Origin of the sequence: Staphylococcus debuckii (genome assembly GCF_003718735.1) — a bacterium.
In the GTDB taxonomy this organism is placed as follows: Bacteria; Bacillota; Bacilli; order Staphylococcales; family Staphylococcaceae; genus Staphylococcus; species Staphylococcus debuckii.
Map to the genome: position 1 here is coordinate 230,686 of NZ_CP033460.1, position 230,686 is coordinate 461,371.

Annotated in this window: 201 protein-coding genes, 4 pseudogenes and 1 riboswitch (2 of these 206 running past the window's edge); of the genes and pseudogenes, 123 read left to right on the top strand and 82 right to left on the bottom strand. The window is 36.9% G+C overall.

Annotation, left to right across the window (positions count from 1 at the left end; translation table 11 throughout):
• The 5 genes from CNQ82_RS01130 to CNQ82_RS01150 all read left to right on the top strand — a co-directional run.
• A protein-coding gene (locus tag CNQ82_RS01130) for a YycH family regulatory protein (RefSeq protein ID WP_123143696.1) crosses the window boundary here: on the top strand, positions 1-652 show its end. Its footprint begins 683 nt before the window's first position; 652 of the gene's 1,335 nt are visible here — the last part of the coding sequence; the start codon falls outside the window, past its left edge; the stop codon is at positions 650-652.
• A complete protein-coding gene (locus CNQ82_RS01135; protein WP_123143697.1) occupies positions 649-1,437 on the top strand; it encodes a two-component system regulatory protein YycI in 789 nt (262 codons plus the stop codon). Before CNQ82_RS01130 ends, CNQ82_RS01135 begins: the two co-directional genes overlap by 4 nt.
• Before the next feature lie 270 nt (positions 1,438-1,707).
• On the top strand, positions 1,708-2,508 hold the full coding sequence (locus tag CNQ82_RS01140) for an MBL fold metallo-hydrolase (RefSeq protein WP_123143698.1): 801 nt from the start codon (positions 1,708-1,710) through the stop codon (positions 2,506-2,508).
• Between the two features lie 432 nt (positions 2,509-2,940).
• On the top strand, positions 2,941-3,420 hold the full coding sequence (rlmH, locus tag CNQ82_RS01145) for a 23S rRNA (pseudouridine(1915)-N(3))-methyltransferase RlmH (protein ID WP_123143699.1): 480 nt from the start codon (positions 2,941-2,943) through the stop codon (positions 3,418-3,420).
• A gap of 133 nt (positions 3,421-3,553) precedes the next feature.
• Complete coding sequence (locus CNQ82_RS01150; RefSeq protein WP_164711918.1) at positions 3,554-5,068, top strand: MFS transporter; 1,515 nt, start codon at positions 3,554-3,556, stop codon at positions 5,066-5,068.
• A 67-nt stretch (positions 5,069-5,135) separates the two neighbouring features.
• On the opposite strand, the gene CNQ82_RS01155 is transcribed toward CNQ82_RS01150, so the two are convergent.
• Entirely contained in the window at positions 5,136-6,554 is a 1,419-nt protein-coding gene (locus CNQ82_RS01155) for a pyridoxal phosphate-dependent decarboxylase family protein (protein ID WP_164711919.1), read from the bottom strand.
• Between the two features lie 47 nt (positions 6,555-6,601).
• Positions 6,602-7,831, bottom strand: coding sequence for a penicillin-binding protein PBP4 (gene pbp4, locus CNQ82_RS01160; RefSeq protein ID WP_123143702.1), 1,230 nt, complete (start codon positions 7,829-7,831; stop codon positions 6,602-6,604).
• 257 nt (positions 7,832-8,088) lie between these two features.
• Between pbp4 and CNQ82_RS01165 the strand changes: the two genes are divergently transcribed.
• From CNQ82_RS01165 to CNQ82_RS01190, 6 genes are all read left to right on the top strand, one after another.
• On the top strand, positions 8,089-9,591 hold the full coding sequence (locus CNQ82_RS01165; protein WP_240624897.1) for a trypsin-like serine peptidase: 1,503 nt from the start codon (positions 8,089-8,091) through the stop codon (positions 9,589-9,591).
• 188 nt (positions 9,592-9,779) lie between these two features.
• Positions 9,780-11,177, top strand: coding sequence for an MDR family MFS transporter (locus CNQ82_RS01170; RefSeq protein ID WP_123143703.1), 1,398 nt, complete (start codon positions 9,780-9,782; stop codon positions 11,175-11,177).
• A gap of 196 nt (positions 11,178-11,373) precedes the next feature.
• Positions 11,374-11,982, top strand: a complete 609-nt coding sequence (locus CNQ82_RS01175) for a hypothetical protein (protein ID WP_123143704.1) — start codon at positions 11,374-11,376, stop codon at positions 11,980-11,982.
• A 20-nt stretch (positions 11,983-12,002) separates the two neighbouring features.
• The gene (locus CNQ82_RS01180; protein ID WP_123143705.1) at positions 12,003-12,434 is read left to right on the top strand and encodes a hypothetical protein; all 432 of its coding nucleotides are present in this window, start codon (positions 12,003-12,005) and stop codon (positions 12,432-12,434) included.
• A gap of 50 nt (positions 12,435-12,484) precedes the next feature.
• A complete protein-coding gene (locus CNQ82_RS01185; RefSeq protein WP_123143706.1) occupies positions 12,485-14,188 on the top strand; it encodes a RodZ family helix-turn-helix domain-containing protein in 1,704 nt (567 codons plus the stop codon).
• A gap of 9 nt (positions 14,189-14,197) precedes the next feature.
• Entirely contained in the window at positions 14,198-14,497 is a 300-nt protein-coding gene (locus tag CNQ82_RS01190) for an Ig-like domain-containing protein (RefSeq protein ID WP_164711921.1), read from the top strand.
• 47 nt (positions 14,498-14,544) lie between these two features.
• On the opposite strand, the gene CNQ82_RS01195 is transcribed toward CNQ82_RS01190, so the two are convergent.
• The gene (locus CNQ82_RS01195) at positions 14,545-15,396 is read right to left on the bottom strand and encodes an NAD-dependent epimerase/dehydratase family protein (RefSeq protein ID WP_123143708.1); all 852 of its coding nucleotides are present in this window, start codon (positions 15,394-15,396) and stop codon (positions 14,545-14,547) included.
• Positions 15,397-15,637: 241 nt separating this feature from the next.
• On the opposite strand from CNQ82_RS01195, the gene CNQ82_RS01200 reads away from it, so the two are divergent.
• From CNQ82_RS01200 to CNQ82_RS01210, 3 genes are all read left to right on the top strand, one after another.
• On the top strand, positions 15,638-15,943 hold the full coding sequence (locus CNQ82_RS01200) for an ArsR/SmtB family transcription factor (RefSeq protein ID WP_123143709.1): 306 nt from the start codon (positions 15,638-15,640) through the stop codon (positions 15,941-15,943).
• A gap of 97 nt (positions 15,944-16,040) precedes the next feature.
• Positions 16,041-16,958 carry an NAD-dependent epimerase/dehydratase family protein gene (locus CNQ82_RS01205; protein ID WP_123143710.1) on the top strand — a complete coding sequence of 306 codons (918 nt, stop codon included), beginning with the start codon at positions 16,041-16,043 and terminating at the stop codon, positions 16,956-16,958.
• A 23-nt stretch (positions 16,959-16,981) separates the two neighbouring features.
• A complete protein-coding gene (locus CNQ82_RS01210) occupies positions 16,982-17,662 on the top strand; it encodes a type 1 glutamine amidotransferase domain-containing protein (RefSeq protein WP_123143711.1) in 681 nt (226 codons plus the stop codon).
• Between the two features lie 123 nt (positions 17,663-17,785).
• On the opposite strand, the gene CNQ82_RS01215 is transcribed toward CNQ82_RS01210, so the two are convergent.
• Positions 17,786-18,520, bottom strand: a complete 735-nt coding sequence (locus CNQ82_RS01215) for an NAD-dependent protein deacylase (RefSeq protein WP_123143712.1) — start codon at positions 18,518-18,520, stop codon at positions 17,786-17,788.
• A 274-nt stretch (positions 18,521-18,794) separates the two neighbouring features.
• Here CNQ82_RS01215 and CNQ82_RS01220 point away from each other — a divergent pair, with 274 nt between their 5' ends.
• Together CNQ82_RS01220 and CNQ82_RS01225 are read left to right on the top strand one after the other, a co-directional pair.
• The gene (locus CNQ82_RS01220) at positions 18,795-19,637 is read left to right on the top strand and encodes a CPBP family intramembrane glutamic endopeptidase (protein WP_123143713.1); all 843 of its coding nucleotides are present in this window, start codon (positions 18,795-18,797) and stop codon (positions 19,635-19,637) included.
• Positions 19,638-19,722: 85 nt separating this feature from the next.
• Entirely contained in the window at positions 19,723-21,600 is a 1,878-nt protein-coding gene (locus CNQ82_RS01225; protein ID WP_123143714.1) for a hypothetical protein, read from the top strand.
• Between the two features lie 67 nt (positions 21,601-21,667).
• On the opposite strand, the gene CNQ82_RS01230 is transcribed toward CNQ82_RS01225, so the two are convergent.
• Complete coding sequence (locus CNQ82_RS01230) at positions 21,668-23,755, bottom strand: amidase domain-containing protein (RefSeq protein ID WP_123143715.1); 2,088 nt, start codon at positions 23,753-23,755, stop codon at positions 21,668-21,670.
• 214 nt (positions 23,756-23,969) lie between these two features.
• Here CNQ82_RS01230 and CNQ82_RS01235 point away from each other — a divergent pair, with 214 nt between their 5' ends.
• Positions 23,970-26,798 (top strand): YhgE/Pip domain-containing protein, encoded by a 2,829-nt coding sequence (locus CNQ82_RS01235; RefSeq protein ID WP_123143716.1) that lies wholly within the window; start codon positions 23,970-23,972, stop codon positions 26,796-26,798.
• A gap of 153 nt (positions 26,799-26,951) precedes the next feature.
• On the opposite strand, the gene CNQ82_RS01240 is transcribed toward CNQ82_RS01235, so the two are convergent.
• The 3 genes and pseudogenes from CNQ82_RS01240 to CNQ82_RS01250 all read right to left on the bottom strand — a co-directional run.
• Entirely contained in the window at positions 26,952-28,673 is a 1,722-nt protein-coding gene (locus CNQ82_RS01240) for an ABC transporter permease/substrate binding protein (protein WP_123143717.1), read from the bottom strand.
• Positions 28,666-29,898 (bottom strand): quaternary amine ABC transporter ATP-binding protein, encoded by a 1,233-nt coding sequence (locus CNQ82_RS01245; RefSeq protein ID WP_123143718.1) that lies wholly within the window; start codon positions 29,896-29,898, stop codon positions 28,666-28,668. The genes CNQ82_RS01240 and CNQ82_RS01245 overlap by 8 nt, the downstream gene beginning before the upstream one ends.
• Before the next feature lie 262 nt (positions 29,899-30,160).
• A pseudogene (locus CNQ82_RS01250) lies at positions 30,161-30,361 on the bottom strand (anion permease); the annotation flags it as partial.
• Between the two features lie 192 nt (positions 30,362-30,553).
• On the opposite strand from CNQ82_RS01250, the gene CNQ82_RS01255 reads away from it, so the two are divergent.
• The gene (locus CNQ82_RS01255; RefSeq protein ID WP_123143719.1) at positions 30,554-31,564 is read left to right on the top strand and encodes a YheC/YheD family protein; all 1,011 of its coding nucleotides are present in this window, start codon (positions 30,554-30,556) and stop codon (positions 31,562-31,564) included.
• Between the two features lie 305 nt (positions 31,565-31,869).
• On the opposite strand, the gene fabG is transcribed toward CNQ82_RS01255, so the two are convergent.
• Positions 31,870-32,625 (bottom strand): 3-oxoacyl-ACP reductase FabG, encoded by a 756-nt coding sequence (gene fabG, locus CNQ82_RS01260; RefSeq protein ID WP_123143720.1) that lies wholly within the window; start codon positions 32,623-32,625, stop codon positions 31,870-31,872.
• Between the two features lie 129 nt (positions 32,626-32,754).
• Here fabG and CNQ82_RS01265 point away from each other — a divergent pair, with 129 nt between their 5' ends.
• On the top strand, positions 32,755-33,093 hold the full coding sequence (locus CNQ82_RS01265; protein WP_123143721.1) for a YciI family protein: 339 nt from the start codon (positions 32,755-32,757) through the stop codon (positions 33,091-33,093).
• Between the two features lie 68 nt (positions 33,094-33,161).
• Here CNQ82_RS01265 and CNQ82_RS13220 read toward each other — a convergent pair whose 3' ends face one another.
• From CNQ82_RS13220 to CNQ82_RS01285, 4 genes are all read right to left on the bottom strand, one after another.
• Positions 33,162-33,743 carry a hypothetical protein gene (locus CNQ82_RS13220; RefSeq protein ID WP_240624898.1) on the bottom strand — a complete coding sequence of 194 codons (582 nt, stop codon included), beginning with the start codon at positions 33,741-33,743 and terminating at the stop codon, positions 33,162-33,164.
• Positions 33,744-33,770: 27 nt separating this feature from the next.
• Entirely contained in the window at positions 33,771-34,307 is a 537-nt protein-coding gene (locus CNQ82_RS01275; protein WP_123143722.1) for a hypothetical protein, read from the bottom strand.
• A 199-nt stretch (positions 34,308-34,506) separates the two neighbouring features.
• Positions 34,507-35,850 (bottom strand): dihydrolipoyl dehydrogenase family protein, encoded by a 1,344-nt coding sequence (locus CNQ82_RS01280; protein WP_123143723.1) that lies wholly within the window; start codon positions 35,848-35,850, stop codon positions 34,507-34,509.
• 5 nt (positions 35,851-35,855) lie between these two features.
• Positions 35,856-36,305, bottom strand: a complete 450-nt coding sequence (locus tag CNQ82_RS01285) for a MarR family winged helix-turn-helix transcriptional regulator (RefSeq protein ID WP_123143724.1) — start codon at positions 36,303-36,305, stop codon at positions 35,856-35,858.
• 110 nt (positions 36,306-36,415) lie between these two features.
• Between CNQ82_RS01285 and CNQ82_RS01290 the strand changes: the two genes are divergently transcribed.
• The 6 genes from CNQ82_RS01290 to CNQ82_RS01315 all read left to right on the top strand — a co-directional run bounded on the left by CNQ82_RS01290 (position 36,416) and on the right by CNQ82_RS01315 (position 43,599).
• Entirely contained in the window at positions 36,416-39,001 is a 2,586-nt protein-coding gene (locus CNQ82_RS01290) for an ABC transporter permease (RefSeq protein ID WP_123143725.1), read from the top strand.
• 225 nt (positions 39,002-39,226) lie between these two features.
• Positions 39,227-39,727 (top strand): immunodominant staphylococcal antigen IsaB family protein, encoded by a 501-nt coding sequence (isaB, locus tag CNQ82_RS01295; RefSeq protein ID WP_123143726.1) that lies wholly within the window; start codon positions 39,227-39,229, stop codon positions 39,725-39,727.
• Between the two features lie 52 nt (positions 39,728-39,779).
• Entirely contained in the window at positions 39,780-40,283 is a 504-nt protein-coding gene (gene isaB, locus CNQ82_RS01300) for an immunodominant staphylococcal antigen IsaB family protein (protein WP_123143727.1), read from the top strand.
• A gap of 56 nt (positions 40,284-40,339) precedes the next feature.
• Positions 40,340-40,876: an immunodominant staphylococcal antigen IsaB family protein gene (gene isaB, locus CNQ82_RS01305; protein ID WP_123143728.1), complete on the top strand. Its 537-nt coding sequence runs from the start codon at positions 40,340-40,342 to the stop codon at positions 40,874-40,876.
• Between the two features lie 390 nt (positions 40,877-41,266).
• Entirely contained in the window at positions 41,267-42,547 is a 1,281-nt protein-coding gene (locus CNQ82_RS01310; RefSeq protein ID WP_123143729.1) for a PrsW family glutamic-type intramembrane protease, read from the top strand.
• Positions 42,544-43,599, top strand: coding sequence for a zinc ribbon domain-containing protein (locus CNQ82_RS01315; RefSeq protein WP_123143730.1), 1,056 nt, complete (start codon positions 42,544-42,546; stop codon positions 43,597-43,599). Before CNQ82_RS01310 ends, CNQ82_RS01315 begins: the two co-directional genes overlap by 4 nt.
• A 38-nt stretch (positions 43,600-43,637) precedes the next feature.
• On the opposite strand, the gene CNQ82_RS01320 is transcribed toward CNQ82_RS01315, so the two are convergent.
• Positions 43,638-44,162 (bottom strand): VOC family protein, encoded by a 525-nt coding sequence (locus CNQ82_RS01320; protein WP_123143731.1) that lies wholly within the window; start codon positions 44,160-44,162, stop codon positions 43,638-43,640.
• A 159-nt stretch (positions 44,163-44,321) separates the two neighbouring features.
• Here CNQ82_RS01320 and rbsR point away from each other — a divergent pair, with 159 nt between their 5' ends.
• The 4 genes from rbsR (at position 44,322) to rbsK (ending at position 47,754) form a co-directional block, all read left to right on the top strand.
• Positions 44,322-45,314 (top strand): ribose utilization transcriptional repressor RbsR, encoded by a 993-nt coding sequence (gene rbsR / locus CNQ82_RS01325; protein WP_123143732.1) that lies wholly within the window; start codon positions 44,322-44,324, stop codon positions 45,312-45,314.
• A gap of 202 nt (positions 45,315-45,516) precedes the next feature.
• Positions 45,517-46,398, top strand: coding sequence for a ribose/proton symporter RbsU (gene rbsU / locus CNQ82_RS01330; protein WP_123143733.1), 882 nt, complete (start codon positions 45,517-45,519; stop codon positions 46,396-46,398).
• Between the two features lie 18 nt (positions 46,399-46,416).
• Positions 46,417-46,821 (top strand): D-ribose pyranase, encoded by a 405-nt coding sequence (gene rbsD / locus CNQ82_RS01335; RefSeq protein ID WP_123143734.1) that lies wholly within the window; start codon positions 46,417-46,419, stop codon positions 46,819-46,821.
• A gap of 18 nt (positions 46,822-46,839) precedes the next feature.
• Entirely contained in the window at positions 46,840-47,754 is a 915-nt protein-coding gene (gene rbsK, locus CNQ82_RS01340; RefSeq protein ID WP_123143735.1) for a ribokinase, read from the top strand.
• A gap of 41 nt (positions 47,755-47,795) precedes the next feature.
• Here rbsK and CNQ82_RS01345 read toward each other — a convergent pair whose 3' ends face one another.
• The 5 genes from CNQ82_RS01345 to fadX form a co-directional block, all read right to left on the bottom strand.
• Entirely contained in the window at positions 47,796-48,980 is a 1,185-nt protein-coding gene (locus CNQ82_RS01345; RefSeq protein ID WP_123143736.1) for a thiolase family protein, read from the bottom strand.
• A 32-nt stretch (positions 48,981-49,012) separates the two neighbouring features.
• Positions 49,013-51,274 carry a 3-hydroxyacyl-CoA dehydrogenase/crotonase FadB gene (gene fadB, locus CNQ82_RS01350; RefSeq protein WP_123143737.1) on the bottom strand — a complete coding sequence of 754 codons (2,262 nt, stop codon included), beginning with the start codon at positions 51,272-51,274 and terminating at the stop codon, positions 49,013-49,015.
• 45 nt (positions 51,275-51,319) lie between these two features.
• Positions 51,320-52,528, bottom strand: a complete 1,209-nt coding sequence (gene fadE, locus CNQ82_RS01355) for an acyl-CoA dehydrogenase FadE (RefSeq protein ID WP_123143738.1) — start codon at positions 52,526-52,528, stop codon at positions 51,320-51,322.
• Between the two features lie 78 nt (positions 52,529-52,606).
• Complete coding sequence (gene fadD / locus CNQ82_RS01360) at positions 52,607-54,124, bottom strand: long-chain-fatty-acid--CoA ligase FadD (protein WP_123143739.1); 1,518 nt, start codon at positions 54,122-54,124, stop codon at positions 52,607-52,609.
• Between the two features lie 29 nt (positions 54,125-54,153).
• Positions 54,154-55,710, bottom strand: coding sequence for a fatty acid degradation protein FadX (gene fadX, locus CNQ82_RS01365; RefSeq protein ID WP_123143740.1), 1,557 nt, complete (start codon positions 55,708-55,710; stop codon positions 54,154-54,156).
• A gap of 368 nt (positions 55,711-56,078) precedes the next feature.
• Here fadX and CNQ82_RS01370 point away from each other — a divergent pair, with 368 nt between their 5' ends.
• The 8 genes and pseudogenes from CNQ82_RS01370 to CNQ82_RS01410 all read left to right on the top strand — a co-directional run bounded on the left by CNQ82_RS01370 (position 56,079) and on the right by CNQ82_RS01410 (position 69,277).
• A complete protein-coding gene (locus tag CNQ82_RS01370; protein ID WP_164711922.1) occupies positions 56,079-56,240 on the top strand; it encodes a hypothetical protein in 162 nt (53 codons plus the stop codon).
• A gap of 19 nt (positions 56,241-56,259) precedes the next feature.
• Positions 56,260-58,812 carry a CDP-glycerol glycerophosphotransferase family protein gene (locus CNQ82_RS01375; protein ID WP_240624899.1) on the top strand — a complete coding sequence of 851 codons (2,553 nt, stop codon included), beginning with the start codon at positions 56,260-56,262 and terminating at the stop codon, positions 58,810-58,812.
• 112 nt (positions 58,813-58,924) lie between these two features.
• Entirely contained in the window at positions 58,925-61,240 is a 2,316-nt protein-coding gene (locus CNQ82_RS01380) for a CDP-glycerol glycerophosphotransferase family protein (protein WP_123143742.1), read from the top strand.
• 127 nt (positions 61,241-61,367) lie between these two features.
• Positions 61,368-63,623, top strand: a complete 2,256-nt coding sequence (locus CNQ82_RS01385; protein WP_164711923.1) for an ATP-binding cassette domain-containing protein — start codon at positions 61,368-61,370, stop codon at positions 63,621-63,623.
• A gap of 366 nt (positions 63,624-63,989) precedes the next feature.
• Positions 63,990-64,814, top strand: a complete 825-nt coding sequence (licT, locus tag CNQ82_RS01390) for a BglG family transcription antiterminator LicT (RefSeq protein WP_123143743.1) — start codon at positions 63,990-63,992, stop codon at positions 64,812-64,814.
• Between the two features lie 196 nt (positions 64,815-65,010).
• A pseudogene (locus tag CNQ82_RS01395) lies at positions 65,011-66,995 on the top strand (beta-glucoside-specific PTS transporter subunit IIABC).
• Between the two features lie 43 nt (positions 66,996-67,038).
• On the top strand, positions 67,039-68,490 hold the full coding sequence (locus CNQ82_RS01405) for a glycoside hydrolase family 1 protein (RefSeq protein WP_123143746.1): 1,452 nt from the start codon (positions 67,039-67,041) through the stop codon (positions 68,488-68,490).
• A 199-nt stretch (positions 68,491-68,689) separates the two neighbouring features.
• Positions 68,690-69,277, top strand: coding sequence for a histidine phosphatase family protein (locus CNQ82_RS01410; RefSeq protein ID WP_123143747.1), 588 nt, complete (start codon positions 68,690-68,692; stop codon positions 69,275-69,277).
• 85 nt (positions 69,278-69,362) lie between these two features.
• Here CNQ82_RS01410 and CNQ82_RS01415 read toward each other — a convergent pair whose 3' ends face one another.
• Together CNQ82_RS01415 and CNQ82_RS01420 are read right to left on the bottom strand one after the other, a co-directional pair.
• A complete protein-coding gene (locus CNQ82_RS01415; RefSeq protein ID WP_015901637.1) occupies positions 69,363-69,602 on the bottom strand; it encodes a DUF896 domain-containing protein in 240 nt (79 codons plus the stop codon).
• The gene (locus tag CNQ82_RS01420) at positions 69,586-70,560 is read right to left on the bottom strand and encodes an LLM class oxidoreductase (RefSeq protein WP_123143748.1); all 975 of its coding nucleotides are present in this window, start codon (positions 70,558-70,560) and stop codon (positions 69,586-69,588) included. The genes CNQ82_RS01415 and CNQ82_RS01420 overlap by 17 nt, the downstream gene beginning before the upstream one ends.
• A 267-nt stretch (positions 70,561-70,827) precedes the next feature.
• On the opposite strand from CNQ82_RS01420, the gene CNQ82_RS01425 reads away from it, so the two are divergent.
• The 8 genes from CNQ82_RS01425 (at position 70,828) to CNQ82_RS13340 (ending at position 78,428) form a co-directional block, all read left to right on the top strand.
• The gene (locus CNQ82_RS01425; RefSeq protein WP_123143749.1) at positions 70,828-71,304 is read left to right on the top strand and encodes a glycosyl-4,4'-diaponeurosporenoate acyltransferase CrtO family protein; all 477 of its coding nucleotides are present in this window, start codon (positions 70,828-70,830) and stop codon (positions 71,302-71,304) included.
• A 4-nt stretch (positions 71,305-71,308) separates the two neighbouring features.
• Positions 71,309-72,796, top strand: coding sequence for a phytoene desaturase family protein (locus CNQ82_RS01430; RefSeq protein ID WP_123143750.1), 1,488 nt, complete (start codon positions 71,309-71,311; stop codon positions 72,794-72,796).
• 7 nt (positions 72,797-72,803) lie between these two features.
• Complete coding sequence (locus tag CNQ82_RS01435) at positions 72,804-73,925, top strand: glycosyltransferase family 2 protein (RefSeq protein WP_240624901.1); 1,122 nt, start codon at positions 72,804-72,806, stop codon at positions 73,923-73,925.
• Between the two features lie 37 nt (positions 73,926-73,962).
• Positions 73,963-75,468, top strand: a complete 1,506-nt coding sequence (locus CNQ82_RS01440; RefSeq protein WP_123143751.1) for a phytoene desaturase family protein — start codon at positions 73,963-73,965, stop codon at positions 75,466-75,468.
• Between the two features lie 77 nt (positions 75,469-75,545).
• The gene (locus CNQ82_RS01445; RefSeq protein ID WP_123143752.1) at positions 75,546-76,229 is read left to right on the top strand and encodes a type 1 glutamine amidotransferase domain-containing protein; all 684 of its coding nucleotides are present in this window, start codon (positions 75,546-75,548) and stop codon (positions 76,227-76,229) included.
• Between the two features lie 163 nt (positions 76,230-76,392).
• Positions 76,393-77,343: a CorA family divalent cation transporter gene (locus CNQ82_RS01450; RefSeq protein ID WP_123143753.1), complete on the top strand. Its 951-nt coding sequence runs from the start codon at positions 76,393-76,395 to the stop codon at positions 77,341-77,343.
• Positions 77,344-77,478: 135 nt separating this feature from the next.
• A complete protein-coding gene (locus CNQ82_RS13335; RefSeq protein WP_276308791.1) occupies positions 77,479-77,994 on the top strand; it encodes a CorA family divalent cation transporter in 516 nt (171 codons plus the stop codon).
• Complete coding sequence (locus CNQ82_RS13340) at positions 77,991-78,428, top strand: CorA family divalent cation transporter (RefSeq protein WP_276308792.1); 438 nt, start codon at positions 77,991-77,993, stop codon at positions 78,426-78,428. The genes CNQ82_RS13335 and CNQ82_RS13340 overlap by 4 nt, the downstream gene beginning before the upstream one ends.
• A gap of 330 nt (positions 78,429-78,758) precedes the next feature.
• Here the strand turns inward: CNQ82_RS13340 and CNQ82_RS01460 are convergent, their stop codons facing one another.
• From CNQ82_RS01460 to CNQ82_RS01470, 3 genes are all read right to left on the bottom strand, one after another.
• Positions 78,759-79,163 (bottom strand): hypothetical protein, encoded by a 405-nt coding sequence (locus tag CNQ82_RS01460; protein ID WP_123143754.1) that lies wholly within the window; start codon positions 79,161-79,163, stop codon positions 78,759-78,761.
• Between the two features lie 126 nt (positions 79,164-79,289).
• Positions 79,290-80,021 (bottom strand): glucosamine-6-phosphate deaminase, encoded by a 732-nt coding sequence (gene nagB, locus CNQ82_RS01465; RefSeq protein WP_123143755.1) that lies wholly within the window; start codon positions 80,019-80,021, stop codon positions 79,290-79,292.
• 28 nt (positions 80,022-80,049) lie between these two features.
• Entirely contained in the window at positions 80,050-80,733 is a 684-nt protein-coding gene (locus CNQ82_RS01470; RefSeq protein WP_276308793.1) for an N-acetylmannosamine-6-phosphate 2-epimerase, read from the bottom strand.
• A 148-nt stretch (positions 80,734-80,881) separates the two neighbouring features.
• Here CNQ82_RS01470 and CNQ82_RS01475 point away from each other — a divergent pair, with 148 nt between their 5' ends.
• Positions 80,882-81,688, top strand: coding sequence for a MurR/RpiR family transcriptional regulator (locus CNQ82_RS01475; RefSeq protein WP_123143757.1), 807 nt, complete (start codon positions 80,882-80,884; stop codon positions 81,686-81,688).
• Positions 81,689-81,790: 102 nt separating this feature from the next.
• On the opposite strand, the gene CNQ82_RS01480 is transcribed toward CNQ82_RS01475, so the two are convergent.
• Complete coding sequence (locus tag CNQ82_RS01480; RefSeq protein ID WP_123143758.1) at positions 81,791-82,657, bottom strand: ROK family protein; 867 nt, start codon at positions 82,655-82,657, stop codon at positions 81,791-81,793.
• Positions 82,658-82,904: 247 nt separating this feature from the next.
• On the opposite strand from CNQ82_RS01480, the gene CNQ82_RS01485 reads away from it, so the two are divergent.
• The 7 genes from CNQ82_RS01485 to CNQ82_RS01515 all read left to right on the top strand — a co-directional run bounded on the left by CNQ82_RS01485 (position 82,905) and on the right by CNQ82_RS01515 (position 90,954).
• The gene (locus CNQ82_RS01485; RefSeq protein WP_123143759.1) at positions 82,905-83,786 is read left to right on the top strand and encodes an N-acetylneuraminate lyase; all 882 of its coding nucleotides are present in this window, start codon (positions 82,905-82,907) and stop codon (positions 83,784-83,786) included.
• A 27-nt stretch (positions 83,787-83,813) separates the two neighbouring features.
• Positions 83,814-85,349, top strand: a complete 1,536-nt coding sequence (locus CNQ82_RS01490) for a sodium:solute symporter family protein (RefSeq protein ID WP_123143760.1) — start codon at positions 83,814-83,816, stop codon at positions 85,347-85,349.
• 150 nt (positions 85,350-85,499) lie between these two features.
• Positions 85,500-86,879, top strand: a complete 1,380-nt coding sequence (locus CNQ82_RS01495; protein ID WP_123143761.1) for an APC family permease — start codon at positions 85,500-85,502, stop codon at positions 86,877-86,879.
• A 117-nt stretch (positions 86,880-86,996) separates the two neighbouring features.
• A complete protein-coding gene (locus tag CNQ82_RS01500) occupies positions 86,997-87,722 on the top strand; it encodes a gamma-glutamyl-gamma-aminobutyrate hydrolase family protein (RefSeq protein WP_123143762.1) in 726 nt (241 codons plus the stop codon).
• A gap of 4 nt (positions 87,723-87,726) precedes the next feature.
• Positions 87,727-89,085 (top strand): APC family permease, encoded by a 1,359-nt coding sequence (locus CNQ82_RS01505; RefSeq protein ID WP_123143763.1) that lies wholly within the window; start codon positions 87,727-87,729, stop codon positions 89,083-89,085.
• A gap of 73 nt (positions 89,086-89,158) precedes the next feature.
• Positions 89,159-89,896: a class I SAM-dependent methyltransferase gene (locus CNQ82_RS01510; RefSeq protein ID WP_123143764.1), complete on the top strand. Its 738-nt coding sequence runs from the start codon at positions 89,159-89,161 to the stop codon at positions 89,894-89,896.
• 197 nt (positions 89,897-90,093) lie between these two features.
• Positions 90,094-90,954, top strand: coding sequence for a WYL domain-containing transcriptional regulator (locus CNQ82_RS01515; RefSeq protein WP_123143765.1), 861 nt, complete (start codon positions 90,094-90,096; stop codon positions 90,952-90,954).
• A gap of 73 nt (positions 90,955-91,027) precedes the next feature.
• Here the strand turns inward: CNQ82_RS01515 and CNQ82_RS01520 are convergent, their stop codons facing one another.
• A complete protein-coding gene (locus tag CNQ82_RS01520) occupies positions 91,028-91,378 on the bottom strand; it encodes a MerR family transcriptional regulator (protein ID WP_276308794.1) in 351 nt (116 codons plus the stop codon).
• A gap of 63 nt (positions 91,379-91,441) precedes the next feature.
• On the opposite strand from CNQ82_RS01520, the gene CNQ82_RS01525 reads away from it, so the two are divergent.
• Complete coding sequence (locus CNQ82_RS01525; RefSeq protein ID WP_123143767.1) at positions 91,442-92,062, top strand: nitroreductase family protein; 621 nt, start codon at positions 91,442-91,444, stop codon at positions 92,060-92,062.
• A gap of 178 nt (positions 92,063-92,240) precedes the next feature.
• Here CNQ82_RS01525 and CNQ82_RS01530 read toward each other — a convergent pair whose 3' ends face one another.
• Positions 92,241-92,519 carry a hypothetical protein gene (locus tag CNQ82_RS01530; RefSeq protein WP_240624903.1) on the bottom strand — a complete coding sequence of 93 codons (279 nt, stop codon included), beginning with the start codon at positions 92,517-92,519 and terminating at the stop codon, positions 92,241-92,243.
• Between the two features lie 226 nt (positions 92,520-92,745).
• Here CNQ82_RS01530 and CNQ82_RS01535 point away from each other — a divergent pair, with 226 nt between their 5' ends.
• Together CNQ82_RS01535 and CNQ82_RS01540 are read left to right on the top strand one after the other, a co-directional pair.
• Positions 92,746-93,552 carry a metallophosphoesterase gene (locus CNQ82_RS01535; protein ID WP_123143769.1) on the top strand — a complete coding sequence of 269 codons (807 nt, stop codon included), beginning with the start codon at positions 92,746-92,748 and terminating at the stop codon, positions 93,550-93,552.
• Positions 93,553-93,790: 238 nt separating this feature from the next.
• Positions 93,791-94,912, top strand: coding sequence for a M23 family metallopeptidase (locus tag CNQ82_RS01540; RefSeq protein ID WP_123143770.1), 1,122 nt, complete (start codon positions 93,791-93,793; stop codon positions 94,910-94,912).
• 62 nt (positions 94,913-94,974) lie between these two features.
• On the opposite strand, the gene CNQ82_RS01545 is transcribed toward CNQ82_RS01540, so the two are convergent.
• The 4 genes from CNQ82_RS01545 to gabT all read right to left on the bottom strand — a co-directional run bounded on the left by CNQ82_RS01545 (position 94,975) and on the right by gabT (position 99,836).
• Positions 94,975-95,589 (bottom strand): class I SAM-dependent methyltransferase, encoded by a 615-nt coding sequence (locus CNQ82_RS01545; protein WP_123143771.1) that lies wholly within the window; start codon positions 95,587-95,589, stop codon positions 94,975-94,977.
• A 152-nt stretch (positions 95,590-95,741) separates the two neighbouring features.
• The gene (locus CNQ82_RS01550; RefSeq protein ID WP_123143772.1) at positions 95,742-97,124 is read right to left on the bottom strand and encodes an NAD-dependent succinate-semialdehyde dehydrogenase; all 1,383 of its coding nucleotides are present in this window, start codon (positions 97,122-97,124) and stop codon (positions 95,742-95,744) included.
• The gene (locus CNQ82_RS01555; RefSeq protein WP_123143773.1) at positions 97,087-98,484 is read right to left on the bottom strand and encodes an APC family permease; all 1,398 of its coding nucleotides are present in this window, start codon (positions 98,482-98,484) and stop codon (positions 97,087-97,089) included. The genes CNQ82_RS01550 and CNQ82_RS01555 overlap by 38 nt, the downstream gene beginning before the upstream one ends.
• A 29-nt stretch (positions 98,485-98,513) precedes the next feature.
• The gene (gene gabT / locus CNQ82_RS01560) at positions 98,514-99,836 is read right to left on the bottom strand and encodes a 4-aminobutyrate--2-oxoglutarate transaminase (RefSeq protein WP_123143774.1); all 1,323 of its coding nucleotides are present in this window, start codon (positions 99,834-99,836) and stop codon (positions 98,514-98,516) included.
• 101 nt (positions 99,837-99,937) lie between these two features.
• Between gabT and gabR the strand changes: the two genes are divergently transcribed.
• The 4 genes from gabR to eutH all read left to right on the top strand — a co-directional run bounded on the left by gabR (position 99,938) and on the right by eutH (position 104,948).
• The gene (gene gabR / locus CNQ82_RS01565; RefSeq protein ID WP_123143775.1) at positions 99,938-101,326 is read left to right on the top strand and encodes a MocR-like transcriptional regulator GabR; all 1,389 of its coding nucleotides are present in this window, start codon (positions 99,938-99,940) and stop codon (positions 101,324-101,326) included.
• A gap of 202 nt (positions 101,327-101,528) precedes the next feature.
• Entirely contained in the window at positions 101,529-102,929 is a 1,401-nt protein-coding gene (locus CNQ82_RS01570) for a sensor histidine kinase (RefSeq protein ID WP_276308812.1), read from the top strand.
• Positions 102,910-103,500: an ANTAR domain-containing response regulator gene (locus tag CNQ82_RS01575; protein WP_123143777.1), complete on the top strand. Its 591-nt coding sequence runs from the start codon at positions 102,910-102,912 to the stop codon at positions 103,498-103,500. The genes CNQ82_RS01570 and CNQ82_RS01575 overlap by 20 nt, the downstream gene beginning before the upstream one ends.
• Positions 103,501-103,664: 164 nt before the next feature.
• On the top strand, positions 103,665-104,948 hold the full coding sequence (eutH, locus tag CNQ82_RS01580; protein WP_123143778.1) for an ethanolamine utilization protein EutH: 1,284 nt from the start codon (positions 103,665-103,667) through the stop codon (positions 104,946-104,948).
• A 196-nt stretch (positions 104,949-105,144) separates the two neighbouring features.
• Here the strand turns inward: eutH and CNQ82_RS01585 are convergent, their stop codons facing one another.
• The 3 genes from CNQ82_RS01585 to CNQ82_RS01595 are packed head-to-tail and all read right to left on the bottom strand — an operon-like array spanning position 105,145 to position 108,835.
• On the bottom strand, positions 105,145-105,912 hold the full coding sequence (locus CNQ82_RS01585) for an SDR family NAD(P)-dependent oxidoreductase (RefSeq protein WP_123143779.1): 768 nt from the start codon (positions 105,910-105,912) through the stop codon (positions 105,145-105,147).
• 41 nt (positions 105,913-105,953) lie between these two features.
• Positions 105,954-107,375 (bottom strand): glutamine synthetase family protein, encoded by a 1,422-nt coding sequence (locus CNQ82_RS01590; protein WP_123143780.1) that lies wholly within the window; start codon positions 107,373-107,375, stop codon positions 105,954-105,956.
• Between the two features lie 20 nt (positions 107,376-107,395).
• Complete coding sequence (locus tag CNQ82_RS01595; protein ID WP_123143781.1) at positions 107,396-108,835, bottom strand: NAD-dependent succinate-semialdehyde dehydrogenase; 1,440 nt, start codon at positions 108,833-108,835, stop codon at positions 107,396-107,398.
• A 204-nt stretch (positions 108,836-109,039) separates the two neighbouring features.
• Here CNQ82_RS01595 and CNQ82_RS01600 point away from each other — a divergent pair, with 204 nt between their 5' ends.
• From CNQ82_RS01600 to CNQ82_RS01625, 6 genes are all read left to right on the top strand, one after another.
• Positions 109,040-110,119 (top strand): M20 family metallopeptidase, encoded by a 1,080-nt coding sequence (locus tag CNQ82_RS01600; RefSeq protein ID WP_123143782.1) that lies wholly within the window; start codon positions 109,040-109,042, stop codon positions 110,117-110,119.
• Between the two features lie 179 nt (positions 110,120-110,298).
• Entirely contained in the window at positions 110,299-111,606 is a 1,308-nt protein-coding gene (locus CNQ82_RS01605; protein ID WP_123143783.1) for a CitMHS family transporter, read from the top strand.
• A gap of 122 nt (positions 111,607-111,728) precedes the next feature.
• A complete protein-coding gene (locus CNQ82_RS01610) occupies positions 111,729-112,643 on the top strand; it encodes a DMT family transporter (protein WP_123143784.1) in 915 nt (304 codons plus the stop codon).
• Between the two features lie 164 nt (positions 112,644-112,807).
• On the top strand, positions 112,808-113,359 hold the full coding sequence (locus CNQ82_RS01615; protein ID WP_123143785.1) for a TetR family transcriptional regulator: 552 nt from the start codon (positions 112,808-112,810) through the stop codon (positions 113,357-113,359).
• Between the two features lie 233 nt (positions 113,360-113,592).
• On the top strand, positions 113,593-114,159 hold the full coding sequence (locus CNQ82_RS01620) for a zinc ribbon domain-containing protein (protein WP_123143786.1): 567 nt from the start codon (positions 113,593-113,595) through the stop codon (positions 114,157-114,159).
• Positions 114,160-114,261: 102 nt separating this feature from the next.
• Entirely contained in the window at positions 114,262-117,384 is a 3,123-nt protein-coding gene (locus tag CNQ82_RS01625; protein WP_123143787.1) for a DEAD/DEAH box helicase, read from the top strand.
• A 50-nt stretch (positions 117,385-117,434) separates the two neighbouring features.
• On the opposite strand, the gene CNQ82_RS01630 is transcribed toward CNQ82_RS01625, so the two are convergent.
• The gene (locus CNQ82_RS01630) at positions 117,435-118,097 is read right to left on the bottom strand and encodes a hypothetical protein (RefSeq protein ID WP_123143788.1); all 663 of its coding nucleotides are present in this window, start codon (positions 118,095-118,097) and stop codon (positions 117,435-117,437) included.
• A 218-nt stretch (positions 118,098-118,315) separates the two neighbouring features.
• Between CNQ82_RS01630 and CNQ82_RS13225 the strand changes: the two genes are divergently transcribed.
• A complete protein-coding gene (locus CNQ82_RS13225) occupies positions 118,316-118,837 on the top strand; it encodes a YqeG family HAD IIIA-type phosphatase (RefSeq protein ID WP_123143789.1) in 522 nt (173 codons plus the stop codon).
• A gap of 5 nt (positions 118,838-118,842) precedes the next feature.
• Positions 118,843-119,670, top strand: a complete 828-nt coding sequence (locus CNQ82_RS13230) for a VanW family protein (protein WP_123143790.1) — start codon at positions 118,843-118,845, stop codon at positions 119,668-119,670.
• A gap of 24 nt (positions 119,671-119,694) precedes the next feature.
• Here the strand turns inward: CNQ82_RS13230 and CNQ82_RS01645 are convergent, their stop codons facing one another.
• Entirely contained in the window at positions 119,695-120,366 is a 672-nt protein-coding gene (locus CNQ82_RS01645; RefSeq protein WP_164711924.1) for a TetR/AcrR family transcriptional regulator, read from the bottom strand.
• A gap of 55 nt (positions 120,367-120,421) precedes the next feature.
• Here CNQ82_RS01645 and CNQ82_RS01650 point away from each other — a divergent pair, with 55 nt between their 5' ends.
• Positions 120,422-122,665, top strand: coding sequence for a beta-glucosidase (locus CNQ82_RS01650; RefSeq protein ID WP_123143792.1), 2,244 nt, complete (start codon positions 120,422-120,424; stop codon positions 122,663-122,665).
• Between the two features lie 398 nt (positions 122,666-123,063).
• On the opposite strand, the gene CNQ82_RS01655 is transcribed toward CNQ82_RS01650, so the two are convergent.
• Together CNQ82_RS01655 and CNQ82_RS01660 are read right to left on the bottom strand one after the other, a co-directional pair.
• Positions 123,064-123,966, bottom strand: coding sequence for a mechanosensitive ion channel family protein (locus CNQ82_RS01655; RefSeq protein ID WP_123143793.1), 903 nt, complete (start codon positions 123,964-123,966; stop codon positions 123,064-123,066).
• 90 nt (positions 123,967-124,056) lie between these two features.
• Positions 124,057-124,815 (bottom strand): sulfite exporter TauE/SafE family protein, encoded by a 759-nt coding sequence (locus CNQ82_RS01660; protein WP_123143794.1) that lies wholly within the window; start codon positions 124,813-124,815, stop codon positions 124,057-124,059.
• A gap of 262 nt (positions 124,816-125,077) precedes the next feature.
• Between CNQ82_RS01660 and CNQ82_RS01665 the strand changes: the two genes are divergently transcribed.
• Positions 125,078-125,998, top strand: coding sequence for a type II CAAX endopeptidase family protein (locus tag CNQ82_RS01665; protein WP_164711925.1), 921 nt, complete (start codon positions 125,078-125,080; stop codon positions 125,996-125,998).
• Between the two features lie 57 nt (positions 125,999-126,055).
• Here CNQ82_RS01665 and CNQ82_RS01670 read toward each other — a convergent pair whose 3' ends face one another.
• The 3 genes from CNQ82_RS01670 to CNQ82_RS01680 form a co-directional block, all read right to left on the bottom strand.
• Complete coding sequence (locus CNQ82_RS01670; protein WP_123143796.1) at positions 126,056-126,376, bottom strand: PH domain-containing protein; 321 nt, start codon at positions 126,374-126,376, stop codon at positions 126,056-126,058.
• 22 nt (positions 126,377-126,398) lie between these two features.
• Entirely contained in the window at positions 126,399-127,895 is a 1,497-nt protein-coding gene (locus CNQ82_RS01675; RefSeq protein WP_123143797.1) for a catalase, read from the bottom strand.
• Between the two features lie 260 nt (positions 127,896-128,155).
• Positions 128,156-129,208, bottom strand: a complete 1,053-nt coding sequence (locus tag CNQ82_RS01680; protein WP_123143798.1) for a 2,3-butanediol dehydrogenase — start codon at positions 129,206-129,208, stop codon at positions 128,156-128,158.
• Positions 129,209-129,912: 704 nt separating this feature from the next.
• Here CNQ82_RS01680 and CNQ82_RS01685 point away from each other — a divergent pair.
• On the top strand, positions 129,913-130,869 hold the full coding sequence (locus CNQ82_RS01685) for a M20 family metallopeptidase (RefSeq protein WP_338062289.1): 957 nt from the start codon (positions 129,913-129,915) through the stop codon (positions 130,867-130,869).
• A gap of 133 nt (positions 130,870-131,002) precedes the next feature.
• On the opposite strand, the gene CNQ82_RS13345 is transcribed toward CNQ82_RS01685, so the two are convergent.
• Positions 131,003-131,359, bottom strand: coding sequence for a hypothetical protein (locus CNQ82_RS13345; protein WP_276308795.1), 357 nt, complete (start codon positions 131,357-131,359; stop codon positions 131,003-131,005).
• A gap of 26 nt (positions 131,360-131,385) precedes the next feature.
• Positions 131,386-132,234 carry an NADH:flavin oxidoreductase/NADH oxidase family protein gene (locus tag CNQ82_RS13350; RefSeq protein WP_276308796.1) on the bottom strand — a complete coding sequence of 283 codons (849 nt, stop codon included), beginning with the start codon at positions 132,232-132,234 and terminating at the stop codon, positions 131,386-131,388.
• Positions 132,235-132,406: 172 nt separating this feature from the next.
• Here CNQ82_RS13350 and CNQ82_RS01695 point away from each other — a divergent pair, with 172 nt between their 5' ends.
• Entirely contained in the window at positions 132,407-132,913 is a 507-nt protein-coding gene (locus tag CNQ82_RS01695; RefSeq protein WP_240624904.1) for a MepB family protein, read from the top strand.
• Between the two features lie 209 nt (positions 132,914-133,122).
• Here CNQ82_RS01695 and CNQ82_RS01700 read toward each other — a convergent pair whose 3' ends face one another.
• Together CNQ82_RS01700 and CNQ82_RS01705 are read right to left on the bottom strand one after the other, a co-directional pair.
• On the bottom strand, positions 133,123-134,430 hold the full coding sequence (locus tag CNQ82_RS01700; RefSeq protein WP_123143800.1) for a TcaA second domain-containing protein: 1,308 nt from the start codon (positions 134,428-134,430) through the stop codon (positions 133,123-133,125).
• Positions 134,430-135,335: a zinc-ribbon domain-containing protein gene (locus CNQ82_RS01705; protein ID WP_123143801.1), complete on the bottom strand. Its 906-nt coding sequence runs from the start codon at positions 135,333-135,335 to the stop codon at positions 134,430-134,432. The genes CNQ82_RS01700 and CNQ82_RS01705 overlap by 1 nt, the downstream gene beginning before the upstream one ends.
• A 295-nt stretch (positions 135,336-135,630) precedes the next feature.
• Between CNQ82_RS01705 and CNQ82_RS01710 the strand changes: the two genes are divergently transcribed.
• From CNQ82_RS01710 to CNQ82_RS01735, 6 genes and pseudogenes are all read left to right on the top strand, one after another.
• The gene (locus tag CNQ82_RS01710) at positions 135,631-136,371 is read left to right on the top strand and encodes a zinc-ribbon domain-containing protein (RefSeq protein ID WP_123143802.1); all 741 of its coding nucleotides are present in this window, start codon (positions 135,631-135,633) and stop codon (positions 136,369-136,371) included.
• A 339-nt stretch (positions 136,372-136,710) separates the two neighbouring features.
• Positions 136,711-139,512 carry a type I restriction endonuclease subunit R gene (locus CNQ82_RS01715; RefSeq protein WP_123143803.1) on the top strand — a complete coding sequence of 934 codons (2,802 nt, stop codon included), beginning with the start codon at positions 136,711-136,713 and terminating at the stop codon, positions 139,510-139,512.
• Positions 139,513-139,603: 91 nt separating this feature from the next.
• Entirely contained in the window at positions 139,604-140,185 is a 582-nt protein-coding gene (locus CNQ82_RS01720; RefSeq protein WP_123143804.1) for a restriction endonuclease subunit S domain-containing protein, read from the top strand.
• A complete protein-coding gene (locus CNQ82_RS01725) occupies positions 140,185-141,741 on the top strand; it encodes a type I restriction-modification system subunit M (protein WP_123143805.1) in 1,557 nt (518 codons plus the stop codon). Before CNQ82_RS01720 ends, CNQ82_RS01725 begins: the two co-directional genes overlap by 1 nt.
• Positions 141,734-142,075 (top strand): hypothetical protein, encoded by a 342-nt coding sequence (locus tag CNQ82_RS01730; RefSeq protein WP_123143806.1) that lies wholly within the window; start codon positions 141,734-141,736, stop codon positions 142,073-142,075. Before CNQ82_RS01725 ends, CNQ82_RS01730 begins: the two co-directional genes overlap by 8 nt.
• A 135-nt stretch (positions 142,076-142,210) precedes the next feature.
• Positions 142,211-142,951: pseudogene (locus CNQ82_RS01735) on the top strand (restriction endonuclease subunit S); the annotation flags it as partial.
• A 193-nt stretch (positions 142,952-143,144) separates the two neighbouring features.
• Here CNQ82_RS01735 and CNQ82_RS01740 read toward each other — a convergent pair.
• Genes CNQ82_RS01740 through CNQ82_RS01765 form a run of 6 tightly spaced genes read right to left on the bottom strand, consistent with a single transcriptional unit; the run spans position 143,145 to position 148,289 of the window.
• Positions 143,145-143,495: a PTS glucitol/sorbitol transporter subunit IIA gene (locus CNQ82_RS01740; protein WP_123143808.1), complete on the bottom strand. Its 351-nt coding sequence runs from the start codon at positions 143,493-143,495 to the stop codon at positions 143,145-143,147.
• Positions 143,496-143,539: 44 nt separating this feature from the next.
• Complete coding sequence (gene srlE, locus CNQ82_RS01745; protein WP_123143809.1) at positions 143,540-144,559, bottom strand: PTS glucitol/sorbitol transporter subunit IIB; 1,020 nt, start codon at positions 144,557-144,559, stop codon at positions 143,540-143,542.
• An 11-nt stretch (positions 144,560-144,570) separates the two neighbouring features.
• Positions 144,571-145,122 carry a PTS glucitol/sorbitol transporter subunit IIC gene (gene srlA, locus CNQ82_RS01750; protein ID WP_123143810.1) on the bottom strand — a complete coding sequence of 184 codons (552 nt, stop codon included), beginning with the start codon at positions 145,120-145,122 and terminating at the stop codon, positions 144,571-144,573.
• On the bottom strand, positions 145,106-145,579 hold the full coding sequence (locus tag CNQ82_RS01755; protein ID WP_123143811.1) for a transcriptional regulator GutM: 474 nt from the start codon (positions 145,577-145,579) through the stop codon (positions 145,106-145,108). Before CNQ82_RS01755 ends, srlA begins: the two co-directional genes overlap by 17 nt.
• Before the next feature lie 2 nt (positions 145,580-145,581).
• The gene (locus CNQ82_RS01760) at positions 145,582-147,468 is read right to left on the bottom strand and encodes a BglG family transcription antiterminator (protein ID WP_123143812.1); all 1,887 of its coding nucleotides are present in this window, start codon (positions 147,466-147,468) and stop codon (positions 145,582-145,584) included.
• A gap of 26 nt (positions 147,469-147,494) precedes the next feature.
• On the bottom strand, positions 147,495-148,289 hold the full coding sequence (locus CNQ82_RS01765) for an SDR family oxidoreductase (RefSeq protein WP_123143813.1): 795 nt from the start codon (positions 148,287-148,289) through the stop codon (positions 147,495-147,497).
• A 355-nt stretch (positions 148,290-148,644) separates the two neighbouring features.
• Here CNQ82_RS01765 and CNQ82_RS01770 point away from each other — a divergent pair, with 355 nt between their 5' ends.
• Positions 148,645-149,184 carry a DUF805 domain-containing protein gene (locus tag CNQ82_RS01770; RefSeq protein ID WP_123143814.1) on the top strand — a complete coding sequence of 180 codons (540 nt, stop codon included), beginning with the start codon at positions 148,645-148,647 and terminating at the stop codon, positions 149,182-149,184.
• Between the two features lie 69 nt (positions 149,185-149,253).
• Here the strand turns inward: CNQ82_RS01770 and CNQ82_RS01775 are convergent, their stop codons facing one another.
• Both CNQ82_RS01775 and CNQ82_RS13095 read right to left on the bottom strand, forming a co-directional pair.
• On the bottom strand, positions 149,254-150,183 hold the full coding sequence (locus CNQ82_RS01775; RefSeq protein WP_123143815.1) for a mechanosensitive ion channel family protein: 930 nt from the start codon (positions 150,181-150,183) through the stop codon (positions 149,254-149,256).
• Between the two features lie 167 nt (positions 150,184-150,350).
• The gene (locus tag CNQ82_RS13095) at positions 150,351-150,509 is read right to left on the bottom strand and encodes a hypothetical protein (RefSeq protein ID WP_157738559.1); all 159 of its coding nucleotides are present in this window, start codon (positions 150,507-150,509) and stop codon (positions 150,351-150,353) included.
• A gap of 303 nt (positions 150,510-150,812) precedes the next feature.
• Here CNQ82_RS13095 and CNQ82_RS01780 point away from each other — a divergent pair, with 303 nt between their 5' ends.
• Entirely contained in the window at positions 150,813-151,760 is a 948-nt protein-coding gene (locus CNQ82_RS01780; protein WP_123143816.1) for a dynamin family protein, read from the top strand.
• Between the two features lie 64 nt (positions 151,761-151,824).
• On the opposite strand, the gene CNQ82_RS01785 is transcribed toward CNQ82_RS01780, so the two are convergent.
• Positions 151,825-152,190 carry a DUF4870 domain-containing protein gene (locus CNQ82_RS01785; RefSeq protein ID WP_123143817.1) on the bottom strand — a complete coding sequence of 122 codons (366 nt, stop codon included), beginning with the start codon at positions 152,188-152,190 and terminating at the stop codon, positions 151,825-151,827.
• Positions 152,191-152,409: 219 nt separating this feature from the next.
• Here CNQ82_RS01785 and CNQ82_RS01790 point away from each other — a divergent pair, with 219 nt between their 5' ends.
• The 6 genes from CNQ82_RS01790 (at position 152,410) to CNQ82_RS01815 (ending at position 159,247) form a co-directional block, all read left to right on the top strand.
• Positions 152,410-153,366 (top strand): helix-turn-helix transcriptional regulator, encoded by a 957-nt coding sequence (locus tag CNQ82_RS01790; protein WP_123143818.1) that lies wholly within the window; start codon positions 152,410-152,412, stop codon positions 153,364-153,366.
• A 66-nt stretch (positions 153,367-153,432) separates the two neighbouring features.
• Positions 153,433-153,588 (top strand): hypothetical protein, encoded by a 156-nt coding sequence (locus tag CNQ82_RS01795; protein ID WP_164711926.1) that lies wholly within the window; start codon positions 153,433-153,435, stop codon positions 153,586-153,588.
• Positions 153,589-153,802: 214 nt separating this feature from the next.
• Positions 153,803-155,245, top strand: coding sequence for a hypothetical protein (locus CNQ82_RS01800; protein ID WP_123143820.1), 1,443 nt, complete (start codon positions 153,803-153,805; stop codon positions 155,243-155,245).
• A gap of 65 nt (positions 155,246-155,310) precedes the next feature.
• Positions 155,311-156,948, top strand: coding sequence for a hypothetical protein (locus CNQ82_RS01805; protein ID WP_123143821.1), 1,638 nt, complete (start codon positions 155,311-155,313; stop codon positions 156,946-156,948).
• A gap of 290 nt (positions 156,949-157,238) precedes the next feature.
• A complete protein-coding gene (locus CNQ82_RS01810; protein WP_123143822.1) occupies positions 157,239-158,825 on the top strand; it encodes a BCCT family transporter in 1,587 nt (528 codons plus the stop codon).
• 284 nt (positions 158,826-159,109) lie between these two features.
• Entirely contained in the window at positions 159,110-159,247 is a 138-nt protein-coding gene (locus CNQ82_RS01815) for a putative holin-like toxin (RefSeq protein WP_123143823.1), read from the top strand.
• 404 nt (positions 159,248-159,651) lie between these two features.
• Here CNQ82_RS01815 and trhO read toward each other — a convergent pair whose 3' ends face one another.
• Both trhO and CNQ82_RS01825 read right to left on the bottom strand, forming a co-directional pair.
• A complete protein-coding gene (gene trhO, locus CNQ82_RS01820; protein WP_123143824.1) occupies positions 159,652-160,605 on the bottom strand; it encodes an oxygen-dependent tRNA uridine(34) hydroxylase TrhO in 954 nt (317 codons plus the stop codon).
• A gap of 402 nt (positions 160,606-161,007) precedes the next feature.
• Complete coding sequence (locus tag CNQ82_RS01825; RefSeq protein ID WP_123143825.1) at positions 161,008-161,550, bottom strand: hypothetical protein; 543 nt, start codon at positions 161,548-161,550, stop codon at positions 161,008-161,010.
• Between the two features lie 264 nt (positions 161,551-161,814).
• On the opposite strand from CNQ82_RS01825, the gene CNQ82_RS01830 reads away from it, so the two are divergent.
• The 5 genes from CNQ82_RS01830 (at position 161,815) to CNQ82_RS01845 (ending at position 163,685) form a co-directional block, all read left to right on the top strand.
• Positions 161,815-162,090, top strand: a complete 276-nt coding sequence (locus CNQ82_RS01830; protein WP_123143826.1) for a GNAT family N-acetyltransferase — start codon at positions 161,815-161,817, stop codon at positions 162,088-162,090.
• Positions 162,091-162,313: 223 nt separating this feature from the next.
• Positions 162,314-162,505: a hypothetical protein gene (locus tag CNQ82_RS01835; RefSeq protein ID WP_123143827.1), complete on the top strand. Its 192-nt coding sequence runs from the start codon at positions 162,314-162,316 to the stop codon at positions 162,503-162,505.
• A gap of 47 nt (positions 162,506-162,552) precedes the next feature.
• On the top strand, positions 162,553-162,729 hold the full coding sequence (locus tag CNQ82_RS13100) for a hypothetical protein (protein WP_164711927.1): 177 nt from the start codon (positions 162,553-162,555) through the stop codon (positions 162,727-162,729).
• Between the two features lie 47 nt (positions 162,730-162,776).
• Positions 162,777-162,965: a hypothetical protein gene (locus CNQ82_RS01840; protein WP_123143828.1), complete on the top strand. Its 189-nt coding sequence runs from the start codon at positions 162,777-162,779 to the stop codon at positions 162,963-162,965.
• 114 nt (positions 162,966-163,079) lie between these two features.
• Positions 163,080-163,685 (top strand): DUF4004 family protein, encoded by a 606-nt coding sequence (locus CNQ82_RS01845; protein ID WP_123143829.1) that lies wholly within the window; start codon positions 163,080-163,082, stop codon positions 163,683-163,685.
• A 45-nt stretch (positions 163,686-163,730) separates the two neighbouring features.
• On the opposite strand, the gene CNQ82_RS01850 is transcribed toward CNQ82_RS01845, so the two are convergent.
• The 3 genes from CNQ82_RS01850 to CNQ82_RS13355 form a co-directional block, all read right to left on the bottom strand.
• Positions 163,731-163,952 (bottom strand): hypothetical protein, encoded by a 222-nt coding sequence (locus CNQ82_RS01850; RefSeq protein WP_123143830.1) that lies wholly within the window; start codon positions 163,950-163,952, stop codon positions 163,731-163,733.
• Positions 163,953-164,006: 54 nt separating this feature from the next.
• Complete coding sequence (locus CNQ82_RS01855) at positions 164,007-165,197, bottom strand: YbfB/YjiJ family MFS transporter (RefSeq protein WP_123143831.1); 1,191 nt, start codon at positions 165,195-165,197, stop codon at positions 164,007-164,009.
• A gap of 184 nt (positions 165,198-165,381) precedes the next feature.
• Entirely contained in the window at positions 165,382-165,516 is a 135-nt protein-coding gene (locus tag CNQ82_RS13355) for a hypothetical protein (protein ID WP_257213610.1), read from the bottom strand.
• A gap of 285 nt (positions 165,517-165,801) precedes the next feature.
• Here CNQ82_RS13355 and CNQ82_RS01860 point away from each other — a divergent pair, with 285 nt between their 5' ends.
• On the top strand, positions 165,802-166,884 hold the full coding sequence (locus tag CNQ82_RS01860; RefSeq protein WP_123143832.1) for an aldo/keto reductase: 1,083 nt from the start codon (positions 165,802-165,804) through the stop codon (positions 166,882-166,884).
• Positions 166,885-167,084: 200 nt separating this feature from the next.
• Positions 167,085-167,558 (top strand): DUF4064 domain-containing protein, encoded by a 474-nt coding sequence (locus CNQ82_RS01865; RefSeq protein ID WP_123143833.1) that lies wholly within the window; start codon positions 167,085-167,087, stop codon positions 167,556-167,558.
• A 162-nt stretch (positions 167,559-167,720) separates the two neighbouring features.
• Here the strand turns inward: CNQ82_RS01865 and CNQ82_RS01870 are convergent, their stop codons facing one another.
• On the bottom strand, positions 167,721-168,464 hold the full coding sequence (locus CNQ82_RS01870; RefSeq protein ID WP_123143834.1) for an SDR family NAD(P)-dependent oxidoreductase: 744 nt from the start codon (positions 168,462-168,464) through the stop codon (positions 167,721-167,723).
• Positions 168,465-168,672: 208 nt separating this feature from the next.
• Between CNQ82_RS01870 and CNQ82_RS01875 the strand changes: the two genes are divergently transcribed.
• Both CNQ82_RS01875 and CNQ82_RS01885 read left to right on the top strand, forming a co-directional pair.
• Positions 168,673-169,749, top strand: coding sequence for a YkvI family membrane protein (locus CNQ82_RS01875; protein WP_123143835.1), 1,077 nt, complete (start codon positions 168,673-168,675; stop codon positions 169,747-169,749).
• Positions 169,750-170,315: 566 nt separating this feature from the next.
• Positions 170,316-170,792, top strand: a complete 477-nt coding sequence (locus CNQ82_RS01885) for a peptide-methionine (S)-S-oxide reductase (RefSeq protein ID WP_123143837.1) — start codon at positions 170,316-170,318, stop codon at positions 170,790-170,792.
• A gap of 48 nt (positions 170,793-170,840) precedes the next feature.
• Here the strand turns inward: CNQ82_RS01885 and CNQ82_RS01890 are convergent, their stop codons facing one another.
• Positions 170,841-171,041 carry a hypothetical protein gene (locus CNQ82_RS01890; protein ID WP_123143838.1) on the bottom strand — a complete coding sequence of 67 codons (201 nt, stop codon included), beginning with the start codon at positions 171,039-171,041 and terminating at the stop codon, positions 170,841-170,843.
• 413 nt (positions 171,042-171,454) lie between these two features.
• Here CNQ82_RS01890 and CNQ82_RS01895 point away from each other — a divergent pair, with 413 nt between their 5' ends.
• The 3 genes from CNQ82_RS01895 (at position 171,455) to CNQ82_RS01905 (ending at position 175,847) form a co-directional block, all read left to right on the top strand.
• On the top strand, positions 171,455-171,868 hold the full coding sequence (locus CNQ82_RS01895; RefSeq protein WP_123143839.1) for a YSIRK-type signal peptide-containing protein: 414 nt from the start codon (positions 171,455-171,457) through the stop codon (positions 171,866-171,868).
• Between the two features lie 120 nt (positions 171,869-171,988).
• Positions 171,989-174,142 (top strand): fibronectin-binding protein FnbA, encoded by a 2,154-nt coding sequence (locus tag CNQ82_RS01900; RefSeq protein ID WP_123143840.1) that lies wholly within the window; start codon positions 171,989-171,991, stop codon positions 174,140-174,142.
• A 73-nt stretch (positions 174,143-174,215) separates the two neighbouring features.
• On the top strand, positions 174,216-175,847 hold the full coding sequence (locus tag CNQ82_RS01905; RefSeq protein WP_123143841.1) for a poly(glycerol-phosphate) alpha-glucosyltransferase: 1,632 nt from the start codon (positions 174,216-174,218) through the stop codon (positions 175,845-175,847).
• On the opposite strand, the gene CNQ82_RS01910 is transcribed toward CNQ82_RS01905, so the two are convergent.
• The 4 genes from CNQ82_RS01910 to CNQ82_RS01925 all read right to left on the bottom strand — a co-directional run bounded on the left by CNQ82_RS01910 (position 175,842) and on the right by CNQ82_RS01925 (position 178,752).
• On the bottom strand, positions 175,842-176,027 hold the full coding sequence (locus CNQ82_RS01910; RefSeq protein ID WP_123143842.1) for a helix-turn-helix transcriptional regulator: 186 nt from the start codon (positions 176,025-176,027) through the stop codon (positions 175,842-175,844). The two genes, CNQ82_RS01905 and CNQ82_RS01910, sit on opposite strands and share 6 nt — an antisense overlap.
• A gap of 5 nt (positions 176,028-176,032) precedes the next feature.
• Entirely contained in the window at positions 176,033-176,371 is a 339-nt protein-coding gene (locus tag CNQ82_RS01915; protein WP_123143843.1) for a hypothetical protein, read from the bottom strand.
• 123 nt (positions 176,372-176,494) lie between these two features.
• Positions 176,495-177,796 carry an LLM class flavin-dependent oxidoreductase gene (locus CNQ82_RS01920; protein ID WP_123143844.1) on the bottom strand — a complete coding sequence of 434 codons (1,302 nt, stop codon included), beginning with the start codon at positions 177,794-177,796 and terminating at the stop codon, positions 176,495-176,497.
• 203 nt (positions 177,797-177,999) lie between these two features.
• Entirely contained in the window at positions 178,000-178,752 is a 753-nt protein-coding gene (locus CNQ82_RS01925) for a 3-oxoacyl-ACP reductase (RefSeq protein ID WP_123143845.1), read from the bottom strand.
• A gap of 107 nt (positions 178,753-178,859) precedes the next feature.
• A riboswitch (TPP riboswitch) is annotated at positions 178,860-178,962 on the bottom strand.
• A gap of 146 nt (positions 178,963-179,108) precedes the next feature.
• Between CNQ82_RS01925 and CNQ82_RS01930 the strand changes: the two genes are divergently transcribed.
• The 4 genes from CNQ82_RS01930 (at position 179,109) to CNQ82_RS01945 (ending at position 182,351) form a co-directional block, all read left to right on the top strand.
• Positions 179,109-179,306, top strand: a complete 198-nt coding sequence (locus tag CNQ82_RS01930; protein ID WP_123143846.1) for a hypothetical protein — start codon at positions 179,109-179,111, stop codon at positions 179,304-179,306.
• Between the two features lie 141 nt (positions 179,307-179,447).
• Positions 179,448-180,872 carry a YfcC family protein gene (locus CNQ82_RS01935; RefSeq protein WP_123143847.1) on the top strand — a complete coding sequence of 475 codons (1,425 nt, stop codon included), beginning with the start codon at positions 179,448-179,450 and terminating at the stop codon, positions 180,870-180,872.
• Between the two features lie 50 nt (positions 180,873-180,922).
• The gene (locus CNQ82_RS01940; RefSeq protein ID WP_123143848.1) at positions 180,923-181,294 is read left to right on the top strand and encodes a YbgA family protein; all 372 of its coding nucleotides are present in this window, start codon (positions 180,923-180,925) and stop codon (positions 181,292-181,294) included.
• A gap of 196 nt (positions 181,295-181,490) precedes the next feature.
• Entirely contained in the window at positions 181,491-182,351 is an 861-nt protein-coding gene (locus CNQ82_RS01945) for a phytoene/squalene synthase family protein (RefSeq protein ID WP_240624905.1), read from the top strand.
• Between the two features lie 89 nt (positions 182,352-182,440).
• Here the strand turns inward: CNQ82_RS01945 and CNQ82_RS01950 are convergent, their stop codons facing one another.
• Positions 182,441-182,866, bottom strand: a complete 426-nt coding sequence (locus CNQ82_RS01950) for a pyridoxamine 5'-phosphate oxidase family protein (RefSeq protein WP_123143849.1) — start codon at positions 182,864-182,866, stop codon at positions 182,441-182,443.
• 135 nt (positions 182,867-183,001) lie between these two features.
• On the opposite strand from CNQ82_RS01950, the gene CNQ82_RS01955 reads away from it, so the two are divergent.
• From CNQ82_RS01955 to CNQ82_RS01970, 4 genes are all read left to right on the top strand, one after another.
• Positions 183,002-184,180, top strand: a complete 1,179-nt coding sequence (locus CNQ82_RS01955) for a glycerate kinase (protein WP_123143850.1) — start codon at positions 183,002-183,004, stop codon at positions 184,178-184,180.
• 369 nt (positions 184,181-184,549) lie between these two features.
• Positions 184,550-185,983 (top strand): YhgE/Pip family protein, encoded by a 1,434-nt coding sequence (locus CNQ82_RS01960; RefSeq protein ID WP_123143851.1) that lies wholly within the window; start codon positions 184,550-184,552, stop codon positions 185,981-185,983.
• A gap of 91 nt (positions 185,984-186,074) precedes the next feature.
• Complete coding sequence (locus CNQ82_RS01965; protein ID WP_123143852.1) at positions 186,075-186,533, top strand: MarR family winged helix-turn-helix transcriptional regulator; 459 nt, start codon at positions 186,075-186,077, stop codon at positions 186,531-186,533.
• A 168-nt stretch (positions 186,534-186,701) separates the two neighbouring features.
• Positions 186,702-187,703 carry an NADP-dependent oxidoreductase gene (locus CNQ82_RS01970; RefSeq protein ID WP_164711984.1) on the top strand — a complete coding sequence of 334 codons (1,002 nt, stop codon included), beginning with the start codon at positions 186,702-186,704 and terminating at the stop codon, positions 187,701-187,703.
• Between the two features lie 104 nt (positions 187,704-187,807).
• Here the strand turns inward: CNQ82_RS01970 and CNQ82_RS01975 are convergent, their stop codons facing one another.
• Positions 187,808-188,617 (bottom strand): CPBP family intramembrane glutamic endopeptidase, encoded by an 810-nt coding sequence (locus CNQ82_RS01975; RefSeq protein WP_123143854.1) that lies wholly within the window; start codon positions 188,615-188,617, stop codon positions 187,808-187,810.
• 298 nt (positions 188,618-188,915) lie between these two features.
• Between CNQ82_RS01975 and mqo the strand changes: the two are divergent.
• From mqo to CNQ82_RS01990, 3 genes and pseudogenes are all read left to right on the top strand, one after another.
• A pseudogene (gene mqo, locus CNQ82_RS01980) lies at positions 188,916-190,403 on the top strand (malate dehydrogenase (quinone)).
• A 215-nt stretch (positions 190,404-190,618) separates the two neighbouring features.
• Positions 190,619-192,139 (top strand): AbgT family transporter, encoded by a 1,521-nt coding sequence (locus CNQ82_RS01985; protein ID WP_123143855.1) that lies wholly within the window; start codon positions 190,619-190,621, stop codon positions 192,137-192,139.
• A gap of 77 nt (positions 192,140-192,216) precedes the next feature.
• Positions 192,217-193,371, top strand: a complete 1,155-nt coding sequence (locus CNQ82_RS01990; RefSeq protein ID WP_123143856.1) for a M20 metallopeptidase family protein — start codon at positions 192,217-192,219, stop codon at positions 193,369-193,371.
• Between the two features lie 462 nt (positions 193,372-193,833).
• Here CNQ82_RS01990 and CNQ82_RS01995 read toward each other — a convergent pair whose 3' ends face one another.
• Together CNQ82_RS01995 and CNQ82_RS02000 are read right to left on the bottom strand one after the other, a co-directional pair.
• Positions 193,834-194,517 (bottom strand): ABC transporter ATP-binding protein, encoded by a 684-nt coding sequence (locus CNQ82_RS01995; protein ID WP_123143857.1) that lies wholly within the window; start codon positions 194,515-194,517, stop codon positions 193,834-193,836.
• Positions 194,518-194,532: 15 nt separating this feature from the next.
• Positions 194,533-195,582, bottom strand: coding sequence for an ABC transporter permease (locus CNQ82_RS02000; RefSeq protein ID WP_123143858.1), 1,050 nt, complete (start codon positions 195,580-195,582; stop codon positions 194,533-194,535).
• A 181-nt stretch (positions 195,583-195,763) separates the two neighbouring features.
• Between CNQ82_RS02000 and CNQ82_RS02005 the strand changes: the two genes are divergently transcribed.
• Together CNQ82_RS02005 and putP are read left to right on the top strand one after the other, a co-directional pair.
• The gene (locus tag CNQ82_RS02005) at positions 195,764-195,955 is read left to right on the top strand and encodes a hypothetical protein (RefSeq protein ID WP_095102928.1); all 192 of its coding nucleotides are present in this window, start codon (positions 195,764-195,766) and stop codon (positions 195,953-195,955) included.
• Positions 195,956-197,011: 1,056 nt separating this feature from the next.
• The gene (putP, locus tag CNQ82_RS02010) at positions 197,012-198,559 is read left to right on the top strand and encodes a sodium/proline symporter PutP (protein ID WP_123143859.1); all 1,548 of its coding nucleotides are present in this window, start codon (positions 197,012-197,014) and stop codon (positions 198,557-198,559) included.
• 165 nt (positions 198,560-198,724) lie between these two features.
• Here putP and mbcS read toward each other — a convergent pair whose 3' ends face one another.
• Together mbcS and nhaC are read right to left on the bottom strand one after the other, a co-directional pair.
• Positions 198,725-200,314, bottom strand: coding sequence for an acyl-CoA synthetase MbcS (mbcS, locus tag CNQ82_RS02015; protein ID WP_123143860.1), 1,590 nt, complete (start codon positions 200,312-200,314; stop codon positions 198,725-198,727).
• A gap of 589 nt (positions 200,315-200,903) precedes the next feature.
• On the bottom strand, positions 200,904-202,397 hold the full coding sequence (gene nhaC / locus CNQ82_RS02025; protein WP_123143862.1) for a Na+/H+ antiporter NhaC: 1,494 nt from the start codon (positions 202,395-202,397) through the stop codon (positions 200,904-200,906).
• A 343-nt stretch (positions 202,398-202,740) separates the two neighbouring features.
• Between nhaC and CNQ82_RS02030 the strand changes: the two genes are divergently transcribed.
• The gene (locus tag CNQ82_RS02030) at positions 202,741-203,679 is read left to right on the top strand and encodes a PPK2 family polyphosphate kinase (protein WP_123143863.1); all 939 of its coding nucleotides are present in this window, start codon (positions 202,741-202,743) and stop codon (positions 203,677-203,679) included.
• Positions 203,680-203,972: 293 nt separating this feature from the next.
• Here the strand turns inward: CNQ82_RS02030 and CNQ82_RS02035 are convergent, their stop codons facing one another.
• The 3 genes from CNQ82_RS02035 to CNQ82_RS02045 all read right to left on the bottom strand — a co-directional run bounded on the left by CNQ82_RS02035 (position 203,973) and on the right by CNQ82_RS02045 (position 206,297).
• The gene (locus tag CNQ82_RS02035; protein WP_123143864.1) at positions 203,973-204,758 is read right to left on the bottom strand and encodes a hypothetical protein; all 786 of its coding nucleotides are present in this window, start codon (positions 204,756-204,758) and stop codon (positions 203,973-203,975) included.
• 84 nt (positions 204,759-204,842) lie between these two features.
• On the bottom strand, positions 204,843-205,865 hold the full coding sequence (locus CNQ82_RS02040; RefSeq protein WP_123143865.1) for an SDR family NAD(P)-dependent oxidoreductase: 1,023 nt from the start codon (positions 205,863-205,865) through the stop codon (positions 204,843-204,845).
• A 174-nt stretch (positions 205,866-206,039) separates the two neighbouring features.
• Positions 206,040-206,297 (bottom strand): hypothetical protein, encoded by a 258-nt coding sequence (locus tag CNQ82_RS02045; RefSeq protein WP_123143866.1) that lies wholly within the window; start codon positions 206,295-206,297, stop codon positions 206,040-206,042.
• 242 nt (positions 206,298-206,539) lie between these two features.
• Between CNQ82_RS02045 and CNQ82_RS02050 the strand changes: the two genes are divergently transcribed.
• The 8 genes from CNQ82_RS02050 (at position 206,540) to CNQ82_RS13370 (ending at position 218,685) form a co-directional block, all read left to right on the top strand.
• Positions 206,540-207,559: an amidohydrolase family protein gene (locus CNQ82_RS02050; protein WP_123143867.1), complete on the top strand. Its 1,020-nt coding sequence runs from the start codon at positions 206,540-206,542 to the stop codon at positions 207,557-207,559.
• A 122-nt stretch (positions 207,560-207,681) separates the two neighbouring features.
• Entirely contained in the window at positions 207,682-208,518 is an 837-nt protein-coding gene (locus tag CNQ82_RS02055) for an alpha/beta fold hydrolase (RefSeq protein ID WP_123143868.1), read from the top strand.
• A gap of 491 nt (positions 208,519-209,009) precedes the next feature.
• Positions 209,010-209,852 carry a YSIRK-targeted surface antigen transcriptional regulator gene (locus CNQ82_RS02060; protein WP_164711928.1) on the top strand — a complete coding sequence of 281 codons (843 nt, stop codon included), beginning with the start codon at positions 209,010-209,012 and terminating at the stop codon, positions 209,850-209,852.
• Between the two features lie 247 nt (positions 209,853-210,099).
• Positions 210,100-212,715, top strand: coding sequence for a pectate lyase-like adhesive domain-containing protein (locus CNQ82_RS13360; protein ID WP_123143870.1), 2,616 nt, complete (start codon positions 210,100-210,102; stop codon positions 212,713-212,715).
• A complete protein-coding gene (locus tag CNQ82_RS02070) occupies positions 212,649-214,661 on the top strand; it encodes an E domain-containing protein (protein WP_123143871.1) in 2,013 nt (670 codons plus the stop codon). Before CNQ82_RS13360 ends, CNQ82_RS02070 begins: the two co-directional genes overlap by 67 nt.
• Before the next feature lie 350 nt (positions 214,662-215,011).
• Positions 215,012-215,755, top strand: coding sequence for a poly-gamma-glutamate hydrolase family protein (locus CNQ82_RS02075; protein ID WP_123143872.1), 744 nt, complete (start codon positions 215,012-215,014; stop codon positions 215,753-215,755).
• A 384-nt stretch (positions 215,756-216,139) separates the two neighbouring features.
• Positions 216,140-217,318: a YfhO family protein gene (locus tag CNQ82_RS13365; RefSeq protein ID WP_276308797.1), complete on the top strand. Its 1,179-nt coding sequence runs from the start codon at positions 216,140-216,142 to the stop codon at positions 217,316-217,318.
• On the top strand, positions 217,240-218,685 hold the full coding sequence (locus CNQ82_RS13370; protein WP_276308798.1) for a YfhO family protein: 1,446 nt from the start codon (positions 217,240-217,242) through the stop codon (positions 218,683-218,685). Before CNQ82_RS13365 ends, CNQ82_RS13370 begins: the two co-directional genes overlap by 79 nt.
• 49 nt (positions 218,686-218,734) lie before the next feature.
• On the opposite strand, the gene CNQ82_RS02085 is transcribed toward CNQ82_RS13370, so the two are convergent.
• The 8 genes from CNQ82_RS02085 to CNQ82_RS02120 all read right to left on the bottom strand — a co-directional run bounded on the left by CNQ82_RS02085 (position 218,735) and on the right by CNQ82_RS02120 (position 227,846).
• Positions 218,735-219,979 (bottom strand): aminoacyltransferase, encoded by a 1,245-nt coding sequence (locus CNQ82_RS02085; protein ID WP_123143873.1) that lies wholly within the window; start codon positions 219,977-219,979, stop codon positions 218,735-218,737.
• 281 nt (positions 219,980-220,260) lie between these two features.
• Positions 220,261-221,859, bottom strand: a complete 1,599-nt coding sequence (locus CNQ82_RS02090; protein ID WP_123143874.1) for a gamma-glutamyltransferase — start codon at positions 221,857-221,859, stop codon at positions 220,261-220,263.
• A 149-nt stretch (positions 221,860-222,008) separates the two neighbouring features.
• Positions 222,009-223,079: a CapA family protein gene (locus tag CNQ82_RS02095; protein ID WP_123143875.1), complete on the bottom strand. Its 1,071-nt coding sequence runs from the start codon at positions 223,077-223,079 to the stop codon at positions 222,009-222,011.
• A gap of 14 nt (positions 223,080-223,093) precedes the next feature.
• Positions 223,094-223,546 (bottom strand): poly-gamma-glutamate biosynthesis protein PgsC, encoded by a 453-nt coding sequence (gene pgsC, locus CNQ82_RS02100; RefSeq protein ID WP_123143876.1) that lies wholly within the window; start codon positions 223,544-223,546, stop codon positions 223,094-223,096.
• A 1-nt stretch (position 223,547) separates the two neighbouring features.
• Positions 223,548-224,666, bottom strand: coding sequence for a poly-gamma-glutamate synthase PgsB (gene pgsB / locus CNQ82_RS02105; RefSeq protein WP_123143877.1), 1,119 nt, complete (start codon positions 224,664-224,666; stop codon positions 223,548-223,550).
• 518 nt (positions 224,667-225,184) lie between these two features.
• Positions 225,185-226,327 (bottom strand): hypothetical protein, encoded by a 1,143-nt coding sequence (locus tag CNQ82_RS02110; protein WP_123143878.1) that lies wholly within the window; start codon positions 226,325-226,327, stop codon positions 225,185-225,187.
• Positions 226,328-226,573: 246 nt separating this feature from the next.
• Complete coding sequence (locus CNQ82_RS02115; protein WP_095102979.1) at positions 226,574-227,038, bottom strand: hypothetical protein; 465 nt, start codon at positions 227,036-227,038, stop codon at positions 226,574-226,576.
• Complete coding sequence (locus CNQ82_RS02120) at positions 227,016-227,846, bottom strand: DUF3100 domain-containing protein (RefSeq protein WP_123143879.1); 831 nt, start codon at positions 227,844-227,846, stop codon at positions 227,016-227,018. Before CNQ82_RS02120 ends, CNQ82_RS02115 begins: the two co-directional genes overlap by 23 nt.
• A gap of 217 nt (positions 227,847-228,063) precedes the next feature.
• Between CNQ82_RS02120 and CNQ82_RS02125 the strand changes: the two genes are divergently transcribed.
• From CNQ82_RS02125 to CNQ82_RS02135, 3 genes are all read left to right on the top strand, one after another.
• Positions 228,064-228,750: an AAA family ATPase gene (locus CNQ82_RS02125; RefSeq protein ID WP_123143880.1), complete on the top strand. Its 687-nt coding sequence runs from the start codon at positions 228,064-228,066 to the stop codon at positions 228,748-228,750.
• A gap of 107 nt (positions 228,751-228,857) precedes the next feature.
• Positions 228,858-230,435: an AAA family ATPase gene (locus CNQ82_RS02130; protein WP_164711929.1), complete on the top strand. Its 1,578-nt coding sequence runs from the start codon at positions 228,858-228,860 to the stop codon at positions 230,433-230,435.
• A gap of 13 nt (positions 230,436-230,448) precedes the next feature.
• Positions 230,449-230,686, top strand: partial view of a type II restriction endonuclease gene (locus tag CNQ82_RS02135; RefSeq protein WP_123143882.1) — the 5' end (the start) only. 668 nt of this gene lie beyond the right edge of the window; the window shows 238 of its 906 coding nt (coding positions 1-238); its start codon is at positions 230,449-230,451; its stop codon lies off the right edge, out of view.

Sequence of the window (230,686 nt, forward strand, 5' to 3'; positions counted from 1 at the left end):
CACGATTTTCAATCATATCAGTGTAGAAACGATGAACTCTATATTATTCAATGACTCGGTAGTAGTGCGCAGTTCTAAGAGCGGCAATACAACCTATAATAATAATACAGGTGTGGCCACTTATAATACGAAACGTGAATTCTATCGTTATACGAACTTATCAGAAGATGAATCGAAATCGAAAGATATGATTAAAACAATACCAAGTACGTTCGACTTTATTAATAGTCATGGTGGCTTTACAGATGATTATCGCTTATTTGAAGCTGATCCGAAATCTGGAGAACTGACTTATCAAATGTTCTTAAACGGTATTCCGGTCTTTAATAAAAATGATTTAAGTACGATTAAGACCTCTTGGGGAGAAAAAGGAATCTTTAGTTATGCGCGCTCATTATTGAAAACGAATATTACGATTGATAGTGGAGAAGATAAGAAAGATTTACCAGGTGCAGAAACTGTGCGTTCTAATTTAGCCAACAACCCTAATCTCGACTTTAAAAAGGTAACGAATATGACTGTTGGCTATAAAATGCAAGAAAAAGATGATAACGATATCGAAGTCCAACGTACAAGCGAATACGTACCAGAATGGTATATTCAATACAATGGTAAATGGTATGTTTACGAGAATGGAGGTCTGCAAGAATGAACTGGAAATATGCTAAGACACTCTTTATTTTCGTATTCCTGATTATTAATATCAGCTTAGCCATTATGTATGTGAATAAAATTAATAAATCTCACATCAATGATGTAGAAAGCACAAATGAAGTAGATTTCAAACAAGAAGAAATAAAAATTCCGAAAGAACTGCCGGATGCGCGTGGTATTAAAGCACAACTTATTACAGGTCGTTCTAAAGATTTCAAAGACTACGCGAAATCCAAGTCTGATGTGAAATCAGAGGATAGCGGTAAAGTAGCTTCCGGCACCATCAGTCCAGCAATTAGTGTTTCTGCAGATCAAGTAACTGCGCTTAAATCTTATATGAAGAATAATGTTTACAAAGGCGAGTATTATCAGCTTTATAATACAGATGATAATGAAGCGGTCTTCGAACAAACTTATCATGGACTGCCTATTATGAATAATGATAAAGCCATGTTGAAGTTCAAGATTAATGATAATGAAGAAGCCAGCAGTTATCATCAAAGGGCTATTGCTGAAATCGGGCCTTCAAAAGGTGAAAATAACCAAGAGAAGCAGGTTGTGAGCGCACGTAAAGCGATTGAAGCTTTATACTACAACCGTTACCTGAAACGCAATGACGCCGTTACAAGCGTACGCTTAGGTTATTATTCAGTGGTTCGAGAAACAAACGTACAAGTTTTCCAAGCTAACTGGGAAATTAAGGTCAACCATTCAGGTAAAAAAGATGATAAAACCTATTATGTAGAAGCGACCTCTAAGAATCCTAAAATTATTGTGCGTTAAAGCTAAATGCTTCATTAAGGGCACCCCTCTTTTATACGGGTGCTCTTTTCTTTTACCTGCAAGGTAGGAAGTGAGGACAAAAAGGTGTATAATTGTAGAGTGAAATTTCGTTTTTAAGTGGTACGGCAGAGTACGGCCACACAAACGGCAATATAACCATTGACATATCCTGTCATTATAAGCCGTATTTTTAACAAAGTGTTTTAAATTTGTGATAATAGTATTAATGAACATACGATAATATAAATTAAGATTTGGAAACTAGAAAGGGTGAATCGCTTGATACGTATGAGCGTACTTGCGAGTGGCAGTACAGGCAATGCCACTTATGTTGAAAGTGATAAAGGCAGCCTGCTTGTTGATGTCGGGTTAACCGGCAAGAAGATGGAAGAATTATTTGGTAAGATTGATAGAAATATTGCGGACTTGAACGGTATATTAGTAACCCATGAACATGTCGACCATATTAAAGGTCTCGGCGTACTTGCGCGTAAATACAAATTACCGATTTATGCGAACGAGAAGACATGGAAAGCCATTGAAAAGAAAGATAGCAAGATTCCAATGGATCAGAAATTTATCTTCAACCCTTATGAAACGCATGAATTAGGCGGCTTTGATATTGAATCATTCAACGTCTCTCATGATGCGATTGATCCGCAATTTTACATCTTCCATAATAACTATAAGAAATTTACGATGATTACAGATACAGGTTACGTTTCAGACCGCATGAAAGGCATGATTCGCGGTAGCGATGCCTTCATGTTCGAAAGCAACCATGACGTAGATATGTTACGCATGTGCCGTTACCCATGGAAGACGAAACAACGTATCTTGAGCGATATGGGCCATGTATCAAACGAAGATGCCGCAATGGCAATGTGTGACGTCATTACAGGTAATACTAAACGTATCTATCTGTCACACTTATCACGCGATAACAATATGAAAGACTTAGCGCGCATGAGCGTAGGACAAGTCTTGAACCAACACGATATCGATACCAATAAAGAAGTGCTGCTCTGCGATACAGATAAAGCAGAACCGACACCGATTTATACCATTTAAATCAAATAGACACATTAAGACGACTCTCGGACAAATTATGACATCCGGGAGTCTTTTTCTATGGAAAAGAACACTTGGAGAGTGCAAACTGTTTAAAATTGCATGGTATAATTTGGGTTGGAGAAACGATGATAATGAGTGACAGTTATATGTAAAGAAAGCATTAACTTGTGAATAACTATGTAAGACTCACCTCAAAGTTATGCACAAGAAGAGGACAAGTTACTCACAACTGTGCACAATCCACAAAGAAATACCCACATTATCAACAGAGTTATCCACATATTAACAAGTTAATCACAGAATTGAGGATAAATTGAGTAAAAAAACACTGAATTTATATACATAAGCAGATTATTAAGACAGAATCGTGTGTATAAGTGAATAACTTGTGGATAACTCGAATAACTTCTAAATATTTGGAGGATTCAAATGAAAATTACAGTATTAGCTGTTGGTAAGTTAAAAGAAAAGTATTGGAAACAAGCGATAGCAGAATACCAAAAGCGTCTAGGTGCTTATACTAAAATTGAAGTCATCGAAGTACCCGATGAAAAAGCACCCGAAAATATGAGCCATAAAGAAGTCGAACAAGTGAAACAAAAAGAAGGACAACGACTCTTAGCAAAAATCAAACCGCAATCCACAGTAATTACATTAGAGATTAAAGGCAACATGTTAACATCAGAAGGATTAGCAAAGAACTTGCAGCAACGTATGGTACAAGGACAAAGTGATTTTACTTTCGTGATCGGCGGCTCAAACGGCTTACACCAAGACGTTTTAGACAGAAGTAACTATGCCCTCTCATTTAGTAAAATGACCTTTCCACATCAAATGATGCGTGTGATATTACTAGAACAAGTATATAGAGCATTTAAGATAATGCGCGGAGAAGCGTATCACAAATGATATGTTTCCCCTCTATACATCTCCCAAAAGAGTAAGAATACAACTTTATTGTTTACCAATGCAAAAAATAGGAGTAGAATAATTAAGTTACACAATTTATTTGAGGATTTTAAATTAGTAGGGAGTAATTATTATGGAGTTTTGGTTAACAAGAAAGGGCCGTGTACTAGAAATCATGGTACTTGCCTTTATTACTGTGTTTGGCATTGGTTCTCAGTATTTTTCAAATTTAGCATATAGCCTCAATCAAGGTATACTTCAAACTTCATTTGGTATCGGCTCTCAACATCTTATTATTCCTTCAGTTATAGGCAATTTTGCATTTGCGCTGGGTGTTCCTCTCGGTCATACACTTACTCATAAATTTGGTTTTAAACGCAATTATTTATTCTTCGTTTTTTTATTTTTAATCGGTTCTATTATAGGTTTGTTTTCTTTCGATTTAGTTATTTTATCCATCGCTAAAGCGATACAAAGTTTTAGTACGGGTGTATTATTCTTTACTTTATTACCTAAACTCTTCGTCAATTTCCCTAGAAGATATCGTAATGTCTTCTTATTTATGGTCATTGTCGGCTTATTTGGTGCTAACGCTTTAGGTGGTTTATCTGGCAGCTTGTCACTCGAACTCGATAAATGGCAATGGGTGTTTATTGTTAATATTATTTCAGCAGTGTTATGTCTCATTATTGGTTATTTTTTATTAACAAAGGAAGAGCATCATGAAACTTCTGACATTCATATTAGTAAACCCCTGATAACGACACTCGTCTTAGGCACCTTAGCATTAGTATTTCCTATGTCGGTCTTAACGCAAAAAGGTTGGAGTTCATTATGGGTGTGGCCTTTATTGCTTTTAGCGTTACTCTTTATTGTCAACTTTGTTATTACTAATAAAGCAGCTGAACATCCCGTAGTGCACTTTAAATCATTATTAACTAAGAAACCTCTTGTCGGGGCAGTAATGGCGATTTCTTCGCATCTCACTTTATTATCTGGAATTGCGGGCATCAACGTTTATATTTTACGTATTTTGAAATTACCTTTTTCAATTTCTTTAAGATTTTATATTTACTTTTTCATTGGAGTACTTATTACAGGACTCTTGAAAATGTTCTTCTATAGCGCAGTGGGTGCTGGATTCTTAGGTGCTCTAGGCTCATCAGCACTGTTATATGTCAGCATTCATTGGATTATTTTAGAGAATACGGTCAATATTCCGCTTCTCTATTTCCAAGGTTTCTTATTAGGTTTCGGCGCAAGTATGACCCTAGTAAGTGGTGCTATGGCAACTTTATTAGATGGTGATTTACTAAAGGCCTCTCAACGCTCACAAACCATGCATACACTGCGTAATTACAGTGCGGCTATGTTAGTACCTATTATTGCTTACATGATGAAAAATAATATCCAGAAAGGAACGCAATCCTTATATGGTGAAAATATTACTAATCCTTTAATCTATATGAAGAAAATGCAAGATGTAGCCATCAACGCTGATCATAAAGTATTTTTCTTAATGATTATTTTTAATGTTATCATGCTCGTTTCTTCTATTATTCAAATGATTTTAGGAAAAGGTAGACGTATCACACCAGCAAAACCTGCTAAAGATGCTAAGTTACACTTAGAAAATCAATCTTCATAAAGAGAAAAAAGAACCCCTAAAAAGTTCAACTTTTTGGGGGTTACTTACTATCAGGAAGTATTTTTATTTAAGCATCTTTCATATCGTAATCACCAATATACTGATCAAGGCGATTTATTGTTTCTCTAATATCATCATGTGTCGTTAATGGGTTCGTTGTACATAAACGAATGACACGTTGGTTATTCAATACTGTGGTATAAGCAATGGCATAACCAGAATCTGCAATTTTTTGCGCAGCCATACTATTGAGTTGATTATTTTGTACTTCAGTTAAATCACTGTTTTCATATCTGAAGTTCACAATGGAAAGATTAGCGTGTGAGATAATACGCCAGTTATCGAGACCTGACACGTATTCTTCTGCGTATTCTGCTAAACCTTCGCCGTATTTAATGCGCTCGATAATTTCATCTTCACCAATGACTTGCAGAGTAATCCATAATTTTAAAGCACGTGCAGGACGTGTAAGTTCGATACCTAACATTTCTGGATCAATCACATCATCATCTGAAGCAATGTCATCCAAGTACTCAGCATCTTCGCCAAAGCTTTGCAGCAGATGATTCTTTTCTTTCACGATTACCATAGCGCAACTATATGTTTGGAACAGTAATTTGTGAGCATCCCAACTGGCACTATCTGAACGTTCAATGCCTTTAAATAAGTGTTGTGCTTTATCGGATAAGATATGTGATAGTCCATAAGCACCGTCTACATGCAGCCATAGATTGTAGTGATCGCAAATATCTCCAAGTGTGGTGAAATCATCGACAGAACCTGTATTAGTCGTGCCTGCAGTCGCAATCACCATAGCAGGCTTGTAACCTTCTTCAATATCTTTATCAATTGCGGCTTTTAAGCTATCTGTATTCATTGTAAAGTCATCGTTGTACTCAATTCTGCGGATATTATTTTTAAGGAAGCCTGCAACATGCAAGGCTTTGCCTACAGAATGGTGCGTTTGAGATGTGAGATAAACAGTGGCTTTTTTAATATCTTCCATTTCTACTTGGGCATCCCTAGCCGCAACGATAGCTGTTAAATTGGCCATTGAACCGCCAGATACAAAGACACCGCCGGCCGGTTTGATCTTATAGCCGATTTTTCCTGCTAAGTAGTTAATTAAATTACGCTCAATATTAATCGGCAGCGTCGCATTGGCAAAATTAGAGGCATGGATATTATTTGCTGTTGTTAAAATGTCTCCAAGCCATGATAGACGTGATGCTGGACCTGGTATAAATGAGAATGAACGCGGATGGTTCGGACGATATAAATAATTCAGCACTTCATTATTTAAATCTTTGAGTACTTCATAGATATCTCGCCCTTTATTCGGCACTTCCATCTTTTCATATTTCTCTCTCAATTCAAGCGGTGCCTGTTGTGTCGCAGGTAAGTCTCCAATATCTCTGGATAAATATTTATTAACTTCATCTCTGATAATCGTCTCTAAGTCGATATTGTTCTCATTGAATTCCATTTCCATACTCTCTCCTTCAATTATATTTTTAATAAAAGACAGACGTATTAATTACGACGTTTTACTACAATATAAATGATAGCAGATATTAATAAAACCACGCTAACCATAACGACGAAACCCAGAAGGTGCCGCCCCCAATGAATAACGTGCTGCGCTTTAACACTCGGTGCATGTGCGCCTTTCAGAAATTGACGAGGGTAATCGACTTGCAGCTTATCATCTGTGATTTTCAATTTGTATTGATGCTTGTCTTTTGGAACGACATCATATAAATCTTGTTTGACTTCATAAGTTTTGCCGTCAATTTCATGTTCACCTTTGCCAATAACTTTACGATATTCATAATGTTTGAAGGCATCTTCAGTTAAAGCATTCGCGATTTTTTGACGCGCATGTTTTGAAACTTCGCTCGGATAAGGTTGTACATTCATAACTGTCGTATCGATACACAAATGGTTGCGCTCGGCTGTAAGTGCTAAATTATAGCCGTTTTCACTTGTGCCAGTTTTCAAACCTTGAACTCCTTTACAAGCATCAACCGAATTTGGTAGTGAAAGATTGGTATTCGTTAAAGTCTTTCCATATTGCGAATTTGTGCGCAATGATGAGTACTGTAGTATTTTAGGATATTTCTTAATAATCGCTCTTGATAGTATCGCCATATCCTTGGCAGTACTTTTTGAAGCGGTTTCGCTTGCATAGCCTTTAGGCGCAAATTGTTGAATTAAACGATTGTTGGCGCCGCTAGGATTGGTGAAATGTGTATGTATCATTCCTAATTCTTTCGCTTTTGCATTCATCTTATCTGTGAAACGTGAAACATCGCCATCTACTTTCTCAGCTAGAACGATAGTTGCTGCGTTGCTTGATTCGAGCATCGCCTGTTTAAGGAGCTGATCTATTGTATAAGTTTGTTTATTTTTTAAAGGAAAAGTAGTGAGATTGGGTAATTGCGCCAGCTGTTCATATCTAGGAGTAATCTTTACGCTGTCCGAGTAATGAATCTTTCCTTGATTGGCAGCCTCTAGAACTAAATAAGCAGTCATGAGTTTAGTGGTAGAAGCGGGATCAATACTTTGGTCTCCTTGATAATTGTAGAGAATCTGACCTTGCTGCGTCACCACATAGGCACCTTTAGGATTATATTGCTTATCTAAAGTTTGGTGATAGTGTTTCGAAATTTCCACTGGCGTTTGTTGTGCGTGAACGTTGGGCGTTATAAGAACTGACCCTAAAAATAAAATCGAAATAATAATACTTAGAATCCTTTTCAAATTAAAAATTCCTTCCTTTATGCAATCATATAATTCAATTTTACGATAACAAAAAAATACATTCAACTTATATTAAAAGTTTTTCAAATCGTTTCTTATTTCGATTTAAAAAAGCTGTTTCCTCCTTCAGAAGTGAATTTTCAAATAAACGAAAATAAATCTATTAGTTTATGCAAAAATGTATTGCTATACATAGTTGTAAAGTATATGATATTTAAGAAGTAATAAAGTGTATAGTTTTACACAATAAGCGGGGGATGATAAAAGTGGCTAAGAAAGCTGGGATGAGAAAGTATATTTATGGCGTCGCATTAGGATTAATGATGATTTGCGTACTCTTGATGTTTCAAGTGAATAAAGTACAAGCTGCAGAGACGACAGGAATCAATAAAGTCGTCAATCATAAAGTAATCAATGGAAAAATGAATCAAACTCAAGGTAATACACAAGCACCGCAAACAGCAACGAAAACTGTAAATACGAAAGTAGTGCCATCTCAGAAGATACCAACTACATCTCAGTCCACAACTACTCCGAAAATGACACAAAATAAACTACCTCAGAAAACGACAGTAGTTCATAATTATAAGAACGTACCTCAATCAGCGAAAGCACCTGCTAAGGTTGCGCCGAAAATGAAACCGCAATTATTAGCAAGCACAGTTAATACGACTAAAGCTAAGCCTAAAGTAGCGGCTCCAGTTAAGAAAGTAGCAGTAGCACCGAAAAAGACAGTGCCTGTGAACACTAAGAAACCTGCAGTGGCAGTAAAAGCTCAGCCTAAAACTGTAAAAACTGCACCGAAAAGCAAGGCGACAACTGCAAAAGCTAAGCCGCAGTTGTTAGCTACAACTACGAAAAGTCAACCGGTCAAAAAGGCACCGGTTAAAGTCGTAAGCAAACCTAAAGCTGTACCGAAACCTGCACCAAAAGTAGCGTCAAAACCGACCGCAAGCAATTACTATAACCAAGCACCCAAACGCTGGCCCGCTAATATGCCTGGTGGCGACAATGTTCGTGATTTTGGACAGACTACGTATGCTTCTGGCATTAATGATGCTTTAAAAATTATGAAAGCATCTGGTAATAAAGGGGTGTCTATTGAGCATACTACACCCCAAGCTGCGAATATCGCTACGGTATATAATTGGAATCCAACAGCTAAAGCTTTAACGTATGGAACTGGAACAGCTATAGGCAAACATACTATTTTGACAGCAAATCATGTAGTGAATGATCAACAAGCACATAAACCGATGACGCCGTCTAAAGTGCAAAATTTACGCATTAATTTAGCGCAACAAGGTTCCAAAGTGATGCGTACACTTACAGTTACAGGTGTTAAAATGATGCAGTATGGCGATGTGGCTTTATTGTATACGAATGAAGATATTTCTAAATATATGAGCGTACGTAAAATTGCGCCAGAAGCTTCGATAACGAATATGAAAGCCAACACACCGATTCACTTATATCATTACGGTTTGCCTGCTGGTCAATTCAAAAATGATCCAATGGGCACGATGTATCATTCAAGAGGTAAATACTCCATGATGGCACGTAACGTCAATCCAATCGGTTACTATCAAATGATGGCTGAGCCAGGCTCATCAGGGGGTGCTATTTTAAATAGTAAAAGTGAAGTCATCGGCGTACATGCTTTCAGAATTGCTTCAGGTGAATATCAAAAGTACAACCTTAATACCATGGCAGAATTAAGAGGCAACCTTCGTAAAGAAGTCTTAAAAAATATAAAATAATACTTTCAATTCATTCATATTGACTACTCATCAAATGACAAAAAACGGGTAAAGTGTTTTGTCTGATAGAGTAGTCTTTTTGTTATTAAAAGGAAAAATATGCAGATAAACAGAGATATTGACAAGCGGATAATAATCCATTTATTATTGGAATGTTCGAATAAATAATGGATGAGAGGGATGTTATTTTGGCACAGTTAGAAAAACGTGATAAGACATTGCTCATTGCTATTTTAATGGTAGGTTCATTTGTGGCGATTTTGAACCAAACATTAATGACAACTGCATTGCCGAGCATCATGAAACAAATGCATTTAACCAGCAGTACAGTGCAATGGCTGACTTCTATATTCATGCTAGTGAACGGAATTATGATTCCGATAACTGCCTACTTAACACAACGTTTTACGACGAGAACGCTTTATTTTTCAGCACTGACGTTCTTCATTATCGGATCGCTCATATGCGTAGCTACTGATCAATTTAATGTGATATTAATTGGACGTGCGGTTCAAGCCATGGGTGCAGGTATTCTGATGCCTCTCATGCAAACAGTATTGTTTTTAGTATATCCAGCTAATAAACGTGGTCAAGCTATGGGAATGTTCGGCTTAGTTGTTGGGTTTGCGCCTGCAATCGGACCGACATTATCAGGTTGGGTAGTCTCTCAATATAGCTGGAAAGTCATTTTCTATATCTTGTTAGTCGTGACGATTATTGATTTATTGTTTGCGTTGAAATACGTGAAGAACGTGACAGATGTGACGAAACCGAAATTGAATATGCTGTCCGTGACATTATCGACATTAGGATTTGCGGCCTTGTTATTCGGGTTTAGTGAAGCAGGCAACTTAGGATGGACACATCCACTCGTCTATTCAATGATTATCGTCGGCATCATCATCTTGACTTTCTTTGTATTAAAACAATTAAGAATGAAGAATCCGTTTCTTAATGTCCGTGTCTTTAGTTATAAGTCCTTTACAATGAATATGATTCTGGTATGTATTGTCTTTATTTCCTTTATTGGCAGTCAAACAGTATTATCCTTCTATATGCAGGATTTACATCATTTTTCACCCTTGAAATCTGGTTTAGCTTTGATGCCAGGAGGAATTATTACAGGTATCTTATCACCGATTACAGGTCGAATCTTCGACAAATATGGTGGTAAATTCTTATCCATTGCAGGCTTGACAATTGTCGTAATAACTTCATTTGCATTCACCCAAGTTGATGCACACACGTCATTTACTTATATCACAATATTCTTTGCGATATCATTAGCTGCAAACGCGATGGTATTCAACCCATTAACCACAGCTGCTCTAAACAACTTGCCACGACCAATGGTGCCACATGGTACTTCCATGAATAATACAATGCGTCAAGTTGGAGCTGCCATGGGATCAGCCATGTTAGTCACTGTGATGAATACAGCAATCTTAAATCCGCATCAATATGGTTTAGATGGCTTAGTTCACGGTGTACGCGTTGCCTACATTGTGATTTGCGTCATTGCAGTTATTGGCTTGATATTAGCGATCTTCAATCCTACTTCTAAAAAAGGATATACAGAAAAATAGAGAAACCGCGAATTCACATAATTGAAATGTGGGTTCGCGGTTTTTTTATGTTCATTAAAGTAGCTTGATACCACCTTATTATAATGATAATTAGTTACACTCGTTATTTTTTGCGTATTACAAAAAATACATCTATGAAAGCGTGGCAAAATAGATTAATATAATAATAAATCAGTTGTAGATATGAGATAAAGCTTTGAAAAAAATATTCATTAGCTTAGGGCTAATTGCACTAGTAGCAGTATTAGGTGTATCAATAGTTTTTGCATATGGAAGTTACAAAGATTTAGAACTCAAAAAAGAAGAAGCGAAGTTAGAGCATAATAAATCTAAACACAAACAAGCAGATAAACAAAATGAAAAAAATAATAATATCGAAACAATAAATAATGAGGAACAAGCACGAATAGAAGATACTACAACCTCACAAGGTGATACATCTAACCAAGTTAAAAATACTACTGAGAATGATTCTGATGATGAAGAAAACCCTGAGTCAGTTTACAGCTTAGAAACTGACTACGATGGCGATGGTGTAATTTCTAGAGAAGAAATGACACCTGAGCAAGAAAGATTATTTAAAGAAGGAAAATTTCAACCTGCAATTCCTCTAAAAGAACAAAGAGAAGCTAATAAAGCATTTCCTGCTGAAAAGATAGAAAATAATAGTGATAATGATGACTCTGTAGATAAAAATTGGGATGAACAAGCTGCATATGAAGCACAAAAAAAGATGTATGAAAAAGCAGCTCGAGGAGAAATACCAGAACCAGGCGCATTCTATAATGAAGACATGAAACAGTAAACTAAAAAGGAGAACAAAGTATGAGAGGCATATTGATTGTTTTTACAACTATTATTACTTTAGGAATTATAGCTTCAGTCGGATTCTTTGGATATAACAAGTATCAAGAAGTTGAATTAGAGAAACACAAATTACAAGTGCAACAAAAGGAACTTAAAGAAAAAGAAAAAAATGATGAACAGGAACAAAGTGTTAATGATAATAGTGGTGAAATAAATTCAGAAGAAACTCAACCTGTTACACAAGTATCACAAAATGATAATTCATCTAATGAAACAAATAAAGGACCAGATTTTGACAGTATGTCACCACAAGAAATTTTTAATTATCATATAAAAGGTATGGACCAAGACAATATTGCAATTGAAAAAGGAAAATTCGACTTACAAAAAGGATCTGAATATACAGATCAATGGAGACAAGAATTAAAATCACAGTACGGTTTTAATTAAATATTTAAAGAGAGTGACAAAATAAATATATTATACGAGGAGATAGATAGATGAAAGAAAACTCTATAAAATACAAATCACTTAAAGCAAGAAGCGGGAGACTAGTAGGTTACACTTTATTTACCACTTTAGCACTCTTTGTGACAGCTAACAAAGAACAGGCAGATGCAGCAGAAGCTAATCAAAATGTACAACAAAATATAAATAAATCATCAATACAAATACAAAATGTAAATAAGTCTCAAGATAATGTTCAAACTAATACTAATGTAAAAACAAACATAAACAATCAGCCTAACGTACAAAATAAGAATAATATTAATGTATCTAACCAAACACAAACTAATAAAGTTGTAGCAAATGTCGAAAAAGCACAATCGACATTACCTAATGTACAACCTAAAACTGCTCCAGTAGTCAATAATACACAAGCAAAACAACCAAATACAAAAGCAGTTACAAGTTCTGTTCAAAATAGTAATAGTTTAACGACTGTTAAGGCCCCTGAAACTAATTTAAAGACTGATAGAAAATCAACTAATGGCAAAGCGACGACTACACAAAATGTTCGTACCACTTATGTTAACTATAATGTGAAAACTGCAGTTCAGCCAGCATATATGAGTTATAGCACAACTAGTTCAAATAATGAACATGAAAAGTTAATGAATGAACAAAAGAAATATAATGATGAAAGATTAAAAAATGTTCAAGGGAATAGTACTTTTAAAAATACACACAATGATTTAAACCATGAGGCAATTTTAGGTATACAAACTGATCGTATCAAATATAAACCTGGTGATACTGTGAAAATATACACAGAATATAATAAGAGCTTTAAAAAGCCGATTTATAGTGATGCTATTTTGTATTCACATAGACGTGGTGGATGGTATTCGGAAGATCCTCCTTATTTTTTTGATAAAACTGCATTAGTAGGCAGAACCACTTCATTTTATAAAAAGCCAAACGGTAATTGGGAGTCTGAAATTAATATTCAATTACCCAAAGATATGGTAGATGACGCTTTTGAGATGACAGTGAGTAGTTGGAATGATATTGAGGGGGACTATACACGCTCATTTGGAGATGTATATAATGATATTGTCATAAAAGTAATTAATAATAGTACAGCTCCAAAAACAGGTGGTTATAAATTAGGCGCATTTGATCAATATTTAGAACCTAAAGAAGACTATGAATCACCTAAAATTATTAAATATATAACAGATAAAAAAATATACAATCCAAATGATACAGTGAAAATGACAATCGAGATGAAAGATAGAAGTGGTATTGCTTATATGCAAGCTCAATTAAAAACAAAAGAGCCAGATATCTATAAAGATGGATCTGGAAAATATATACCAATGAATTTTGCTGATTTTACTAGAAATATCAAACAATTGGATAATGGAAATTGGCAAGGGATTATAGAATTTAAACTGCCTTCTTATATTCAAACAGGTGATATGATTTTAGAAGATTTAACAGCGACAGATGAATTTGGTAACAATAACGAACTGTATTATGATTTTAATAAAACCTTATTTAAAGTTGAAAGAACAGAGAATGTACAACCTTTCACAGTAGAACCTATTGCTGATTTTTCAAAAGAAATAAGAGGTAAAGCAACATCGAATATGACTATTTATGCTTTTGCTAATAATAAGCAAATAGGCAAAGCTACCGTGGTAGATGGAAAATACTTTATGAAAATACCTGCACAAAAAGCAGGAACTTCTGTGTAATTGTACACAGTGAATAAATATAATAATAAAAGTAAAATTGTTACAACGAAAGTGTTAGATAGAACAGCCCCTAAAGTGCCTACGGTGACTAAGATAACTACAAAGACAAAAGTAGTAAGTGGAAAAGGAGAGGCTGGATCTGTAGTATATATCTATAATGGCAAAACTAAAATTGGTCAAGCCACTATTGATACTAAAGGAAATTATAAATTAAATATCAAACTCCAGAAAAAAGGAACTAAATTGACAATCTATGCTTTAGATAAAGCGAAAAACAAAAGTACAGTTACTACAATAAAAGTAGGCTAATAACACAAAGCACCCCAGCTTAAATTGCTGGGGTGCTTTGTCTTCTCTTACTTAATATCTTTCATTCCTTCTCGCCATGAAGAATAAATCAATTTTCCGCCTTGTGCTTTAAATTTTTCATTACTCACACCACGTTCGAATGGTTCGGCGGGTTGAATATTAATTTCTGGAGAGACACCTAACTGGTCGGCATACCAATCAGCCCAAACATCTCCTTTTACAGGGTCGTCGTCTGCCACATTATATGTGCCTGTTTCAAAGTTTAATGCTTGAATCGCTGTTTCTACGGCATCATCGATATGAATAAACGATTGAACGCCGTCTGTCATTTCAACTTTTCCATCTATAAATTGGTTATATATCATACCATCTTTGCCATACCACGTGCCTGGTCCATATAACCAGCCATAACGAAGGATAACATGATTTTTGAGACGTGCGGTTTCTTTTTCTAAGCCTTCCACACCTTCAACAGTGACTTTGCGATCTCCTGTCGCATTGTAGTCTAAGGGTGTTTTCTCAGTTGCTAAACCTTCACCGCCTGCATAAACAAAGGCAATACTTTGAGATTGCATGCTTTCCACACCATGTTTAATTGCCACATCTACTAAATTCTTAGTACCTTCAATTCTGACTTTAGTATTTGCTGCCATATCTGCATTTTTCAAATCCGTAATTTCATTTAAAATAACATCCGGTTTGAAGTCACCAATTGCTGCATCGATGGAGTCGTAGTCGAAGATATCTCCGACATACGGTGTTACGCCTGCATTCTGCAATTTTTCTTTTCCTTTATCGGAAGTAGTAAAGCCAGCGACTTCATAACCTTCTTCTAATAAGCGTTTCGTTAATTTTGTACCGATTAATCCAGTAGCACCTGTCACAAATATTTTTGTCATTCTTATTCACCTTTTTTCTTTAATTTTTGAAAAAGCGTTCGTGTGCTTGTTTGGCCTATTATAGATAATTGATATTCAAACAACAAACTATCCAAATTGAATTAAAAATAACCTCTCAATTTATTTACCACCTTTCAAGCTCATTTACTTGTATAATTTTTTATCCTGTGTAATTATCTAGTGTATTAACGGTACACAATAAAGTGTGAGGCTCAATGAAATCAATAATGGAGTTTGAATTATGGGAGAAGAAACATTAGAAATATTTAAAAGAGGAACGAAAATTTTAAACATTCTTCAAGATGAAAAACGTCAACAAATTCTTATTTTATTATGTAGAGAGAAACAACTGACAGTGAAGGAAATCACTGCAATCTTGCCGATCTCACGTCCTGCTGTTTCTCATCATTTAAAGTTAATGTTGGATGCAGGCCTTTTATCCGTAACACAGACAGGGCTTGAACGCTATTACAGTTCTGATTTAGACGACACCTTAGAATGGTTGAAGGAATTGACAAATTCTCTTGAAGCAAATTTGAAAAAATAAAGAAAAGGTCTTTATTTTTTTAAGCTATAGGTTTATATGTTTAAACCTATGGATAAAGTAATACTATATTCTACAAATAGTTTGGAGTGGCATAATCATGCAAACAGTTTTAGGAAGTAACGGCCAAATTGGTCAAGAAATCGCTAAAGAGCTTTATAAAAATTATACGAAAGACATTCGCTTAGTCAGCAGAAAACCGCACAAAATTCATGATACAGACGAAGTAGTACCTGCCGATTTAATGAAATACGAAGATACTTTGAAAGCCATTGAAGGCAGCGACGTAGTTTACTTTGCTGTAGGTTTGCCTGCCGATTCAGAAATGTGGGAAAAACGCTTTCCAGTTATGATGGGAAATGTCATCAAAGCGTGTGCAGAAACGCACAGTAAACTAGCATTCTTCGACAATACGTATATGTATGAAAAAAATGCGAATGTACAAACAGAAAGCAGTCCTTTTGTTCCAGTGGGACGTAAATCAAAAGCCCGCGCAAAAATGGCTGAAATGTTATTAACAGCTATGAAAGAAGGAAAAATTGAAGCCTTGATTGGCCGTGCTCCAGAATTCTATGGCCCTGATCTGACACAAAGTATCACTAATTCTTTAGTTTTCAATCGTGTGAAAGCAGATAAAAAAGCCATCATTCCAATTAGCGCTTCAGTATTACGTACTTTAATTTGGACACCGGATGCAAGTCGTGCGCTAGCGTTACTAGGTAATACCCCAGACGCTTTCGGACAAACATGGCACTTGCCGACAGATAAAAGCGTGACTTATAAAAAATTAATCGAAATAACTGAAGAAGTAACCGGTAAAAATATTAAATATACCGTTTTACCGATGTGGGCTTTCAAAATAGGCAGTCTTTTCAATAGTCAAGTTAAAGAATTAATGGAATTATTACCAAGATATAAATATAATAATATTTTCAATTCAGATAAATTTAAAAAACGCTTCCCAGAATTTAAAGTAACAACGTACAAAGAAGGCATTCAACAAGTCTTTAAAAAGTAAATTAACAGCAGAGGATGAAGATAATGAAAAAAATCATGATTGTAAATACGAGCAGTGACCATTTCGGCGACAATGACAAACCAACAGGATTATGGCTAGGCGAACTTGTTCATTTCTATGATTATTTTAATAACGATGATTATCAAATTGACCTATTCAACATTGAGGGCGGTAATACACCGATTGATCCAGTCAGTTTGAAACCTTACACTTTGGATAAAGTAACTAAAAAATATTATGAAGATGAAAGCTTTATGAATTTATTGAAAAACTCACCTTCAATCAAAGAAGCACATCCGAGCGAGTACGATGTAATTTATTTTACAGGCGGACACGGCGTCATGTTTGATTTCCCTGAAAATGAAGATATCCAAAAAGCTATCAAAGAAATATACAATCATGGTGGTATCGTTTCTGCAGTCTGCCATGGCTTAGCAGCTTTATTAAATGTTAAAGATGACAATGGCAGATACCTCATAGATAATAAATCAATCACTGGATTCTCCAATACAGAAGAAGTATTAGCGAACCGTAAGAAATTAGTGCCATTTATGTTGGAAACCGAATTGAAAAGAAGAGGCGCAAATTACAGCAAAGCACTCCTGCCATTAAGACCTTATGTTGAAACGGAGGGTCGTTTAGTGACTGGTCAAAATCCAGAGTCACCTAAACAAGTGGCAGAAGCCGTAGCTAAAATTTTATAAAAATGAGAAGGAGCTGGACAGAAAAAATAATTCTGTTCCAGCTCCTTTTGATGCGATGAGGCGGAAAGTGTCGAGGCTGGGACCTCAATAGAAGCCCCGCTCCCCGATTTTTCACCAAATCTATTATTCAATTCTATTCAATGCTTTCACTACTTTGACCATATCCTCATGAATAACTAAATCTGCATCATAATCATAAGGGGTCGAATCTAAATTAATAATCACTAAATTTTTACCTGCAAAGTTGGAAATTAATCCTGCAGCAGGTTGGACTACGAGTGATGACCCTAAGACTACTAAAGTATCCGCTTCTCTTATCTTATTCAACGCATTCATTATCGTACCTTGATCCAGCATTTCGCCATACAGCACGATGTCTGGGCGAAGCGGTCCGCCGCATCTCTCGCATGTACGCAAATCACGCTCAATAACATCACTTTTCGTATATTCTTGCGCACATTCTATACAATAAAAACGATTTAACGTACCATGTAATTCGTCCACTTGCTCACTGCCAGCATCGGCGTGCAACCCATCGATATTTTGAGTAATTACGCCTAACGATTTACCTTCTTTTTCTAAATCTGCAATCCACTCATGTACCGCATTAGGTTTCTTATCTGCAAAAAGTAAATACTCATGACAAAAGTCCATAAATCCTAGAGGGTCATTTTGGAAATACTCCGTACTTAACAAATATTCCGGCGACATACCTTTCTTCGATACTTCATCATACAAACCGCCAACAGAGCGGAAATCAGGAATACCGCTAGCTACTGAAATTCCAGCACCTGTAAAGAAAGTAATCTGATTTGCATCATGAATGATTTCTTTTAATTGTTCAATTTTATTTTCCATGCTTATCACTCCATACCATTAAAGCATAACCTAAAGTCTTTCCTCAGTCTTCATTTAACTTAAGTTTAAGATGTAATCTGCACTTTCGCAAATGGCACCATTGTTTGCAAATTATTCATAATAATTTAATTTTTACACAGAATATTAAATGGAAATCTGCTATGTTTATAGTGAGATAAACTTTTGGAAATTCATCTCTCAAACGTGGTGGCTTATTCTTCTATTTTGTGGCACACTTTCTCAAATATTAGGTGGATAGGGGGCAGGATGAACTATGAAATATTTAATTAACGCACTTAAAATTATTGGAACCATTCTTTTATTATTTTTAGTCGTAGTGCTTGCACAGAACATTGGAATCGTTTGGCATGCATTGCATCTGCATTCTTTTAAATATATTTTGCATGGCATTACTTATTTAGTTGTAGCGCTACTGCTTTTTAAACTCGTTGCTAATAAGGTGTATAAAAGGAATTTAGCTTACTTCAGAATTACGCGCTTTAAATTCATTAAAGTCTGCGTGCTTTTAGGCCTGCTTTTACCTATCGCCGTGACGAGCTTCTATCTTATATTTATTCCTGGCCATTGGGTTGTAACTGATTTGAAAAGTAACCAAGAGTATAGCGCTATGCTGATTGAAATCTTTTTCCTTGGCGGGATTGTCGCACCTATTGTAGAAGAAATGATGTTTAGAGGCTTCTTGCTTAAATATATTGAAAAGAAAACCAATATATATGTTGCGCTAGGTCTGACTTCTGTCTTATTCGGAGCAATTCATTTAGTCAATGGAAAGTTGACAGGAATGAGTTTGATTATGTTATTGGCAGCTGGAACAGCGGTAGGATTGATGTATGGACTTGCTGCTTATAAATTTAATACAGTATGGGCAAGCATTCCGCTTCATATGTTCTGGAATATGAGCGCTGTCATTACAGTGACTGATCACAATATGGAGTACGGTGTATTTCAATATATTATCAAAGCAAATAATACATTCTTAACAGGCGGAACTTACGGAATGGATGCGTCTGGCATCTCAATCATTGGTTATATCACAGTAGCAGTTCTTCTTATTTATTGGAGAAGATTTTATTCGACAGAAAAGCAAAAATTATAAAAGGAAAGCACCATTTTTTTACTAGGAAACAAGTAGCATAACATATATAATAGGGAGTAACTGCTAAGTAGGAAAGGTGAATGGAATGAATAAAGAGAGAAATTACGATTTGAATTATAAAAATAAATTAAGTCGTCGATTCAAAATTTCAAGCGCAGTATTGGTTATAAGTTCAAGCTTAATAGGTTCTAATATAGTGTCGTCTCCTTCAATAGATGCTGAAGAAACTCCAAATTTAAATAAAGAGCAGAATCCAGAACAAACACAGCAGCTTCAAGAATATATTCAAAAAAGTCGAGAGCAGCTCAACCGGATTAAAGGTTTAGAAACAGACCAAAAAGAAAAGTTGAATGAACAAATCGGTAAAGCTCAGAGTTCTAAGGAAATTGATAACTTGTTGAAACAAGCGGAAAATGATAGCTCGATAAGCGAAAAAAGTAATGCAGAAAAAGCAAAACTTAAGGATGAATTAGAACAACAAAAATCTGATCAACTTAAAGCAAAAGAAAACGCTGAAAATCTTTCTGAAAAAAATGAGGCGTTATCAACTCAAACTAATGCTCCAGAAAAGCCTATCAAACCCAATTTAGAAAATGAACAATCGAACCAAGATAACCAAGAAGTAGAGGAATTTGTTAAGAAAATAGAAAATACTTCAAATAAAGTTGACGAGTATCAACGAAAAGAAAAGAAAGCTCCAAAAAATGAAGAGCGTTCAAATACTAAAGTGACAGAACAAGCTGACCAAGCTAAGTCACAAATTAAAGATTTAAAAGATGAAGTAGATAACTTGGCAAAACAGCCCGCAAATGCAAAAGCAAATTCAGATTTAAATCAGTATGTCCAAGAGAAAGAAAAGAACTTAAATCTGTTAGCCTCTAAAGTATCAGAAAGAGAGGCCATCTCAAAAGAGAATAAAGCACGCTTAGAAAATGAAATTGAAAAAAATAAACGTAACATCGAACAAAAAAATGATATGATAGCGAATCGTTTGAAAACAACTTCTGATAAGCAGCAAGCTGTCAAAGATATTATCGGCGATACCTTAAACGATAAAGAAACACAGGGTATTTTAAAACACATTGATACTAAAGGGAAAACAGATCAACAAATCACCAGTCAGGTTGTGGGTGAACTTGATAAACTGTCATCATTTTCAAGTGATGGATTACTAGAATCAATGTTCGCAAAAGCAGATAATCGCAAAGACTTAATTGAAGTATTATTATCGCCTAAATTTGAGGAACAAGAAGCTAGAAACATTGCAGAGCAAATTATGCGCAGTCATCCAGATAATGCACAACTCGTTAAATTGCTGAAGCAACATTACGGTGAAAATATTTCTGGGGACGATATTTTAGAAGATGTGTTAGACCGTGCTGACAATAAACAAAAAGCTATAGAAACGATTCTTGCTTCAAAACTGAATGATAACAAGGCACGAATACTTGCTAATAAGATTGCTGCGAAAGGTAATAGCAAAGCTGAGTTGCTGAAACTTATGAAATCAGATGCAGATACACGTATCGATCAATTGCTGAAATTGGACCATGATGCGGATCAAATGAAATCAAGACTACATAGAATGTTCAATCCGTTAAATAGTAGTCCTGGTTTATTGGCTCAATTAGGCGGTAAACCATTGCATCCAGATTTACTGAATGGTCATTCTAATTTATTTGGTTCTTCAAGTTTGTTAGATAAATTATTAAACGGAAAAAGCTTATTAGATGGTATTCCAGATATACCTAATCCTTCACAAGGACACGCATTATCATTAGGAGATTCATCCGATGACTTTTTAAGTGGCTTATTCGATCATGAAGGCAACTTTGATTTACCTAAAGCCGGAGAAGCTGCCAAGAAAGTTGCGCTTCCATTTGGAGCTTCAATGATTATCGTGGGCGGTGGCATCCTATGGTATGTAACACACCGTAAAAGAAAGCTTAAAAAGCAGATTTAAAATAAAAGCTTCATTCAAGAAACTCAAATTAATTGAGTCATTGAATGAAGCTTTTTTATTTATATTATTATTTACCTTTAATATAGCTTAATTGAGCAGCATCGTCAGCATCAATTGTTCTATAAGAAATGACTCCGGAGCCTTCTACATTAGATTCTGAAACCACTATCGAACCATCGCTGTTAACTTTTTCTACAAAAGCGACATGGCCATAGATAGGGTCGGCATCTTGCTGTCCTGCTTCAAACACGACCGCATTATGTTTTTCTGGTGTGGAAGTAACGGTGTAACCTTTGTTTTCTGCACGATTATTCCAATTACGTGCATCTCCCAAATCGCCACTGATTTGTTTATCGAATTGCGCCATACGATTATAAACATACCAAGTACATTGACCATGAGGATACGGTGAGTCACTCGCTGATTCAGCAAATGGTTTGAAATCTGAAGCATTTTCTTTACCACTTGATTTGTAATCATTTAAATTCGGCATTTGTTTCTTATCAAATTGCGTTAAATCGTAGTGTTTGATAATGCTATTAAGTTTATCAGCATAGCGTGAATCAGTTGCATAAGTTTGTGCAAGATGCGCAGTAGCATCACGATAAGAGGAAGCTTCACTTTTCCACGTAGGACGATAAATATCGGCGTTACCCTCAACTCCATTTTTGATTAAATCCGCATAATCTTCGAGAGATTCTTTTTCACTTGGGTAACTGCGGAAAGGTGCTGAAATTTGGTACATACTGTTTCCGCTATCTTCAAGTGTATTGAAATCCGCAGATTTGCCTTGGTAATTCCCTTTGATTCCGAATAAATTATAATGCGGTGACTGAGCAAGCGCACTATTACCTGAATCAGATTCTAAAATGGCTTGTGCAATCATGACAGAAGCAAATATATCTCTGTTCTGACCGATATCATGTGAATCTTTCGCAATTTTCTTGATGAACTGGCGTGTATCACTATTTTCTACAACAGTAAAATTACTGCTGTCTTCTTGATTGTTGGATAAATCAGGCAAGAATTGGAACATTGCTGCTGATCTAAGGTTAGATTGCTTTACACCATCTTCAAATGATTGTTTCGGTTCGGTCTTGTCTTCAAGTTGTGATTGAGTCGGTAATTGAGGATTAGTGGTTGATGTATCTGAATGAGGGGTGTCTGTGGTTGTGTCTTCTTGTGTGTCATTTGTTTTATGTTGGTCATCGTATTTATCTTTTTGTTTTTTAGCACCCTCGCTATATTCATCCAAAATAGCGTTGATCACAGAATCATCCTGCTCATTTTCTTGTTGTGAGGATTTTTCAGTATTTTGTTCGTTTGATGTATCAGATGGTGATTTCTCGTCAGTTGTTGTGTTATCTTGTTCGGTTTTATCTTGTTGAGACGAAGTATCTTCTTTTTGCTGCTCGTTCTCTTGAGGAACTTGATTATTATCCTCTTTAAGAGACGCGCTCGCTTCATCTAACTTTCTCAAGACTTCATTATCATCTTGCGATAAGTCGCTATTCTCATGAGTGTTTGAGGGTGTATCCTCTGAATCATCTGCTGTATCGGCTGAATTTTCATTTTGAGAAGGCGTAGTTTGTTCTGCACCAGAATCAGTGTTCTTAGAATGATCTAAGTTATTATCCGATTTATCACCGTTATTTTGACTTTGTTCAGGTTGGCTTGACTCTGTATATGATTTATTTGAATTTGAAAATAGTTGATCCCACAAACTTGGCATGCCATTATTCTGTTCTTTAAATGGTGCCGGTTTAAAAAAGTCTAAACTGCTTTTATAGTAATCAGGACGAATAGGGTTGTTTACGCTTTGCTGAGTATTTGATTTTTGTTCATCTGACTCTTCAGCGTCTTCGTTTTTCTTTTTATCTTCAGTATTTTTATGATTTTCCTTTTTGGAAACGGAGGAGGGTTGTTCAGTCTCGTCTTCATCTTTTTTACTAGTATCATCATGCGTCTCATTTGTTTCTTTTGCAGCTTTATCTTCTTTGTCGGAAGGTGGTTGACTTGTATTATTATCTGTAGCATTCGTTTTCGGAGGAGTTGATGATTCTTCTGAAATTTCAGCATTAACATGGTTGAAAGGAAGTGTTGAAATTAATAAAGATGATGAAAAAATACAGACTAATAACTTTTGTTTCCTCATAATAATACCTCTCTTTTATTTAATGTGATTTACTATATACAAAGTACTACTTAACTTGTTAAAATATTGGTAGTTGTTAACACTGTTAACGGGTGTCAACTTTTTAAAACATAACTTAAGCAATGAAGCCATTATATCAATTTATCTGAAATAAACAAATAGTGTTTTGAAATTTATGTGCGAAGATATAGAAAAAAATCTAGAGGTGTATAAAGTGAAAAATGCAATAAGGCTTTTTCTGATGGATTTAAAAAAGATTATTAAAGCACCTGCTGTTTTGGTCATCTTAGGAGGCGTGATGGTACTGCCCTCTTTTTATGCATGGTTTAATTTAGATGCAACTTGGGATCCATATGGAAATACTAAAAATATAAAAATAGCAGTAGTTAACGAAGATAAAGGCGATAAAGTAAGAGGCAAAAAGATAAATGTAGGGGATGAAGTTGCTAAACAATTAAAAAAAGATAACCATTTTGGTTGGGAGTTTGTCAGTCGTAAAAAAGCAGACCATGATTTGAAGATGGGCAAATATTATGCAGCTATGTACATACCAGAAAAATTTACACATCAAATGACTGGAACACTTCGCAAAAATCCTGAACGTGCTGATATAGAGTATAAAGTAAACCAAAAATTAAATGCAATCGCACCTAAAATGACAGATGCTGGAACTAGTGCGATTGTGCAGAAAGCTAATGATAAATTTAATGAAACAGCGACCAAAGCGTTACTTAAGGAAGCTAATCGATTAGGTATTAAACTTGAAAAGGAAATACCTACAATTAATAAAATTCAAAAAGCAGTTTCTACAGCTAATAATTCTGTACCTGAAATTAATAAGTTTGCTGAAAAAATATTATATTTAGATGAGCATCAAGACAAGATAGATAACTATGCAGATAAATTTAGATCGTTGAATCAATACAAGGGCGACGTTTTAAATGGCGTAGATAAATTAAATCAAGTTAATTCAGCTGTGCCTGCATTAAATGAAAAAGCTAAATTAGTATTAGCATTAAATGAATATATGCCAGATATCAAAAAAGCACTGAACGTTGCTTCTAATGATGTGCCGGAAGCATTTCCACGAATTAATAGAGGTGTCGATATTGCTAGTAATGGCGTCGATAAAGGCTTACAAGGTATCAACGACGCACGAGGTTATTTGAGTGCGATTAATCAACGCGTAGATACGTACCAAGGAATTGTGAATGATGCGCAAAATCGTAATCAAGACGTGAATAATCGTTTGCAAAATAACTTACAAACAGCACCTCAAAGTGCTTCGAAAACAAGTGAGAATAATATTAAATTTTCACCAATGAGCACAGATGGTAATTCAAACAAGACTTCTTTTGACAGTGAAGATGTAAATGCAATGGAATCTTCTTTATCTAAGGGATTATTGTCTTTATCACAATATACAGACCAGCAAGCAGAAAGTACGCAAGATAATATAGATTCATTAGAAAATATCGCTTATGGTATCTTGTCTTCTGATAAGCCTGAAGAATTTAAGTCTGTATTGGATAACATGAATTCCAGACTTGAAGCGACGAGCAAATCTAATCAGCAATTTATCGATATATTATCTGAAATTGAAGACAGAGAAGATGTAGATCTTTCAACTGAAATCAATAAATTAGAAGAAGCGAATAATAGTGTGAATAACTTAATCAGAAAACAAAATCTCCTAAGAGATGCGTTAGACCAAGGCAGCTCTGGTAAAGCAGAAGCAGTGGACTTATTGAAAACATTGCCTCAAGTTGACCGTGATTTGAAGGGATTAAGAAATTATATTCGAACAGAAATGAACCAAAGTTTATTGGACGTATCTAATAAAGTGACGTCGGTATTAAATAATGGACAGGCTAAACTTTCAACCGTTCAATCCAAGTTGAATACTATTTCTCAAGTGATTGACGGAGGAGAAGCGATTTTAAAAGACAGTAAGAATAGAATCGAAACGATTCAAAGTGCTTTGCCGCTTATCGAACAGAAATATAAGGATGCCATGGCTGTCGCACAACGTTATTATCCAGAGTTTGAACAAGATGTGAATAAAGCTGCTGCGTTTATCAGAAATGATTTACCTGGCTTAGAACAGCGATTAGCGGATACAACTGCAACAGTAAACGAAAATATTCCAACAGTATTTAATCGCTATGATCAATTAGTAGATCTGTTAGACAAAAATCAGCCAGAGGCAAAACAAAAACTACATGATTTAGCAAAATTGATACGTAATGATTTACCAGGTGTCGAAAAAGATTTGGCAAAAGCGAACAAACTCTTTAAAGAAATAGACGATGACGACGCTGTAGATAAAATGGTTGATTTCCTGAAAAATGATTTGAAAAAGCAAGCAGATGTCGTATCTAATCCAATTAAAATCAACCAAGAAGATGTTTTCCCTGTGAAAGATTATGGTTCTGCAAGTACACCATTCTATACAATATTATCATGTTGGGTCGGCGCTTTATTAATGGTGAGCTTGATGACAACAGATAATAAACATAAAGATTTAGAGCCATATTTAACTAAAAGAGAAGATTATTTAGGTAAAAGTGGTTTATTCTATCTCATAGGTACTGTTCAAGCATTGGTGGTATCCATCGGAGATATTGTAATATTGCATGCACAAGTAGAGAGTGTAGGTTGGTTTATAGGACTGACTGTCTTAACCTCGCTCGTGTTCGTAACGATTGTGTATACTTTAGTTTCATTATTAGGTAACCCAGGAAAAGCGCTTGCTATTATATTATTAGTGCTGCAAATAGCTGGTGGAGGAGGAACATTCCCTATAGAAGTAACACCCGAATTCTTCCAAATTATACACCCATATATACCGTTTTCTTATGCAGTAGATGCGTTGAGAGAAGCGGTTGGTGGAATTGTGCCAGCAATCTTAACGAGAAAAATACTGACACTGATATTATTTGGCGTTATTTTCTTTGTGATTGGTATTATATTTAAACCAATTACAGATCCTATCATGAGAAAAGTTGCAAAAGAAGCTGAGAAAAGTGACGTTATGGAATAAGCTATTGAATCGAATTAGAGTGGTGCCGGGACATGATTTTGTCCTGGCATCATTTTTTCGTTCCAACAACCTTAACAACTTCAGGATATTGTACATAATAAAAAAGACAAGCAGCTCATGAAAGTTGCTTGTCTTTCTTTACTTCAAAATAAACTATTTCTCTTTCCATTTATCGACTTTATCACGGTTATTTTTAATCCAATCGCTGGCAGCCTTTTTAGGCTCTTTTCCTTTTTCAATTTCTAACATGATAGACTCCATATCATCTACGCTCCATTTGAAATTATCTAAAGTTCTATAAGCTTCAGGCATATCTTTCTTTAAACCTTTACGTGCCATAGTATCAATACTTTCAGCTCTGCCCATAGTACCTTTAGGATCTTTTAAATATTTTAAATCGTAACGTTGGAATATCCAGTAAGGATTCCAACCTGTAATAACGATTTCATCTTTATTTTTTACGGCACGTTTAAGTTGAGCGTTCATAGCGCCTGTGGAAGAGATGACTTGGTCCCATCCTTTTAAGTTTGGATAAGCTTTGATAGTTTTATCTGTGGCTTTTACAATTCCAGCACCTGGTTCAATCCCGGTAATTTTCTTTTTGGCTTGGTTATCTAAATCTTCAATAGAGTCAACATCCATATAAGAAGGTACTACAAGACCTAATTTGGCTTTTTTATCAATATGAGGCCCTAAGTTGTCTAAATCATCTTTGAACTCTTTATATTGTGCAGCATGAGTAACTGGAAGCCAAGCACCCGTCATTGCGTCCGCTTCTCCCTTAGCTACCGCTTCCCACGTAACTGGGATATCTAACGATGTCATATTCACTTTGTAACCTTCTTCTTCTAAGACTTGTGCAATTACATTGGTAGACACGACTTGGTCATCAGTTTGTGCATATGCCAAAGTAATTGTTCCCTTATTGGCTTTTTTAGTAGGGGAAAAGAAGATAGAAAATAAAATAACAATTAAAACGATTATCGCGATGATTGCAGTGATTATCCATTTCTTCTTTTTAGGCATGACTGACTTTTTCGGACGATTCATTGCTTGAGTGAAGCGGTCTAAAATAATAGCAAGCACTACAATACCGATACCATAAACAAATCCATTACCGACTTCTGAACGTTGTACTGCTGCTAAAACACCTTGTCCTAAACCAGGCGTTCCAATCATAGAAGCAATTACGACCATTGAAAGTGTCAGCATAATCGTTTGGTTAATCCCTGCAAAAATATTTTCTTTTGCCATAGGTAAATCCAGTTTGAATAATCGTTGCCATGCAGTCGAACCGAAAGAATTGGACGTTTCTACAAGTTCTTTAGAAATAGAACGAATACCTAAGTTGGTCATTCTGACTGTCGGAGGCAAAGCGAAAATAACAGAAGCGAAGACCCCTGGCACCATACCAATTCCGAAGAATGCTACTGCTGGAATTAAATAGACAAAACCAGGCATTGTTTGCATTAAATCCAAAATAGGTTTGACAACTTTTTCTACAGTATCACTTTTAGACATCCATATCCCAAGAGGAACTCCAATAATAATAGCTACTAAACTTGAGATAATTACCAATGTGACGGTGTTCATTAAATCATCCCACATACCTTGGTTGTAAATGAAAAGTAATCCAAGGAGGGTGAATAGTGCGAATCCCCATTTACGCTTAAATACAAAGAAGGCCGCAATCACTAAAAGCGCCATCATCACAAATGGTGGAATCGCAGTGAGAATCATGGTCATAAAATTCATGACAGCTTCACCGGTAATTTGTAAGACTGAGAAGAGGCCGGATAAATGTGTTGTCAGCCAGTCTACAATCTTATCAATCCAATCAGCAAAAGGAAGTTTAGCTGTTTCAAAATTAAACATTTGCATTCACTCCTTCTTCTGTAGATTTGTCATCAGACTTAACAGTAATATTATCCGTACTCATTGCGCCAATAACGCTGCCTCGAACTACCACACCAATAACATGGTCTTCTTCATTTACTACAGCAAGAGGTGCAGGTGAGTTATAAATAAGGTTGAAAATATCACTTACAAACATATCTTTATTAATTTTATACACATTTTCATCTAGTATATCTTTTAAAGTGAGTCCCTTATCTCTAGCCTCTAAGGCCTTTTCTGCAGAGATACTGCCTTTTAATTTACGTTCTCGATCAATAGCAAGCAACATACTGACTTCTTCTTGTCGCATACGTTGTAACGCCACATTTGGACCTTCAGATTCAATGTTAATAGTCAAAGGAGGTTCCATTATATTTTCTGCTGTTAAAACTTTAGAACGATCGACATCTTCGGTAAATTCTTTTACAAAGTTATTAGCAGGATGAGTTAAAATTTCTTCTCCAGTACCAATTTGCATAATCTTTCCATCACGCATCAAAGCAATGCGATCACCGATACGCAAAGCTTCGTTTAAGTCATGCGTAATAAAAATAATAATTTTCTTTACTTTACGTTGTAAGTTTAATAAATCATCTTGCATGTCGCGTCGAATCAATGGATCAAGTGCTGAGAAAGCTTCATCCATTAATAAGATTTCCGAATCATTTGCTAATGCGCGTGCTAGCCCTACACGTTGCTGCATACCGCCTGAAAGTTGATCTGGATATTGATCTTTAAACGAAAGCAGACCTGTATCTTCTAATGCCCTTTCAGCTTGTTGTTTACGTTCTTCTTTATTAACGCCGCGTATTTCTAAACCGTACTCCGCGTTTTCTAAAACTGTTCTTTTAGGAAAAAGACCAAAATTTTGGAACACCATATTTACTTTGGTACGTCTGATTTCCCGCAGTTCACTCTTAGACATCTTTGAAACATCCTCATCATTGATAAAAATACTTCCTGAAGTAGGTTCAATCAAACGATTAATGAGACGTACTAATGTAGATTTCCCGCTACCCGAAAGTCCCATAATTACAAAGATTTCTCCATCTTCAACATCAAAATTTGCATCGTAAACACCTACAGTTGCCCCTGTTTGCTCTAGAATCTCTTGTTTTGACTTGCCCTTTTTAACCATGTCCAGTGCCTTTTGATTATTCTTGCCGAAGACTTTGGTTAAGTTTCTCACCCGAACTTTGCTCAAAATAAACACTCCATTTCAATTTCTATCGCTATAACTGTACTTTAGCAAATTAAATTTAAAAAACAACCTTATTATTAAATAGAAAAAGGCAAATTAAAAACATTCTTTTGAGTTTTTAAAAATTAGAAAGAATTAATATACTAATCTTAGTAAAATGTCTTGTAACGTTCACAAATAATTTTTAAACTTTTAGGGTTGCTAAATTTAGAAGTTTAATAGATATCTATCTAAATTGTGGTTACATCATCCCTAAGAGTTTCATCTAAATAGATCCTAATCCAATCCAAATTATAAAGTAGATAATTCCAAGCGCGAAGTTCATTGTCCACCAGTGTTTTTGAGTGACATACCCCGACGCGTATAGAATAGGAGCGGGTCCGCTGCTGTAATGTGTAGTAGAGGCGAGTAAGTTCCCAAAGAAACCTAACATGAGTGCACTTAATAAAGGCGGTGCTCCTGAAGCTTTATTTCCTTGATTTTTATTTTGTAAAGTATATAAATGTTTAAATGATTGATTGCAATATACAACTTTATATTTGTATACTATTATTAACAAATTGTGAGGAGGAACGTATGAATCAATCGCAAAATCAAGTTGTTAAAAGTTACACATTGATGACAGAGAGATAAGAAATAATAAGTAAGGAGCAATTGTATGGGTACTGTAGGAATGTTAAGAACAAACACTAAACCACAGATTTTAGCAAGAACGGTTGCATATATTTGTATGCATTACGGCATTAAATTTTTTTATTTTAGTCCTTCTGATGTGGATTTAATAAATAAAAAGATTAATGGGCAATTCTTTGAAAAAGGGAAATGGGTTAGAAAAATTGTAGATTATCCAGATGTTGTAGATAATGAACCAATGAAAATGAAAAATAAAAAAATATACAATAATTTAAAAGAGACGTCGATATTTACAACTAATCCTTTAGGCGGAAAAAATAAAGTTTTTAGAATGTTGAAAGAGAGCCAACTATTTGAAGATGTATTAATACCGTATATTTTAGTAAGAAATCCAGATGATGTTTTAAGTTTTTTAAATCGTTATAATAAAATTTTATTGAAACCAGTTTTCAGTAATCAAGGAAGAAATATCATTGTAATTGAGAAGGCGGGAAATTCGTTTAAATTACTAGACGATAGAATCTCTAAGAGTTTAACATATAATGAATTAATAGAACTCTTAAACCAAAAATACATGAATCCTACTTATATTTGCCAACCTTTTATTAATTCTAAAACAATAGAAGGTAGTCCATTTGATATTCGTTTGCATGTAAGAAAAAATTCAGAAGGACGATGGGAAAAGGTGAAAATCTATCCAAGGATTGGAATGGGTAAAAATATAACTTCTAACATAAGCCAAGGCGGAGGTATCTCTCCAATTGTTCCATTTTTACAACATAATTTTGGAAATGAGTGGAAAAAGATTAAGAATAAATTAGAATTATTATGTCGTAGTTTCCCTACTCGATTTGAAAGTTTATATGATTATGACTTAGATGCTTTAGGTATTGATTTTGGCATAGATCAAAAAGGTAATATCGGTTTATTCGAAGTGAACACTTATCCAGGACAACAATTCTTTTATGCAGAAGACGCTGAAGTTAGGGTAGATTACTATAGATATTTATTGAATCAAAAATCAGTGGTGCATTAAAATAATAAAAAAGCTACACCCTTAATGTTAGTGTTTCTAAGCTTTACTTTGGGATGTAGCTTTTTTCGTTTGCGAATAATCATTTTTGTATAAAATTGAGAGGTACTACTATAGGCGGCCTGTAAATAAAAGCCGCTATAAATAAGTTTCTCATAACGTTTATAACCTAAATCAGTAAAATAGCAATATCTATATTTTTAAACGTAATTACATCTTTCTTTTTAAATTTATATGAAATAGTATTTCCGTTAACAGTTTCAATATTTGTTTTGGTAGCATATATAGAGGCATAAGCGCGAAATAATCTAAATAATAGCCCCTGGTTCTTCTGGTAATACTTGTCCACCGTCAATAATCAATGCCTGTCCTGTGATGAATTTAGCTTCTTTAGAGGCGAAGAATGCAACGGCATAGCCGATATCTTCAGGTTCTCCTAATTCATGAGTAGGGATAATTTTTCTTGTACCTTCTAAGTAGTCTTCACCCTGTGCTTTAAGCCCTTCAGTTAACACATTACCAGGCTGCACAGCATTTATAGTAATTCCGTATTTTGCATATTCTAAAGCTGCACTGCGCACAAAACCAAGTTGTCCAGCTTTTGAAGCACCATAGTGAGCCCATCCAGGATAACCTGTGTTTGGTCCTGTAACAGAAGAAGTCACAATTATACGGCCGTATTTTTGTTTTTTCATTATTTTCAAGACAGCTTGTGTAACAAAGAACATGCCTTTTAAGTTGATATTCTGTACAAAATCCCAATCGTCTTCTGATAATTCTTCAATACTGATTTGAGGATAAACACCTGTATTAGATGCTAATATATCAATCTTTCCAAATTGGGTTGCTATTTGGTCTACTGCTTCATCAATCTGTGATTTGTCTGTGATATCTAATTTTACAAAAGTACCATTTAATTCTTTAGCTGTTTTTTCTCCATTTTCTTTATCAATATCTCCAATAACGACCTTTGCCCCTGCTTCTGATAAAGCTTTTGAAATTCCTTTTCCAATACCATTTGCGCCACCAGTTACTAAGGCTACTTGATTTTCTAAATTAAACATAAATATTCACCCCATATTATATCTATTTAGTATTATCTTCCCTTAGTTATATACAAATAACTCGTTTCTATTAAAAGTCATAGTTTATACAAACACATTAGATGGAAAATAATATTAAGAGGTGAATCCATGAAATATTATCTTGTTACTTTTATACACACGGATTTAGAAGGATGGAAAAAATATGTGAATGCACATATACAGTACTTAGAAAAATTAATTTCAGAACAGAAATTAGTGGTTTCTGGACCCTTGCAGGATGCTGAGAAGGGGAAGAAGGAAGCGGTACTCATATTTCACGTTAAAAATAAACAAGAACTCATGACTTTATTAGAAAACGATCCTTATTGGTACGAAGGTTTGGTTGCTGATTACACTATACGTGAATGGAACCCGATGTTTGGTTCTTTACAAAAGCCTAAACATAAATTGTTAGTTAAATTAAGTAAGTTGTTGAATCGAAAGTAGTAATTGTTTTAAAAACTATATTAAATCTAGAAGGAGCATATCCAAAGAAGAATATGCTCTTTTATTTATTAGTTTAGTGTTACTTTTTGTTTATCAATCACTTCATCCATAGTTCCATTGTAAATAGTGACTGTTCCATCTTGATCTACTATGAAAGTATATGCTCCTACGCCAGACTTATTATTAGCCGCGATTTTCCATATACCATCGCCTTGTTCGTTAAAGGTAGGCTGTTGAAATTTAATCAAGGAAGCATCTCCGCCTTCAGTTTGGTTAACCGCTGCAATTACATAATCAAAGACATTATCTCTATTTATTCTAAAATGGGCGAGTTCAGATTTATTTACTGTTCTATGAGTACCGCCAGCACTTACTTCAACAGTTTCACTGCCATCATTTGCTTGTTGTTGAGTGTTATCTTGATTTTCTTCTGTATTGTTTTCAGTTTCAGAGGCTTTTGCAGTAGGTTCAGCTGGATTACTAAAACCGCTGCCCTCATTGTCGTTATCATTAGACTTATCTTTTTGTTGTGCATTTAATTTATCTTTTTCTAATTCTACTTCTTGATATTTGTTATATCCGAAAAATCCGACAGAAGCTAAAATGCCTAAAAGAGCTATAGTAGTTATAATAATTAATAGTTTTTTCATAAATTTATCCTTTTCTATTATCCTTTTTTAACGTGTAGCACCAGGTTCTGCTATTTCTCCGCGTGCTGCTTTCTCATATATTTTCTTTTGTGCTTCATAAGCGGCCTGTTCATCCCAATCTTTATCTACTGCTTGTTCATTATCGTTGCTACTTTCTTCAGATTGTCCATATTCTGCTTTAGTAGGTTGGAACTTGCCCTCTTTAAATAATTTTTCTTGTTCAGGTGTCATTTCATCTTTAGAAATAGCTCCATCGCCATTATAATCATTATCTAAATTAATATTTTCTTCTGTATTCTCTTTAGCTTCTGCAGTGTTATCCACTTGTTGAGGCGCTTCAACTTGTTGTGCGGAAGTATTTTCTATAGGTGCTTGTTCCTCATTCTCTATTTGTTGATATTCATTCTGTTGTTTTTTAGGTTTATCTTTAGATTTTTGGTGCTCCAACTTTGCTTCTTCTTTTTTGAGTTCTAAATCTTTGTAACTTCCGTATGCAAAGACGACTGAAATACCTAACACGGCCATTAATGCCACTATCCCTAAACTTGCTAATATCTTTTTCAAAAAGTTTATTCTCCTATCCATTCTTTTATTCATAATAATATTAAATGAATTATGATAAAACTTCTAGTAGAAAATTAATTAATTGTTGAATTAGGTATATTTACACTTTTCAATCATCCTATGATTAAGAAGAAAAGCTGAGCAGACATAAAAATAGCCGAGAAAAGTATAAAATTAACTTTCCTCGACTCTCATCTCTCTAAAGCATATTCATTTTCAACATATCAATAACACCGCTGGAAGCACCAGGGAAAGCAAAGACGTGTTGGTTTAATTCTTGAGCAGTCATACGGCCGTCTACAATAAATGTCAAGATATTAATGAGATCAGGCGCATCGTCTCCGTAAACAGCAGCCCCCACTAAATGTTTGTCTTGATCTAAAACAATATACATTTCCGCTTCAACTTCATTCTTATACTCAAATACCATTTGTTTGCCAAATGGAATACATTTCACTGTATAAGCATCGTCGTTCTCTGCTTCTTCTACAGAGACACCGATTTGTGACAGTCTAGGTAAAGCATAGACCACTTCTGGAATTGCTGGATAGTGAATAGGTTCTGGATTTACTCCTAATATCTGACTGGCAATATAGTTGGATTCAAATGTTGCAGTCGGTGTCAATTTCGGAATCATTTTATCTACGACATCACCGCTAGCAAAGATATTAGATACATTAGTACGCATATAATCATCTACTTGAATGCCGCGGTCGCTGAATTGGATGCCTGCATTTTCTAAGCCGATATTTTGTACGTTAGGTTTGCGGCCTGTTGCATCCAAGACGTAATCTGTTTCAATAGAGAGACCAGATTCAGTTTCTACAAGATAGCCTTCTTTAGATGGTACAACAGCAGTTGTATTTTCGTTGAAATGGAATTGCACACCTTCATCTTTCAATTTTTCAACTAGTTTCTGTACATGGTTGTGATTAAATCCTTTTAATGCTTCATCCGAATGATGAATAATATCTACTTTCACACCTGATTTAATCATAATAGATGCAAATTCCATGCTGATAATACCAGCGCCAATCATAACCATGCGCTCAGGAAGCTGATCCATTGATAAGAAGTCGCGACTGTCATGAGTGTGTTCTTTTCCATCAATTTCTAGTTGATGGCTGTGTTGGCCAGTACCGATAACAATATTTTCGGCTTCTAATTCTGTGTCATCTACAGTAACAGTGTGTGTATCTTTAATGACACCTTTGCCCATATAAAGGTCAATGCCTTGTTGTTCAATCATTGAAGCAACGAAGTCTGACATAGGATTGATAATTTCTTTTTTATATTTCATCAAATGTTCCCAATTTACTTGTAAATGATCCGCTTCAATAATGCCATTATAGTGACTGGCTTCCTCTAACACTTCATAAGGACCTTCTAATAAAATTTTGGCGTTACAGCCGAAATTGGTGCAAGTACCTGCTACTTTATCTTTTTCAATTATCGCAACGGATTTGCCTGAATTGGCTAAAGCTGCTGCTGCATGCCATGCCGCATGTCCGCTTCCTATAAATACAACATCATAACGTTTCATGAAAATCATCCTTTATTTATATTGATTTGTTTTTCAAGTGCGCTTTCTAGTTGATCCATTATTAACTTGGCTTCCTGATAATCTTCGTATTTCATTTCTTCTGGTACACAATTTGCAAGGGCTTCGTAAACAGACGCTTGATTTCGGATACCTTTATCTGTCAACGTCACAATTAATTGTCTTTTATCCTCTGAAGATTTTTCTCTCTTAATCCATCCAGCTGTTTCTAATCTTTTTAAAAGAGGGGTCAGTGTATTGCTGGAAAGTTTCAACTGTTTTCCGATTTCATGTAGAGTCTGCGGATTTCTTTCCCATAAAGCCAGCAAGACTAAGTACTGTGAATAAGTTAAGCCGAAAGATTTGAGCTGTTGTTCATAGAAACGTGCGAACAACCGGCTCACATTATAAGCTGAAAAACAAAGCTGATTCGCTAACTTCATAGCTTCTTTGTCCATCTATGCACCTCTTTTCATGATTTGAAGTTACTTTTAGTATAATCAATCGTGCGCGATTGTTCATAATGATTTGCTCATCTTTAAAGGATGATAAAGACTATATCAATCATATGAAGCATGTGAAGAAAACCGAATACAGTGTCTATAAAGATGCTGTAGTTTCCAATTCGAAAAAAACAATGCGTTTGAATGAGAAAACATCCAAATTATCTATTTTTAAAGCAGAAGAGGGACGCTTACCGAAGAAATCAAATGAAATTGCATTGAGTTCACAAGACAAAGGCAAATATAAAATTGGTCAATACATCAATTTAGAGAACAGTAAAGGCAAGAAAGAAATTGACGGATTAAAAAATCATAAATACAAAATCGTTGGTTTTGTAACATCTAGTGACTTCATGCAAAAGCGTGATTTAGGCATGACAGATGTCGGTAAAGGTCAAATTGATACCTTTGCTGTCTTAGATAAAAGTGGTTTCAGCGATACTACTCCGAATGTAGCTAAAATTGCTTACGATAATTTGAAAGGTGCCAGCTACTCTGACAAATTTGAAAAGCAACTACAAAAAGATGTAGATCAAAATATTCCTGGATTAACAAAATTAGCCGACAAGCGTCATTCAGAAATTAAAGATGATAAAAAGGCGCAAATTAAAGATGGCCGAGAAAAATTAGAAAAACAAAAATCATCTATTGATAGTAAAGAACAATCTTTAAAACAATCTAAAGCACAATTAGATGGCAACAAAGAGCAATTGAATCAAGCGAAACAGCAAGTTTCCGACGCTAAAAAACAAGTCGATCAATTGCCTGCTGGTGCACAAAAAGATCAAATGTCACAACAACAGCAAGCACAACAAAAACAAGTGGATGAGCAAGAAAAAGAATTTAAGTCTAAACAAGACGAATGGCAAAAAAATTCTAATGACTTAAAAGATGCGAAAGAAAAAATTGCATCAAAAGAAAGTGAACTTAATACACAAGAACAAAAAATCCAATCAATGAGTGATTTAGAATATCAATTACAATCACGCAGCGATTATAACCAAGGTTATAATCAATTTGGGGAATCAGCGAAACGTATCGATGTACTTTCTAACACGTTCCCGCTTATTTTCTTCGCGGTAGCCATCTTAGTAACATTTACGACAATGTCACGTATGGCTGAAGAAAAACGTACAACAATGGGTGTGTTGCGTGCATTAGGTTATACGAAGTTTGATGCAATGAGATTATTCCTAAACTATGGTACAAGTGCAGCATTATTAGGTACAGCACTCGGAAGCTTCTTCGGTACAGGTTTATTACCTAGAAGAATTTATCAAGCTTATGCCGCAAACTTATCTGTACCGCCCATTCAAACACCGCCATCATGGTTATGGATTATAATTAGTTTAATCTTTGCATTGTTATGTACGGTTGTACCAGCAGTATTTATTGCTTGGCAATCACTCAAAGAAAATCCTAAATATTTATTAGTTGCTAAACCACATAAAGCAGGCTCTAAAGTATTATTAGAACGTATTCCATTTATTTGGAATAGATTATCATTTAATTATAAAGTGACAATCAGAAACTTATTCAGATATAAAACGCGTATGTTTATGACTATCTTCGGTATCTTAGGCTGTACGGCTTTATTGATTACAGGTTTTGGTATGAAAGATTCTTTGAATGGTATTATCGATAACCAATATAAGAAAATCATTCATTATGACATTATTGTTGTCTATAACCCGGATGCGAGTCAAAAAGAAAAGAATGATTATGAAAAAGCAGTCAATGATATCAAAGGTGTGAAAAAGAAAGACAATGTCTACTTTGAATCTGTAACTGCAAAACCTAAAGATGTTATCAATAACCAGCAAATTACGATGATGGTTCCAGAACACAAGAATACTTTCAATGACTTTGTGACATTACGCAATACTGATAATGGTCATAAAATGAAGTTGAAAGATGATGGTGTAGCAATTACACAAAAACTTGCGAAATTAGGGCACTACAAAGTGGGAGACCATATGGACATCAGAGACAAAGCAGGACGCAAGCATAAAGTAAGAATTGCTCAAATTACACAAATGTATGGCGGACATAACGTGATTATGGATAGTAATTATTACCAAAAAGCATTCGATAAGAAAGTAAAATACAATGGTAAAATTATTAACCTGAAAGATCGTTCTGACAAAAATATTGATAAGGTCTCTCGTGACTTGAATAGTCAAGATGCTGCGATGACTGCAGTCCAATCGAACCAAGCTAAGACAGCTATCAATACTATCTTAGACGGACTTGATAATATCGTATTTATTATTGTGTTGGCTTCCTCAGCCTTATCATTCGTTGTGTTGTTCACACTGACAAACATCAACGTTTCAGAACGTACTCGCGAATTAGCAACACTACGAGTCCTGGGCTTCTATAAACGCGAAACAGTAATGTATATCTACCGTGAAACGATTATTCTTACAATTATAGGTATACTCGTCGGATTCATTGGTGGCTATTACTTACATCAATTTATCATGAGTACGCTACCACCGAATAATGCGATGGCGGATATGACGCTATACTGGACAAACTTCGCAATATCCACAGGCTTAACGCTATTATTCTCATTCATTGTAATGTTAATTATGGCGCGCAAAATCAGCAAAATAGATATGCTGGGTGCATTGAACTCAGTAGACTAATCTCTTTAACCGGTAGAAGTCCCGAAGCGGATTTCTACCGTTTTTTTCATGAGACGTACAAAAATACACTATTTAAACATACTCAATAGTTATTGAAATTAATCATTTTTATTAATAATTTGTATGGCTAAATTTACTTAATTTTCTGAAATATTATTGTAATGATTGTCATTGTAGTGTAATCTAACACTAAGTAATACAAAAAATAATAGGAGTTGAAAAGCCATGAAAAAAGTAATTGCAGCAACCGGCGTAACTTTGACGTTAGCACTTGGTACAAGTGTCCTTCCAGCAAACAACGAAGCAGGCAATGAAGCACATGCAGCAACACAACCTTATTATAATTACACAGGCTATGCAGCGTATGATTCAAGTTTCTTTGTAGATCCGAATTTTGTGAGAGCGATTAAATATCATAATCTCACATTTAATGGCTATAAGATTCAAGGACAGCATCAAGCGGTGCCGAACTCTACTAAGAATATACAAGTATATGATCAACTAATAGCGATTAATAAAGAAACGAATAACGCTGTTTCTGTTTCAATCCCAATCAATCAAGGTCAGGTCAGCAGACAAGCAATCGAGAATGCATACGGAACAAACTATGAGTTCGTTAGTGAGAAAATGTCAAATGACACAGGTATGATGGTTTATGAATTTGATGGCAGTACAGTGAATATCGAAATCTATCATAATATGGCAGATTCTGCTACGATTACTTAATATTTATAACAAAGTGAGCTAATTTTTAAAGAATAATAGGAGTTGAAGAGCCATGAAAAAAGTAATTGCAGCAACCGGCGTAACCTTGACGTTAGCACTTGGTACAAGTGTCCTTCCAACAAACGCACATGCAGCAACACAACCTTATTATAATTACACTGGCTATACGAGCTATGATTCAAAATTTTTAATTGATCCAGATTTTGTGAATGCGTTGAAATATAACAATGTGACATTCAATGGTTATCAATTTTCTTCGCAAAAAGAATATAACTCAAGCCCAATGAAGGGTGTTAAAGTGTATGATCAAACTATTGGTATTAATCAACAGACTAATAAAGTAGTGCAAATTTCTTTCGCACTTAAACAAGGACAAGTCAGTAAACAAGATGTTATAGATGCGTATGGACCAGATTATATATTTTCAGGTGAAAAAGGTTCTAATGATACAGGCCTTATGGAGTATCAATTAAATGGAAGTACAATCAGCATTGATTTTTATAAAGGCACAGCCACTTCTGGAACGATTGTAGGATGGGAAATGAATAATAAGTAAACCATTAGTATCATATAATAAGATGATTTTTTAATATAAACAGGAGTTGAAAAGCCATGAAAAAAGTAATTGCAGCAACCGGCGTAACCTTAACTTTGGCACTTGGTACGAGCGTCCTTCCAGCAAACAACGATGCAGGCAATGAAGCACATGCAGCAACACAACCTTATTATAATTACACTGGCTATACAGCGTATGATACAAGTTTTGTTCTAGACTCGAATTTTGTGAGAGCTTTACAGCATGGTAACGTTACTTTGAATGGGTATAAGATTCAAGGAGAACATCAAGCAACCAATAATGATAATGATAATAATGAATCTGTAAAGGTTTATGACCAGAAAATGATTATTAATCCTAAAACAAATAGAGCTATTACCGCAGCATTTCCAGCTAAATCAGGACAAATTAGTAAACAAGATGTTATTAATGCATATGGCTCAAATTATAACTTTGTAAAACACTATCCAAATGATCCGGACAACACTGGAATAATGAAGTATGAATTTGATGGCAGCACAGTTAATTTTAACTTTACAAATGGTTATTTAACTAGCGTTGGTATTAATGGCGGTGTGTTAACTTCGCTATAGCATTAAAGATATGAGAACAATATTGTATTCTATTTATAACCAGTCGGTATCACAAATAGAATGAAGCAATATAGAGGAACAAGGAAGGATGGTTTTCCCTTCCTTGTTTTTCTGTTTTCTAATAAAAAAGACAAAATATCCATCTCAATGAGTAGAGTAATATAATCTTGTCAAAATTGACCTGTAGTTCTATTTTTGCTTTTCAATAAAGATATGCACTAACTATAACTTTATCTTCTAAATACCAGAGAAATGTATATGTGATATTGCAATCCTATATATATGGAACAACAATGAAAATTATTTTAAAAATTGTCATAGATTTATTTGGATTCTTTAGGTAATATTAAATTATTGAAATTTGAAATAAATGTGAAAGCAGGAAAGATAATGAAATGTATGAATTGCGGAGAGAGTGTAGATTCGAACGATAAATTTTGTATGAGTTGTGGATCTAATTTAGAAGAACAAAAGGCAAGTGAGTTGGTTATTAAGACATGTCCTTCATGTGGGAATAAGGTTGATTTAGATGATAAGTTCTGCGGGCATTGCGGTTATAATTTCGATCATTCAATGGCTAATGAAAATCAGCACAATTATAATTCGACAACAACTATGCCTGAAGCAAACAGTTTTACGCAAGGAGCTAAAAGCTTATTTGGAAATACGACTAAATCAATCGGTAGATTAGCAGGTAACGAGGAAAGTTTAAACATTAATCTAAAAGATATGTTTTCTGAAGTATTTAAAAAGCATACAAAGGAAGAATCAGATGAAATTTTTATAGCAGGTACAAAGAGTACTACACCTCAGCTTGACGAGATTTCAGAAGAATGGGGTAGACCATGGTTGTTTTCTAGAGTGTTTTTAGCATTTGCTATAACATTCGCAACGTTATGGGTTTTAGTAAATTCCTTTGAAAATACTTTAGCAATACCTGGATTAATCTTTATTGGTGCTTTAATGGTTCCTCTATCCTGTCTTTTCTTTTTCTATGAATCTAATGCATTTAAAAACATTAGTCTATTTGAAGTGATGAAAATGTTTTTTATTGGAGGAGTACTTTCTCTTCTAAGTACTATGTTTTTGTATGGTTTTGTTACCTTTAGTGATGAACATAATGTATATGGAACGCTTACAATCATTGATGCATTTTTAGTAGGATTGGTAGAAGAAACTGGAAAAGCACTTATTATTATTTATTTCATCAATAAAATGAGAACGAATAAAATTTTAAATGGTTTATTGATAGGAGCAGCAATAGGAGCTGGATTTGCAGTATTTGAATCAGCAGGATATATCCTTACGTATTCTTTAAGTAATATTGATAATTTAACGGGCATGGTATTTGCAAGATCTTGGACAGCTATTGGTACACACATTGTTTGGTCTGCCATTATAGGAGCGGCCATTGTTATTGCTAAAGATAATACGAAATTCTCTTTTAATAATATTGGGAATAAAAGTTTTTTATTTTTCTTTTTTGTTTCAGTGTTACTTCATACTATTTGGGATACTGATATCACACTCTTAGGTAGTGGCACTTTAAAATGTATAGTTTTGATTGTGGTTGCTTGGATTTTTATTTTTATCTTAATGAAAGCAGGACTGAATCAAATAGATTTCTTTAGAAATGAAGAAGCATTGATTCAACAAGGTGAGAATGAATGAGATATTGCCCTAATTGTGGAGAAAAATTAGAAAGAGGACAACTCTATTGTAATAATTGCGGAACAAAGCTAAATGAAACGCATCCGCAACATAGCAGAAGAAACAGAAAACAAAATACTGGTAAAGCTTGGATTATTATAACAGTAGTTTTAGTAGCATGCATAGCTGTAGCAATAGCGATTTATTTTTTATTAATGGTTTTAAAAAATCCTTCTGGTTCAGCTAGTGATAATACTAACCACTATAATAGTCATCCGAATAAAGTTAATGTATTATCCACATCATTCAGTGAAAATTTTATGAATCAAGAAAACACGGGAGGATACAAAGGATTCGAATTAGAGATGTCTCCTGAAGAGATAAAACATAAATTTGGTAATGAAGATGGAACAGTTGAATTGGGTATCGGAAAGGTTCACAAATACGGTGATATGGGCGTTTATTATGGTTCTGATAATACAGTTTCTTCAGTATATGTATTGCCTGATAATGTTACTGTTGATGAATTTAAAAAAGTACATGGTGAACCAACTAAACAAACAGAGAATCAGATGATATATGATGATAATCCTGATAATGGATTTACAATTTTTATCAATCATAAGGATGGCAAGATTCAGTCTGTAGAAAACACTTTTCAGATGGATCCTTCAAGTTTAAAGCAGATAAATTCGAGTAGTCATTCCTCTCAAAACTTGAGTGAAGCTTTCTCTCAAGATGTATTGAATTATAGTGATGGGATTAGCAAAATAATGAACACTGCGTTTAGTGCAGAAGATTATACAGATCAACCTGAAAGTTTATCTGAAGCTAGATCTATGACGGCTAGCTGGGATGGTTTATTAAGTGATATTGAAAACCAAGCAGATACTGATGAAGAACAAAGGATTGTAGAACAATTACAAGGATTTAAAAATGAAAGAGATGAAATCCTGGATGATATTGAGCAATTCGTGGATAACCATGATTCTGAAGCTTGGCAGAATGCCCAGAAAAAGAATGTATCTTTAGAAGAGGAATTGAAAGTATTCTTCGATGAATTTCCGAATTAAAACAGGATTGGTGAACGCAAATCACCAATCCTGTTGTTTTACTTTTTCGGAGGTATAAAGACTTCTGCTTCACTACTTTCAGGATAATAATATCCATTCGGCACCGTCTGCAACTCAATCAAACTGCCCCAAGGCGTTTTAACGTAAACTGTCTGATTACCATCTGTATCTTCATATTTAGTATTGAAATGCGGTTCTGAAATCGGTTGGCCGCCCGCTTCAATCACTTGTGCTAAGGCTCTGTCGAAATTATCTACGTAAAAGGAAATGTGGGTAAAGCCGATATCTTGAAGCGTTTCCGCAGAACGTTGCTCTGCATTTGCAAACTCAAACATTTCAATATTCGGACCATGACCGAAGACCATCATGCGCTTTTTAATAATCTTAGCGCCAGATTCCATTCCTAAATAACGTTCTACATTCTCACCGCCGCGAGGTGCTTCCATTTCTGTTTGACTATCATAGGCGATTTTGCCGTCCAAGCCTTTTTTAAAAAAATGAGTTGCGGCTTCGATATCAGGCACAGTCAATCCGATATGGTTAATGCCTCTTGTAATATCCATATATCCTTCACTTCTTTCTTTAAATAGAGGTTATATTAATAATATTAACCATAATAATAGAGTTTTATGCTTCTTTAAAAGTTAAAAGACTTCTACCGCAAAATAATTTGGAGAATGATATGATATGAGTAAGCGATTATTTTACGAGGGGATAGAATAATGAAAAAAGTATCAATTAAAGACGTAGCGCATGAGGCAGGCGTTTCTGTGACTACGGTATCCCATATTTTAAATCATAATGAACAGCGTTTCTCTAAAGAAACGATTACTAAAGTGCTGAATGCTAAAGAAGCGCTCGGCTATTTTCCCAATAAAAATGCTCAGCAATTAAGAGGCAGCAAAATTAAATTGATAGGTGTGCTCCTTCCGAGTTTAACCAATCCATTTTTCTCAACAATTATGCAAAGTATGGCTCAAAATAAACCTGAGGACGTGGATTTATTCTTTTTAACTACCACTGGAAAGGAATTAGAAAGTAACATCAAACAACTGGTGGAGCGAGGGATGGACGGACTCATCATTGGGCGTTTAATTGAACACCCAGAGTCTTTGGATACGTATTTGAAGAAGCGGAGTGTGCCCTATGTGGTGTTGGATCAGAGCGAAGACCACGGATTTACAGATATTATTCGTACGGATGAAGAAGCGGGCGGACAACTGGCAGCAGAGCATCTGATCCAATTAGGACATCATAGTCTTGCAATTGTTGCACCTCATCAGATGATGGCTAATATGAAAGACAGAGTGCAGGGATTTATGACATATTGTCGAGATTATCAGCTTTCTGAACCGCTCTTCATTCAAACTGAATTATCTAAAGCGGGCGGAGCATCTATTGTTCCCGCAATTCTAGAAAGTGGTGCTACAGCAGTCTTTGCTATTAATGACGAGATGGCTATCGGGATGATGCGAGGATTAGCGGATAGAGGATTGTCCGTTCCTGAAGATTTTTCAATAGTAGGATATGATGACATTGATTTTGCACGCTACATGATTCCTTCACTTACGACGGTAGCGCAGCCTATGGAGGACATCGGAGCGCTAGCGCTAACGCTGATTATGAAAAAAATTCAAAACCCTGATTCAAATCCTGAAAAAGTTGAACTGCCCAATAAGCTGGTGATACGAGAAACGACAAGTCAGCTTAATTAAATATGAACAGAAAAAAGACCTTAAAGTTGAGATAACAATTTTTAAGGTCTTTATTTTTTATAATCAGCGCTATTTGAATATGACAAAAAATTTACATTGAGATGAAAGCGTATACAGATTTAACTAAAAGTGCTATTATTTAGTAAAACGTTTTACTAAGTCTGAAATTTACGAAATAAATATAAAAATAGAGGTGTAAATTATGAATATGGTAGCACTATTAATTGGCTTAGGGCCTTTGCTAGGTTGGGGTTTATTTCCAACAATCGCATCGAAATTCGGCGGTAAACCTGTTAACCAAATTATAGGAACCACGGTTGGTACTTTAATTTTTGCAAGTGTCTTTTACGCATTTACGGCTAGAGACTTTCCGACTGGAATGGATTTGTTCTTTGCAATTTTGTCAGGAGCAGGTTGGAGTTTCGGTCAAATCTTAACCTTTAAAGCATTTGAATACATCGGTTCATCACGTGCGATGCCGGTGACAACCGCCTTTCAATTATTAGGGGCATCACTTTGGGGTGTATTCGCGCTTGGCAACTGGCCGGGTGTGACGAATAAAATTATCGGTTTTATTGCGTTAATTGTCATTTTAATCGGTGCACGTATGACTGTCTGGAGTGAGAAATCCGAAGCAACTGACAGCGGCAACTTACGCAAAGCGGTGATTATCTTATTGATTGGTGAAATCGGTTATTGGTTATATTCAGCGGCACCACAAGCGACAGATATCGGCGGTAAAAATGCCTTCTTACCGCAAGCTATCGGTATGTTGCTAGTAGCTGTGATTTATGGTTTGATGAATGTGAAAAAAGATAATCCATTTACCAATAAAATTACTTGGCTGCAAATTATTTCAGGCTTCTTCTTCGCCTTTGCCGCATTGACTTACTTAATTTCTGCACAACCTAATATGAATGGTTTAGCAACAGGCTTTATCCTGTCACAAACTTCTGTTGTATTAGCAACCTTAACAGGTATTTATTTCTTGAACCAACGCAAGACTTCTAAAGAAATGGTCATTACTGTGGTTGGTTTAATCCTTATTCTCGCAGCCGCAACAGTAACAGTCTTTATTAAATAATTAAGGGAGAGAAAGAAAATGAAGAAAACACCTTTACTTAATAGTCAGGTTTCTCAAGCAGTAGCGACAATAGGTCATTTCGATTTATTAACGATTAATGATGCAGGCATGCCGATTCCAAATGATGAACGTCGTATTGATTTGGCAGTAACTAAAGAATTGCCGCGTTTTATTGATGTCCTAGAAACAGTGTTGACTGAAATGGAAATTCAGAAGATATATCTAGCGGAAGAGATTAAAATGTATAATCCAGAACAATTAAAGGCAATTAAAGAATTGATTGATGAGGATGTCGAGATTGAGTTCATTCCACATTCACAAATGAAGGAATATTTAAGACATCCATTAAACAAAGGGAACATACGTACAGGAGAAATCACACCGTTTTCTAATATTATTTTGGAATCTAATGTGACATTTTAACGAGAGGAGAAATTGTTTATGGCAAACAAAGTTGTAATTTTGGGGTCAACAAATGTTGATCAATTCTTAACTGTAGAACGTTATGCGAAACCTGGGGAAACGTTGCATGTGGAAAAAGGACAACAATCATACGGCGGCGGTAAAGGTGCTAATCAAGCAATTGCGACAGCGCGTATGAATGCTGATACAACGTTTATTTCTAAAGTCGGTAAAGATGGTTTGGCAGAATTTATGTTTGCTGATTTTAAAGAAGCGGGCATGAATATTAATTACATTTTAGAATCTGAAACAGAGGATACAGGGCAAGCATTTATTACAGTTGATGCAGAAGGCAGTAATACAATTTATGTATATGGCGGTGCGAATATGGCGATTACGCCTGAAGATGTGGATAAAGCCGCTTCAGAAATTAAACATGCAGATTATATCGTTGCACAATTAGAAGTGCCGGTTCCTGCTATTATCCAAGCCTTTAAAATTGCGAGAGCAGCAGGTGTGACAACGATATTAAATCCTGCGCCGGCTGAAACATTACCAGAAGAATTATTAGGACTGATTGATGTCATTATCCCTAATGAATTTGAAGCTGAAAACTTATCTGGCATCCCAGTGACAGATGAAAAGTCTATGGCACAAAATGCAGACTATTTCTTAGGGTTAGGTATCAAAGTTGTGGTTATTACTTTAGGAGAACAAGGAACATATTATGCCGTAGAAGGCGATTCAGGTCTTGTACAAGCTTATACAGTACAAGCAGTAGATACGACAGCAGCAGGCGATACCTTTATCGGTGCCTTTGTCAGCCGTTTCGATGTGGATACTATGAACTTAGTTGAAACAATTGATTATGCCAATAAAGCAGCTTCGCTTACTGTTCAGAAACCTGGTGCGCAAGCTTCTATACCATTAGCAAATGAAGTAGATGAAATTTAAAAAGCGAACCGCTTAACAGCAGTCCGCTACTTTAACTCTATCTATCTCACATATTCGAATATTCCAGCTGCACCCATACCTGCTCCGATACACATGGACACCATGCCATATTTTGTATCGGGGCGTTTTTTCATTTCTGAGAGTAAGCGTGCAGTTAATATGGCACCGGTTGCGCCTAAAGGGTGACCTAAGGAAATTGCGCCGCCATTCACATTGGTAATATCTGTATTAAGTTTGACTTCTCTAATAGAAGCTACAGTTTGAGAGGCAAAGGCTTCATTTAACTCAATTAAGTCGATATCATCAATGGACAGGTCAGTCAGTGATAACACTTCTGGTATTGCATATGCAGGACCGATACCCATAACTTTAGGATCCACACCGACTGCTTTAAATCCTACAAAGCGTGCAATAGGAGTGACACCTAGCTCCTTGACTTTATCTCCAGACATCAGTACCACAAATCCAGTGCCATCTGAAAGAGGAGCAGAAGTCCCAGCAGTCACTGTGCCGTCTCTCTTAAACACGGTTGGTAAAGTGGCTAAGATTTCTTCACTCGTTTCTGGACGAATGAATTCATCTTGAGAGAAGGTTTCTTGTCCGACTTTCGGCCCTTTCTCAGTATATTCGACAGTATTGACTTCAATTGGGATAATTTCATCTTCGAACTTGCCGTCAGCTTGTGCTTGGGCTGCACGTTGATGACTTTGTACTGCATATTGATCTTGTTCATTACGTGAAACGTTGTATTGGTCGGCTACATTTTCAGCTGTCAGTCCCATAGGGTAAGACACCCCGGCGTCTTCTTCTTGCAATGTAGGGTTATTCGTTGGCTCATTGCCGCCCATGGGTACAGCTCCCATAAATTCAATGCCGCCAGCGACTAAGACATCGCCTTGACCGGCTATAATTTCATTGGCCGCAGTCGCAATAGTTTGTAACCCGGAAGAGCAGTAACGATTAACAGTTTGGCCGGGTACACTATCAGGCAAGCCTGCACGCAAAGCAATCGTACGTGCGGTATTCATACCTTGTAATCCTTCGGGAAAGGCAGTGCCGACAATGACATCTTCAACCATTTCAGGTTTAAAGTTGCCGTCTACACGTTCTAATACACCTTTCAAGACTTTCGCCGCTACATCATCTGGTCTTTCATGGACAAATGCGCCGTTTTTGGCTTTGGCTACTGCTGAACGTCCATAAGCTACAATATATGCTTCTCGCATGCTCATCATCCTCTCTCTTTATCTTTTCGCAATCAGTTGCGTAATGGTTTGCCTGTTTCCAGCATGTGACTAATACGTTCGTAGGTCTTTTTCGTTTTCAGCAACTCTATAAAGTTTTCTTTTTCCAAAGTTTGAATGTAGCGCTGGTTAACGAAAGTATTGCGCGGCAAGTTTCCGCCTGCTAGGACGGTGGCGATACGCAATGCGATGTTGTAATCGTGCTCGCTGATAAAGTGTCCTTTGACTTGTGCGTCTAACTGGCCTTCTGCGTTGGCTCTGAAATCTTCACCGAGTGCAATGTATTGCTGTTTAGGTGTTGGAATGTAGTTGGTATCTGCTTCGAATTGGGCGCGTTTTAGTGCGATTTCGATACGTTTTTCTTTGTTGAAAATAATAGTGTCAGTGTCTCTTAAGTAGCCGTAGCGTTTGGCTTCGTAGGCATTAGTAGAGACTTTCGCAAATCCGATATTCATCAATACTTTAGACATGCTGGCTTGTTTATCGTCTGCTTTATGAGAGGTACGCAAGATGCGATCGGCCATTTCAGCTAAGCCGCCTCCGCTAGGCAGTAATCCTACGCCGGCTTCAACTAATCCGATATAAGTCTCACTCGCAGCCACAACGAATGGAGAGTACAGAACGAGTTCGCAACCTCCGCCGAGCGCACGTCCATGAACTGCAGTCACGACTGGTTTCAAACTGTATTTTAAGCGGTTGAAGCTGTAATGTAATTTCTCGATCGCATGGGCGATAGTTTCATCTACTACATTCTCTTCATAGGCTTTCTTCATTTGATATAAGTTGGCTCCAACACTGAAGTTATTGCCGTCTGCGTAAATGACCATACTGGAGAAATCTTGATTTTCCAGCATATCAATCGCTTCTACTAAATCATCATTGAAATCGTCTGTAATCACATTGTTCTTACTTTGCAATTTCAGTAACAATTGATTGCCGTTTGCGATAGATAATTTAGAATCTCGATTATCCCAGATTTCTTCGTCTACGAAATCAGAAACGGGTGTGACATTTTCAATCGTTTCTCCTTCTTCATAGAAGCTGCCGTTTACTTCATTTAACCAGTCCGGCAAGTCTCCGAGTTCATCTTCCATACGCGCTTTAACACGGTCGAAGCCCATTAAGTCCCATAGTTGGAAAGGCCCGAGTTTCCAGTTGAAGCCCCAGACGATGGCACGGTCGATATCTCTGAAATCATCAGCAGCTTTTGGAATGTTTTTAGCTGAATAATAAAAGTTATTACGCAATGTTTCCCATAAGAATTTGCCAGCTTTATCATCAGTGTTGAAGATAATATCTAAATTATGTTTCAAGTCTTTAGTAAATTCTGCCAGGATCGGTAATTGAGGCGGCTCGACAGGAATATAATCGCCGGTTTCTGGATCATAAACCAGACGTTGTTTCTTCTCTTTATCTTTTTTATAGAAACCTTGTTTTGTCTTGCGACCTAAAGCGCCTGCTTCAAACAGTTGATTCGGCAGTTGCGCATCTTGGAAAAAAGGTGCTTCATCTGGATCTTGCTGCAAACCTCTGATAACCGAAACAGCAATATCTAAACCGACTAAATCTGTCAGTGCATAAGTTCCGGTTTTAGGTCGTCCGATGGCTTTACCTGTCAACGCATCTACTTCCGGAATCGAGAAGCCTTGTTGTTCTGCACGATACATGACATCATTCATAGAATGGGTACCGATGCGATTGGCTACGAAACCAGGAACATCATGTGCAATCACGACACCTTTTCCTAAGATGTTAGTTGCGAAATCGCTGACTTCTTCAACTGCCTCTGGATCTGTTTCTGGGGTAGGTATCACTTCAACTAATTTCATGATGCGCGGCGGGTTGAAGAAATGAAGCCCGAAGAAACGTGCTTTATCTGCTGAATCAAATGACTTTGCGATAGCATTGATAGGAATACCTGAAGTGTTTGTCGCAAAGAGGGCATCTGCTTTCGCATGCTTTGTGACAGCTTGCCACACCTGGTGTTTGATATCTAAGTCTTCTTTCACGGCTTCGATATATAAATCCGCATCATCATTTTCTAAATCCTCATGGAAATTACCATAAGATAGGTTGTCCGCTAAATCTAAATCGAAGAGTAGGGGACGTTTCTTATCTGTAATGATTTCATAAGCTTTTTTCGAAATTTTATTAGGACTGTTTTCATCTATTACGATGTCTAAAAGTTTGACTTTTAAACCTGCATTGACCAACATTGCCGCCAATTGAGCGCCCATTGTACCAGCGCCTAAGACGGTTACTTTTCTGATTGTCATAATCATTCCTCCCGTTGAGTAAGCTATTTATCATTGATTTCAGTATTAAACAAAAGCAGATTCTCCAGTGAGTGCACGACCGATGACGAGGGCGTTGATTTCATGTGTACCTTCATACGTATAGACAGCCTCTGCATCTGAGAAGAAACGTGCAATGTCGTATTCACCTGCTAAGATACCGTTACCTCCTGTGATACCGCGTCCCATCGCAGCCGATTCACGATATCTTAAAGCGTTCATCATTTTCGCTGCAGAAGTTGCGACTTCATCATACTCGCCATGTTCTTGCATACGTGCTAAAGCGGCACAGGTAGACATCGCTTGAGCTAAATTGCCTTGAATCATCGCCAGTTTTTCTTGCACTAACTGGTAGTGGCTGATAGATTTACCGAATTGTTTACGTTGTTTCACATAATCTAAAGTGGCGCGTAAAGTTCCGGCTATGCCTCCTGTAGCCATGTAGGCCACTCCGGCACGTGTAGAGTAGAGGATTTTCGCAATATCTTTAAAGCTGTTGATGTTTTGCAAGCGCTCCTCTTCACTGACTTCTACGTTTTTGAATGTGATAAGTGCATTCGGTACAATGCGTAAGGCGATTTTATCTTGCAACACTTCAATATCAACGCCTTCTTGTTCAGGGCGTATGACAAAGCAATGAGGTTTGCCGGTTTCTTTATTTACCGCAAAGACCGGCATGACATCTGCGACATTAGCGCCGCCGATCCACTTTTTAGAACCATTAATAATCCACTTATCGCCTTTCTTTTCAGCTACCGTTTCAAGCCCGCCTGCGACATCTGAACCATGATCAGGTTCTGTCAATGCGAAACAAGTACGTAACTCATGCGATTGTAATTTCGGGACGTATTTAGCGACTTGTTCTTTACTGCCTCCGAATAAGAAAGCGTTGTGTCCTAAGCCTTGATGCACCCCGAGTAAAGTAATGAGTGAAACATCAAAACGTCCGATAGTATAAGATAAAAAGAATTGAAAGAGCTGGCTCGGTGTCTTGGCACCTTCGCGTCCTTCGAAAAGTAATGGGTTAGTGAAGTACTGCAGCTTGCCCATTTCTTCGAAGAATCCTTCCGGGATGGTCGCATCAGCCCAATGTCGATTAATATCTTTACGGAATTTACTTTCTAACACATCATCTAATTGCTTGAGTACCTTTATTTCTCCCTCTGTTAACCCCTTAGAAATATTCATAATGTCTTCTGGATACAATTCTTTTAACACTTCTTCTTTGTGGCTCATAGTAAAATCCCCCTTATTTTGAAAAGCAGTAAGCATTTATCTATTGGTGTAAACGCTTACATATACTTCTAAAAATTTTTACTGATTCGCTTCTAAATGCTTTTGTGCTTTTTCATTCATGATTTCAGTGATTCTTAATTTATCGGGTTTCTGCGTCGTATTTAAAGGCATAGTTTCTACCGGTTCATACATCTTCGGTACTTTGTAACCTGCTAAATATTCACGCATATGTGCATCGAGTTTCTCTGCGTAATCTGGATCGTCTTCGCGTAAAATAACTGCAGCTCCGATAGATTCTCCAAATTTCGGGTCATTGTAGCCAACTACTACGCAACGGTCGACAAGCGGGTGCTTCGCTAAAGCTGTTTCTACTTCAGAAGGAATAACATTTTCGCCGCCTGTAATAATCATTTCTTTTTTACGGTCAATGATGTAAAGGTCGCCGTCTTCATCCTTCTTCGCTAAATCGCCAGTTAAGAGATAGCCGTCTTGTAAGATTTCAGCTGTTTCGTCGGGTCGATTCCAATAACCTGGTGTGATATTACGCGCTTTAATGGCAAGCTCGCCGATTTCATCTGTACCTAAGTCATTGTGATCCTCATCTAAGATACGGGCATCTACAAACATGACAGCTTTGCCAATACTCATAGGTTTAGCTTGTGCATTATCAGGTGTATTAACCACGACGAGCGGTGCTTCGGTTAAGCCGTAACCATTGATGATATTAATGCCATATTTCTTGAACGCTTCTTGGATACTCGGAAGTGGGTGAGAACCGCCTTGAATGACATATTTGATAGCTTTGAAATCTTCAGGATTGAAGTTGTCTTGGCGAATCGTGCTGTAAAACATCGTAGGAATCATGATGAGGAAATCTGGATGGTATTTGGCAATTAATTGATTCATCGCTTCGCCTTCAAAATAGCGTTGTAAGATTAACGTTGCACCGGCCATCATTGAAGGAAGCACAGTATCGTTAAAGCCAAGTACGTGGAACATCGGAGTTCCGATGATAGTAGTATAGTCTGAGTTGAGTCGATATGTGAGTTGAATGTTAGCGCCATTATTCATAAAGGATTCATAAGAGAACATGACGCCTTTTGGTGTGCCTGTAGTACCGCTTGTATAAATTAATGCAGCAATATCGTCAGGTTCCACAGAGACTGATTGGAACGGACGGTAATGTTTCGGATTCGTCATATCGTTATAGGCTTTCGAATCGATATCCATATGCAACAGTTCTGGATCCACCAGTGTAAGTGAACTTAAATGCTTTTCAGCGTAAAAGAGTAATTTCAATCCAGAATCTTCTACGATGCCAGCAATTTCTTTCGGGTTGAGTCGCCAGTTCATCGGTAAGAAGATAATGCCTGTTTTGAAGGAAGCGGCCATTAAATCAATAACCGCTACATCATTTGGTGCAAAGATACCGACGACGTCACCTCGTTTGATACCTTGGTCTGTAAGATAGTTCGCTAAATTCTCAGCACGGATATTTAAATCTTGGTACGTCCATTCTGTGCCTTTGAACGGGTCAATCACTGCGGGTTTCTGTTCATCAAAATCTGATCTTGTTTTAATCCAATCGAAATTCATAAGTATACCCCCTTATCTATTTACATACTTCAATGAATTGATTGTGCTAATAATCCCCATTGTTCTTGATACATCGTGTGGTCCATCGTTTTCAAATCCTCTGCTATCAAAGGTTTGAAGCCCATTTGATCGAGTACATCTTTTTCTAAATTAAGACCAGGTGCTATTTCTATGATAGTTAAGCCTGCATCTCGTAATTCAAAGACGGCTCGATCAGTTACGATAAAGACTTCTTGATTCAGAGTTTTAGCATAGGAAGCATTAAAATCGATGTTGTTGACTTCCGGTATGAACTTTTGAGTGGTACCTTCTTTAACAACTTCTAACTGACCCTCTTTAATGTTTAGTTGACTTCTAGCAACTAAACTTCCGGAAAAAATAATGCGCTGAACAGATTGGCTGATGTCGATAAATCCTCCGCAACCATTCATCCGATTGCCGAAGTAAGAAACATTTACATTGCCATGCTGGTCAATTTCCGCAAAACTGAGATAGGCGACGGAAATACCGCCATTATAAATGAAATCCCATGTTAGATCATGTCGCATACGAACATCGTAATTAGCATTCATTCCAAAGCGTTTGCCGCTGCCGATAAATCCTCCGAATATACCGATATCTTGCACAGGTTGCACTTGATGCTCGACATTTTCTTCGTGTAATAAATTCGATAATTCATTGTTAATGCCGAATCCAATGCTGATAGTATCTCCTTGATTTAAAAATTGGGCTGCTCTGCGTAAAATAATTTTTCTGGTGTTGAATGGAAGAGGCGCATCTAGACGTTCAGTCGTGCGTTCTTCTCCGGAAAAAATAGGATGATAGTGTGTCTGAATAAGTTGTCTGTGATGTTTGGAATCTCCGGCAACATAAACATAATCAACGAGTGCGCCAGGTATAAAGACATCATCAGGGTTTAAATGTTGTGAATCTATAATGGCTTTAACCTGAACGACAACAGTACCACGGGTGGACTTTGCGTTAAGCGCAATGCTGTAACCTTCACCCAAATGTGCTTCTTGAGTCATATAAATATTGCCTTGTCGGTCTGCATAAGTGCCACGTAATAATGCAACATTGACTGGAGGCAGTTGGTAATGCAAATAATCTTCGCCTTCAATGTCTAAGAAGGAGACAAGCTGCTCAGTCGTCTTGGTATTAGTGCGTCCACCTTTGTAGCGTGGATCAATAGTGGTGTTTAATCCAATCTTAGTAATCACCCCAGGTAAGATTGAATTAGTTTGACGGTAATGTGTAGCGATGACTCCCTGTGGTAAGAAGTAAGCTTCAATCTCATTATTCGTGATAGCTTGAGCTGTTTTAGGTGAGGCTGTCATAATACTCATGATGATACGTGAAAGCATTCCCCGTTCTACGAAATCATCTAATTCCGGCTCCATCCCCATACTGCTGATGTCATTGGCATTGATAAAAGTCAGTCCCTTTGGAGAACTGGTTTCATCATAAGTTTCCAAGACATTACGCAATATTTCAGCTGGTAAGTTTGAGACTGTCAAAGCTGATACAGCAACGACATCCCCATCTTTGATAAGGCGCTTTAAATCTTCCCATTGTATTTCTTTCATAAAAAGACCCCTTTTCTTTTTATTTAAGAACCCCCTTTATCGAGAATGTAAACCCTTACAAAAAATATAACACATGAACAAAAATTGTAAAAATAAAAAGACATTCAATTCAGAAAATTGTTTTAATTCATCTCTGAAACGATTGAAAATACAGGTGATTACGGTGTGCACATTAAAAAATACAATAACATGTTTTCTGTTCGCTACTAATATACAATTTTATTATTTGTATATTAGTAGTGCTAAGATACTATCTTAATGCGTTTTTACTATTTTTATTTTTTACAAACTTTACAGTAAGTTAAAGTATTATTAAATTTTGTAATATACTGTGATATAATTTGGGGAAAATGGGTGAGGTGCTGAACGTGAAAAAGTGGATTAAGGTGCTTTTACCACTGTTCATTATCTATAAAATCAGAGATTATTTTTTAAAATTAGAGCGTCAAAAGTTTGAGGAAATTGATATAGAATCTGATGAAGATAGATATAGTGATGAAGACGAAGAAATAACAGGGCAGAATTTTTAGTTAAAGGGGGTCATCTAAATTGTTGAAAGAATTAAAGTATAAACTCACAAAAAGTTTTGAAGTGCACGATGTTTATATGGGGGGAGAATCAATCATCTTTACATGTCGCTTTGAAAACTTTATTAATTTTAATACTAAAAAATTAGAAATCACGGTAAATAATAAAGCTATTCCATTCGAAGTTACTTCTCAAAAAAATAATGAGATTGTGATTATGTTTAAGACTCAAGAAGTTATTCATAACACAGATGTACGAAATATTACTTTTTCTTTAAATGATAAGCAGTTATGGGTTACAGCTGCGCCTCATCTTAAGCGTATTTATCAAGTGGGTCATCATTTATACCAAATTAGTATTTCGAAGTCGGTTTCCATAAAGCCATACAACACGGGACATATGGTAATGGATGAAGCAATCAATATCTCGCTTGCGCCAGATGACAATGAGACCTTGGCGATTGAAAGTGAGCAACCTATTGAGGGATTATTACTGATTAATCAGACGCGGATGAAAACGTTGGATATTAAAGAAGGCAAAATTAATTACGCTTATATACAAGATAAGATTAAGAAAGAATCCTTTTTAATTTATGCAATTAGGGATACGTACATCTATCCTGTAAATATCAATACACCCGTAAGTGTTTCCTATTATTTCATGAATTATCGATGGTGGGATAACACGGTAAATATTACCCGAGACTATTATAAAGTCGACAGAATCGATGTCAGTCAATTCATTGATGATGATACCATTAATTTAACATTTCAAACTTCAGAGGCATCGGGACAAGATGACTCAATCAGCGTCGGCGTAACAGATTCGGACTATTCTAATGTTATTTTACTGCCGACTTTTACGTCATTGCATAAAGTTTCTGTGAAAATTCCTATTTCGCTCTTACAGACACCTAAACGTAAAAAAATATTTATTCGTATTAAAGATAAAACCTATTTATTGAGAGGAAAAATGAAGAAATTCTCAGGCTACCGTAAGCTGGCTTCTGAAATTTATCAACTGACATTATTTGAGCACTACGGTGTCACAATTGCACATAAGAAACCTAAAATTAAAATGGGTGTAAATGCCGTTGGAGAAAACCAACTTAATATTTATTTCCAACCGCATGAAGTTTATCGCCATTGTGATTATTATTTAACATTTGAAGAAAGAGAATCAAGCCAGCAATATCAAATTCCAATCCAAAAAGGCGAACAGGATATAATGCTTGATTATGCAGCGCTCAATCAATTGCTGACTAAAAAGAAATCCATTATTGATGTATTCGTGACTATATATGATGGTGATCAGTTAGTAAGAAAAGATAAAATTAAATACAAAGAAGGTATTTATAAAAAAGACAGTGTGTATACGTTGAAGAAATATAAACAAGGTAATCAAACTACATTCTTTATGTTGACGTTAACACCGTTTAAAAATATTAAATTTGAAACCTTTGAATTAAGTGATACGCAAATACAAATATTGAACGACAATAATGTTAAAAAGAATAACATTTGGATGATCGGCGAACGTACGGATACTGCTCAAGAAAGCGGCATTCAGTTCTTTGAATGGCTTCAAAACCACGCAGATGCTGAAGTTTATTATGTGATAGATGGAGACTCCGAAGATTATCAAGACATTAAAGATAAGAAAAACATCTTACGCTTTGGTTCGGATGAGCATTTGAAGATTGCAGCCCAAGCGAAAGTGTTAATGAGCACACACGACGTTGAAAATATTATGCCTTATAAAGCAGCACCAGACTTCTGGGGCTATGAAGATACAATTAAAATCTTCTTGCAACATGGTGTGCTAGGTAGAAAAAATGTAGAATATCACAAGAAATATTATGATGATCCGTTCGATTTATTCAATGTTTCTAGTGGCTATGAAAAATACGATATCGTCGTTGATGAGATGGGTTATAAACCGGAGGAAATTGCTGTAACAGGACTCGCACGCTTTGACCGGTTGCCGCTTGAACCTAAAAAGCAACTGAAAAAAGTCTTAATCATGCCGACTTGGCGTGACTGGTTGAACAGTAATGAAGCATTCGAAAAGAGCGAATATTTATCGCGCTATCTCAGCTTGGTCAACAGTGAAAAATTAAAAGCGTTAAGCGAAACATATGATTTAGAAATCAATTTCTATCCGCATTATCGTGCGCAGCAATTCTTCCAAGAGTACTTGGCAGACGCTGAATTATCACATGTGAACTTTATTGAGCTAGGCAAAAAATCTGTACAAGATTTGTTGATTGAACATGATCTGTTGATTACCGACTATAGTACGGTAAGTACCGATTTCAATTATATGAATAAACCAGTTATATTTTACCATTTTGACGTGAATCAATTTTTCCGTAAAGGCATCTTAAGACCGATAGATCAAACGTTTATCGGAGATATCGTCTATTCTGAAAATGAACTGGTTTCCAAAATCTCAGATAAAATTAATAGCCAGAAACCAGCACATTATGATCGCAGTTTGATATTTGATCACATTGATCATCAAAATAGCCAACGTATTTATGATGAAATATGCGCTAAATTAGAAAAAGAATAAATGACTAGAGTTTGTGAACCATGTGGGAGCGAAACGTTGGAATCTGTTATCCAGATTTCTATATCGCTCCCACTTTAAATCTTGAACTAAAGAAAGATGGAGTGAAGTAAGTGTGTTGAAATTAAGTAAGATGAATGTGAACTTCGGTTCAGTTCAAACGAATTTACCTGCTCAAATTCGTTTAGAAATCAGAAATGAGCAGATAATAAATATTGAAGCATCAAAATTAAATAAAGAAGACGTTTATTTAGGAAAAACTAAAGCAGAAGATGGACTAGTTGCTATTATTGAAAATGATGAGTTTCCATACTATGTGCATATTAAGCAACATAAGATTTATTGCACGCCTTATTTGAATGATAAGACGGAGGGGAGTCTAAATATTCAAGTCAAAGTTTATCATAACCGTTTCAAAGTGGAGCCGACACGCTACAGCTATAAAGTGGTAGATACTTACAGCGACGCCATAACCGAGCTCGATGCATCATTATTTAAAAAGGGTCGCAAACCATTTATTGAGGATGAATCCAATCGCATTGGTGATCCGGCGATTTTCGCTAAGTTTAAATATACTGACTACACCACATTTTTAGAATATACCAACTCTAAGAAAGACTTTGCGTTTAAAACGAATGTTTTAGAAGTACTAACACCTTCACAGTTAAACTTTGATTTCAATAGTGCCAATGAATTGGTAGTTGCGAAAGATAAACACCGACAAATTATCAGACTTAATGATTTGAAAAAAATGAAAGATATTAAATTAGATGACTATTTCTTAAATTATACTCAGAAACCTATCTATTTAAAAATGAATGATAAATTCTTTATTATCAGTTATCACAATCAAAAACTCAGTATTAAAACTGATAAAGAAAAAGAATTACTGTGCCAACGCAGTAATATTTCAGTGAAAAGATCAGGACGTTATATTACGATATTTGGAGAAATTATGTATAATGCTCCTGTTCAACCTGATACTTTAATCACAAAATCTGGTCAATTTTTAGCTAAAATAAAATGGATAAATCAAAATCATTTTACTGCTAAAGTTAAAATTAAAAAATTACGTCATTTGAAAGAGATTCATAACACGATTTTTACTGCGCTGAACGGTAAGAGATTTCATCCGTTATATCAAAGTAAAAAAGCTGGCGATAATCGCAAAGTTTTACTTGCTTTCAATACCAGAGGACACGCTATTATTTTACGCCGGAATGCAGCGAATAATTTGAGTTTCGGTAATCTACCTGAATTAAAAATTTATAATCCTTGGCATAAATTTAAAATTAATGCAGCCTACAAGCTAGCGCCGATTTATAAGTTTTTAAACAGAAAATATAATTTGAACGTTTATTTTGAAAAAGAAGCTTCTAAAGCAGTAGAATCCGGCAAATATGTCTTTGAAGCTGCTGCCGGCAATAAAAAATTCAAATCTGATAATGTATTTATTTTAGATAAGTCTTCTCCTCAATATAAAAGTATGAAGAAAAAGTGGGGAGACAAGGTTGTTGAACGTTTCAGTTTCCGAAATTATCTATATGTCTTTGCTGCAGATTATTTTATTTCTAGTGAACTCAGCAATCATGTAATCAATACTAGAATCTTTGATGATAAATTAAATCGTAAAATAAAAGTAACACCGCTATACTTTTTACAACACGGTGTTACTTTCTTGAAACCGCGTGATGATTCTAAAAATGTAGGCTTTCATAAAAGTAATATGACTAACAATATTGCTAAGTCGGTTGTAAGTTCAGATGTAGAAGCCGAAATCTTCCATGACATGGGTTATAACGACTTTGAATTAATGAAAACTGGGATGCCTAAATTTGATGGAGCAAATCTTGAAGAGGGCGCAGATAAAATCACTTACATGCCGACATGGCGTCCTTGGGAAGAAGCGGAAGTTTTCAATGGCCACATAGAAGAGACCACTTATTATCAATCTATTATGGAAGTCATTGAAGCCTTTGAGAAAGCGGGATTGTTAAGTCGTTTGCAAATTGCGGCGCATAATAAATTCTCTCAATATGCTAAGAATCACTTTAATCAATATAATGATATTTTCGTGGAAGATCCTACAGATACCTTGAAAAACTCTGTTATCTATATCACAGATATTTCTTCTATTATCTTTGATGCAATTAATCACGGCGCTTTCCCTATTTTCTATTGGAAAGAATTTGAGGATATTATTGCTAAGCATGGCGGTACAACGCCTGCTAACCGTGAAAATGTTCCGGGAGTCGTAGCAGACGATGAGAATGAATTGATAGAGGCGGTGAAATCAGCTATTAACAATGACTTTAAACTTCCGCCGAAAGTACTGGAAAACTATCGTCGTATCAATGAATTCCATGATAATCAAAACACACAACGTGTGATTAATGAATTAGTTAATGATGGTGTATTACAGAAAAAGTAACAGAATAAACAAATGGTTGGATTGCTTTGATAGGGAAGTGATTCAGCCATTTTTTCTTTTTAAAAATCCATGGGAAAATAGGGAATAGAGTAACTAAAGCTAAACAGTGATTGATGGAGGTAAAGTTATGAACAATATTAATATAAAGGATGCTTCGCAGAATAACCTAAAACATATTGATGTTAATATTCCCAAACATTTAATTACGGTGTTTACAGGTCGTTCTGGTTCAGGGAAATCATCTCTCGTCTTTAACACTATTGCAGCTGAATCCGAAAGGCTGTTGAATGAAAGTTATTCGAGTTATATTCAGTTTCATTTGAATCAACAACCTAAACCGAAAGTGGGAGAGATTAAGAATTTACCAGTTGCGATGACTATTAGTCAAAAACGGTTCAATGGCAATTCACGTTCCACAGTAGGGACTGCCTCTGATATCTATGCTGCCGTCAGATTATTATGGTCCAGAGTAGGAGAACCGTTTGTCGGTTACTCTGATGTATTTTCTTTTAATAGTCCGAATGGCATGTGTGAAACTTGCGAAGGCTTAGGCTACATTGAAGATATTAATTTAGATGAACTGCTGGATTGGGATAAATCGCTTAATGAAGGTGCGATTGACTTTCCTTCGTTCGGTCCTGATAAAGAACGCGGTAAAGCGTATCGAGATAGCGGTTTGTTTGATAATGATAAGAAGTTGAAAGATTATACTAAAGAGGAACTGGATTTATTCTTATATCAAGAACCGATGAAGTTGAAAAATCCTCCGAAAGAGTGGCGTAAATCTGCTAAGTACGTCGGTTTAATTCCAAGATTCAGCAGAATATTCTTAGGAGATAAAGAGTTCAATAAAAAACGTTATGCTAAGCATCTGAAAAATGTTGTGACGAATAAAGTATGTCCAACGTGTCATGGGCAACGCTTAAACCAGAAAGTATTAAGCTGTAAAATTAATGGCAAAAATATTTCTGAATTTACGCAAATGACTATCAAAGAGAATATAGAATTTCTAGATCAATTAGAAAATCCGACAGCGCAATATATTATTGAACCGTTACGTGCACAATTAGAAGCATTGGATTATATCGGACTAAGTTATTTAACGTTGAACCGTGTCACAACAACACTTTCAGGCGGAGAAGCACAACGTCTTAAGTTAATACGCCATTTGAATAGTCCGTTATCAGATTTGGTTTATATTATCGACGAGCCAAGTGTCGGCCTGCATCCGGAAGATATTTCCAAGATTAATGAAATCCTGCAGTCTTTAAAGGATAAAGGAAATACGGTGTTAATTGTAGAACATGATCCGGATGTGGTTAGAGATGGCGATTATATTATTGATATGGGACCAGGTTCAGGTAAGCATGGCGGTGAAATTACTTTCCAAGGGACATATCAAGAATTATTGAAATCTGATACTTCGACAGGGAAAGCCTTACGCCAGCAACATTATTTGAAAAATAAAGTGCGTGAACCGGATGGGTTTTACCATATCGGCCCCGTTACTCAAAATAATTTAAAAGAAGTTTCAGCTTCTATTCCGAAAGAAGTTCTAACCGTGATTACAGGGGTAGCAGGTTCAGGTAAAAGTACCTTAGTCAAAGCAGGGTTTGAAGACGAAGATAATGTCATTATTATGGACCAAAAAGCCATACAAGGTTCGAGTCGTTCAAACTTGCTGACTTATCTTGGTGTTTTTGACAGTGTCAGAAGCTTTTTCAGCAAGCAGACAGGATTAAGCAAGGCGATGTTCAGTTATAATTCGAAAGGTGCTTGCCCGAATTGCGGAGGTAAAGGTTATATTAAAACAGAACTCGCTTTCATGGGAGACTTTTCCCAAACGTGTGAAGTTTGTCATGGTAAACGTTATCGACCTGAAGTGTTAGAGGCGACTGTAGACGGATACTCAATCGCTGATATTTTAGATTTAACAGTCGACGAGGGTCTTGAATTTTTCAATCAGCAAAGTGATGTTAAAGCTAAGTTAGAAGCCTTGAGCAAAACTGGATTGACGTATATGACACTTGGTCAACCGTTGTCTACCTTATCAGGAGGCGAAATGCAGCGGGTGAAATTAGCTCAGCATTTGGATGAGCAAGTGAAAGACAGTGTCTTCATCTTTGACGAGCCTACGACTGGGTTGCATGAAGCGGATATCCCTGTGTTGATGAAGTGTTTCGATGATTTGATTGCTCAGAATAATACTGTGATTTTAATCGAACATAATTTATCGATAATGTGTGAAGCGGATTGGATAGTAGACGTAGGACCAGGTCCAGGTCTTGATGGAGGAAAAGTATTATTTAGCGGTACCCCTAAAGATTTCATTGAACAAGAAGAGACGCTGACTTCCAAACATTTAAAACGTTATATTCAATAATTTATAGACGCTGAGTAGAGGGTATTAATTCTACTCAGCGTTTTTGCGAGGGAGCGGGAGGTGCGAGCCTCGACACTTTCCTTAACTTATCCAATATTAGCTTTTATTCCAATCAACAAAATTGATAGATTTGTATGTATAAACTCTGTAAGTGCTAATTTAAGTACCAATTACATTTTAAAAGGTAGACAAAATGGTGAATAAATATAAAATAGGAACTACTAGATTACTTTTTATAATAAGCTTTAACCATTCATAAACCTTCAATAACCTTGTAATTTTATAAACTATCTAAAAAAGAGATAATCCAAACTTGAAAAACAACAGAATACTTAACTTAAATATGTTAGCAGAGGAATGAAGTGAATGCGCATAGTTAAAATTTTAAATAATAACATCGTATTATCTAAGTCGGAAGGTGAGGAGTGCATAGTAACGGGCAAAGGTATTGCTTTTGGGAAGAAAAATGGACAACTCATTAATGACGAAAATATAGAGAAAATATTTAGGCTATCTAATCAAGAACGCGAACGAATGATAACTTTATTGAACGAGATCAATAAAGATGTTTTAATGCTGACTCAAAAAATTATCGAAGAAGCGAATCGATTATATGATAAACCGCTTGCTGAGTCTATTTATATTGGACTAACTGATCACATTGATTATGCAATTAAGCGCACTAAAGACAATCTCAACATCACTAATCCATTATTATACGAAATTAGATTGCTTTATCCTAGAGAATATAAAGTTGGGATACATGCCTTAGAAATGATTAAAAGTGAGTTTGATGTGCAGCTTCCAAAAGATGAAGCAGGATTTATTGCGATGCATATTATTAATAATTCAATGGATGAAGATATATCTAACGTATACGAAATTACGAAAATATCTAAAGGTATAATCGATATTGTACATTACCACTTTAATATCGATTTTTCTGAGGAGGAATTAAATTATTCTAGATTCCTTACACATCTTAAATTTTTCAGCCAAAGGATATTAAATAAGCAAAGTTTAAATCAAGTTACAGATGAAAGTATGTTAAAAGGATTAGAAGAAAAATTTCCGAAGATTTCTGAATGTATAAATAAAATTAATATCTTTTTACAACACAATTATCAACACAGTATATCAACAGATGAACGCGTGTACTTAATACTACATATTGCGAGAGTTTTAAAATGAAAGCGTTGACATTTGTATAACTACGTTATATAGTTGAGGTAAGTTAAATATATCTGTTGCTTTTGATAGCTGTTTACCAGCTATTTGGGATTGTTACTTTAAGCAGGCAAAACCCAGAGTAATACAAGACGAAACCAGTTAAGGTGGGTCTTTGTGTTATTCTGGGTTTTTTTATTTGAAAATTGAGGTGAGAAGGATGAAGTATGAAAGTTTAGCAGAGGACATAATTGAAAAAGTTGGCGGGGAAGAGAATATTGATACTTTAACCCACTGTATAACAAGGTTGAGATTTGTTTTAAAAGATAAATCTAAAGCTGATACCGAGTATCTTAAAAATCATGAAGAAATAGTTACAGTAGTAGAATCAGGAGGACAATACCAAATTGTAATTGGTAACCATGTTCCAGATGTTTATGATGCTGTCAAAAGTAAACTGAGTTTAGAAGAAAAAAATAATGAAAAAAGAAACGATGCCAATAAAGGTAATTTGTTAAATCGTTTTATTGATTTGATTTCAGGTATCTTCCAACCGCTTTTGGGAGTTTTGGCAGCAGCAGGAATGATTAAAGGTTTTACCATTTTGTTTTTTGCCTTGGGTCTGATAACGCAAGAATCTGGAACTTATCAATTATTATATGCAATTAGTGATGCTTTATTTTATTTTTTCCCGATTTTCATTGGGTTTACTGCAGCTAAAAAATTCGGTTCTAATGAATTTATTGGTATGACAATAGGTGCTATATTAGTTTATCCGACTTTAGTAAATGCTATGAAATTAGGAGCGAAAGGGTCACAAACGCTCTTTGAAGGTACATTATTCCAAGTACAAAGTCATATGGATTTTTTAGGAATTCCAGTCATATCAATGACATATACTTCTAGTGTTATTCCAGTAATTATAGCTGTGTATTTTGGAAGTAAATTAGAAAAATATTTGAAAAAAGTGATGCCTAGTGCCTTAAAAATGTTCTTAGTTCCATTATTTGTATTGTTAATTACAGTTCCGCTTACATTCTTAGTAATTGGACCTATAGCGTCATGGTTGGCAAATTGGATAGGTGTAGGTACTGAATCTTTATATGGATTAAGTCCGATTATAGCAGGATTGTTAGTAGGCGCCTTTTGGCAAGTATTTGTCATTTTCGGTCTACACTGGGGCTTAGTAGCTATCATAATTAATAACCTCGGTACAAGAGGTTTTGATATTGTTACACCTTTAATGGTTTCAGCTACTTTCGCTCAAACAGGTATCGTATTAGGAATATTATTAAAAACTAAAAATAAAAAATTGAAAGCTATTAGTATACCTGCAGTTATATCAGGAATATTTGGTATAACAGAACCGGCTATTTATGGTGTTACATTACCTCGTAAAAAACCATTTATTTATAGTTGTATTATTGCTGGATTAACAGGAGGCCTTGTTGGCTGGGCTGGAACAAAATTGCATTCCATTGGAGGATTAGGCATATTCAGCTATCCGTCATTTATAGGTAAAAATGGAATAGATAGTAGTTTCTGGTGGGTTTTAATCGCTACTGGAATAGCTCTTGCAATAGGAGCCGTTGTAGGTTTCTTAACTCATTCTGATAAAAAAAAGAGACAGAAGACAATGAAAATGCAGATTTAAAAAATAGTGATGATGAAGTAAGTACAGTTTATAAAGAAAATCGTAAAAATGAAGATGAATTTATTGGTTCACCATTAACAGGAAATGTTATCAATTTAGCGCAAGTGAACGATCCTTTATTTTCTTCAAAAGCAATGGGCGAAGGTGTTGGTATAATACCTGAAAATAATACTATAAAAGCGCCTATATCTGGAAAAATAGAAAGCCTGTTTCCGACAGGTCACGCCTTAGGTATCCGTTCAGAAAATGGTACGGAAATCTTAGTGCATATTGGTATTGATACAGTAAAATTGGAAGGCAAAGGGTTTAAAACTCATGTGAACCAAGGAGATTATGTGGAAAAAGGACAATTATTGGTTGAATTTGATAGTGAAATTATTAAGGAAAATGGATTAGATGATGTAGTAATCGTTGTAATTACGAATACAAATGAAGTAGAGCAAGTTGTAGTTGAAAATAAAAACAAAGTTGAAGAGGGAGAAAACATAATATCTATAATTTCAGAAAAGGAAATAGCTGTTCCTAATAACTATGAATTGAAAAAAGTTTAAAGAACAAGACTTTTAATTTTATTAAATAAAGGAGAAGTTATATATGAATATTCAATCAGGATTCAAAGAAGACTTTTTATGGGGCGGTGCAACAGCTGCTAATCAAATTGAAGGTCAATATGATAAAGATGGTAAAGGTCTAACTAGTGCTGATTTTGCTGAATTTATCCCTAAAGAAAAAAGAACAAAAGATAACCATTTAAATATAACAAGCGATCATGTAAAAGAAGTGTTAACAGGTGAACATGAAGGATATTTTCCTAAAAGATTCGGTATAGATTTCTATAACACTTATAAAGATGATATTAAATTATTTGCCGAGATGGGTTTTAAGGCTTTTCGAATGTCTATAAGTTGGGCACGTATTTTTCCAAATGGATATGATAAAGAACCTAATGAAGCAGGATTAAAATTCTATGAAGATGTATTTAAAACACTAAAATCGTATGGGATTGAGCCAGTCGTTACTCTCAGCCATTATGAAACACCATACGGTTTAACTGAAAAATATAACGGATGGATGGACAGAGCAGTTATTAAACATTTTGTGAGATATGCAGAAACTGTATTTACACGTTATAAAAAATATGTGAAATACTGGATAACTTTTAATGAAATCAATATTATTAATATCTCTCCATTTACTGGAGGAGGAGTTCTTACTGATAAATTAGAAAATCCAAAAGCTGCTTCATACCAAGCTTTACATCATCAATTTTTAGCCTCTAGTTTAGCTACAAAAAAATTAAAAGAAATAAATCCTGAGGCTCAAATGGGATGCATGCTTGCTAGAATGAAATATTATCCAAATACTCCGAATCCTGAAGATGTACTTAAGGCTTTACAAGACAATCAGAGAAACTTGATGTACACAGATGTTCATGTTTTTGGAGAATATCCTAATTCTTATAAAAAATTCTTGAGTGACAATAATATCGAACTGGATATTCAAACAGGAGATTTGGAAATACTGAAATCTTATACAGTGGATTATGTTTCTATAAGTTACTATATGTCTATGCTTTCTTCAACTTCTCCTGAAGGAAAAGTAACAGCAGGAAACCTTATGAATAGCTTGAAAAATCCATATTTAGAGGCTTCTGATTGGGGATGGCAAATAGATCCTGTAGGCTTAAGAATTGTTTTGAATGAGTTATGGGATAGATATCATGTACCATTATTTGTTGTAGAAAATGGTCTAGGAGCACATGACAAGCTTGAAAACGGCAAGGTACATGATGATTATCGAGTTGATTATTTGAAGCGCCATATTACGGAAGCGAAAAGAGCTGTTGAAGACGGTGTTGATTTAATGGGATTTTTAGCTTGGGGACCTATTGATTTGATTTCTATGTCTACAAGCGAAATGAGTAAAAGATATGGCTTCATTTATGTTGATCAAGATGATTATGGCAAAGGTTCTAAAAAAAGAATTAAAAAAGATTCATTTGATTGGTATAAACATCTTATTAAAACTAATGGTAAGGAATTGTAGTGACCTTACTTAAATAGCGATAAAACAAGACTGGGGAATGGGACAGAATATAATGTCCCGCTCTCCAGTCTTTTCTAAAACTGACCACTTATTTTATTAGAATATAGGGTAAGATAAAGCGAGACAATATTATTCATTCTTTAGTAAATAGAAATAACAGCTAATAGTGAAAATTTAAGGGAATGAAGGAGTAAACAGCATGACACAAACATTATATTTGATTCGACATGGCCAGACACTTTTTAACCAGAAGAAACAAATACAAGGCGCGTCAGATTCGCCATTAACAGAACTTGGAAAAGAACAGGCAGAAGCAGCGAAACGCTACTTGGACCGGTTGAATTTAAGTAATTATGAATTATTTTCTTCTACACAAGAACGTGCTTCTGATACTTTAGAAATCTTGTTTCCAAATGAACCGTATACCAGATTGAAGGGCATTAAAGAATGGAATTATGGCATGTTTGAAGGAGAATCAGAGTTGCTGAACCCTCCTCGTGAAAAAGGTGTAGCTTTATTTGGGGAGTTTTTTGCGAATTATGGTGGAGAAACAGCGGATGAAGTGCAAGATAGAGCAGTGGCTACGCTTACTGACATCATGGCACAAACTACGAAACAGAATGTGATTACCGTCAGTCATGGTGATGTTTTGCTATTATTTGCACGGAAATGGCTACCGTTAGAAGAAGTTCAAAAAATGCATTTTGGTAATTGCTGTATTTTAAAATTTGAATATGAAGATAATAAATTTAGATTTTTGGAAATCATAAATCCTACTGTAAATTGAGCATAAAACAAGGCTAGGCAACTCCTCAACGGAACTGCCTAGCCTTTTACAATAGGGTTGTGCTATTCATCTATATTTTAATTTATTATTCAGGTTTTAAGTCTAAAGTGCCCATTTCTTCGCGCAAGTTATAAATTTTGTCTGGTGTTACGTCTTCACCAAGTGGATCTACAACTTTCAATGTTGAGAATGTGCTTACAACTTGTCCGCGAATCATTTTAAGGTATTCTTGTCTCAATTCATGTTGTTCTTGTTTTTCTGATGTGCTGAGTACCATTTCTTTTTCTTTATTTGCAAGTTCATTAATTCTATCTAATAATTTCATAATCAGTTTGTTCCTCCTTAGTTATGTTTGGTGGGAAATGTGGAATCACATAATCGCCCAATTCTTTCATTAAATCTTGATACGTTCTTTCATGTGTCAATAAATGCAGCATGATATGATTTGTACCAATACGTTCATAAGATTTTAATACATTAATCAATGTGTTTCGGCCTAATCTGTAGCCGCCTTTAACAGGTTTGATTTTTTCATTCGGATCTTTTGATAAATCAATGACTAGCGGATGCATAAAAGGTTTGAATTCATCGTTGTCGTGCCACTCTTTGAGGAGTGCTTTTTGTTGTTGGAAACCTTGCGGGTAAAACATCCAGCCATCCATATTTTCTTTGATCCAGTTAATATCTTGTTTAGCATATCCTGTCGCAAAGAGCGGGATATGATTATATTTCGGTAATACTTGCAAGCCGGAATCCTCATATAACTCAAAGATAGAGTTAGAGATTTGAGGGGAGTGGTCTTGCCATAGTGCTTTCAGTGAATCAACAGTTTCTCTGAATCTTAAAGATAACGTCTCAGGTTCGATTTTGAACGCTGGAAACTCAAATTGGCGGTCTCCAGTTGCGAGTCCCATTAGTAATCGCTCTCCCGATATCAAGTCAAGAGTCGCAGCTGCTTTAGCAATGTGAATTGGATGACGTAATGTCGCAACAATACTAGATGTTCCGAGAGCAATTTTACTAGTTCGAGCACTGAGGTAAGTTAAAAATACAAACGGATCGTAGTTTGTCGTTACATTACCTAAATGCGGACTATAAAGCGGGTTGTCTCGTACAAATAGGCTCGTAAATCCAAGTTCTTCAGCGTACTGCGCCAATTGAGCTTGCTGTTCAAACGACAATGCGATGTTTTCAGAGTTATCAAAAGGAATCGTTAAACCTAAGGTCAAATGGTCCTTTTGAAAAGTCCGTTTGAAACCATTGTGTTGATTGATTGTTGTCACGTCTATCCCTCCTAACTTGAATGATTAGACAACTTTTTAAACGTCTTAATCAAGTTGTCTACAAGCATTCTACACCGTTTGGTAAACTAACACAAGCCTTGTGCTTACGCGGTTTATAGATTTAGTCAAAAAAGGTCAAAAAACGTTGATTTGACGCGGTTTTAAATAAAAAAATAAATTACGATGATACAATTCTTTCTGCTAGTTTCAGAAAATAAGAGATGGGTAAACAAGATTATATTGAAAATTTAGGATGAGCAAATAAAAATGAAAAAATTATTCTTATGGAATTCACTATTTTGGTTTGTAGTACATATGGTCATTTCTACGCTCGGCACCAGAATTCCTTCAAGTTTCTTTATACGCTACACAAATCTTTTTAAAAGTTGGCCTTTTGAAGAGGAAGGACGCTTTTGGCAGAAATATTTTAAAGTAAAAGTATGGAAACAGCATTTGCCTAATGGGCAAAGTTTTAATCCGGCTGTCAGAAGCCATACTACAGTGGCTAAATCTGCTTCTTATACCGAATTACATCAATTTATTATCGAAACACGCCGCGCAGAATTGATTCATGCACTCTCAATACTGCCAGCGTTTATTTTTTTACCTACTTCTAAACCTATAAAGTACATCAATTTAACTTATGCATTTGCGGCCAATTTACCTTGTTGGATTGCACAGCGCTATAACCGTCCGAATTTAGAACGTTACGCAGAGAAAGTCTTACAAAGAGAAAAAAGGTGATTAAATGGACACACAGAAAGTTGCCATCATTGGAGGCGGTCTCGGAGGCATTTCAGCAGCGATACGTTTAGCGCAAGAAGGCTATCAAGTTGACCTCTATGAACAAAATAAACATATCGGAGGTAAGGTCAATCGCTTAGAAACGCAGGATTTCGGGTTTGATTTAGGGCCTTCTATCTTAACAATGCCCAAAATCTTCAAACGGCTCTTTGAATATAGCCATAAGAAACTAGAAGATTATGTTCAAATCCGCAAGATGAATCTCCAAATCCGTAATTTTTATCCAGATGGAACACAAATTGATTTATATGAGAATCTGCAGGACATGCTCTTGCAAAATCCTGAACTGACACCTCATGATATTGCCCAACTGCAAGATTTCTTTGATTATGCGCAACGCATTCATCATTATGCAGAGATAAGTTATTTCGATAAAGGTATCGATACACTTTCATCGATGATTCGCTATCATGGACCATTTGCTGCGTTGAAGCACTTTGATTACTTTCATACGATGCAAGAAGCGATTGATAAACGTGTAGATAATCCTTATCTGCGTGAGATGTTAGGTTATTTTATTAAATACGTCGGGTCTTCTGCTTATGATGCGCCGGCCGTCTTATCATTATTGCCGCAAATGCAGCATGCAGAAGGGTTATGGTATGTAGACGGCGGTATCCATAAACTGGCACAGGCTTTAGAGCAACTTGCATGCGAAGAAGGTGTTCAACTTCATTTCGAACAAGAAATCACGCGCTTGATTCCTGAGCATAAATATCTTAAATATGCTGAGTTGAAAGACGGCTCGCTTATCCAGGCAGATTATTTCGTTTCTAATATGGAAGTCATTCCGCTCTATCGTCATTTGCTAGATTTCAAAGACAAAGATTTAGATAAGTTGGAACGTAAATTCGAACCTGCCGCATCAGGTTATGTCATGCATCTAGGAGTAGACAAATCGTACCCGGCACTCCGCCATCACAATTTTTTCTTTTCAAAGGATTCAAAGCGTAATTATCATGAAGTATTTCATGAGTATGTGTTGCCGCAAGATCCGACGATTTATGTGGTGAATACCAATAAGACGGATGCTGCACAGGCGCCGGATGGGTATGAGAACATCAAAGTCTTGCCGCATATTCCTTATATTCAGCAACAGCCTTTCTCGGAAGCGGATTATCGCCAATTTCGAGAGACCGTGCTGAATAAATTGGAGCGTATGGGACTGACAGATTTACGTGAGCATATTGTTTATGAGGATATTTGGACGCCGCATGAAATTGAACGTCATTACAAATCTAATAAAGGTGCGATTTACGGTGTGGTTTCCGATAGAAAGAAAAATAAAGGATTCAAATTTCCTAAACATAGTCAGTATTATGACAATTTGTACTTTGTAGGCGGTTCTGTCAATCCGGGACCAGGGATGCCTATGGTGACATTAAGCGGGATGCAAGTTGCGGATTTAATTACTAGCCGAAAGAGAAAGTAGGGGTAATATGAAACATTTACAGCGTTGGTTGAGCGGCTTTACAGTGGCTTCAATCGTGTGCGGCTCCTTGATGTATCGCTATCGAAAGAGAATTACTGCACAAACTGCCAACGCTCATCAAGGTGTCAGTATTATTATTCCCGCGCGTAATGAAGCAAAGAACTTACCGCGTCTGTTAGCGTCTTTGACAGAAGCAGAAAATACAGAAGTAATTGTAATGGATGATGGTTCGACGGACGCTACAAGAGATATTGCGGAAGGTTATGGCGCCAAGGTGTACGCTGTTCTTGATGACGTTGAATGGCAAGGAAAGTCGCATGCTTGTTATGAAGGAAGTTTGAAAGCACAGAAAGCGTTATTCATGTTTGTAGATGCGGATGTGTGGTTTGAAGCGGAAGACAGCTTGAAGCGCATCCTTGCACAATATCAGCAACAAGGGAATCAAGGGTTGCTCTCCATCCAACCTTATCATTACATTGAAGCGCCGTATGAAAATTTCTCGGTTATCTTTAATTTAATGACAGTAATCGGTATGAATGTCTTTTCAGTGACTCGTGAAAAGAATACCCCAGAAAGTGCTTTCGGCCCAGTGTTGCTGACTAATCGAGCAGACTATTTCCGAACTCAAGGGCACCGCAACGCTGCCACACAGATTATCGAAGGCTTTGCTTTAAGTGAAGCTTATCATCAAGCAAACTTGCCTGTGCGGCTATTTGAAGGAGAGGGCACAGTCAATTTCCGCATGTATCCACAAGGAATGCGTAGTTTGATTGCAGGATGGTCCAAACACTTTGCGGTCGGTGCTCAAAATACCCAAAGCAGTGTGATGTTATTGATTATGGCTTGGCTCTTTGGCTCGGCCGCTTCATTAGCTCAAGTTATCGCTGCACTCTCTAAACCGAAAGCTAGGACTCAATCACAAACCTTGCGTGCACTGTCTTTATATACGCTTTATGGTCTGCAATTTTACCGTTTAGGCCGCAGAACAGGTAGCTTTAAGTCCTGGCTCATACTCGCACACCCAATGTGCTTTGCCTTTTTTATCTTTATCTTTTCTAAATCGTGGTTTGACGTCAACATACGCAAATCCGTGCGCTGGAAAGGGCGCAATATTACTATTAAAAAATAGGACAGTCAGCGAACGTCCGAGTTGAAGGTGAATAAATATGAAAATCGCAATTATAGGCGGCGGAATTGCAGGATTAGCTGCAGCTGCCAGATTATCAGCGCAACATCATGAGGTAACCATATATGAAAAGAACAGCCGAGTGGGAGGCCGAATGTCCCGCTTTACTGACCAGGGATTTACATTTGATATGGGCCCTACAATTGTGATGATGCCGGATACGTATTATGATGTCTTTCACTTTGCTGGCAAAAATCTAGACGACTATCTAGAGATGAAACAATTGCCCTATCTATATGATGTCCATTTTGCAGATGATGACAAAATCTCGATTCCGACAGATTTAGTAGAACTACGCAACACCTTGGAAAATATTGAAGAGGGGACTACGCATGGCTTTATGCAATTTCTGACAGATATTTATCAGCGTTATGAAATTGCACGAGAGCACTTTTTAGAACGGGCTTTTAGAAAGCCGACCGACTTCTACAATCCTTATACCCTCTATCAAGGAATGCGTTTGAAAACATTCGGTAATGCGCAGAACCTCATTGATAACTATGTTGAAAATGACAAAATCAGAAAGATGTTAGCCTTTCAAACGTTATATATCGGCATTGATCCTAAGCGTACGCCTTCGCTATATACGCTCATTCCTATGGTAGAAATGATGTTTGGGGTGCATTATATTAAAGGCGGTATGTATGGTTTTGCTGAGGCGTTGAAGCGGTTGAATGAAGAACTCGGCACGCGTATTATGACGGATGCAGAGATAGAAGAAATTGTGATTGATTCGCGCTTCAAGCAAGCAGATGGCGTTAAGGTCGACGGTCAGTATGAACACTTCGATAAAGTACTGTGTACAGCGGATTTCCCTTATGCTGCCCAGCATCTGTTTAAAGATGAAACTCAATTAGTAGCTTATCCGAAAAAGAAAATCGATAAGATGGATTATGCTTGTTCAGCTTTCTTGATGTATATCGGCATTGATGAAGATTTAAGCGAGCAATTGCGCATTCATAATGTCATCTTTGCGGAAGACTTTGAACAGAATATTGATGACATTTTCAGCGGACGTCTGCCGAAAGACCCTTCTATTTATTTACATGCACCCAGTGTGGAAGACCCGGCGCTTGCTCCTGAAGGAAAAACTGGAATTTATGCATTGATGCCAGTTCCTGAATTGAAAGTAGGCCAAGTAGATTGGGAGAATCCAGAAACCATTCAAACCGCGAAACAACACATTTACGCTAAACTAAACAAAGCTGTTGGTACACAAGATATTGAGTCTAAAGTATTAACGGAAACGATTTTTACACCTAAAGATTTTGAAAATGAGTACAATGCGAAATTCGGCGCTGCATTTGGTTTAATGCCGACATTGGCGCAAAGTAATTATTATCGTCCGCATAATGTCAGTCGAGATTATAAAGATTTATATTTTGCAGGGGCAAGCGTGCATCCTGGCGCAGGCGTCCCTATTGTCTTAACGAGTGCTAAAGTGACAGTGGATGAAATGTTGAAAGACATAGAGAATGGCGTGTAATGAGCAGATACTTTCTCTTCGACCTAGGTTTAAGCGTTAAGATAAGGTGTATAAATAACTGGAGAGGTGAATGTTTGATGAAAAAAATATTAGTAGCAGTCACAAATGTATCGAAATATCCAGATTTAGCGCGTCCAACAGGTGCATGGCTCGGAGAAGTCGTTCACTTTGCGGATGAATTCTATAAAGCAGGTTACGAAATAGATTATGTCAGCCCAGAAGGCGGCTTTGTACCTATTGATCCTGCCAGCTTACAAGAAGATTTCATGTCAGATGTAGATTGGAAATATTATACAGATCATAAATTCATGACTCAATTGAATCACTCTTATAAACCTGACGAAGTACATGCTGAAGATTACGAAGTGATTTATTACGCAGGCGGACACGGCGTAATGTGGGACTTTGCACAAGATAAAGGATTAATAGAGCTAGCTGAAAAAATTTACTCAGATAATGGCTACGTGACAGGTGTTTGTCATGGCCCAGCCGGCTTATTGAATATCAAAAATGACGGTCAGAACTTGATTAAAGGTAAAAGAGTAGCCGGTTTCTCTAATAGCGAAGAATCTCAAATGGGTGTTGAAGACAACTTGCCTTATCTTTTAGAAGATGCCTTGAAAGACAAAGGCGGCGAATACGAAAAAGGTGACGATTGGTCATCATTCGTAGTGACAGATGGTCGATTAATTACAGGCCAAAATCCACAATCCGCACAACAAGTTGCATTAGATACGTTGAAAGCATTAGGTCACAAATAATGGATAGAGGAAAGACTAAAGTTCCGGCTTTAGTCTTTTTTGTGCTCTGCGGATTTTCGGTTGAATTTTTTTCTAGTGGTGATTACAGGATGTTCTGAGTTTCGCAACTGAGTTTAGTGGTAAAGACCAACTAAGTTGTATAACGAATAGAGGGGTGAAGCGGATGACGGTTAGGTGTATTTATGAAGGTAAAACGCACCAGCTTCAATCAACTGAACAGATTCACGAAGTACCTAAAGATAGCGAATTTATTTGGTATGACGTGATAGCACCGACGAATGAAGAAAAAGAATTTTTAAAGCAGACCTTTAAATTAAGTACGAAAGAAATTGAATCATCAGTATATACTTTATCTCAACCGGATATTTCACGAAATTCCCATCGAGAAGCACGTCACATTATTGCACATACGTTAGTTGATAAAGATTTTACGGCACGTGCACTGGGGATTACGATTGCAGGTAATACTATTGTCACATTGCATCATTCTGAGTTGGCATCGGTTTCTGACGTCAAACAACAGTTGTTAGATCATCAGCTTAAACCTGATGCTGAATTAGTGACTTTAGCACTTTTAGAAAATATTGTAGATACTTATTTTGTGCATGTTGAAAAAATCGAAGAGCGTGTATTTTCTTTTGAAACATATAACATGGAATCTGCACGAAATAAGAAACTCATGCAGCAAGTTTTCGATATCAGAGCCGAAATTATTAAGTTGAAACGTATCTTATTACCGATGGAACAGTTGGTCGATACGATTAAAGCATTTGGGACATTTGATAAAGATTCACAAAAATCTCAGTTGTTCTATGATATTTATAATCAATTAAGACATGAAACTGAAACTTTAGCCTCGTGCGAAGATTTAACAGATGAGATTAAAGACAATGACCAATCCTATCACACCACACGTATCAGCAAGGTGATGAATGTATTGACGATTATTTCATCTATCTTCTTCCCGCTCTCTTTCTTATGCGGATGGTACGGTATGGGCTTCAAATTTATGCCAGAATACGATTGGAAATACAGCTATCCAGTCTTTATCGTCCTGGCTATTGTCATCACTGTAGCTTTAGTGATGTTATTTAAAAAGAAAAAATGGTTTTAAGATGAAATTGAATAATTTTTGGAATCCTGGAGTAGATGCAGTACTTCAGGACTTTCTTTTGCTTTAGCGCGTTTTCAGTCGCTTCAGCAGTGGTATCTAGTATATAAAAGCGACACTTGAAAAGGCGTGAACATAATGACATTAACTTGCATGTATCAAGACGAAAATCAACAAATTATCACCACCAGCCAATTAGATAAAGTTCCCAAAAATAGTGGCTTTGTGTGGTATGACTGTATCCAACCTACCAAAGAGGAAAAGGAATATCTTCAAAACGACTTGAATTTAGATCAAAATGAAGTGGCTTCTTCAATTTACACGTTAGGCCATCCTGATATTTACCATAATGCTGAAGAAGATATTAAGCACATCGTCGTGCACACATTGGACACGAAAGATTTTTCGGCGCGTCCATTGAATATTACGATTACGGAAAATAGTTTAGTCACGATTCATCAGTCTAAAATAGAGCTTATCGATTATTTACAAGAATCATTAGAAAAAGGCTCAATTAAGCCGGATGCCGAAATGATTACTCTGAAGTTATTGCATAAGATTATCGAATCCTATTTTGCTTATGTAGGAGAAATTGAGGAAGAAGTATTCAATTTGGAATATCAAAATGTAGATTCCGATCGTAATAAAAAATGATGAGGGAAGTTTACGATATTCGAGCTGAAATTATTAAATTGAAACGCATTATCTTACCGATGGAACAGTTAGCAGAAACGATTCAGACATCTAATCATTTCAATGAGAACCAACATAAGAAACGCTTAGTGCATCGCATCTTGAATCAATTGAAGCATCAAACGGCCACTTTGAAGGCCTGTGAAGAACTAACCGACGAAATTAAAGATAATAATGAATCGTATCATTCGAGCCGTATCAATAGTGTGATTAATGTCTTAACTATTCTTTCTTCAATCTTTTTCCCACTCACACTTCTTACAGGATGGTTCGGAATGAACTTCACCAATATGCCGGAGCTTCACTGGAAATACAGCTATTTCGTCTTCATCGGCATTACAGTCGTGTTATCTATTGCGCTGATTGTGTTATTTAAAAAGAAAAGATGGTTTTGAGTTGAAGAATTGAGATCTAGACACTTTGCGGAATTTAGTGTCTAGATTTTTGTGTGTAGAATACTTCATGGTCGGATTTGCGGATATATTGGCCAAGAATGAAGTCAACGTGTCCAATAAACGGATATATTGGCCAAGAATGGAGGCAACGTGTCCAATAAACGGATATATTGGCCAAGAATGGAGGCAACGTGTCCAATAAATGAATATATTGGCCAAGAATGAGAGCAACGTGTCCAATATATCCGCGCATCACTCCCACACGCCCCCTCGCATACTCTAAACACCACCAAATAAAGCGCACTCTCCGAGAGGTGCGCTTTAACAATATTATTGTCCTGAATCAGTCGCTACATTTTCATCACCAGCAGCTTGTCCATCGTATCCTGAATTTACCGCAGTACCGGTCTCATCATTAGTAGCAGGTGCATTTACAGACGTTTCCGCATTTTCTGCACCTTGTGTGTCGTAGTTGCTTGGTGCAGGAGCAACATTCTGCTCATTATAATCTGTGCCATATACAGGTTCCGTAGATACCGTAGCTTCTGTTTCTGTATTTTGCTGCTTATCTTCAGAATCCTTCTTATCTTTTTTCGGCTCTTTCTTAGCATCTTTTTTCTCAGAATGATCTTTATGGGTTTTCTGATTTGAGTCGTCAGTAAAGGCTAAATAACCTGTAAAGCCAATTCCGCAAACTAGGAAAAGAAAAATAAATATACTTAATATCTTTTTCAAATGAACATCCTCCATTATTTATGTATAAGTCAATCTTAATTGATTTCAAGCATATTTACTATAAGGAATTAAATAATTGCCAATAACAATTAACCACACATAAAAAAACTGAGCGCCAGGCTCAGTTTAGTGAAGTGCTTTAAAAATGATATCGTCTACAATAACTTCGACATTTGGATGACGATACAAGATAGAGGCCGGCAACTCCTCAGAAATTTCTCCGGCAGCCAAGCGGCGAATCGCATCGATTTTTTTCTCGCCAAAAGCCAGTAAGATAATACGTTTTGCCCGCATAATTGAAGACAGTCCCATAGAAACTGCTTGTTTCGGCACATCATCGGCATGTTCGAAATGAATGCTGTTCGCATGCAGAGTAGAAGGCGTCAGGTCTACGATGCTCGTGGTACTTTCAAAGGAAGTGCCCGGCTCATTAAAGCCGATGTGGCCATTTTCTCCGATACCTAGAATTTGAATATCCGGGCGCCCCATTTCATGCAGCAACTGCTCATAACGTGCTCCTTCATCAATTGCCTCATCAGACTTCCCATTAGGAATATGAATATTGGATTCCTGCCAACCTTCATACTGATTGAATAAGCGCTCATGCATGTAAGTATAATAACTTTGCGGATGTGTAGCATCTAATCCTACATATTCATCTAGGTTAAATGTACGTACACCACTGACATCCACTTGATTCGCTTTTAATAAATCGGTAAATTGCGGGTAAAGTTCAACCATTGTAGAACCGGTCGCTAATCCTAAAATCGCTTGAGGATTATTTTTAATCGTCTTTAATAACGCAATTGCGGTATACTTACTCGCTGTACTTTTATCTTTCAAGTTATAAATGTTCATTACTTTGACTCTCCCAACTTGCTTATGTCTATTCTTTTGCTGCTTGTACAAAACGTTCGGTAATCTGTTTCGGACGAGTTATCGCGCCGCCTACTACTGTACAATGAATGCCCAGGTTGTTGACAGTTCGATACATTTCCGGGGTAATCACATTGCCCTCCGCAATCACTTTGGCCTCCACCTTTTCCAAGATTTCTTTTAAAAAAGCAAAGTCATTCTCGTACAAGATGTGCCCTTTAGTATAGTGGGTGTAGCCACGAAGTGTCGTTCCAATGTAATCGAAGCCTAGTTGCTCCGCATTGATGGCTTCGTCTACGGTAGAAATGTCCGCCATAATTTCTGTGTGAGGCGAATGTTCGCGAATATAAGCGACTAATTCAGCTAAGGTTTCTTGAGGGCGCTCTTGCTTTGTGGCATCTAGTGCGATGACATCACAACCGCTTGCAATTAATTCATCGACTTCCTTAGACGTAGCTGTGATAAACACCTCAGAACCTTCGTAATCTCGCTTTACAATACCAATGACAGGCAGGGGCACCTCTGCTTTGATCGCTTCAATATCTTCCTTAGTATTGGCGCGAATTCCGACTGCTCCGCCTTCATAAGCTGCGAGGGCTAATTTCGACATAATAAATGATGAATGTAACGGTTCATCAGGTAATGCTTGGCATGAAACAATTAATCCTTGTGGTAACATTCCGACACACTCCATCTCTTTTTGTATTTGTAAATTAAGTAGGCAGTTCCCTTTATCACTTTTATCATAGCACCAAGAAATTTTTAATCAATCGATAATCATAAATTGAAAAAGATTTTCATTTATATTACAGTTAACCTAAGAAGAAGAGGGGGACGAGGCAGTGAAGTTTGAAAATCGCGTTCAGCAAAGCCGTCATTTACTGACGAAAATGGATAAGAAGATTGTAGCGTTTATACAAGAAAATGAATTGGATGATAGTTTCTCAACTATTAATTCGTTGGCACACGCAATCGGCACATCACCAGCCACCATTACACGTTTCAGCAATAAATTAAATTATGCGAACTTCCAAGATATGAAATTCAATCTGCAACATGAGAAGTCTGAAAGAGTAGTGGAAAATGCGCCATTAGTCCAGCAAATCCATCGTTACCATCAAAATATTATTCAACAAACAGGAGAATTTATTTCCGAGGAAAAAATCAAGCGCTTCGCACACTATTTGAAAACCAGTCGCCAAGTCAACTACGCAGGACTAGGTAGTTCAGGATTGACTGCAAGCGAATTTTACTATCGCACCTTACGCATGGGAGTAAAAGGGATGGTTTCAACCGATGCGCATCAAATGAAAATTTCCGCCTCCTTGTTGTCTTCAAAAGATATGTTCGTCGCCATTTCCAATAGCGGAGAAACCACAGAGCTGGCAGACGCTGCGCAGATCGCACATGAACAAGGTGCTTATGTCGTCGTTATCACAAATTACGAAGGCAGTACCATTACTCAACATGCCAATCTCGTCCTCATTACCAGCGACCAATCACGCGTACACGATACACGCTTTATCAACACACAAATCGCGACCACCTTTCTAATGGACATCGTATGTTATCTGCTGCTGAAAGATGATTACATGCATAAACTTTATCAACATACACGCCACACCATTTTGGAAAAGAAAGATTTGTAAAGGGAGTCTCCCGTTTGTCTGCGGTAAGACTGAAGTAAGTATGAAAAAAACGCTCCACATCAATGTTTTGGTTGCACCTTACATAGATGTGGAGCATTTATTTTATCTTTGAGAGACCGCACCGAATAGGGCAGCATGATTCTCAGTTTGAGTTGTTTGCAAACGTGCCACTCCATAATCAGGAGGTAAGAAATCATGTACTTTAGGTTCGATATATTTTAATAAGGCAGCCCCTTGAGCAGAAATACCGCCACCGATTAAAATCAATCCCGGATCATACATAATTTGAATTTGCGCAATGCCCTCTGCAACATGTGTAGACCATTTATTCAAAATATCTTGTGCAAGTGTATCACCAGTCTCTGCTAATTCAAATAAGCGAGGAACATCTGATTCAAACTCAAATTCCCACTTATGCATCAATTCTTTTAAAGCAGCAGTCGAAGCGCGTTTTTCGAAAGTTTTATCATCCTCAGCACGATACAGCAGATAGCCAATTTCATTCGCACGATGACGTTCCCCTGGATACAAACCCAATTTACGATTATAAAATGCACCGCCAATTCCAGTGCCCAAAGTTAAGCAGAAAATATTTTCTTCCTCATAATGATGAAAAGCTAGTTCTCCCAAAAGTGCAGCGTCTACATCGTTATAAATCTTTATCTGGTCAGATAAGTCGCTTAAAGCTTGATAGAAATTAGTACCATCAAAGTTTTGAATAGTAGGGCCGGTATAAACAACCTCTCCTAGCTCTGAATCAATTACTCCGGCACTAGAGATACCGATAAAGGGTGAAGTCAGTGCATATTGTTGAATATAATCGGCAATTAAGCGATGCACTTCCTCCACAATTAGTAATTCCTTATTATCGGGTGTCGGTATCTTCACATATTCTACGAAATCCAACTCATCATTTAAGACGGCAGCTTTGATGTTCGTTCCGCCAATATCTACTGCAATACTATACATGCGACATTCCTCCTATATTTATAATCATTATAGTCGTAAAGATAGGTTTCAGAAAGGCTCAGCTATTTTTTGAAAATAATTTTCATTAAAATCAGACAATTATATTAAAATTTTTCAAATCTTATTGTTCAGCAAAATGATAGCGTTTACAATTAGGTTTGTAAATCAGCAATTCAAGTAGGACCAGTCAAATTTATCAATGAGTAAAGCTTTATATAGAGATTATTTATGTTTGGAGGAAAGCAAAATGGAAGAAAATTTGAAAGGGTTATATGCCGCATTACTCGTACCATTCGACGAAAATGGCCAAGTCAAAGAAGAAGGATTAAAGGCCATTGCCAAGAATGCCATTGAAAACGAAGAATTAGATGGATTATATGTAAATGGAAGTTCAGGAGAGAACTTCTTAATTAATACAGCACAGAAGAAACAAATCTTTAAAATTGCGAAAGAAGCTGTCGGAGACGACGTAAAAATGATTGCGCAAATCGGCGCGCTCGATTTAAACGAGGCAATTGAACTCGGCAAATATGCGACTGAACTTGGCTATGATGCACTTTCAGCAGTCACGCCGTTTTATTATCCGCTCTCTTTTGAAGAAATTAAACAATATTACTTTGATTTGATTGAAGCGACGCAAAACAAGATGATTATTTATTCCATTCCTGATCTGACAGGAGTGAATATCAACGTCGAGCAATTCGGAGAACTCTTTAATCATGAAAAGGTTATTGGGGTGAAATACACAGCGCCTAATTTCTTCTTATTAGAACGTTTACGCAAAGCTTATCCAGATAAACTCATTTTCTCAGGCTTTGATGAAATGTTGATCCAAGCAGTCGCTTCAGGTGTGGATGGTGCCATTGGTTCTACATTTAACGTCAACGGCAAACGTACACGTCAAATCTTCGAATTAGCGCAACAAGGCAAAGTCGACGAAGCTTATCAAGTTCAACATGAAACAAATGATATCATCACTAAAGTTTTAGAATTAGGACTTTATCCGACATTAAAAGAAATCTTGAAATATCGCGGCATCGATAGCGGTTTACCAAAACGCCCATTCGCGCCATTCAACGAAGAGAATAGAGCAGCATTAGATGAATTAGTAAAACAATACAATTTGTAAAATAGAATAGGATTAGGGGTGTTGTTTATGCAACAGGTTGGTTTTGGCGCATGGAACTGGTTTGCCGTTATTTTGTATCTCGTAGTGATGCTGATAGTGGGAGCCTACTTTACCAAACGTGCGAGTCAAAGCACAGATAGTTTCTTTACAGCAAGCGGACGCCTTCCTTCATGGGCAATCGGTTTCTCAATTTATGCTACGACATTGAGCGCAATTACGTTTATGTCTACACCAGAAAAGGCCTTTCTGACAGATTGGTCCTATATTGCCGGTAACATTGCAATTGTCGCAATTATTCCGTTATTAATTGCATTTTACGTACCATTCTTTAAAAAATTAAATGTCACATCAGCCTACGAATACTTAGAAGCACGCTTCGGTCCGAGTGTACGTGTCATCGGTTCATTATTATTCGTGATTTTCCACTTAGGTCGTATCGCCATTGTTATCTATTTACCGACACTAGCAATTACAGCAGTGTCAGACATCAATCCTTATTTAGTAGCGAGTTTAGTACGTATCTTATGTATTCTGTACACGTTCTTAGGCGGATTTGAAGGCGTAGTATGGAGCGACTTTATCCAAGGTGTCATTTTACTAGGTGGGGCATTAATGATAATCATCATTGGTGCCATGGAAATCAAAGGCGGCTTTGGTACTATCGCTCACGATGCCATCGCAAATAAGAAATTGCTCAGCGCAGATAACTGGAAATTAAATTCAGCAGCCGCAGCGTTGCCGATTATTTTCCTGGGAAATATTTTTAACAACTTACATCAATACACAGCCAGTCAAGACGTGGTACAACGTTACCAAGCTTCTGACTCAATTGATGAAACGAAGAAATCACTGTGGATCAACGGTTTGTTAGCTTTAATCTCAGCACCGATTTTCTACGGTATGGGAACAATGATGTATTCATTCTATAAACATTCTGATACATTGCCTGAAGGTTTCAACACATCTTCAGTTGTACCTTACTTTATCTTGACAGAAATGCCTCCATTTGTCGGCGGTTTACTGATTGCAGCCATCTTCGCAGCCGCGCAATCTACCATTTCTTCAAGCTTGAACTCAATTTCAGCATGTATTTCTGAAGACATTAAAGACCGCTTCTTCGGAAAAGGAAAAGACGAGAAGAGTGAAGTACTCTTTGCGAGAATCACGATTGTAGTGGCTGGTTTGCTCAGCTACTGTATCGCAATTTATCTAATTGCAGCAGATTCTAACAACTTGTGGGACTTATTCTTATTAGTAACTGGATTATTCGGTGTACCTTTAGCAGGTATTTTTGCAGTCGGTATCTTCACGAAACGTGCTAATACCTTAGGCGTTATCGTCGGATTACTTGCAGGTGTGGTTATTGCGTACTTGATGAAAGGTGTAGGCGGAGCGAACTCTCCATTCTATGTATCTATCATTTCATTCTTTATCGCCTTCATCTTTGGTTATTTAATCAGTTTATTCGTACCTGCGAAAAATGCTAAAGATATCACAGGACTGACAATTTATGATAAAGATAAACCATCTACTTATGTTTCTAAAGTAGCGACAAGAAAATAATGCATATAACAAGCTCAGAGTTGAGACAAAATTGACTGTCTCAGCCCTGAGCTTTTACATTTATATATCCGCCTTATAATTACAATTTTAGGGTATTAAATACACAATACGATATCTTTTTTGCTGATTTGAGAAGGAGGCGGTGTTAAGGTGAATAAACTAGGATTTTGGTCCATCGTGCTGTTAACTATCAACTTAATAGTAGGTTCCGGCATTTTCTTATCACCTGGAACGGTTGTAGGTATGGCAGGCAAGTATACACCGCTTGTTTATTTAATTGCAGCTTCCTTTGCGGGCGTTCTAGCTATTTCCTTTGCCTCCGCAGCCAAATATGTCAATAAAGGTGGCGCAGCTTATGCTTATTCGACAGCTGCCTTTGGAGAACATATCGGCTTCTATGTCGGTATTGCTCAATTTATTGCAGGCAGTATTGCTTGGGGTGTCATGGCGACTGCAGTAGTGAAGACCATTTTAGTCATTACAGGCGGACCGAGTAATAATGTATTATGGATTACCGTTGGCATTTTAATATTAATGGTAATTATCTTTTGCATTAATATCTTCGGCACCAAATTATTTGAGTTAGTCAATAACCTTTCAACAGCAGGTAAATTAATCTCACTTGGAACAGTGATTATAGCAGGTTTAATTGTCATTATTTCTACTGGTAAATCACATTACTATGAGATAGACCATCTCGTGAATACGTCACATTTAGACAGTTCAGGATTTGTGATGGCTATTATTGCTGCCTTTTATGCTTTTACAGGATTTGAAAATGTAGCAAACGGTTCTCAAGATATGCAATCTCCTGAAAAAAATCTGCCGAAAGCCATTCCAGTGGCTATTCTCATCATCGGAACAGCTTTTATAGGACTCATCACGATTATTATGATGCTTAATCCAGAGGCTTTGCTCAGAACTAAACAAGTGGTTTCACTTGTGGCGATCTTCAAATCACCAATTCTCTACAACATTATTTTATATGGGGCTTTAATTTCAATGTTCGGAATCAATATCGCAACATCATTCTCCATCCCACGTATGTTGGAGTCTGTTGCAGAAAAAGGACAGTTGCCGGCGTGGTTTAAATATCGTAATCAATACGGCTTTCCGCTTCACGCATTTCTAGTCACTGCCTTTGTCGCAGTGTTGCTGCCGATGTCATTCCGCTTCGAAATGGACAGCATCATCGTACTCAGCGCAATTTCGCGATTCGTACAATTCTTAATCGTGCCTGCCGCTTTGATTACATTCTATATGGGCAAAGCGCATGAGGATGTACTCGATTCCGCGAAAAAGAACATCTTTACAGATATGTTCATGCCAAGCATTGCTTTATTCCTAACCGTCTTTATGCTCTTAAGATTTGATTGGAAAAGCGAGTTTTCCGTGAAACATCATGACGTCTTAGTGCCGAATTATTCAGCAATCATTGCCATGGTAATAGGTTATATCATACTGCCGATTATTATATTTTGGATCAATCATCGCAGAGAAGCAAAAAGAAAAGCGGTAGAAGAGTATTAAAAATATAAGGGAGAAAGGAGTTTTTAGATAACAATTTCTGAATATTCTTATAATAACATTGACTTGCCCTCAAATACGCATATAATAAGTTCTATCACAAAGTACAGGAGGGGTATCATGTCAGCAAACATAGGAATTTCAGCAAGTATCTTAACAGATCAAGACGGCATGTTTCCTGGATATAAACGTTGTTATGTAAATCAAGATTATATTGAGGCGGTAGTTAAACAAGGAGGCATTCCTTTCGTCTTACCTATAACGGATGATTCGGATATTATTGAAAAACAAATCGATATGTTAGATGGTTTGATATTGAGTGGAGGCCATGATGTAAGTCCTGCTCTTTATCATGAAGACCCTTTAGAAAAGTTAGGAGAAACTTTAATAGAAAGAGATCAATTTGATTTTCAGTTAATTAAAGCAGCTATAAAGAAAAACATCCCAATCTTAGGAATTTGCAGAGGTGCACAAATTTTAAATGTCTATTTTGGAGGAACTTTGTATCAAGATACTTCTTATAGAGAATTAAATACCATTAGACATTGGCAATCGTACAATCCGACTGAAAAAACACATCAAATTACCATCCAGTCAGATACACGCTTGGAAAAAATTTTTAATGAAACTTCTTTGTATGTTAATTCCTTTCATCATCAACTTATTCATGAATTAGCTTCTAATTTTAAAGTAAATGCTTATACCAATGACCGTTCAATCGAAGGATTTGAGTCAAAAGGTCATCAATATATTGTAGGTATTCAATGGCACCCTGAAATGTTGTGGCGAGAGTCAAGTATGGACGTACTATTCAAAGACTTTATTAATCAAGCTGAAAGTATGTGATGATATGAAAAAATTAGGATTTTGGTCAATCGTTTTATTCGCAATCAACTCAATTATAGGATCAGGAATATTTTTATCTCCAGCAGCCGTTATTAAAATTGCAGGGAAATATACACCTATCGTTTATCTTTTCGCTGCGTTGTTAGCTGCTATTTTAGCCATTACTTTTGCGGCAGCAGCTAAATACGTAACTAAAAGTGGGGCAGCATATGCCTATGCAACTGCGGCTTTTGGTGAGAATATTGGTTTTTATGTAGGGATTACTAGATTTATCGCTGGTAGCATCGCTTGGGGTGTAATGGCAACTGCAGTAGTTAAAACGGTCATAACTATTTTCGGTGGAGACAATACAAGTTTCTGGATGATTACTGTAGGATTAGTTTTATTGATGGTGATATTATTAATTATCAATATGTCCGGCAATAAAATTTTCGAGATTATCAATAATCTGTCTACTATCGGAAAATTACTTGCACTGTTGACTACTATTGTAGCAGGCGTAGTCATTGTAATAATAACTCGGGAGAATCACTTCAATGAAATTAACCATATTGTAGACACTTCAAGTATTAACGGTTCTACTTTGGTAATGGCAGTTATCGCTGCTTTCTATGCCTTTACAGGTTTTGAAAGTGTAGCGAATGCATCAGAAGATATGAAACAACCTGAAAAGAACTTGCCGAAAGCTATTCCTTTAGCTATTTTAGTCATTGGCGTAGTGTACATCGGCATTATTTTAGCAACCATGATGGTTAATCCTGGCGCTTTGATTAAGACGAAAGAAGTCGTATCACTCGTCGCAGTCTTTAACTCACCTATTATTTACAACATTATTTTATATGGCGCGCTGATCTCAATGTTTGGTATCAACGTCGCCGCTTCCTTTGGGACACCAAGAATTCTCGAAGCTATCGCAAATGAAAATCAAGTGCCTCATTGGTTCAAGAAGCGTACGAAACAAGGCTTCCCATTTATTGCCTTTATGACAACCTTCTTAGTGGCGGCAGTCTTACCAATGGCGTTCCAATACGATATGACAAGTATCATTATTTTAAGTTCAATTTCACGTTTTATTCAATTCCTAGTCGTGCCGGTAGGGGTGTTGATGTTCTACTTTGGAAAAGAGCGAGGCTATACCTTAGAAAATGTGCACAAGAACATAGTGACAGATGTAGTATTACCTGCCATTTCATTACTTCTTACAGTACTTTTATTAGTCATGTTTGATTGGAAAGGACAATTCTCTATTAAAACTGATAGCGGTACAATGCTGAACTACTACGCAATAACAGCTATGGTCATCGGGTATGTCATACTTCCCGCAGTCTTATTTTGGGTCAATAAAAAAAGAATAGCAAAATAATGCGTATCATTTGATATAAACAAGCGGAATGGTTTTTCATAAAAGAAAGTCACAATTCAAAAGGAGTTCTATTATGGCAGACCAACGTAATGCGTTTACGCTCAGATTATTAGAAGATGCAAACATTCATCCAGAAATGCGCGTGTTAGATGTAGGATGCGGACCTGGAGAAGTGACAGGACTGCTGGCAGCGCTAGTAGGTGATTCTGGGAGAGTCATCGGTATCGATAACAACACGCAATTACTGAATCTCGCAAAGCAAAATCATAGTGGTGAGAATATTGAATATAGAGAAGCGGATTTGTACAACTTACCAAATGATTTAGGACAATTCGATGCAATAGTAGGGCGCCGCGTCCTCATGTATCTGCCAGATCCCATGCAAGCTTTAGAAAATTTAAAACCGCTGTTGAAACCAGATGGTCTATTTATTTTCCAAGAAAGTGATGCGATTAATGGCGGTACAGGAGAAGATCCGCTACCTCGACACCAGCAAGCCATCCAGTGGGTTTGGCAAACAGTCGAGTTGGAAGGCGGAGACATTCATATCGGTGAGAAATTGTACGATATGTACGTTCAGCTCGGCATTGAAGCGCCGCATATTATGGCAGAAGTCGTGATGCAGACATCGAAAGAGAACGATCTTGCTTGGCTCGTAGAAATGATGTTACCAAGAATGCAGGAACATCAAGTACTGAGCAGAGATTTCTCTATAGATACCTTTAAAAAAGAATTGCAGGCAGAAGCGGAAGGCATAAACACTGCCTTTATCCGAGATACCGCTTTCGGCATTTGGGGAAAGCTTAAATAAAAGAAACACTTTGAGAGTTGAGCGTACTTTCAAAGTGTTTCTTTTAGGAATTAGAAAAAATTTGTTTATTTATATTGCAATATAGGTAATAATTTATAATAATATAGGGGATTATTTGATAATTGCAATAGAAGATTGTATAGCAATCTTTAATTGTCTGCATTTCAATGTATATTGTCTTTTAGGAGTGGGTTAAGATGGATAAGTCAACAAGAGTCCTGAATATCTTCACACGTTTATTGAATGGAGAAACAATCAGAAAGTCAGAGCTCTCTGAGTTTGGGAATGTGAGCACGAAGTCTATTCAAAGAGACGTTAGGATAATCAATGATTTTTTCTATGAAAGTGAGTATTGGAATAACAGAAACACTGAAATTGTTTATAAAAAGAATGGTTATGAACTAATTACACATTTTAATAGTTTAAACAGCTTAGCCTTACTGGGACTGATGATTAAGATTAAAAGTTTAACACCTATCTTGCATGTAGATGTATACAACTTATTTAAAAGAGAAATACAAAATATGCGCATGGAAGATAGAAAGGTTTTAAATGAAATGTTAGATCATTTTAAAAAACGAAATGATATCTTTCCTGGACAAACATTAATGCTGATAGAAAAAGCGATTAGTCAGAAAAACTTAGTTTGGATGAAATTTAACGGCCGTATTATAGAAGTAAAACCTTTATCAACGATGTACATGCACTACGATTATTGGTTTACCTATGAATACGATAAGACGATTTATACTGAACGTGTACGCTTTATTGAAAATTTTAAAGTCTCTGATCATACTTTCGATGAAGTGAAAAGTAAAGAACTCGTGACCGTTGAAATTGATCAAACAAAATGGGATTTATTTCGACAACAATACAGTATAGTTGAAGAATTAGAACGTACTAAGGAAGGAAAAATCATAGTGAGGATTGCGTGTACAGAGCTAGATGCTTACTACATTGCATATCAGATGGCACCATTGGCACGTATTTTAGAACCCCAGAAGTATATAGACAGCTTTATTGATCGTCTTAATCAAATCAAAAGTTGCTACGAGTAAACAAAAATATTCATTTACAAAGCAGATACATAACAAATCCCCTCACTAGTGGTGTAGTAAGGGGATTTGTTATTCACTTAGTTCGAGAAAGTTTTTCTTCAATCTTAGAAATACGCAAATTTACAATTTCTCTTTCCGCTTTCAATACATTCAGGTGCGCTTCTAAAATATCCGCAATTTGCGCTTCATCCCTAGAAAGCTTCTCTACATTTTGTTTGATTTGTTTCAAAGGCATACTGAGTAAACTGAAACATTGGATCAAGCTGACCATCTCTATGTCTTTTTGAGAATAGACACGTTGATTTAGCGCATCACGCTCAATATTCATCAACAATCCGTGCTTCTCGTAATAACGCAATTTACTTTTGGAGATGTCTTTCATATCAGACACCTCTTGAATTGAATATTTTTCCAAACAAATCACTTCCCTTAAACCATGGTTTAACCTATATTCTATTATATAGAAAAATGCTTACGAGGTGAAAGAATGGAAAACTTTACTGAGATTCTGAACGGTAGAAAATCTGTAAAAGGGTTCGACCCGGAATACAAAATTCCAAAAGAAGAAATGGATGAAATCTTAGCACAAGCAGCAAAAGCGCCTTCTTCAGTGAACATGCAGCCATGGAGAGTTGCAGTTGTGCAAAGTGATGAAGCTAAAGATAAACTGAGACCTTACATCCAATTTAATACGAACCAAAATGACACATCTTCAGCAATGCTGGTTATCTTCGGCGACTTGCAATGTTATGAATATGCAGGCTTCATTTACGAAAGTGCTGTGGAAAATGGCATGATGCCAGAAGAAGTGAAAGACCAAATGTTGCCATTAGTAAAAGACGGCTATCAAAATTTAGCACGTGAACAAATGAATGACATCGTGAAAATCGACAGCAGCTTGATGGCCATGCAGTTAATGTTAGTTGCAAAACAACACGGCTACGATACTAATCCGATAGGTGGATTTGAAGCGAATCAAATCGGTGAAGTCCTCGGTTATCCATTAGACCGCTATGTACCAGTCATGATTGTCGCAATCGGCAAGAAAGCCAAAGAACCACGCGACTCCTTCAGAATGCCAACTGAAAAATTTGTAGAATATCAATAAACCAGGATGAAATGCGCGATTTAACACCATCAGCAAAATTTGTTATTCTATTATAGCAATAAAAAAGACACCCCAATTGTTCCGAATAAGAACTGTTGGGGTGTTCCTGCGTTTGAAATATAATATGTGTAAAATATTCACAACCGCGCAGGCATGGAAAGCCGCGTACAGAATCAAATCAGTCCGTGGTCTCCATATCATGCTCAGCTTCAGACTGAAGTTTGAGCTGCACCGCGGTAGCTTTAAATACATCTTGTGTATAGAAATGCTTAATACCGCCGTTATTCGGAGAAAATGACGCAATCATGCCATTCTCAATCCAATGATTAATCAAAGATTGAGGATAGCCTGCCTCCACCAATTCGTCTTCGTCAGTTATTAACTGATCCCAAGACATATTAATATCTCGTAAATCAATCATAAATTCAGAAGCTTCATTTTGGTCCAAAAAAATCACCCTTCCTTATGTTGAATGGGAGCTTTTTCTGGGAGAGACCTGTCTGCAGATTTTTTCTCCACTCTTAAGTCTACCCGCCATGTATAATTTTAATTACAGTTTCCTAAGTTTCTAATATTCACATTTTTGTGTAGATTGACACATTACATTCAGCAATCCATTATACTTGTGCTCAATTGCCAATAAGCTAAAATATAAAATAAATACCTAGAAAGGAGGGCGAACCATGAAAATAGGAACCATCTCAGATCTGCATATTGACCGTCCTTCCGATTACACAGAAACCGAATACGCAGAAACACTCGCACAATTGACTCAAGACTACCAGCTCGACGTCCTTCTTATAGCCGGCGATATTTCCAACGACTATCGCAAATCCTACCAATTCGTGAAAGCAATGCAGCGCCTGACTCATAAAGAAATACTTTTCATTCCAGGCAACCACGATTACTGGCAAGTAGACGATAAGAACACCCGCCAAATACACGAATTTTTCATGCAACAGCCCGAGTGCCTGATGGGCCATCCCTATATCATTAACGACGAGTGGGCCATTGTCGGCAACAGCGGTTGGTACGACTACACCTTCGCAAGTCCAGAATATACCATTGAACGACTAGAACGCCGCCGCTTCAAAGGCGCAACCTGGCAAGATAAAGTACACGTCGACTGGGAAATGAGCGATATCGAAGTGTCACATAAAGCTGCTGCCTTGGCGGAAAGAGACCTTCAGAAAGCAGGAGGCCGAAAGATTATTCTCGCGACACATGTGGTCACGACCCCAAGTTTCAGAGTGCCTATGCCACATCGAATCTTTAATTATTTCAACGCATTTATAGGTACCTCAGATTTTGAGCCGCTTTATCAACAATATAATATTCGATATAGTCTGATGGGACATGTACATTTCAGAGGAGAAACAGAAAGAGATGGCATCGAATTTGCCTGTGTATCTTTAGGTTACTTTAGAGAATGGCGCTCTAAAGATATTGAACGTGAAATGTCACATGCTTTGAAAGTAATTGAAATCTAATAAGCGGTAAACCACGACAATTGTAATATAGATTGAAATATATGATATATATGTGCAAAAACTTTATGTTCTCAACGCTGATTTAACAATACTCGTGGAAAATTCAAATGTATGTAACCATATTACATACAAAATACAATTTCTTACAAAACAGTTGGGTGCCTTTATTTTATTCACCGGCCATGATAGTTTATAACTTGTAAATTTGATTAAACGAAAAGGACGGGGAAAAAATAATATGAATAAATTATTGACGGCAACAATTGTAGGCTTAGGAGTGTCATCAGTAGGATTCATCAGTCATAGTGCAGATGCAGCGGAACAAACACAAGGAACACCGCAAGTTGAACAACAGCAACAACAAACTAAAGGTTATTCTTACGGTTCTTATTTCACTAAAGACGCACAAGGCAACTACCATCACACATTAGACGGCAATTGGAATCAATCAATGTTTGATAAACATGAATATCAATTCACATTAACTGATTCAGAAGGCGCAACACATTATTTCTACTTCCCTCAAAGTGCGCTCAGTCAAAATTACCAACAAGACGATAATAACTACGCTCACAACGCTTCAAATGCAGAAGTACATAATGAAGGTTACGATGTAAACGAAACACCTTCAGCACAAGATAAAGCTCAGAATCCAAATGACGCAGAAGCAACAACAGAGAATACAACTTCAAATAATAATACTGATCCACAAAACAATACAGCAACGACTCAAAATACAACAAATACACAAGTTAATAATCAAGCACAAGCTGCTTCAACATATAACCAATCAAATGAGCAAATTTCAAATACACAATCACAAAATGCTACTTCAAATACGCAAACACCACAAGTCGCACAAGCACCGCAAACAAATAATGTACAAGACAATGCAGGCGGTTCAAGTGAAGGCAACACAACACAAACACCTGATACAAGTGATAATGGAGACGGCGCTAAAGCACAAGATGCAAGCTGGTTAACAAAACATCCTAAATTACAAGAATACGGACAATATCATGGCGGCGGCGCACACTACGGCGTTGACTACGGTATGCCAGAAAATACACCCGTTTATTCATTAACAGATGGTACAGTTACACAAGCTGGCTGGAGTAACTATGGCGGCGGCAACCAAGTTACCATCCAAGAGAAAAACAGTGACAACTATCAATGGTATATGCACATGAACAAATTAAACGTGCAACAAGGCCAAAATGTAAATGCAGGTGACCAAATCGGTCAATCAGGCAGCACAGGGAACTCAACTGCACCGCACCTACATTTCCAACGCATGCAAGGTGGAGTAGGCAACCAATACAGCGTTAACCCTGATAGTTACATCAATAGTAAACAATAATAGATAGTACTAAATAAAAGAACGCTACGACAAACAGAAAATGTTGTCGTAACGTTCTTTTTTTAATCTTCCACTTTTTCAATATGACCTTGAATGACACTGCCGACACCATTATGCTTGCTGCCCTCATAACGTTCAACTTCCACCTTTTCCAAACGATGAACCTTCACCGGCAAATCAGATAAATAATCCTTAATTTCATCCACATCGTACAACATGTTCACATCTTTAGGACCACCCGTGCCGAAATTCACCTGATCTTTAGCATAGAATTCAAAATAACTATGACCATGATTAACCAGCGGACGAACTAAATTATTAAACATGCCAGGTTTATCTTCAGTCAACACGTGGCCAAACACATTAATAGTATAATCAAACGAATTGTCAGCCACTAAATTTGCCTCAGTCACATCACCATAGCACGCATCAATTTCCACACCCGCTTCACTTGCCAACTTCAATTGCTTCTCAATCCCGACCTTCGACAAATCAAACGTAGTCACCTTATAACCAAGGCCCGCCAAATAAACCGCATTCCGGCCTTCACCCTCTGCTAGAATCAGTATCTTTTCAGCATCAGCCGTCTCGCGATTAAATACCTCCTTAACATACGCATTAGGGGATTTCCCATAAATATAATCCTTCTCATCAAACTTTTTATCCCAAATATACATTTGAATTCCTCCTTTGAAAAAGAAACCATTAAAAAGCGGAGCACCAGAAAAGTGCCTCCGCTGTATAAAAGCATATTAAGCATAAGAAAGTTTTAAATGTAGCGCAAACAAAAGGGACTTGAACAAAATAATGTCCCCGTCCCTTCAAGTATTTACATATTGCCGATAGATAAATATTTAGTTTCTAAATAAGGTTGAATACCTTCAATACCGCCTTCACGGCCATAACCGCTTTCTTTCATACCGCCGAATGGAGCATGAGCAGCAGAAGGACCTCCGTCGTTCCAGCCGATGACACCATAATCCAAATGATTATAGAGATGGAATCCAGTTTTATAATCATTTGTGAAGAAGTAAGCTGCTAAACCAAATTCTGTATCATTGGCATATTGAATCGCATCATCTAATTCAGAATAACTCATCACGGGCGCAACCGGGCCGAACGTTTCTTTATGCATGATTACCATATCTTGATTTACATTAGAAATTACTACAGGCTTCAAGAAATTACCGCCTAATGACTCAATATCTTCTAATGAACGGGAAAGTTTGCCGCCTTTAGATTCAGCATCTTTAATTTGATCAACAACTTTGTCTACTGCTTGTTGATTGATTAAAGGTCCTACATCAACGTCTTTATCCAGACCATTACCGACTTTCAAAGCATTCACTTTTTGAGTTAACTTTTCAACATAAGTCGACACAATATCTTCATGAACGTAAATACGGTTAGCACAAATACAAGTTTGACCTGCATTTCTGAACTTCGTAGCAATTGTCTGGTCCACTGCAAAGTCAATATCAGCATCTTTATGAACAATAACAGGTGCCAATCCACCTAATTCCATTGTTACATTTTTAACTGAATCTGCAGCACCTTCGATTAATTTTTTGCCGACAGGAGTAGAACCTGTAAAAGTAATCTTTTGAATAATTGGGCTTTCTGTGAAAATACGACCGGCGTCTTTACCAGAAGCAATGACGTATTGAATCGCATCTTCAGGGATGCCCGCTTCATGCGCCAGTTCCACCAAACGAATCGTTGTCAAAGGCGTTTGTACAGCGGGTTTACATACAATAGTACAACCTGCAGCTAACGCAGGGGCCATTTTACGCGTAATCATTGCAGCTGGGAAGTTCCAAGGCGTAATCGCACCCACCACACCAACTGGAAATGACTGAACGATAATTTTCTTAGAAGTCGTATTTGCTGGAATTGTACGGCCATATAGACGTTTCGCTTCTTCTGCATACCAGTCTACATATGAACGTGCATAATCCACTTCGCCTAAAGCTTCTTTCAAAGGTTTGCCGCCTTCTTTGGTAATCAATTCAGCTAATTCTTCTTTGTGTTCATCGATTAATTGAGACCAAGCCCATAACTTTTGCGAGCGTGTATGTGCATCTACTTCTCGCCAAGACTCAAAGGCTTTCTGTGCATTTTCGATTTGTTGATGAATCGTTGCTTCATCTGTGTACTCTAAAGTTTCAATGACATCATTCGTTGCCGGGTTCAAAACTTCTAATTTTGCCATTCTTTACCACCTCATTTTTCCTCTTTTGAACATAGTATAATACTGCTGCGATGCCATACCATACAAATACGATCAGCCATTCAGACGGCCATAACAATGATGAAGGCATGCCGGGCAAGTAAATTGCTATGAACGATAAACTTAAAATAATTGCGATAATTCCTACAACTTTGCCGTTTTTAATTTTATACGGACGCTCTAAATCTGGTGCCGTTTTTCTTAGTTTTAAGAATGATAATGCTACGAGGAAATATCCAATTACTACACCTATACCCCCTGCGTCTACAATCCATACTAAAGCAGGGCGTCCTAATAATGGTGCTACGAAAGCTAAGATTCCTAAGAAAATAATACCATGAGTAGGCGTTTTATATTTTGGATGAATATAAGCGAACCATTTAGGAATCATACCGTTCTTAGCCATAGCATATAAAATTCTGCTTCCGCCTATAATAAAAGCGTTCCAACTTGTAATAATACCAGCTACTCCTCCGAGCACGAGTAATACACCAAAACCGCCGCTTCCAAATAAGTTTACCATCGCATCAGCAGTCGCTAAGTTGCTTGTTTTTAATTCTTTAGGTGTTAAGCCTGTAGCTACACCGAAGACAATTAATAAATAGAAAAAGACAGATGCAATGATAGAAATAATTAATATTTTTCCGATTTTCTTAGAAGGGGCTTTTACCTCTTCAGCAATTTGCGGAATAACATCGAAACCAACAAACAAGAACGGAATCATAATGAGAATGGACATTGTACCGCCGAAACCATCAACAAATAATGGTTTTAAATTATGAAAGTTTCCATTCACACCAGCGCCGCCAACTAGTAAGAGTCCGACTGCTACAATAAAAACTGTAAAGACTGTCTGCATAATCGCTGCAGGTTTAATACCGAAATAGTTAAGTGATGTTAAAATGACACTGCCGATGGATCCAATCAGTACCCAAGTTAAATAAACATCCCATCCCTGGATATTCCATAGAAATCCTGAGTGTTTGAAAGGCAGCACGTAATCAATTACTGTAGGCAGAGCCACAGCTTCAAATGTGATAACTGAGACATAACCGAATAAAACAGACCAGCCAGAAATAAAGGCAAGCCCTGGTTTAAAGGCTTTTTTAACAAAGACAAAGCCGCCGCCAGTTTCTGGAAATGCTGAAGCTAATTCAGCATATGTCAAACCGATAAAGATAACGAATAATCCACCAATTAGAAATGCAATAATACTCCCTAAAAATCCTGCTGTTGAAACCCATTCTCCTGATAATACAACCCATCCCCAACCGAGCATGGCTCCGATGGCAAGAAACAAAACATCCATAATGCTCATGGATTTATTGAAATGTGATTTCATAACGCATACCCCATTTGTTTATCTATTTTTTAAACGTTTGTGCTTACATTTTCTAAAATCTCCAATCCTTTATTCAGTTCTTCATCTGTAATAACAAGTGGTGTTAAGAAACGAATAACATTACCTTTAAGACCTGCTGAGAGCAGCAAAAGTCCATTAGCATTTGCTTGTTTTACAATTTCTGCAGTTTTCGCTTTATCAGGCGCTCCTGTTTCAGGATTTACGATTTCCATAGCAACCATTGCACCAAGACGTCTAATATCTCCTATAAAGTCGACTTTCTGTGATAATGTTTCTAGTCTATCTTGAATAACTGCACCAATATGTTCTGCTTTTTCATTAAGATTTTCTTCTTCAATAATTTCAATTACTTTTAAGGCTGCTTCACAAGCGATAGGATTACCGCAATAAGTACCGCCTAATTCTCCCGGATTCGAACTATCCATAATTTCTGCACGACCTACAACTCCGCTAAGAGGGAAGCCGGCTGCAAGTGATTTAGAAACGGTCATTAAGTCAGGCGCTACATCAAAATGTTCCATCGCAAATGTTTTGCCAGTACGAGCAAATCCTGATTGGATTTCATCTGCTACAAATACAATATTGTGTTCATCACAAATTTCTCTGACAGCTTCTACAAATTTCTGATCCGGAATAATAAATCCACCTTCGCCTTGAACAGGTTCCATCACGATACAAGCTACTGTTTCAGGATCTACAGCTGAAATAAAGAAATCTCGTAGTTGTTGAATTGTATAATCTACATATTCTTCATCGCTTAATTTGTCGGGCTTTTCTGAAAAATTAGGATAAGGAGCTTGATAAACATCAGGCGCAAAAGGTCCAAAACCTAATTTATAAGGACGAACTTTACTTGTCATAGACATTGTTAAGTTAGTACGACCATGGAAACCGCGTACAAAGGATACAACACCTGTTCTGCCTGTATACTTTCTGGCAATTTTAACCGCATTCTCAACGGCTTCAGCACCAGAGTTGAGTAAAATCACTTTTTTATCAAAATCACCTGGTGTCAGATGTGCTAATTTTTCAGCTAACTGCAAGTAACTTTCATACATAATGACATTAAATCCTGGATGAATAAAATCTTCAACTTTCTCTTTAATGTGCTTCACAATTTTAGGATGACTGTGACCTACATTCAAAGTACCGATTGCAGCAGCGAAATCAATATATTCATTGCCTTCAATATCAGTAACCGTAGCACCTTCAGCATGTTTAGCTACATTTAAATTGCCGTTACCGACTCCTCGTGCTACATAACGATTTCTTAATTCCCCATAAGCTTGGTTACTCATTTCTTTATTTGTTTGATTACCTTGCAATGTCATAGAATCCCCTCCATTTGTTTATTAGGAGTATCATACGTTATAAATTGGTACAATGAAAAGAACCAGAACTAGAAAAACAATGGTACCAGAGGTGGTAAAAGATGACAGATGAGCAAAATTATATATATAGAAAAATTTACAATCAGTTGAAAAAAGATATTTTAGACCACAAATATAAAAGTCATGAAAAACTATTGTCTAAAAGAGCGTTGGCAAAAGAAATGAATGTCAGTATTAACAGCGTAAAAACAGCTTATGAACAGTTGATTGCGGAAGGTTATATATATACTAAAGAAAGACAAGGTTATTTTATTGAATCTTTAAATGAATTGATTGTAGAACCCAATCATCAGTCTGATGGAAATCGATTTAAAGAAAAAGTAGAAGAGAAGCCTCATTTCAAATATACTTTGTCACATATGTCCACAAATTTATCAGAATTTCCTATTGAGACATGGATCAAATTACAAAAGCAAGTATTCAAAGAGTCTCAAGCACTCTTGTCAGAAGTGCCTTACTTTAAAGGACCTCTGCAATTGAGACAGTCCATAGCTAAATTAGTTTCATTTAAACGCGGTATATCTTGTGATACAGAACAAATTATTGTCGGATCAGGAACGAATGCACTGATTTTATACTTATTGAAATTATTCGATCAAGCCTCGTTAATAGGTATTGAAAATCCTGGTTATACGCGTATGCGACATCTTATTCAGCAGCAGAACTTTGAAATATCCCATATTCCTTTGGACAATAAGGGAGCTTCAATACAAACCATTAAAAAGAATAATCCTCATCTCATGTTAACAACACCCTCTCATCAGTTTCCTATTGGAACTATCATGTCAATTTCTAGAAGAATTGAATTACTCAACTGGGCAACCAGTTTAGAGCATTTTATCATTGAGGATGACTATGATAGCGAATATAAATATGGGACAGATAATATACCTTCTTTGTTTAGTTTAGATAAGAATAATAGGGTCATCTATTTAGGTACCTTTTCCAAAACACTTTTACCAGGATTAAGAATTAGTTATATGATTTTACCAGAGCAATTAGTAGCAGATTTCGAGACTGTATTTAAAGATTCAGTATCAGAAATCAGTACGTTAAATGCATTAACATTATCTAAGTTTATTGATAATGGACATTATGAGAGATATATACGGAAAATGAGCCATTTATATGAACATAAAAGAAAAAAGCTTGTGCGCATACTGAAAACGAGATTAAGTAAGAATGTCACTATTAAAAACGTAAAAGCAGGCTTACATTTTGTGATATACGTAGATTCACCTTACACATATGAACAAGTCGAGGCAAGAGCCAAAGATTATGAACTAGAATTGTACACGCTCAATCGGTTTATGCAAGAGGATATCTCCCAACAATTCGCTCAAACTATTATTATAGGTTTTGCGAATGTGGAAGATGGAAAAATGCATGAAACGGTGGAGGTATTAGATAAAGTATTGTTTGGAAGTTGAAATAGGAAGGATAATAGTCAAAACTTTTTCTTTTTATAACAAAAAGCAGAGTTAAATCAATATTATATATTTGCACAAATGCACTCTTTCACAAATTTGACAATTTCTAAAGTGGAATAGATAATAGTATATAATTATGAATAATCAAAATATTCTAATCTCCGTACTTTGGGAATGATGCGATATAGAAAATATTCGAGAAATATGTCAACAACATACAAATTTAACTGAAGATGAAATTGAAGAAATTGAAGAATTATCCAAACACTTACAAACGATGGCAAAGCTTAATGAAGCTAGTATTTTTATTGATTGTCCTACTGAAAATAACAAGCACATCATTGTAGTAGCAGAAGCCTCGCCGGACCAAAATAATATGTTATATCATAATTCTGTTATTAAACAAAATGCTTATGAAAGATTTGAACCAGCTGTATTCGAAGTTTTTAAAACTAAGAAAAGCGTATATCATCATAGAGGAATGTCTCAAGAAGGCAAAGTGATTGAACAAAATGTTACACCTATTATTTATAATAATCGTGTGATTGCTGCATTGATTATGGAAAAAGATATCAGTAATCAATTGCTTGAAGAAAATAAAATGAAAGCACTGACTGAAGCAACTTATACGTTGAGTCAAATTGTATCGCATCCGAGTGAAAAACAATTGTTTTTTTCAGATATGATTGATGAAAGTTTGTTCGATATCGATCAAGACTTGATTATCCGTTATTTTAATTTAACAGCAGAAAAGTTAGTAAAAGATATCGTCGGCATTGATTGTAAAATGGGTCTTTCCTTTGTCGACTTGTTTCCTAACATAGAAGAAATGTTGACAGATGGTAAAGTAATTACCATTAAAGAGCGAAAGCTGCAAGGTCATTACTTCCAAGTAAAGTGTATTCGATTATTTGATGATTTAGGGAATGTATCAGGGCATATCATTATGCTGCATGACATCACTGATTTAAAGGAAAAAGAGAAAGAACTTATTTCTAAATCTGTTGCGCTTCGTGAAGTGCATCACCGTGTGAAAAATAATCTTCAAACAGTTGCAAGCTTATTAAGACTGCAAATGAGAAGAGGAATACCTGAGGAAAGCAAACATTACTTTGAAGAGAGCTTAAACAGAATACTTAGTATTGCTTCAGTATATGAAGTAATATTAGATGGTGCGTATGCTGATCAGGTTGATATTGGGAAATTAATAATTAAAATCGGGAATATGCTTGTAAGTACAGGGAATGCACCACATTTACATATTCATTTTGACATCCAAGAATCATTTTATCTATCATCTAATATTGCAGTTTCAGTCGCCTTGATTGCTAATGAATTGATTACAAATTGTGTCACTCATGCTTTTAATCACCAAGAAGAAGGTCATATTGATGTTATTTTTGAAAAAAATAATAAAACGGGGAAATTAGTATTAATGGTGCAAGATGATGGACAAGAAGAACAAGGGAATTATGAGCAATCGTTTGGACTAAATATCATAAATACAATTACTGAGAATGATTTAGAAGGACAATTTACGATTGGCCGCAATCGTCTCGGCACTTTGGGAAAGGTGGTATTTGATGATTGGGGGAGTCGCTAAATTGAAAAAAATTATTGTTGCTGAAGATGATTCAATTGTACGTTTAGATATCGTTGAAATGTTGAAAGAAGCAGGTTATGACGTTGCCTCTGCTGTGGGAAATGGAGAAAAAGCAATTGAACTGAATGAAACAGAAAAACCAGATTTAATTATTATGGATATTAAGATGCCGAAGTTAAATGGCTTGAAAGCAAGTAAGATTATCAGTCAACGACATAATGTACCCATCTTAATCGTTTCTGCATTCAGTCAAAGTGAATATATTGAACAAGCTAAGGATGCAAATATTGTGGGATATATCATCAAACCTATTTCAGAATCTCAGTTGCTAACTGCGGTGGAAATAGCATTGGCACAATCTGTAAAGATGTCTGCACTTAGACAAGAGTCGCATGAGGCAAAAGAAGAAGTTGAGAATCGCAAACTCATAGAAAAAGCAAAAGGTTTATTAATGACTGAAATGAAATTAGATGAAGAAGCGGCTTACCAAAAATTACGCAAACTAAGTATGAATCATCATATTTCAATGGAGAAAGTAGCCGCAAAAGTCATTAAACAGTTGACCAAATGATATAAATTATAAAAGTGAATAGTATACGAAGCAAAGATGCTTACATTGACCAAGAGGTCTGTAAGCATCTTTTTGCATTTTAGGAGGTGGTTTAAAAAAGTATAGCAGAGAATTAAAACAATATTATTTCTAATAAACTCAACGATTTAATGGGGGAATGCTTTATGGAACACATTGGTACAGTAATCATATATATCATCATGATTTGTGCAGTATTGGGAGCTTTCGGAGCAATCAGGAATCCTGAAGTTGGAATAGGTAAAGAATTTATGGAAGGGATATTTACAATTGGTCCTATCTTTGCTAATTCAGCAGGAATTATGGCTTCTATTCCATTTATTTCACGTTTTATTGAGCAGGTGTTCGGGCCGTTATTTCATAAAATAGGGGCTGATCCAGCCATTGCTGCAACTTCAATCTTAGCCACAGACATGGGTGGCTACCAATTGGCAAATGTTTTGAAAGAGAGTTATGAAGGATGGATTATGGCAATGATTGTAGGTTTTATGGCAGGTGCTACAATTGTATTCTCTATTCCTTTGGGATTGCCGATGTTAGAAAAAAGAGATCATAAATATATGGCATTAGGGATATTATCTGGATTGCTAGCGATTCCTTTCGGTGTATTTATTTCTACATTTATTATGATTATGAGTCATGTAAAAATAAGAACAACAATAGAAACAGTAGGCGCAGCTACACATGTATTTTCAATTAGTTTTTCAACAGTGTTGTTGAATTTATTGCCGTTACTCATTTTTGTTGTCATCACAGCAGCAGGTTTATACTTCTTCTCAGATATTATGATTAAAGGATTTATCATATTTGGTAAAATATTAGATGTTTGTATCAAACTCGTCTTTGTATTTTCAGTAGTACAGATTTTTACTGGTTTTTTCACTAATGTATTTGGCGTTTGGGGATTTGACCCTATTATGGCAGATGACAAAGACAAATTCAGGGCGTTAGAAAATGCTGGGAATATCGCAATTATGCTTTCTGGAGCGTTCCCGATGGTTTACTTAATTAGAAAATACTTTTCAAATGCATTAACCCGATTTGGACAAAAAGTAGGATTGAGTGAAGTGGGAAGTGCAGGTATTATTGCTACCATGGCTAATATTTTAGCAATGTTTAAATTGGTTAAAGATATGCCGCCTAAAGATAAAGTCATAAATATTTCGTTTGGTGTATGTTCAGCTTTCTTGCTTGGAGACCATCTCTCTTACACTGCTAATTTCCAACCAAATTTAATCCCGGCAGTCATGATTGGTAAATTCAGTGCGGGACTCATTGCTATTGGGTTTGCTTATCTCTTATGTTTGCCTAAAGCAAGAAAATTGGAAGAAATTGATCGACGTGCAGGTATTATTAAACCTGATGAATATATCGAAGAAGAAGCAACTGAACGCGGAGAAGAGGCTCCCGAAACGAAATCTAAAATATAAATAAAATCATACACAAATCAATCTATTAAAACTGCCTAAGCATCATTTATTTAATTTTGTTTAGGCAGTTTTGATAGGGATAACAAAATTATAAAGCACATTAAAACAGAGCTGAAGGGAGTTTTGATCAGCTCTGTTTTAATTTAGGGTTGTTTATTTTATTTAGGAAGGTTTTAGGAGTGATTTCAGGTTATTCTTAGAAATAATTGGCAGTAATACCGCCATCTACATTAATATTTGCTCCATTTGTCCAATCGGATTCATCTGAAGCAAGATAGATGGCACAATTAACAATATCTTCTGGTTTGCCAAAACGTCCCGCAGGTTGACGACCAAGACGGACTGCTTTGGCTTCTTCATCAGATACTAGCCATTCCATCAATAAAGGTGTTTCTATAGGACCAGGGCTGATAGCATTGGTTCTGATACCTTTCGGACGGAATTGAATAGCTAATGATTTTGTTAATGCGACCACTGCACCTTTAGATGCAGTATAGGCATCTTGAGGAACCGAGCAACCCATTTGGGCTACAAAAGAAGCGATATTAATAATTGATCCAGAAGCTTGCTTTTCCATAACTGGAATAACATATTTTGTCATCAAGAAAATACCTTTGACATTGATATTCATTACTAAGTCCCAAACTGCTTGTTCAGTGTTGATAACAGAATTATCAGCTTCAGGCATTACACCTGCATTATTGTATAACACATCAATGTGGCCATATTCTTCAACAACGCCTTCCACTGCATTTTTTACAGCTTCTTCATCAATAATATCGACTTCAAAGAAAGAAGCTTCGCCGCCATCTTGGTTGATTTGATCCACAACTTGTTTTCCTGCTTTTTGATCTCTTTCAAATACAGCGACTTTTGCACCTTCTTTAGAAAACATCTCTGCCGCGACTTTACCCATACCGCCACCGGCACCTGTTATAATGCACACCTTATCTTTTAATCTCATTTTAAAAGCCTCCTCGTATAATAAGTTTATATTGAAAAAGATTAACCTTGTTCAAAGTAACGCGCGCGTTCCCAAGTAGTTACAAATGAGTCGTATTCATCTTGTTCTGTTTGTGCTGCATGTAAATAGTGTTTTGCTACTTCTTCGCCAAGCACCTCTTTCACCACGTCACTGTTTTTCCATTCTAAAATAGCTTGATGAAGAGAAGATGGAATACGATCCACTTCATTTTGTTCATACGCATTACCTTTTAATTCATCTGCTAAAATTTCTTTATGTTCAATTCCATATAAACCTGCGCCGATTAAAGCGGCATAAGCAAGATATGGATTCATGTCTGCTCCGCAAATACGAGATTCAAAGCGTAAAGCATTACCTTCACCCACAACACGATAACCAGCTGAACGGTTATCTTTGCTCCATGCAATACTTACTGGTGCCCAACTGTTTGGAGCAAAACGTTTATAAGAATTAATATTCGGAGCAAACATCAATGCAAAATCTTTCGTATATTTGATGACACCTGCTAAGAAATGCTGCATTGTTTCAGACATTGGATTTGAAGCATCATTACCTGCATAAAAAGCATTTTTGCCAGTATTGGTATCCATCATACTTAAATGGATATGGCCGCTTGAGCCTGTCCACTCTTCAAAAGGTTTAGCCATGAAAGTAACAGATTTCTCATTTTGAATACAAATTTCTTTCATCCCATGTTTGAACATTAAATGTTGATCTGCTGCATTGATTGCATCTGAATATTTTAAGTTGATTTCATGTTGTCCTTTGTAAGCCTCACCTTTAGAAGATTCAACGATAATATCCATCAGGCTCATTTGGCGACGTATTTCTTGATAAAGCGGTTCGTTTTTTGAACCTTGCAATAAATTATAGTCTTCGTTTAAATGACCTGCTGGTTCTAATTCATCATAACCTTGCGCATTTATGTCTTTGAATGAATCATTAAATAAGTAGAATTCTAATTCACTGGCCATATGAGGAGATAGGCCGTAAGCTTCAGCTTTTTGGATTTGGTGCTGCAAAATATTACGCGGAGCCACGCTAATTGGTTCACTGCCATCTACTGTATATACATCTGCGAAAACCATAGCTGTACGTGACATCCAAGGAATTACTTTTAAGGTATTCCAATCTGGTAATGCTAAATAATCACCATATCCTTTATCCCAATTCATGAAATCATAGCCATCATCTGTATCCATTTCAAAGTTTGTACCTAAAAGATAGTTGCAAAAATGTGTACCCTCTGAAATGTCATTTTCTAAAATGAAATCGCCTGTGATACGTTTCCCCATCAAACGACCTTGCATATCGCAAAAACCAAGTACCAAAGTATCAATTTTACCTTTATCAATCATTTCCATCATTTCATCTTTTGTAATGTTTCCTGTTTTCTTTTTGTTACGACGATGTTTGTTAAAATCATTAATCTCTCTAAACATTTGAACCGCCTCCTTAATATTTATGCATCTAATGAAAGTGAGATATATTTTAATTCTAAGAAACCATCTAATCCATAATGTCCGCCTTCACGGCCCATTCCGCTTTCTTTGATACCGCCGAATGGTGCTTGAGGGACACTTAATTGAGTACCATTTACACCAATCATTCCGAAGTCTAATTGTTCACTGACTTGATAGACAGTATTTACATTGTTTGAGAAGAAATAGGCCGCTAAACCGTATGGAGAAGCATTTGCAATTTTAATAGCCTCAGCTATTGTGTCGAAAGAAATAATAGGTGCTACAGGTCCGAATATTTCTTCTTTAGCAATAGACATCTCAGGTTTAACATTTGTAACGACTGTAGGTTGATAAAATAAGTCAGAAGGTGAATCATCCACTCTTTTACCGCCTGCAGCGATATTTGCACCTTCTTTTTCAGCTTCACTTACAAGTTTTTCAACTTTTTCGATAGCTCCTGAATTAATTAATGGACCGACTTGAACATCCTTTTGATTACCAGGACCTACTCTTAACTGGTTCACACGCTCAATGATTTTAGTTGTAAGCTTATCTCTAATTTCACTTTGCGCAAGTACCGTATTAATGCCATTGCACATCTGGCCTGTATTTTCAAATTTGTTTTCTGCAATGGCATCTGCAGCTTGATCTAAGTCTGCATCATTTAGAACGATAGCTGGTGCGTTTCCGCCAAGTTCTAAAGAAATACGTTTCACTTGGTCCGCAGCTTTTTTCATTAACAACTTTCCAATTTCTGTAGATCCAGTGAAAGAAATTTTACTGACACGGCGATCATGTAATAGTGTTTCAGAAATGAGTGATGACTTGCCTGTTATCAAATTTGCTACACCATTATCGATACCGGTTGCCATTAATTCATCCATGATAGCAATCGCTATGCGCGGTGTTTCACTAGACGGTTTAACGATAACCGTACAGCCTGCTGCAAGTGCAGGTGAAACTTTTCTAGCTACCATAGCGCCTGGGAAATTCCAGGGTGTGATAAGTGCGCAAACACCTACAGGTTGTTTAATGACTGAGATGCGTTGGTTAGGGGAAGAAGGGGGTATAATCTCGCCGTATATCCGTTTTCCTTCTTCTGCATTCCATTTAATGAATTGAACGCAACCTTCAATCTCTCCTAAAGACTCGCTATAAGGCTTACCTTGTTCTTCAGTCATGATAGAAGCGAGTTTTTCTTTTTTATGAAGCAAATTTTTAGCCCATGCATGTAAATAATCGGCACGTTCAGTAGCTGTTAATTTTGACCAAGAAGAGAACGCTTGGTATGAAGCATCGATTGCATCATTGATTAAAGCTTCAGTTACATTAGGCACCTCTCCAATCACTTCGTTTGTTGCTGGATTAGTAACTTTCAAGGCATTGTCAGTTTGAATTTTCTTGCCATTAGTCCAGTTATGATTCAAATTATCTCCCATATAAATCTCCTCCTTAACACAAAAAGAGGCCTACACAATTATCCTTTGCGGATATTGTATAAGCCTCTTTGCTCAATTAAATTCACTTGTATACTTCAGAAAGTCTAGTGACTTATCAACAATACTACTAAATATTCAGAACCTTGTCAATATTCAATCTCTGGATTATACTGTGACCTAACTTAAAAGAGAGAAGGTATTTCTATGACAAAGACATTAGACTTATTGAAATCATTAATTGAATTTGATAGTTCAACCAAAGATGCAGCGAATAAAACACTTCAATTTTGCAAAGCATGGTTGGAAAAAGAAGGGTTAGAACCAGTACGATTAACCAACGATGGATTCGATTCTCTTATTTGTAATATAGGGTCAGGAGAACAACGATTAATTTTGAATGGTCATGTAGATGTTGTGAGTGGTAAACCTGATCAATTTGAACCCAAAGTTGAAGGAAATAAGATTTATGGGCGTGGTTCTGCCGATATGAAAGCGGGTGTAAGTGCCATGATGAGTGCTTTGAGCGAATTACAACATAAAGATTTAGGTAATACATCTGTTCAGTTGCAACTTGTAACGGATGAGGAAATTGGTGGGAAACATGGTGCTAATTTCTTAACAGAACAAGGTTATTTAGGGGATTTTGTAATCTGCGGAGAGCCAACCCAACTTGGTATTGGATATCAAGCTAAAGGGATTTTGCAAATTGATATTCACTTAAAAGGTAAATCAGCCCATGGCAGTCGTCCATGGGAAGGTGATAATGCTATTGAAAAAGCATTAGAAACTTATCAAAAAATATTAGAATTACCTTTTGCTAAAGAATCTACAGCGTTATTTGATAGACCATCTATTAATTTGGCCAAAATCAGAGGGGGAACAGTTTATAACAAAGTACCAGATGAAGCGGTCATTTCATATGATATACGATTTTTACCCGGCCAAAATGAAGAAGAAATTTTAAAACAGATTCAAACAATAACGGATGGAGAAATTTCGGTTCATTTATCAGGTGCTTCTGTAATAAATGAAACAGACAATCCATTGATTCAAAAGCTGGTCAAAGAAATTTCTCAGGAAACTCAACAACCTGCTGAAGCTGTCAAATTATTTGGGCAACATGGATTTGCCGATACAAGATATTTTGCTCGTTTCGGCACACCGGCTGTTGAGTTCGGACCTTCTGGTGCGGCATGGCATGGAGATAATGAATATGCTGAAATTAACTCTATAGAAACTTATAAAAATATATTGGTGAAATTCGCTGAGTCTTACTCAAAATAAACAGTTCGTAAAGTATGAATCTCTAGGAATAAGAGTATTCATACTTTTAATTTTTATATTTTCGACGCTTCAACAGAATAAGTAGGTTTATATATTGAATATTCACAATATTAAAACGATATGGTATTCTATATCTACTTGAAAGGGGTTACAACAGAATATAGACAAGGGGAGATTTTATGAATTTAGCAATTTTAGGCTTTATCATGATTGTTGTCTTTATGATTTTAATCATGAGTAGAAAAATGTCTGCGTTAGTTGCACTCATCGTAGTTCCAGTAGTCTTCGGCTTGATTGGGGGATTTTATTCAAGCTTAGGTAAAGACATATTGGAAGGTTTGACTACCGTAGCGCCGACCGGAATTATGTTAATCTTTGCAATACTTTATTTTGGGGTCATGATTGATGCAGGATTATTCAATCCTATCATCAGCATAATTATGAAAGGTGTTAAGGGTGATCCGGTTAAAATCACTATCGGTACAGTTGCTTTAGCATCAATTGTAGCGCTGGATGGAGACGGTACAACAACTTTTATTATTACAGTAACAGCAATGATGCCGCTTTATAAGAAAATGGGGATGAACCTATACATATTATCTACTTTAGCGTTGCTCTCAATCGGAGTCATGAATATGACACCATGGGGAGGACCGACAGCTCGTGCGATTTCTTCACTGCAATTAACGACTGAAGAAGTTTTCACACCTCTTATTCCAGTTATGGTTGCAGGTATCCTTTTTGCCTTCTTCGCTGCATATGTTTTAGGTCTCAGAGAAAGAAAAAGAATTGGCATTCAGAATCATCTTTCACTCACGTTAGATGAAATGAATAATGCGAATGGGACAAATGAAGAAGATAAAGAATTACTGAGACCGAAATTAACGATAATCAATGCGATTTTAACGATTGCATTATTAAGTGCTTTGATTACAAGTTTCTTACCTATTCCGGTACTCTTCATGCTTGGTTTTGCAGTAGCATTGATTATCAACTATCCGCATTTGAATGTACAATCTGAGATTATTAAACGCCATGCAGGCAATGTATTAGCGGTGGTAAGTTTAGTATTCGCTTCAGGCGTATTCACAGGTGTCATGAGTGGTACCAAAATGGTGGACGCAATGGCAAGTTCATTAGTAAATATTGTACCAGATGCCATGGGAAATCATTTTGCTTTAATCACGGCCATTTTAAGTATGCCATTTACCTACTTCATGGCAAATGATCCTTTCTATTATGGCATTCTACCGATACTCGCAGAATCTGCACATCAATTCGGGATTTCTAAAGCCATGATGGCAAGAGCATCTATTTTAGGACAGCCTCTGCATGTACTAAGTCCATTATACGCAGCCGGTTATTTATTGGTAGGTATGCTTGGTATCGATTATGGTACTAACCAGAAGATTGTAATGAAGTGGGCGATCGGATCTTCATTATTTATGATTTTAGTGGCTGGTTTAATTGGAATTATTGCATTTTAAATTAAAAAGAAACACACAAGGTGGTAATGGCAATTTAGAGAATTACCATCTTTTTAGTTGTCAAATAATTCCGAAAAATGACACCGTATTGCTAATTAAACAAAAATGAGGGAGGTTATAGAATGCAACAACAATCAAAATGGAGACCCTATATTTTAACAATAATAGGTGCAGCCTGTTGGGGAGTAATCGGATTATTTATTCAACCACTGTATGACAGAGGGTTTACAGCTTGGGATGCGGTAACTATTCGAGGTGTATTGACATTTATTTTTTTAATTACTTTTATGTTGGTATCAAACCCGAAATCTTTGAAAACAAGATGGCAAGATCACATTTATTTTGCGGGTGCAGGAATTTTAAGCATGGTATTTTTTAACTATTTATATTTTGAAACATTTTCACAGTCGTCTTTATCGCTTGCGGTAACTTTGCTATATACAGGTCCTATCTTTGTAACTTTACTCAGCCGAATTTTCTTCAAAGAGCCTTTGAATTCTAATAAAATTATTGCGTTAATCTTAGCTATAACAGGTTGTGGTTTTGTTGTTGGATTATTACCTTCATTCAAAGTCGAAGTGAGCACTAAAGTAATTGTAACAGGGATTCTTTCAGGGGTATGCTATTCGCTTTATACAATTTTCACAAAGCCTGTGACTAAGCGTTATTCTGCTTTAACGATTACGACTTATAACTTTCTATATACCAGTTTATTTATGTTGATTTTCAGTAAAACACCTTCAAAAATTGAAAAATTTGCACATCCAGATGTTATTGGTGCATCCATTGGCTTAGCATTTGTTTCAACAGTAATGGCTTATGTACTTTATATAGCAGGTCTTAAACATTTAGAAGCGAGCAAAGCTTCGATTCTCGCAACACTCGAACCAATTGTAGCGATTTTAACCGGGGTTATTTTCTTAGGTGATGTATTGAATACGTGGCAAACTTCAGGAATTGTCACTGTAATGTGTGCGGCTGTGATTGTCGGTAGAAATCCTCGAATGAAAGGACAGGAAGCTTTAAGTAGATATTGATCTTTGATGTACAAAAAATGTTTCGCGTGAAACTTCTTTTTATATACACTGTATATTTAACTGTACAATGTAGAATAAATATGATTAAATAGCAGTATAATCAAATGTAAAAAGATAGTGGGATTTTTACTAAAGTAAGTATATTAGAAAGAGTGAGTAAGATAATGAACAAATTAGATTTGCGCGTCGTACGTACAAGAAAGTTATTGTTGAAGGGGTTATATGAACTTTTAGAAGAGAAAGAGTTTTCTAAACTTACCATCGACCAAATATGTGACCGTTCTATGGTGCACCGTACAACATTTTACAAACATTTTCATGATAAATATGCGTTATTAGAATTAATGTTGAATAATCTAAGTGAAAAATATTTTTCATACGAATTTAAAGAACGCATTAATCATCCGTTCAGAGTGACAGAAAAAGGATTTGAAGGGACTAAAGATTTTCATCGTATTTTAGAAAAGCAGAAAGAAGATAAAGAGTTCAATGATTTAATGTTTTCACAATTCATCAAGTTGTTACAAAAAGATATCCAAGAAAATATTGATCAAATAGATAAAGATTCTGATATACCAGAGGATTTGGTGTTCTATCTTTATGGTGGAGCAATCAAAGGATTTTCTAATTGGATAGAAAATAGTAGTGTTAAAATATCAGCAGATGAAGCTGACACTTTATTCCATAAAATGGTCAATATCAAAGTAAAAGCATAAATACTTTATAGTAGGGCGTAATTGCAGGATATGCAATTGCGTCTTTTTTATATAGGTAAGGCTACGGGTTGTCTGATGTTAGACTGTCGGAAGTCTAAAAATCCCACCAAGACAACAATACAAGATAATGAAACTATTAAGTGCTTTTTAAATTATTGTTTACATAAATATAGCGTGCCTACACCAATTTAATTATAATAAATATAAAACTATCTTTAAGGGGAAAACAACTTATGAATAAACGTACACGATCTCCGCGAACTACGATTCTCTGGATTATTTTAGGGATAATTGGACTCGCAATAATAATAGGCATAGTATATTTTGTATTTATGAATTCAAGTGATAAAAATAATAACTATAATGCAGAAAAACGTGAAACAAAGCAACAGAGACCTAGCCATAAGAAAGTCACTATTAATGTTAATTCACCAGAATTCATTCAAGAGTTTATGCAAACACCGCAAACAGAAGGATACAAAGGGTTTAAAATCGGGACTTCAAAAAAAGAGATAGAAAAGAAGTTTGGTAAATCAGATGGAACGAGAGAAATTAACGGTAACGATGCCCGGCAGTATGGTGATATGGCCGTAACGTATAACCATGATGATAAAGTGGATCATGTCTATGTGACACCGAATCAAATGACTAAAAAAGCCTTTACTGATGTTCATAATGAACCAGGCGCAATCAGGGGAGATATTTGGTTCTATGAAACAAACATTTACGATGGTTTCAGTATTAAAGTATTTACAAGTCGTCAATACATTAAAGCGATAGAAAATGTACCTCAGACGTAAGTGAATAGTCGGACGTTTAGGAAAGGCATACAAATGAAGCGAAATGATTGTTAATATATAAGATAACGAATCAAATTTTCACTTGAACTAGGGGGCAGGTTGATGAACAACTTAGTACAAAATACTTTATCGGCTTGGGCATTAATAGAAACTTTACAACCGGGTGAAGTTGAAGGTATTGATGATTACTTAGATAGTAAGATATTTGAACAGAAAGAAAAACACAAAATAATTCATAACTTCGAAGAATTTAAACCTTTATGGGAAAATGAAAAATATCAACTCAATGAATTTGCTTTAAAAAAGGGACAATTACAATTTCAAATTTATCGGTATTGCTTTAAATTCGGAGAAATTGAAAAAGCCTTGCGTAAGATGTTCGAAGACGAAGAAATTTATAACGAGAGCCAAACAATTTGTTATGGTTATACTTTCAAAGTAGATGAGCAAGGAAAGGTATTAACGGATACGATTTATGTTCCTATGCTGATGAGCGCTATGAAAAGTATTAAGAAAGATCAAAACTCGAATATTGAACAAGAATATCTTCATAATATAGAGCGTTTTAAAATGGAATGTGAAGAAATCCTAGGAGATAATGTTTTAAACCAACTCAGACTTGCGAAAATGGATGAGCGATACCTTAAATACTTTGCTAAATACGAAACTGCATTTTCACAATTCTTCAAACATGTCATTGCTATCAGATACGTGAAACCTGAAGAACAAACAGATGAACTTAACAGCTTTTACCTTACGGATATTGAAGAAGCTAAATCGTCTCCTAATGCTGCGCTTACACAATATATCGAAGGCTTACCTGATAAAGAGAAGCAAGAAATCGATGAAAATCGACCATTGATTGAAGAGATACTGCAACCAGAAAATTATCCAGACGGCAGATGGCCTTCATTGGTAGAACATCGTCTTTCTCTTATGCAGCAAGTAGCTGTCAATCAAATTACAGGCGGTCAGAATAAAATTAATTCGGTAAATGGCCCGCCAGGAACGGGTAAAACAACGTTGTTAAAAGATATTTTTGCGCACAATATTGTTGAAAGAGCCAAAGAACTCGTCAAACTGTCTCGCCCTAGCAAAGCTTTTAAATATGAGCAAATTCATGAAACAGATAAATTTAAAACGGCTTTCTTAAATGAAAATCTTACTACTTTCAAAATGGTAGTAGCTTCAAGTAACAATGGGGCTGTAGAAAATATCTCTAAAGACTTGCCTAAAATAGAAGAAGTGTTGCGAAGAGACAAATCATCACAATTTCCTGAGTATGAAGAAGCCTATCAACAAGCCGCTGAAAAATTAGAAGATTTCAGTGTGCTAGCTGAAAAAATTATAGAGGAACCTGCCTGGAGTCTATTCTCTGGAACTTTTGGTAAAAAGAAAAATATTGATGCAGCAATGAAATATATCTTAACTGATAAAGAAGATACTTTAGTAAAAACGTTGCTTCAATTAAATAATGAATTAGATGTTAATCAAGAGTGGAAAGATGCTAAGAAAGAATTTAATCAAACCCTACAAAAAATTTCAGCGTTGAAACAAGAAATAAAAGAAGGTATGAAATTCAATGCTGAATACCAATCAATTAAGACTAACATTCATAATTTATTAAAAGAAAAAGAATATAACAATCAATTAAAAACGCAACTGGAAACTGAACTCACACAATTAAATGAGCAGAAAGCAACTGCAGAGAATCAGTTACAGGAGAAACAAGATAGAGTAGCAAATCTAGAAAAACAGATGGAATTACAAAACAAACAAGTATCCTTTGCTGATAAACTGAAAAACCTATTTAAAGGGCATCCTGAAACTGAAGCACATAATAATCATCATGATAAACTTGTGCAGCTTTTAGAGGAAAAGGAAAAACTATACGATACAAAAGAGAAGATTGCTTCTAAAATTCAAGAGCAAGAAGTAAAACAACAAGATAATGAAACACATTTAAACAAAATCGACCAAGAATTAACAACGTTAGAAAGTAAAAATAGAAATTTCACAGACTTTAGGGAACAAAATGGCAACATTCAATTTTCTGACGATGCATTCTGGCAAAAAGACAACTATAAAGTTCGCCAAGAAAAAGTATTAAATACTTCAGATGAGTTGCAATTTTATAGAGGATTATTATTTATTCAAGCTATGTGTCTACATCGATTGTTACTCATCGGAAATGCGAAAGCGATTCAATCAGCACTCTATGATTTCATTCGACGCAATGAATATATAAAATCTGCGCCGATCAAGGTAGAAAATGCCTGGAATGTACTTCATCTCGTCTATCCAGTGATTAGCACAACTTTCGCCAGCTTCAGAAACATGTACCGCACTATGCCGCAAGACTTTATAGATTACATATATATTGATGAAGCGGGTCAAGCTATTCCTCAGGCAGCAGTAGGGGCGATTCAGCGATCGCGTAATGTAGTAGCAGTTGGAGATCCAATCCAAATTGAACCTGTAGTAACTTTGGATCATAATCTTATTAACTCTGTACGCAAAGCCTTTAATGTACCTGAAAGATTAGTCAGCGCCGAAGCCTCTGTACAAAGTCTCGCAGATAACGCAAACACTTATGGATATTGGAAGGGGAATGCATCTGGCGATAAGGAATGGATAGGTATACCGCTGTGGGTACATAGAAGATGCTTGAATCCTATGTTTACTATTAGTAATAAAATTGCATATGAAGAGAAGATGGTATTACCGGCTTATATTGAAAAGAATCCAGGCCAATCTTCTTGGGTGGATGTAAAGGGTAAAGCCGAACCTAAACAATTTGTTAAAGTGCAAGGAGAGCAAGTAGTGAAGGACTTAGCTGAAGATTGGAAAGCAGCTTTAGAAAAAGGAGAAGCATCGCCGAGTTCCTTTGTGATTTCTCCATTCACTAAGGTCAAAAGTGAAATTCAGAAACTCGCACGCAATCAGTTGCCTAGTGAAGTAGGAGTAGATAACCAAACAATTAACAAGTGGGTAGGACTTTCTATAGGAACAGTTCATACTTTTCAAGGAAAAGAAGCGGATAAAGTTTATTTTGTGACAGGTACTGATGAAGACCAGAATGGCGCTATCAAATGGTCATGCCAGAAACCAAACTTGATTAACGTCGCAGTCACGCGTGCTAAAAAAGAATTTATCATTGTTGGCGATAAAGAAAGAATCAGTAAACTTGAATATTACGATGTTGTCGCAGAACAAGTAGAATAAAATAAATCCTGAAAATCAGAGTGGTCATCTGATTTTCAGGATTTTTCACTTTAATTAATATAATCATAAACTTTATCAATTTGTTCTGAGAAAGTCCCCCTCAATTTATTATCAAAGAAGGCGCTGCCTACCGTAATCGCCCATGGAGAAATAGCTTTAATTACATCCAATTTTTCATAGGTATCTAAACTGCCTGCGATACACACAGGTAATTCTAGTTTCGTCACGAAGGTATGAATGAGTTCAACAGGATCTCCAACATAGCGATAACCTAGCAAATCGAAACCAAAGACGCCGTGTGAGGAATGAAATTTAGCTTCATTAACGATGTCTTCAATATTTCCTTTTAAAATAGAAGGTCGGTCAGTAATTTCTCCTGCAAAAGGCATATATTTTAAATTGTGGTTGATACAAAATTCATTTACCGATGGGAAAAACTTGGTTCCCATTAAAATATCACAACCGCAATCAACTGCTAATTGAGCCCCTTCCAAACATTCTGGTTCTGTATATTCTACAATTTCTAAGAAGGTAGTCTTTCCGCATTGTTTCATATAAGCAAAAAGATTTTTCATCTCTTCAATAGATATCCCTTTATCTTTAAATCCCCAATACTTAGCCTTTGAATCTTTACAAGCTTCGAAAATATCATGTGCATTTTCAACGGTGTAATCATTATGCGTCAACATTACTATTAGTTCACTCTTACTCATTTCATCCCAAACCCTCTCTTTATAAAATAATGTTATGACCTATGATAATTATTTGTGATTTTAATTATTTTTTGATATACGAATGTATAAATTAGATAAATAATAATTAATTGAAAACTGATTGACAGTTGTGTAAAGAAAGTTTACACTTATACATATTATTTTGCAACGCATATTAATAAAAAAATAACTTGGAGTAAAATTAGGGAGGGCGCCAATTGTTTAGACTGATTTATCCTTATGCCTATTTAGACAGTGTTTTTGATATTGATTATGAGAAATTGAGCGACTTGGGCTATAAAGCAATCATTTTTGATATCGACAGCACACTCGTGCCACATGGCGCTGATACAACAGATGAGATTGATGAATTATTTAGTTATATTCATAACTTAGGCTTCAAGACATTATTTCTTTCAAATAATAGTGCAGAACGTATTCAAGATTTCAACAGAAATATCAACAGTTTATTTATTCCAATGGCAAATAAGCCGCATAAACCCAATTATTTGAAAGCAATTGAAATGTTAGACGTGAATAAAGATGAAGTTGTGCTGGTTGGAGATCAATTATTTACAGATGTCCTTGGCGCAAATTTGTGCGGGATAAAGAGTATTTTAGTGAAATACCTCTTGCATGAGCATGAACAACATCTAGCAATCGGCAAGAAACGGCAAGTAGAAAAGGTGCTACTCAAATTCTACAAACAAAGATTTCCTAATATTAAAAAAATGAGGTGAACAAGTTGGCTAAAAAAAGAAAGTTATTAAGTGAAGTACATCCTGTATTTTATACGCTTGCTACTAAGAAGGGTATTATCAAAAGAAATCTTGATGATTTATTCCAACGTAAAAAATTCTCGCAAGTCAGATCAAACGATTTGCTGCCTAATATTGTGTCTCAAAATTCCTCTAATTTAATCAAAACAGGTAAAGGCATCGATCCAGTTCTACAAGAAAACAAAGCTTACAATATTGAACTGGCGTCCTCAAAAATTGATAAACTGATTATTCGACCAGGAGAAGAATTTTCATTTTGGAATCTAGTAGGAAAAATCAATCGTAAAAATGGTTACAGAGATGGCCGCGTGATTATAAACAATAAAATTCAAGCTGGCACTGGCGGAGGGTTATGCAACTTGGCTAATACCATCCATTTATTAGTTTTACATAGTCCGCTTACTATTACCGAATTCCATAATCATTCTGATGCCTTGGCGCCGGATCCTGGAGAGCGTAAACCTTTTGCTACAGGAACGTCGATTTCATACAACTATGTGGATTACCGTTTTAAAAATGAAACTGATCAAAATATCCAACTTAGAGTATGGTGTGAAGACAAGAAACTTTTAGGCGAATTACGTAGTGAAAGAGTATTTCCATGGACTTACCAACTTGTTGAAGAAAATCATCATTTCGCAAAAGAAGGCGAAAAGTACTATCGTATTTCGACAATCTATAAAGAAACTCAAAATCGTGATAACTCAGAAGTATTGAAAAAGGAATTGATTTTAAATAATCACTCTGAAGTCTTATTCGACTACGATTTGATTCCGAAAGAATTAATCAGATAACCCAAAATTAAACCACCTTGAACTTTAGACCGCTATCCAAGGTTCAGGGTGGTTTTCTTCAGCTAATAAATGTAAGACTTTCAAAATGTCTTTTTTGTTGATATGACCTACTTGCTTCTTCAATATTTCAATAAACTGTTCTGCTGGAATATGATTTTCTGGATGCAGCCAATTTAAGAACATATTGATAATGCCTGCTAAATGATATGTGGTAATTAATCTGTCATCCGGACTATTGATATAAATACCGTCCATGTTCAGTATGCGAAATTGCATTTGGGTCAGATATTTCAGTACTACATTATACAAGCCGAGTTCCATCACTTCTAATACGTAAGTGCAATTGGTAAAGATATAGTGATAGACTTCTGTCTCACTGCTGCCGTTTTCAATCAACGTAGTAATATGCCTTAAATCTGTTTCTAATTGTTGGATTACGATGTCTTCTTTGTTTTCATAGTTGCGGTAAAAGGTGGAACGGTTGATTCCGGCTTTGGTGCAAATCTTCGTGATGGTAATCTTTTCAAAGGTTTCTTTTTCCAATAAGAGCATGAGGGCTTGGAATACCCATTCTTGGGTGCCGCTCTTCTCTAAATTGACTCTCTGGTTGTGCAACAAATCACCCCGTTTTGTGGATTTTGGCTGGATAGCGCCGTCTTTGAATTGAATCTCTGCATGTTTGTCTCTATACTTCAAAGTGTAAAGATAGATAGTGCCTTATGACTTAATTATAAACAAGGTGGAGATGACAATGAAACAAGTAGCAGATTACAGAGCACAATTGGAGCAATTATCGTTAGAGGATAAAGCGACATTATTAACAGGTGAGAACTTTTGGAATACTGCGAAAGTATCAGATGTAAATGAAATTTTACTGTCAGACGGCCCATCAGGCATTCGTAAACAGACAGAAGGCGGAGATGCGCTAGGATTAACAGGCAGTGTGGAGACGATTGCGTTCCCATGCTTAGCGTTGATCGCGAGTACTTTTGATAAAGATTTGTTACGCAAATATGGGGAATATTTAGGACAAATTGCCAAGGCGGAGAAGGTCAATGTATTGCTTGGACCAGGTATGAATATCAAACGCAGTCCGCTTGCTGGACGTAACTTTGAGTATCTTTCTGAAGATCCGTTCTTAACTGCAGAGTTGGCGATTCAATATATTAATGGTGTGGAATCTCAAGGTATTGGCACAAGTCCAAAACACTTTGCAGCGAATAATAGAGAGAACGAACGATTTACTTCTTCTTCTAATATCCAACCGCGTGCCTTGCATGAAATCTATTTGAGTGCGTTTAAGCGTGTGGTAGAAGAGGCACAACCTGCTACAATTATGAATTCTTATAATAAAGTGAATCATGTTTTAGTTGCTGAAAATCAATACTTATTGACGGATTTATTGAGAAGTCAATGGAATTATGACGGTCTAGTCGTATCTGATTGGGGTGCCGTGAAAGATCGCGTGAAATCATTGCGTGCTGGCCTGGATTTAGAAATGCCGGGTCAACCAGATTATTCTATTCCACAAGTCGTGGAAGCAGTGAGAAGCGGCAAATTGGACGAGGCCCTCGTTGATCGTTCTGTCTTACGTTTATTGAAATTAATTGATAAATATACATTAGAAGGCAAAGCGCCAAATTATAATAAAGACAATTATCATGAATTTGCACGTACTATCGCAGCGCAAAGTATTGTGTTGTTACAAAATGAAGATCACATTTTACCGTTGAAAAGTGAAAGCAGCAAAGCGGTAATTGGTGCATTTGCGAAACATCCTAGATACCAAGCGGGCGGTTCAAGTAAGGTAAATGCTTATAAAGTAGTGACACCATTCGATGACTTGAAAGAAGTGTATGGTGATTTCGCTTACGCTGATGGTTACGAATTTGAAAATCTAGACGCTAACCAACAGTTGATTGATGAAGCAGTAGAAGCGGCGAAAGGCAAAGATGAAGTCATCTTATTTGCAGGCTTCCCAGAAAATGTAGAGTCTGAAGGCTTTGACAAGACTTCTATCGCCTTGCCAGATAACCAAGTTGCATTGATTGATGCTGTAGCGAAAGTGAATCCGAATATCGTAGTCGTACTACAAAACGGTAGCGTAGTCGCAACACCTTGGAGACACCAAGTGAAAGGATTAGTTGAAACTTACTTAGCAGGTGAAGCGGTCGGAGAAGCTACTGCAGATGTACTTTCCGGTAAAGTGAACCCATCTGGTAAATTGGCAGAAACTTTCCCAGAACGCATTCAAGACACACCATCTTACTTGACGTTCAACCGCAGCACTGAAGAAGAGAACTACATGGAAGGTATCTTTGTCGGCTACCGTTACTATGCGACGAAAGATCTGCCGGTCGCATTCCCATTCGGCCACGGCTTGAGCTATACCGACTTCGAATATACAGACAGTAAAGTGAACGTCGATAACGATAAAGACCAAATTCAAATCGACGTAACCGTCAAAAATGTTGGTTCAGTGCAAGGTGCTGAAGTGGTGCAAGTCTACTTGCAAAACCGTGCGAGCAACATTGAGATGGCCGCGAGAGAGTTGAAAGCCTTCGAGAGAGTGGAACTAGAAGCGGGCGAAAGCAAAACAGTTAGTCTTGTTATTCCATTCGAACGCTTGAAATGGTATAATCCGCAAACAGACTTATGGCAAATTGATAACGGTGACTATACCGTGCATATCGGCAGCTCTGTTAATGACATTCATACACATCATGACTTTGAAATCACAAGTATTGATGAGCCGCCAATCCAATTGTCATTAGACTCATCATTGAAAGATATCATCGACCTTCAAGACACATTATCTAAAGAAATTGATGAGTTCGGTTTCGACGAAATGATTCATAAAATGACAAGCGAACCGAATTTGCGCGTGCTCGCAGAACCAGCACCAATTCGTATGCTCGTAATGTTCGGCTTGAAATTGAGCGACCTTGTGAAATTCGTTGAAAAATGTAACGTACGCTTGAAAACAGGCGAATAAAGAGCGATTTGATAGAGATTGGTGGTTTTTCTAGACACTAGCGGAGAAGAAGTGTCTAGAAAAGGGCATAATCTGGACACTAGCGGAAAAGAAGTGTCTAGAAAACGGTGTAATCTGGACACTAGCGGAAAAGAAGTGTCTAGAAAACGGTGTACTGTAATCTAGACATTAGCAGAAAAGAAGTGTCTAGAAAGCGGTGTAATCTAGACACTTCTCAAAAATTAGTGTCTAAAATAATGAGAATCTGGACATTTCCATAGGGGAAATGCCCAGATTTTTTTACATATTAGAAAGCTCCATGTTCTCCAATTATCACCCGGGAAATACCCGCACCTCCGCAACTCACCCCATACAAAAAGCTGCAGCTTCCACAGCTCCAGCTTTTCAACAATTTCTATTTAGTTTTCCATTTCCACATGGATGCGTTCGCCCACAAGCTCAATACTGTCTTCAGCATTCAACAATGGCAAGATACGTTTATTCAAATTTGATTTCACATCGCTTGCTTTCGGATAATCAGAAGGGAAATAACAGCTTAACACTGCCATATCTTTATCAATCAGCAAGTGTACTTTATAATCCAGTTTTCCATCGAACAATGAAATCTTCGCTTTGATACGGCGCAATTGTTCATCAGAATAGCGGGAGAGGAATTCTTTCATGTAATCCTCTAAGGCTTTTTCACAAATAGCGACAGCAGTTTGCCAATCACTATCAATGGCTAAATTGTAATCGACCTCATACCAGTTGATATGAGAAGCGGCACTGTAATTAACAATCGGTTCTTCCAACAACACGTGATTCGGAATCGTAATAATTTTACCGGTTGCGCCTTCAGTAGAAAGGTAATTCCCACGTTCTGCGATTTTAAAATGCAGTAGCGAAATCTTGACAACATCGCCGAGATGTCCGCTGATTTCAATCCGATCGTACATTTTAAACAGGCGACGATTCATCAATAAGAAATAACCGACGACTTCCATGGCTAAATTCTTCAATGAAAAGGCAACCAGCGCCACAATGATTAAAGCTACCACAATCACGGAGTTAGCTGCATTAATCCAAATACCTAGAATGCAGACCACTGCGATGAACCAAATCAATTGGCGGATACTTTTCATTACTAACGTAAAGCGTTTAGCATTTGTGGCATGTTGCACCAAATACTTCGTCACAATGTAATGCAACCAAAAGGCTACAATTAAAATAACAATAGTAAAGACAACTTTATGTGATAAGTTTTGGCCGTCAAATGCGCCTTTAAATAAATTTTCAATATAGGAGGTAATTTGTTCAATCACTCTTCCCACCTCTTTTCCTTTCCATTTACACAATATAATTTTATTTTACCAAAATAAAAAGACAACCACCCGTTAAAAAGTGATTGTGACTTAAAAAATTAATTCGGTGATTGCAACTACAATCAGAATACTGATAATCGCCTTCTGAATGATACTTGGTAAGAGGCGACCAACTTTCAAACCAATCGGCGCAAAAATCACACTGCCGACAATGAGGAAAATTGCATTGCCAAGCGGTACATAACCTTGCAGCAACTTGATTACAAAGGCACCAATAGAAGACATACAAGCAATGACAATACTGTTGGCAACGACTGTGTTCATCGGTAATTTAAAGATAGCCAGCAAGACTGGAATAATGATGAAAGCACCGCCTGCGCCAATTACACCGGCAACGAGACCGATTATGGCGCCTACAGCAATTAACAGCCAATGATTATAAGAATGCCCAGCATCTTCATGAGGTTTCACTTTAATAAACATCAACACCAAAGCCAGCACTGCAATACCGATATAGACTGCATTAATCACTGGAGTCGTCAGCAAATTGGCCACCATAGCACCGACAACACTGCCGCCCAGCATACCGCCGCCCATATAAAGTACGAGCGGAGGATTGAAATCAGGCTCCTTAATCGCCCTGATTGAACCGCTTAAAGTACTAAAGAAAACTTGGCTGGAAGTCAGACCAGACGCAATGTACGCACTATATTCCGGCGTGCCGAACAACGGAGGCAACAGTAAAATCGCCGGATAAATAATAATAGAACCGCCGATCCCGACGAGTCCCGCAATAAAGCCGCCACCCACGCCAATCGATAGCATTAACAGAATATGAACTATAGACATCAGTATGACGTCTCACTTTCTATAATAATCTTCATTATGAACGCTCCTGTTTTTTTCTTAGTAATTTCATCATACGCATACTCTTATAGAGCGTCAAATGCGTATCCAGCTGAATTAATATTTTTACAGTATCTTTAGATTACCAATCGAATTGGTTAACTGTTTCCCCATTACATCATCTCCCTTTTGTGATATGCTCATATTGAATTATTAGTTTTTTTAATAAAAAATAAATCACATAATATCCGAAAGGAGAATGACTTTGCAGTTCCATTTAAACGAAAGCATGAAACGCACACAAGAAGATACATACCGCAAACGCCCCTCATTATGGGGAGTAACCTTTATTTGCATTGGGCTCTTTATCTTAGCGCCCCTTGTAGTAGCTGCAATCAGTGCACTTTTTATACTACCATTCGCACTCGGCAAACCGAGCCATACCTTCATTAGTATATTATTCTCAGAAAATATGACCTATCTTATTTCTATACTGACATTTCCAGTGTTATTGCTGTTTGTCTTGCTAGTGAATCACAAACATTACCATAAATCGTTCGCTTCACTTGGATTTTACAGCATAAACTGGAAAAAGAAATACGCGATAGGCGCAGGATTAGGATTTGCGACGCTCCTCATCGTTTATGTATTGAATCTTATCTTCCAAAGCCTATCCATTCATATCAATCCTAAATTTAATTTCTTTCTATTTATCGCAGTATTAGTCGGATATTTAATTCAAGGCATGACCGAAGAAGTCCTGTTCCGCGGCTTTATCATGAATATTTTCAGCAGTCGAAAAGGTGTCCTCTTCGGCATCATCGCGAGCTCTATTTTCTTTGCGATTATGCATATGGGTAATCCAGGGTCCCAATTTCTTGCTATTATTAATATCTTTATTTTCGGACTCGTATTCGCACTGCTCTTCTATTGGAGTAACAATATCTGGCTTACAGGCGCCGCACACAGCTTGTGGAACTTTACCATGGGGCCAATTTTAGGAATTCCGGTCAGCGGTCAAAGAGACATGACCTCACTCTTCCTGACACATGTAAATACGCACCGTTCCTTTATCAACGGCGGCAGTTTCGGTCTCGAAGGCGGCATCATCGTGACTATCATCGGTATTATCCTTTGCATCATACTCTGGCAGCTTTGCCGTAAAAAAGGGCTTATTACTAACTAATAAGCGCACACAAATAACAAGCTGGACACGCTCATCAGAAGTGCCCAGCTTTTCTAATTATTTATTTTGAACATAATCCACGAATTGTTCAGCCTCTTCAAAATTAAAATCTTTCAGAGTAAACGTTCCGATTTCAAATGTAATATCTAAAGTCTCTGCAGTTAACTTGACGTTTTGAATTTCATTGTAACCGATATTGCGGTAATAAAACTCGCCAGCCATATCAACGTTTAAAATTAAGCGTTCATTTGTAGCAATATATGCAGCTTCAAATACTTTGACTTCACCGTTCATCGGATAGGCCATCTTTCCGAGCACTGAACGTTCTACTTGTTCTGTCGGGAATAAATCATTTGGATTAATCTTATCTAGAATCATCAACGATCACACCTTATTCAAATTAATCTGCTGCTTCTAAATCCACATTATTAATATCAATGCCTAAAGCTTTTGCTACACCTTTGCCATAATCTGGATCGGCTTTATAGCAATGACGGATATGACGATATTTCACTTCGTCCGTTGTGCCGTCCATTTCGTTGGCAGTATTAGTGAACATACGCTCTTGTTGTTCTGGAGATTGCAGACGGAATAACTTTCCAGGTTGTTCGAAGTAATTATCATCATCTTCACGGAAGTTATATTCATAGGCCTGACCATCTACAACATCCATTGGTGCACGTTTATATTCAGGTTGGCTTTCCATCGCGCCAGTACTATTAGGATAGTAGTGTGTTGCGCCGCCTTGGTTACCGTCTAAGAAGCGGCCTTGACCGTCGCGGCTGAATGGACAGATATTTTCCACGCCCACACCTTGAGGTTGGTTGACTGGAATTTGCCAGTGATTCACACCTAAACGGTAACGTTGCGCATCGCCATAAGAGAACAAACGACCTTGCAACATTTTATCAGGTGAGAAATCAATGCCCGGTACAATATTTGTCGGTGCGAATGCAGCTTGTTCCACATCCATAAAGTAGTTATCAGGATTACGATTCAACTCGAATTCTCCAACTTCAATGAGTGGATATTCATCCTTAAACCATACTTTAGTTAAATCAAATGGATTATCTTTGTGATTGCGAGCTTGTTCTTCAGTCATCACTTGAATATACATTTTCCATTTCGGGAAATCGCCTTCTTCAATCGCATTAAATAAATCACGTTGAGAGGATTCACGATCTTTCGCAATCACTTGTTCAGCTTCTTCAGCACTATAATTTTCAATACCCTGTTGCGTACGGAAATGGAATTTCACCCATACACGTTCATTTTTATCATTCACTAAAGAATAAGTATGAGAACCGAAACCATGCATATGTCGGAAACCTCTAGGGATACCACGGTCCGTCATTAAGATTGTAACTTGATGCAACGCTTCAGGTAAGGAAGTCCAGAAATCCCAGTTATTCTGTGCACTGCGCATATTCGTACGTGGGTCACGTTTAACAGCATGGTTTAAACTTGCGAATAATTTAGGATCACGGAAGAAGAAGACAGGCGTATTATTGCCGACTAAATCCCAGTTACCTTGATCCGTATAGAACTTTAATGCGAAACCACGAATATCACGTTCAGCATCCGCAGCGCCACGTTCACCTGCAACTGTAGAGAAACGCGCAAACATCGGCGTTTCTTTACCCACTTCAGAGAAAATACTTGCCACAGAATACTCAGTAATATCATTTGTGACCGTGAAAGTACCGAACGCACCAGAACCTTTCGCATGCATACGACGTTCCGGAATCACTTCACGATCAAAATGCGCTAATTGCTCCATCAAATAGACATCTTGCATTAAAACAGGTCCACGAGGTCCAGCAGTCATAGAATTCTCACGATCACCCACCGGACGGCCAAATAACCCTGTTAACTTTGAATCATCTTGTTTACTCATACCCCTCACACCCCTTATTTAGAATAATTATAATTAAATACTACCATATCTGTTTGACGGAACACAATTAAATGTACTTAATATTTTGAAAATTATTAATTGATGATTTATAAGAAGATAGGGGGGACCGTCTGGAAAAGAAAGCTTTGGAGAGAGGAAGGGTGGAGAGAGTGCGTTTGGAGAAGGTGTTCGTAAAAATTGTATAAAGAAAAGACGGAAAGCTTATACTTTCCGCCTCAACTTAAAATCCCACTACAAAATTAAGCTTGGTCGCCATTCAGTTTAACTAAAATTTTAGCTTGAGATTTATCGCTGACTAATTTTTCAAAACCAGCTTCTACAATATCTTCTAATTCGATTTCATCTGTCACAACTGGTTTAACATTTAAGTTGCCTTCACTGATTAAATCAATAGTTTGTTGGAATGTAGTTGGTGTGTAAGCAATTGTAGATGTCAATTTCACACCTGAGTTTGTTAATTGCATTGGATCAAATTGAACAGGGTGACTGAAAATAGAAACAATAACAACAGTACCACGAGGACGTGTGATACTAATAGATTGTGCTAAAGTTGCAGCTACACCAGCTACTTCGAATGTAACATCAACGCCATTTTCAGTATGTTCATTGATGAATTCAACAGGGTCAACTTCACCAGAATTAACTGCATAAGTTGCACCGACTTCTTTAGCTTTTTCTAAACGTTCATCTGATAAATCAAATACGAAAATTTTACTAGCACCTGCTGCTTTAGCTGCAATAACATTTAATAAACCGATTGGGCCTGCACCGATTACAGCTACAGTATCACCGAATAATAATTCGCCTTCTTTGACAGCTTGTACTGCTACTGCAGTTGGTTCAACCAACGCGCCTTCTTTAGCAGATACATTGTCTGGTAAACGATAAACGTTGGCTTCAGGAGCATTAGTAAAGTAAGCAAATCCGCCATCAGCACCTAAACCAATAAATGAATAACCATCATAAAGATCAATATTCTCTTCTTTCTCTTGTTTAGAAACAGTAGGGTTCACAACCACACGGTCACCTTTTTTATACTCAGTAACAGCGCTTCCCACTTCCTCCACTACTCCAGAAAATTCATGTCCTAAAGTTACAGGAGCCTTTTGTCCTAATAACGGATCGGGCTCATCTACTGCGATGAATACAGGTCCTTCTAAGTATTCATGCAAGTCAGTTCCGCAAATACCTGTCCAAGATACTTTTACGCGAACCTCATCATCTTTTAAAGGTTTAACGTCACGTTCCTCAACACGTACATCCTTTTGACCATACCATACAGCTGCTTTCATAAAATAACCTCTCCTTTTCCTTTACTCTTGATTCGAAAAGAAAACCCTCTATTTTCTCGCGACCCAAGAAAGTTGTCTGACTCATAATGCTATAGAAATTTTGTAAAACAATATTTGGATAGAATCCTTTTCTATACTTTAATTATATTGAAAATTCAGATATTAAACAATGTTTTAACTGCACAATAATAAATAATAATTTGTACGTTTAGCTCAATATTATTAACTTTAGAAAGTTAAGAGGAGTTTTTTACTTTATAGCAGAGACACAACAAGAGAGAAGTTGAACACTCTAGAGGCAAAATCGTGAGCATGAGGAGGAATCTAGACACAACTCAGAAAATAGTGTCTAGAAAAGCATGTAATCTAGACACAACTCAAAAACTAGTGTCTAGATTCCTCTACTCGCCAACAATATCACAATACCTAACCCACATTTCTCTTGATATTTTCCCAATATTCGCATTACTCATAGTCTAAATGAGGTAGTATAGAAATATAAGATAAACAAACTAACCAGCGACTGCCAATCCAATACTCACAAAGGGGATGACTCCATGTCAGATACAATCGACCTACTCGAACAACTCATTCAATTCGAAAGCTCCAACCTAGAAAACGCCAACGACACTATCGATTTCTGCAAAGAATGGCTCGAAAGCAACGGCTTGCATCCAGAAATACTTACCAACGAAGGTTACAAAATGCTTGTTTGCACAATCGGCGACGGCAAGAACCGCCTTATCTACAACGGCCACGTCGATGTAGTCAGCGGGCAACCTAACCAATTCCAACCAGAAACCAAAGACGGCAAACTCTACGGTCGCGGCTCCATCGACATGAAAGCAGGCGTTAGCGCCATGATGAACGCTGTAGTAGAACTGCAGAACAAAGACCTTGGCAATACATCCGTCCTACTTCAACTCGTAACAGACGAAGAAATCGGAGGCATTCACTGTGCCTCCTATCTGACAGACAACGGCTACCTTGGTGACTTTGTCATCTGCGGCGAGCCCACACAACTCGGTATCGGCTACAAAGCGAAAGGCATCTTGCAAGCTGATCTGCATTTTACCGGCAAATCCGCACACGGCAGTCGTCCTTGGGAAGGCGATAATGCCATTGTGAAAGCCTACAAATCATTCGAGGCCATTACACAACTTCCATTCGCCAAAGAATCAGACGATCTTTACGACGGGCCGTCTATCAATTTGGCACAAATCAAAGGTGGAGAGGCTTATAACGTCGTGTCCGATGCGTGCGAGATGTCCATCGATATCCGCTACCTTCCTAAACAATCTAAAGAAGCTATTTTAAAAGAAATTCAAGGTGTAACAGATGCCGATATAGAGATACACCACGCCGCAATTCCCGTGGACAATGATGTAAATAATCCGCATATCCAACTGTTGCTCAGCAGTATCGAGCAAACTACCGGACAACCGTCACCAAAAGTATTTGGCCAACATGGGTATGCCGATACTGGATATTTCATGCAACACGGTGTGCCAGCTATAGAATTCGGGCCATCAGGTGACAATTGGCACGGCGATAATGAATATGCCGATATCAAATCTGTAGAAACTTATAAAGATATTCTTATCGACTTTGCGCAACGTTTTTCAGATAATGATACAGATTTTGCGAGAGAAATGGAGTAGGGGAGTACAACTCAATCTCATATAAAATAAAAAGCATGCATGTCCTAAAAACCAGGCCACGCATGCTTTTTAACACGTCCGTCACTCTAACTTCAGACAAACGTCACTCTTACCTCTAGTTAAATTTCAGCAATTAAGCACGTCTTTGCATAAAGGCTGATGCTCCATTTTTCTTAACACTATTCCATAAACCTTTCCAAGCACTCAACTGCATCTTAGGTTGTTTACCATTCGCCATTAACTCGAATTGTTTTTCGTACCAGCTTAATACAAGTATAGAAGATAATTTCTCATCTAGAGTTTTAACTCCAGTAGTGATATGAGGTGATTCAAGTTTTTCATAAGTGCCGTTCAGAATTTGATTTGGCAGATCAGGATACACTGCGAACGGTTTCGCAATTCCGACCATATCTACCGAGCCACTCTTAAGAGCGTCTTCCATCCCTTTAGCAGTACGGAAACCACCAGTAACGACAATCGGAGCTTTCACTATTTGGCGTGCTTTATCAGCATAATCTAAAAAATATGCTTCACGTTTTTTAGAACTTTCGCGTACATCGCCGCCTTTAAATATAACGGGTTTTCATAATTTCCACCTGAAATTTCAATCAAATCAATGCCGGCTTCATCAATTGTTTTCAACACTTGCATAGATTCTTCTTCAGTAAAACCGCCGCGTTGGAAGTCTGCAGAATTTAGTTTAATACCAATAGGGAAGTCATCGCCGACTTGACGACGCATTTCGCGATACACTTCCATCAAGAAGCGCATACGATTTTCCGCATTGCCGCCCCATTGGTCCTCACGCTGGTTATGATGCGGAGACAAGAATTGATTGACTAAATAACCATGGGCGCTATGAATTTGTACACCTGTAAATCCGGCTTTCTTCGCAATACGCGCAGTGTTGCCAAAACGTTTAATTAAATCCAGAATTTCTTCCTCAGTTAACGCACGTGGCGGATTAAACGCAACAGCAACTCCGCCAGATAAAGGAATCGTACTTGGGGCCACTGGTTCTTTAGATAAAGACTTCGGAGATTGCTTGCCAGGATGATTAATCTGCATCCAAAACTCCGTATTCATTTGCGTTCCAGCTTGCGCCCAACGTTTCAGCATAGGTAGATCACGCTCATCTTCTATCGCCACGTTGCCAGGTTCGCCAATCGCATTGTGATCCACCATCACATTGCCTGACATTAAAATACCAGCACCGCCACGAGACCAACGGCGATATAAATTCACCAAACCTACCGTTGGACTATTATTACGATCCGCCAACGTCTCACTCATCGCTGATTTGAAAAAACGATTCTTCGCTGTGAAATTGGGTTGTTCTAACTTTGTTCCTAATAAATTTGCCATATTAAAATCCTCCTTTTTCGCGTAACTCATAATATTCATCCCATCAACTGAACTATAACACGACTAGACACGCTTTACCTATTGAGAGAGACAAGGCAGAAACTTAAAATTTAAACATTGAGAATTGATGCTGAAAATGAGATATAGGGGAAAGCGTAAAAAATAATTTGAGGTGAGAAAAATTAAACAACAAATAGCTGCTTCGCTTAATTTGACAGAGTCTGCAATTGGAACTTTAAAAGAACCGGTGATATTGATTGATAAGTGGAACAAAGAATATGAAGCTTTTGATTTTAGAGTTAGTAATGAGTGGTTTAAATGTCGATTGGCTAAAAAGACACCTAAGAAAAAAGGATATTTTTTAGCGTTATGGAAAAAGAATGATCTTAATAAAAATATGCCCCTTCAATTAGAAGATATCAAAGGAAAAGTAATCATTAATATAGTAGATGAAAATCAAAAGGGACAATTTATTTTCACCAAAGATATTTTAGAGGAAAAGGGCATTTTAGCAACAGAAAAGCATAAAGGAAAAATGGCATTTCGTGTATACCCGACCTGGGAAACTGAGTTAAATAATACGGCATTAAAAACACAGAAATGGCAACAGGATTATTTTGTCGATTTATCTAAAAAAGTAGATAAGCAAGCAATTGAACGATTATATTTCGATAAATGAAATGCTAATTATAGTTAATATCTTACTGTATGTTTCACGGAGTTAATTTCGCAAACAGTTATATAGGCGTAAATACAAATGTTGGTAAATGATAATAGAGACTGACTATCCAAAAATTAGCTGTTAATTGATTTCATCTACATAATTTTATGAAATAATATTTTGTAAAAAACAAAACTGCCCAGACTTCCGAGTCTGAGCAGTTTTTCTTAATTCCCATAACCTGAATCGATTTCATCTCCGTGTTCGTCATATTTTCTGACGTAACCATCGCTGTCGATTTTATATGAACCGGCTAAATCGCCGTCTTTATCAGTGTATGAGAAGCCCCATCCACCGCCTGTTTTTTCAGGTTCTTTAAAGGTATATTCATCTGTATCTAATAAATGACCTTCGAATGATTCAACTTTATCGATAACATTGTCGCGTGTCACTTCGTCATCGCTAGAGCTGCTGTCATCATCGTCGTCATCTTTAGAGCTTTCTTTTTCCTTAGCTTCAATGTGTTTGGAAATGGCATTATCATCGAATGACAGATCGACGTTTTCGGTTGAATCACCATCTCCTGAAATTTTCACGATTTCTTTATCTGAAGTGAAGTTCTTGCCTTCGACGTCTGCTACGGCGTAGACTTCAACTTTCTCATCTGGAGGATATGGGCCGTATTCTTCACTGGAATCCATTTCGTGTTTCTCGTTATTGATGTATAACGTGGTATCGGAATCGTAAATGTCTGAGTTGTCGATGTTCACGTAGAATTTAATTTGTTTGAAGTTCGGATTGGCTTGTTTCATGTGTTGTGAAGAGAAGACTTGGAGTTGGCCTTTATAGTCTTTGCCGTTCTCGGTTTTAGTTGCTTTCAACTCGTAATAACCAAGAGGGAAATCGCCCACTTTACCGTTGTCTCCCAACTTATGAGTTTTGCCGTCGCGAGTAAATTTCAACTCGTCGATATTGGATGTATCATCCACATAGATTTCGTAACGTGGAAGATCGAATTTGTAATCTTTGAAGAACAGCCATTTGCGGCCTTCTTGCTTGATATCCATCACTTTCTCGCCGTTGTACTCGACTAGACCACTGTCACGGTGCTGATCATGCATTCCTTTAGCTTTGTCTTTCACTTGGTCAGCCATTTTATTGTTTAATTTGGATTCGTTAATCAGTTCCAAAAAGGCGTGTGCTTCTTCTTTCGTTAAAGGTTTGCCATCAGAAGTAACATTCTTCTTCAGTTGATCTGCATTATTATTCTTGATTGCTGAAGCGACTGAATCAGCTTTCTTCGTAACGCTCATTTGAGTCTTACCGACAAAGAATAGGATGAGCGCAATTACTGCCACTGCGATGATAAGTGCGATAATTACCCATGCGGCAGTCGACATAGGCTTCTTTGGTGGTCTTTGTTGAGACTGTGATGAACGACGTGGTGGCTGATTCTGATCAACTGGCGTACCGCATTGCGTACAGACCTTCTGGCCATCTTTAATCTCATGCCCGCAATTCTTACAGTAGCGCATTAATATCCACCTCCGAATGGTGAGAAGTCATCCATAATATTCTTGAAAGTTTCCATTAAGGAGTTGCGGACCATTTCGCCGTAAACCATCAAGACAATTAGTTGTAATGCGATGTAAAGCAGGATTCCGAAAAAGACTGGAATACGGATAGCATGGAAACTGGAATACTTTGTAATGATGTAAATCGCTGCGGAATAGAAACTGATAATTCCTAGTAAAGTTAAAAAGGAACCGATGGAAATAATTTCTAATCTCAATAGTAAAATCCCGACAATAAATAGGATAAATGAGAATGTATTTACAAAAACAAAGTCAGAAAGTAACTTTACAAAGCTGATAGAGTCTTTAATTGTCAAACGTGCTGTCAGTGCTAAAATCCCGTAACCCAGTGCGATAAAGAGTATAAGACTGAAGAATAAGTTAGAAACAGCGCTGGCTTTAGAGACACCGAAGATTGATACTTCTTGTGGCACTAAAATCACAATAACTAATAATGAAATAATTAAGAAAACAGCCGCTAAAATACCGATGAATTTAAGACTGAATGGTTGGTCTTCAGCTACAACACTATCGTGTGACTTTAAGAGTTTGCTGAAGAAAGTAGAGCCTTCATGTTTAATTTCATTTGCTTGTTGATTGAATTTGTCTGTGTCAAACGCTGGTTGCTGGTTAGAATTAGAAGGTTGAGTGTGTGGTTCTTGATGTGCGTGTTCATTCTTGGAGTGATGTTCAGGTTGTGTTTCAGCGTGTGTTACTGCAGATGAGTTAGTGCGGGAAGTGTCAGGTTGGTCTTCAGTTTTTTGAGCAGTGGCTGCGACTGGTTTGGATTTTGTCAGGTCAGTACCACATTCGCCACAGAAGCGGTCATCTGGTCCTACAGGTGCACCGCAATTCGGACAATACATGTTAAGTTCCCCCTTGTTTACTTTTAAAAATTAATTTATTTTGCATACAATTTTGTATGTCAATCAATAACATAGTAGCACACTCATATTTGAATATCTATATTACAATAAAATTTAATTTTTAAATTTTAGTAGTAGATTTTTTGATTACTCATTCAGAATTAAGTTGGTATCAAACTTTCAATTGAATTTAATTTTGTAAAGAAGATTAAAAGAATCTATTTAATCTAGAATCTTCTTAAATTTTTACTTATAATGACGGTAATGCAACCATTTTCAGAAAGGGGATTTAGACTTGAAATACTGTACGCATTGCGGGAAGCCATTAGAGCCGGACGAGAAATTCTGTTCCAAATGTGGAGCAAAGGTGCCAGAAGAAGATCGAGTACAACACTCATCGTCCAACAATAATAGAAGAAGAGAACCTAACAGGTCACAACGACCAGCGCCACAGAAGCAGAAACCAGCTTGGTTATTTGTACTGATAGGCTTCGTAATCGCTTTATTAATTGCAAGCATTGGTTACGCAGCATACAATGCATATCAAAATAAAAACGCCGAACACCATCATAACGATCAACCTGCTTCTTCAGAAAAAAATCAAAGCAACACCAACAAAGAAAGCGAATTACCTGAAACACAACCTGTAAGTGTAGATGTAAACTCAGACAGTTTCAGCGAAAATTATATGAATTCAGATAACAGTAACGGCTATGAAGGCTTCTATATCGGAGACAGTAAAGACAGCATCGAAAACAGCCACGGCAAGCCAGAAGGTACGATGGATATCAACGGCAACGAAGCACATCTCTATGGCAATATGGCCGTAAGCTACGATAATAACGAACAAGTCGATCACGTATTTGTAGTGCCGAGCGACATGACTACAGACGCTTTTACAGATTTCCATAACACACCAAACGAAACACGTGGCGACACTTGGTATTACGATAAAAATAAAGATAACAGTTACACAATTAAAGTCTATACAGACGGCAGTGACGTGAAGGCGATAGAGAATATAGAGCAGATATAAGGGATAAGAAAAAGAGAACCTGTACATATAAATATGTTATAGGTTCTCTTTATTTTCTGAATTATTTTCCAGTGACTGGTATGAAGATAAAGAACTGGGGTTATTAAAGAAAGAACATAGAACTGCAGCGCAAAATGAAATCGAAGTGTTTTATCTAAATACTTATTAGAGTTATTACTAAATAAATATAGCTTTTAAACAGGGTTTATTTATATAATTAAATTGATTAAGCCTTCAAAGCGATAAAATATAATAATAGAGTGAGTTTCCTCTTAGGATAAAAAGTATAGAAGGCGGTTATGAGGAAAGATAAAAGAACAATTAGAAAGGAGCCACCCTATGGCACACCAAAGTGAATATGCATTAGAAAATGATGTCATACAACAACTAGAGAATTTGGGATATGAGCGTGTAAAGATTCGCAATACAGCACAGCTCACCGACAACTTCCGGAACATCATTAATGAACGCAATGCTGACAAGTTAAAGGGCAAACCGCTGTCAGATTCAGAGTTCAAACGCATGATGATCGACATTTCGGATAAATCGGTTTTCGACAGTGCAATGATTCTACGTGATAAATATGTCTTAACACGAGACGACGATACAAAGGCATACATTGAGCTTCTGGACCAGGATAAATGGTGCAAGAACACCTTCCAAGTGACCAACCAAGTCACAGTAGAAGATAAATATAAAGGACGTTACGATGTTACCATCCTCATTAATGGTTTGCCACTAGTACAAATTGAATTGAAACGTAGCGGCGTCGCTATATCCGAAGCCTTCAACCAAGTACAACGTTACCAACGTCATAACTTCACGGGACTATTTAAATTCATTCAAATGCTGATCATCAGCAATAAAATGGAAACACGTTATTTAGCAAACAGTGACAAACAGTTGATGAAGGGCTACATGTTTTATTGGACAGATGAGCAGAATAACCGTATCAATAACCTGCATGACTTTATTCAAGACTTCCTTGAGCCTTGTCATATCGCGAAGATGATTAGCCGTTACATGATTACCAATGAAACCGATAAACTTCTAATGGCATTGCGTCCTTACCAAGTCTACGCCGTGGAGAATCTCTTAAACCAAGCAACTGAAACCAACAATAACGGTTATGTTTGGCATACCACAGGAAGGGGTAAAACTCTGACTTCCTTCAAAGCCAGCCAATTACTTGCTAAACAACAAGACGTTCAAAAGGTTATCTTCCTAGTAGATAGAAAGGACTTAGACAGCCAGACCTTTGCTGAATTTAATAAATTCCAAGCAGGCTCAGTAGATGATACCGAAAATACGCGCACCTTACTTAAGCAACTTGGCGATGATTCACAATCACTTATTGTAACGACGATTCAGAAGATGGCTAAAGCGATAAAATCCGGCAATCCTGTCATGGACCGTTACCAAGAAGATAAAGTCATCTTCATTATCGACGAATGTCACCGCACACAATTCGGTAACATGCATAAACTCATTAGAGAGCACTTCCAGAACGCACAATATTTTGGATTTACAGGAACACCGCGTTTCTTTGAAAATAAGAACCAAGATGGCCGTGCCACTGCAGATATCTTTGGACGCTGCCTGCACACTTATCTGATTAAAGACGCTATACGCGATGGCAATGTGCTGGGGTTCTCAGTAGACTACATGCGCACAGCTTCCATGCATGATATGACTGAAGAAGAGTACGTACAAGCAATTGACGAAGCAGAATTTTGGGATAATCCAGATCGCCTGAAAGAAATCGCACAGCACATTATCAAGAATTACGATAAAAAGACTTCTAACGGCAAATACACATCTATTTTGACGGTGAGAAGCATTCCAATTGCAATGGAGTATTATCGCATCTTCCAACAGTTGAAAGACGAAGGCCAACATAACCTGAAAATAGCGACCGTCTTTACCACACAACCGAACCAAGACACTAAAGAGAAAGTAGATTTCAAGTATGCGCGCGAAGAACTAGATTCAGTGATGAAAGACTACAACGCCATGTACGATACCAACTTCGATACCAATAACTATCCAGGTTACTTCACAGACATTTCAAACCGTATGAAAAAGGTAGTGCCTGGAGAGAAGATTGACCTTTTAATCGTTGTCGACCTCTTTTTAACTGGGTTCGACAGTAAGAAGCTCAATACCTTATATGTCGATCGTAATTTACAGTATCACGGATTAATTCAAGCGTTCTCTAGAACGAATCGTATTGAGACCGAAACGAAACCTTACGGCAATATCGTTTGTTTCCGACCATTGAAAGCTAAAACAGATAGAGCGATTGAGCTATTTTCACAAACTGATAATACAGACACCGTACTGGCACCAGCTTACAGCACTTTGATTCAGGAATTCAGAGATGCCATTGCGAAAGTATTTGGGATTGCGCCTGTACCAGAAAGTGTAGATGCTCTAGAAAGAGAGTCTGATCAAGAAGCATTTGTGTTAGCATTTAGAGATGCTTCTGTATTACTCGTTAAGTTGAAGCCGTTTGATGAATTTGAATTTACGGTGGAAGAAGCGGGCATTAGTGAGCAAATGTTCGAAGATTATCAAAGTAAATACAAGCATCTCTATGAAAAAGTTCAATTACGTAAAAAGAATAAAGAAAAAGAAGACATCGAAAAGGTTTCAATCTTAGACGACATTGACTTTAAAATTGAAATCATGCGTAATGATTTAATCAATGTGGAATATATATTAGATTTAATCAGCCAAATCAACCTAGAAGATAAAACGGCACAACGCAAAGACCGTAATGAAATTCATAAGTTATTAGATAAAGCAGATGATGAGAAATTACGTCTGAAATCTGATTTAATACGTGAATTCCTCGATGAAGTGGTGCCATCATTGCAGAAAGATGCTGACATTAATGAAATGTATTATCGCTTTGAGGAAGAAAAGAAAGACGAAGAAATTGAAGAATTTGCTTCTGCAAAAGAGTTTGACATAGAAGAACTAAAACGTTTATTGAGCGAGTACGAATATAGTGGTCAAATCAATAAAGAAGCCATAGACAAACGTACTAAAGGCGGTTTGCTAGTGCGAGGTAAAAAGGTCAATCAAATTGCAGATTTCATTAAACATACCGTTTATAAATTTACGAATGTAAGTTAAAAAAGTATTCACAAATAAGGTGCAGTTAAAGTTTACTGCACCTTATTTTTAAGCTATATTTAATGTAGTAATAAAAAAATACGAAAGCGAGGTGTCTGTAATTAAATTTATCAAAAGTTATCAAAGCGGCTCTTTATTAAATAGACTAGAAACCGTAGATAAAGTACAAGGTAAGGCTTATCAAGTATATGACCAAACCATGATGAATGAAGATTTAGGTTACTATCAATCACAACAACATCAACCGACGACGCTATTTTTAAAGGACGATAACAAAGCGAGTTATGTTTATCAAAATCAAGTCGTCGTGAATATGATGAATGGAGAATGTTCTCTCATTGGCTCCACTCATTCAGGTGCGCTTTTACCTTATAACTATACGAGAATTGATATTGATACAAATAAGATTGATCCAGAATACTTTGTGTATTGGTTTAATGAGGCGCCGGAAGCTTTAGCTCAGCTACATCAATTTAAGCAAGGCGGCAGTCTGGTTAAGAAGATTACCACGAAACAACTACAACAGATGCAAATGACTTTGCCGTCGATAGAGAGACAAAGGATTATCGGTAAGATTGCAAAGAAACGCCGACAATTAAAGTATTTAAAACAAAAACGTGAAGCGTTAATGGATTTATATTTAAAGGAAACATTACTTAGGGAGGAACATTAATGTCAACAACTGAAAAGCAACGTAAGCAACAAGCTGAGTTACAAAAGAAATTATGGGATATTGCGAATGATTTACGCGGAAATATGGATGCAAGTGAATTTAGAAACTACATTTTAGGATTAATTTTCTACCGTTTCTTATCTGAGAAAACAGAGGAACAAGTAGAATTCTTACTACGCGAAGATAACCTTACATATGAAGAAGCCTGGGCAGACGCTGATTATAGAGCAGCGATTGAAAAGGAATTAATTGATCGTATTGGATTTGTAGTAGAACCGAAATATCTATTCAGTACCTTCGTCGAAAAGATTAGCAATCAAACATTTGAAATTGAAGAGTTGTATGAAGCGATTAATAAAATTGAAGCTTCTACACGTGGCGAAGATAGTGAAGATGACTTTATCAACTTGTTTGATGACATGGACTTGAATTCATCACGTTTAGGTAATACGAATGCAGCACGTACAAAATTAATTTCGAAAGTCATGAATAATATTGCGGCATTGCCATTTGTTCAAGACGATATCGAAATTGATATGTTAGGTGATGCGTATGAATATTTAATCGGTCAATTTGCGGCTACTGCTGGTAAGAAAGCAGGGGAGTTCTATACACCGCAACAGGTGTCTAAGATTTTGGCTAAGATTGTAACGGCAGGTAAGACTGACCTGCGTAGTGTATATGACCCGACTTGTGGTTCAGGTTCCTTGTTGCTACGTGTAGGTCGTGAAGCGAAAGTACGTAATTATTATGGACAAGAGTATAACAGTACGACATATAACTTGGCACGTATGAATATGTTATTGCATGATGTGAATTATTCACGCTTTCAAATCGAAAATGGAGATACGTTGGAAGATCCGGCTGCGGGAGAAGAGAAGTTTGAAGCGGTAGTTGCGAACCCTCCTTACAGTGCAAAATGGAGTGCGGATAAACGCTTTATGGATGATGAGCGTTTCAGCAGTTACGGTAAATTAGCGCCTAAATCTAAAGCCGACTTTGCATTTATTCAACATATGATATATCACTTAGATGATAACGGAACAATGGCAGTCGTCTTACCGCATGGTGTGTTATTCCGCGGTGCAGCTGAAGGCATCATTCGTCGTTATTTAATTGAAGAGAAGAATTATTTAGATGCGATTATCGGATTGCCAGCAAACTTATTCTTTGGAACAAGTATCCCAACTTCTATCTTGGTGTTTAAAAAATGCCGTAAAGCAGACGATGATGTACTATTTATTGATGCTTCTCAATCATTTGAAAAAGGTAAAAACCAAAACCATTTAACAGATGAAGACGTCGATAAAATTGTTGAAACTTACCGAAATAGAGAAGAAATAGAGAAGTTCAGTCACAAAGCATCACTAGAAGAAATCGAAGAAAATGACTATAACCTAAACATTCCACGATACGTCGATACTTTCGAAGAAGAAGAACCAGTTGATTTAGATCAAGTTCAAAAAGATATTGCCAACATCGATAAAGAAATTGCCCAACTTGAAGAAGAAATCAACGGTTATCTTAAAGAATTGGGAGTGTATAAGAATGAGTGAGGATAAACAACAAAAGAGAAACGTTCCTGAATTACGCTTTCCAGAGTTTAGTGGAGAGTGGGAGGAGAAAAGAACTGATGAATTATTTTCAACAATTTCCGATAAAAATCATGATGGAAATCTAGCACCTTTATCAGCAACTCAAGATAGAGGAATGGTATTACGTGAGGAGTTGGATAAAAATATACAATTTAAAACTGAGAGCTTGAAAAATTATAAAAAAACTTTACCAGGTGACTTTATTATTAGTCTACGTTCATTTCAGGGTGGGTTTGAATACAACAGTTTATTAGGTTTAGTAAGTCCGGCGTATACTGTATTAAGAAAAAAATAATGTGAATATAAACGAAGAATTTTTTAAATATTTTTTAAAAGAGAAAAATTCATAAAAAAATTAGATTCTATGATTTATGGTATTAGAGATGGTAAATCAATAAGTTTTAAAGACTTTTCTTCATTTAAAATTAATTTCCCATTGTTAAGTGAACAACAAAAAATTGGAACTTTTTTCAGTAAGTTAGATCGACAAATTGAACTGGAAGAGAAGAAATTAGCATTATTAGAAGAACAGAAGAAGGGCTATATGCAAAAGATATTCTCTCAAGAATTGCGATTTAAAGATGAGAATGGAAATGATTATCCAGAGTGGGAAGAGAAGAAGTTGGGAGAAGTTGTAAAATTATTAAAAGGGAATAATCAAGATACTGATTTACCTGTTATGACTATCTCAGCTAAAAGAGGATGGCTTAACCAAGAAGAGCGTTTTTCACAAGTGATTGCTGGAAATAGCTTAAAAAAATATACAGAGTTAAGACGGGGAGACTTATCATACAATAAAGGAAATTCTAAAGTTGCCAAATATGGAATAGTTTATAAATTGCCTATTGAGAAAGCGTTAGTTCCAAATGTGTATAAAAGTTTTCGTGCTTTAGACAATGTTGATGAAAATTATCTAGAAAAATATTTTCATAGTAAAATTTTAGACAAACAATTAAGAACTAAAATTACTTCTACTGCACGTATGGATGGATTACTTAACATTAGTGATAATGAATTTTTCAATATCATATTAAAATTACCTTTCCTAAATGAACAAAGAAAAATCGGAACTTTTTTCGAAAAGTTAGATCAACAAATTGAACTTGAAGAGAAAAAATTAGAATTGTTAGAAGACCAGAAGAAGAGCTTTTTACAGAAGATGTATATATAACTTTTGGTAACGGTCTATTATATAAATAAAATATAAGGATATCACATCTAAAAACATTTTTTATATAATTAGAATTTGGCTATAATTTGCTGGTAATATACAGACTAAAAAAGAGTGTTAATATAAATGTCTAGGTATTTAATATTAATAAAAAAATGACTCATTTAGTTCTTTAAATGAGTCATTTTTTGGATTATTTTATTGTTATTTTGCTTCCGACATCTATATTAGGAATTTCTGTATCTTCTAAATATAATGTTCCTGATTGTTCCGCTTCTGTACTACCATCAAATTTCAATGTAATATGACCTAAGTTATTTAAATTTTTATTTACTGCATTACCAACTTTAGTAATCTCAAAAGTTTGATCATCAATAATTAATTTATTTGTTTCTGTAATATCTTCTTCAACAGGATTAACGTTAATAATATAACAATAATCTTCTAATTCTGCTGGGGCGTTACTGCCGAATAGAATTACCATTTTTTCTTCAGCAAATGCATTTGCATCTTGTCCTAAATTAATAACTTCAGTTTGGTACATAATTATGACTCCTTTATATCTTTTTATTTATTTTGAGCAAGTAATTATTTATATAATCCGAAACTTGCTAACCAAGCAACGAATACCCTAGGTACACCATTTAAAAATCTTGAATAGAGAACGGAAGGTACACCTACTTCAATTGTTTTTGTTTCTGCTTCTGCCAATCCTAAACCAACAGGAATAAAGTCGGCCGCATTCTGTGTATTGATTGCAAATAAAGCAGGTAAAGCTAAGTTAGGCGGGATATTTCCTTTTCCGATTTCAACGCCGATTAGTGTTCCTAGTACTTGCCCGATTACTCCGCCAGGCCCTAGTAATGGGCTTAAGAAAGGCAAGGAACAAATAAAGCCGATTGCCATTAATCCCCAAATATTTCCTGCTAATGGTGACATTACTTTAGCGAACAAATCTCCTATACCGGATCCTTGAATAATTCCAATTAATAGTGCTACAAATCCCATGAATGGAATAACAGTAAAGAGCATAGTTTCTACTGCATCTCTAGCAGCTTGGTAAAATGTATTAATAACCTTACCTGCTGCTAAACCGATTTTTGTTAATATACTTTTATTTTCTTGTTCAGCACGTGTTTCCATGATTTTTTTATCTTTAGAGTATTTAGGTGTGCTTTCATTTTCTTTTTTATCTGACTCTTTCGTAGCAACAATTGCATCATCGTTCTCTGTAGATTCTTCAGAAACTGGAGAAACTTGTTCAACCCCTACGTTAGAAACATAAATATCTTCAGTAATATATTGTCTTAAAGGACCACTTTTTCCTGTTGCCATAATATTGATTGTTGGAATTCCTTTTTTAGGATAAATACCACATCTTAACGTTCCACCGCAATCAATAATTACTGCCATGATTTCTTCTTCAGGAACAGAGGTTTCGAAGCCGTTGACAGTTTCTGCACCTGTAATATCAGCAATTTTGTCTACAATTTCAGGACGATGGCCACCAGTGATATAAACAAGTTTATTTTTTTCGCCGGATACTCCAATAGTTAATGGTCCTCCAAAACCACCAGAACCTTTTACAATTTTAACTTTTTCATTCATAGTAGCTCACCTTATCCTTCCATTTTAACTTCAGTACTCAATTTTACGTTTTGTTGTTTTTCTACATAGCTTGTTGTAAAGTCTGTAATCCAACCGCCAATGAAGTTCATAACTAAACCAACAAGTAAGTAACGAACAGCTAAATCTGCTGTTGGTAACCCTAACTTTTCAATACCATGAGCGATTCCTAAGAAAATAAATAATTCGGCCGGGTTGATATGTGGGAAAATACCATTACTTGTATGTGCGAATTGCGCAGCAGAAGCAAAATAGCTTGGTTTGTATTTTTCAGGCATGAATCTTCCTAATGAGTGAACCATTGGATTAGCTAACATAAATGATCCTAAAAATGGTAAAACTAAATATCTCATTAGTGGGTTTCTAGATGACTTTGTAGCAATAGCATTAATACGTTCTTCACCAATTAATTGGATTAACGTATTCATAGCAATTAATAACATTAACACTAAAGGCACAATAGAACCCATCCAGTCAATAAATGTGTCTGCTCCTGTTTGGAATAATTTGATAAAACCTTCAGCGAATTTAACGATGTAATCCATTTTTTAATCCCCTTTCGTTTTTGAATAAACGATTTACTTTATTTACTACCTTCATAATAGGAGAAGGTATTTTTTCGATTGTGCCACCATTTTGAATAACATTGAATGTGTGTTGGGCATCTAATATAGCTTTAATTAGTAATTTATTGTAATTAGTTAAATCTGTATCTTTAAGCTTTTTAATTTTTTTGCCCTCTAGGCCTTTAAGTTTTTTAATTTTAGAAAAAACAGTAACCCCTTGCATATAGCGTGCATCTTCTATTTCGTTTTTATTATTGAGTTGCAATAAAACAAGTGTTCCAGCTTTGAAGATAGAGGGACGTCTTCCGATTGCTACTCTGCCTTTAGAACGTAATTCTGTATAATGCTTGGTAAAATGTTTGATCTGTAAAAATCCTAAGCCGTATTGAATTACAAAACCAACAGCAGCTAAAATAATTAACATAATAATAAACATGGTTAATCCCTCATTTCTTCGTTTAATAAATATACAAAATCCTCAAAATCAGTATGACTTGTGATTTTCTTTGTTAAATACGTATTCTTTGTAATACTTAATACTTCTTCGTAGATTCTGATTAATAAAGCTTCATTATTTATAGTTTTTGGAGTAGCAATTAATATAACAATTTTTAATTCAGGATAATTTTTGACTGGTTTATCCAATAAAGCTACTTTGATTTGAATTCCTCCCATTGAATGGGTAGCGTGAGGAAAACCAACAGCTTTATTTACTGTAGATTTTAATTTCTCACGCTCAATAATTGTTTCGCCGAATTTACTATTCACGCGCTTTTCATTAATCATTTCTGAAGCTAAAAACTGAATAACTGAATAATAGTTGTCGATGTCTGATAAATGATAAAAGTCACGTTCATTAATAAAATCTAAAATTACGCTTCTATTAAAGACTTCTTTATTGTTAATATTTTTATAAATCAAAAATTGTTCAATACGTAATTTGAATTGTTTTTCATTAAAGACATTATCAATATATAAAATTTTATTGAATAAGCGATTTAGTGGTTGAGTAGTAATAATAAAATCGTATTCGGATTCTACGATACTCAAATCAACTTTCTCAATAACTTCAATGGATATATCTTTTCCAAATATTTTATATAAATAACTAGAAAGTAATTTGATAGTACTTAATCCGCCATCTGTATAAATCCCTATATTTTTCATATCTGAAAATCGTTGTTCTAATTGTTCTAGATAAACACTGAAGTAGATTGTTAAGAATCCTAGTTCAGGTTTTGAAATAGATAAACCTGTATATTCAGTGATGTTATCACCTAAAATTTTTGAAAGTTCAAAGGCAAATGGAAATTGATTATCCATTTCAGCAGAAACATTATTTTCTAACTTAATATTAAAGATCAATCTATTAATAAGGTGTTTGATGTGAAGTTTAATATCTTTGTTAAATAAATCTTTATCTATCTGAATATCGAAATACTTTTTAACATCTTTTATGGTCTTATTGATTATTTGCATAATGAGTTTTTCATCTGATTCATTAATTATTTCTTCCATTAGTGATGCTCTTCTTCCTAAAAGTTGAGCAGCTATAAGTAGGAGTTCATAATTTGAATTACTATTTACATAATATTGGGATATATACGTATTTAGAAAACTCAGAACATTAAATTCATTGGATTTAAAAATAGTAGTATCAGTTTTTTTAAAGCTATCTTTTTCAATAAATTTATGATTATTTAGTCTAAGTAATGTAACTTTTATTGCATTTAATAGATTGAAAAAAGTTTGGTAGTCTAGGTTCATATTGTTTCTGAGAGTCTCTAACTCTTCGTGTAAAAGTTGAGGTAATTCTTCCTCTTTGAGAATTCCCGGTAACTTTTCTATTGTAAACTTTCTAATATAAATTTCTTTTCCTTTTAGGGAAATGCCAACATTGGGTTTTCCTATGATTTGTAAATTGTAGTCTTTTATTTTTTCTTTAAGTTCTTTTATTAATGTATTAAGTGCAGTTCTGCTTAAATATAGTTTTTCACTCAAGTCATCAATAAGAGAGATATCGTTTGTGATTAACTCATAGAACAATTTTCCTAAACGGTTTGTCAAAATACTTTCAGTATCATTATTTAAAAAGTTATTATTATTTAATTCGCTCCAAAATTTTTGATCATCCATAATAGTTAGAACTAAAAGAGAATCTCTTTTTCTAATAGAAAAAACACCCTCGAATTCTCGATTGATTTGTTTAATATAATTTGTAATTGTTTTTTCTGATATCTCTAATTCAATGGCAACTTTATCCATTGGTAAATTCGATTTTAATAAAAGTTTAATCAATTTAAGGTGTTTTGAACTTAGCGGCATATTATACCCCCTCTATTTATTGGGGATTAACCTCTTGATTTACCGCCTGAAATATTAATAGTAGTTCCAGTGATATAACTTGATTTGTTTGAGCTTAAATAGCAAACTAAATCAGCAATGTCGGTTAATTTTCCTACTCTTCTTAAAGGAATAGACTTAGAATAATCCCCGTTTAATTTTTCTACTGTGGTATTTCTGCTATAGGCTAAAGCATTTTCGTATTCTGGAGTTCTTAAACCTGTTTCTTCAATTATTCCTGGGGCAATAGCTACTACGTTGATATTGAATTTTCCTAATTCTTTTGCCCAGCTTCTTGTTAAGCCAATGAGTGCAGCTTTTGTTCCAGAGTATAGACTTTGTCCTTCTGAACCTTCTTGTCCTGCCTCACTTGAAACATTGATAATAGTGCCTGAGTTGTTTTCAATGAAATGTTCAGCAACTGATTGGCTAAACCAAATTGGCCCTTTTAAATTTACAGCAAACATTAAATCTAAATCTTTTTCGTTTATTTCGTATTCAGGTTTTTCTTTTTTAGAATCAGTTAGTAATCGTGGTAAATTGATACCTGCATTATTCACTAGAACATCGATTTTGTTCTCGTTTTGAATGACTTTTTTTACAGTTTTTGAAACATTTTCTTTGTTGGTTACATCTGTTTGGATAAAATGATAGTTATTATGAGACAAATCACTACCATTAATATCTGCGTTATAAACTACGGCTCCGTTATCTAGCAGCTCTTTTACAATGACGTTTCCAATTCCTGAACTTCCGCCTGTTACTATAATTACTTTATCTTCAATTTCTAACCAATTTGACATATGACTGACCTCCAATTAATTTCTTTAATTACATCTTAAAATAAAGCGCTTTCATAATTAATTCACCTTTATGTGAGGATTGAAGAAATTGAGTGCATTAATTAATAGTGTTTAAAGAGAGGTCTTATTTTCTTTATCAGCAAATTTAATTTTAACATGCATATTGCAACGTAATATTAGTAATTTTTGAAAGTAGAAAGAATAATGATTTGTAATTTGTATAATATATAAGAAAAAGGAACGTATTTCTTTTAAAGAGTTAATTATATATGCAAAAGGCACTGATATTATTAATACATTTTAAGTATAATCAAATTATAAAATTTGAAACTAAATAAAAAGAAGAAGGTGCAACATGAAAGAACAAGCAAGTTTTGCTCAGTGTTTTGGGTTATTTTGGAAAAATTATTTTAATTTTAAAGGGTGTACAACAAGAAGAGAGTATTGGTATACCATAGCTTGGTTAGCCATTTTAACGATACCAGTTATGTTAGTAGGTTTATTTGGTTTTATTACTTTTTCGACAGGGATATCGCTGATATTTGGTGGAGTTTTATTTATTCCTATGTTAACATTGCTCATTAGAAGATTTCACGATAATGGAAAGTCTATGCTGCTACCGATACTATTTATAGTGATGTCAATGACAATACCCTATTTACCTGATTTAACATTTAATCAATTTGGAACAGATAATGTTAGTTTTTTATCATTTTTCTTATTGATTTGTCATGTTTCTTTTATCCCTGTCACTATGGGCTTAGGAATATACATCTTTGTAATTACTTTATTTCCAAGTAAGATTGAAAAAAATAAATATCGCAAAAATATAATGATTAATAAACCCTTAGAAGAAAAATCTAAAGTTACTCCATTTTCAAAAACACTTGAATAGTTTAGTGGAAAAATAATAAAGAACCGTCTCATAACAAAATGAGATGGTTCTTCTATTTATACAATACAATCATTTCTCTTTCGGCCACTCCAAAATATCCAATCGTATTTTTTCTCCAATGAGTTCAATATTATTATCTCTTGTCAGATACGGTAATATTTTTTCATTCAAATCAGATTTAACGGTACTTCCATCCGAGTAGTAAGCGGGGAAGTAGCAACTTATAATAATCATATCGTTCTCTACGAGTAGCTTAGTTTTGGCTTCGAGAGAGCCTTTGAAGAGAGAGATTTCCGCTTCTATCTCACTCAATTTTTCCACTGAATAGTTTCCTTTAAATTCCTCAACATAGTCAGCCACCACTTTATCGCATACGCGTTTCGCACTTTGCCAATCGCTATCCACGGTCAAATGATAATTGACTTCGTGCCAATTAATCTGAGTCAAGTTTGCATAATTGATCAGTGACTTTTCCAGCAATACATGGTTCGGAATATTAATGACTTTCCCAGTAGGCGACTCGGTTGATAGCCCGGCTGCACGTTCAGCTAATTTAAAATGCAGTGGCGAGATTTTAATCACATCCCCAATATGCCCATCTATTTCTACTCGGTCATACAAGCGAAAGAGCCGCTTATTTAATAGAAGCACCCATGCCACAAGTTCTACAGCTAACTTCTTTACCGAAAAAACTACGAGTGCCGCAAATAGCAAGACAATTACCATTAATGAATTCATCGCATTAATCCAAGTAGCGGATAGCAAGATAATCGCAATGACGATGATACTGTTCTTAATAGATTTACGTAAAAACCGATAAATCTTAAGGTCAGAGGCATACTTCTTTAAAAAACGTTGGATAATGAGATGTATCCAAATGGAAATTAAAATAATTAAGACGGTGAAAATAACTTTATGAGAAAGATTCGACGGATCATTGACGCTGCTTTCGATATTTTTAAATAACGAGTGGATGAAATGCTTAATTTGTTCGTCCATACTGATATGCTCCTTTCTGCAGATGTTGGGATAGAAACATGCAATTTACAATTAAACGAAGTATATCAGATGGTGAAATATTATACAAAATAATCCTCTTGGTGTATAAGCTAAGAAATTAATGAAAAAACACTCCCTCAAATGAATCGAGGAAGTGCTTTTTTTCATTAATAAATGATTCTATTGATTTTTAAGTCCTTGATGTCGAAAATTTTAGGATTATGTTTAACACCGTAGTAGTATAAATTCTTCGCAATACTTTGCGCGAGTCGATTATCATAATGTTTTCCTTTATATACGATTTCAAATTTGTCGAGTCCAAGCATTCTGTCCATCTCCTTAATCATATTAGGTTTATTTTATGCACGAGAAAGATGTGAGAAACGTTTCATTTTAGAATTCGACCATCTTAAGAACGCATTAAGTCTATACAATATTTGTTGTTATACATATTGTCTCACTAATAGTTTTAATTAGTGTTATGTGAGTTTATGAATAATGTTAAGTTGGTCACTAAAATTCGATTTATGGTTATTAATGATTTTATATCATCCCGTGGACATTATTTGACCAGGCAGAATGTTAAGTTGGAATGAGTATCTTGCAGTTTGCAAATAGAGGGGAAATTCATGAAAGATTATAAAGAAGAGTACGTTAAGGATAAAAACGAAATTATAAGCGCCATTAAGGTTTTATTGGAATATGTGGAACAAAATAAATCAGAATTAAAATCGCTAGAAAATATCTCTGAAGTTGAAAAAATCAAAGAAAACTTTTCGAGAAAAGAATTTGAAATTGTGGTAACAGGAGAAAGCGGCGTTGGGAAATATACATTCATCAACAAGCTTGTGAATCAAAATATCTTACCAAAAAAGTCGACACAAGTAATAACTTACATCAAACATTCTAATTTTACACATGGGATTGAAGGTACAAAACTTCATCTGAAAAATGGAGAAATAACTACAATCAATAATGAAAAATTAAATAGATTGAGTGAAAAAGATTTAAGCGAAGTTGAATACTTGGAAATCTTTCTAGACTCAAAATTTTTGAAAGACGGTGTCGTTGTTGTAGATACACCTAGTATTACAGCACTCAGTGAAAATCAAAAAGAAATTGTTGATACAAAAATCAAGGAAGCAACTGCTCATGTTTCTTTAAGTAGTGCAGAACAAGTTGAACACAAAGCAGAAGCGGAATTTGTTCAAAATCAAGACCAAACCCTATTTATAGTAAATAAAATAGATCTTATTCGCCCGGAAGAAGAGGAAGAAACTATTGATGCTATTATAATGGATTTGTCACTTAAAACTACTGAAAATCTATTTTTTATGGGCTTGCAAAATGATGACCATCCTTTGATAGCAGTTAAGCAGCAATTAGATCAGATATTATTTGGGTGCGATAAGTTGCAAACAGAAATAGCTGAAGCTTATAAGTTAATCACTTGTCATTATGCTTTGTTGATGAAAGAAAATCTTTTGAAAACAGAAGTGGAATTAGAAAATGAGGCATTTCTTAAGAAGATAGATGATAATATGGATACGTTGTTTAAAAAGATGAGAAATAATTAAAAAAGAACAGAATAATACAACAAGAAAAGCAAGCCGTCCCAAGGCTTGCTTTGTTTATGACATATTATTTGATGATTGGTAATGATAATGGAACAACGTAGTCTTCGCCTTTATTAACAGCAATGATAGCCAAAATAGTATAGACAAGACTTACAATACAAATAGCAATTAAAGGAATAATACCAATAATAATAAGCGTTAGAATATATGAAACTACGCCATAAATTGCATAACTAATAGCATAGTTAAAGTAGTTCTTTCCTTGTTGATTAATAAAAGGAGACTCATCTTTCTTCATCAACCAAATAATTAAAGGACCAATGAAACTTGTGAAAAAACTTAACACCCATAATATCATTGCCATTGTGCGATCATCTTTTGGTACATTTTGAAATCTTTGGGGATTTTCAGAACCGTTTTGGAAATCCATTTTTCTCATCCTTTCTTTTTATAAATTGTAATTAGCAATAGTAAGTTTAATACTCTACAAAATGCTCAAAACAATTTTCTCATATATTTATTGTATATGTATAGATAGTCAATTTTTGTCTATATTATGTAGTTTATTTGTATTTACGTAAACTTAAAAATAATTTCAATAAATAGAATGTTATAATTTGATGAAAGATAGATATTGGTGGTGTTGGAAATGACAAAATCTACACAATTACTCGAACTTTATTTGCGCTTTTTAAATGGAGAGCATTTATCTAAAGCCACAATTAGTAAATACTTTGATAATAAATCAAGCAGAACCATTCAACGCTATATCTCAGGCCTTAATACGTTTATTAGTGGTTATGAGGCGACTGAACATTTAAGAATAGAATATGATCGCCAAATTAATGCTTTTAAAATGATCAACATTGGCAATCAAAATATAGATCAAAAACAAGTGCTAGCGATTATTAAGATGCTGATGGCCACAAGGGGCCTTACTAAAGAAGAAATAGATAATACAGTGGCGCATTTAACTGAACGTTTGAAGCCAGAAGACCGTAAAGTTATTGAACAAGCAATTCTTTCTGAAATGACACACTATCATCCAATGATTCATGAGGAACCGCTATTAGATAAGATATGGGATATCAACCTCATGATTCAAAACGGAAAGTCGCTTTCGTTCGATTATTCAAATGCGATGAACAAGGTGAGGCATCATGTCATTAAACCGATGTACATTACTTTTTCAGAGCTTTACTTTTACGTAGTGGGCGTGAATGAGGAAGAAAAGGTCATTATTTACCGCTTGGACCGAATTCTAGAATATGAGAGTACGAAAAGCCAAATTGCTGAGCCCGTTTCTCCATATTTTAGAGAAGGGGAATTGAAGCAGCGTATTTACTTTATGTATGGAGGAGAATGGCAATGTGTGAGATTCGAGTTTAACAACGGAATTATTGAATCAGTGATGGACCGTTTTCCAACTGCAAAATTACTGAAAAAAGACTACGAAAATAATCGCTTTGAAGTAGAAATTGAAGTAATTGGTAATGGAATTGTGATGTGGCTGCTTTCTCAAGGTAGTAAAGTGAAAGTATTATCTCCACAATCAGTAAAAGAATTATATTTAGACGAGTTACAAAAGATGATAGATCAATATTGAGATAGACAAAATTCGTCCGGGGACATGTGTATGATACAAGTAATCCAAGGTGAGAGGATGATATGCATGTTCAAGTTAACCGACGAACAAAAGAGAAAATTAATCGACATGATATTTGTAATAGAATATGACGAGAGTGAAGATGAACAAGAAGTCTATCGCGAAATAGAAGATGATTTACGAGAAATATTCAATAAAATCAAGCGGCTTTTTTGGGTTTAGAATGTAGTAAGAATAGCTTCTGCAGGATGGGAGCTATTCTGTTTATACCTTCTTTAAAGCGTGGCAACGTTCAAAAAATAATTTTTAAAATTATTGAGATAGACAAATAATGACTATCTTAAATTTAGTAAGATATATAGTAAAATTAGAATGATAAGTAAGCGTTTTATTTAAAAGAATGTACCTCTAAATAGATAGAAAGTAGGAGTAAGAAATGGATTATATTAAAAAAATTAAAGAAGAATTATATGACATAAAAAACCAAGCGAAAAAAGCCGACGTTACAAAACTGCATATTGCCCCTAATATAGCAGAAAAAGTGTTGGAAAATGCAGAAAAAGTTACGAAAAAATCTATATCAAAAGAATATCTATTAGGTATAATTGACACTTCTCTTACTGGAAGAGGTAAAGAAGGAATCTATTTTAGCGGAGAAAAAATAGTAATAAAAGAAATGTTAACAGAACCGGTTACTATATATTTTTCAGAAATTGAAGAAGTTGTTATAGAAAACAGAATAAAAAGAGATAAAGAACTGCCTTATAATATTATTAAATTTAAAAACGGTAATAAATATGAATTTTCAGATATTTCATACGACTATGTAGATGCTCGTTTGTTTGCTAAATTAGTAAATGAAATTATAGATGAAAATACTGAAAATAATTTTTCGGAAAAAAACCAAATAACTCCTCTTGAAGATTTGAATGATAAGGAAAAATTTGCTTACATTAAAATACTTTGTAATTATGCATTTTTTGATGACGAAATTATTGATTCCAAAGAATATGCCGAAATAATTAACTTTGTTGTCAGAGTTAAACTTGATAAAAGTTTTAGAATCCCTTTAAGAATGTATATGATGAACGAAGAAAAGATGCAAAGTACGGATGAATTAATAAGTTATCTTGAAGAGTCATGTTATGAAGAGGAATTCGAATTACTTATAAAATCATTGGTTAAAGATATCATTTCAATATTTATGTTAAAAGAAAATATATATTGGAAAGAAGATAAATTTTTAACAAAAATAATTAATCAATATAGCATAACAGATGATCAAGTAGAATTTTTTATTATATCTTACAAACAAACTCAGGATATTTTAACTAATAAGCTAGATGATAAAGAGATAGCAAAAAAATATAAAGATTTAAATACAAATGCAAGCTTAGTAGGTATTCCCCTTGCTGCTTTATTCCTTACAGGAACAGGAGGGGTCAGTGCAACAGGAATAACTTCAGGTTTTTCATTGCTTGGTATGGGGAGTCTGTTAGGTATTTCCTCTCTTTTCGGTGGTATTGGAACCATAGCAGTTGTTGGAATAGCATCATATAAAGGGTTTCAAACTATTATGGGAGCTAAAAATAAACAAAAAAACAATAAACATAGAGAACTAATGCTAAAAGAAATTGTAAAAAATAAGCAATTACAATTACAGTATTTAATAGAAGATAATAATAGCTTAATTGAACAGTTAGCTAATTCCATTTTACAAAACAAAATAAGTGATGCAAAAGTTAAAAAATTAGCTAGAATAGCGAAAAAAGTAGGCAAAAGTCAAAAAAGGGTCGCAAATGATGTGGTGAATTTAGGAGAAGAAAGTGCATTAATGAATGTCCCCGACGAAAATAGAACAATAGAAAAAATTCATTAATTTATGAGAAATTAGATGTTGATTTGTTGATGTAGAAAGTAAAAATTTAGAAAGAAGAAAATCTTATGATTAAAAAAAATAGAGTTGATGATGAAGAATTAGAACTTTTAGCACATTTGAATAATATTCAAGCTGATCAACAAGACAAGCTTAGTTTAAGAATGAAAGAATTAGAGATAGAACTTAAGAAGTTAAATGAAGAATCGCTTAATACCTCAGATGAATTAGATGAATTAATTGAAATATTCGAGGACATGGAAAATAATCCAGATGATTATGAAATTAATTTCACTGAGGAAGACATAGAAGAAGCGATGACTTTAAACTCAAAGGAACTAGAAGAGATAAGTTCGAGCATACCCCAATTTGAGCAACTTGATTATGTTGGATTTGATGATGATTGGGATGTATTTTTATTAAACAATAAAAATTACGCTAATGAATACTGGATAGACTTGCATGCTGATCCTTTTAAAGAGTTATTAACGGAAGAAGAATTAAAAGAAATAGAAGATATCATTAATAATCAATATGGCTTGAAAGATTTGAAATTAGATAAGTATGATTATATGTTTGCTTCTCTTTCTGGAATTTTATGTGGGTTAATCGATGTATTCTTTATAGGCGAACCTTTAAAAGCGAAAAAAAGAAGATTCCGTGAAATAAAAGGTAAAAATACAAATAATCTTCAAGACTCTGCTTTAAATCAAAAAGTTCAGCAAGGATTTGATGGCATAGTAAAAAAGTTTGCTGACTTTATATATGAATATGATAAAAAACATGGCAATTTGGTAAAAAATAAAACTAAAAAATTTGATTCTATAAGCGGTGCCATAGGTTATTTAGAAGAGAGATTTAGCGTGAATTATGATGCGAGATATGCTAAAGACTTGGGGTTATCTAGTGATGATATAAAACTAAACCCTCTAAATCACCATCTTAAATCATTGGCTCATCAGCCCGATATAATAGGTTTATTTTTCTCTTTATTAGATCAATTCATGGATACAACTACTGTAATAGACAACGGTAAAATAAAAATCATTAAAAATCCAAATGGAAAATTTGAACTAAAAGGTAAAGATTTTAAAGCTAAAATTGTATGTGGCTTTCTAAATTGGTTGGGACATTTATTTTCTGACGTGGCAGGTTCGAGTGGCACTAGGGGCCATGCTGATAAAATCGGAGCAGGTATACCGGCACCTTTTTTCGCTTTAACTCAACTTATGACAGCGAATGTGAAAGATAAAAATGGGGTTCCAGTAACTTTCGCTAAAATAGCTGAAACAGTATTTAAAGACGGCTACGATTTAAGATTTGCTACTACTTTAGCAATACCCGTCGCATTAAACGAAATATTTATTAGAATATTTTGGTCTATCAAAGAAATTTTCTATCACAAGAGATCAGTCAAAGATGTTTTGAAAATTAATAGAAGTAGAGAAATAGACAGATTACTACTCGTTGGTCACGGTTCTCTATGTATGGTTGATGGTATAGATGCTTTTGCTCGTTCAGGTGGAGGCCAAAATTTGGTTGTTATGTTCTCTAGAATGAATATAGTTGGATGGGCTAGATTTGGTTTGGCTGCTTTTAAAGAAACACTTAACGTTTATCAGTATCATGCTAATTTAAGAAAGTTAGAAAAAGATTTAGAAAAAGAGTGGAATGAATTACTAAACAATAGTAGAAGAATTATGTAATTATGTGTTATATCCATACATCGTCTCCCTCGCGGACTCGATGTTTTTTCTTTCCCGCTTCTCCACCTCAAATTGCACCATCTCCGTATCTATGTTTAAATTAAGAGAACGCTTCCACAATCCAACATTATATCCAAACACTTAAACCTCACCACACAATTCGCTATCAACCATTGCACCATCTACATCTAGACTTTCTCACAAGCATTACCCAACTCACCCAGATCTTTTTTCACGTAAGTGTCTTAGCATGAAGCCAATAAATTAAAGATAGGATGATGTTTTCTGTTATGAAGAGTAAAAGGGAGAAGCATAGAAATATTGTTTATTATACTTCGGTCGCGATTATTTTGTTTGTGACGTTGATTGCGGGTATTTTTCCAAAGTTATTTGGACGATATGCGCAGCGTACATATGATGTGATTGCGGGTTCGTTTGGTTGGTTGTTCTTGGTGATTATCTTTGCGTTGGATGTGTTCTTGATTGCGTTGGCGGTTTCGCGTTATGGCCGCTTCAAGCTCGGCGCTGACAATGAGGCACCGGAATTCTCGTTTGTTTCGTGGGTCGGTATGTTGTTCTCTGCTGGCCTGGGTGTCGGCATTGTCTTCTGGGGTGTCGCAGAGCCGCTCACGCATTATTTGCATTCGCCGTTCCCAGGCAAAGTGCCGGATCACTCTGCGGAATCTGCACGTGTGGCTATGGGATACACGTTCTTCCATTGGGGGATTTCGCAATGGTCAATCTTTGCGATGTCTGGCTTGACGGTAGCTTACTTCCAATTTCGTAAGCAACGTAACGGTTTGATTTCGACTGCAATGGAGCCGGTATTCGGAGAGGCTTACAAACGACCGCTGCGTAATCTCATCGACATCTTGGCTATTATCGCCACAGTCATGGGTATCGCAACTTCCATCGGTCTCGGTATTATGCAAATCGGAGGTGGCTTGCACCACGTCTTCAACTTGCCGAATACCAACGTTACCAAAGTGGCTATAACGATCATCATGGTATGTATCTTCCTCGGTTCTGCGCTCACAGGTCTGAATCGCGGTGTGAAATGGCTGAGTAATATCAACGTCGGTCTCGGGGCAGTCTTACTTATCTTTATTCTGATATTCGGCGACTTGAAATTCGTCCTAGAATCCTACACACTCGCTATCGGTGATTATCTGCGTCATTTCGTCGAATACAGTCTGCGTGTGAATCCTTATACCGGTAATAACAGTTGGATTCAGAAGTGGACCGTCTTCTACTGGGCTTGGGTCATTGCTTGGTCGCCATTTATCGGCGGATTTGTGGCCCGCGTTTCTCGTGGCCGTACTATCCGTGAATTCGTTATCGGAGTGCTGATTATTCCACCGCTCATTTCATTTACGTGGATTGCCGGCTTTGGAGGCACAGCATTGAAAGTGGCGCTGACTCAAAATACTGGCATCGAGAAAATTGTCGATAAGGATTATTCTGTTGCACTGTTCGAGTTGCTGCAACAATTTCCAATTTCAGATATCACCAGCATCCTGGCCATTGCGCTCATCTTTATTTTCATCGTAACCAGTGCTGACTCTACCATACACATCGTAGCCAGTATGGCCACAGGCGGCGTCGATAATCCAAAAGTGCGCCACAAAGTCATTTGGGGACTGTTGATTGGTGCGATTTCCGTAACCATGACCATTGCGGGAGGTCTTACCAGCCTGCAAACCGCTTCGCTCGTAACCGGTCTGCCATTCTCCATTATTCTAGTGCTCATGATCTTCTCCATCATGCGCGCCCTGCGTCGAGAACCCACCGAGCACTTCCAAATGCGCTATATTGAAGATGAAACCGACTATTCCATCCCTTTGGAAAAAAGAGAACGGGAGAGCAAGGAAAAGTAGAAGAGGTCAGGGAGCGGATCAGAAAGAGTATTGATTGAAATTATTTCGTCATGCCGCTCCTCTTTTTAAAATTTGACAAATCTAAGTATTATCAAAAATTGCATGCAAAAGACACGTATAAATTAAAAATACAGTCGCTATTTACATGCAAATGTCGAATGATATCAAGTTAAAAAGATTTATTTTTTTATGTCATGATGAAAAGCCAAGAGGAAAATAATATAATATTTCCAAGAGAAAGTTGAATAGATGGTGGCAAATCTATTTTGAAGGAGGTGGTGCGTATGGCATCACTGAATTTAGAAAGGATAGGCCAAATGAGCGTATATGAAACAATAAGTATCATGATTGCTTTTTGTGAACTGCAAATAACAATCTTAATATTTATCATTACTTATATCGCTGATAAAGATAAAAAATAAACCATCTCACAACTTTGACGTAGCTAAGATGGTTTAATTCATCAAATTATGTCACCGTCTTTTAAACGGTCTCTGAAAGCGTCGTGTGTCCGCACGGCGCTTTTCTTTACGCCTTTATTATCGCATAAGAGAAAGTAAAAGTACACACAAATACATAAAGAGAAAGCTTTTTAGAAGAAAATTGATACTGCGTTCAGAAAAAATAAACCATCTCACAACTTTGATATGATTGAGATGGTTTAATTAACTATAAAATCATGTCGCCGTCTTTTAAACGGGCTTTGAAAGCGTCGTGTACCAGCACGGCACTTATTTATATTATATCCTACCAATTTAAAAAGTGTAATATTATTTCAAAAATGACAAAAAGCGGACACATCCTATAAATGCATCCGCTTCTCCTCTTATTGTTGAACGGTCTCTTTAAAGTTTTCTAAACGTCTTTCTTTTTCCTCATCGCTGATATTGTGTTTGGCAACATAGCGGTTACGTTCGTGCTCAGCGCATTCTTTACAGCAAGCGCCTAAATAACGGTGTTCGTTTTCTTCAGAAACCAAGATTTGTTTATTGCATTCAGGATTGCTGCAGTTGATATAGCGTTCGCATGGCGTACCATCGAACCATTCTTTACCAATGACTGTTTTTTCAACTTGGTTCACATCGACACTGATACGTTCATCAAACACGTACATTTTGCCGTCCCAAAGTTCACCTTTCGTCTCAGGATCTTTACCATAAGTGGCAATGCCTCCTTCAAGTTGGGCCACATCTTCAAAGCCTTCTTTTAAAAGGAAACCAGAGAACTTTTCACAACGAATACCGCCTGTGCAATAAGTGACGATTTTCTTATCCATGAACATGTCCTTATTCTCTTTAATCCAGTCGGGTAGGTCTCTGAAGCGTGTAATGTTTGGACGCACGGCACCACGGAAGTGGCCGAGGTCGAATTCATAATCGTTACGTGCATCAATAACAATCGTTTCGTCATCTTCTAAAGCGTCGCGGAATTCAGAAGGTGATAAATATTTGCCTGTTGTTTCGCGTGGATCGATATCATTGTCTAAATCGAGCGCAACGATTTCTTTTCTAGGACGCACATGCATTTTTTTGAAAGCATGTTCTTCTGCTTCGTCGATTTTGAAAGTGATATCTTGGAAACGTTCGTCTGCACGCATGTGTGCAATATATTGATCTGTATCTTCTTTAGTGCCGGATAAAGTGCCGTTAATACCTTCAGTAGATACTAAAATACGGCCTTTTAAATGATGTGCTTTACAGAATTCTAAGTGTTCTGCTGCAAAAGTTTCGGGGTCGTCAATTGTGACATATTTATAATATAACAATACTCTATAATCCATAATTTGATACTCCTCATATTCTCTCTTTTAATTTATTGTAAAGGAAAAAGGGCAGACGTTCATGATGCAGAAGACTGATTTTGAGCCTTCTACCATGTGATTTCATTCGTTATTCAAGCGTTTTTCCATGTAATTCGCAAATTTTTCTCCTAACATATCTTAACAAAAAACACAAAAGATGCAATGCTCCATGCTCAAATTCACAGGTTAAGGCAACTTACGAATAGCGAATAAATAACTGGCATAGCGTAAGATGAGAAACACTACGATTACTACTGCAAAAATAATCTTACTCCAAGCCACTGTCCACACTATTTCCAGGGAAATAAATGGTGAACAGGTATCTATAGCGAAACAACAAAAAGAACCACTTCAACAATTGAAAGTGGTTCTTCTGATAGACTAATGACCGCTAGAGCCGGAATTTTCAGCTGGCTTTTGCGGAGCAGGCTGTGCTTTTTGAGCAGGTGCTTGCGTTTGATTTGATGCTGCATTTTGCGACTGCGATTGTGACGGTGCTTGATTTTGAGCAGGCTGCGTTTCAGAACGAGCAGGCTGCTGTTTAGGTTGCGTTTGCTGCGGTGGTTCAGGTTCCGACTTCTCAACCTTTTTCGGCTGCTCTGCTTTAGGACGTTCCTGTTTCACCGGCGCTTGTTTCGGCGCGACATAATAAGAACGTTGCTCAGCTTGAGGCTGATACTGAGTATTATCTTGAGGCGCTTGCTCTTCAACCTCAGGTGCTTCAGTTTTCTTTTTAGAACGCTGCTTTTCCTCTTTAGCCTTCTTATCGTCAGTATCCTTATCTTTCTTCTCATAATATTTCAGAGCACTCGCTTGATCACTCTTCTGATACTTCTCATACGCAATCACGCCACTGAAGGCGATGCCGGTAACTAATAAGGCTGTTACCACAACCGCTGCAATTCTTTTAAATGTTTGTCCCATTTGAAGCGACTCCCTATAAAGTGATGTTTAGTCTCGGTGCTGCTTTCGTTATCCATACTAATTTTATAGAATTGAGATAAATATTTCCACTGCTTTCAACCCTTTTTTGAAAAAGAATGCCTTGGAGAGTTCGAAATCCCCGAAAGATACCCTCAAACCATAGTTAGAAATAGAAACGAAGCACAATTAAAGTGTAAATGTTTATCCTTATCTTAAAGTGGTATAAAATTTATAGTCACAAATCTAAAAGCGAGGTTGATAAACATGGCAGAAATTAAACAAGGTAATAATAAATTTTACATTGGAGATTCTGAAGAACAACCAGAAGCAGAGATTACGTTCGTGTCAGCAGGCGAAGACAAAATTGATGTTAACCACACTGGCGTCAGCAGCAATTTAGAAGGACAAGGTGTTGGCACACAGTTAGTAAAAAGAGTAGTAGAATACGCAAAAGAAAACAATTTAAAAATTATTCCTTCTTGTCCATTTGCGAAAAAAGTGATTGATGAAACACCTGAATATCAAGACGTTTTAGCATAAGGTGAGTGTTGAGGGAGTCTAAAAAGTCAAGCTGCTCTAGGACATGGCATTGTCCTGGGGCAGCTTGTTTTATTTTTAAAGTGGATTTAAATGACGTTCAATTTCTACATGTCTGTCTTGAAGAAGTCTGGAAGAGTGAGCGTTGCTCTGATGTAATGATAAAAGCTGATTCTTTAAGAAATAGGAATATCTATGATATAAAGGGTATAAGGAGAGAATATGCATGAAGAGATTAATAGCGATGATTATCAGATTTATGTTCTATTTTGATATCATGTTCCTCTTTGAATACTTTGTATTTGATGATGTAAATTATCTCTATATCTTAGGTTTGGCCTTAGCGCTTGCGATATTTACTGAAATAGGTAATCCGAGGAACAAGAAGAAGAAAAAGAATGATGATAAAAAGAAATGACGGGTATAATCAACTAAAAGATAAACAGATGATTGGATGATTGCCAAATGAATGTTCCAAAAATGTTAATATACGTAGCACTGATGTGCTTCATAGTTATCGTAGAAATGATATTAGTTGCTACAATAGGATTACCGAAATATGTAGTTATTGTAATTAGTGTTATTCTGTTAATTCTAGTGGTACTAATCGTAATGGAAGTTGTTAAGAAGAATAAGAAATAGTTTCAGATTCGCTTAGAGAATAAAACATGTATAAGGTGGTTAACCTAATGGATTCGATGAAAATCGCAGTGCTGTCTGCAATTGTGTTTTTACTTATCGCTTTAGAGATAGTAATGAACAGCTATCTTACACCGCACTTATTTCTGATTACCGTAATTAGTCTTTTTGCAGTAGTAGCCGCCGGAGTATTAGTATCTGAAATCATTAAAGGTTATAAACAAAGTTATAAAGAGTGAAAGATCAAGCTTGTATGCGAAAATGGCATGCAAGCTTATTTTAATGCCTTTAAACAAGCCATACTAGTACATGTAACAATGTTATGTTACACTGTTATTAGGAGGTATCGTGACATGGAAGGACAACTTATTAGCAAGAAAGAACTTTTATTAAAGTGCGACATTACTTATGGCCAGCTCTATCGTTGGAAGCGTAAGCACTTAATCCCTGATGAATGGTTTATCCGCAAATCTACTTATACGGGTCAAGAATCTTTTTTACCAAAAGATAAGGCGCTAAAGCGTATTAAAGATATTCAAAAATATAAAAATAAATATTCGTTAGATGAATTAGCGAAGAAGTTTGCTGAAGAGAGTGGAGCTGTTGAAAATAATGCGCTAAGTAATGAAACTTTAATAAATCAGTGGTCACGTTATTTTATGAGCGAAGTCGGAGAAAGCTTGCTGAACAAATATCCAGAAGAAAAGGCGGTCTATGTAGGAACTATTTTAAATGATGTGTTAACAAAAAGTATTATCTCAATGGATGAGTTGCAGGACTTAAAAGACTTTTTACTGCAGAGCAGTGAGAATAATAAATATGTCGTATTATATATTTGCCGTAAGTTAGGGATTACATTCTATTTACTAGCTGATCTGCAAGGGAAAATTACCTTAGACAAGAGTGTGAAGGTATTGGATACTATCCAAGCAGAGAAATTATTTATGGAAGAAATGTAAATTAAAGCCCCAAACAGCCATGCTGCTTGGGGTTTGCAAGTTAAATTATTTGTCTTTAGTCGCTCTAATAAATAAACCGAGTAATGTGAACGTTGTAACAGCAAATACAATATTCATGATTGAAAGAATCTCTATGATAACTACGTCTTTACCTAAACGTTCAAATGCATTCTGCTGCATCTCTTGATCAGTGTTAAAGCCTCCTTCTTCTACGCGAGAAGGTTTTTCTTCTAAATCTTTCATCATTCTGTCTTCTACAAAAGGCATATTGGATTCCTCCCTTGTTGTTAAAATCATTCCCTCTTGTCATAAAAGCAAACTTTAAGCTGTACCTTCTTCTTTTTGCAAAGCGCGGTAACTGAGCCAGCTGCTGATCAAACCGAGGACTAAAATTGCTGTGGCAAACAATAATGCAGAATTATAATTACCGGACTCTCCAATCAAATATCCTGATACAAAAGGCGCAATCATTTGACCTACACTGTAAATTACTGTGAGGGTTGCTATGAAGTTAGACTGACTTCCTGTTTGGAACATTAACATTTGACCTTTAGACATAAACAAAGTAGTAAGGCCCAAGAAGGTACTCCCGAATAATAGAGAACTGATAATCAGGCTGACGATGTTATGTGAAATAACCGGGAGACAGACGCTGATAATTTGGAGGCCGAAAGCCATGTATGTTGCTTTACTGTAGTCTAACTTTTCAGCAATCAATGACCAAACCACCGTTGAAGGAATGGCTCCTAGACCTACAAACATCCAACTTAAAGCCGCATAATCCGAGAAGGCGGGGATTGATTTAATGATGGCCACTAAGAAGGTTCCTGTAATAATATAACCAGCTCCTTCACAGAAATAAGCAATAGAGAACCAACGCATAAATTTAGGGTTAAGACGGTGGGCAGTCTTATCTTCTTCAGAGGTATCACTATTTCCAGGCAACTCTCTAGGCGGGTTTTCTTTCATCAAGAAAATCACTAATAAACCCAGTATTAGGGAGATAGCGCCTAATATAATCCAGGTCATCTGCCACGTCGATTCATCTGTAAAGAAGAAGACGTAGATGCTGCTGAAGAATAACCCGAGACCTACCGCACTATATAGTAGTCCAGAAATTCCTTCTTTATGTGCTTGGCGTAAGGCTTCTAAGACGACGTTCGAAGCGAGTACAAAGACGGTTCCGCTGGTTATACCGGCAATCAGACGTAGGATGGACCAGAATATGTAATTTGTCGTGAACCCCATCAAAATAATAGAAAGGATATTCAGGATAAGATAGATTTTGACATCTACAACCTTGCTTTTGAAAATGAAAAACATGGGAATAATTGCACCAATCAAATAGCCGAGATAATTAATTGTGGCTAGTAATCCGGCAGCCTGATCGCTCATATGTTCCGCATGTTGCATAAAGGGTAAAATCGGCGTATAAGCAAAGCGTCCGATTGCCATAACAATGAATAAAGAAGCCATGCCTAGCAATAATTGTCGATGAGCGTGTTGGTTCATGATGTTGCCTCCTTTGGGTAATATGGCCTTTATTATACGTGTTTTTGTAATTTTTAGATAATGATGATTTATAAACTTGTAAAATAACTTTAACTTATCATTATTAAAATAAAAAATGAGACTAAGTACACAATGTACCTAATCTCATCTCAAATAATATCTCAATCATATTTCTAAAATATGTTTATTTATCGTCTTTTTTATCTTTTTTGTCGCCGCCTAATTTATCTTTAGCGTACTCTTTACCTTTCTCGATGTACTCATCTTTGTGTTCGTTTAAATGATCTTCGCCTTTTTTCTTGATATCATCAAAGTTCATAATTTATTCCTCCTTCAAATTTAAGTACAGTTATGGGTTACCCCGTGTATTTGGTATGAAACACTTTAAATTGCACTAAAGTTCAAATCTTTTTGTAAAACCTGTCAACCACTAGGTTTGTAGAGTCAAATTTATTTTTTTAAAAATATAGTTGATACGTGTGAATGACCTTTTATGGAGCGTAAAATTCTTATTTTTTTCAAAAACGAGAGCGCATTTGATGATTGTATCAGAACTGAAAAGGGAATTTTAATATTATATAGAGATAATGAGGAGGCGTTAAGTGTGGATTATACACGTTTAGGTAATTCTGGATTGAACGTTTCAAGATATGCATTAGGTACGATTCCTTTTGCTGGAAGTAATGGATTTGAAAATGCAGGTGGAATGAGTGAAAAAGAAGTCGCGTACTTTATTGATTATGCGTTAGACCAAGGCATCAACCAATTTGATACAGCCAATTTATATTCGAAAGGCGACTCTGAAATTGCGTTAGGTAAGGGCATTCGCAATCATCGCGATGAAATGGTGATTAGTACGAAAATGGGATTTCCTTATAATGACAATCCAAATAACGTAGGTGCTTCAAGACTGAATATTGAACGCTCTATCGATCATTCGTTAAAGAGACTCGGTACAGATTATGTAGATTTGTATTATGTGCATACGTGGGATGGCCAGGTTCCCGTAGAAGAAACAATACAAACGATGAACGACTTGATTCGAAAAGGCAAAATTCGTTATTGGGGCGTATCAAATTATAGTGGCTGGAATTTAGCACATACGCATACGTATGCGACGCAAAATAATATGATACCTCCGATTGCACAACAAATTTACTATACGCCAGAATCGCGTGAAGCGGAATATGAGTTGCTTCCGGCTGGTACAGAGTTAGGAGTCGGCAACAGTATTTGGTCGCCATTGGGAGAAGGATTGTTAACAGGCAAGATTACTCGGGATAAAAAGGGTGAACCGAATACTAGACAAGGTGACGGTTGGCCTGAGCCATATGTGAAAAATCATGATTTGTTCTATCAACTCATCGATACAGTAGCAGAAATTGCACAGCGTCATAATGCAACAATACCGCAAATTGTATTAGCTTGGTTGCGTGACAGACCGAATGTCGATTCTATCGTCATAGCTGCACGTAATAAAGAACAGCTGCACGACAATATCGCTTCTTATCAATTACAGTTAACTGCTGATGAGATGCGTGCCATCAATGACTTAACCTTACCTGAACCGATTTACCCGCTTTGGCATCGTGCAATGAACTCAGCGGATAGAGCTTCAAATGCTGAGCAGGAATATTTGAGAGATTATCAAGAATATATGGATCGCAAAGATAATTTGATACAATAGTTGATTTCTGTCCCACTCGTACTAAAGACTGCGGGTGGGAAATTCTTATATCTTTAATCCAAGGTTATATATTTAAATTTTAAATAATACAAAAAATTATAATTTAAGTATAGACATATAAGTATACAATTCGATATACTAGTGTTGATAATCATATTATTCTAAATTATTTGTTTAATTATAAGGGAGGAGGAATTAAGATGATTAAAAGAACAGCAGAACACATTTTAACATGGATTGGCGTGGGTCTATCAGCAATCGGCCTGTTATTAATCGGCTTGGTGTTACCCTTTATGAGTGCAGATTCATTCATTCAAGGTATGCAAGAAGGTGATGGTAACATCACTTATGAAGACGCTACTATGACAGCCTCATTATTCCAAAATGTAGGAATCTTTGTTTTAATTTTAGGTCTGATTACTTTGGTAATAGCTATTGTAGGTGGCGTATTTATCAATAAGAAAGCTAAAACAGCAGGTATTTTAATTTTAATCGCTGGCGTTATTTCCCTATTAGGAAACTGGGTTGTAGCGATTTTGTGGATTATCGCTGGTATTATGCTTCTAGTTAAGAAACCTCAAAGAGATACTTTAACTGAAGATGGCTATTATAATTATGATAAAGCTAATGAAGTCGCTAAAGATCGAAATGATGAAGATCCTTATAAATATTAAGGATTATGGGAGTTGGAACATTAGTTGTTCCAACTCTCTTTTGCTATTTAGTAGGATTTTCGACAACTCAACAAATTCTACCCCACCCAAAAACTTGATTCAATCGCAAAACAGGAGCTGAGACATTTTATCATGCCCCAACCCCTAATACAATTTGCTTATTTATATCATTTCGCTGCCGCCGCTAACAGGCATATAACTTCCTGTAATATAAGCGCTGTCGTCACTTGCGTAAAACGCTACTGCTTTAGCTACATCTTCTGGTTGGGCAATACGTTTCATTGGCACGAAAGAAGCTTGTTTATCTTTGTATTCCTGAGGCATGCCGGAAGTCGCATTGGTTTCAACCATGCCCGGAGCTACGGTATTAGCTGTAATACCTTGATCAGCATATTCGTCTGCAATGTATTTAACGAAAGCGTTAAGACTGCTTTTAGACACCCCGTGGGCTAAGAAGTTAGGAGCTGCGCGCTTGCTCAACCCGCTTGAAATATAGACTAACTTACCATATTGTTGTTCCTTCATATGTTCAATTACAGCTTTAGTTCCAAAGAAAGCAGCTTGTAATTCATCATCTGTTTTATGAATAAATTCTTCCCATTCCATTTCTGCAAATGATTTCATTGGGAACTGCATGCCTGCATTATGCACGAATATATCAATACTGCCGAAGGTATTGACGGCTTCCTTAACAATGTTATCAATATCTTCTTTGCATCTTGCATCGCCTTTAACGGCAATAGCTTTGCCGCCGTTTTCTTCAATAAATTCTACTACTTTTTCAGCAGCATCTGCACTTGAGAAATAATTTACGATTACATTTGCACCACGTTGACCTAATAACTTTGCTGTAGTGGCGCCGATACCGTGACTTGAACCTGTAACAATTGCTGTTTTGCCCTTCATTTTATCTCTCCTTTGTATTCGTAGTTATCTTTCGTTTTTCATTTTAGAGGCTAAGTGAATTTTTCTCAAAATATTAAAATGTGATAAATTCTTATTTTTTCTTTAGGACAAAATGATTTATTTCCATCAAGAAAAAAACGAAAAATGAAATTATGCTATAATGTTTAAGTATCGTTATTCTAATTTTTCGAAGGGAGAAAGGAATTTCATGTTAAGCAAAGTTAATAAGGCATCGATAGGAATAGCTCTGGCGTATTTAAGTTTTATAGTTGGAGCAGGATTTACTACCGGACAAGAACTCTTGCAGTTCTTCGTCAACCATGGTAACTATGCTTATCTAGGCGCAATTCTGACAGGGGTTATCGTAACGTTCGGAACACGTCAAATTGCCAAAATGGGATATCGTTTAGAAGCGGACAGCTATGATATTTCACTCAATCATTTATTTGGGAATGTATTAGGGAGAATTATTGATTATTTAATTATTTTCTTCTTGTTCGGTTTAACTGTAGTAATGGTTGCTGGCGGAGGTTCAGCGCTGGAACAAGGATTTAACGTACCAAGTTGGATAGGTTCATTAGCTATTGTGGTGCTGCTGTTCATAGTACTGCAATTGAAATTCGATAAGATCTTAACTGTTTTAGGCGCAGTGACGCCGTTCTTAGTAATTGCAGTCTTGATTATCGCAGGCACTAATATCTTACACCCAGCTGTACATTTTTCGGATGTAAGTCATTATACGAAGCCCTCTAAAACATCCAGTCACTTTTGGTGGTGGGATGCGATTGTTTATGGCGGTTTGATTATCGGAAACAGCTTTAGTTTCTTGACTATAGTAGGTAATGATGCGCTCAATCATAAAGTAGCACGCAGGGGCGCCTATTTCGGAGGTTTAACGTTCAGCCTGCTCTTACTGATTATGATAGGCGGCTTATTAGCGAATTTACAGAAAGCAAACACTGTGGATATTCCTACATTGCTTTTAGCGAATGATATTCATCCATTTTTATCTTACTTAATGTCAGCTGTCATGTTCGGGGTTATTTTTAACAGCTGTATCGGAATGATTTATCCATTCCTCACACGGTTTACTGATCCTACTTCAAAAAAATATATTATCATGCTTGGTGTAACCCTTATACTCGCTTACATCTTAAGCTTCGTAGGTTTCGTAGATTTAGTAAACTTTGTCTTCAAAGTCTTTGGTTATATTGGCTTATTTATTACATTGTCATTATTGGTACGTTGGTTCATGAACAAATTTACGAAAAAGAAATTACTTTAAAAAAGAGCTCCTCTTGTCGGAAAGAGGAGTTTTTTTAATTACCCGGGAAATAAAAAGGCTAATGGTGAGTGAAATTCTTTTCGAATCGCAAAGACAAATCGATTAAAACTAAGAAAAGAATGTGGCCGATAATCCAAATAAAATAATCACTCCAAGAGAAAACGAACATCGAACGCACAGACATTGTAATTAAAAATGGGTATAAAATAGCGAACATGATAATCGAAATAATGATTCCTATTGGATAAAAATGCGAATTTTTGATACATTGGAAAGCAATATAGACAGCAGTGGTAGTACCGAGATGAAATAACAGTGATGAAAAGAATCCAGCATGCCGAAATCCAGGGAGGAAGTCAATATTCATCAAAAGTTCAGCTAAATGATGTGATCCCAAACTATCTGTGATGACAAAAAATAAGTATAAAAAAGTGGAAAGCACTAAAATAGCAATAATATGATAAAGAAACTTCACGAAGCCATCACCACCTTGATTGGAATAATTGATTGTAGCTTATTATATTCCCGGAATGTAATAAAATAATGGGCAAAAGGAGTTATGTAGTGTGAACGAAGTGATATATTTAGCAGGAGGATGTCTCTGGGGTGTGCAAGCTTTCGTCAAAACACTGCCAGGCGTGATAGAGACAGAAGCGGGCAGAGCTAATGGGAGTACTCGAAATTTAGAAGGACAATACGACGGGTATGTAGAATGCGTTAAAACTACTTTTGATGCTGATCAAGTCAGTGCTGAGGATTTAACAGGACATCTTTTCGAAATCATTGATCCGTATAGCAGAAATCAACAAGGCGAGGACATTGGACCTAAATACCGCACTGGCGTCTATAGCGAGCAAGCAAGTCATTTGGAGGAAGCGAAAGCGTATATTCAAGACCGTCCTGACAGTCGCCGCATTACTGTAGAAGTCTTACCGCTCACTAATTACATTCCTAGTGCAGAAGAACACCAAGATCGATTAGACAAGCATCCTGATGACTATTGCCACGTTCCGAAAAAGCTTTTACAAAAATATAATGCATAAAGTAAGAAGTTCAGCTGTTATCAGTCTGGACTTCTTTTTAATTGCTATTTAAATTAGGAAAAAGAAATGAAAGATTCTATAGAAAGCTAATCCTAAGACGATAAGTAAAATGATAATGCCTGGAACGGTAAAAAGTATATTTCGCTTTTTCTTATTATTTTCATCATCTTCAGGTTTATAATTATTTAATTCTTCTTCAATTTCTCGATTAATTTCATCAAGGCTTTTCTCTTCTTTCTCATGATTCATATTAATCACCTTCTATTTTGATTTTACAACAATGTGCTATCAATCAATTATAATGGCAGAAAAATTTGAGTAAATCAAAAGTAATGGTAACCGAAAAGTTTATAAATATAAATTAAGGTTATATGAGAACAGTGGAATTAAGTATTATGGGTTAATATATATATTTAATTTAGGTTGATTGGATAAATAAAAGTATAGATAGAACCGATTTTTATTATCTAATTAAAATCATGTGCACTTTTTTATAATTTATTACTTTTTTAATTCTTACTAATGAGATTTGTCCTATTATACTTACTACTTTACACTGATTAAATATTAAATAATTGTGAAAAATAAATAAAATCAATGTTATTAGTTGCGCACTTGTGGTATGGTAACGTTGTAAGTTCATATTTATTAGGAGGGATTAATTGGATAATCAAGATTTTTCTAAGAAGAGACGTAATCGTTATTCAATCCGAAAGATGACTGCAGGAGCAGCTTCTGTCATCGTAGGTATCACGCTATTTGCGAATGCCAATGATGCACAAGCAGCAGAGCAAATTAATAATGGGGACACTAAAGCACAAACGACTGAATCTGCCACTGATACTTCCAAACAAACAGCAGGTAAGCAAGGCGGACAATCAACTTCAAATGAAGCTGGTCAGCAAGAAGTGAATCAAGGTACTACCACACCTGAAGACTCTGGAAATCAAACTGACCCAGTTTCAAAACAACCAGAAGAAAATAGCAACACTGCAAATGGAAATGAAGTTCAAGGACAAACGAATCAACCACAAGCAGCAAATGAAGATTCGACAAAACAACAATCACAATTATAAGGACAAACTACAGGTGCACAAGATAACGAGAAATCAGATTCTAAAAATACTGAACAATCAGTAAACTCTGAGGATGCAACTCTAAATCAAGATTCTGAACAACCAAAGGCTAACGACCAGTTGAATGGACAACAAGAACAAGCTGAGAATAACCAACCATTAGAACCGCAAAACGACGCTACTAAAGGTGAACAAGAACAATCAGAAGCAGCACCAAAGCAACAAAAACCAGCAGAAAATACACAACAACCATCATCGCAACAATCCCAACCTCAAGCAACTGAAGGTTCAACTGATCAAACTAAACCGACGGAACAAAAGCCGGTTGAACAAGAGCCGACAGAACAACATTCAACGGAACAAAAGCCAGCAACTGATGATAATACACAAGGAAATACAAAACCACAACATACAGAGCAGGCACCCGCGAATACTCAAGAAAAGCCAGTAGCTGAAGGAAATACAGCAGCCGCTGATAAAACAAAACCAGCTGAGGAACAAGTTGAAGCGCCTCAAACAAAGGGCACAGAAGCGGTAGGTTTAAATAATCCTGAACCATTCAGTGCACCAGTTAATAAAACAACAAAAGCACCGGCTGAACAAAATCCAGTAGAACAAGATCAAGGCCAAGACGCAGTTGAGGGAACTCAAGCACCAGTGAATAACGGGGCGGAAACAGATGTTCCGAACGAAGATGCTTCATTCGACCCTAATGGATCAACAGTTACAGATGCTAATAACCCAACTTTAGGAAATGTTGAAACAAATGGAGAAAACTTTGAAGACACTTCGGATGCAGCTAAAGACTTTTCAAATAAAAAAGATGGCGCTCAACCGTTAGCAACTACTCCTAGAACATTTTCAAGATTTAGTAAAACAGGTCAATCTGGTTCTACTACTAAAAATACTGACGCTAAAACATATGCAATGTCGCTTGATTCCAATAATGACAACGTAACAAAACCAGAAACGTCTGGAGCAGATAATAACGCTGCATCAAGTGGAGAAACATCTGATGCAACAACACAAGCAGCACCGACTGGAACAAATGTGGATAATTTAGTAACTGCTTCGAATTACAAATTATCTAATAAAACTGTTCAAGCTAATGACAGTGGCAGCACAGATATGTCTGTAGACTTAACTGTTGCCGACGCAGTAAAATCTGGTGATTATTTTACAGTTAAATTCCCCAAATACTTAAATTACTTTGGGAACAGCACACCGCAAAGCACTAAAATTCCAGATTTAATGAATGGTAACCAAGTCGTTGCTTCAGGTGCTTTTAATGAAAAAGATAATTCTTTAACTTATACATTTACTGACTATGTAGATAAACACGATAATGTAAAAGGTGAATTTGAATTGCCATTATGGGCTGACAGAACAGAAGCTAAAACATCTGGGAACTATCCTGTAACTACTACTGTTGCTGGCGAATCATTTACTGATAATGTTCAAATCAATTATAGAACTAACGATTCGCAAGTTTCATCAAATATTGATTCATTCATTACACATACTGACCAAGCAACAGGAGAGTATCAACAAGTTATTTATGTAAACCCACAAGCTAAACATGCTTATAATACTAAAGTGAATTTGTATAATTATTGGCCAGGTAAAAATACACCGAATGATAGTTCAGCTCAGTTGAATCCTGATGTTACTAGCTATAAAATATACGAAGTTCGAAACGGTGAAAAATTAAATCCAAGTTATTATTTAGATGAAAGTAATCCTAATTTGGTAGATGTAACAAATGTTAAGAATGATCCCAAATATAATTTCAACCCGCAATATACAACAGATGCTAGCGGTAAAGAAGTTTTAACATTAGATTTCCATAATTTACCTTCTAATGGTAGTCAATACGTTATAGTCTTAGATAGTAAGGCTCAAGATGGCAATCGTGAATCAATTAAAACTAGAGCTGAAATGACCTCTGATGCTGGTCCAAACGGTCAAAATCATAATTACTATACTTGGGATAATGAAAATATTTACCTACAAGGATCAGGAGAAGCAGACGGAGATGACGATGACACAGACGCTGACGCTGATGCGGATGCCGATGCAGACGCAGATGGAGATCACCCAGGAGAACCACATCATGATACAGATGGAGATAATGGCCATCATGGATCAGGTGATAAAGAATTACCAGATACGGGTAATGATAATAATAAACAAGCTGGCTTATTCGGCGGATTGTTTGCTGCCCTAGGTTCAGCATTATTATTCGGACGCCGTAAGAAAGATAAAAAGCAATAAAATCATTTAAATAGAGGGCTGGACTTTGTTCCGGCCCTTTTCATACATATAGAATAAGAAGGGGATTGAACTCATGAATATAACCAACGAAGTCGATCAAATTTTACAAAAGGCAGAAAAGAATTTATTAGGCAAAGATTATATTTTTATCAGTTTAGGAAATCCAAATATGAAAGCAACTATTAAGCTGTTGAAAAACCCTTCAAATATTAAGCGAGATATTATTAAACAATATGAACAATTTAAAAAGAAAGCAGGAAAATTTCCTCAGTGGGTTAAAGTCGATTTTGTGTATCGTACAGAAGAGACATCTTATGATGAAGTAAGAAAAGAGTTAGAAGATACGAGAAGAAATTACGTTGATTTCGGAATTGTATTAGATAGTAATTGGAATCGTGCTTTTATGGCCGAAGAAATAAATATTAATGCATTTGTACGACCAACTAAAGATAAGAAATCTTTCTTCCTATCTGAAGATAATATTAATAACTACTTGAAAAAATATACCAAACAAATGAATGCTTTTAGACATAAAGATTATGAAGGAAAAAATATTACAAAGTTCTATACTAAAGGCTATTTTATTGAAGATCATAAAGTATATAATTTAGGTGCAGAAGGTCGTGAAAAAGGCTTAAGAAAAGTGGAAAATCTTTCGCAAGAAATCGATAAAATGATTACTACTGCAACACAACATTTGGAAGATGAGATACAGCCTAATGGTAAATTCAACTATGGTTACTTTCCGCATTTCGATAAAAAAATCAGTTTCTACAATAATTTAAGACATTCATCTTCTACTTATGCCATGATCGAAGGTCTTCATTATTTAGGTAAGGATATAACAAGTGCAGATAAAGCAATTGATTATCTTATTGATAACTATCTGTATGAAAAAGATGGCGTAGGTCATATTTATGATGATACAAAGAATACTAATGAAATAAAATTAGGCCAGAATGCTGCATTTATCTTTGCAGTATGTGAATATTTACAGATTGACCCTGACCATCCAAAATATTTAGAAGCAGCTCAGAAAGTTGCAGAAGGTATTTTAACAATGATTGATGCAGAAACGGCCCAAACAGTTCACGTATTAAAGTATCCAACCTTAGAAATCAAAGATAAATTCCGTGTCATTTATTATGACGGTGAAGCTGCATTAGCCTTATTGCGTCTATACCAAATTGACGGCAATCCTAAGTGGCTAGAAACTGTACAAGCTATGTTTGAACGATTCATTTCATTAAAGTATTGGCAATATCACGATCATTGGCTCGGTTACTGTACAAATGAGTTGATTCAAATTAAACCCGAACAGAAATATATCGAATTCGGTATTCGTAACGTCTCTAGCTATCTTGATTATATCAAGAATAGAATTACAACTTTCCCGACGTTTATGGAAATGTTGATGGCGACTTACCATATTATTGCTAAAGCACGTGAAAAAGGCTTTGGAAGAGTGGTCGATAAGTTGATTAACGTTGAAGAACTTATTGATACTATTCACACACGAGCTGACTATCAACGAACTGGATATTTTTATCCAGAAGTCGCAATGTACTTTAAGAACCCATCAAGAATCTTAGGTACTTTCTTCATTAAACACCACGGTTATCGGGTTAGAATCGATGATATAGAACACTATGTTTCAGGTTACGTTCAATATCAACATGTCTTTAAAGAAGAAAATAATTCATGAAAATAATTCATCTACCGTCACTTTGAATTGTTTAGCTATTCGAAATGCTAAACTTAACGAAGGATCGTATTTATTATTTTCAATTGCATTAATGGTTTGTCTCGAGACATTGACATTTTTACTCAAAGTCTCTTGAGACATGCCATTTTGTTTTCTATAATATTTTATTTTATTTTGCAAAGAAATCAACCCTTAGATGTGTATTTTTGCTTAATCGAAAAATAACTTAGGACTACCATAACTAAAGTGATTACTAAAAAAACGCCTTCAGGATATTTGCCAATTAAACTTCTATTTGCATCGACTAATCCGCTTGTTCTAAAAATAAAACTAATTGATAGGACAAATACTAAACCTACAAAGCTTTTAGCAAAACCTTCCATAAAAATTTTACTTTGTCGTTCATCATAATTACTTTCATTTTTAACATCTACAATTTCAGATGGTAGAAAGAAACGATGAATACCTCTCCACATGAAAAAGAATGCATTGATTGTAATAATTAAAATAATAGTTTCTGTCATAATGATGCACCTCTATATGTAAAATATATTTGACACCTTTAGCTTATATTACTCTTTTAAAAGTGTCAAACTTATTTTACATTTACTATCAAAAAAGCAGAATCACATGGATTCTGCTTTTTCTTAAACACCTAAATATTCTCTAAATGTTGAACCAATATATTCTGTGCGATATAAACCACGTTTCTGCAATTCTGGAACAATTAAATCAATAAAGTCTTCAAGACTGCCCGGCAATGTGGGAGGCATCAAATTGAATCCATCTGCCACACCTTCATTCAACCAGTATTCCATTTCATCAACGATAGTTTCAGGCGTACCGATAAGTGTCAAATGGCCGCCTCCTGCATTCAAGTAACCTAATAATTCACGTACAGTAGGATCTGTATCATTAATAATTTCCAATACCGTTTCATAACGTCCGACTGGTCCGGTAAATTTCTCTACAGGAGGTAACTCCGGTACTTTTGCATCTAATTCCCACTCAGAGCAGTCTTGTTGTACAAAGAAGCTCAGTTGTTTTAAGGCTGTTTCAATCGGTAATTTTTCATCTAAAGCTGCTTTCTTTTCCAAAGCTTCTTCATGCGTTTTACCCACATAAGTGACTAAACCTGGGAAGATTTTGAGACGTCGGTCAGTGTAACCTTGCTTAGAAATTTCAGCATCCATACGCTTTCTGAAATTTCTCGCTTGCTCAATATTCCAAGAAACCGAATACACTGCATCCGCATATTTCACAGCCAAAGCAACACCTTGTTTAGAGGCGCCTGCTTGCATAGCTACCGGTTTGCCCTGTGGACTGCTCGGTGTTGAAAGCGGTCCTTTAACTGCAAAATTAACACCTTTATGATTAAAAGGCTGGATATTCTTAGAATCTACAAGTTGATTTTGATCACGGTCGTGTTTGAAATCCTCAGGGTGCCAAGATTCAAACGCGGCATTCATAACTTCTGCAAATTCTTCAGCAATTGCATAGCGGTCATCATGATTAGGCAACTCTGTCATCCCGTGGTTCTTAGACTCCAGGTCAGTCATAGAAGTAACTAGGTTCCAACCTGTACGGCCACCTGAAATATGGTCCAGACTCAACAATTGTCTTGCAGCCGTATAAGGATTCGAGAACGTGCTCGAAATAGTAGAAACTAAACCGACATGATGTGTTACCTGTGAAATCGCAGTTAAATTCACAATCGGATCAAACCAGAACGCCGGCATCGACGTATCATCCTTCGCAGGAAAAGATTGATTATCAGCAAAGAACACCGCATCAAATAAGCCGCATTCAGCAATTTGTGCCAAATCTTGGTAATAATTAATATCTCCAACACGTTCCACACTCGAATCAGGCATGAGCCAAGCAGCCTGGTGATGACCACAACCAAATATGAGGACACCAATATGTAGTTGCGCTTTCTGATCAGACATTTCCATTCACCTCTGTTTTTAATTTTAAAAAAGAAAGCATGAGAAAGAGGGCAGAACTTGAGAGTGCGCCCTCTGGGTTGATAGACGGGCTTTCGAAGGCTGATTCCTTGTCAATAAGTCGAAATTCCCCGAAGACTGAAGAACGTCTTCTGCTCATTTCTCCTTATTGCTCGGAATCAAAGCGGCCTTCTCAAGCACCTTGTTTAATTCATTGTCAATCCGCCGTCTACTGTAATATTTTGTCCTGTAATACCTTTTGCTTGTTCTGAAACGAGATAAACTACCATGTTGGCCACATCTTGAGGTGTTGTCACCTTTTTCAACGGCGTAGTTTGAGCGATTAAATCGAAGACTTCTGGTGTTGTCACGGCACTAGCGTCTGTAGTTTTAAGTAATCCACCAGAGACTACATTCGCCGTAATACCGTATTGTCCTAATTCTGAAGCGATATTACGTGTGAAGCCGATTAAAGCTGCTTTCGCTGTTGTGTACTCATGGTAAGGTACAACAGGATTTTGGTATAAATTAGTTCCGATACTTACAATACTTCCTGCTTGATGTTCGATGAATTGCGGTACTACGCTTTGCACTACGTTGAATGCTGCTTTCAAAGTACCGTCGATTTGTTGCTGGTAGTCTTCCCAGCTCATGTCAGGAAACGCTTTTTGGGCAGTTGGATCAAATTTGAATCCGACTAATGCGTTATTGACGACTGCATCAATTTGACCGAACTTTTCAGTGCCTTCTTTTACCAAAGCGTCTACCGCTTCGCGATTTGTGACATCTGCTTGTATTGCGACAGCGCGTTCGTTTCCGATTTCTTGAACGAGTTGCTCTGCTGCATCTTTGCTTTGGTTATAATTGATAATAATATTGAACCCTTGTTCTGCGAGTGTCTTAGTGATTGCTGCGCCTAAACCGCGTGCACCGCCTGTTACGAGTACTGTTCTTGCCATGTTAATCCGCTCCCTTTTTTCTATTATAGACATAAAAAATACGCATGATTGTTAAAATCTGCGTAGGCAAGAGGGCAGTCTGAGGTCAGTACTAAACCTACTCATTCTGCGGTTATCTCACACTTTCCTACGCTAGTTTCAGCTAGATCAGGTTCAAAGGGTCTGAGGAAATCCTCATCTCAGTTTGAAAAAACACCCCTAGTGCGTATCTTTTTGTTACTTTCAATGTAGCTTGAATTTGAGAGGGTGTCAAGGAGAGGAGAATCTTGTATGCAATACGTGAAATTTGGTGAATGAAAGTGTTATGATAAGGGAGAATTCTAGCGGATAATATTTAAATGAATGGAGGGATTTGAATGTTCTGGTTAGGAATGTCGTTCCCAATTTTAGCAGTCGGCTTCATTGTTATGGCTGTACGTGAAGAAAAGAAACGTAAAGCAAAACAAAAGGAAAAAGAAGCGAAATGGGAAGCAGAAAAAGCACAGAATAATGGTGAAGCAACGAATGAATCTGCCGAAAACCATTCAAATGCTGAGGAAGAAGTTAAACATTAAAGAAAGCTGGGACATATTAAATTGTCTCAGCTTTTCGTATCTACATACTAACATAAACATTCTCCGCTTAATCTCTCGAGATTAGGCTATAATTAACAAAGTAAGAAAATTCAGACATCTAAAAACAAAGGGGTAATGTTTATGTCAGAGACAACACAAACAAAGGACAAACCGAAGCCATCGAAACTCAGGAAATTTAAATTCAAAACACCGCATACTTACGCTTTACTGATGATGATTATCGCCGTAGCTTGCATTTTAACTTATATTATTCCTGCTGGAGAATACAAACGAGAAGAAAAGGGCGGACAAACACTTGTAGTTCCAGGGTCTTACCATGAAATTGCACAACACGGCGTATCCTTTCTAGACTTATTCCGTGCTGTTCCCGAAGGATTATTAACAGGGGGAGAAATAGTCTTTTACATCTTCTTAGTCGGAGGCGCCTTTGGTATTGTCCATCGCACAGGTGCTTTTGAAAACGGCATTAACCAAGCCATAAAATCATTAGGCTCTTCGAAAATTCTAATGATTCCACTCACTATGACCGTCTTTTCCATCTTAGGATTCTCTATCGGTTTAGCAGAAGAAACTATTATCTTCGTGCCGATTGGTGTTATTATTGCTCGCACGCTCGGTTATGATGCACTGACAGGAGCCGCCATGGTCATACTCGGTGCTGCCAGCGGATTTATCGGCGGGATGCTTAATCCATTTACAGTCGGTGTTGCGCAAACAGTGGCAGAACTTCCCATGTTCTCAGGATGGGGCTTGAGAACAGTCATCTATCTCTTTATTCTAGCCGCTGCGATTACTACCGTCCTGCTCTATGCCCGAAAGGTAAAACGTAATCCACAGAAGAGTATCGTTTATGCACTTGAACAAGAAGAAGGCGACAGCCATAAAGCCATTGACTACGAACGCTTTACCAAACGACAAGCCTTAGCACTCGGCATGATTGTACTCGCCATTATTTTCAACGTATATGGCATCTTCCGCTTCGAATGGACCTTCAACCAAATGAGCGCCAACTTTGTCCTGGCAGGCTTACTCGCCGGCTTAATCAGCGGACTCGGACTCAACGCAACCTTCGACGCCTTTATCGACGGCATGAAAGACATCCTCTTCGGCGCCATGATCGTAGGTTTCGCCAAAGGAATCGTCGTTATTCTGGAACAAGGCAAGATCATCGACAGTATCATTCACGGCATGACCACACTATTAAACGACGTGCCGTCATCTATTGTCATCATCGTCATGTTCATCTTCCAATTCTTCCTGAACTTCTTCATTCCGTCAGGTTCAGGCCAAGCACTTACAACCATGCCATTGATGGTACCCATTTCAGACCTGCTGCACATTAACCGTCAGCTCACCGTGCTCGCCTTCCAATACGGCGACTCCATCAGCAACGTCCTCTTCCCGACCTCCGCCATTCTGATGGGCGCCCTCGCCGTAGCCAAAATCTCCTACGTCCAGTGGCTGAAATTCGCTTGGAAACTCATTGCCATCTGGGCCCTAATCTGCGCGATAGCCATGTCCATTGCATTACTTGCAGGCTATTAGGGAAAAGAAACCCTTGAAGAGAACCGTGCAAGGAAAGAGGAGGTCTGAAGATGAGCCAGCATACGAAAGAGAAATTGTGGAGCGAGTATAAATACGAAGTCATGTGGCACAGTCAGAAACATTACAATCAAATACGTGCAGAAATGAAAGCACAACTTGCTGAAGACGATTTAGAATCCTTAATTGATGAAGCTTTAGCTATTGAACCGCAAAAAGGTTCGGTGTTGAATACCTTTGATCATATGTGGGGATATTTTAAGAAAGAAGCAACAGATACAGAGAAAGAACAACATCAAATATTAAAAGAAAACTTTCAATCCGACAAAGCAACACAATTTGACTTATTGCAGTTTATCTGTACACTTGCTGAAAAATATCAGAGCAAGTATTTATTGAATTCATCGATTTTGAAAAAAGTATGACAAAATGTAAATATAATCTAAATTTTTCAGAAAAAAGGTATGTTATTAAATGACATTTATCTCTTTTTCGCTTAACATGTAACACAAGTTTCAATTAAGTACGATTAATTTAGGTAACATTCTTAAATTGATTTTATTTTTATAAATAGAGGGTACAAGCCTCTAGTAAGAATAATGACAACAAGGTGTGATTTTTGTGGAACAGACAATCAATGAGGATTATGAATATTGTAAACGTATCATGGAAGAATACTCTAAAACTTTCTTCTATGCCTTCAACAATCTTCCGGAAAATGAACGTAAAGCAGTATGGGCTATTTATGCAATTTGTCGCATGATAGACGACAGTATTGATGAGTATGAAGATCCTGAACGTTTGCAGGCGATTCGAGAAGATTTAGAAGCGGTTTATAAAGGGAAATCAGAGCAGCAATTTAAAAGCGATGCACCAGTCATGCGTGCATTTGGGGATACTTTGCAAGAATATCCTGTTCCGCAACAAGCATTCTTGACTTTGATGGAATATGTAGAAGCGGATTTAACGATGACGGCCTTGCAGACAGACCAAGATTTATACGCTTATTGTTATGGGGTAGCTGGTACGATTGGAGAATTGCTGACACCGGTATTAGCAGACCCGGCATATTATGAAACTGCCGATGCAATTGGTATAGAATTAGGCAAAGCGTTGCAAATTACGAATATTTTACGGGATGTCGGAGGAGATTTTGAAAATGGTCGCATCTACCTGAGTGCAGAGCGTCTGCAGGAATATGAGGTAGATTTAGAAGCAGTCTATCATCAAGGCGTTACTCAGAATTATATTGATTTATGGGAAAGTTACGCGCAAGATGCAGACGATATGTATACACATGCTTTAGATAATTTACATTACTTCCACAAAGAAGCGCGCCCGATTATTGAGTTGGCTGCTGAAGCCTACCATGCAATTTTGCCGGTGGTGCGCAAACAGAATTACTCCTTACATGAACGTGCCTATGTCAGCCGTTGGAAAAAAGGGCGGATTTATCGACGCGTGATGAAAAATTATAAATAAGGCAGAGAGCGGACAGAAATAACATTCGCATTATAACTACTGCCACATAAAAAAGCTGAGGCAACCACTGCCTCAGCTTTCAATACATATCAATCAAATTCTACTAATTGCGGTCCGTCTTCGGAATCGCTATTCATGAGTTTGATAGATTTTGGAATGGCTCTGATGACACATAATTTAGGGTCATCTTTAGATTGGAAGAATGATTTATCTTGTTCATCCCAAATCCAATCAATAATATCTGGATCCTCAGTCACTTCTAAATCAGCGTAGATTTCTAAGAAACTGTGATTGTTTGTATCGTCATAACCGAGTAAAATATGAGCGATAGGATTCTTTTCAATTTCCTCGATTTTCATTGATTCTCTGCTTGTTTTTGTATAAAGATCAAATTCTTGGTCGTAGAATATCATATAACGACTATCTGGAATATTTTCTTGTGAAGTAGATAAGACACCAATACGAGATTCTTTCATAATTTCTTTGATTTTTTTCAATACAACTTCTCTATCCATTTCGCTTCACCTCTCTTAGTGTTTACCCGAATTCATTTGTATTAAATAAAAATACGTAAAATCGATATTTTATTTTGATGTAAAATGTAAAATAAATATAATGGAATTAAGGAATTGTAAATGAGGAGTGAGGAAATGAACGTTAAAAAGATAGTCATTGCTCCAGATTCATTTAAGGAGAGTATGACAGCGGCAGAAGCGGGACGTGCATTGCAAATGGGCTTGAGCGCTACACTTCCGGAAACAACTGAATATGATATTGTCCCGATGGCAGACGGTGGCGAAGGGACGATGCAAGCACTCCATTTAGCGTTAGGCGGTGCTTACCAGAAAGTCGAGGTTCAAAATGCACTAGGTGCGCCTGTAGAAGCGCAGTACTCCTATGTCTTCAATCAGTCTACTGCGATTATAGAATTGGCTGAGGCTTCAGGGCTAGAACGTATTTCAACAGAGGACCGCAATCCTCTCTTAACTTCTACTTTCGGCACGGGCCAACTTATCATGGATGCTTTAGAAAAGGGTGCACAGAAAATTATTCTAGGTATCGGCGGTAGTGCGACTAACGATGGTGGTACAGGAATGCTACGTGCGTTAGGTGTAAAATTCTTTGATGCAGAAGGAGAAGCCTTGCCTGAAGGTGGCGCTTCATTAAAACGGTTAGAGCGTATTGATTTGAGTGCAATGGATGACCGTTTGAAAGATGTAGAGTTTGAAATTGTTTGTGATGTGGATAATCCATTGCTTGGAGAACGTGGCGCAACTAAAACCTATGGCGCTCAAAAAGGAGCGTCAGAAGCGGATTTAGAAGTATTAGAAGATGCACTCACTCAATATCGTGATGTCTTAACTACCACTTTCGATCAAGACTACTCTGAAGTTCCTGGTGCTGGCGCAGCTGGTGGTACAGGGATTGCGTTACATGCGTTCCTTTCAGCTGAGTTGACTCGCGGGATTGATGTGGTATTGAGAGAAACCGATTTAGAAACGCGCTTAAAGGACGCAGATTTATGTATTACCGGTGAAGGTAAGATAGATGCACAGACGATTTACGGCAAAACACCAATTGGCGTGGCAGAAGTGGCGCAACGCTGCAATGTGCCCGTCATAGCAGTCTGCGGCGTAGTGGGCGAAGATTATGACATTGTACATGACCATGGCATTTCTTATGTATTTTCACTTGTAGGTAAAGATGATGATGATAAGTATGCCGATAAGCCTTCTGAAGTGGAAATTTCAGAAGCCATGGAGAATGGATTCAGTTCTATGGTGGAAAAAGGGAGAGCAATTGGCGAGTGGGTTCAACACGAAAGATAAACTTTAAAAAGAAAAATTTTGTATTTGTTGATCTAAAAAACAGGTGCCGAGATATTATTTTGTCTCGGTGCCTGTTTCATTTTTTAGGCAAAATAAATGTAAACGTTTCACTCCTTATCACGCAAGTATTCAACGATTTGAGGGGTATTTTACGCTTCAAAAAACTTTTGAAAAGAGGGGATTTTTTTGTTGACGAATGGCTTTGAGGGGTTTATTATTGAAAATCGTACACAGGGTGTACTATTAAAAAAAGAACTTAAATAAAGTATCGCACGACGTATATTGAAGTTAAAATTTCACGCAGCAACGTATCATAATGTCTGATAGTACAAAGGGTGTACTTTTAGGAAAGTAAGGAGAGAGTAGAAAATGTTTAATGAGTTTAAATTGATGAAAAACAATAAAATGTTGATTGTGGCGTTAATCGCCATCGGTTTATTGCCGCTCATTTATGTTGCACTATTTGTAGGGTCAATTTGGGATCCCTATAATAAAACGGATCACTTGAAGATTTCGATCGTCAATCACGACAAATCCGCAACACTTCAAGGCAAAAAATTAACGATCGGGGATGACTTGGTTGATAAATTAAAAGACAAGAAAAAATTTACGTTCCAAGAAGTCTCTGAAAAAACTGCCAGAAAACAATTGAAAAATGGTAAGTCTTTAGGAACAATTATTATTCCTGAGAATACGTCAAAAAATGCAACCACTTTATTAGATGAACACCCTAAGAAAATCCACTTAGAAACACAAGTGAATCCTGGCTCTAGTTTCACTGGAAGTCAAACAGCACAAAAAGCAATTGATACAGTTACAAAAACAATGCAAAATAATGTGCGCGAAAAATATTTAGGTGAATTATTCAAAGCAAATAAACAATCTAAAGAAGGTTATTCTGATACCTCCGATGCTTTAGGCCAAATGTCTAATGCAGAAGGTCAATTAATCGACGGTAATAACCAAGTGACTCAAGGCTTGCAACAAATGGCTCCAATGGCTGGTGCACAAGGTCAACAGTTATTGCAGGGGAATGAAAAAGTAACAAGCGGTTTACAAGAATTGCAACAAAATAATAATCAATTGAAATCTAAAATTGATGATGCAGTTAAAAAACAAACTGAAGTACATTTCGATAAAGCCAATGAAAATGCATTAAATAATATTGAAGATGTAGATCAACATAATATTACAAAAGCAGATCACTATGGTGAAACAGTATTGCCTTATATGGCTGCTGTAGGTTTATTCGTAGGTGCCGTATCCTTTGCAGCGATTTATCCGCTAACTAAAACAATGACTCCAGAGACAAGACCTTGGAAACAAATTCTAGGGAAAATATTCCTTTACGTCATTCAAGGTACCTTTGCAGCTATCTTGATGAGTTTATGGGTCATCTTCGGACTCGGTTTAGATATTGAAAACATGGGACACTTCTTATTAGTGGGCATCTTATGGAGTATCGCAGCATTGTCCTTAACTTCACTCTTAGTGTTGTTCCTAGACCGTGTAGGACTCTTCTTGGCAATGCTCATTCTAGTGTTGCAATTGAGTTCAAGTGAAGGAATGTTCCCGATTGAAATGTCAGCAGCATTCTTCCGCTTCATCCATCCATTCTCACCAATGTCTTATGCCATCCAAGGATTCCGTGAAGCAATCTTTACGAACGCCGGACACTTCAACTTCGGTTTCGTCATACTTTCACTTGGCAGCATCGCAGTCGTTTCTATGTTGATCCAATACCTCGTATTAATCTGGTTCAACAAACGCGGCAAACCATTAATTCAAATGAGCTTTAATTAAGAATTAAACAATATTTTTTCGAAAGTAGCTCAAGCATAAGACGAATAACTGTTATACTAGGCTTAGTGATAAATGGAATGGAGGCATCATCATGACTTATGATATGCAAGAAGCGCTGACACGCTTCGACCTCATTTTGATGAGTATCAACAAGACAATTTCGGATATGCTGCAAGAAACTGGACTGGAATACACAATTTCACGCGAACAAATGGAAGCACTGATTATTATTCGTACCTGCAGCCAAGTTACTGTCAATGAATTGGCTGAGAAGCAAGGCATTTTTAAGACTGCTGCTTCTAAACGAATTAATAAACTGGAAAAGTTAGGGCTGGTAAAGCGGGCGCCCTCTGATAATAAACGTATCAAACTCATGCAGATGACAGAGGAAGGTACACGGTTTTTAGAAGAGGTGAAATACAAACTTTCCAGCGTTGTAGAACAAAGCTTACATGGCATATTTACGACAGCAGAAATCAATGACTTCGTCGATAAATTAGAGGATATTGAAAAGGCTTTAAAAGAACGAAAACGCTATATACACGATTAAATCTGTGGGGGATTTAATAGATGAGCAGTCGGGATACCTATAAGAGGGTGTTCCGGCTTTTTTAGATGAAATCATTACCAGACTGTACACACGGGTAAAGATTACTATCGTAATTAACTTAAATAACTTTATGACGAGAAAAATGGAGTGATGGTAATGACTGAAACAATGAAAGCAATGGCTGTAGATAAATATGGTAAACAACCCGTGCAAATGAAAGAATTACCTATTCCAGAAGTAGGCACAGAAGACGTCTTGGTAAGAGTAAAAGCAGCAAGTGTCAATCCAGTAGATTTCAAGATACGTGACGGCGATTTAAAGATGGTCATGAAATATCGTTTCCCGCTAATTTTAGGAAATGATTTTGCAGGCGTGATCGAAAAGGTAGGTAAAGATGTTACGGATTATAAAGTCGGCGATAAAGTGTATGGTCGACCAGGCAAGGATAAGATCGGTACGTTCGCACAATATTTTGCGTTGAGTCATAATGACATTGCACCGATGCCGGAGAATTTAAATTTCGTGGAAGCGGCAAGCATTCCTTTAGTCGGCTTAACGTCTTATCAAGCCTTTCATGAAATTATGCATTTAAAAAAAGATGATAAAGTGCTCGTACAAGCAGGTTCAGGCGGTGTCGGTACGTTCGCAATCCAGCTCGGAAGGGTAATGGACTTGCACGTGGCAACCACTGTAAGTGATCGTGGAGAAGAGCTCGTGAAGTCTCTAGGTGCCGATGAAATTATCAATTATAAACAACAAAATTTCTGGGATGTACTGTCAGGTTATGATGGTGTATTTAATTTAATTCCTGGTGAGAATCTAGATAAAGCCTTCACTATCTTAAAACGGGGCGGTGCCATCGCTTCATTAGTCGGCCCGCCTACTAATAAATTTGCGGATGAGATGCATCTGAAACCCATCCAACGTCTAGGTGTGTGGTACATGTCTCGCAATGTACGTAAATTGATGAAACAATACGGCGTGCACTATGAATTCTTCTTAATGCATCCAAGTGGTGAACAGTTACGTACGATAACCAACTTGATCGAGGAACAGGAAATTAAACCTGTCATCGATAAAGTCTTTCCATTCCATGATACGCAGAAAGCTTTAGAGTACTCTGAAGAAGGACATGCGAAAGGCAAAGTCGTTGTAAAAATAGAAGATTAAGACTGCGCGCAGTCTCATTTTTTTAAAAAAATAAATGGTAGAGAGAAGCGAGACAGAAAGGATGAATCACTCCTTCCTATTTCCTTCAACTCTACCGTTTTCTTTTACATATAAATCAGTACGAAGACAATAGCTATACTTGCCACTCCATTATTGAGCATATGGACCATGTAGCTGTCCCAGATATTGCGACGGCGATTGTAAGCCATGTAGAATGCGGCGCCCATTCCTCCGTATAATAGGAAGAAGATGATATTGTTCGGCATATGATTCAGCGAGAAGATGGCTGAGGAAAGAAGAATCGGCCACCAGAAAGAAAAGCGTCTGAAAATCGTTTCCTTGAAAATACCGCGGAACGTTACTTCTTCAAAATAAGGTGCAACAAACGTAATATGTATCAAGAAAATTGCGAGTGCAATCACGACCATCGGATTGCTGAAATGCGTTAAATTATCAATTTGTTCCATAAGTGCTTTATCGTTAGCGGAACTATCCGTATGGAAAATAGCTGTGGCAGCTACCGCACATACAGTGGTCCAAACACGTAAACCGATAAAGTACAAAACACTGATTCCGAAATCTTGCAGACGGACAGCTTTCATTTTTTCATAGCCGCGTTTGCGGTAGTACCAAGTAATTAACCAAGCCATGAGTCCTGTGACAACAATGTAAAGAAGAATCAAGACGATAAACACAGCGGCGTGGGCTTGTTTACTGAAAGCCACATATGCAGCAATCGCACCGGCTACAGCTGTCGGGATTTGTGTGGCAAACATGAAACCAATGAAAATAAGAATATTGACGGCGATATTGCCTTTAGGGGGCCTATTCTTAGTTGCGCCAGGTTGTGCCTGACGCGGCCGACGAATAAGTTGATAACGGCGCCTTGTTGTATGAGATGGATACTCTGACATCAGGTGAAGCCTCCTTAAGATTGTTAGGTTAGGGATAGTGTAACATATTCGTATTAATTCTATATAAAGTGTTCAAAATGTGTATAAATTTTAAACATCTGATGACTAAGTGATTGACAGTGTAGATTGCTAAGTTTTATGATAGTAGATGTACAAAGATGCTTTCTTTTTTAAATATCAGAGAAACACAAACGCTTTATTTTAAATATAGACGAATGTACTCTACAATAAGGATGAAAAGGGAAGTAGTGTTATCTGCAACAAGATTAACTTTAAATTTAAGGAAGGTGGTTTTAAAGTGAGTCAATCAGAAAGTAAAGACGTCATTTTAATTGGCGCTGGTGTTTTAAGCACTACATTTGGTTCATTTTTAAAAGAAATTCAACCCAACTGAAATGTTAAACTTTTCGAGCGTTTAGATGGACCTGCGCAAGAAAGTTCATATGATACAAGTAATGCTGGTACTGGGCATGCCGCATTATGCGAATTAAACTACACAGTAGAGCAACCGGATGGTTCGGTTGATGTGGAAAAAGCGAAAGAAATTAATGAGGAATTCGAGATTTCTAAACAATTCTGGGCACATTTAGTGAAAACGAATGCGATTTCTAATCCTCGTGAATTTATTACACCGCTTCCGCACATCAGTTTCGTACAAGGTATCCGCAACGTTCAATTCTTACAAAAACGTTATGAAGCCTTGAAAGATTTACCAATGTTCGAAGGCATTGAATTCACTCAAGATCGTGAAAAATTAGCAGAGTGGATGCCATTAATGATGAAAGATCGTAAAGAAAACATTGCGATTGCCGCAAGTAAAATTAACGAAGGTACAGACGTTAACTTCGGTGAATTAACTCGTAAACTTGCGAAAAACTTAGAATCACATAACAACGCTGAATTGAATTATCGTCATGAAGTTATCGGCTTCCAACAACTTGGCGACAAAAAATGGGAAGTGGAAGTGCGCAACTTAGATGACAATACAATTTCTACACACGTTGCAGATTATATCTTCATCGGTGCAGGCGGCGCAGCAATTCCATTACTTCAAAAAACTAAAATCGAAGAAAGCAAAAACTTGGGCGGCTTCCCAATCAGCGGTGCTTTCTTAGTATGTAAAAACCCAGAAGTGGTTAAAGAACACGATGCCAAAGCATATGGCAAAGAACCACCAGGCACACCGCCAATGACAGTGCCTCACTTAGACCGTCGTTATGTTCGCGGCGAGAAAAGTTTATTATTCGGACCATTTGCAGCAATCGGTCCTAAATTTTTGAAACATGGTTCAAACTTGGACTTATTCCGTTCATTGAACAAAGACAACATTTTAACAATGACTTCAGCCGGTTTGAAAAACTTGCCATTAGTGAAATACTCAATCCAACAATTGTTGATGAAGAAAGAAGACCGCATGAAAGAATTGCGTCGCTTCGTTCCTAGCGCGAAAGATGAAGATTGGGAATTACACATTGCTGGTAAACGTGTTCAAGTAATTAAAGACACACCAGAATTCGGTAAAGGCTTCATTCAATTCGGTACAGAAGTCGTACATTCTAAAGACCACACAGTTGTTGCTATGCTTGGCGAATCACCAGGGGCTTCAACTTCAGTATCTGTAGCTTTAGATATCATTGAACAAAACTTCCCATCATACGTGGAAGCATGGACACCGAAAATTAAAGAAATGGTGCCATCTTACGGTCAATCATTAATTAAAGATACAGACTTATTGCATAAAGTACGCAAAGATTCAGCTGAAGCATTAGACTTGAATAAAAAATAAATAGATTGATGATTTCATGAAAGGTGAAGACCGCTATTTGGTTTTTACCTTTTTTATATCCTCATAAATTGGCACGTCCTCCTATCCAACCTTCTTATTATTCCCTCAATCTTGTTTGCTAACCTTTATAATCACAATTTTCAGAATTATTTGCACAATATAATACTTTACCGATATACTAGTTTCAACTTACATCTTTTTCAGGGGGTATGCGTATGTCAGAAGCAAAGAAGAAAAAAGGGTTTGTTGACAGGTCGCTAGATATTATCGAAAAGTCAGGTAATAAATTGCCGGATCCAGTCGTGATTTTCATCTCACTCTGTGTCATTATTTTGATCGCCTCAGTCATTACAGGTTCACTGGGCGTCAAAGCCAAGAATCCGGCAGATGGAAAAGTCGTGGAAGCAGTCAACCTATTGACGCCAAGCGGAATTGCGAAGATGATTTCAGAAGCGGTCAATAACTTTGCGACCTTTCCACCGTTAGGACTTGTACTGGTCGTAATGCTTGGGGTAGGCATTGCGGAAAAGACAGGTTACTTCGAAACAGTCATGAAATACACCATTGAAAAAGCACCGAAGAAAATTATCGTTCCCGTTATTATTTTAGTGGGAATCTTCGGTAACGCAGCAGGGGACGCTGCGCCCATTGTATTGCCACCTATCGCAGCCATGATTTTTATTAAACTAGGTTACCATCCGATTGCTGGTCTTGTAATGGCCTACGCTTCAGCGCTCGGCGGTTTCTCAGCCAGTCTCGTTATCGGGATGACGGACGCACTCGTGGTTTCTTTTACCGAACCAGCCGCAAAGCTAGTAAGTGATTCAATGCATGTCAACGCAGCCATGAACTATTACTTCCTATGCGCTTCTACTTTACTCTTGCTCATAGTTGCCTGGTTTGTGACCGTTAAAATTGTTATCCCGCGTTTCGGAAACTATGACAGTTCCGTTCACGAAGAGGAAGACGATATTACCAAACAAGAACGTCGCGCCATGCTATTTGCCAATATCGGTTTAGTCATTGTCCTCATCATTATCGCAGCCTTAGCTATTCCCGAAAACGGCATCTTGCGTAACGCGAAGACAGGCAGCCTAATCAATGATTCACCACTGATGAACGGAATCGTGCCGATTATCACCATCTTATTCCTAGTACCCGGACTCATTTACGGATTCGCAGCCAAAACCATGCGTACCACACGCCAATTCGCTGAAATGCTAGGAGACGCCATGAGTACCATGGGACCTTTCATCGTCATCGTCTTCTTCGCCGCACAGATGCTGGCCTACTTTACTTGGAGCAACCTCGGTACCATTATGGCCATCAAAGGTGCAGAAGTACTCAAAGGCGCAAACGGCGTCATCTTAATACTCGGCGTCTTAGTACTTTCAGCAGGCATCAACATGCTGATGGGCAGCGCCTCAGCCAAATGGGCCATACTCGCACCCATACTCGTGCCCATGCTCATGCTGCTCGGCTACCATCCCGCCTTTACACAAGTCATCTACCGAGTCGGCGATTCCATCACGAACCCCATCACACCCATGATGCCCTACCTGCCGTTACTCCTATCCTTCGCACAACGCTATCAGAAAGACATCGGCATCGGCACACTCATCGCCGCACTCATGCCCTACTCAGTCGCATTCGGCATCTTCTGGACATTGTTGCTGATACTATGGTACCTGCTCGGCATTCCAGTCGGTCCAGGCGGTCCCATCCACCTTCCATAAACCCATTTGGGAAAAGAAAGCCTTGGAGAGCGGGGACACGATAAAGATTTCATCAGAACAAGAAGGGGGACAACACTATGAATTACGAACAATATCAAGACAAAATTATAGCCTATCGCAGACATCTGCATGCACATCCAGAGGTTTCTTTTAAAGAATATGAAACTGCACAATTTATCCGATCTAAACTGCGTGAAATGGAGCATTGCAAAGTCGTTGAACTGACCGAAACAAGCACCGTGGCTGTATTCAATGAAGGGCAAGGTAAGAAAATCGGCTTGCGTGCAGACATCGATGCCTTGCCAGTAACCGAACAGCGCGAAGAATTTGACTTTGTATCTCAAAATGAAGGCGTCATGCATGCGTGTGGTCATGATGGGCATACTGCCGTATTGCTCGGCGCTGTGCATTACTTTAATGATCACTTAGAAACTATTCCTAATGAGGTCCATTGTATCTTTCAACATGCCGAAGAATTAATCCCAGGCGGTGCACGTGAAATGGTGGCCACAGGCTACTTTGATGATTTCGACTTTATATACGGTCATCATTTATGGACACAGCTTGAATTAGGACTGATCGACATTAAAGAAGGACCTGCCAGTGCTAACTCGGATATTTACCACATTACGATACAAGGTCGTGGCGGTCATTCGAGTATGCCGGAAATGGCGATTGACCCATTGGTATTAGGTGCGCAATTTGTGAATGCCTTACAAACTATCGTCTCACGCCAAGTCTATCCTTTTGACCCAGTAGTAGTGTCGAATACAATCTTTCAAGCAGGGACTTTCGGCGCTGAAAATGTCATCGCGGATAAAGCAGAACTCGGCGGCTCTGTGCGCACGACCACTCAAGCAAACCGCCATCTCGTGATGACTCAAATGGAGCGTTTGTTAAAGAGTACCTGCGAGAGTGTTGGTGCTGAATATGTATTAGATTACAAAGTAGGCTACGACAGTGTTTATAACGATCCGGAACAAACGCGCTGGGTTAAACAGTTGGCTGAAACTTATTTCCCAGGAAAAGTAGTAACCAGAGATCCGATGATGGGCGGAGAAGATTTCAGTGCCTTCTCGAATATTGTACCAAGTACATATGCATTTATCGGAGCGGGACAAGCAGAAGGCGAATACGATAGACCGCATCATCATCCGAGGTTTGCTTTGAATGAAGCATCATTTGAAATGGCCTTCGATATGTTTACTGAAGTGGCGAAACATTATAAATAGAGTAGGTGGGGAGATGTGAGGTTGGCGGTTTTTGGACATTTTGGATGGAGTAGTGTCTAGAATCGAGTGTTTTTTAGATATTTTCACGATATAAATAGATATATTGGCCAAGATGAGAGGCAACGTGTCCAATAAATAGATATATTGGCCAAGAATGAGAGCAACGTGTCCAATAAACGGATATATTGGCCAAGAATGAGAGCAACGTGTCCAATAAACGGATATATTGGCCAAGATGAGAGGCAACGTGTCCAATAAATGGATATATTGGCCAAAAATGAAGCAAACATGTCCAATAAACGGATATATTGGCCAAGATGCACTCAACACATCTACCACAAAGGAAGGGCCAGGACAAAATAATGTCCTGGCCCACATTTTTGAACTGGCAGTCGCTGTTTAAATAAACAACGTGCTTGTTCCAAGCTGCTCCCTTTATTCTAGTCCACTAGGGCGGGACATTTAAGTCCAGTCTCTTTCCTCATTTGTTTCACGCAACACGCCATCATGCATGTGATACACTTTGTCGCAGAATTTCATCAATCGCTCATCATGTGTGACCACTATACACGTTTTATGCATTTTTTGGGTTTCTTTTTTCAAAATCTTCATGACTTCCATAGCGTTCTCTGTGTCGAGAGAAGCGGTCGGTTCGTCGGCCAAGATAATCGAAGGCTTAGTATACAGTGCTTTCACAATAGCGACACGCTGCTTCTGTCCGCCGGAAATCTCGCTCGGCAATTTATTTTCCACTTCCGTCAGTCCCAACTGTTCCATCAGGTGAGACAACTCTTCATCGCTTAACACATCTTTCTTTTGCTTTTTCAGCATAATGAATTGCTGTTTAACTGTTAAAAAAGGAACGAGGTTTGTGGCTTGCAGAATAAAGCCGATATCTTCCATACGTGTGCGGGCCAATTGTTTCTGCGACAAGTGTGTAATATCTTTGTCGTTAATAATAATTTCACCGGATGATGGTGTTTGCAAGGCGCCGGCCATCGTCAGAAAGGTACTCTTGCCTGAACCTGATGGACCGATGATGCCAATGAGTTCGCTCTTATCAAATTTCAAAGTCGTCGGTTTGACAGCTTCGATCGTTCTATTACCGTCTTTAAATGATTTCGTGACATCTTTAAATTCTAACATTGCTTTCACTCCTCTCTATCCTATTGCTTTCAGCGGATCTACTTTGCGAATGGTCAAAATTGAGAATAAGCTGCCGACGAGGGAAACGACAATTAGGACAATACCGTAAATGACTAAGGTAACCGGGTTGAATGCGACAGGCACTGCACTTGGTAAGAATAAGCCGGTCAACAGCGTTAAGCCTAAACCAATCAATGTACCGATTAAGGCGATAATAAAGGTTTGTGCCAAAACGACTTTCGCCAGGTAACCGTTCGTAAATCCTTGCGCTTTCAAGACACCGAATAAGTTTGTTTTCTGCAAGGTAATGACATAGAGGAAAATGCCGATGACCGTTGCTGAAATGATAAACAAGAATGTAATCATGAAATTAAGCGTCAGATTCTGTGCTTTATAGCCTGGCAAGTTTTGCACGAAATTTTCGATGCCGATTGCTTCTAAATCAGAATTTAATTTCTCATCTTTCCAATGTTTATCCCGCACTACTACTGCATTGGTTTTATCCACAGTCATTTTAGGATTGATTTCTTGAAGTGTATGATAATTTGAAAATAAAACAGGAGAAGCATTATATTTTGCGCTTTCACTAAAGCCGACAATTTTTAATTTCTCGTCAGATTGTGATAAAGATAATTGATCTCCAACTTTAAATCCTTTTTCTTTTAAAGTTTCATCTGCGACCACTTGATTATCTTTGGTAAACTTATGCCCTTGAATGATTTTCGGCATTAAAAAAGAATCCTTAGAAACACCGAATAATAGGGCGTTTTCTTCTTTCTTGCCATTTGAAACAATCACACCTGTCTGCTTTAGTAAAGTGGACTTTTTAAAGGTATGGTCAGCTTCTTTTTTATCAAAAATAGATTGTTCCACGGTCTGATTCGCATCTTTATTCAAGACGATAGCATCAGCGTGCCACTTATCAATGCCTTCTCGGTTCATATTAATCAAGCCGTTCGCTAAGCCTGATAATAAAAAGAGCAAATAGCTGATCATAATTAACACACCGATAATTAAACCGAATTTCAATTTATTTCGTTTCATTTCATTCCATGCTAAGAACATATGTAGAACCCCCTTTGTTAAGTGAAATAATAGTGATTAGACTAATTGTAAGCGAGGATGACATTAATTGAAAGTAATCATCTATTAAAATTTCCTTTTATTCGCACAATTAAAACTTGAAAAAAATAAAGAATTGAGTCAAAATTTTATTGTAGAAACTGAACAAATTGAGGTGAATCAAATGGAAATCAATTTGGATTGGACCAAGGAGTTTCAAGAATTCCAAGAAATCTTAAGTAGCAATCTCCACCCAGATTGGTTGTATAGTGCGAAGACGAATATGATTTTAGAACCCGCCTATACAGGACAAGGGAAACAATTCTTTTATACGAAGGATATTATTGAAGCGAGTAAAGTGATTCCATTTTTCTAATACACTTATATATATATAAAGAAATCGACAATGTGCGGCATTGTCTACAAGCAAATAATACTATATCTTAGATTAGACCCTCGAGTTAGGATACTAACTTAGGGGTCTAATTATATACTGTGGTCCAATCCAGGTCATCCGTGACGCACACGAAACTCGAAGAAGGTCAGACTTCGGTTTGTCTGAAGTAAGAGAGAGGGAAGTCTAAACTTACTCCGCAGATTAAACGGACGCAAAGTGTTAGAATTATATATCTAGTTATCTAATCATGCTGCACAAGCGTTCTTTATTGGTTCAGAAACAACCAGACAAAGTTTGAACTTGAGTCATCTCGATGTGATAGAAGCAAAACCGCAACTTATCTCTCGTCAAATTAATAGAATTTAAGGTATAAGATCACTTTCTTAATTGGTAAGTGGTCTTCTTTTTAATATTAAGGCTAGAAAAATACACCTTAAATAATTACATTTCACCCCTCAATAACCCTCTAAACTAAAATTTTTTCAAAAATTTTTTCGAAATCACTGTAACCACTGATACTTTAGTCACGAACGCGTATTTATTTTTCAGAAAAATGGGGCAAATCACGCCTATTTCGTTATGTGCAATTTGATAAAAAAATTGGTTATGTTAAGCTAATAAACGTCTTTGCTAAAAAGTTAATAATTATTTGTTGCAAGGGAATGAAGGATTTCAAAATAATATTTTGATTAGTCACAAGATTCTGAATCATATTGAATGATAGGGGTAATCATTTCACTATGTATCATCACAGCAAAAGAGAAAACTGAAATTGCGTAATTGCTGTAATACATAATTTATTCGAATCTAGAATTTAACGATAAGTAACCGCTTTCGCAATACTCTCACGACACTCTCACCATCAACGTTAAATGCTTCAGTGAGTATCCAAAATATTATCTTGAGACATGTGATGAACCGTGGGGACAGTTCATCTGTAATGCATGCCGTTAGCGCACTCCTTCAGCATCTTGTAATGCCTAAGAACGATCCGTACATTTTATTACAATAATTTGAAAGGATGTTATTTTAGACATGTTTACTTTAGGAGCAACACTATCCCAGCAGGTGAATCCTGACTGGCGAACGTACATTATGATTGGGGCATATTTCTTAATCTTGCTTGTCATCGGGTGGTACGGCTATAAAAAGGCGACAGGTAACGTGAGCGAATACATGCTCGGCGGCCGCAGTATCGGGCCGTACGTTACAGCACTATCAGCAGGCGCATCTGACATGAGTGGTTGGATGATTATGGGCTTGCCAGGTGAGGTTTATTCTACTGGTCTTTCAGCAGCATGGTTAGCGATAGGTCTGACACTCGGAGCTTACATCAACTATATCGTAGTCGCACCGAGGCTTCGCGTCTATACCGAACAAGCAGGCGATGCCATCACTTTGCCAGACTTTTTCCGTAACCGCTTAGCTGACAATTCGAATCTTATCAAGATTATTTCCGGGGGAATAATCGTCGTCTTCTTTACACTGTACACACATGCAGGTATGGTATCAGGCGGCAAACTCTTTAACAGTGCCTTCGGATTAGATTATCATTGGGGCTTAATCTTAATTTCAGTAATCGTTATCGCGTATACCTTCTTCGGGGGCTATCTTGCGGTGTCACTCACAGACTTTTTCCAAGGGGTCATTATGCTGATTGCAATGGTTATGGTACCAATCGTGGCACTTCTGAAATTAAATGGACTAGACACATTTGACCAAGTGACAGACTTGAAACCGACTAACCTAGATTTATTCAAAGGAACAACAGTCATCGGAATCATCTCTTTCTTCGCATGGGGATTAGGTTACTTCGGCCAACCGCATATTATCGTGCGCTTTATGAGTATCAAATCCGTTAAACAACTGCGAACAGCACGCCGCTTCGGCATCGGCTGGATGGCTATCAGCTTGATTGGGGCAGTATTCGTAGGCTTAATCGGTATCGCATTCGTCAAAGATAAAGGTGTAGAATTGAAAGACCCAGAAACACTCTTCATCCTGATGGGACAAATTCTATTCCACCCATTAATCGGCGGCTTCTTACTAGCCGCTATCTTAGCTGCAATCATGAGTACCATTTCATCACAACTACTCGTGACATCCAGCTCATTAACAGAGGACTTCTATAAACTCATTCGCGGAGAAGACGCTGCGAAGAAACGCGAGAAAGAATTCTTGCTCGTAGGACGTCTCTCAGTACTAGTCGTCGCATGTATTTCCATCGCCATTGCATGGTCGCCGAACGACACTATCTTGAACCTCGTCGGCAACGCATGGGCAGGCTTCGGTGCTGCATTCGGACCGCTAGTCGTGATGTCATTATACTGGAAAGGCTTGAGTCGAACAGGCGCAATCAGCGGTATGCTTGCAGGCGCTATCGTCGTCATCCTGTGGATTGTCTTTGCGAAACCACTCGGCGAAACCAACGACTTCTTCAACCTATACGAAATCATTCCAGGCATCATCGCGAGCGTCCTCGTGACAATCATCGTAAGTAAGATGACTAAGAAACCAAACATCGATGTCAATAAAGACATGGATACGGTAAAAGAAACCATCAATACGGAAATGCATTCATAAACGTTAGCCCGGGTCATGGTAGGTTCCTAAAGGAAAGCCATGAACCGGGCATTTTTATACATATATACAACAAAACAAGTTACCAAACCAAAAAGGGGAAGGCCCGACAACACATGCCGGACCTTCCCAATATTTATATCTCATGACATCCGAGCAGTCTATCAATTACTCATGCTCGCGATTGTATTTTTCCACTTCAGCTTCACGCAACTCAACACGACGAATCTTGCCAGAGTTTGTCTTCGGCAGATCCTCGACAAACTCAATCGCACGCGGATATTTATACGGCGCAACATCGTATTTCACGAAGTGCTGAAGCTCGCGCACTAATTCGTCGCTCGCTTCATAGCCATCTTGCAAGATGACGAACGCTTTTACAATATTACCACGCAATTCATGCGGACTTGCGACAACTGCCGTTTCCTTCACAGCAGGATGTTTCGTTAATGAGTCTTCAACTTCGAACGGTCCAATCGTATAACCAGAACTGATAATAATATCGTCTGCACGGCCTTCGAACCAGAAGTAACCATCTTCATCCTCTTTAGCACGGTCGCCAGTTAAGAAATAATCGCCGGCTACACGTTCTTGAGTACGTTCAGAATCTTTAAAGTAACCTTTAAATAAAGCAGGTAAATCGACAGGCACTGCAATATTGCCAACTACACCAGCTTCTACCGGCTGACCTTCATCGTCGACAATCAGCACACCACTGCCAGGAATCGCTTTCCCCATTGAACCAGGGCGTCCAGGTACGTCTTTTAACAAACCAATTAATAAAGTACTTTCAGTTTGGCCGTAACCATCGCGCACCGTGATATCAAACGTATCTTGGAACTTCTCAACCACTTCTTGGTTCAACGGTTCGCCAGCAGAAACCGCATCATGTAAATGCGATAAATCGTATTGGCCTAAATCCTGCAATTTCGCCATAATACGATACTCAGTCGGCGTACAGCACAACACGTTAATTTGGTAATCTTGAAGCAACTCAAGATATTTCGTGCCGTCGAAGCGTCCATTATACACAAACGCAGTAGCGCCAGAAGTCATCGTAGACAAGAAAGGACTCCAGACCCATTTTTGCCAACCAGGCGCAGCAGTGGCCCAGACAATATCATCCTCATGAATATTCAGCCAATGTTTCGGCGCCATTTGCATATGCGCATATCCCCAGCCATGCGAATGCACGACAGCTTTAGGATTGCCAGTTGTCCCAGATGTATAAGGTAAGAACGCGACATCATCACGATCCGTATCAGCAATCTCAAGCACATCACTTTGCGACTCGACATCCTGATCTACATCAACCCAGCCATCCTTCTGACCGCCGATAATAAATTTCATCAAATCATCATACTCATCGACACCGTCAAACTCATCCGCACCAGCAGCAATAGATAACACCGCATCCACTTCACCGTGCGTAATACGATACTGCAAATCCTTCGTACGCAACATTTCAGAAGCCGGAATCAACGCAACACCTAACTTCAACGCCGCAATATAGACCTCATACGTCTCAATACTGCGCTCCATCTTGATGAGCAATGTGTCACCCTTCTTCAAACCATGCTGCTTAAACAAATTCCCCATGCGGTTCGACTTGCGAATTAAATCCGCATACGTTACCTTCGTCTCATTACCCGCATTATCTTCAAATATTATCGCAACCTTCGACTCATCCTGCGCATACTTTTCAATCTCAGACACAATATTGAAATGACGAGGTGCGACCAAATCCGGTTTGTTCATCTTACAAATCCTCCTATCAAAAAACACAAATTTCCAATTCACGAAAAAAGAATACCCCTTCATTTTAGCAATCTTAAAACCATATTATAAGTAAAGACTCTTTGCCCCTTGCGGGAAAACGCTTTCTTCTACACATTTATATCGACAAGTAGCTAAACAGCGCCAGACACGTGCAGAAGAAAGCTTCGGCCGGGCCGTTATAGCTGCACAAAACGTTCATCCATATCCCGGTGTGCGTCAAGACGTGGAGGCGCTCTTCGAAGGCGCCTAGAAAGCGGTAGAACAAATAAAGAAGAGCCTCTGCACTGACGTGCAAGAGACTCTGGTATGTTTAGAATGCTTTTAATAGACGGGCTTTCGAAGACTGATTCCGCGACAATAAGTGCGAAGCGCGCTGAAACTAAAGAGCAGTTTCTGCTTGCTTCTCCTTATTGCTTGGAATCAAACCGTCTTCTCAAGCACCTTTTTCTAATAATCGGGCTTCAAGCAGCAAGATTTTCGGTAATAAGTACGCAAGGCGAGGTAAACCAAAGAACGGTTTCCTCTTCTTGCTTCTTATTACTCAAATCTTAACCGCTGCTTTCCGCACCTAAACTAAATCTGCGTCTTTAGGCAGGGCTGCCTTTTTTCCGACATCTGCACCTTTTTTATCTTCTTTTGGCAATTTGATAATCTTGAAGCCAGTATAAGCAAAGATGATTGAGATAATCGGTACTAAGAAGTTCAAGATAGCAAACGGTGCATATTCAAAGACGGTTACACCAAGTGTTGAAGCAATGAATACACCGCATGTGTTCCAAGGAACGAAGACGGACGTCAGTGTGCCCCCATCTTCTAAAGCACGAGATAGGTTCTTCGCATGCAAGCCTTTTTCTTTGAAAGCATCTGCATACATACGTCCTGGAACAATAATTGAAATGTATTGTTCAGAACAAGTGAAGTTTGTACCGATACAAGATACGATAACAGAAGCAATCAATGAACCTGTGTTTCTCGCAAACTTCAAGATCACATTGATTAATGCTGATAACATACCTGAATATTCAAGTACACCTCCGAAAGTCATAGCTACAAGGGTTAAGGAAATCGTATAGAACATCGATTCCAAACCACCGCGGTTAAATAACTCATCTACCATTTTATTACCAGATTCCATAGTATAACCAGTTTGCAACGCTGTCATGGCATCAGTTAATGAACCACCTTGCACAAAGATTTGCGCAAAGAAACCTAAGACAATACCGACACAAATCGCTGGAATCGCCGGAACTTTAAAGATAACTAACACAATAACTGCCAACGGAATCAATAACAACCAAGGTGAGATGACAAAGTTATCTTGTATAGTTGTCAAAATTTTCTCAATATTTTTAGGGTCAAAGTGCTTATTACCAAAGCGCTGACCTAAGAAGAAGAAAGTAATAACCGTAATGACAAGCGCTGGAATCGTTGTATACATCATATGTTTAATGTGGTCGAACAAATCTACGTTTGTTAAACCAGAAGCCAAGTTCGTTGTATCAGATAAAGGACTCATCTTATCACCAAAGTACGAACCACAGATAACTGCACCTGCAATCATACCAGGAGAAATTCCCATGCTAATACCGATACCCATGGAAGCTACCCCCACAGTAGCTATCGTCGACCAAGAACTCCCTATTGCCAGAGCTACAATGCCACATAAAATTACGACTACTGCTAAGAAATAACGCGGATCAATCAATTGCAGACCATAATAAATCATCGTCGCAACAACGCCGCTGCCAATCCATGAACCAATAATCAAGCCGACCAAGATGATAATCACAATCGCCGGCAAAGCATGCCTGATCCCTTTATACATCATCTCTTCAACCTCATCGAACTTATAACCATGCAACATCGTGACACCAATCGCTACAGCAGTCCCAATCATCAACGGTATATGCGGTTCCTTCTTCAAGACCGCCACCGTAAATAACATTGCCGCAATCATAATCCCCAATGTCAATACCGATGCGCCGACCCCTAATGGCTTGTGCTGCTTTTCAACAGCTTCCTTATTCTCTACATTTGCATTCTTCTCTTCCTGATTTTGCATAACATAAACCACACCCCTTATGTTTGTTTAGTGTAATCATACATAATAAAGAAACCGCTTTCAACACTTTTCCCGAGCTAAATAGTCTATCTAATTACTAGGAAATGTATTTTCAGAAAGAACAGTGTCAACACTGAAAAGGCTATAAACCCCATAGTATCAAGTCTTTTGATTATTCTGAAAAATTATTTTTAAATCTATTTTGACACCTTTTTCACTCCCAAAAAAAATTAAAAAATTTTTGAGAGAAGAAAAATTTTGAAGAGATTGCGCACACCTTCACTTTAACGTGCTATCAGAATGAGGTGCAAAACGCTTTAGCACTCTAATAGGAAGAAACGCAATGTTTAAAAAGTCGTCGGAGTGGAACTTAATCATAAAATACTTAGCACGAGATAAGAGAGGAAGATACATCTTGGATATTAATATCAATGATTATAAAGTTCCCGTACAAAAAGAATTTAAATTTAAAGATTACCCACACCAAGTCAGCACACAAGAGAATGAGACAGAACTTCGCGATGAAGTTATTCCGGAACTGGTCGATTTATTACAAGACTTACATTTGAAATTATTTGCAGAAGAGAAAGACGGCATCATGGTAGTATTACAAGCCATGGACGCAGCCGGTAAAGATGAGGCCATTAGCTATATTTTTTCAAATTTGAATGCACAAGGTCTGAAAACAACTTCATTCGGACAGCCGAGCGAAGAAGAGGAGAAACACGACTACTTATGGCGGTTACATCGTGGTAAACCTGAACGCGGAGAAATCTCTTTGCTCAACCGTTCTTATTATGAAGATGTGATTGTCACACGTGTGCACGACTTATTAGGAGAAGAACATAAAGATCAAATTAAAGACGACACGGATTTGTGGAAGTTGCGCTATCGTCAAATCAACGACCACGAGCGTTATTTAGAAGAAAACGGCTTTCATACCATTAAATTCTTCTTCAATATGTCAAAAGAGGCTCAAAGAGACAGATTGCTCGAACGCATGAAAGACCCGAAGAAGAATTGGGAATTCTCATTTAATGATGTCAAAGAACGCCAACATTGGGACGATTACCAAGAAATCTTTCAAGATATGATTAACGAAACTTCTACCTCATGGGCGCCGTGGTACGTCTTGCCTGCAGATAATCCGTGGTATGCACGCGCAGTCATTACCAAAGTCATGATAGAAGCCCTAGAAAAAATTAATCCGCAATTTCCTGAATTTACCGCAGAAGAAAAGGCAGAATTAGATAAATATATCGAACAATTGGAGAATGAGTAGGGGAAAAAGCGAGGACCGGAACATTAATTTGTCCTGGACCTCGCTTTTGAAGTTCATTTTATGGAAATATTTATAGGTTTGGGCAAAACTGTATAGGCGCGTTCATGTTGCCTATACAGTTTCAGTCCAAAGTGTGTAGGCAAGCTCATGTTGCCTATACAGTTAGAGGCCAAAGTGTTAAGGCGCGCCACACTCGCCTATACACTTCCACGCTCGCCGCGCCCCTCAACCCATCATGCCATCAACCCCGCAGTACAAAGCAACTCGACCATCCCGAACCTACCACACACCATCTACTCCACATCATCTAAAATAGCCGTAATCCAGTGACCGAACTCACAAGCTAAATGATATTGATGCGCTTTAATCATAGAATCCGGCAAGATGCCCGGGAATTCAACTAAAGCTTTGAAGCGGAAGCCGTCATTTTCTTTCTTCACCTGATGACGCATGCCGCCAATCACATGCCCCTTCTTATCTTTTGCGGCGCCAGCCAATTCCACAGAATAATCCGTAGATTTACGAGATTGCAAACCAGTCAAGTCGCCATAATGCGCATAGAAATGCGTAGGAAGCGGTGAACCGCCAGTCGTTTCCAAGACCTCTTGAATCGTCGGCGTTAAACCGAGCAATACATAATGATCCGGATTCGAACCCACATTAATCGCGTCGTGTGCATCACTACGAACCATCATTACCTCCGTAATTTTGTCCATAACTTCTTCAGGACTCAAATTACTATGCGGTACATATATTTCCGTAATACTGAACTTTCTCTTGCCACGTGCAAATTTCGCCGCAATTCCTGAAATCGTATCACCAATCTGACATCTGCGCTCCAACACACGTCGCAAGCGGTCAAAGCCCATATCTATCTTAATGCGGACCAACTCAGCATTTAAAGATTGGATATCCTTATTCGCAATCCATTGAGAGACTTGCGGACTTATCTCAGCATCCGTATGTTTTTGGAAAAATTTAAAGTTCTTCTTCAAGCGTTTAAACTCCCACTCATTGACATCTTCAACTGGGACTTCATGACCATTGATAGAAAAAAGCAATCTATCACCGTTAATCATTTAAAAACGCCTCCTCTCTGCTCTGCTTAAAATATCTATATTACTTTAACATATCCGCCCGAAAATTAGTATGCCCATATCAACTTAGATAAGATTATATTTTTTCAAACTGTCCGTCGCATTTAAAATCGCAGTCTCTTGATCAGCGATCGGCGTCCAGCCCAGCACCTCTTTCGCTTGCTGATTACTGATATTGCGATTGATATCCATTAATAACTTAGCTTCCTTCGCACGCTTGCTGAACAGCGCACTCATTTTCAACACGAAATCCGGCATCACATGTGTACTCACGCTTTCAGACACCTCTGGACGTTGCGACTTCAATAACTGCGCAATTTCCGGCATCGTAATCTTGCCATCCGCACTTGCAATAAAGCGCTTGCCTGCAACTTCCTCTACCTTCATCGCCAAAATATGAATCGCCGCTACATCACGCACATCCACCACATTCAAAGCAATATTCGGCAGTCTGCCCGCACCATTCGTCATAAACTTGATTGTTTCAAAACTCCCGGACATATGCTCATCCAGCGATGGACCGAAGATAGCCACAGGATTAATCGTCACCAGCTCCATATCCGTCCCAGTATTTTCCATAAATTGCCAAGCCGCTTTTTCCGCCAGTAACTTAGACTTTTCATACACCGATAAGCCAGGTTGATCCTCTTGCGTCCAATCAGCCTCCGTCGTTACACTCGACTGATCCAAATTACTGAAACCGACCGCGCCGAAATTAGACGTCATAATCACACGCTTGACCTCTGCATCATCCGCAAACTTCAACACCCGCTGAATCCCTTCCAAAGCAGGGCGGATCACCTCATTTTCATCCTTAACCTTGCCGAAGAACACCGGAGAAGCTACACTCATGACTACATCAATATCCTCCATCGCAGCATCCCAATTCTCGTCACTCGACAAATCAGCCACCACGAAACTCAAATTTTCCGTAGGGACTCCATTATCATTCAACGCATCCAATACCTGAGGCTGCTTCTTCAACGAACGCAACGTCGTACGCACCACATCACCCTGCTTCAACAATTCCGCCACAATACGCATGCCCAAGAAACCCGAGCCGCCAGTTACCAACACATGATTTACCATTCCAACAAACCTCACCTTCAAAGTCATTTCTCTACTAGATTCCCGAATTACCCAGAATTATTTTTCAGGAAAAGAAAAACTTGGAAAGGGGGAGAAGAAAAGAGTGCCTCTAAACAAAAAAAGACCCACTAGGAAATCCCCAGCAAGCCTGTCGTTGTTCTACGTGAAACACTATTATTGAATTGTGACCACTACCATCATTAATATACCGATCAGCGATAAAGCTTTGTGACGTTTCCAGATTGTTACGACAATACTGCCGATTAATAAGAGGCGGACACCTTTAAATAATAGAATGTGCTGCGCAGCTTCAAATAAATCTAAACGATTTAAGAGCGTTAAACTCACTAATAGACCCAAACTGACCCAAATTAAAATATATGCAATCCTTAAATAAGCGGGGGCCTGGGCACGACTGTGTTGTGTCTCCATCCGTTTACCTCCAGGTTGTATTCAACTGCTATATCATCTTTATTTTGAACTTAATCATATTAAACTGTGTTCAGTTATCGAGAGTACGCTTACACTAAAGATATAAGATTCTATTAGATATTGCAATATAAATTTTTAAATAGTAGCTAAATAGGTTCAAATTTTCATCTAAAATTAAAAGATTTAATCATTCAATAAAGGGAAAGAATGAATGATAACTTAGTGGAAGGGACGATGTAATCATGCAAAGTATTACAACAGAAGAACACTTTATACTGAAAGATGTACAAGAAAAAATGATGCAACTTACTCATCCAGATCCAGACGGCGTACCGATGAAGACGATGTTGGCAGCCTTAGAAGAGAAAACGGGATTTGCGCATGAAGATGATTTAGATGAACATAAAAACCGCATCAAATTCATGGATGATAATGATATCCGCATGCAAATTTTATCTTATGGAAACAGCGCACCTTCTAATTTAAAAGGTGAGGAGGCCATTGAATTATGTCGTTTGTGTAATGATGTATTACATGAATATGTAGAATTACGTCCGACACGTTTCCAAGGATTTGCGGTGTTGCCGATAAATGATCCGGAAGCGGCAGCAGAAGAATTCCGCCGTTGTGTGAATGAACTTGGCATGAAAGGTGCGTTAATTGCAGGACGTGGGCAAGATGGCACATTCCTCGACCATCCGCAATACGAACCTATCTTTAAAGCGGCTTCAGAATTGAACGCGCCGATTTACTTACATCCGGCGCCGGTAACGCCTGAAATCTATCAAGCTTATTATGATAGTCCTGCCTATGACGATGTGACGTCCGCAACCTTTGCTTGTTTCGGCTACGGTTGGCATACAGATGTGGGCATCCACGCAGTGAGACTCATACTCTCAGGACTTTTCGACCGTTATCCGAACTTAGAAATGATTATCGGACACTGGGGCGAATTTGTACCATTCTTCTTAGAACGTATGGACCAAGCGCTCTTAACTAATAAGTTAGAACAGCCGATCAGCGAGTATTTCAAAAAGCACTTCTATATCACACCAAGCGGTATGTTTACGAAACCGCAATTCGATATGGTGCGTCATTATTTCGGCATCGATAAAATTTTATATGCCGTAGACTATCCCTATATTAACCCGGATAATGTTTCGACTTTCTTAGGCACATTAGGTCTAACAGAAGAAGAAAAAGCCAAGATTGCATACAAGAATGCTGAAAAACTGTTTAACATCGATACAGAACAAGAATAAACAACCTATCTGTATGAGCAATATACAGGAAAAGCCGTAAGATAAATGAGACAATACGTCTTATTAAGAACAGTAAAGCAAGCATTAACGAATAAACATCAAGTAAAGTGAGGAACAAAATCATGGAAACATTACAATTATCGGGCGCAGACGTCCGTTATCATAAAGTCGGCAAAGGACCGGTCTTAATTTTGATTCCCGGCGCAAATGGTACAGGAGACATCTTCATGCCACTTGCACAACAACTTGCAGACCACTTCACAGTCATTGCTGTGGACCGTCGCGGTTTCGGACAAAGCACTTTAACAGCACCGCTGCCAGCAGAAGTTTCAAGTCCGAACAGCCAATATCGTGTGAAACGTGACGCACAAGACATCGCAGAGATTGCCAAACACGAAAGCGGCGATACACCTGTTTACGTCTTAGGCTCAAGTTCAGGTTCAATTGTAGCGATGCACGTCTTGAAAGAACATCCAGACGTTGTGAAGAAAATTGCTTTCCACGAGCCACCGATTAATACTTTCTTACCAGATGCCAAATACTGGCAAGATAAAAACACTGAACTTGTAAACGTCGAAGAAAAAGACGGCATGCCAGCCGCAATGAAAGTATTCTTCGATGACTTAAATGTGGCACCGATTGACCGCGAAATGATGGGTAATTCATCAGATGATAACGAAGAAGTCTCAGCGCAACGCGTTCAAGAAATGCAGAACTGGTTCATGTACGAAATTCGCCAATACACATCATCAGACATTGCTATCAAAGACTTGAAACCATACACAGACCGCATTACACTCTTGAACGGTACCGATTCACGTAACTCCTTCCCACAAGAAGTCAACGAATACCTCGCTAAAGAACTCGGCCTCAAAATTGTGGAAATCCCAGGAGGCCACCTAGGCTACGTCCAAAAACCAGAAGGCTTCGCGAAAGTCTTGTTAGATATCTGGGGATAAAAAGAAAGACGGGAAAGCAATTTTCCCTTTATATAGAAGAAAAGGCACTGCCTCTCCTTTGACGGGAGATGGCAGTGCCTTTTTTGCGTTGGTTCGTTTTTGCTATATAAAAACTTGTTATTGGTATTGCGAAAAACTTAGTTTTAGTTATAATGAATATCTGTGTTATATAGTTTTCTAAAATTTAAGAATTTAGCTATTTTATTAGAGTTAGCTTTATGAAGAATGAACATAGACTGTTAATAATTAACTTTGTAAATTTTTTTCATATATAAGTTGAAGGCATATTATGAGACAAAGCATATTACTTAATGTAATAAGTCAAGATTATAAAGTAATTACTTCATTACAAATTAATTACTCAAACACAATTGTATAATTCAAACATACAATTTTCATCAAAAGATACAATTAATTGTTTAGTTTAAATATTATGATAATGATGTATGGTTTTATGTCGTTGCTTCTTTATTGGAGGTATATTATTAGAAATGAAAGAAAAAACTATATTAAAGTCACTTCATTTATGTTTAGACATAGATACGAGTATATTTGATTCAATCTTCGACATACAGGGGTATGGACATCACCTTTATACTTATATCGGTAAACTTAACGAAAAAGTAGAAGAAGCTGACTTGAATAAATTTTTTTATGTTAATAATGATCATGAAAAGCAAAAGCTACAATTCGAAAATCGTATTTTGAATTTAGTTAAAAAAGGTAACTTTGAATTTGTGAAAAATTCTTTACAAAATTTAGGAGTAGAAATAATGTCACCATACACCAAAGATTTACTACGCAACGAAAAAAATTACTCAATTATTATTTTTGAAAAATTATCACAGTTAGCTATTGAATCAGGTTTAGACGAAATTGAGTCTACCAGAGTACGAGATCAATTAATCACAGACAATGAAAAAGCAAGAGACACCGATGAAATCATTAAAGTGAGAAACGGAGCAATACTATTGTTTGCTAAAAAAATAGAAAAAATAGTAGAGGAAAATTTATCTCCTTTTATGACAACTATTTTACAATATATAAATAACAACTTATATCAAGATATTTCATTAGCTTCAATAGCAAAAGAATTTAATGTAAGTCAGACTACCTTAAATCTTACATTTAAAAATGAAATTGGAATAACAGTGAAAAAATATCTTACAAAATCAAAAATGGAGGATGCAAAAAAATTACTTTTTCATGATTTAAGTATAAGTGATATTTCTCAAATGCTAGGTTTTGCTGATTCTTCTCATTTTTGTAAAAAATTTAAAAAAGAAACTGGAATGACTCCTACAGAATATAAAAGAGAGAATAAAAATAAATGATAGTATAAAAAATATTAGGATTGTACATTTTTCATCATAATGTACAATCTTTTATTAATTGTTTTTAATAACCTTTACTAGAGGCCAGCTAATTTAAATGAAAAAACTAACTATTCTGTCAGTGTACCCTTAGTTAGAATTTTTTAAAGTGATGTTCTCCGATAAAAAACAGTCACCAATCAAATTAGCTGAGCTTTATTTCGTGTATCTTAAGCTTTAAGGATTATAAATATGTGGAGGTTATTAAATGTCGAAGAGAAGAAAGACCGAAAAAATGTTTTTACAGCAAAAATTGAATAAATTCTCGATTCGAAAATTTAGTGTTGGCGTAGCTTCAATATTAATTGGCGGAGTACTATATTTAAACGCAAACGAAGCAGAAGCAGCTGAAAATACAGTGGATGTAAATCCGGCGGTAGCACAAGTACCAGAGTCAGGAAAAGCAGAAGTTGCGAAACCTGAAGCACAAGCAACAGAACCAGCAAAAGCGGAAGTTGCGAAACCTGAAGCGCAAGCAACAGAACCAGCAAAAGCGGAAGTTGCGAAACCTGAAGCGCAAGTATCAGAACCAGCAAAAGCAGAAGTTGCGAAACCTGAAGCGCAAGCAACAGAACCAGCAAAAGCAGAAGTTGCGAAACCTGAAGTGCAAGCAACAGAACCAGCAAAAGCAGAAGTTGCAAAATCTGAAGCGCAAGCAACAGAATCAGCAAAAGCAGAAGTTGCAAAATCTGAAGCGCAAGCAACAGAACCAGCAAAAGCAGAAGTTGCAAAATCTGAAGCGCAAGCAACAGAACCGGCAAAAGCAGAGACTCAAGATTTTGTTACACCACCAAAGAAAATTGCTAAAAGAAGTCTGTCTGCAAATAATTTACAAACTCAACCAGCTAAACAAGTTGGTACTTGGGAACAAATTGTATCAGCATTAAACGATACAAGTGTATCTAATATTCAGTTGACTAAAAATATTACTGCTAATCAAAATGCAATGCTTAACGCAAACACTGGTAGAAAAGTAGTTATAGATGGAGCTGGGCACACATTAGATTCAAGTAACTATTATGTAGATGTTCCAGTTACTAGTAGAAACTGGGATTTGACAATCCAAAATAGTGATATTAAAACGAACAATATTAATGGGTTAATTAATTTTGCTCCTAGTCCTAACTCTAATAATATTGTTACTTTCAAAGATGTAAATCATACAGGAAATAATTTGATTGATGATACTGATATCAATAATAATTTAACTGTTAATTTAGAAGGTAAGGTTAACTCAATAAGTAATGATAATGCGGTAAATAGATCTAATATTGGGGCTAAAAACATTAATATTGATCAAGAAGCAACTGTTACTGTTGAGCGTAAAGGACTAGGTAATGCATTACGTGTTAGTGACGGAGGAACAATTACTTCTGGCACAGATTCTCAAATTAATGTTAATACTACGACTGCTAATCCTTGGGGAGTATTAAATGGCAACACTGCATTCAAATTAGGAAATAATAGTTCTTTATTATTTGGAGATAATTCTAAAGTAGATGTAACTGGCCAAAATATTTTTGATTTTGGTAATAATGCCACTTTTGATACTGGAACAAATTCTCAAGTTACAGTAAACCAAAAAGGAAATGGCAACATAGTAAATATGGGCAAAGGAAGTACTTTTGAAGTAGCCTCTAAATCTCAGTTTATTGCAAATTCAGATGGTCATCGTGTAGGAGATTGGCAATCTAATAATTTAATTGGTCTTGATGGGAATTCTCAAATTTTAATTGACGATCATGCAAAGTTACTACTCGACGCTAAAAATCATCAATGGAATCCAGATACGAAGACACAAGTTGGAGCTTATAATGATTTAGTAAATATAAATGCGGTGGGTAATGAAACTGCATTATTACATGTTGCTGATAATGCAACCTTAGATTTAAGAACAGATAACAGAGATTATTATGCAGAAGTTATCTCTATTCCATTAGGAGGAACAAATGCAGAACGTAAATATGTTTTTGACAATGCGTATTACGTAAACTTGCAAAAAACAAGTACAGTTACTAGCGGTGAAAGTCCAAATGGTGTTAAACCGAACTTAATATTTATGGATCCAGCTTCACCAGGATACTTCCAGTGGAATGGATCTTATATTGCAAAAACTTGGGCACCAAAAGTATTTAGTAATCCAGATCAAAGTGAAGATGCTACAAATGTCTGGGACAATGTAGTAGATCTTAGAGCAGAACAAGAGGGCTTCAATACTGGCGTTCCGACTTATAACCAAAAAGAATCAACAGCAGTGAGTAAATCGGGTACTCCATTGAGTGACTTAAACTTGAATTATGCACAGCGTTTAGTGTTAATTAGTAATAGTTCTGAAAATCCTGAAGCTAAAACAGTTGAGGGTACACCAGAAATAAAGAATGAAAAAATCCCGTTTGAAACAAAAATAAAATTAGATCCGAAAATGAAACCTGGCAGCGAAGATAAAGTTGTTCAAGAAGGTAAAGATGGTAATAGAAAAACAACGACACCTATTTTTGTTAATTCAATTACAGGTGAAAAAGTCAGCGAAGGCACTCCTGTAGTCGAGACAACGCCACCAGTGGACAAAATCATCAACTATGCACCGGAAGAAATCGCACCGGGCACACGTACAGAGTTCGATCCGAACTTGCCGGCAGGCCAAGAAAAAGTAACGCCGGGCGTACCAGGATTGAAAGATCCGAAAACAGGCGAAATCATCAAAGATCCGATCGATGAAGTGGTGAAAAAAGCGGAGACCCGATTCCGAACAAAACAGTGGATGAATTCGATCCGAATGTCCCAGCAGGTGAAACACAAGAAGTACCAGGCAAACCGGGCGTGAAGAATCCGGTAACAGGCGAAGTAGTAACACCGCCGGTAGATACAGTGATCAAGCACGGACCGGTTGAAGGCACACCGGAAGTAACGAATGAACCGATTCCGCACACAACACAAACAGTGCTGGATCCTAAGATGACACCGGGCAGCGAAGACAAAGTAGTCCAAGAAGGCAAAGACGGCGTTAAGAAAACAACAACGCCGATCTTTAAAAATCCATTGACAGGAGAAAAAGTCGGCGAAGGCACTCCGGTAGTCGAAACAACACCGCCGGTGAATGAAATCATCAACTATGCCCCGGAAGAAATCGCACCGGGCACACGCACAGAGTTCGACCCTAACTTGCCGGCAGGCGAAGAAGAAGTAACACCGGGTGTACCAGGATTGAAGGATCCGAAAACAGGTGAAATCATCAAAGATCCGATCGATAAAGTCGTGAAAAAAGGCGGAGACCCGATTCCGAACAAAACAGTGGATGAATTCGATCCGAATGTCCCAGCAGGTGAAACACAAGAAGTACCAGGCAAACCGGGCGTGAAGAATCCGGTAACAGGCGAAGTAGTAACACCACCGGTAGATACAGTGATCAAGCACGGACCGGTTGAAGGCACACCGGAAGTAACGAATGAACCGATTCCGCACACAACACAAACGGTGCTGGATCCTAAGATGACACCGGGCAGCGAAGACAAAGTAGTCCAAGAAGGCAAAGACGGCAACAAGAAAACAACAACGCCGATCTTTAAAAATCCATTGACAGGAGAAAAAGTCGGCGAAGGCACTCCGGTAGTCGAAACAACAACGCCGGTGAATGAAATCATCAACTATGCGCCGGAAGAAATCGCACCGGGCACACGCACAGAGTTCGACCCTAACTTGCCGGCAGGCGAAGAAGAAGTAACTCCGGGCGTACCAGGATTGAAGGATCCGAAAACAGGTGAAATCATCAAAGATCCGATCGATGAAGTGGTGAAAAAAGGCGGAGACCCGATTCCGAACAAAACAGTGGATGAATTCGATCCGAATGTCCCAGCAGGGGAAACGCAAGAAGTGCCTGGCAAACCGGGCGTGAAGAATCCGATAACAGGAGAAGTAGTAACACCGCCGGTAAATACGGTTATCAAGCACGGACCGGTTGAAGGCGACGCCGAAGTCACAGAAGAAGTGATTCCGCATGGTACGAAATCCGAATTGGATCCTAAGATGACACCGGGCAGCGAAAATAAAGTAGTCCAAGAAGGCAAAGACGGCGTTAAGAAAACAACAACACCTACATTGGTGAATCCGTTGACGAAAGAAGTTATCGGCAAAGGAGAACCGAAAGTCGAAATAACACCTCCGGTGGACGAAATCATCAACTATGCGCCGGAAGAAATCGCACCGGGCACACGCACAGAGTTCGACCCTAACTTGCCGGCAGGCCAAGAGAAAGTAACACCGGGCGTACCAGGATTGAAAGATCCGAAGACAGGCGAAATCATCAAAGATCCGATCGATGAAGTGGTGAAAAAAGGCGGAGACCCGATTCCGAACAAGACTGTGGACGAGTTCGATCCGAATTTACCTAAAGGTGAAACTAAGGTAATCCCTGGTAAACCTGGTCTGAAAGATCCAAAAACAGGTAAAGTGATTAAAGAACCGATTGACAAAGTTATTAAACACGGTGGAAAAGAATCTAAAGTTATTAATAAAGATAAATGCGAAACAGAAAACTTTAAAATCAATAAGCCGAAACATTCAGAAGTACCAACGACACCGGAACAACCGGCTATTTCGGAAAAACTTGTAACACCGGAAACACCAACTAAACCTGCTAAAGCTACTCCTAAACATAAAAATGTAGCAAAAGCATTACCAAAAACTGGTGAGTCTAAAGACTTTAAAGGACTTGGTTTAGCAGCCTTATTTGGAGCAGCGGGATTATTAGTTTTATTCAGACGTAAACTATAATTTTAATGCTTAACAATTAAATAAATAGACCAATTTGCAGAGAGACCGTTATACCACCCCAACGGTCTCTCTGTTTTTTATATAATTCATCTTTAAATCCACTACTCTGCAACTCTATCAAGCTTGATAGAAAATATACACAAAGATAAAAATGTAGAATTACTTCCGCGAATTATGATTAATTCATTTTAAATAAGGAATAGCATTACTAACAAAGATAATAAATAGAGAGAACGTTAATATAAAAAAACTACTGTTTTATAAGCTTTGTTGTATAGCTTACTAATTTATAACGAAGGGGTGCAAATCATTATAAGCAATTAATCTTTAAACAAAGCGGGGAACTTGATATGATGAATATTATAAAAAATCCATTAGTCTTAACGTTAGGTGTGTTTACCATCGGAATTTTAACTTTTTTCGCCACTTCACTCAAATGCCACGCGGTCGATCAATTCAAGTCAATGACGGATTTGCAGCAACATACTACAGAAGGTAAAGATTGGCAGATTCATACAAACGATGAAAAGAATAAAACAGTAGTAATGGCTCCGCATGGCGGTGGTATTGAACCTGGAACCTCTGAAATCGCACGAGAAATTGCGGATAAAAGTCAATCAGGATATTATTCTTTTTCAGCTATCAGACCAGCCAATAACCAGCAGCTCCATGTAACGTCTGCTAACTATAATGAACCGAAAGCGAAACAGATGGTCGGCCAATCAGACCGTACTGTATCGATTCATAAAACAGCACGCGAAGGTCGAGATGCTTATATCGGTGGGCGTGACCAAGCATTGCGCAACAGCATTTCTCAATCGCTCACTAAAGAAGGCTTTAATGTAGGAGAAGCAACGGGGAATATTGCCGGACAGAATCCGCGTAATATTGTTAACCGTAATCAAAATGGTGCCGGTGTACAGATCGAAGTTTCTAATAAGGCGGTCAGAAGCTTTTATAAAGATGGTAATGTGTCGAGACCTGCGCGCGAGAATGCAAATAACTATACGCCGCGTATGCATGCCTTTACGACTGGCGTAAGTAATGGACTGCAGCAACAATCACAACAATCGCAATCACCCACACAACAATAATAATCCGGCCGACTCACCCGCAACACTCGATATTTAGACTGCGCCGCACTTAATCACCACCAACACTTATACACAGACCTCAACTCAATAGCACACTAAAACGCTGGATACCGCCTATTTCCAGCGTTTTTTTCTATGTAAAATATTTCAAGATTTTAAACGTTTTACGCACACAAATATGTCTTTTGTTATATCACGATTACAAACATAAAAAGACGATTAAGAATCATGAATTTTACTGCATCGCACCAAAATTTGTAGTATCGTGGCGGTGGTGAAAAACCTACCCTAAATTAGTAACGAATCGAAGGAGGCACCACTGTTATTAAACATTTAAAGCCAGGATTCACACAATTTTTATGGATACTCCTACTCAGTATCGGAGTGACCACACTCATTTTCATCCCTTTTTTCATTCAAACCTTTCACAAAGGCATTGCCTTTAGCGGAAAAGGGGACGGCTTTACCCAGCTAATTCCATTTCAAAAATATTTATACCACCAATACACCGATTTCAAGAGCTTCTATGATATCGGCTTTGGTTTAGGTGGCGATTATACCAAAGGGTTGTCCTATTATTATGCGACTTCGCCCTTGTTAATCATTTATTTCATCTTCATCAAGATTGGAGAATTACTGTTCCAGTTACCGACAGACAGCATTCAATTCTGGGCAGCCAATCAAGTGATTATCGCCTACATAAGAGCAGTATTTACCTTTATCACAAGCTACTATTTATTCAAATATCTCAATCCGAAGCGTCAATTTGTGATATTAGCGACCTTGATGTACACCATTTCTGTTGTCACGATTTACTATAATTTCACATTTTCTTTCTTCGGAGATGTCGTGATACTCTTGCCGCTCTCGCTATACGCCATGGAACGCTTCTTCAGAGAGCGTAAAATCGGCTTATTTATCATCGCCGTTGCCATTACGCTCTTCTCGAACTTCTATTTCGGCTATTACGAGTTCATTATTCTCGGCATCTACTTTGTCTATCGCATTCTTTTTCCATATGAAAAGGATATCGTGAGTCGTGCCCAGAAAATCTACCTGCTCATTATAGCAGCAGTACTCAGCCTGATAATCGGCAGTATCGGCTTCTATAATGGTGTCTCTGCCGTGATGGAGAATGACCGTCAAATCAACCCGAATTTGAAACTGTCATTCCTTATCGATTTCCAAGAAAAATATCATATCTTCTCCAATGGATTCTATATTACGATTTCCATTGTGACCTTTGTGGCACTCTTAGCGTTCAACTTATACAAACATTATTTCTATCGCTTATTCGCAGTGTTGACTTGGATACTGCTCATCGGGTCATTAACACCGTATTTCGACAGCTTCTTCAACGGCTTCTCATTGCCTGCTAGAAGATGGGTGTACATACTGAACCTGACCTCCAGCGTCCTGATTGCACTCTTCATCCAGCGACTTGCCGAAATTTCGATACGCCGCTATTTAATCACAGCCATCCCATGCGCCGTAATCATGGCGCCATGTACCTTGCTTATGACGGACATATGTCTTGGATGTGGGCAACACTGGTCATCATGATTTTCATAGGAATCCTTTTATGGCACAAAGAATGGTTGAATCATAAATACACCGCCGCTATGTTCATCGCCCTAATCTTCATCCAACAGGCACTCATGATTAAGAACTATCACGATACACACATGTATATCTACGAACGGCCCATTGCATCAATGGATAAAGATAATTACCATAGCGCCGCTTTGCAGAAGAAATTTGACCAAATTCAGCACAAAGATAAGCACGATCCATTCAACCGTATCGAATACCTGTCATTCTCAGCCCTGAACTCACCCTTGATTTACGGCTATCGCGGCATCTCGCTCTACTCTAGCCTGTTCAACGGCGGCATCCTGAAATACTACGATCACACCATGCAAATTGCACAGCCGATAGATAAGAACAGCACCTACCGTCTACTCGGGAACCGCGCGAATTTAATGGCACTGTGGGACGTGAAAGATCGCTTCAAGAATCCGCCCGATGATAATATTCCTTATGGGTTTGAAAAGAAAGACTTGGTGAGAGGGACGCATAATAAGTACCAACACTCCGAAGATACCATCCACTACCCAAGTGCGCATATCACGCAGAAAGTATATGATAATAAATCATTGAAGACACCGATAGAACGTGAACATGCGATGTTGAAAGGCGTAGTGTTGAATGATATTACAACGACTAACAAAGACGTGGAACATAACATTAACTATAAAAATGATGTGGGGGCGGAAGCGGACGATGCACATTGGAATAAAGCCAAACATACTTTAAAGGTGAACCGCAAGAATGGCGGCATCGATTTTAAAGTACCACATAATATTGCGGATAAATACAAAGACCTTTACTTTGAATTTGATCTTGAATTGCAAGCGCCAAACAAACCGCACCACGTAGCACTCAACGAATATAAACAAAATCGTAATTCGCTCGAGTATTCTTATAGACGTCCAGTCACTCCAATTACGATGCGAGTGAAATCTAACGATAATGTTCATCTCAATTTATCGAAAGGGACTTATCGCTACAAACTTAAAGGTATCTACGGTGAGGATTATCAAGCACTCAGAACCGCAGCCAAGAATGTCGACAAAGTGAAAGTGCAGGAAACACGTCACGGTTACCGCATTACCAAACATAAAGACGACCATGGCTATCTCGTCTTGCCAATACCTTACGTAGACGGCATGCAAGCAACCGTAGACGGGCACAAGGCAGAAGTGCAGAAAGGCAACGGCATCCAAACAGTCATTCCAGTTAAGAAAGGTCAAGCACATATTGACCTCTGGTATGCGAAACCACACCTGCTCTTGCTAAGTATCGTAACAATCGTCGGCATTATCGGCGCATTCATCTTTACACGCTACTTACGAAAAAGGAAAATATAAAAAGAAGCTCTAGCTGAAAAGTCGGCTAGAGCTTTAATTATGGCAACGTTTAACGATGCTTATTTAAAAATTGATAAATCTTATAGAAGAAAGGCTTAATCGGTTTGACGAAATCTCCAACATATTCTTCAACATGTGCATTAAAGCCTTCTTTGAATTTTTGAACGCCGAAGTCTTCCGCGTCTTCACTGAAATCTCCAGTGATGCCATAGAAATTATAACGGTCGATACCATGTTCTTTAGCGAATTTAATCATTTCCCATTGTAAGCGGTAAGCACCCATATAAGCGTTATATTTAGGATTAGAACCGCTCGATAAATAATAGACTTCATGGTTGTTATAAATATAGAGTGCAGCAGCAAGATTCAACACAGGACCGTCTGACTCAATTAAAGCAGCTGTTTCTTTCTGCTTCTTCTGTTTGCTGTTAAGCTGTTGTTCCAGTTGTTGACGTTTCGTTTTAGATTTTTTAGAATTAGGATTTTCTTCCAAATCACTTAATACCTCATTTAAGTTCTGTGTCAGTTCGTCAATTTTACGTTGCTGAATCTTTAAGAGTTCATTTAAATCGATATACGCAAGTTTCAAGAAGGCTTGGTCGTCATACGTTTTTTGCATTTTTTCGAAATAATCTTGGTCTCTGAATGTAAAGCCGTGTTTTTCTTCCGCCATTTTAAAGAGTTCGAAAAACTGATCTGTGTCTTCAATAGGTAATGTGCGGACTTGGACATTCATCTCGTATGTCTTTTTAATATTTCTGCGCGTTTGATAATCCATTTCTTTTAACAATGTATCTTCTGATTTCCCCTCTAAGTTGAGCACCGACAACCAACGAATTTGACTGGTTTGCGAATAACCCACAGTTAACCCTTGATACTGATAACCTAAATCTTCCAATAATTGGACGACTGCACGGTTATCTTTAGATTCAATGATTTCTCCAGTGGCTGTTCTGATATTTTCAAGAATATACGGATCAGCGAGTACATATAAACAATTCTGGTGCTTTAAATAAGCGGTTAAATTTTTGAAGAAAAAATCTACCAAGTTCAGATTATTAAAGTCGAGAATAGGACCTCTATGCGTATAGAAATATTTAAAGAACTTCAAACTTCTGGCCTCAGTGAGTAAACAAGCTGCAACAACTGTTCCATTCTCTTTAACACCTACTAAGTGGACATCGTGTTGATTCTCGTTTCTGTAATCATAATGTGTTTTGCTTTGCGTGTAATGCGAAAAATTGCTTTTAGTAAAATCGTCAAACTCATTTGCTGTTAATGTAACAAACTCCATATTTATAATCGGCCTTTCTGTTTGGGTTTTAGACAATCTTTTATATATGAATTATCATAAGGTAATAGTTGCTACATTTCAACAAAATATGTGTAAATATTTTTTATATTTAAAATTATACAATGGGTAATAAGTTGCGGAGCCGCCAACACATTATTAACACAAAAAAATTACGCCCCAGAAACAACTGAATGTTTCTGAGGCGCTACCCCCTTGTATGAACTTTGCCAAAACGGGAAGACGAAATAATTTTGTTCAAAAAATTATTTCTGTCCCGCTCCCTATCGTACTTCTACGTCATGACCGGTTTCTGTTTTCTTATCTTTCTTGAAGTAAGTGGCACCTTGGACACTGCCGAAGTTAGGGTTATCGAAGCTGTTCTGCGGCTTGAATCCTAAGTCTTTAAATATCTTGATGTCTTTATCTGACATGCCGTCTTCATAGTAAAGATGTTTCCCATCATTATAGAAACGCGGTTTATTAATAGTTGCTTGTAAAGAATCATTGCCTCTTAAGTAAGTAGACAAGACTTCGTGCATCATCGTCGGCACTTTATTGCCACCCGGTGTGCCTGCACCTACGTAATAATTATCGCCGACTGTGATAGTAGGTGAAATGAAGGAACGTGGTGCTTTATGTGCACCGCCATGGTTAGCACTAGCAGGTGCTTTAGAGAAACGTTTCAAGGCATTATTCATGAAGAAGCCTTGTTTAGTATAATCACCTGAACCAAAGAAGTTATTTAAGGTATTGGTAGAACTTGTCATTTTACCTTGCTTATCGACTACTACGAAGTGAGAACCTGCTGTATTGACTTGACCTTGCAGTCCAAATTTATTCTTCAGATTCTTGTATTGCTCAGCACGCTTGGTAAGGTAACTGTCATTCATATGTTTATCATTGTTGTCCTCTTTACCATTAACTAAATAGCGGTTCTTGAAATTGACGTTACGTGCTTCCACAACACTTTCGATAAAGTCTTTGCGATTGTCTTCGCCTAAATTACCATTGATAGATTGATCAATTTTCAAGGCTTGTAATGTCAGCATTCCGCTTGTTGGATTAGGTGATGTATAAACCGTATTTCCCAGGTAATTAGTAGAAATCGGTTTCTTCTCTTTCGTTTTATAATCTTTAAAGTCTCGAGCCGTTAAGCTGCCTTTAGATTGTTTCGCGATGTTGTCTCCCATCTCTTTGTAAAAATAATCATCGCCTTTATCTCGGATATCCTTTAAAGTGTTGGCAAGATGTTCTTGTTTCACCACATCTCCTGTTTTCAGAACTTGTCCGTCTTTGAAGAAAGGAGAGTTCTTATCAATATTGCCGCTATATTTAGATAGCAATTTAGCTAAATCGTTGTTGACTTGGAAGCCATCTTCCGCGAGGGGAATGACATAATTCAAGATTTTCTTCTCACTCATACTGCCTTCTTTTTGATGCATGTCATGCATCCCTTTAACAAAGCCTGGAACGCCGATTTCTTGTCCATTCTTATAGTTGTAAGAGGACATAGCACTGTAGTCATACACTTTCGGCCGAGAATTCTTTTTGCCATCGTAAGTCAGTGACGTGCCTTCACCGCCGAGTCCTGCCGCGTAAGGTTCAGTTACAGCAAGTGTATAAGCGACACCGTAAGCAGCATCGGCAGAGTTACCGCCGTCTTGAATAATTTTATTGCCGACTTCACGGGCGATTTTATTATTCGTAGCGACGCCGTAATTCTTGTCCGCATTCTTCTTATTATGTTGCGCCAGTTTATTTTCATATAATTTATCTTTATCGACTTGGTCTTCTTTGTTTAAAAAGTAAAAACCAATCGAGACAAGCAGGGTCAGAATAAGAATGACCCCAAGCACTTTCTTATTGTAGATGCTTTTCATGAGAGTGACCTCCCGTTAAGGAAACGTGTTTCTCTGTTTTAAGGTCGTGCTTTTCATATTTATCTAAAGGCTCGTTCGCATTACTCATGACGATGAGCAGGAAAATTGCCACCATGACCAAAACAATCACACCGTATAGAATGTAATTCTTAACTTTTATATGTGTAACCTCCTTTAGTTTCTTTCATTTTGATAGATGGATCAGCAATACGATTTTCTAGTTTTTTCTTTTCAACTGGATTCATCTTATCTCTTGTGACCTTATCTCCAGAGGTGCGGATAGGGGTGATTAAGAAATCACTCTTCTTGCCATTCCAGGATTGCTGCAAGGCAATACTTTTCTTGTTCTCTGATAAGAAATCATCAGAAGTAACATTGCCGAGACTGTAGAAAATATTAGTACCTTTATGCTTCTCGATCTTCTGTACAACAGTGTTATGGCCGAGTACCACATCTGCGCCAGCATCTGCTAATGCGTGGCCATATTCTTTCTGACGGTCTGTCACATTAGGTTCGTCCGGAATACCCCAATCGACATTGACGATAACCATGTCGTTATCTTGTTTCAGCTTTTTCACCAATGGAATAAAGATTTTAGGATCTAAAGCAATAGAGGTTGTCGATTTCTTAGGGTTCGCATATTTAGAACTAATGTCAGTGAAAGAAACTGTAGCGACTTTCTTACCTTTGACCGTCTTATGTGTGACTTTACTATTTAATGGGTTGGAACCATTACCTGTAATAAAATTGTAGCCGTATTTAGAATTGGCTTGTTTCTCAATTTGTTTGATTTCTTCCAGGTCGACTGAATTATTGGTCAAGTTGAGGCTGTTAAAGCCAGTATCTTTCAAGAAATCAATATTTTTCAAGTTACGTTGAATGTTCTTCTTAGGATTATCTGAAACTTTGTTGATGTTCAAGCTTGCAGAGGCATAATCACTTTGTTGAATCGTATGATGAATCGCACTGAACATATCGCTCAAGTCATTCTGTCTGATTTGCTTGTTCAATGTCACATTTCCAAAATAAGAGAAATGAATGTCATCTTTATTCTTCGCAAAGACGTCTAACTTATTCGTTTTAAAGGTTGCCATCAGAATAATAAGAAGAATTAAAGCGACAGCCAGCACGACTAACATCAATTTGGAATTATGCTTCTTCTGGTTCTTAGATTTCTTCAGAATCCAATTCTCTATGTTAAACGGTTGTTTATTCGACATAATGAATCTCCTTATTATTTGATAAAGCTATAAGCAAATAAAATAACGTACGTGATACATGTCAGCAGCATACATGAAGCTAATGTCGTGATGGTACCTTGTTTCTGAATCGTATTCGCAATGATACCAGGGATGACAATACCGATACCGGATATCTGGACGACTTCAAATGGTGTCAGCGGATAAATTAAATCGAACAAGAACTTCAGAATCATTCCCGTCAGAATCATCGCTGCGAACTTTCTGCGTCCATAAAGAATGGCGACACGACTGATACCGTGTGCCACGATAAAATAAGTTAAACAACTGATAACCAGCACAGATAACAACATCACCGGCTGATCAAAGATTAAAGCTAAATAACCAGGAACCACTAGTCCTGCAGGGTTAATACCGAATTTCTCAGCAAAGATCAAACTCAGTACAATACCTACAAATAATGAAAAATATAACTCGGAACCTACCAACTTAATCCAACCCTTCCAATAAATTAACGACTTTCTTGCCGTTTCCGTGTATATTTCCGACGCAGAATACTAAGGCATTTTCAGATTCTGCATAAATAGCTTTCTCAACTTCTTCAAAAGGTTTACCTTCGAAATTCAAGTACTTCTTGTCTGGTTGTGATTTCATGACTTCAGTCACCAGCTGCGTACTTTTACCGACGCAAATCAAAGTGTCGTAATCGACTTCAGTAATAAAGTTTTCAGCGAAGAGTTTGGTTCTATCCAATCTGTCACCACGACAGTTTAAAATAATGACTTTCTTCTCGAACGGATATTTATAATCAATGACTTTTTGCAAGATAGCTTTTGTAGATTGCGGTTCATTCTTATGATAATAGTGTATATGTACGGCACCGCTATCTGGTGGCGCATTCAACATCCCTTTGAGTGCTGTGTCTGTATTAGCTCCGACAGCTTCAGCAACACCCATGGCGATGGCCACGTTATCAGGGAAGACAATGTAATCAAATTCACGTAACAAGGATTCTTCAACTTCATCTCTATCCACGACAATCGTTTCGGTGTTTCTCTTGTCAGCTTCTTTCTTGAAAAACTCTGTGTAGTCATCTTTCATGACAATCAACTTGCCGTTATAGGGAATCGTGGCTGTAAATGCTTCGGCCACTTCATCCAAGGTAGGACCTAAAGTTTCCATGTGGTCTTCCATGACGTTGACGATGACACCAATATTGGCTTTCAATAATTGGTTCTGGAAAATGATTTGGTAATCGGGATTAACAGCCATACATTCATTAACAATGGCTTCACCGCCGTTATCATTTACATTTTGCAGTATGTCTTTTTGTTCGCCGATATTCGGACCTTGAGGTTTTCGAACTACCGGATATTCTTCTTCGTCAAACCAATACAACATTCTTGCGTCTGTTCCTGTAGTTTTACCAATGACTTTATAATTATTTTCACGCAGTATTCCGTAAATCAAACGCGTGATTGTGGACTTGCCGCGAATGCCATTTATGTTAATCCGTATGGGGATTTTATTGATGCGTTTCTTATGAATATATATTTCTCTTATGCCAAGAATTAAGATCAAAGCAGTAAATATCACAACCAACAACAACGTTTTTCACCTCGTCAAAATTTTTTACTTGCACATGTTATAACAGCGAAAATAAAAATAATTCAGTTTTACCTAATTGTAAAACTCTGTATTATTTGTTATCTAAGTTAAATCAAAGGTAATTAATTTTGCTTGACAGTATATATAAATAGAATAAATGCCTTTTTGACAGGTTTTTGAATGGATTTACATTTTTAAAAAAGTTATCTAAGCTAACCGTCGAATGAAGTGTCATTCATTTTAAAATTTATAGAATCTTTTCAAACTACCGTTCGGCTGTAATATTTGTAACATTCGTAACATCCTTTGCGCCACAAGAGATTACAGGGTATCAACCATGTTTGGAAAGCAGTCCTAAGACCACTTTTATGTCTGAAAAATTACACATAAATATCGGATTAAAACCATTAACGCACTTATTTTACTTATAGATATAGTCAAATTAGAGGTAATAAGAGTAGGAGACAATATTACAGAGGATATAAAAAAGCCTGAGACAAAGGAAATGTCTCAGGAAATTAGATGTTAGAAAGATGCTGTTCAAGTTCTTGGCGTTTAAGATTTTCATTCTCTTCAATAATAGAATAGAGTGTTGGATTAGAAATCATTAGCAAGTCATATTGATTGCCGCCATAATAACTGATACGACATAAATCTTTATAATTCACTGTTTGATGATGATGCACTTGAGCGATGACATTTCTATAAAGCGTTTCAGCTTTATGCGCATTGGAATCAGATTTTTTCTTCATAATGGCATTAGAGAAGTTCACAGCGATAATAGAAACTAGCCCATAAAAGGTAATAAGACCGATATAATGGTCAGTCACTAAAGTCTTGATGGCTTTATGAGTTTGATTCATTTCTTGATCATTGGTGAAAAGTACTTCCAACCATTGTGGCGCTTTAAAGAGACTATCAGATGAAAAACCAGCGATTTGAAAGAAATCAAATTTATCAATCAACTGCTCTATTGCTAAAATTAATACAATCACTAAGAGGTTAGGCAAGTATTCAAATAACGCAGAAACTTGATTACTCTTTCTGAGTGAATAAGGATTTAAAACAAAGCCCGCTAAAATCACTGTAAATGTAATACTGACGAGAATAAAGGATGGTACAAGAATATATGGCTTCCATGCAAAGGCAAACAAAGTGCTATGAATCATCAATATCGCAATCACCGTAAATAGTTGATTCGTAATTACGAGTAATAACTGGTAACGATTCAAAATATAGATGAAGAAAGCGATGATCAATTCAATCAAGATAAAGGTTGATAGGATATTAATAATTGATGTCAACAATCCAGGATTAATAAGCAATACGAAAGGTGCAGTCGTAACAGAAAATAATATTAAAGTATAGCTCATCAATTTTAAAATCTTTTTATTGCGCAATGTCGTTAATTTTGTGAAATAAGATTTGTCTTTGTCTGTAATCAACCAATACAGATAATCCGCTTTATCTTGCTTATATAATTGATAGCTGCGCCAATCTTTACGATAATCTTTCTTTTTAAAATAGAAATAGATGATGATTGAAGTAAGAGATGCGCACCATAAACTGATGGTTGAATTGATTAATAAAGTCAAAAGACTCACGGCAAGACCGATAATTAAAGTTTGAGTATATACATTGATGTTCTTAAACCATTTCACAACTTAGCCACCCTCGTATTAATAAGTATTACTATTATAATAAATTAAAAATAAACCTATGCACAACATATAACACTCGGGAGCGGGACAGAAATAATTTTTGATTAAAATTATTTCGTCTTCCCGCCCCGGCAAAGCTAACTAGAATAGAAAAAAGCTTGGAACAAGCGTATTTTCTATTCAGATAGCTACTGCCACTTAAAAAAATAGGAGCGAGACCCTATTTTGTCCCGCTCCTAATAATTTCTAGATAATTCCTTGCAGTTTCAAAACGATTTGAGCGACTACAGCTGAACCGACATAAGTACCCATCAATACAACTAGACCAACTACCACTGTTCTCCAACCCAGCTTCGCAAAGTCTGCCCAAGAATTACCGATAGAAATACCTGCATATGCAACAACAGGCGTACACAGAGCCATTAACTCTACATTATGTGTCCAATGTACCAGTTGCGCTGAACCAGGCACGCCAGGAATTGTAAGAATGAGTCCTAAGATACCAATGTAAGCAATACTAGGAATATTCAAAGGAACGAGCTTTTGTATAATCATGCCCACCAGCGCAATACCCATTAAAGCTAAGATGCCTGGTACTGCCTTCTGTGGCATGATTTCCTGACCGATCCAATTACTGACAAGTGCAATAATACCGACGATAACTAGTGTTAGTGACCAATTCACAATATTAGATGTTAGTTTCGCTTGCATTGTGCTCACCCTTTCTCATTCTGGCTTTTTCTTTCATACGCATCATACCGTTGTAATAGCGGACTGTGAGTGGCAAGGCAATAAGCATACTCATATAGAGGCCGGTGACGGAAGTTAAGAGATTACTGACACCTGAGAAAGCTTTGATGTCACTCGCATAATTAGGAAACATCTCAATCAACGGACCGACCGCTGCTGCAGACATGACACCGCTGCCGACACCCGTGGCCATAGCGTAAGAGAGGGGGTGAAGCGGTAAGATAGATGCGATAATTCCGGAAAAAATACTAAAGAAAATCGCTCCAAAAATTGTACCGAAAATATACATAGACATTACACCCCGCCATTCGGGCGACTCAATACCATATTTTTCAGTTATCAAAGCCATACTAGATTCACGACCAATAGAGTGCGTCATTCCAATTGATTCACGTTTCAATCCCAACATAATGGCAAGTGGTAGAGACAATAGAATCGTACCGAGATTACCAAACTCTTGCAGAATCAACGCAGGACCAGCAGCGATAATTTTAGGCAACGCAGGACCTGCTTCCGTACCAAACTTCGCAATTAAAACAGCAACTGAAATAAAAACCATAGGCTCCGAATTCTTCGCTTGCTTCTGTTTAACCATAGGAGTGAAATAAGCTGCTAAACCTAGAACAACTCCATAAACCACAGGTAATAATAAAATCGACGTCACCCCAAGTGGAATTTTAAATGGGCCGATCAATTCACAAATCACAACAATGGCTAATACTAATCCATGTAAACGCCAATCTTTCCATAGACGCTGTTCTTGTTCCATACTTATCTCCTCCTATTTATTATATTTAACTTATAATTCAGAATAAACTGAAAACTAATGAATGAAACGAGTATAGCACGGAAGAGAGGAGAAGTGAAGGGGGTTAATAAAATATTAAATTATATTCATTATTAATACAGCATATAAAGTTGTTAAAAAAATAAATGTTATGTAATATATATAATGACTTATCTTATTATAATTGGGGGGAGATAAAATGCTTCAAAGTATTAGAATTGAGTGCGAATATTTACCTTGTGAAAAAGTTGAAATCAATTTCGATAATACTAATAATGCAATAATATTTGGAAGAAATGGTTCTGGTAAAAGTACGATATCAAGAGCTATCGAAAAATTTTCTGAAACCCAGTTGAAAAATACCAAAGAAAAAGAAAACAATGAAATAGAAGATAATAATGAAGATGAAGATTTTAAACAACCATTCAATATTTCTTTTGAGTATAATACTGAATCAAATAAAGTTCTAGATAATATTTATGTTTATAATGATGATTTTCAAAAAGATCATGTTACATTTTCTGATTCGGGTAACTTTGAGTCTATAGTTATGCTAGGAGAACAAGGTAATATTCAAGATACCATAGATTCTTTGAATAGAGTTCTAAAAGAGATAGAAGGGGATATTGAATTAAAAGAGGAGGAAATAAATAGTTTTAATTTAGACTTAAAAGTTAAAGAAATTAAAGACATGCTGAAAGGCGGAAATAGTAGTTGGGCTTATAGGCAAAAAGTTATTGATAATTTAACTACAAATAAACCTTTAACCAATAAGTTGTTTGAGAAAATAATCAAGAAACATTGTACTGAAGATTATTATGATATTAAAGAAAGTCTAGATGAAAATATTGATTTAATAAGAAATATCTTACAAAAAAACCTTTAGAATATTATAGATGGGTTAGTTTTCCTCATGAATTATTTAGAAAGATAGAAGAAATTTTAAAATATAATCCAGAAGTATCTAAATTAACACAAAAAGAAGAAGTAATAGTGAAAACAATTATAAAATATGGTAATGAAAAAATAGATTTTGCAGATTCAATTGCAAAGGATAAAAATCAAGAATATTGTCCTACTTGTTTTCGCCCCTTAGGAGATAGTGACAAAAATGAAATAAGAAGGCTTATTAAAGAGGTTCTCGAGAAAAATAATACAGAAACTTTGGAAAATAGAATAGAGCATGTCCTTTCCGAAATTAAAGAGCAAGAATTAATAAAAATTGATGATAGAGTCGATGTAAAAACACAAAGTGATTTAAATAAAAATATTGGAATATTCAATTACTATGTAAAGAAAACTGTTGAAATCTTGGAAGAAAAAAGAAGATATCCTTATAAAACAAAATTTGAAGGTTACTGCGTTAATGATTTAAAAAAAACGTTGGATAAATTAAAAGAAAAAATAGAAATATATGAGCAGCTTGTGATTACATACAATTCATCATTTAAAGAGCTTTCCATTATCCAAGATAAAGCAACAGAGTTAAATATAAAATTGGCTTCGATAAAGATTAAAGATAAGCTAACTGAGTATAAAGAAAAAGAGAACCTATATAATAATCTATGTGTTGAGAATAAAAATTTAATTAATGAAAAGGAAATAGTTGAAAATAGAATTGACAAAAATATTCAAGAACTTAAAAAAACTAATTTTGCATTGAAAGAAATCAATGATAACTTAAAACTTATTTTTTATGATGACAACAGGTTGAAGTTAGTAAATCAAAATAATAAATATTATATTAAATCGAGGGGCAAGTATGTTAAATCTAATGAATTATCACTTGGAGAACAAAACGTAATTAGTTTATGTTACTTTTTCTCAACAATAAATAAAGATAGAAGTATCGAAGATGTATATAGACATGAAATGCTATTGGTTTTAGACGATCCTATTTCAAGCTTTGATTATGAAAATAAAATAGGGATTTATAACTTTCTTCGAATGAAATTAAAAAGAGTTTGCAGAAATAATGAGGATAGTAAAATAATAATAACAACACATGATATGGAAGTATTGAATAATTTAGAAAAATTAGTCTCTGAACTTAAAGTTGTAGGTAAGAAGAATAAGACGAATTTGTGCTTGCTTAATTCAAATGGTGTACAACCTATGAAGAATAAATTTAAAGATCAATATAAAAACCAATTGAGAGATATTTATAGTTTTGCTAAAGGTGAAAACGATATAGTTGAACAGTATATAGGTAATGAAATGAGAAAAGTCTTAGAGGCTTTTAGTACTTTTAACTTTCAATGTGGCATGGATGATTTGAGAAGAAGTGACAATGGATTTCCTTTAAGCATCATTAAGGATGATAGAGAAAAAGAATTTTTTGAGTCTTTTATGTTTAGATTAGTTTTAAATAATGAAAGTCATTCAAAGGATACAGTTAATAATTATACGGATCAGAATTTTTATCAGTATTTAACATTAGAGGAGAAGGTTTATACTGCCAAGATGCAAATAGTATTTATGTATAAATTAAACCCTTATCATATAGCTAAAACAATCGGAGAGTCCTTTAGTGAAAAGGATATAAAAAAATGGTCAGAATTAATAAAATAGGAGTGAATAAATAATGGATTTTAAAGAATATATCAATGACGAACCTAAAGAACGTTTGGATTATTTTATGGAAACGCTTAGTACTACAAATAGAACACCAGAGTATTATGTGAATTGGGAAAAAGTAAACAGAAATACAGAAAAATATGAGTTAGAACTTACTACAATGGGTTACTTAATAGGTAAAGATAATATTATCGAGGAAGCTCGAGAACTATTTAAAAAACAGCCTGAACTATTGAAAACTGTAC

Excerpts from the sequence above, each read along its gene's own strand:
- CNQ82_RS01385 (WP_164711923.1), top strand. The coding sequence starts at position 61,368 with ATGAACAATATTAATATAAAGGATGCTTCGCAGAATAACCTAAAACAT.
- licT (WP_123143743.1), top strand. The coding sequence starts at position 63,990 with ATGCGCATAGTTAAAATTTTAAATAATAACATCGTATTATCTAAGTCG.
- CNQ82_RS01515 (WP_123143765.1), top strand. The coding sequence starts at position 90,094 with ATGGATAAGTCAACAAGAGTCCTGAATATCTTCACACGTTTATTGAAT.
- CNQ82_RS01470 (WP_276308793.1), bottom strand. The coding sequence starts at position 80,733 with ATGGAGTGTGTCGGAATGTTACCACAAGGATTAATTGTTTCATGCCAA.
- CNQ82_RS13360 (WP_123143870.1), top strand. The coding sequence starts at position 210,100 with ATGTCGAAGAGAAGAAAGACCGAAAAAATGTTTTTACAGCAAAAATTG.
- CNQ82_RS01210 (WP_123143711.1), top strand. The coding sequence starts at position 16,982 with ATGAAAAAAATCATGATTGTAAATACGAGCAGTGACCATTTCGGCGAC.
- CNQ82_RS01310 (WP_123143729.1), top strand. The coding sequence starts at position 41,267 with ATGAAATGTATGAATTGCGGAGAGAGTGTAGATTCGAACGATAAATTT.
- CNQ82_RS01585 (WP_123143779.1), bottom strand. The coding sequence starts at position 105,912 with ATGAGATTAAAAGATAAGGTGTGCATTATAACAGGTGCCGGTGGCGGT.
- CNQ82_RS02035 (WP_123143864.1), bottom strand. The coding sequence starts at position 204,758 with ATGATTAACGGTGATAGATTGCTTTTTTCTATCAATGGTCATGAAGTC.
- CNQ82_RS01865 (WP_123143833.1), top strand. The coding sequence starts at position 167,085 with ATGATTAAAAGAACAGCAGAACACATTTTAACATGGATTGGCGTGGGT.
- CNQ82_RS01905 (WP_123143841.1), top strand. The coding sequence starts at position 174,216 with ATGAATATAACCAACGAAGTCGATCAAATTTTACAAAAGGCAGAAAAG.
- CNQ82_RS13350 (WP_276308796.1), bottom strand. The coding sequence starts at position 132,234 with ATGGCAAATTTATTAGGAACAAAGTTAGAACAACCCAATTTCACAGCG.
- CNQ82_RS01830 (WP_123143826.1), top strand. The coding sequence starts at position 161,815 with ATGGCAGAAATTAAACAAGGTAATAATAAATTTTACATTGGAGATTCT.
- CNQ82_RS01630 (WP_123143788.1), bottom strand. The coding sequence starts at position 118,097 with ATGAGTAAGAGTGAACTAATAGTAATGTTGACGCATAATGATTACACC.
- rbsD (WP_123143734.1), top strand. The coding sequence starts at position 46,417 with ATGAAGAAAACACCTTTACTTAATAGTCAGGTTTCTCAAGCAGTAGCG.
- CNQ82_RS01855 (WP_123143831.1), bottom strand. The coding sequence starts at position 165,197 with ATGAACCAACACGCTCATCGACAATTATTGCTAGGCATGGCTTCTTTA.
- CNQ82_RS01165 (WP_240624897.1), top strand. The coding sequence starts at position 8,089 with ATGATAAAAGTGGCTAAGAAAGCTGGGATGAGAAAGTATATTTATGGC.
- CNQ82_RS01925 (WP_123143845.1), bottom strand. The coding sequence starts at position 178,752 with ATGGCAAGAACAGTACTCGTAACAGGCGGTGCACGCGGTTTAGGCGCA.
- CNQ82_RS02055 (WP_123143868.1), top strand. The coding sequence starts at position 207,682 with ATGGAAACATTACAATTATCGGGCGCAGACGTCCGTTATCATAAAGTC.
- CNQ82_RS01485 (WP_123143759.1), top strand. The coding sequence starts at position 82,905 with ATGGAAGAAAATTTGAAAGGGTTATATGCCGCATTACTCGTACCATTC.
- rbsU (WP_123143733.1), top strand. The coding sequence starts at position 45,517 with ATGAATATGGTAGCACTATTAATTGGCTTAGGGCCTTTGCTAGGTTGG.
- CNQ82_RS02000 (WP_123143858.1), bottom strand. The coding sequence starts at position 195,582 with ATGTTCTTAGCATGGAATGAAATGAAACGAAATAAATTGAAATTCGGT.
- CNQ82_RS01215 (WP_123143712.1), bottom strand. The coding sequence starts at position 18,520 with ATGGAAAATAAAATTGAACAATTAAAAGAAATCATTCATGATGCAAAT.
- CNQ82_RS01590 (WP_123143780.1), bottom strand. The coding sequence starts at position 107,375 with ATGTTTAGAGAGATTAATGATTTTAACAAACATCGTCGTAACAAAAAG.
- CNQ82_RS01850 (WP_123143830.1), bottom strand. The coding sequence starts at position 163,952 with ATGCCTTTTGTAGAAGACAGAATGATGAAAGATTTAGAAGAAAAACCT.
- CNQ82_RS01410 (WP_123143747.1), top strand. The coding sequence starts at position 68,690 with ATGACACAAACATTATATTTGATTCGACATGGCCAGACACTTTTTAAC.
- CNQ82_RS01195 (WP_123143708.1), bottom strand. The coding sequence starts at position 15,396 with ATGACAAAAATATTTGTGACAGGTGCTACTGGATTAATCGGTACAAAA.
- CNQ82_RS01200 (WP_123143709.1), top strand. The coding sequence starts at position 15,638 with ATGGGAGAAGAAACATTAGAAATATTTAAAAGAGGAACGAAAATTTTA.
- srlE (WP_123143809.1), bottom strand. The coding sequence starts at position 144,559 with ATGAATGAAAAAGTTAAAATTGTAAAAGGTTCTGGTGGTTTTGGAGGA.
- CNQ82_RS01935 (WP_123143847.1), top strand. The coding sequence starts at position 179,448 with ATGTCAGAGACAACACAAACAAAGGACAAACCGAAGCCATCGAAACTC.
- CNQ82_RS01440 (WP_123143751.1), top strand. The coding sequence starts at position 73,963 with ATGAAAATCGCAATTATAGGCGGCGGAATTGCAGGATTAGCTGCAGCT.
- fabG (WP_123143720.1), bottom strand. The coding sequence starts at position 32,625 with ATGTTTAATTTAGAAAATCAAGTAGCCTTAGTAACTGGTGGCGCAAAT.
- CNQ82_RS01290 (WP_123143725.1), top strand. The coding sequence starts at position 36,416 with ATGAAGCATGTGAAGAAAACCGAATACAGTGTCTATAAAGATGCTGTA.
- CNQ82_RS01975 (WP_123143854.1), bottom strand. The coding sequence starts at position 188,617 with ATGTCAGAGTATCCATCTCATACAACAAGGCGCCGTTATCAACTTATT.
- CNQ82_RS02060 (WP_164711928.1), top strand. The coding sequence starts at position 209,010 with ATGAAAGAAAAAACTATATTAAAGTCACTTCATTTATGTTTAGACATA.
- rlmH (WP_123143699.1), top strand. The coding sequence starts at position 2,941 with ATGAAAATTACAGTATTAGCTGTTGGTAAGTTAAAAGAAAAGTATTGG.
- CNQ82_RS01770 (WP_123143814.1), top strand. The coding sequence starts at position 148,645 with ATGAAAGAACAAGCAAGTTTTGCTCAGTGTTTTGGGTTATTTTGGAAA.
- CNQ82_RS01970 (WP_164711984.1), top strand. The coding sequence starts at position 186,702 with ATGAAAGCAATGGCTGTAGATAAATATGGTAAACAACCCGTGCAAATG.
- CNQ82_RS01555 (WP_123143773.1), bottom strand. The coding sequence starts at position 98,484 with ATGAAATCACATTTCAATAAATCCATGAGCATTATGGATGTTTTGTTT.
- gabR (WP_123143775.1), top strand. The coding sequence starts at position 99,938 with ATGACAGATGAGCAAAATTATATATATAGAAAAATTTACAATCAGTTG.
- CNQ82_RS01965 (WP_123143852.1), top strand. The coding sequence starts at position 186,075 with ATGACTTATGATATGCAAGAAGCGCTGACACGCTTCGACCTCATTTTG.
- CNQ82_RS01990 (WP_123143856.1), top strand. The coding sequence starts at position 192,217 with ATGAATTACGAACAATATCAAGACAAAATTATAGCCTATCGCAGACAT.
- CNQ82_RS01995 (WP_123143857.1), bottom strand. The coding sequence starts at position 194,517 with ATGTTAGAATTTAAAGATGTCACGAAATCATTTAAAGACGGTAATAGA.
- putP (WP_123143859.1), top strand. The coding sequence starts at position 197,012 with ATGTTTACTTTAGGAGCAACACTATCCCAGCAGGTGAATCCTGACTGG.
- CNQ82_RS01805 (WP_123143821.1), top strand. The coding sequence starts at position 155,311 with ATGATTAAAAAAAATAGAGTTGATGATGAAGAATTAGAACTTTTAGCA.
- CNQ82_RS01920 (WP_123143844.1), bottom strand. The coding sequence starts at position 177,796 with ATGTCTGATCAGAAAGCGCAACTACATATTGGTGTCCTCATATTTGGT.
- trhO (WP_123143824.1), bottom strand. The coding sequence starts at position 160,605 with ATGGATTATAGAGTATTGTTATATTATAAATATGTCACAATTGACGAC.
- CNQ82_RS01180 (WP_123143705.1), top strand. The coding sequence starts at position 12,003 with ATGAGAGGCATATTGATTGTTTTTACAACTATTATTACTTTAGGAATT.
- CNQ82_RS13095 (WP_157738559.1), bottom strand. The coding sequence starts at position 150,509 with ATGCTTGGACTCGACAAATTTGAAATCGTATATAAAGGAAAACATTAT.
- CNQ82_RS01320 (WP_123143731.1), bottom strand. The coding sequence starts at position 44,162 with ATGGATATTACAAGAGGCATTAACCATATCGGATTGACTGTGCCTGAT.
- CNQ82_RS01620 (WP_123143786.1), top strand. The coding sequence starts at position 113,593 with ATGAATAAACGTACACGATCTCCGCGAACTACGATTCTCTGGATTATT.
- CNQ82_RS01915 (WP_123143843.1), bottom strand. The coding sequence starts at position 176,371 with ATGACAGAAACTATTATTTTAATTATTACAATCAATGCATTCTTTTTC.
- CNQ82_RS01700 (WP_123143800.1), bottom strand. The coding sequence starts at position 134,430 with ATGCGCTACTGTAAGAATTGCGGGCATGAGATTAAAGATGGCCAGAAG.
- CNQ82_RS01240 (WP_123143717.1), bottom strand. The coding sequence starts at position 28,673 with ATGTTTAATTTTGAAACAGCTAAACTTCCTTTTGCTGATTGGATTGAT.
- CNQ82_RS01930 (WP_123143846.1), top strand. The coding sequence starts at position 179,109 with ATGTTCTGGTTAGGAATGTCGTTCCCAATTTTAGCAGTCGGCTTCATT.
- CNQ82_RS01765 (WP_123143813.1), bottom strand. The coding sequence starts at position 148,289 with ATGTCAAATTGGTTAGAAATTGAAGATAAAGTAATTATAGTAACAGGC.
- CNQ82_RS13100 (WP_164711927.1), top strand. The coding sequence starts at position 162,553 with ATGAATGTTCCAAAAATGTTAATATACGTAGCACTGATGTGCTTCATA.
- CNQ82_RS01775 (WP_123143815.1), bottom strand. The coding sequence starts at position 150,183 with ATGGACGAACAAATTAAGCATTTCATCCACTCGTTATTTAAAAATATC.
- CNQ82_RS01960 (WP_123143851.1), top strand. The coding sequence starts at position 184,550 with ATGTTTAATGAGTTTAAATTGATGAAAAACAATAAAATGTTGATTGTG.
- CNQ82_RS01500 (WP_123143762.1), top strand. The coding sequence starts at position 86,997 with ATGTCAGCAAACATAGGAATTTCAGCAAGTATCTTAACAGATCAAGAC.
- CNQ82_RS02045 (WP_123143866.1), bottom strand. The coding sequence starts at position 206,297 with ATGGAGACACAACACAGTCGTGCCCAGGCCCCCGCTTATTTAAGGATT.
- CNQ82_RS01740 (WP_123143808.1), bottom strand. The coding sequence starts at position 143,495 with ATGTACCAAACTGAAGTTATTAATTTAGGACAAGATGCAAATGCATTT.
- CNQ82_RS01505 (WP_123143763.1), top strand. The coding sequence starts at position 87,727 with ATGAAAAAATTAGGATTTTGGTCAATCGTTTTATTCGCAATCAACTCA.
- CNQ82_RS01870 (WP_123143834.1), bottom strand. The coding sequence starts at position 168,464 with ATGAAGGGCAAAACAGCAATTGTTACAGGTTCAAGTCACGGTATCGGC.
- rbsR (WP_123143732.1), top strand. The coding sequence starts at position 44,322 with ATGAAAAAAGTATCAATTAAAGACGTAGCGCATGAGGCAGGCGTTTCT.
- CNQ82_RS01795 (WP_164711926.1), top strand. The coding sequence starts at position 153,433 with ATGTTCAAGTTAACCGACGAACAAAAGAGAAAATTAATCGACATGATA.
- CNQ82_RS13335 (WP_276308791.1), top strand. The coding sequence starts at position 77,479 with ATGACATTAACTTGCATGTATCAAGACGAAAATCAACAAATTATCACC.
- CNQ82_RS01705 (WP_123143801.1), bottom strand. The coding sequence starts at position 135,335 with ATGTATTGTCCGAATTGCGGTGCACCTGTAGGACCAGATGACCGCTTC.
- CNQ82_RS01540 (WP_123143770.1), top strand. The coding sequence starts at position 93,791 with ATGAATAAATTATTGACGGCAACAATTGTAGGCTTAGGAGTGTCATCA.
- CNQ82_RS01985 (WP_123143855.1), top strand. The coding sequence starts at position 190,619 with ATGTCAGAAGCAAAGAAGAAAAAAGGGTTTGTTGACAGGTCGCTAGAT.
- CNQ82_RS01815 (WP_123143823.1), top strand. The coding sequence starts at position 159,110 with ATGGCATCACTGAATTTAGAAAGGATAGGCCAAATGAGCGTATATGAA.
- CNQ82_RS02085 (WP_123143873.1), bottom strand. The coding sequence starts at position 219,979 with ATGGAGTTTGTTACATTAACAGCAAATGAGTTTGACGATTTTACTAAA.
- CNQ82_RS02030 (WP_123143863.1), top strand. The coding sequence starts at position 202,741 with ATGTTTAAAAAGTCGTCGGAGTGGAACTTAATCATAAAATACTTAGCA.
- CNQ82_RS13370 (WP_276308798.1), top strand. The coding sequence starts at position 217,240 with ATGCGCCGTAATCATGGCGCCATGTACCTTGCTTATGACGGACATATG.
- CNQ82_RS02075 (WP_123143872.1), top strand. The coding sequence starts at position 215,012 with ATGATGAATATTATAAAAAATCCATTAGTCTTAACGTTAGGTGTGTTT.
- CNQ82_RS01265 (WP_123143721.1), top strand. The coding sequence starts at position 32,755 with ATGAAATATTATCTTGTTACTTTTATACACACGGATTTAGAAGGATGG.
- CNQ82_RS01615 (WP_123143785.1), top strand. The coding sequence starts at position 112,808 with ATGAACAAATTAGATTTGCGCGTCGTACGTACAAGAAAGTTATTGTTG.
- CNQ82_RS01610 (WP_123143784.1), top strand. The coding sequence starts at position 111,729 with ATGCAACAACAATCAAAATGGAGACCCTATATTTTAACAATAATAGGT.
- CNQ82_RS02125 (WP_123143880.1), top strand. The coding sequence starts at position 228,064 with ATGCTTCAAAGTATTAGAATTGAGTGCGAATATTTACCTTGTGAAAAA.
- isaB (WP_123143727.1), top strand. The coding sequence starts at position 39,780 with ATGAAAAAAGTAATTGCAGCAACCGGCGTAACCTTGACGTTAGCACTT.
- CNQ82_RS02095 (WP_123143875.1), bottom strand. The coding sequence starts at position 223,079 with ATGTCGAATAAACAACCGTTTAACATAGAGAATTGGATTCTGAAGAAA.
- CNQ82_RS01595 (WP_123143781.1), bottom strand. The coding sequence starts at position 108,835 with ATGGGAGATAATTTGAATCATAACTGGACTAATGGCAAGAAAATTCAA.
- CNQ82_RS01650 (WP_123143792.1), top strand. The coding sequence starts at position 120,422 with ATGAAACAAGTAGCAGATTACAGAGCACAATTGGAGCAATTATCGTTA.
- CNQ82_RS01205 (WP_123143710.1), top strand. The coding sequence starts at position 16,041 with ATGCAAACAGTTTTAGGAAGTAACGGCCAAATTGGTCAAGAAATCGCT.
- CNQ82_RS13355 (WP_257213610.1), bottom strand. The coding sequence starts at position 165,516 with ATGAACTTTGATGATATCAAGAAAAAAGGCGAAGATCATTTAAACGAA.
- CNQ82_RS01835 (WP_123143827.1), top strand. The coding sequence starts at position 162,314 with ATGAAGAGATTAATAGCGATGATTATCAGATTTATGTTCTATTTTGAT.
- CNQ82_RS01825 (WP_123143825.1), bottom strand. The coding sequence starts at position 161,550 with ATGGGACAAACATTTAAAAGAATTGCAGCGGTTGTGGTAACAGCCTTA.
- CNQ82_RS01315 (WP_123143730.1), top strand. The coding sequence starts at position 42,544 with ATGAGATATTGCCCTAATTGTGGAGAAAAATTAGAAAGAGGACAACTC.
- CNQ82_RS01255 (WP_123143719.1), top strand. The coding sequence starts at position 30,554 with ATGGGTACTGTAGGAATGTTAAGAACAAACACTAAACCACAGATTTTA.
- CNQ82_RS02120 (WP_123143879.1), bottom strand. The coding sequence starts at position 227,846 with ATGGAACAAGAACAGCGTCTATGGAAAGATTGGCGTTTACATGGATTA.
- CNQ82_RS01405 (WP_123143746.1), top strand. The coding sequence starts at position 67,039 with ATGAATATTCAATCAGGATTCAAAGAAGACTTTTTATGGGGCGGTGCA.
- CNQ82_RS01755 (WP_123143811.1), bottom strand. The coding sequence starts at position 145,579 with ATGTTTATTATTATGTTAATTATTTTAGCTGCTGTTGGTTTTGTAATT.
- CNQ82_RS01790 (WP_123143818.1), top strand. The coding sequence starts at position 152,410 with ATGACAAAATCTACACAATTACTCGAACTTTATTTGCGCTTTTTAAAT.
- CNQ82_RS01675 (WP_123143797.1), bottom strand. The coding sequence starts at position 127,895 with ATGAGTAAACAAGATGATTCAAAGTTAACAGGGTTATTTGGCCGTCCG.
- gabT (WP_123143774.1), bottom strand. The coding sequence starts at position 99,836 with ATGACATTGCAAGGTAATCAAACAAATAAAGAAATGAGTAACCAAGCT.
- CNQ82_RS02050 (WP_123143867.1), top strand. The coding sequence starts at position 206,540 with ATGCAAAGTATTACAACAGAAGAACACTTTATACTGAAAGATGTACAA.
- CNQ82_RS01600 (WP_123143782.1), top strand. The coding sequence starts at position 109,040 with ATGACAAAGACATTAGACTTATTGAAATCATTAATTGAATTTGATAGT.
- isaB (WP_123143728.1), top strand. The coding sequence starts at position 40,340 with ATGAAAAAAGTAATTGCAGCAACCGGCGTAACCTTAACTTTGGCACTT.
- fadD (WP_123143739.1), bottom strand. The coding sequence starts at position 54,124 with ATGAATTTCGATTGGATTAAAACAAGATCAGATTTTGATGAACAGAAA.
- CNQ82_RS01730 (WP_123143806.1), top strand. The coding sequence starts at position 141,734 with ATGAGTGAGGATAAACAACAAAAGAGAAACGTTCCTGAATTACGCTTT.
- CNQ82_RS01625 (WP_123143787.1), top strand. The coding sequence starts at position 114,262 with ATGAACAACTTAGTACAAAATACTTTATCGGCTTGGGCATTAATAGAA.
- CNQ82_RS01450 (WP_123143753.1), top strand. The coding sequence starts at position 76,393 with ATGACGGTTAGGTGTATTTATGAAGGTAAAACGCACCAGCTTCAATCA.
- CNQ82_RS01760 (WP_123143812.1), bottom strand. The coding sequence starts at position 147,468 with ATGCCGCTAAGTTCAAAACACCTTAAATTGATTAAACTTTTATTAAAA.
- srlA (WP_123143810.1), bottom strand. The coding sequence starts at position 145,122 with ATGGATTACATCGTTAAATTCGCTGAAGGTTTTATCAAATTATTCCAA.
- CNQ82_RS01940 (WP_123143848.1), top strand. The coding sequence starts at position 180,923 with ATGAGCCAGCATACGAAAGAGAAATTGTGGAGCGAGTATAAATACGAA.
- CNQ82_RS01715 (WP_123143803.1), top strand. The coding sequence starts at position 136,711 with ATGGCACACCAAAGTGAATATGCATTAGAAAATGATGTCATACAACAA.
- nhaC (WP_123143862.1), bottom strand. The coding sequence starts at position 202,397 with ATGCAAAATCAGGAAGAGAAGAATGCAAATGTAGAGAATAAGGAAGCT.
- CNQ82_RS01725 (WP_123143805.1), top strand. The coding sequence starts at position 140,185 with ATGTCAACAACTGAAAAGCAACGTAAGCAACAAGCTGAGTTACAAAAG.
- CNQ82_RS01575 (WP_123143777.1), top strand. The coding sequence starts at position 102,910 with ATGATTGGGGGAGTCGCTAAATTGAAAAAAATTATTGTTGCTGAAGAT.
- CNQ82_RS01950 (WP_123143849.1), bottom strand. The coding sequence starts at position 182,866 with ATGGATAGAGAAGTTGTATTGAAAAAAATCAAAGAAATTATGAAAGAA.
- CNQ82_RS01875 (WP_123143835.1), top strand. The coding sequence starts at position 168,673 with ATGTTAAGCAAAGTTAATAAGGCATCGATAGGAATAGCTCTGGCGTAT.
- CNQ82_RS01840 (WP_123143828.1), top strand. The coding sequence starts at position 162,777 with ATGGATTCGATGAAAATCGCAGTGCTGTCTGCAATTGTGTTTTTACTT.
- CNQ82_RS01285 (WP_123143724.1), bottom strand. The coding sequence starts at position 36,305 with ATGGACAAAGAAGCTATGAAGTTAGCGAATCAGCTTTGTTTTTCAGCT.
- isaB (WP_123143726.1), top strand. The coding sequence starts at position 39,227 with ATGAAAAAAGTAATTGCAGCAACCGGCGTAACTTTGACGTTAGCACTT.
- CNQ82_RS01430 (WP_123143750.1), top strand. The coding sequence starts at position 71,309 with ATGGACACACAGAAAGTTGCCATCATTGGAGGCGGTCTCGGAGGCATT.
- CNQ82_RS01150 (WP_164711918.1), top strand. The coding sequence starts at position 3,554 with ATGGAGTTTTGGTTAACAAGAAAGGGCCGTGTACTAGAAATCATGGTA.
- CNQ82_RS01225 (WP_123143714.1), top strand. The coding sequence starts at position 19,723 with ATGAATAAAGAGAGAAATTACGATTTGAATTATAAAAATAAATTAAGT.
- CNQ82_RS02040 (WP_123143865.1), bottom strand. The coding sequence starts at position 205,865 with ATGGTAAATCATGTGTTGGTAACTGGCGGCTCGGGTTTCTTGGGCATG.
- CNQ82_RS02115 (WP_095102979.1), bottom strand. The coding sequence starts at position 227,038 with ATGCAAGCGAAACTAACATCTAATATTGTGAATTGGTCACTAACACTA.
- CNQ82_RS01525 (WP_123143767.1), top strand. The coding sequence starts at position 91,442 with ATGGAAAACTTTACTGAGATTCTGAACGGTAGAAAATCTGTAAAAGGG.
- fadE (WP_123143738.1), bottom strand. The coding sequence starts at position 52,528 with ATGAGCCACAAAGAAGAAGTGTTAAAAGAATTGTATCCAGAAGACATT.
- CNQ82_RS13220 (WP_240624898.1), bottom strand. The coding sequence starts at position 33,743 with ATGAAAAAACTATTAATTATTATAACTACTATAGCTCTTTTAGGCATT.
- CNQ82_RS01605 (WP_123143783.1), top strand. The coding sequence starts at position 110,299 with ATGAATTTAGCAATTTTAGGCTTTATCATGATTGTTGTCTTTATGATT.
- CNQ82_RS01800 (WP_123143820.1), top strand. The coding sequence starts at position 153,803 with ATGGATTATATTAAAAAAATTAAAGAAGAATTATATGACATAAAAAAC.
- rbsK (WP_123143735.1), top strand. The coding sequence starts at position 46,840 with ATGGCAAACAAAGTTGTAATTTTGGGGTCAACAAATGTTGATCAATTC.
- CNQ82_RS01550 (WP_123143772.1), bottom strand. The coding sequence starts at position 97,124 with ATGGCAAAATTAGAAGTTTTGAACCCGGCAACGAATGATGTCATTGAA.
- nagB (WP_123143755.1), bottom strand. The coding sequence starts at position 80,021 with ATGAACATTTATAACTTGAAAGATAAAAGTACAGCGAGTAAGTATACC.
- CNQ82_RS01680 (WP_123143798.1), bottom strand. The coding sequence starts at position 129,208 with ATGAAAGCAGCTGTATGGTATGGTCAAAAGGATGTACGTGTTGAGGAA.
- CNQ82_RS01280 (WP_123143723.1), bottom strand. The coding sequence starts at position 35,850 with ATGAAACGTTATGATGTTGTATTTATAGGAAGCGGACATGCGGCATGG.
- mbcS (WP_123143860.1), bottom strand. The coding sequence starts at position 200,314 with ATGAACAAACCGGATTTGGTCGCACCTCGTCATTTCAATATTGTGTCT.
- CNQ82_RS01445 (WP_123143752.1), top strand. The coding sequence starts at position 75,546 with ATGAAAAAAATATTAGTAGCAGTCACAAATGTATCGAAATATCCAGAT.
- CNQ82_RS01480 (WP_123143758.1), bottom strand. The coding sequence starts at position 82,657 with ATGTATAGTATTGCAGTAGATATTGGCGGAACGAACATCAAAGCTGCC.
- CNQ82_RS01220 (WP_123143713.1), top strand. The coding sequence starts at position 18,795 with ATGAAATATTTAATTAACGCACTTAAAATTATTGGAACCATTCTTTTA.
- CNQ82_RS01415 (WP_015901637.1), bottom strand. The coding sequence starts at position 69,602 with ATGAAATTATTAGATAGAATTAATGAACTTGCAAATAAAGAAAAAGAA.
- CNQ82_RS01135 (WP_123143697.1), top strand. The coding sequence starts at position 649 with ATGAACTGGAAATATGCTAAGACACTCTTTATTTTCGTATTCCTGATT.
- CNQ82_RS01955 (WP_123143850.1), top strand. The coding sequence starts at position 183,002 with ATGAACGTTAAAAAGATAGTCATTGCTCCAGATTCATTTAAGGAGAGT.
- CNQ82_RS01230 (WP_123143715.1), bottom strand. The coding sequence starts at position 23,755 with ATGAGGAAACAAAAGTTATTAGTCTGTATTTTTTCATCATCTTTATTA.
- fadB (WP_123143737.1), bottom strand. The coding sequence starts at position 51,274 with ATGACAATCAGAAAAGTAACCGTCTTAGGCGCTGGTACAATGGGCGCT.
- CNQ82_RS02005 (WP_095102928.1), top strand. The coding sequence starts at position 195,764 with ATGGAAATCAATTTGGATTGGACCAAGGAGTTTCAAGAATTCCAAGAA.
- CNQ82_RS13340 (WP_276308792.1), top strand. The coding sequence starts at position 77,991 with ATGATGAGGGAAGTTTACGATATTCGAGCTGAAATTATTAAATTGAAA.
- CNQ82_RS01845 (WP_123143829.1), top strand. The coding sequence starts at position 163,080 with ATGGAAGGACAACTTATTAGCAAGAAAGAACTTTTATTAAAGTGCGAC.
- CNQ82_RS01685 (WP_338062289.1), top strand. The coding sequence starts at position 129,913 with ATGCTTGTTTGCACAATCGGCGACGGCAAGAACCGCCTTATCTACAAC.
- CNQ82_RS01510 (WP_123143764.1), top strand. The coding sequence starts at position 89,159 with ATGGCAGACCAACGTAATGCGTTTACGCTCAGATTATTAGAAGATGCA.
- CNQ82_RS01780 (WP_123143816.1), top strand. The coding sequence starts at position 150,813 with ATGAAAGATTATAAAGAAGAGTACGTTAAGGATAAAAACGAAATTATA.
- CNQ82_RS01890 (WP_123143838.1), bottom strand. The coding sequence starts at position 171,041 with ATGAATCATGAGAAAGAAGAGAAAAGCCTTGATGAAATTAATCGAGAA.
- CNQ82_RS01435 (WP_240624901.1), top strand. The coding sequence starts at position 72,804 with ATGAAACATTTACAGCGTTGGTTGAGCGGCTTTACAGTGGCTTCAATC.
- CNQ82_RS01425 (WP_123143749.1), top strand. The coding sequence starts at position 70,828 with ATGAAAAAATTATTCTTATGGAATTCACTATTTTGGTTTGTAGTACAT.
- CNQ82_RS01345 (WP_123143736.1), bottom strand. The coding sequence starts at position 48,980 with ATGCGAGAAGCATATATTGTAGCTTATGGACGTTCAGCAGTAGCCAAA.
- CNQ82_RS02090 (WP_123143874.1), bottom strand. The coding sequence starts at position 221,859 with ATGAAAAGCATCTACAATAAGAAAGTGCTTGGGGTCATTCTTATTCTG.
- CNQ82_RS01535 (WP_123143769.1), top strand. The coding sequence starts at position 92,746 with ATGAAAATAGGAACCATCTCAGATCTGCATATTGACCGTCCTTCCGAT.
- CNQ82_RS01785 (WP_123143817.1), bottom strand. The coding sequence starts at position 152,190 with ATGGATTTCCAAAACGGTTCTGAAAATCCCCAAAGATTTCAAAATGTA.
- CNQ82_RS01155 (WP_164711919.1), bottom strand. The coding sequence starts at position 6,554 with ATGGAATTCAATGAGAACAATATCGACTTAGAGACGATTATCAGAGAT.
- CNQ82_RS01660 (WP_123143794.1), bottom strand. The coding sequence starts at position 124,815 with ATGTCTATAGTTCATATTCTGTTAATGCTATCGATTGGCGTGGGTGGC.
- eutH (WP_123143778.1), top strand. The coding sequence starts at position 103,665 with ATGGAACACATTGGTACAGTAATCATATATATCATCATGATTTGTGCA.
- fadX (WP_123143740.1), bottom strand. The coding sequence starts at position 55,710 with ATGAAAGAAATACAATGGGAAGATTTAAAGCGCCTTATCAAAGATGGG.
- CNQ82_RS01185 (WP_123143706.1), top strand. The coding sequence starts at position 12,485 with ATGAAAGAAAACTCTATAAAATACAAATCACTTAAAGCAAGAAGCGGG.
- CNQ82_RS01545 (WP_123143771.1), bottom strand. The coding sequence starts at position 95,589 with ATGTATATTTGGGATAAAAAGTTTGATGAGAAGGATTATATTTATGGG.
- CNQ82_RS01810 (WP_123143822.1), top strand. The coding sequence starts at position 157,239 with ATGAAGAGTAAAAGGGAGAAGCATAGAAATATTGTTTATTATACTTCG.
- CNQ82_RS01490 (WP_123143760.1), top strand. The coding sequence starts at position 83,814 with ATGCAACAGGTTGGTTTTGGCGCATGGAACTGGTTTGCCGTTATTTTG.
- CNQ82_RS01670 (WP_123143796.1), bottom strand. The coding sequence starts at position 126,376 with ATGATTCTAGATAAGATTAATCCAAATGATTTATTCCCGACAGAACAA.